203 protein-coding genes and 2 riboswitches (1 of these 205 running past the window's edge) are annotated in these 230,686 nt (G+C 55.5%); of the genes, 90 read left to right on the top strand and 113 right to left on the bottom strand.

The window, feature by feature from the left end:
- Positions 1–1,934, top strand: partial view of a tripartite tricarboxylate transporter permease gene (locus CQ011_RS09095; protein ID WP_105677077.1) — the 3' portion only. It extends 238 nt beyond the left edge of the window; 1,934 of the gene's 2,172 nt are visible here — the last part of the coding sequence; its start codon lies beyond the left edge, outside the window; the stop codon is at positions 1,932–1,934.
- 27 nt (positions 1,935–1,961) lie between these two features.
- Positions 1,962–2,333 (top strand): universal stress protein, encoded by a 372-nt coding sequence (locus CQ011_RS09090; RefSeq protein WP_105677075.1) that lies wholly within the window; start codon positions 1,962–1,964, stop codon positions 2,331–2,333.
- 213 nt (positions 2,334–2,546) lie between these two features.
- On the opposite strand, the gene CQ011_RS09085 is transcribed toward CQ011_RS09090, so the two are convergent.
- The 3 genes from CQ011_RS09085 to CQ011_RS09075 form a co-directional block, all read right to left on the bottom strand.
- Positions 2,547–3,755, bottom strand: a complete 1,209-nt coding sequence (locus CQ011_RS09085) for an acyl-CoA dehydrogenase family protein (protein ID WP_105677073.1) — start codon at positions 3,753–3,755, stop codon at positions 2,547–2,549.
- Between the two features lie 94 nt (positions 3,756–3,849).
- Positions 3,850–5,199: an MFS transporter gene (locus CQ011_RS09080; protein WP_219844198.1), complete on the bottom strand. Its 1,350-nt coding sequence runs from the start codon at positions 5,197–5,199 to the stop codon at positions 3,850–3,852.
- 404 nt (positions 5,200–5,603) lie between these two features.
- Positions 5,604–6,410 carry an oxepin-CoA hydrolase, alternative type gene (locus CQ011_RS09075; protein ID WP_105677064.1) on the bottom strand — a complete coding sequence of 269 codons (807 nt, stop codon included), beginning with the start codon at positions 6,408–6,410 and terminating at the stop codon, positions 5,604–5,606.
- 172 nt (positions 6,411–6,582) lie between these two features.
- On the opposite strand from CQ011_RS09075, the gene CQ011_RS09070 reads away from it, so the two are divergent.
- Genes CQ011_RS09070 through CQ011_RS09060 form a run of 3 tightly spaced genes read left to right on the top strand, consistent with a single transcriptional unit; the run spans position 6,583 to position 8,518 of the window.
- Positions 6,583–7,236: a histidine phosphatase family protein gene (locus tag CQ011_RS09070; RefSeq protein WP_105677621.1), complete on the top strand. Its 654-nt coding sequence runs from the start codon at positions 6,583–6,585 to the stop codon at positions 7,234–7,236.
- 50 nt (positions 7,237–7,286) lie between these two features.
- Positions 7,287–8,045, top strand: a complete 759-nt coding sequence (gene fabG / locus CQ011_RS09065; protein WP_105677059.1) for a 3-oxoacyl-ACP reductase FabG — start codon at positions 7,287–7,289, stop codon at positions 8,043–8,045.
- Complete coding sequence (locus tag CQ011_RS09060) at positions 8,042–8,518, top strand: MaoC family dehydratase (protein WP_105677055.1); 477 nt, start codon at positions 8,042–8,044, stop codon at positions 8,516–8,518. Before fabG ends, CQ011_RS09060 begins: the two co-directional genes overlap by 4 nt.
- A gap of 70 nt (positions 8,519–8,588) precedes the next feature.
- Here the strand turns inward: CQ011_RS09060 and CQ011_RS09055 are convergent, their stop codons facing one another.
- Entirely contained in the window at positions 8,589–11,414 is a 2,826-nt protein-coding gene (locus tag CQ011_RS09055) for a helix-turn-helix transcriptional regulator (RefSeq protein WP_105677051.1), read from the bottom strand.
- Between the two features lie 250 nt (positions 11,415–11,664).
- Here CQ011_RS09055 and CQ011_RS09050 point away from each other — a divergent pair, with 250 nt between their 5' ends.
- Positions 11,665–12,867 carry an acetyl-CoA C-acyltransferase gene (locus CQ011_RS09050; protein ID WP_105677046.1) on the top strand — a complete coding sequence of 401 codons (1,203 nt, stop codon included), beginning with the start codon at positions 11,665–11,667 and terminating at the stop codon, positions 12,865–12,867.
- A gap of 162 nt (positions 12,868–13,029) precedes the next feature.
- On the opposite strand, the gene CQ011_RS09045 is transcribed toward CQ011_RS09050, so the two are convergent.
- The 14 genes from CQ011_RS09045 to CQ011_RS08980 form a co-directional block, all read right to left on the bottom strand.
- Positions 13,030–14,247 (bottom strand): cytochrome P450, encoded by a 1,218-nt coding sequence (locus tag CQ011_RS09045; protein WP_105677042.1) that lies wholly within the window; start codon positions 14,245–14,247, stop codon positions 13,030–13,032.
- 15 nt (positions 14,248–14,262) lie between these two features.
- Positions 14,263–15,279, bottom strand: coding sequence for a PDR/VanB family oxidoreductase (locus CQ011_RS09040; protein ID WP_105677620.1), 1,017 nt, complete (start codon positions 15,277–15,279; stop codon positions 14,263–14,265).
- A gap of 289 nt (positions 15,280–15,568) precedes the next feature.
- Positions 15,569–16,828 carry an acyl-CoA dehydrogenase family protein gene (locus CQ011_RS09035; protein WP_105677040.1) on the bottom strand — a complete coding sequence of 420 codons (1,260 nt, stop codon included), beginning with the start codon at positions 16,826–16,828 and terminating at the stop codon, positions 15,569–15,571.
- Complete coding sequence (locus tag CQ011_RS09030; protein ID WP_105677038.1) at positions 16,828–17,886, bottom strand: phosphotransferase family protein; 1,059 nt, start codon at positions 17,884–17,886, stop codon at positions 16,828–16,830. The genes CQ011_RS09035 and CQ011_RS09030 overlap by 1 nt, the downstream gene beginning before the upstream one ends.
- A gap of 5 nt (positions 17,887–17,891) precedes the next feature.
- Positions 17,892–19,001, bottom strand: coding sequence for an ABC transporter substrate-binding protein (locus tag CQ011_RS09025; protein WP_105677035.1), 1,110 nt, complete (start codon positions 18,999–19,001; stop codon positions 17,892–17,894).
- Between the two features lie 47 nt (positions 19,002–19,048).
- A complete protein-coding gene (locus tag CQ011_RS09020) occupies positions 19,049–20,053 on the bottom strand; it encodes an NADPH:quinone oxidoreductase family protein (RefSeq protein ID WP_219844197.1) in 1,005 nt (334 codons plus the stop codon).
- Between the two features lie 4 nt (positions 20,054–20,057).
- A complete protein-coding gene (locus CQ011_RS09015) occupies positions 20,058–20,279 on the bottom strand; it encodes a biotin/lipoyl-binding carrier protein (RefSeq protein WP_105677033.1) in 222 nt (73 codons plus the stop codon).
- A gap of 2 nt (positions 20,280–20,281) precedes the next feature.
- Positions 20,282–21,676 carry an acetyl-CoA carboxylase biotin carboxylase subunit gene (locus tag CQ011_RS09010; RefSeq protein WP_105677030.1) on the bottom strand — a complete coding sequence of 465 codons (1,395 nt, stop codon included), beginning with the start codon at positions 21,674–21,676 and terminating at the stop codon, positions 20,282–20,284.
- Positions 21,677–21,687: 11 nt separating this feature from the next.
- On the bottom strand, positions 21,688–23,247 hold the full coding sequence (locus tag CQ011_RS09005; protein WP_105677026.1) for an acyl-CoA carboxylase subunit beta: 1,560 nt from the start codon (positions 23,245–23,247) through the stop codon (positions 21,688–21,690).
- A 41-nt stretch (positions 23,248–23,288) separates the two neighbouring features.
- On the bottom strand, positions 23,289–25,472 hold the full coding sequence (locus CQ011_RS09000; protein WP_146112593.1) for an acetate--CoA ligase family protein: 2,184 nt from the start codon (positions 25,470–25,472) through the stop codon (positions 23,289–23,291).
- A gap of 317 nt (positions 25,473–25,789) precedes the next feature.
- Entirely contained in the window at positions 25,790–26,698 is a 909-nt protein-coding gene (locus CQ011_RS08995) for a LysR family transcriptional regulator (protein WP_105677019.1), read from the bottom strand.
- A gap of 89 nt (positions 26,699–26,787) precedes the next feature.
- The gene (locus CQ011_RS08990) at positions 26,788–27,636 is read right to left on the bottom strand and encodes an SDR family NAD(P)-dependent oxidoreductase (protein WP_105677016.1); all 849 of its coding nucleotides are present in this window, start codon (positions 27,634–27,636) and stop codon (positions 26,788–26,790) included.
- Positions 27,637–27,717: 81 nt separating this feature from the next.
- Complete coding sequence (locus CQ011_RS08985) at positions 27,718–28,572, bottom strand: ABC transporter permease (RefSeq protein ID WP_181148055.1); 855 nt, start codon at positions 28,570–28,572, stop codon at positions 27,718–27,720.
- A gap of 37 nt (positions 28,573–28,609) precedes the next feature.
- A complete protein-coding gene (locus CQ011_RS08980; RefSeq protein ID WP_105677008.1) occupies positions 28,610–29,446 on the bottom strand; it encodes an SDR family NAD(P)-dependent oxidoreductase in 837 nt (278 codons plus the stop codon).
- A gap of 355 nt (positions 29,447–29,801) precedes the next feature.
- Between CQ011_RS08980 and CQ011_RS08975 the strand changes: the two genes are divergently transcribed.
- The 5 genes from CQ011_RS08975 to CQ011_RS08955 are packed head-to-tail and all read left to right on the top strand — an operon-like array spanning position 29,802 to position 35,071.
- Positions 29,802–30,698, top strand: a complete 897-nt coding sequence (locus tag CQ011_RS08975) for an ABC transporter ATP-binding protein (protein WP_181148054.1) — start codon at positions 29,802–29,804, stop codon at positions 30,696–30,698.
- On the top strand, positions 30,688–31,503 hold the full coding sequence (locus tag CQ011_RS08970) for an alpha/beta fold hydrolase (RefSeq protein ID WP_181148053.1): 816 nt from the start codon (positions 30,688–30,690) through the stop codon (positions 31,501–31,503). The genes CQ011_RS08975 and CQ011_RS08970 overlap by 11 nt, the downstream gene beginning before the upstream one ends.
- A gap of 46 nt (positions 31,504–31,549) precedes the next feature.
- The gene (locus CQ011_RS08965; RefSeq protein WP_181148052.1) at positions 31,550–33,463 is read left to right on the top strand and encodes a flavin-containing monooxygenase; all 1,914 of its coding nucleotides are present in this window, start codon (positions 31,550–31,552) and stop codon (positions 33,461–33,463) included.
- A 25-nt stretch (positions 33,464–33,488) separates the two neighbouring features.
- Positions 33,489–34,364 (top strand): alpha/beta fold hydrolase, encoded by an 876-nt coding sequence (locus tag CQ011_RS08960; protein WP_105676990.1) that lies wholly within the window; start codon positions 33,489–33,491, stop codon positions 34,362–34,364.
- On the top strand, positions 34,364–35,071 hold the full coding sequence (locus CQ011_RS08955; protein ID WP_105676987.1) for an SDR family NAD(P)-dependent oxidoreductase: 708 nt from the start codon (positions 34,364–34,366) through the stop codon (positions 35,069–35,071). The genes CQ011_RS08960 and CQ011_RS08955 overlap by 1 nt, the downstream gene beginning before the upstream one ends.
- A 511-nt stretch (positions 35,072–35,582) precedes the next feature.
- On the opposite strand, the gene CQ011_RS08950 is transcribed toward CQ011_RS08955, so the two are convergent.
- The 6 genes from CQ011_RS08950 to CQ011_RS08925 form a co-directional block, all read right to left on the bottom strand.
- Positions 35,583–39,959, bottom strand: a complete 4,377-nt coding sequence (locus CQ011_RS08950) for an SdrD B-like domain-containing protein (RefSeq protein ID WP_181148051.1) — start codon at positions 39,957–39,959, stop codon at positions 35,583–35,585.
- A 548-nt stretch (positions 39,960–40,507) separates the two neighbouring features.
- Entirely contained in the window at positions 40,508–42,817 is a 2,310-nt protein-coding gene (locus tag CQ011_RS18035) for a helix-turn-helix domain-containing protein (protein ID WP_105676979.1), read from the bottom strand.
- A gap of 338 nt (positions 42,818–43,155) precedes the next feature.
- The gene (gene allB, locus CQ011_RS08940) at positions 43,156–44,538 is read right to left on the bottom strand and encodes an allantoinase AllB (RefSeq protein ID WP_105676977.1); all 1,383 of its coding nucleotides are present in this window, start codon (positions 44,536–44,538) and stop codon (positions 43,156–43,158) included.
- A gap of 138 nt (positions 44,539–44,676) precedes the next feature.
- On the bottom strand, positions 44,677–46,470 hold the full coding sequence (gene gcl / locus CQ011_RS08935) for a glyoxylate carboligase (protein ID WP_105676975.1): 1,794 nt from the start codon (positions 46,468–46,470) through the stop codon (positions 44,677–44,679).
- A gap of 252 nt (positions 46,471–46,722) precedes the next feature.
- Complete coding sequence (locus CQ011_RS08930; RefSeq protein ID WP_105676973.1) at positions 46,723–47,607, bottom strand: 2-hydroxy-3-oxopropionate reductase; 885 nt, start codon at positions 47,605–47,607, stop codon at positions 46,723–46,725.
- Between the two features lie 52 nt (positions 47,608–47,659).
- Positions 47,660–48,460, bottom strand: coding sequence for a hydroxypyruvate isomerase family protein (locus CQ011_RS08925; protein WP_105677618.1), 801 nt, complete (start codon positions 48,458–48,460; stop codon positions 47,660–47,662).
- Positions 48,461–48,813: 353 nt separating this feature from the next.
- On the opposite strand from CQ011_RS08925, the gene CQ011_RS08920 reads away from it, so the two are divergent.
- From CQ011_RS08920 to CQ011_RS08910, 4 genes are all read left to right on the top strand, one after another.
- Positions 48,814–50,265 (top strand): cation:dicarboxylate symporter family transporter, encoded by a 1,452-nt coding sequence (locus CQ011_RS08920; protein ID WP_105676970.1) that lies wholly within the window; start codon positions 48,814–48,816, stop codon positions 50,263–50,265.
- Between the two features lie 251 nt (positions 50,266–50,516).
- Entirely contained in the window at positions 50,517–50,642 is a 126-nt protein-coding gene (locus CQ011_RS18030; RefSeq protein WP_286161141.1) for a hypothetical protein, read from the top strand.
- 166 nt (positions 50,643–50,808) lie between these two features.
- Positions 50,809–52,338, top strand: a complete 1,530-nt coding sequence (locus CQ011_RS08915) for an NCS1 family nucleobase:cation symporter-1 (RefSeq protein WP_105676967.1) — start codon at positions 50,809–50,811, stop codon at positions 52,336–52,338.
- Positions 52,339–52,353: 15 nt separating this feature from the next.
- A complete protein-coding gene (locus CQ011_RS08910; RefSeq protein ID WP_105676962.1) occupies positions 52,354–53,097 on the top strand; it encodes an aspartate/glutamate racemase family protein in 744 nt (247 codons plus the stop codon).
- A 138-nt stretch (positions 53,098–53,235) separates the two neighbouring features.
- Here CQ011_RS08910 and CQ011_RS08905 read toward each other — a convergent pair whose 3' ends face one another.
- Entirely contained in the window at positions 53,236–53,826 is a 591-nt protein-coding gene (locus CQ011_RS08905; protein WP_105676959.1) for a GNAT family N-acetyltransferase, read from the bottom strand.
- A 328-nt stretch (positions 53,827–54,154) separates the two neighbouring features.
- Here CQ011_RS08905 and CQ011_RS08900 point away from each other — a divergent pair, with 328 nt between their 5' ends.
- The 6 genes from CQ011_RS08900 (at position 54,155) to CQ011_RS08875 (ending at position 59,365) form a co-directional block, all read left to right on the top strand.
- The gene (locus CQ011_RS08900) at positions 54,155–55,138 is read left to right on the top strand and encodes a siderophore ABC transporter substrate-binding protein (protein WP_105676955.1); all 984 of its coding nucleotides are present in this window, start codon (positions 54,155–54,157) and stop codon (positions 55,136–55,138) included.
- 91 nt (positions 55,139–55,229) lie between these two features.
- Positions 55,230–56,210: an ABC transporter permease gene (locus tag CQ011_RS08895; RefSeq protein WP_105676949.1), complete on the top strand. Its 981-nt coding sequence runs from the start codon at positions 55,230–55,232 to the stop codon at positions 56,208–56,210.
- 4 nt (positions 56,211–56,214) lie between these two features.
- The gene (locus CQ011_RS08890; protein WP_105676944.1) at positions 56,215–57,264 is read left to right on the top strand and encodes an iron chelate uptake ABC transporter family permease subunit; all 1,050 of its coding nucleotides are present in this window, start codon (positions 56,215–56,217) and stop codon (positions 57,262–57,264) included.
- Positions 57,261–58,016 carry an iron ABC transporter ATP-binding protein gene (locus CQ011_RS08885; protein WP_105676940.1) on the top strand — a complete coding sequence of 252 codons (756 nt, stop codon included), beginning with the start codon at positions 57,261–57,263 and terminating at the stop codon, positions 58,014–58,016. The genes CQ011_RS08890 and CQ011_RS08885 overlap by 4 nt, the downstream gene beginning before the upstream one ends.
- A 153-nt stretch (positions 58,017–58,169) precedes the next feature.
- The gene (locus tag CQ011_RS08880) at positions 58,170–58,754 is read left to right on the top strand and encodes a helix-turn-helix domain-containing protein (protein WP_105676936.1); all 585 of its coding nucleotides are present in this window, start codon (positions 58,170–58,172) and stop codon (positions 58,752–58,754) included.
- Positions 58,751–59,365: an RES family NAD+ phosphorylase gene (locus CQ011_RS08875; protein ID WP_353616169.1), complete on the top strand. Its 615-nt coding sequence runs from the start codon at positions 58,751–58,753 to the stop codon at positions 59,363–59,365. Before CQ011_RS08880 ends, CQ011_RS08875 begins: the two co-directional genes overlap by 4 nt.
- Before the next feature lie 25 nt (positions 59,366–59,390).
- Here the strand turns inward: CQ011_RS08875 and CQ011_RS08870 are convergent, their stop codons facing one another.
- Positions 59,391–60,599 carry an MFS transporter gene (locus CQ011_RS08870; protein ID WP_105676929.1) on the bottom strand — a complete coding sequence of 403 codons (1,209 nt, stop codon included), beginning with the start codon at positions 60,597–60,599 and terminating at the stop codon, positions 59,391–59,393.
- Positions 60,600–60,788: 189 nt separating this feature from the next.
- On the opposite strand from CQ011_RS08870, the gene CQ011_RS08865 reads away from it, so the two are divergent.
- Genes CQ011_RS08865 through CQ011_RS08845 form a run of 5 tightly spaced genes read left to right on the top strand, consistent with a single transcriptional unit; the run spans position 60,789 to position 66,536 of the window.
- Complete coding sequence (locus tag CQ011_RS08865) at positions 60,789–61,442, top strand: TetR/AcrR family transcriptional regulator (protein WP_105676927.1); 654 nt, start codon at positions 60,789–60,791, stop codon at positions 61,440–61,442.
- A 9-nt stretch (positions 61,443–61,451) separates the two neighbouring features.
- The gene (locus CQ011_RS08860; RefSeq protein ID WP_105676923.1) at positions 61,452–63,062 is read left to right on the top strand and encodes a carboxyl transferase domain-containing protein; all 1,611 of its coding nucleotides are present in this window, start codon (positions 61,452–61,454) and stop codon (positions 63,060–63,062) included.
- Positions 63,063–63,077: 15 nt separating this feature from the next.
- A complete protein-coding gene (locus CQ011_RS08855; RefSeq protein ID WP_105676920.1) occupies positions 63,078–65,138 on the top strand; it encodes an ATP-binding protein in 2,061 nt (686 codons plus the stop codon).
- A complete protein-coding gene (locus tag CQ011_RS08850; protein ID WP_105676917.1) occupies positions 65,135–65,659 on the top strand; it encodes a MaoC family dehydratase in 525 nt (174 codons plus the stop codon). Before CQ011_RS08855 ends, CQ011_RS08850 begins: the two co-directional genes overlap by 4 nt.
- On the top strand, positions 65,652–66,536 hold the full coding sequence (locus CQ011_RS08845; RefSeq protein WP_105676914.1) for an HpcH/HpaI aldolase/citrate lyase family protein: 885 nt from the start codon (positions 65,652–65,654) through the stop codon (positions 66,534–66,536). Before CQ011_RS08850 ends, CQ011_RS08845 begins: the two co-directional genes overlap by 8 nt.
- On the opposite strand, the gene CQ011_RS08840 is transcribed toward CQ011_RS08845, so the two are convergent.
- Positions 66,487–67,677, bottom strand: a complete 1,191-nt coding sequence (locus tag CQ011_RS08840; RefSeq protein WP_146112592.1) for an MFS transporter — start codon at positions 67,675–67,677, stop codon at positions 66,487–66,489. The two genes, CQ011_RS08845 and CQ011_RS08840, sit on opposite strands and share 50 nt — an antisense overlap.
- 245 nt (positions 67,678–67,922) lie before the next feature.
- On the opposite strand from CQ011_RS08840, the gene CQ011_RS08835 reads away from it, so the two are divergent.
- Positions 67,923–69,899, top strand: coding sequence for an ABC1 kinase family protein (locus CQ011_RS08835; RefSeq protein WP_105676906.1), 1,977 nt, complete (start codon positions 67,923–67,925; stop codon positions 69,897–69,899).
- Between the two features lie 93 nt (positions 69,900–69,992).
- Here the strand turns inward: CQ011_RS08835 and CQ011_RS08830 are convergent, their stop codons facing one another.
- The 3 genes from CQ011_RS08830 to CQ011_RS08820 all read right to left on the bottom strand — a co-directional run bounded on the left by CQ011_RS08830 (position 69,993) and on the right by CQ011_RS08820 (position 71,256).
- Positions 69,993–70,409: a DUF6069 family protein gene (locus tag CQ011_RS08830; RefSeq protein WP_105676900.1), complete on the bottom strand. Its 417-nt coding sequence runs from the start codon at positions 70,407–70,409 to the stop codon at positions 69,993–69,995.
- A gap of 137 nt (positions 70,410–70,546) precedes the next feature.
- On the bottom strand, positions 70,547–70,876 hold the full coding sequence (locus CQ011_RS08825; RefSeq protein WP_105676895.1) for a DUF202 domain-containing protein: 330 nt from the start codon (positions 70,874–70,876) through the stop codon (positions 70,547–70,549).
- Positions 70,873–71,256, bottom strand: a complete 384-nt coding sequence (locus CQ011_RS08820; RefSeq protein ID WP_105676890.1) for a YidH family protein — start codon at positions 71,254–71,256, stop codon at positions 70,873–70,875. The genes CQ011_RS08825 and CQ011_RS08820 overlap by 4 nt, the downstream gene beginning before the upstream one ends.
- Before the next feature lie 205 nt (positions 71,257–71,461).
- Here CQ011_RS08820 and CQ011_RS08815 point away from each other — a divergent pair, with 205 nt between their 5' ends.
- Both CQ011_RS08815 and CQ011_RS08810 read left to right on the top strand, forming a co-directional pair.
- Positions 71,462–72,508, top strand: a complete 1,047-nt coding sequence (locus CQ011_RS08815; RefSeq protein ID WP_105676884.1) for an MBL fold metallo-hydrolase — start codon at positions 71,462–71,464, stop codon at positions 72,506–72,508.
- Complete coding sequence (locus CQ011_RS08810) at positions 72,505–73,854, top strand: MFS transporter (RefSeq protein WP_105676880.1); 1,350 nt, start codon at positions 72,505–72,507, stop codon at positions 73,852–73,854. Before CQ011_RS08815 ends, CQ011_RS08810 begins: the two co-directional genes overlap by 4 nt.
- A 47-nt stretch (positions 73,855–73,901) precedes the next feature.
- Here CQ011_RS08810 and CQ011_RS08805 read toward each other — a convergent pair whose 3' ends face one another.
- Complete coding sequence (locus tag CQ011_RS08805) at positions 73,902–74,819, bottom strand: LysR family transcriptional regulator (RefSeq protein WP_105677617.1); 918 nt, start codon at positions 74,817–74,819, stop codon at positions 73,902–73,904.
- Positions 74,820–75,348: 529 nt separating this feature from the next.
- On the opposite strand from CQ011_RS08805, the gene CQ011_RS17670 reads away from it, so the two are divergent.
- On the top strand, positions 75,349–75,819 hold the full coding sequence (locus CQ011_RS17670; RefSeq protein WP_146112591.1) for a hypothetical protein: 471 nt from the start codon (positions 75,349–75,351) through the stop codon (positions 75,817–75,819).
- Positions 75,820–75,964: 145 nt separating this feature from the next.
- Here the strand turns inward: CQ011_RS17670 and CQ011_RS08795 are convergent, their stop codons facing one another.
- From CQ011_RS08795 to CQ011_RS08780, 4 genes are all read right to left on the bottom strand, one after another.
- Complete coding sequence (locus CQ011_RS08795) at positions 75,965–77,197, bottom strand: acyl-CoA dehydrogenase family protein (protein ID WP_105676872.1); 1,233 nt, start codon at positions 77,195–77,197, stop codon at positions 75,965–75,967.
- Between the two features lie 51 nt (positions 77,198–77,248).
- Entirely contained in the window at positions 77,249–78,475 is a 1,227-nt protein-coding gene (locus CQ011_RS08790; protein ID WP_105676868.1) for an acyl-CoA dehydrogenase family protein, read from the bottom strand.
- Between the two features lie 289 nt (positions 78,476–78,764).
- Positions 78,765–80,126 carry a GntP family permease gene (locus CQ011_RS08785; protein ID WP_105676865.1) on the bottom strand — a complete coding sequence of 454 codons (1,362 nt, stop codon included), beginning with the start codon at positions 80,124–80,126 and terminating at the stop codon, positions 78,765–78,767.
- Positions 80,127–80,310: 184 nt separating this feature from the next.
- Positions 80,311–81,372 carry a CdaR family transcriptional regulator gene (locus tag CQ011_RS08780; RefSeq protein WP_105676862.1) on the bottom strand — a complete coding sequence of 354 codons (1,062 nt, stop codon included), beginning with the start codon at positions 81,370–81,372 and terminating at the stop codon, positions 80,311–80,313.
- Between the two features lie 404 nt (positions 81,373–81,776).
- On the opposite strand from CQ011_RS08780, the gene CQ011_RS08775 reads away from it, so the two are divergent.
- From CQ011_RS08775 to CQ011_RS08760, 4 genes are all read left to right on the top strand, one after another.
- Positions 81,777–83,576 (top strand): ABC transporter permease, encoded by a 1,800-nt coding sequence (locus CQ011_RS08775; RefSeq protein ID WP_105676859.1) that lies wholly within the window; start codon positions 81,777–81,779, stop codon positions 83,574–83,576.
- An 11-nt stretch (positions 83,577–83,587) separates the two neighbouring features.
- Positions 83,588–84,733: an ABC transporter ATP-binding protein gene (locus CQ011_RS08770; RefSeq protein WP_105676857.1), complete on the top strand. Its 1,146-nt coding sequence runs from the start codon at positions 83,588–83,590 to the stop codon at positions 84,731–84,733.
- 66 nt (positions 84,734–84,799) lie between these two features.
- On the top strand, positions 84,800–85,927 hold the full coding sequence (locus tag CQ011_RS08765) for an ABC transporter substrate-binding protein (RefSeq protein WP_181148050.1): 1,128 nt from the start codon (positions 84,800–84,802) through the stop codon (positions 85,925–85,927).
- A 96-nt stretch (positions 85,928–86,023) separates the two neighbouring features.
- Positions 86,024–87,046 carry an MBL fold metallo-hydrolase gene (locus CQ011_RS08760; protein WP_105676852.1) on the top strand — a complete coding sequence of 341 codons (1,023 nt, stop codon included), beginning with the start codon at positions 86,024–86,026 and terminating at the stop codon, positions 87,044–87,046.
- Between the two features lie 202 nt (positions 87,047–87,248).
- Here CQ011_RS08760 and CQ011_RS08755 read toward each other — a convergent pair whose 3' ends face one another.
- Positions 87,249–87,551 (bottom strand): helix-turn-helix domain-containing protein, encoded by a 303-nt coding sequence (locus CQ011_RS08755; RefSeq protein WP_105676850.1) that lies wholly within the window; start codon positions 87,549–87,551, stop codon positions 87,249–87,251.
- 64 nt (positions 87,552–87,615) lie between these two features.
- Between CQ011_RS08755 and map the strand changes: the two genes are divergently transcribed.
- Entirely contained in the window at positions 87,616–88,392 is a 777-nt protein-coding gene (map, locus tag CQ011_RS08750) for a type I methionyl aminopeptidase (RefSeq protein ID WP_105676846.1), read from the top strand.
- Between the two features lie 4 nt (positions 88,393–88,396).
- Here the strand turns inward: map and CQ011_RS08745 are convergent, their stop codons facing one another.
- The 4 genes from CQ011_RS08745 to CQ011_RS08730 all read right to left on the bottom strand — a co-directional run bounded on the left by CQ011_RS08745 (position 88,397) and on the right by CQ011_RS08730 (position 93,203).
- Positions 88,397–88,951 (bottom strand): hypothetical protein, encoded by a 555-nt coding sequence (locus CQ011_RS08745; RefSeq protein ID WP_181148049.1) that lies wholly within the window; start codon positions 88,949–88,951, stop codon positions 88,397–88,399.
- 170 nt (positions 88,952–89,121) lie between these two features.
- Positions 89,122–90,270, bottom strand: a complete 1,149-nt coding sequence (locus tag CQ011_RS17785; RefSeq protein WP_181148048.1) for a flavin reductase — start codon at positions 90,268–90,270, stop codon at positions 89,122–89,124.
- Positions 90,267–91,697, bottom strand: coding sequence for an MmgE/PrpD family protein (locus tag CQ011_RS08735; protein WP_105676842.1), 1,431 nt, complete (start codon positions 91,695–91,697; stop codon positions 90,267–90,269). The genes CQ011_RS17785 and CQ011_RS08735 overlap by 4 nt, the downstream gene beginning before the upstream one ends.
- A 9-nt stretch (positions 91,698–91,706) precedes the next feature.
- A complete protein-coding gene (locus tag CQ011_RS08730; RefSeq protein ID WP_105676836.1) occupies positions 91,707–93,203 on the bottom strand; it encodes a 4-hydroxyphenylacetate 3-hydroxylase N-terminal domain-containing protein in 1,497 nt (498 codons plus the stop codon).
- Between the two features lie 258 nt (positions 93,204–93,461).
- Here CQ011_RS08730 and CQ011_RS08725 point away from each other — a divergent pair, with 258 nt between their 5' ends.
- Both CQ011_RS08725 and CQ011_RS08720 read left to right on the top strand, forming a co-directional pair.
- The gene (locus tag CQ011_RS08725) at positions 93,462–94,841 is read left to right on the top strand and encodes an MFS transporter (protein WP_105676831.1); all 1,380 of its coding nucleotides are present in this window, start codon (positions 93,462–93,464) and stop codon (positions 94,839–94,841) included.
- 202 nt (positions 94,842–95,043) lie between these two features.
- A complete protein-coding gene (locus tag CQ011_RS08720) occupies positions 95,044–96,372 on the top strand; it encodes an LLM class flavin-dependent oxidoreductase (RefSeq protein ID WP_105676827.1) in 1,329 nt (442 codons plus the stop codon).
- Here CQ011_RS08720 and CQ011_RS08715 read toward each other — a convergent pair.
- Complete coding sequence (locus CQ011_RS08715) at positions 96,369–97,304, bottom strand: LysR family transcriptional regulator (protein ID WP_105676823.1); 936 nt, start codon at positions 97,302–97,304, stop codon at positions 96,369–96,371. The two genes, CQ011_RS08720 and CQ011_RS08715, sit on opposite strands and share 4 nt — an antisense overlap.
- 97 nt (positions 97,305–97,401) lie before the next feature.
- Between CQ011_RS08715 and CQ011_RS08710 the strand changes: the two genes are divergently transcribed.
- Positions 97,402–98,979: an FAD-binding oxidoreductase gene (locus CQ011_RS08710; protein WP_105676821.1), complete on the top strand. Its 1,578-nt coding sequence runs from the start codon at positions 97,402–97,404 to the stop codon at positions 98,977–98,979.
- Positions 98,980–99,243: 264 nt separating this feature from the next.
- Here the strand turns inward: CQ011_RS08710 and CQ011_RS08705 are convergent, their stop codons facing one another.
- Positions 99,244–99,954 (bottom strand): GntR family transcriptional regulator, encoded by a 711-nt coding sequence (locus tag CQ011_RS08705; protein WP_181148047.1) that lies wholly within the window; start codon positions 99,952–99,954, stop codon positions 99,244–99,246.
- 136 nt (positions 99,955–100,090) lie between these two features.
- Here CQ011_RS08705 and CQ011_RS08700 point away from each other — a divergent pair, with 136 nt between their 5' ends.
- From CQ011_RS08700 to CQ011_RS08675, 6 genes are all read left to right on the top strand, one after another.
- On the top strand, positions 100,091–102,073 hold the full coding sequence (locus tag CQ011_RS08700) for a flavin-containing monooxygenase (RefSeq protein WP_105676816.1): 1,983 nt from the start codon (positions 100,091–100,093) through the stop codon (positions 102,071–102,073).
- 2 nt (positions 102,074–102,075) lie between these two features.
- Complete coding sequence (locus CQ011_RS08695) at positions 102,076–103,449, top strand: carboxylesterase family protein (RefSeq protein ID WP_105676814.1); 1,374 nt, start codon at positions 102,076–102,078, stop codon at positions 103,447–103,449.
- Between the two features lie 268 nt (positions 103,450–103,717).
- Entirely contained in the window at positions 103,718–104,641 is a 924-nt protein-coding gene (locus tag CQ011_RS08690; RefSeq protein ID WP_146112590.1) for a VOC family protein, read from the top strand.
- A gap of 40 nt (positions 104,642–104,681) precedes the next feature.
- Positions 104,682–105,530 (top strand): fumarylacetoacetate hydrolase family protein, encoded by an 849-nt coding sequence (locus CQ011_RS08685; protein ID WP_105676810.1) that lies wholly within the window; start codon positions 104,682–104,684, stop codon positions 105,528–105,530.
- Positions 105,531–105,572: 42 nt separating this feature from the next.
- The gene (locus CQ011_RS08680; RefSeq protein ID WP_181148046.1) at positions 105,573–107,192 is read left to right on the top strand and encodes an FAD-dependent oxidoreductase; all 1,620 of its coding nucleotides are present in this window, start codon (positions 105,573–105,575) and stop codon (positions 107,190–107,192) included.
- Between the two features lie 2 nt (positions 107,193–107,194).
- Positions 107,195–107,872 (top strand): GntR family transcriptional regulator, encoded by a 678-nt coding sequence (locus CQ011_RS08675; RefSeq protein ID WP_105676804.1) that lies wholly within the window; start codon positions 107,195–107,197, stop codon positions 107,870–107,872.
- A 12-nt stretch (positions 107,873–107,884) separates the two neighbouring features.
- Here CQ011_RS08675 and CQ011_RS08670 read toward each other — a convergent pair whose 3' ends face one another.
- Positions 107,885–109,048, bottom strand: a complete 1,164-nt coding sequence (locus CQ011_RS08670; protein ID WP_105676802.1) for a glycerate kinase — start codon at positions 109,046–109,048, stop codon at positions 107,885–107,887.
- Between the two features lie 430 nt (positions 109,049–109,478).
- Here CQ011_RS08670 and CQ011_RS08665 point away from each other — a divergent pair, with 430 nt between their 5' ends.
- A complete protein-coding gene (locus CQ011_RS08665; RefSeq protein WP_105676799.1) occupies positions 109,479–110,927 on the top strand; it encodes an MFS transporter in 1,449 nt (482 codons plus the stop codon).
- Positions 110,928–111,072: 145 nt separating this feature from the next.
- Here CQ011_RS08665 and CQ011_RS08660 read toward each other — a convergent pair whose 3' ends face one another.
- Positions 111,073–111,510 carry a MarR family winged helix-turn-helix transcriptional regulator gene (locus CQ011_RS08660; RefSeq protein ID WP_105676797.1) on the bottom strand — a complete coding sequence of 146 codons (438 nt, stop codon included), beginning with the start codon at positions 111,508–111,510 and terminating at the stop codon, positions 111,073–111,075.
- Between the two features lie 316 nt (positions 111,511–111,826).
- A riboswitch (TPP riboswitch) is annotated at positions 111,827–111,934 on the top strand.
- Here CQ011_RS08660 and thiC point away from each other — a divergent pair.
- Together thiC and CQ011_RS08650 are read left to right on the top strand one after the other, a co-directional pair.
- On the top strand, positions 111,932–113,674 hold the full coding sequence (thiC, locus tag CQ011_RS08655) for a phosphomethylpyrimidine synthase ThiC (protein ID WP_105676795.1): 1,743 nt from the start codon (positions 111,932–111,934) through the stop codon (positions 113,672–113,674). Its footprint overlaps the riboswitch before it by 3 nt.
- A gap of 427 nt (positions 113,675–114,101) precedes the next feature.
- Complete coding sequence (locus CQ011_RS08650) at positions 114,102–115,658, top strand: SulP family inorganic anion transporter (RefSeq protein WP_105676793.1); 1,557 nt, start codon at positions 114,102–114,104, stop codon at positions 115,656–115,658.
- On the opposite strand, the gene CQ011_RS08645 is transcribed toward CQ011_RS08650, so the two are convergent.
- The gene (locus CQ011_RS08645) at positions 115,655–116,677 is read right to left on the bottom strand and encodes a GGDEF domain-containing protein (RefSeq protein WP_181148045.1); all 1,023 of its coding nucleotides are present in this window, start codon (positions 116,675–116,677) and stop codon (positions 115,655–115,657) included. The two genes, CQ011_RS08650 and CQ011_RS08645, sit on opposite strands and share 4 nt — an antisense overlap.
- A gap of 135 nt (positions 116,678–116,812) precedes the next feature.
- Here CQ011_RS08645 and CQ011_RS08640 point away from each other — a divergent pair, with 135 nt between their 5' ends.
- Complete coding sequence (locus CQ011_RS08640; protein WP_181148044.1) at positions 116,813–117,508, top strand: EAL domain-containing protein; 696 nt, start codon at positions 116,813–116,815, stop codon at positions 117,506–117,508.
- On the opposite strand, the gene CQ011_RS08635 is transcribed toward CQ011_RS08640, so the two are convergent.
- Entirely contained in the window at positions 117,470–117,691 is a 222-nt protein-coding gene (locus CQ011_RS08635; protein ID WP_286161139.1) for a hypothetical protein, read from the bottom strand. The two genes, CQ011_RS08640 and CQ011_RS08635, sit on opposite strands and share 39 nt — an antisense overlap.
- Positions 117,691–119,124 (bottom strand): glycosyltransferase family 2 protein, encoded by a 1,434-nt coding sequence (locus tag CQ011_RS08630; RefSeq protein WP_105676782.1) that lies wholly within the window; start codon positions 119,122–119,124, stop codon positions 117,691–117,693. Before CQ011_RS08630 ends, CQ011_RS08635 begins: the two co-directional genes overlap by 1 nt.
- A gap of 341 nt (positions 119,125–119,465) precedes the next feature.
- On the opposite strand from CQ011_RS08630, the gene CQ011_RS08625 reads away from it, so the two are divergent.
- Both CQ011_RS08625 and CQ011_RS08620 read left to right on the top strand, forming a co-directional pair.
- Positions 119,466–120,848 carry an MFS transporter gene (locus CQ011_RS08625; RefSeq protein ID WP_105676778.1) on the top strand — a complete coding sequence of 461 codons (1,383 nt, stop codon included), beginning with the start codon at positions 119,466–119,468 and terminating at the stop codon, positions 120,846–120,848.
- A gap of 23 nt (positions 120,849–120,871) precedes the next feature.
- Complete coding sequence (locus CQ011_RS08620) at positions 120,872–121,294, top strand: DUF1801 domain-containing protein (RefSeq protein ID WP_105676773.1); 423 nt, start codon at positions 120,872–120,874, stop codon at positions 121,292–121,294.
- Between the two features lie 4 nt (positions 121,295–121,298).
- Here CQ011_RS08620 and CQ011_RS08615 read toward each other — a convergent pair whose 3' ends face one another.
- Positions 121,299–122,408 carry a hypothetical protein gene (locus tag CQ011_RS08615; RefSeq protein ID WP_105676769.1) on the bottom strand — a complete coding sequence of 370 codons (1,110 nt, stop codon included), beginning with the start codon at positions 122,406–122,408 and terminating at the stop codon, positions 121,299–121,301.
- A gap of 204 nt (positions 122,409–122,612) precedes the next feature.
- Between CQ011_RS08615 and CQ011_RS08610 the strand changes: the two genes are divergently transcribed.
- Entirely contained in the window at positions 122,613–123,263 is a 651-nt protein-coding gene (locus CQ011_RS08610) for a class I SAM-dependent methyltransferase (protein ID WP_105676764.1), read from the top strand.
- A gap of 117 nt (positions 123,264–123,380) precedes the next feature.
- Here CQ011_RS08610 and CQ011_RS08605 read toward each other — a convergent pair whose 3' ends face one another.
- The 5 genes from CQ011_RS08605 to CQ011_RS08585 are packed head-to-tail and all read right to left on the bottom strand — an operon-like array spanning position 123,381 to position 129,773.
- A complete protein-coding gene (locus CQ011_RS08605; protein WP_105676761.1) occupies positions 123,381–124,865 on the bottom strand; it encodes a rhamnulokinase in 1,485 nt (494 codons plus the stop codon).
- A complete protein-coding gene (locus CQ011_RS08600; RefSeq protein ID WP_105676758.1) occupies positions 124,862–126,898 on the bottom strand; it encodes a bifunctional aldolase/short-chain dehydrogenase in 2,037 nt (678 codons plus the stop codon). Before CQ011_RS08600 ends, CQ011_RS08605 begins: the two co-directional genes overlap by 4 nt.
- A 25-nt stretch (positions 126,899–126,923) precedes the next feature.
- Positions 126,924–128,219 carry an MFS transporter gene (locus tag CQ011_RS08595; protein WP_286161138.1) on the bottom strand — a complete coding sequence of 432 codons (1,296 nt, stop codon included), beginning with the start codon at positions 128,217–128,219 and terminating at the stop codon, positions 126,924–126,926.
- Positions 128,219–129,391, bottom strand: coding sequence for an L-rhamnose isomerase (gene rhaI / locus CQ011_RS08590; RefSeq protein WP_105676753.1), 1,173 nt, complete (start codon positions 129,389–129,391; stop codon positions 128,219–128,221). Before rhaI ends, CQ011_RS08595 begins: the two co-directional genes overlap by 1 nt.
- Positions 129,392–129,437: 46 nt before the next feature.
- Positions 129,438–129,773 carry an L-rhamnose mutarotase gene (locus CQ011_RS08585; RefSeq protein WP_105676748.1) on the bottom strand — a complete coding sequence of 112 codons (336 nt, stop codon included), beginning with the start codon at positions 129,771–129,773 and terminating at the stop codon, positions 129,438–129,440.
- Between the two features lie 242 nt (positions 129,774–130,015).
- Here CQ011_RS08585 and CQ011_RS08580 point away from each other — a divergent pair, with 242 nt between their 5' ends.
- From CQ011_RS08580 to CQ011_RS08570, 3 genes are read left to right on the top strand one after another with little or no spacing between them, the layout of a single operon-like run.
- Complete coding sequence (locus CQ011_RS08580; protein WP_105677614.1) at positions 130,016–131,047, top strand: LacI family DNA-binding transcriptional regulator; 1,032 nt, start codon at positions 130,016–130,018, stop codon at positions 131,045–131,047.
- 50 nt (positions 131,048–131,097) lie between these two features.
- A complete protein-coding gene (locus CQ011_RS08575) occupies positions 131,098–131,577 on the top strand; it encodes a DUF2975 domain-containing protein (RefSeq protein WP_181148043.1) in 480 nt (159 codons plus the stop codon).
- A complete protein-coding gene (locus CQ011_RS08570; protein WP_105676739.1) occupies positions 131,577–131,804 on the top strand; it encodes a helix-turn-helix domain-containing protein in 228 nt (75 codons plus the stop codon). The genes CQ011_RS08575 and CQ011_RS08570 overlap by 1 nt, the downstream gene beginning before the upstream one ends.
- On the opposite strand, the gene CQ011_RS08565 is transcribed toward CQ011_RS08570, so the two are convergent.
- Complete coding sequence (locus CQ011_RS08565; RefSeq protein WP_105676734.1) at positions 131,801–133,486, bottom strand: formate--tetrahydrofolate ligase; 1,686 nt, start codon at positions 133,484–133,486, stop codon at positions 131,801–131,803. The two genes, CQ011_RS08570 and CQ011_RS08565, sit on opposite strands and share 4 nt — an antisense overlap.
- 296 nt (positions 133,487–133,782) lie before the next feature.
- On the opposite strand from CQ011_RS08565, the gene CQ011_RS17780 reads away from it, so the two are divergent.
- Positions 133,783–133,953: a hypothetical protein gene (locus CQ011_RS17780; RefSeq protein WP_181148042.1), complete on the top strand. Its 171-nt coding sequence runs from the start codon at positions 133,783–133,785 to the stop codon at positions 133,951–133,953.
- 93 nt (positions 133,954–134,046) lie between these two features.
- On the opposite strand, the gene CQ011_RS08560 is transcribed toward CQ011_RS17780, so the two are convergent.
- The 3 genes from CQ011_RS08560 to CQ011_RS08550 form a co-directional block, all read right to left on the bottom strand.
- Positions 134,047–135,807, bottom strand: coding sequence for a plasmid pRiA4b ORF-3 family protein (locus tag CQ011_RS08560; protein WP_105676729.1), 1,761 nt, complete (start codon positions 135,805–135,807; stop codon positions 134,047–134,049).
- Between the two features lie 47 nt (positions 135,808–135,854).
- On the bottom strand, positions 135,855–136,133 hold the full coding sequence (locus tag CQ011_RS08555; RefSeq protein ID WP_146112589.1) for a hypothetical protein: 279 nt from the start codon (positions 136,131–136,133) through the stop codon (positions 135,855–135,857).
- Between the two features lie 450 nt (positions 136,134–136,583).
- A complete protein-coding gene (locus tag CQ011_RS08550) occupies positions 136,584–137,153 on the bottom strand; it encodes a plasmid pRiA4b ORF-3 family protein (RefSeq protein ID WP_105676719.1) in 570 nt (189 codons plus the stop codon).
- Positions 137,154–137,308: 155 nt separating this feature from the next.
- Here CQ011_RS08550 and CQ011_RS08545 point away from each other — a divergent pair, with 155 nt between their 5' ends.
- A complete protein-coding gene (locus CQ011_RS08545) occupies positions 137,309–138,007 on the top strand; it encodes a maleylpyruvate isomerase family mycothiol-dependent enzyme (protein ID WP_105676717.1) in 699 nt (232 codons plus the stop codon).
- A 66-nt stretch (positions 138,008–138,073) separates the two neighbouring features.
- On the opposite strand, the gene CQ011_RS08540 is transcribed toward CQ011_RS08545, so the two are convergent.
- From CQ011_RS08540 to CQ011_RS08525, 4 genes are all read right to left on the bottom strand, one after another.
- Positions 138,074–138,907, bottom strand: a complete 834-nt coding sequence (locus CQ011_RS08540) for a bifunctional allantoicase/(S)-ureidoglycine aminohydrolase (protein WP_105676713.1) — start codon at positions 138,905–138,907, stop codon at positions 138,074–138,076.
- Positions 138,908–138,917: 10 nt separating this feature from the next.
- On the bottom strand, positions 138,918–140,171 hold the full coding sequence (locus tag CQ011_RS08535; RefSeq protein ID WP_105676709.1) for a DUF6986 family protein: 1,254 nt from the start codon (positions 140,169–140,171) through the stop codon (positions 138,918–138,920).
- Complete coding sequence (gene aceB, locus CQ011_RS08530; RefSeq protein ID WP_105676705.1) at positions 140,168–141,799, bottom strand: malate synthase A; 1,632 nt, start codon at positions 141,797–141,799, stop codon at positions 140,168–140,170. The genes CQ011_RS08535 and aceB overlap by 4 nt, the downstream gene beginning before the upstream one ends.
- A gap of 64 nt (positions 141,800–141,863) precedes the next feature.
- Positions 141,864–142,049 (bottom strand): hypothetical protein, encoded by a 186-nt coding sequence (locus tag CQ011_RS08525; protein ID WP_105676701.1) that lies wholly within the window; start codon positions 142,047–142,049, stop codon positions 141,864–141,866.
- 211 nt (positions 142,050–142,260) lie between these two features.
- Between CQ011_RS08525 and CQ011_RS08520 the strand changes: the two genes are divergently transcribed.
- Positions 142,261–143,031, top strand: coding sequence for an IclR family transcriptional regulator (locus CQ011_RS08520; RefSeq protein WP_105676698.1), 771 nt, complete (start codon positions 142,261–142,263; stop codon positions 143,029–143,031).
- 170 nt (positions 143,032–143,201) lie between these two features.
- Entirely contained in the window at positions 143,202–144,236 is a 1,035-nt protein-coding gene (locus tag CQ011_RS08515) for an aldo/keto reductase (RefSeq protein WP_105676694.1), read from the top strand.
- A gap of 17 nt (positions 144,237–144,253) precedes the next feature.
- On the opposite strand, the gene CQ011_RS08510 is transcribed toward CQ011_RS08515, so the two are convergent.
- Positions 144,254–144,838, bottom strand: coding sequence for a TetR family transcriptional regulator (locus tag CQ011_RS08510; RefSeq protein WP_105676690.1), 585 nt, complete (start codon positions 144,836–144,838; stop codon positions 144,254–144,256).
- Between the two features lie 230 nt (positions 144,839–145,068).
- Here CQ011_RS08510 and CQ011_RS08505 point away from each other — a divergent pair, with 230 nt between their 5' ends.
- A complete protein-coding gene (locus CQ011_RS08505; RefSeq protein WP_105676687.1) occupies positions 145,069–145,863 on the top strand; it encodes a carbon-nitrogen hydrolase family protein in 795 nt (264 codons plus the stop codon).
- Here CQ011_RS08505 and galE read toward each other — a convergent pair.
- The 12 genes from galE to CQ011_RS08450 form a co-directional block, all read right to left on the bottom strand.
- The gene (gene galE, locus CQ011_RS08500) at positions 145,860–146,837 is read right to left on the bottom strand and encodes a UDP-glucose 4-epimerase GalE (RefSeq protein ID WP_105676685.1); all 978 of its coding nucleotides are present in this window, start codon (positions 146,835–146,837) and stop codon (positions 145,860–145,862) included. The genes CQ011_RS08505 and galE overlap by 4 nt on opposite strands.
- Positions 146,834–148,012 (bottom strand): galactokinase, encoded by a 1,179-nt coding sequence (gene galK, locus CQ011_RS08495; protein ID WP_181148041.1) that lies wholly within the window; start codon positions 148,010–148,012, stop codon positions 146,834–146,836. The genes galE and galK overlap by 4 nt, the downstream gene beginning before the upstream one ends.
- The gene (gene galT, locus CQ011_RS08490) at positions 148,009–149,136 is read right to left on the bottom strand and encodes a galactose-1-phosphate uridylyltransferase (protein WP_105676679.1); all 1,128 of its coding nucleotides are present in this window, start codon (positions 149,134–149,136) and stop codon (positions 148,009–148,011) included. Before galT ends, galK begins: the two co-directional genes overlap by 4 nt.
- Before the next feature lie 55 nt (positions 149,137–149,191).
- The gene (locus CQ011_RS08485; RefSeq protein ID WP_105676675.1) at positions 149,192–150,130 is read right to left on the bottom strand and encodes an aldose 1-epimerase family protein; all 939 of its coding nucleotides are present in this window, start codon (positions 150,128–150,130) and stop codon (positions 149,192–149,194) included.
- Between the two features lie 105 nt (positions 150,131–150,235).
- Positions 150,236–151,417, bottom strand: a complete 1,182-nt coding sequence (gene mmsB / locus CQ011_RS08480) for a multiple monosaccharide ABC transporter permease (RefSeq protein WP_105676670.1) — start codon at positions 151,415–151,417, stop codon at positions 150,236–150,238.
- Complete coding sequence (gene mmsA, locus CQ011_RS08475) at positions 151,414–152,952, bottom strand: multiple monosaccharide ABC transporter ATP-binding protein (protein ID WP_105676666.1); 1,539 nt, start codon at positions 152,950–152,952, stop codon at positions 151,414–151,416. The genes mmsB and mmsA overlap by 4 nt, the downstream gene beginning before the upstream one ends.
- 102 nt (positions 152,953–153,054) lie before the next feature.
- Positions 153,055–154,221, bottom strand: a complete 1,167-nt coding sequence (gene chvE / locus CQ011_RS08470) for a multiple monosaccharide ABC transporter substrate-binding protein (protein WP_105676664.1) — start codon at positions 154,219–154,221, stop codon at positions 153,055–153,057.
- 420 nt (positions 154,222–154,641) lie between these two features.
- On the bottom strand, positions 154,642–155,229 hold the full coding sequence (locus CQ011_RS08465; protein WP_105676659.1) for an Asp23/Gls24 family envelope stress response protein: 588 nt from the start codon (positions 155,227–155,229) through the stop codon (positions 154,642–154,644).
- A 2-nt stretch (positions 155,230–155,231) separates the two neighbouring features.
- Positions 155,232–155,783, bottom strand: coding sequence for a DUF6286 domain-containing protein (locus CQ011_RS08460; RefSeq protein WP_105676656.1), 552 nt, complete (start codon positions 155,781–155,783; stop codon positions 155,232–155,234).
- Positions 155,780–156,160, bottom strand: coding sequence for an Asp23/Gls24 family envelope stress response protein (locus CQ011_RS08455; protein WP_105676654.1), 381 nt, complete (start codon positions 156,158–156,160; stop codon positions 155,780–155,782). Before CQ011_RS08455 ends, CQ011_RS08460 begins: the two co-directional genes overlap by 4 nt.
- The gene (locus tag CQ011_RS17665) at positions 156,157–156,333 is read right to left on the bottom strand and encodes an NAD(P)(+) transhydrogenase (Re/Si-specific) subunit beta (protein WP_146112588.1); all 177 of its coding nucleotides are present in this window, start codon (positions 156,331–156,333) and stop codon (positions 156,157–156,159) included. The genes CQ011_RS08455 and CQ011_RS17665 overlap by 4 nt, the downstream gene beginning before the upstream one ends.
- Positions 156,334–156,369: 36 nt before the next feature.
- On the bottom strand, positions 156,370–156,879 hold the full coding sequence (locus tag CQ011_RS08450) for an Asp23/Gls24 family envelope stress response protein (RefSeq protein ID WP_286161137.1): 510 nt from the start codon (positions 156,877–156,879) through the stop codon (positions 156,370–156,372).
- Positions 156,880–156,991: 112 nt separating this feature from the next.
- On the opposite strand from CQ011_RS08450, the gene CQ011_RS08445 reads away from it, so the two are divergent.
- A complete protein-coding gene (locus CQ011_RS08445) occupies positions 156,992–157,534 on the top strand; it encodes an RNA polymerase sigma factor (RefSeq protein WP_105676651.1) in 543 nt (180 codons plus the stop codon).
- Positions 157,531–158,100 (top strand): hypothetical protein, encoded by a 570-nt coding sequence (locus CQ011_RS08440; protein ID WP_146112587.1) that lies wholly within the window; start codon positions 157,531–157,533, stop codon positions 158,098–158,100. The genes CQ011_RS08445 and CQ011_RS08440 overlap by 4 nt, the downstream gene beginning before the upstream one ends.
- A 142-nt stretch (positions 158,101–158,242) precedes the next feature.
- Here CQ011_RS08440 and araA read toward each other — a convergent pair whose 3' ends face one another.
- The 8 genes from araA to uraD form a co-directional block, all read right to left on the bottom strand.
- Positions 158,243–159,754 (bottom strand): L-arabinose isomerase, encoded by a 1,512-nt coding sequence (gene araA, locus CQ011_RS08435; RefSeq protein ID WP_105676642.1) that lies wholly within the window; start codon positions 159,752–159,754, stop codon positions 158,243–158,245.
- Between the two features lie 42 nt (positions 159,755–159,796).
- Complete coding sequence (locus CQ011_RS08430) at positions 159,797–160,513, bottom strand: L-ribulose-5-phosphate 4-epimerase (protein ID WP_105676641.1); 717 nt, start codon at positions 160,511–160,513, stop codon at positions 159,797–159,799.
- Positions 160,514–160,546: 33 nt separating this feature from the next.
- Positions 160,547–162,160 carry a xylulokinase gene (locus CQ011_RS08425; protein ID WP_286161136.1) on the bottom strand — a complete coding sequence of 538 codons (1,614 nt, stop codon included), beginning with the start codon at positions 162,158–162,160 and terminating at the stop codon, positions 160,547–160,549.
- 172 nt (positions 162,161–162,332) lie between these two features.
- The gene (locus tag CQ011_RS08420) at positions 162,333–163,394 is read right to left on the bottom strand and encodes a LacI family DNA-binding transcriptional regulator (protein ID WP_502692879.1); all 1,062 of its coding nucleotides are present in this window, start codon (positions 163,392–163,394) and stop codon (positions 162,333–162,335) included.
- A gap of 172 nt (positions 163,395–163,566) precedes the next feature.
- Entirely contained in the window at positions 163,567–165,102 is a 1,536-nt protein-coding gene (locus CQ011_RS08415) for a nucleobase:cation symporter-2 family protein (protein ID WP_181148040.1), read from the bottom strand.
- Positions 165,103–165,178: 76 nt separating this feature from the next.
- Positions 165,179–166,102, bottom strand: coding sequence for a factor-independent urate hydroxylase (gene pucL / locus CQ011_RS08410; RefSeq protein WP_105676640.1), 924 nt, complete (start codon positions 166,100–166,102; stop codon positions 165,179–165,181).
- A 4-nt stretch (positions 166,103–166,106) separates the two neighbouring features.
- Positions 166,107–166,463 carry a hydroxyisourate hydrolase gene (uraH, locus tag CQ011_RS08405; RefSeq protein ID WP_105676639.1) on the bottom strand — a complete coding sequence of 119 codons (357 nt, stop codon included), beginning with the start codon at positions 166,461–166,463 and terminating at the stop codon, positions 166,107–166,109.
- Between the two features lie 29 nt (positions 166,464–166,492).
- Positions 166,493–166,987 carry a 2-oxo-4-hydroxy-4-carboxy-5-ureidoimidazoline decarboxylase gene (gene uraD / locus CQ011_RS08400; RefSeq protein WP_105676634.1) on the bottom strand — a complete coding sequence of 165 codons (495 nt, stop codon included), beginning with the start codon at positions 166,985–166,987 and terminating at the stop codon, positions 166,493–166,495.
- 316 nt (positions 166,988–167,303) lie between these two features.
- On the opposite strand from uraD, the gene CQ011_RS08395 reads away from it, so the two are divergent.
- Entirely contained in the window at positions 167,304–167,486 is a 183-nt protein-coding gene (locus tag CQ011_RS08395) for a hypothetical protein (RefSeq protein WP_105676629.1), read from the top strand.
- 84 nt (positions 167,487–167,570) lie between these two features.
- On the opposite strand, the gene CQ011_RS08390 is transcribed toward CQ011_RS08395, so the two are convergent.
- Positions 167,571–168,233: a TetR/AcrR family transcriptional regulator gene (locus CQ011_RS08390; RefSeq protein WP_181148039.1), complete on the bottom strand. Its 663-nt coding sequence runs from the start codon at positions 168,231–168,233 to the stop codon at positions 167,571–167,573.
- Between the two features lie 128 nt (positions 168,234–168,361).
- On the opposite strand from CQ011_RS08390, the gene CQ011_RS08385 reads away from it, so the two are divergent.
- A complete protein-coding gene (locus CQ011_RS08385) occupies positions 168,362–170,608 on the top strand; it encodes an ABC transporter permease (protein ID WP_105676619.1) in 2,247 nt (748 codons plus the stop codon).
- A gap of 81 nt (positions 170,609–170,689) precedes the next feature.
- Here CQ011_RS08385 and CQ011_RS08380 read toward each other — a convergent pair whose 3' ends face one another.
- From CQ011_RS08380 to CQ011_RS08365, 4 genes are read right to left on the bottom strand one after another with little or no spacing between them, the layout of a single operon-like run.
- The gene (locus CQ011_RS08380; protein ID WP_105676616.1) at positions 170,690–171,838 is read right to left on the bottom strand and encodes a Gfo/Idh/MocA family protein; all 1,149 of its coding nucleotides are present in this window, start codon (positions 171,836–171,838) and stop codon (positions 170,690–170,692) included.
- Positions 171,839–171,882: 44 nt separating this feature from the next.
- The gene (locus CQ011_RS08375) at positions 171,883–172,944 is read right to left on the bottom strand and encodes a substrate-binding domain-containing protein (RefSeq protein WP_105676611.1); all 1,062 of its coding nucleotides are present in this window, start codon (positions 172,942–172,944) and stop codon (positions 171,883–171,885) included.
- Positions 172,945–173,001: 57 nt separating this feature from the next.
- Positions 173,002–174,030, bottom strand: coding sequence for an ABC transporter permease (locus tag CQ011_RS08370; RefSeq protein WP_105676607.1), 1,029 nt, complete (start codon positions 174,028–174,030; stop codon positions 173,002–173,004).
- Positions 174,027–175,565, bottom strand: coding sequence for a sugar ABC transporter ATP-binding protein (locus CQ011_RS08365; protein ID WP_286161134.1), 1,539 nt, complete (start codon positions 175,563–175,565; stop codon positions 174,027–174,029). Before CQ011_RS08365 ends, CQ011_RS08370 begins: the two co-directional genes overlap by 4 nt.
- Positions 175,566–175,682: 117 nt before the next feature.
- Between CQ011_RS08365 and CQ011_RS08360 the strand changes: the two genes are divergently transcribed.
- Entirely contained in the window at positions 175,683–176,918 is a 1,236-nt protein-coding gene (locus CQ011_RS08360) for an ROK family transcriptional regulator (RefSeq protein ID WP_502692878.1), read from the top strand.
- Entirely contained in the window at positions 176,915–177,937 is a 1,023-nt protein-coding gene (locus tag CQ011_RS08355; protein WP_181148038.1) for a sugar phosphate isomerase/epimerase family protein, read from the top strand. Before CQ011_RS08360 ends, CQ011_RS08355 begins: the two co-directional genes overlap by 4 nt.
- Before the next feature lie 16 nt (positions 177,938–177,953).
- Here the strand turns inward: CQ011_RS08355 and CQ011_RS08350 are convergent, their stop codons facing one another.
- Positions 177,954–178,955: an AEC family transporter gene (locus CQ011_RS08350; RefSeq protein WP_105676598.1), complete on the bottom strand. Its 1,002-nt coding sequence runs from the start codon at positions 178,953–178,955 to the stop codon at positions 177,954–177,956.
- 168 nt (positions 178,956–179,123) lie between these two features.
- Between CQ011_RS08350 and CQ011_RS08345 the strand changes: the two genes are divergently transcribed.
- Together CQ011_RS08345 and CQ011_RS08340 are read left to right on the top strand one after the other, a co-directional pair.
- Positions 179,124–179,879, top strand: a complete 756-nt coding sequence (locus CQ011_RS08345) for an SDR family oxidoreductase (protein WP_105676595.1) — start codon at positions 179,124–179,126, stop codon at positions 179,877–179,879.
- Positions 179,880–179,956: 77 nt separating this feature from the next.
- Complete coding sequence (locus CQ011_RS08340; protein WP_105676593.1) at positions 179,957–180,373, top strand: nuclear transport factor 2 family protein; 417 nt, start codon at positions 179,957–179,959, stop codon at positions 180,371–180,373.
- On the opposite strand, the gene CQ011_RS08335 is transcribed toward CQ011_RS08340, so the two are convergent.
- From CQ011_RS08335 to CQ011_RS08325, 3 genes are all read right to left on the bottom strand, one after another.
- On the bottom strand, positions 180,353–180,802 hold the full coding sequence (locus tag CQ011_RS08335) for an SRPBCC family protein (RefSeq protein WP_105676590.1): 450 nt from the start codon (positions 180,800–180,802) through the stop codon (positions 180,353–180,355). The genes CQ011_RS08340 and CQ011_RS08335 overlap by 21 nt on opposite strands.
- Before the next feature lie 39 nt (positions 180,803–180,841).
- Positions 180,842–181,099, bottom strand: a complete 258-nt coding sequence (locus tag CQ011_RS08330; RefSeq protein ID WP_105676587.1) for a hypothetical protein — start codon at positions 181,097–181,099, stop codon at positions 180,842–180,844.
- A gap of 92 nt (positions 181,100–181,191) precedes the next feature.
- Positions 181,192–181,653 carry a MarR family winged helix-turn-helix transcriptional regulator gene (locus CQ011_RS08325; RefSeq protein ID WP_105676582.1) on the bottom strand — a complete coding sequence of 154 codons (462 nt, stop codon included), beginning with the start codon at positions 181,651–181,653 and terminating at the stop codon, positions 181,192–181,194.
- Between the two features lie 135 nt (positions 181,654–181,788).
- Here CQ011_RS08325 and CQ011_RS08320 point away from each other — a divergent pair, with 135 nt between their 5' ends.
- From CQ011_RS08320 to CQ011_RS08310, 3 genes are read left to right on the top strand one after another with little or no spacing between them, the layout of a single operon-like run.
- Entirely contained in the window at positions 181,789–182,820 is a 1,032-nt protein-coding gene (locus CQ011_RS08320; protein WP_105676579.1) for a tellurite resistance/C4-dicarboxylate transporter family protein, read from the top strand.
- Positions 182,821–182,829: 9 nt separating this feature from the next.
- Positions 182,830–183,831 (top strand): pirin family protein, encoded by a 1,002-nt coding sequence (locus tag CQ011_RS08315; protein WP_105676574.1) that lies wholly within the window; start codon positions 182,830–182,832, stop codon positions 183,829–183,831.
- 14 nt (positions 183,832–183,845) lie between these two features.
- Positions 183,846–184,178, top strand: coding sequence for a GNAT family N-acetyltransferase (locus tag CQ011_RS08310; RefSeq protein ID WP_105676569.1), 333 nt, complete (start codon positions 183,846–183,848; stop codon positions 184,176–184,178).
- Here CQ011_RS08310 and CQ011_RS08305 read toward each other — a convergent pair.
- The 4 genes from CQ011_RS08305 to CQ011_RS08290 all read right to left on the bottom strand — a co-directional run bounded on the left by CQ011_RS08305 (position 184,175) and on the right by CQ011_RS08290 (position 188,569).
- Positions 184,175–184,363, bottom strand: a complete 189-nt coding sequence (locus CQ011_RS08305) for a helix-hairpin-helix domain-containing protein (RefSeq protein WP_105676565.1) — start codon at positions 184,361–184,363, stop codon at positions 184,175–184,177. The genes CQ011_RS08310 and CQ011_RS08305 overlap by 4 nt on opposite strands.
- Positions 184,364–184,376: 13 nt before the next feature.
- Positions 184,377–185,759, bottom strand: coding sequence for an MFS transporter (locus CQ011_RS08300; protein ID WP_105676561.1), 1,383 nt, complete (start codon positions 185,757–185,759; stop codon positions 184,377–184,379).
- A gap of 304 nt (positions 185,760–186,063) precedes the next feature.
- Complete coding sequence (gene dnaB, locus CQ011_RS08295) at positions 186,064–187,419, bottom strand: replicative DNA helicase (RefSeq protein WP_096255165.1); 1,356 nt, start codon at positions 187,417–187,419, stop codon at positions 186,064–186,066.
- A 649-nt stretch (positions 187,420–188,068) separates the two neighbouring features.
- Positions 188,069–188,569 carry a flavin reductase family protein gene (locus CQ011_RS08290; RefSeq protein ID WP_105676558.1) on the bottom strand — a complete coding sequence of 167 codons (501 nt, stop codon included), beginning with the start codon at positions 188,567–188,569 and terminating at the stop codon, positions 188,069–188,071.
- A gap of 106 nt (positions 188,570–188,675) precedes the next feature.
- Positions 188,676–188,792, bottom strand: a riboswitch (SAM riboswitch).
- A 189-nt stretch (positions 188,793–188,981) separates the two neighbouring features.
- On the opposite strand from CQ011_RS08290, the gene CQ011_RS08285 reads away from it, so the two are divergent.
- The 4 genes from CQ011_RS08285 (at position 188,982) to CQ011_RS08270 (ending at position 193,598) form a co-directional block, all read left to right on the top strand.
- On the top strand, positions 188,982–190,103 hold the full coding sequence (locus CQ011_RS08285) for a PQQ-dependent sugar dehydrogenase (protein WP_105676555.1): 1,122 nt from the start codon (positions 188,982–188,984) through the stop codon (positions 190,101–190,103).
- 139 nt (positions 190,104–190,242) lie between these two features.
- Positions 190,243–191,847, top strand: a complete 1,605-nt coding sequence (locus tag CQ011_RS08280; protein ID WP_105676553.1) for an acyl--CoA ligase family protein — start codon at positions 190,243–190,245, stop codon at positions 191,845–191,847.
- A gap of 89 nt (positions 191,848–191,936) precedes the next feature.
- Positions 191,937–192,515, top strand: a complete 579-nt coding sequence (locus CQ011_RS08275) for a dihydrofolate reductase family protein (protein WP_105676551.1) — start codon at positions 191,937–191,939, stop codon at positions 192,513–192,515.
- 129 nt (positions 192,516–192,644) lie between these two features.
- Positions 192,645–193,598 (top strand): hypothetical protein, encoded by a 954-nt coding sequence (locus tag CQ011_RS08270; protein WP_105676548.1) that lies wholly within the window; start codon positions 192,645–192,647, stop codon positions 193,596–193,598.
- Between the two features lie 68 nt (positions 193,599–193,666).
- Here CQ011_RS08270 and scpC read toward each other — a convergent pair whose 3' ends face one another.
- Both scpC and CQ011_RS17975 read right to left on the bottom strand, forming a co-directional pair.
- Complete coding sequence (scpC, locus tag CQ011_RS08265; RefSeq protein WP_502692877.1) at positions 193,667–195,184, bottom strand: succinyl-CoA:acetate CoA-transferase ScpC; 1,518 nt, start codon at positions 195,182–195,184, stop codon at positions 193,667–193,669.
- A gap of 204 nt (positions 195,185–195,388) precedes the next feature.
- Positions 195,389–195,721: a helix-turn-helix domain-containing protein gene (locus tag CQ011_RS17975; protein ID WP_219844196.1), complete on the bottom strand. Its 333-nt coding sequence runs from the start codon at positions 195,719–195,721 to the stop codon at positions 195,389–195,391.
- Between the two features lie 213 nt (positions 195,722–195,934).
- Between CQ011_RS17975 and CQ011_RS08255 the strand changes: the two genes are divergently transcribed.
- Together CQ011_RS08255 and CQ011_RS08250 are read left to right on the top strand one after the other, a co-directional pair.
- Positions 195,935–196,237 carry a PadR family transcriptional regulator gene (locus tag CQ011_RS08255; protein ID WP_105676545.1) on the top strand — a complete coding sequence of 101 codons (303 nt, stop codon included), beginning with the start codon at positions 195,935–195,937 and terminating at the stop codon, positions 196,235–196,237.
- Positions 196,238–196,246: 9 nt separating this feature from the next.
- A complete protein-coding gene (locus CQ011_RS08250) occupies positions 196,247–196,630 on the top strand; it encodes a hypothetical protein (RefSeq protein ID WP_105676541.1) in 384 nt (127 codons plus the stop codon).
- Between the two features lie 71 nt (positions 196,631–196,701).
- On the opposite strand, the gene rplI is transcribed toward CQ011_RS08250, so the two are convergent.
- The 8 genes from rplI to CQ011_RS08210 form a co-directional block, all read right to left on the bottom strand.
- Positions 196,702–197,160: a 50S ribosomal protein L9 gene (gene rplI / locus CQ011_RS08245; protein WP_096255151.1), complete on the bottom strand. Its 459-nt coding sequence runs from the start codon at positions 197,158–197,160 to the stop codon at positions 196,702–196,704.
- A gap of 17 nt (positions 197,161–197,177) precedes the next feature.
- Entirely contained in the window at positions 197,178–197,417 is a 240-nt protein-coding gene (gene rpsR / locus CQ011_RS08240; RefSeq protein WP_026820365.1) for a 30S ribosomal protein S18, read from the bottom strand.
- Positions 197,418–197,479: 62 nt separating this feature from the next.
- Positions 197,480–198,070, bottom strand: a complete 591-nt coding sequence (locus tag CQ011_RS08235) for a single-stranded DNA-binding protein (RefSeq protein WP_105676539.1) — start codon at positions 198,068–198,070, stop codon at positions 197,480–197,482.
- Positions 198,071–198,124: 54 nt separating this feature from the next.
- The gene (gene rpsF / locus CQ011_RS08230; protein ID WP_105676536.1) at positions 198,125–198,421 is read right to left on the bottom strand and encodes a 30S ribosomal protein S6; all 297 of its coding nucleotides are present in this window, start codon (positions 198,419–198,421) and stop codon (positions 198,125–198,127) included.
- Positions 198,422–198,596: 175 nt separating this feature from the next.
- Positions 198,597–200,687, bottom strand: a complete 2,091-nt coding sequence (locus CQ011_RS08225) for an acyltransferase family protein (RefSeq protein WP_105676533.1) — start codon at positions 200,685–200,687, stop codon at positions 198,597–198,599.
- Positions 200,688–200,807: 120 nt separating this feature from the next.
- Positions 200,808–201,299: a helix-turn-helix domain-containing protein gene (locus CQ011_RS08220; protein ID WP_105676529.1), complete on the bottom strand. Its 492-nt coding sequence runs from the start codon at positions 201,297–201,299 to the stop codon at positions 200,808–200,810.
- Between the two features lie 166 nt (positions 201,300–201,465).
- Complete coding sequence (locus CQ011_RS08215; protein WP_105676520.1) at positions 201,466–202,017, bottom strand: LURP-one-related/scramblase family protein; 552 nt, start codon at positions 202,015–202,017, stop codon at positions 201,466–201,468.
- Between the two features lie 143 nt (positions 202,018–202,160).
- Positions 202,161–203,441: a M18 family aminopeptidase gene (locus CQ011_RS08210; RefSeq protein WP_105676513.1), complete on the bottom strand. Its 1,281-nt coding sequence runs from the start codon at positions 203,439–203,441 to the stop codon at positions 202,161–202,163.
- 214 nt (positions 203,442–203,655) lie between these two features.
- Between CQ011_RS08210 and CQ011_RS08205 the strand changes: the two genes are divergently transcribed.
- Entirely contained in the window at positions 203,656–204,069 is a 414-nt protein-coding gene (locus CQ011_RS08205) for a LapA family protein (protein ID WP_105676510.1), read from the top strand.
- 61 nt (positions 204,070–204,130) lie between these two features.
- Here CQ011_RS08205 and CQ011_RS08200 read toward each other — a convergent pair whose 3' ends face one another.
- From CQ011_RS08200 to CQ011_RS08170, 7 genes are all read right to left on the bottom strand, one after another.
- Positions 204,131–204,832 (bottom strand): response regulator, encoded by a 702-nt coding sequence (locus tag CQ011_RS08200; RefSeq protein ID WP_105676508.1) that lies wholly within the window; start codon positions 204,830–204,832, stop codon positions 204,131–204,133.
- A 3-nt stretch (positions 204,833–204,835) separates the two neighbouring features.
- The gene (locus tag CQ011_RS08195) at positions 204,836–206,125 is read right to left on the bottom strand and encodes a sensor histidine kinase (protein WP_105676505.1); all 1,290 of its coding nucleotides are present in this window, start codon (positions 206,123–206,125) and stop codon (positions 204,836–204,838) included.
- A gap of 35 nt (positions 206,126–206,160) precedes the next feature.
- The gene (locus CQ011_RS08190; protein ID WP_105676502.1) at positions 206,161–206,991 is read right to left on the bottom strand and encodes an ABC transporter; all 831 of its coding nucleotides are present in this window, start codon (positions 206,989–206,991) and stop codon (positions 206,161–206,163) included.
- Entirely contained in the window at positions 206,991–207,923 is a 933-nt protein-coding gene (locus tag CQ011_RS08185) for an ABC transporter ATP-binding protein (RefSeq protein ID WP_105676497.1), read from the bottom strand. The genes CQ011_RS08190 and CQ011_RS08185 overlap by 1 nt, the downstream gene beginning before the upstream one ends.
- Positions 207,924–208,053: 130 nt before the next feature.
- Positions 208,054–209,088, bottom strand: a complete 1,035-nt coding sequence (locus tag CQ011_RS08180; protein WP_105676494.1) for a YdcF family protein — start codon at positions 209,086–209,088, stop codon at positions 208,054–208,056.
- Between the two features lie 17 nt (positions 209,089–209,105).
- On the bottom strand, positions 209,106–210,524 hold the full coding sequence (locus CQ011_RS08175) for a phytoene desaturase family protein (RefSeq protein WP_105676491.1): 1,419 nt from the start codon (positions 210,522–210,524) through the stop codon (positions 209,106–209,108).
- Positions 210,521–211,975, bottom strand: coding sequence for a glycosyltransferase family 87 protein (locus CQ011_RS08170; RefSeq protein WP_105676489.1), 1,455 nt, complete (start codon positions 211,973–211,975; stop codon positions 210,521–210,523). The genes CQ011_RS08175 and CQ011_RS08170 overlap by 4 nt, the downstream gene beginning before the upstream one ends.
- A gap of 104 nt (positions 211,976–212,079) precedes the next feature.
- Between CQ011_RS08170 and CQ011_RS08165 the strand changes: the two genes are divergently transcribed.
- From CQ011_RS08165 to CQ011_RS08130, 8 genes are all read left to right on the top strand, one after another.
- Complete coding sequence (locus CQ011_RS08165; protein WP_105676487.1) at positions 212,080–212,355, top strand: hypothetical protein; 276 nt, start codon at positions 212,080–212,082, stop codon at positions 212,353–212,355.
- Between the two features lie 120 nt (positions 212,356–212,475).
- Positions 212,476–213,648: an acylneuraminate cytidylyltransferase gene (locus CQ011_RS08160; protein WP_105676485.1), complete on the top strand. Its 1,173-nt coding sequence runs from the start codon at positions 212,476–212,478 to the stop codon at positions 213,646–213,648.
- Between the two features lie 32 nt (positions 213,649–213,680).
- Positions 213,681–214,574, top strand: coding sequence for an N-acetylneuraminate synthase family protein (locus CQ011_RS08155; protein ID WP_105676482.1), 894 nt, complete (start codon positions 213,681–213,683; stop codon positions 214,572–214,574).
- Between the two features lie 82 nt (positions 214,575–214,656).
- Positions 214,657–215,643: a glycosyltransferase family 2 protein gene (locus CQ011_RS08150; protein WP_105676478.1), complete on the top strand. Its 987-nt coding sequence runs from the start codon at positions 214,657–214,659 to the stop codon at positions 215,641–215,643.
- The gene (locus tag CQ011_RS08145) at positions 215,640–216,983 is read left to right on the top strand and encodes a polysialyltransferase family glycosyltransferase (RefSeq protein ID WP_105676474.1); all 1,344 of its coding nucleotides are present in this window, start codon (positions 215,640–215,642) and stop codon (positions 216,981–216,983) included. The genes CQ011_RS08150 and CQ011_RS08145 overlap by 4 nt, the downstream gene beginning before the upstream one ends.
- Positions 216,980–218,005 (top strand): hypothetical protein, encoded by a 1,026-nt coding sequence (locus CQ011_RS08140; RefSeq protein WP_105676470.1) that lies wholly within the window; start codon positions 216,980–216,982, stop codon positions 218,003–218,005. Before CQ011_RS08145 ends, CQ011_RS08140 begins: the two co-directional genes overlap by 4 nt.
- Before the next feature lie 8 nt (positions 218,006–218,013).
- Complete coding sequence (locus CQ011_RS08135) at positions 218,014–219,246, top strand: DUF6716 putative glycosyltransferase (RefSeq protein WP_286161133.1); 1,233 nt, start codon at positions 218,014–218,016, stop codon at positions 219,244–219,246.
- Positions 219,247–219,540: 294 nt separating this feature from the next.
- On the top strand, positions 219,541–220,626 hold the full coding sequence (locus tag CQ011_RS08130; protein WP_105676461.1) for an inositol-3-phosphate synthase: 1,086 nt from the start codon (positions 219,541–219,543) through the stop codon (positions 220,624–220,626).
- A gap of 914 nt (positions 220,627–221,540) precedes the next feature.
- Here the strand turns inward: CQ011_RS08130 and CQ011_RS08125 are convergent.
- On the bottom strand, positions 221,541–222,989 hold the full coding sequence (locus CQ011_RS08125) for a CCA tRNA nucleotidyltransferase (protein ID WP_105676457.1): 1,449 nt from the start codon (positions 222,987–222,989) through the stop codon (positions 221,541–221,543).
- A 124-nt stretch (positions 222,990–223,113) separates the two neighbouring features.
- On the opposite strand from CQ011_RS08125, the gene CQ011_RS08120 reads away from it, so the two are divergent.
- The 5 genes from CQ011_RS08120 to trxA all read left to right on the top strand — a co-directional run bounded on the left by CQ011_RS08120 (position 223,114) and on the right by trxA (position 228,519).
- The gene (locus CQ011_RS08120; RefSeq protein WP_105676454.1) at positions 223,114–223,653 is read left to right on the top strand and encodes an NUDIX domain-containing protein; all 540 of its coding nucleotides are present in this window, start codon (positions 223,114–223,116) and stop codon (positions 223,651–223,653) included.
- Entirely contained in the window at positions 223,637–225,394 is a 1,758-nt protein-coding gene (gene murJ / locus CQ011_RS08115) for a murein biosynthesis integral membrane protein MurJ (protein WP_286161132.1), read from the top strand. The genes CQ011_RS08120 and murJ overlap by 17 nt, the downstream gene beginning before the upstream one ends.
- Before the next feature lie 98 nt (positions 225,395–225,492).
- Complete coding sequence (locus CQ011_RS08110; RefSeq protein WP_146112586.1) at positions 225,493–227,100, top strand: flagellar basal body-associated FliL family protein; 1,608 nt, start codon at positions 225,493–225,495, stop codon at positions 227,098–227,100.
- Between the two features lie 100 nt (positions 227,101–227,200).
- A complete protein-coding gene (trxB, locus tag CQ011_RS08105) occupies positions 227,201–228,169 on the top strand; it encodes a thioredoxin-disulfide reductase (RefSeq protein WP_105676446.1) in 969 nt (322 codons plus the stop codon).
- Between the two features lie 26 nt (positions 228,170–228,195).
- Complete coding sequence (gene trxA / locus CQ011_RS08100; protein WP_096255096.1) at positions 228,196–228,519, top strand: thioredoxin; 324 nt, start codon at positions 228,196–228,198, stop codon at positions 228,517–228,519.
- Positions 228,520–230,686 lie beyond the last annotated feature (2,167 nt).

Below are 230,686 nucleotides of genomic sequence, written 5' to 3'. Positions count from 1 at the left end.
TAGGCGCCCCGGGTTCTGCCTCGGCGTCGGTCACCATGCTTGACGGGTATTCCATGGCTAAAAAGGGACAGGCTAAACGGGCCTTGAGCCTGGCTTTCCTCTCCTCTATGGCAGGCGGCGTCATTGGCGCCATCGGCCTGACCCTAGCCATTCCTTTGGCTCGTCCACTGGTCCTGTCGTTCGCCAGCCCAGAGCTATTCATGCTCACCGTGCTCGGTGTGGCCTTGGCAGCGGTTCTCTCCCGAGGAAATGTCATCAAGGGACTGACCGCAGGCGTACTTGGTTTGATGGTCGGCATGATTGGCACCTCACCTACCACCGCCGAAGAACGCTTCACCTTCGGATCACTCTTCTTAGGTGATGGTTTGTCCCTAGTCGCGGTAGCCTTGGGCGTCTTCGGTCTCGCTGAAATCGCTTCTCGTGCAAGCCAGCGCCGCGGCGATAAGACGCAGGTGAAGGTTGACGGCGGATGGGGTGAAGGTATCCGTGAATGGCTCACACACTGGAGCCAGGTACTACGCGGCGGTCTCATTGGTATCTGGGCCGGTATTCTTCCCGGCGTCGGCGCTACCGCAGGCACCTGGTTGGCCTATGGTCAGGCAGTTGCTACCGCCAAAGATAAGACTCAGTTCGGTAAGGGCGACCCTCGCGGAATCGTCGGACCGGAAAGCGCAAATAACTCGGTGGAAGCCGGCGACCTGATCCCTACCTTCCTGTTCGGCATCCCAGGCGGCGTACCTTCAGCAATGCTTCTTGGCATGCTGCTGACCTATGGCATTCAGCCCGGTCCAAGTATTATCAACGAACACCTAGACCTGATGTACTTGATCATCTGGTCCTTCGCGATTGCCTCGGTATTGGGTGCACTGTTCTGCTTCTTGACCGTGCGTCCGCTCTCTTCACTGACCAAGGTTCCCTTCGCCATTTTGGCTGCCGGCTTGGTAGTTGTCATGTTGCTAGGTTCCTTCCAGGACGGTGGCCAGATCGGTGACCTGTGGGTCATGTTGCTCCTCGGTGTTGCAGGCTGGCTGTTGAAGTCCACCGGTTTCCCTCGCGCACCATTCCTCATCGGCTTTGTGCTGGCCATCCCGCTGGAACGCTACTACTTCCTCACCGATAGCCTGTACGAAGGTTTCGAATGGATGCTACGTCCGGGCACCATGGTGTTCATCGCGATTCTTCTCCTTCCAATTCTTTGGAACGTCTTCAAGTGGGTACGTGCTCGCCGTAAGTTGAACGCTGATGATGATCCAAAGTCTGAGAGTGCTCCTGATCCAGAAGCACCACTAAAGAACTCGGTCTGGTCCTTGGTGACCGCCGCCGTGCTACTGGTGATCTTCACCAGCACCCTGGTCATGTCGGCCGGTTACTCCCCTGACGCTCGATTGGTACCGCAACTTGTCGGTTGGATCGGAGTGATCATGGCAGTGGTGTTGATACTGCAGGAGCTGAGCTTACGAAAGATTTCTCTGGCCTCACTGCGCCGAGTCAATGTGAACGCGAGCGCTTACGCGACCGCACCAGGTCAAAGCCTCCAGCTGGCTTCGACGCATGCCACCAGCGGCACCGCGCAAAGCCCTTCCGGGTCAGTGGCTGCCGGCAGCCCAGCTCAGTTGAAGCCGGCTGGTCCGGGTGGAATTCAGTCCGGTGACCTGCCAAAGACCGGTAAGTTTGGTTGGGGCGCAGGTTGGACCCAAGATGCGTCCTTCGCATTCCGTACCTTCGCCTGGATGGCCGGCTTCTTGTTGCTGACCGGACTTATCGGCTACCTGGCAGCGATATCAATCTTCATCCCGGCGTTCTTGTTACTGGTAGCTAGGGCAAAAATTAAGACGACAATCATCTACACCCTTGTCTTCTTTATCCTGATGCTGGCACTGCCATCATTGCTACCTATCGATCTCCCCCAGGGGATCTTGACCTCGTGGTTGTAGTCCACACCATTCGAAAAGGAGAAGCACATGGCCATCTTGGCTTGTTATAGCGACACCGAGTCGGGGCGCGCTGCCATACGCCGCGGATTAGCCGAGGCACATAAGTCACAGGATTCGTTGTTGGTCGCCAATCTTGAAAAAGGACAGGTGACCGAAGATCAGCTAGGTATAGACCTAAACACCTTGATGGATTTCGGTGTGCCAGTTCAGATCTTGCCACCGAACCCGATGGTTCATGACGGCGCCGACTTCGTGCTTCAAGCCGAACAGGAACACGAAGTTTCGATGATCGTCTTAGGGCTACGCAAACGCTCACGAGTGGGAAAACTACTGATGGGAAGCATCGCCCAGCGCATTTTGATCGAGGCTGGCTGTCCGGTGCTGGCAGTCAAAAGCTAACGAACTCGACTGTTGAAGTCCCGCACAATAAAGGAGCTTCGAGAAATGAATTTTCATCTCGCGAAGCTCCTTTATTGTCGCTTACTTTTCGATGCAACTGCGGATTGACGCGCTAAATGGCTCACGCCCAGCGACGAAAATCCAGAATTTGTGTTCTCCCTGCGCGGTTATCGTCACTCTTTCGGACACCGATCGGCGAAGTCTGACTACTGATTATTTGTTGGACTGTTTGCGTGTGAACGCTGAAATTCCGGTAATGTCTCGCCCGACAATAAGCGCCTGCATCGAATCGGTCCCCTCATAGGTAGACACGACTTCCATATCGGTCAGGTGTCTTGCCACATGGTTTTCCAAGAGCAACCCATTACCTGCCATCATGTCGCGGGCCTCGCGGCACATCCGCAGAGCGGTGCGTGAGGTGGTCATTTTAATCATTGAAGCCATCGGAGCGGTTAGTTCGTCGCGCTCCTGCAACTGGGCCATGCGAGTGCACATTAGTTGCATACTCGTTAATTCCGAGAGCATGGTGGAGAGTTTTTCCTGAACCAGCTGATAACTGGCAATTGGCGCCCCAAATTGTTCACGCTGCAGTGCATAACGAGTTGCCATTTCAAAGGCGGCCATGCCGTGACCTACCGCCTCCCACGAAGCGCCGCCGCGGGTCGCTTTTAACACGCGGTTTACACCGGCAAAGGACTCGCAGTGCTCGAGTTGGTTTTCGACAGGTACACGGAGATTCTCAATGAGAATATCGGCTTGCAAGATGGCTCGTTTGGCCATTTTTCCTGCAATAGGTGTGGGGCGGTAACCGTCAGGGTAATGACCGTTTTCTTCTCGTTCGACAATGAATGCCTTGACGTTTCCGTCTGCTTCGTCGCGGGCGTAGAGCACTATTACATCGGCCTCATGCCCGTTGCCGATCCAGCGCTTGTGGCCGTTGAGGACCCAAACATCTCCTTCTCGACGAGCAGAGGTTTCCAGTGAGACCGAATCTGATCCGTGGTTTGGTTCTGTCAGGGCAAATGCACCGGTTTTTTCAAGTCGCGCCATTGCTGGTAGCCACCGTTGGCGCTGTTCCTCATTACCGAGCATATAGATGGAGCCCATGCAGAGGTTTGAATGTACTCCCAAGAAGGTATTGACCGAACCATCAATACGCCCCATTTCACGGGCGACAATTCCCGCAGCGTGACGGGTGAACCCGGGGCAACCATAACCTTGGATGAAGGTGCCAACAATTCCAAGATCACGCAACCCGGGAATGAGCTCATGAGGAAATTCCGCCCGTTCCCAATAATCATTGATGATTGGCTCAATGCGCTGCACCCCGAAGGAACGCACCCGGTCTCTGAGGGCTAGATCGTTATCGCTGAGCTCTGCATCCAGTAAAAGGTAATCCGGGTTGTCAAGAAAATCTGTCATGAGTCGTCTTTCCTGTCGAAAAGTTTTCGCCGACGTTTAGGCACGTCGGCCCGGGGAAATCGCGCAATGCTCTGGAAGCTTTGAGCGTAGGTATTTAGGCGCGTTGTGCCTTTTCTTCCTCATATTTTTGGGTGAGCAACAACAACCGCTCGCGCTCTCTGGCCGGATCGAGCAAAAGCCCACCAGCAACGCCAAAGACGCAGATCAAGATACCGACAACAAAGAAGCCGTTGGCATACCCTTCGGTGGGGGTCGCAGCCAGTTCAACAACGATGCCCAAACCCAAGGGTGCGATCATTCCGGCGACGCTATATAGGGCAATGATGCAGCCAAAAAATGCGGTCCGTTGACGCGCTGGTAAGAAGTCCGAGGCTCCGGCAAAGCCGATAGTGAATGCCACCGAGTTGATAGAGAACGCGGCAACCACCATCGCAAGCTGTAGTGGTCCGGGTGGAAGCTCGGCAAAGAGCATCATGCAAACCCCGGAGAACAACAGGAAGCCTGCGGTCAAAAAGGACCGTGCCACTCGGGACGAATAGCCCTTCTTCAGCAAACGACCAGAGACTATGCCCGCCGAAATGAGGATGACAATTGCCACCGCATAAGGAATCGGGACCAGCAGGCCCACCATTTCGGTGCTGTAGCCAAGCCCCTCGTGGAGGAACGAAGGAAGCCAAGTCACCTTCAGCGAGCTAATCAGGTATCCCGAGAAAGACAACGCTGCCAACCCCCAGAAGCTACGAGACATCAGCAGGCGGCTGAAGGGCACGTTAATGTCGGCATTACTGTCGTAAACGTCCTGCTTGGCGTGTACCCCGCCTTTGGGCTTAAAGAATGGCAGCTTGTCGGCATATGCCATCCAGACAATAAGCCAAAGGACGCTGATGGCCGATAAGAGAATGAATGATGCATGCCAGTCCCAGGTCAAGATGACCCAGGTGAGGGCCGGGGCAGCAAGCAAGGGGCCAACTGATGAACCAGAGTTCACAATGGCACCGGCAAGCGCACGTTTCTCTGGCGGGAATCTTTCATGCAAGATCGACTGAACCAAAGCGTGAGCTGGGCTTTCGAAGAATCCTAGGAGGATGCGACTAGTCAGTAAAACACCGAAGGTGGTCGGTACCGTGACAGGAAGCATGCTCATAATCCACGTGAGCATCAAGATGCCCGCGGCCCAGTTATAGGAGATCCGTTTAAGTACTGCGGTCAGTACCACCGCGCCGACGGCGAAAAGCCAGAAGAATGCGCTGGAGAGCATGCCGTACTGCGCCGCATTCAAATTCATGCTCTCGCGAATCTGTTCGCTGGCGAGCCCCACGGCAGCCTTGTCTGCAAAGTTCATGGTGAAGAAGATCAGAAGCAACACCACCAAACCCCAGTTTTTGCTGTTTTTGGGCGTCTTAACCATCTTCGTGCTACCGGAAAGCATCACAGGTACTGACAAGGGATACACCTCTTCACTGTTCTTGATTCATCGTCGCTTCGTGAGTCGCACGTCTTCTTGAGGGCTCTGACGGTAACGCGAAAAATCAGATCAATACCGTGAATAAATAAGCCAGATCATGTAACGCAGACCACATTAGCAACGAGGGTGCTCGCAATAAATCGCTCAAGGCGACCCAACTGGAGCAAAGAACAAATCGCAAGGTGTGAGCCTTGACACATTAGATCTATTCGATTATACGCTTTTTAGAAACCTTGCGAACCACTCTGTCCACCCGATAATTAGCGGTTATCCAAGGTTAGATCCGTGATTTTTGCAGACTTCACTCCTCCTGCGAGGACCATTTCGTGAGTAGGCCATTCCATTTGGGCGGTTGAAGTACCGATCACGGTGATACCTGAGCTCTAACGACGCAAATCTCTAAATTCGGGCAGGCGACGTTCCATCACCGCGGCGATTCCCTCCGTGGACTCAGTATCAGCCAGACTTGCGACCATCGCTTGGGCCTCCGCTTCCAGCTGCTGTTCAAAACTGTTCGCGCTAGCACTTTGACACAACTCAAGAATCCTCGCGGTTGCTCTGCGGGGACCGTGAGCAAGTTGTTCCCCCAGCGCCACGGCGGCCCGCTGCGCATCTCCTGGTTCGGTAAGTACATTCACCACGCCGAGCTGGTGCAGGCGCTTCGCCTCGATCCGTTGCCCCAGCAAACACATTTCGGTAAACAACTGACGAGGCAGGCACTGGGCGAGGGAAGCCGTCAAGCCACCATCTGGGCTCAAACCCGCCTTGATGTAGGCCGCGCTGAAAAAAGCGGTGTTGCTCGATACCAGCAGATCACCGGCAAGCGCCAAAGACATTCCAGCACCGGCGGCACCACCTTCGACCGCCATGATGACGGGTTTGGGGCAGGTCCTAATTTCGCGAATCAGCTCATGCAACAATTCCAGCCGTGCCCGTCTCACCTTCACGGTGCTCTGGCCTATCAGGTCTAGTTGTTTCAGGTTGCCACCGGAAGAAAAGAACCGGCCCACGCCGGTAAGCACAATTGCACCAACCTTTCTGTTGGCTCCGGCTGCATTGATGCATTTGGTAGCCGCCAGAAAAAACTCTGGCCCCACTGAGTTGCGGGTGGCGGTCGAATTAATACTTAGGACAAGCACTTCGCCTATGATTTCGGTCAGTAACACGTCATGTTCAGCGCGGCGATTCACTCTGGTCTCCTCATCGAGATGGCGGTTTCCTTCGCGAGAAGGAACTGTGCGCACCAATCTATCGGGCGTTCTTCGCGCAGGGTCCACCACAGGCGTAGGGTATTCCCCCTACATCGATTCAAGACCCTGCTAAGGGTACTATTTGGTCAAGTTTGCCGATAGCGTCCTGAATGTGAGCGTCCTATATTTAGTCCGTCACGGACAAGCATCCTTCGGTTCCCTGAACTATGACCTGCTCTCTGAGCGTGGCCACCAGCAATCAAGAGCACTGGGCCATCAGCTTCGTGCGCTAAACATCAGCCCTTCGCGGGTGCTGACCGGGAATATGGTTCGCCAACAGCAGACCATGCAGGAGATTATCGGTAGCGCACAGTGGGATCTGCCGATAACTACCGATACCGGGTGGGACGAATTCAGTGCCGCCAACCTCATCGCGGCATATCCCCAGCAAGATCCGGAAGCTCAAACCGATAGTCGAGCTTTTCAACGAATCCTTGAAAAGGCTTCGGCGCGCTGGGCTTCGGGGAATCACGATGACGACTATGCAGAGACCTTCACGGCTTTTACCTCGCGTGTGCGCACCGCCTTGATCAATGCCCTGACGGGTCTAGGCTCCGGGCAGAGCGCCGTCGTAGTGTCCAGTTCAGGTGCCATCGCTTGGACCGCCGCACAGTTGATTAGTGGCGGCTTTGACCAGTGGCTCGCTTTGAACCGCGTGACGGTAAATTCGGGGGTCAGCAAGATCGTTGCAGGTTCTTCCGGGACCACCTTGGTCAGTTTTAACGATCATGGTCATTTACCGGGCAATTGGGTTACCTACCGCTAAGAATACTTTTACACATTTATCCTGCCTGCGGGCAGACGAAAGGTCTGAACATGACTGAGGTACAACGCACGGCAATCATCACCGGCGCAGGACGCGGCATCGGAGCAGAAGTGGCTCGCCGACTGGCCGCCGATGGGATGAATGTTGCCATCCTTGACCTGGATGAAAAAGGTATCGAAAGCATCACCGCAGAACTGCGCGGCCTCGGGCATAAGGCTTTGGGCATCAAGGCGGATGTGTCTGATGAAAAGGCTGTTAGCGCCGCGGTTGAACAGGTTGCAACGCAGCTGGGTGCACCTACCGTGTTGGTGAACAACGCCGGAATTATCCGCGACAATCTACTCTTCAAGATGCAGGTCAGCGACTGGGATTTGGTCATGAACGTCCATCTGCGTGGTTCCTTCTTAATGTCGCGGGCAACGCAGAAATACATGGTGGAAGCCAAGTGGGGTCGAATCATCAACCTCTCCAGCACTTCGGCCCTAGGAAACCGCGGCCAGGCCAATTACTCGGCAGCCAAGGCTGGCTTACAAGGCTTCACCAAGACCTTGGCATTGGAACTTGGTCCGTTCGGTGTCACCGCCAACGCGATCGCCCCCGGGTTCATCGAAACGGAGATGACGGCGGCGACTGCCGAGCGCATGGGGATGAGCTTTGAGGATTTTACCGCGGCACGCGCCGCAGAGATTCCGGTACGCCGCTCGGGAAAGCCAACAGACATTTCCAACGCCGTCTCATTCTTCGCCAACGATCAGGCGGGTTTCGTCTCCGGTCAGGTGCTCTACGTGGCAGGCGGGCCGAAGGCATGAAAATCTTTGAAAGCATCGACGAGTTTGAACAAGTTGTCGGGCAAGAAATAGGAGTGACCGATTGGCGGACCATCACCCAAGACGATATAAACTCCTTCGCTGAGGTGACCAACGACCATCAATGGATCCACACCGATCCCGAACGGGCAGCATCTGGCCCGTACGGTGCGACTTTAGTGCATGGCTACCTGACGTTGTCCTTGGTCTCGGGGTTCAAATTCGAAACCTACCAGGTCAACGGGGTGGCGATGGGCGTCAATTATGGGTCAAATAAGGTCCGCTATCCCGCACCGGTGCTAGTCGATTCGCGGGTGCGCGGCCGGGTGAAGCTTTTGTCTCTGGAACGTGCCGAGCACTGGGCACAGTCGGTAGTTCAGATCACCGTTGAACAAGAACGAAACGGCGAGATAAAAAAACCAGGCTGTGTGGCCGAGGTTGTTTCACGTCTCTACTACCCCAGCGATAACAAATAATTATCTGCACAATGTGATCTCGTGGCCCGCGGTAAAATTTCCAAGTTCTGGCGGGCCACGAATCCGCTGGCTAGGACATTTGTAGATCGCCACGCTCATAGGCCACGATCAGTTCAACTCGCGACGGGTACCCGCTCTTGCGGTAAAGCTTGGTCAGATAAGCTTCAATGGTTTTATTACTGTAACTGAGCACTTCGGCGAGCTGCTTATTGCTCAATCCCTCGGCCAGCATGGTGATCAGTTGCCGTTCCACCTCGGTCAGCTGCCCACCTTCAACTGACCGATTGCTTGTCCGTGCTAAGAGAACTCCGTTCTCTCGTGCTGCCGCTTCAACGCGTTTAAGCCATAGAGAAGCTTCCATTTTCTTAAACTTTTTCCACGCAGAACTCAGGTTTTCCTGCACCTCGCGTCCGGCCAGAGCCAACGCGAATTGCCCTTGTGCCGCCAGGAATTCATAACCTGAGGCTTCGGCCGTGTCCACGGATAGTTGTGCGGCACCGAGCTCTTGACTGCATAGCGCACTAAACACAGTTGCCACCCCTTGGTCTCGTGGCATTTTGGTGTGCTGAGCATGCGCAGATAATTCTTCGGCTAGCTTGCGTGCTTGGTGCTCCATGGAGCTGGCCAGATAAGCCTCGATGAGACTTGCGCTGGCCATCGTGAAGACTTCATTCCAACCGTGCTCCCGGGCATGGGCTAGCTGTTGTTCTAGCATCGGGATCGCTTGGAGCGTGCGTGCCATGGCCACGTCGAGTCTGGCTCTTGCGCTCTGCCAGAGGGCAAAGTCGCTCGTTCCCACGATTTTAGGTTTAGTGCGCTCCAACGCTTCTTGCGCCCGGGAAAACTCAGCTCTGCCGAGCAGGATCTGAAATTCCACCATCCGCAGACGTGTCAGGTTGCTCCGAAGCCCAGAGAATTCTAGGTGCACAGCTTCCTTGGCAATGGTGTGCATCGCTTGGGTCCATTGTCCTTGCTGAAATAGCGCAAGGCAGCGGGCCAGCCCCGCTTGTCCCCCAATATCTTCGAATCCCGCGAGTAATGAGGATTCTTGGGAAAGCTCCAATAACCGGATGCTGTGGGCGGTGTCCGAGGCTAGCGCGGCGTTATGGGCGGCCGATTCAAACGCGCTAGTTCGGGCTCCACTAGGCAATTCCAGATCATTGTGGCCCAGTTCTTCCAGAGAATTAACTGCTGCTCGAAGCTTGTCGAATGTTCCAATGCTGCATTCTGCCTGTCCCAGATAGGTGTAGGCGATCACTTGGTCCGAGGGTGGACAACTTGCGACTTTCTCCCACGCTTCACTCATCAGAGACCGAGCCTGTTTACACTTACCGAGCCGAGCAAGCATCGCGGCACGCTGCGCCAGATAGGCTGCTGGGTTCAGCACATGCGGCAGCTGCTGGGCCAGTAAATCGTCGGCTTGCTGCAGTTGTCCCATTGAGTTAAAACAATTCACCATGGTCGCTACCGTGCGGTCTAGGCTGCGCCCGGGTTGCAGTATATTTAGCGCCCGTTGCCCGGCGGAGATTGCTTGGGTGGGACGAGATCCCTTCCAGTAAGCAATGGTTTGACGGCTGAGCGCTTCACCGATCTGTTGACTTCCCGTAGGAATGACCGCCAGAGAACGCTCATACCAGCGTGCGGCCGAAAGCGGCGAGGTCCGCAGCACCTGGTCCGCGGTGCGCAAGGCCGTGCTTATCGCCACGGTGTCCCCTCGAGCGGCCCCTTCAACCAAGTGCCTGTCGCGTTCAAGCTGAGTCATGCGCAGCTGAGGGGAACCCATTGAGCAGTGCTGCGCAACGGCGGCGTGGATGGTGCGCCGGCTGGCCGGACCGATACCTTCGTAGAGCAGTTCGCCTATGAGCGGGTGACTAAATTCGTACCATCCACCGGTCGTTTGGATGAGCGCTCCGGTTCCCACCAACGCATCAAAGGAACTGGCCACTCGTTGCGCCGAAAACCCGGTGAGCTGCGCCAATAATGGCAAGTAGTCCAGATCCACTCGGCCACAGACCGCAATATGCCTGGCAACCTCAAATTCGGTATCGGTACTTGAAAACACCCTGCGCAGTAGCGCCTCATGGCGCGAAAACATGGGAGGCGAGTCATCCACGAGGTAGGCCCTAGATTGCTCAATGCGTACCGCTCCGGCACTTTGCAAGGCTCGGAGCGTCTCCTGTACCAGTAATGCGTTACCGCGGGTGCGTTCTGCAAGATACCCGCACAGCCGAGCCTCCGGCTGTGCGCCCAGAATTGTAGCGGCCAAGGTCGCCAGGCTTTCGCCCACCGCAGGGTGAAGTTCAAGCACCGTACCCTCATGTTCGCTGACCAGATGACCTATGGTGGCGTGTAAGTACTGACCTGAAATCCATGGGGCAGTACGTGATGCGAAAACCAACATTAGCTTGCGCCCCACAAGGTGCCGGGCTGCCAGCGTCAGGGCCATCAAACTATCTTCGTCTGAAAGGTGTGCGTCATCAATGACTAACAGCACGGGGGCCGAAAAACTTAAAGCACGCACCAAACGGGTAAAAAGCGTCAGCGGTGGGCTGTGCAATTCCGTAGAAGGTGCACCGATGGTGCCGGTCATGGCCAGCTCATCTAGGGCTGACCGTAGCTGTTCGCTGATCGCCCGAACATCCGCGGGTAATTCTGCGTTTTCAACCGTCGCGGTCACATTGCGCAGGGTTGCATAGGCGAGGTCTCGGTCGTAATCGTGGGCGGCGGTGTACATGGTTCGCCACCCTGCGAGGGCGGCGCGTTTTAGCAATGAGCGCAGTAGCTGCGTTTTACCGATGCCGCCTTCACCGTGGAGGAGAAAAGTTGTTGCCGCTGCGCTACCCACATGATCCATGGCGGCATCGAGGCGTGCCCGTATTTCACCATGAATATCCATGCCAGCAGTCTATCTGCCCACCATGAGCCGCGTGCGGTGCAGGTCACATAGTTGCCTGCCGCAACGCCGAAGTTGTTGCCTCGAGCTGGTAGCGCTCGCAACCCATAGGGCTTTGCGCTCCGAAGTCTAGGAGGAACCCCATAGTCGCGCGATACTCCGCTCTGACAAGCTAATACATAGGGACTCGCAGAGGACTTTAGAGCGAGCAAACACACCAACTTTGATCTTAACCTCAGCCAAAGGAGTCAATATGCGTCAAGCAGCGATCGTTTCGACAGCTCGCACCCCGATAGGTAAGGCTTATCGCGGTGCCTTCAACAACACCTCGGCACAAGAGCTCGCCGGACACGCCATTTCTGCGGCGATTGAGCGGGCCGGCATAGATTCTGCAACGGTAGAAGATGTCATCCTCGGGTGCGCAGTGCAGCAAGGGACTACCGGATCAAATATTGGTCGGCAGGGTGCGTTGCGCGCCGGACTTCCAACCAGCGTGCCGGGGCAAAGCATGGACCGGCAGTGTTCCTCGGGGCTCATGGCCGTGGCCACCGCGGCGAAGCAAATTCTCGTTGATGGCATGCAGGTAGTCGTCGGTGGCGGCGTGGAATCTATCTCACTGGTTCAGAACGAACACCTCAACAACTATCGACGCCAAGATCCGTGGATTGAAGAGCACCGTCCGGGCACCTACCTGCCGATGCTTCGCACCGCAGAACTCGTCTCAGAACGCTATGCGGTCAGCCGTGAACGCCAAGACCAGATGGGGGCCGTTTCTCAGCAGCGTGCGCTCCATGCGCAGGAAAACGGTATCTTCGCCCAAGAAATTGCACCCATCCAGGTCACCACGCTCAAGACCAACAAGGAGACCGGTGAGGTCAGCGAGTTTGAACAACTGCTGAGCCATGATGAGGGAATACGTCCAGGAACAACTCACGAATCATTAGCCGGACTGCGCACGGTGCTAAAACCCGGCGAGTTCACCGCGCATCCCACGGTGACTGCGGGCAACGCCTCGCAGCTATCCGATGGCGCTTCGGCGCAGGTGCTGATGGATAGCGAATATGCATCATCGTTGGGCCTAACCCCGTTGGGGTTCTATAAAGGTATGACGGTGACCGGTTGCGAACCAGAGGAAATGGGTATCGGTCCGGTCACCGCAATCCCTAAACTGCTGCGCCTGCATGGGTTAAGAATTGAAGATATCGGGGTCTGGGAGCTCAACGAGGCTTTTGGTGCGCAGGCGGTTTATTGCCGGGACTTCCTTGGCATAGACCCGGAGAAGATGAATGTTAACGGCGGAGCTATCGCACTGGGTCACCCCTACGGGATGACCGGGTCGCGCGCGTTGGGCAGTGCGCTTTTGGAAGGTCGGCGCCGCGACGAGCAGTTCGTAGTGATTTCCATGTGTGTTGGTGGCGGAATGGGGGCCGCTGGCCTTTTTGAAGTGGCACGCTAGGGTCATCAGCAACAAGTATTAACAAAACCTAAGCCGGTCGGCTCAACCCGTATGGAGATGAGTCGACCGGCTTTGTGGATTGTCAGTTGGTTACCGTCCAGACAGAACTCAAGCGCTCACCGCAGGTTAATCCGTCGGTGAGCGCTTAGGTAGTTATGCTTATTAGCTGAGGGTCAAACGCAGTGGTACCGCACCCCACCCGCGCAAGGCGTTGTTGTGGTTGTATTCGACCTCACCGGACAGCTCAATACGTTCCACGCGTTCTATCAGCTTCTCCAGCAGACAAGCAGCCTGAAGGCGCGCAGCGTGCTGGCCAACGCACTGGTGAATTCCCATGCCAAAGGCCAGATGTCCGGAAGGATCGCGGCTCAGATCGAATTTATCTGGGTTGTCCCAACGACGCGGGTCACGGTTCGCGGCCCCGTAACTGAGCAGCACGCGGGTACCTTCGGGGATCACCTGAGAGCCAATGCGCACGTCTGTTCCAGCCTTTCGGAACAGGTACTGTACCGGGGCAATCCAGCGCAGAGACTCATCAAAGGCAACGCGAGCTAAGCCCGGATTCGCCTTTAGCGCTGCCCACTGGTCTGGGTTAGTTGCTAGGGCATACAGTAGCCCGGTAATGCCGTACACCGTGGTGTCCACTCCCGCACTGAGCAGGGAACGGGTCAACAATGGCGCAAATTCGTGGGTGATATCCCCACGGTCGGCCGCGGCCCAGATATCTGCACCAAACCCCTCGGGCTTCAACGCATCCCGCTGGCATTTATCGTTAGCCCACTGGCCTAGCTCTTCGGCCCTACATTCGCCTTTCTTATACAACTCATTGCGCGGTCCTCCTGCATTAAAAATGTGGTCCGCGTAAGGCACCAAGTTTTCGCGTCCCTCTTCGGAGATGCCCGAGGCGTCGGGGAAGAAGTTCACCGGCATCACCGAGGCAATGTCGCGGTAAGCATCGAGCTCTACTTGACCACCGCTCTGCGCACCATCAAGCAGTGGGGAAATCACTGAGTCCGCACGTTCCAGGCAAGATTCGCGCAGCGCTCGCAGGGCTCGTGAGGAGAGGATCTCTTGAAGCACCTCGCGCGGGGCGTCATGTTCTGGTGGGTCCATCTGCAATAGACCGCGGGCGCGCCACGGTTCGTGCATGCCAACGCCAGACCCGGAGATCATTTCTTGCCAGTTTTCCAGCGTGCTGGATAGTTCTGCAAAGCGTCCAATGGCGTACACCCCGTATTGCGGCAGATAGGCGACCGGTCCGGCATCTCTGAGCCGTTGCTGGAACGGCAACGGATCTTCAAGGTTCTCAAAGGAGAACGGATCCTCCGCAAGCGTTGGAGCACTGGAGTTGTGGGCCGGGCAATTTGCAATCGTCGACATGGTTTTCCCCTTACCTTAAAGATCTAATACGAGACGGTCGGAGACCGCACGCGAAACACAGACAAACATTCGGTCGTTTTTGGCTCGTTCGGCGTCGTTGAGCAACGAGTCACGGTGTTCGGGGGTGCCGCGCAGGACGCTGACCTCGCAGGTTCCGCATACCCCTTCCATACATGAGGCAAGCACCGGAATACCCGCATCCGATAGTGCGGAGAGCACCGTCTCATCGGGTTTCACGGTGACAGTCTTTTGAGACACCTCAAGTTCAAGTTCAAATGGCTCGGTACGTACCGGAGCCTCCAAAGTTGCGGCCACGAAGCGTTCAAACCGCACGGCCCAGTCCGGCCAGTTAGCGGCGGCACCCTTGACCGCGTTGAGCAAAGGTTCAGGTCCGCAACAGTAAACCCGCCCGCCTTGAGGCATGGTTTCTAAGAAGCTCAAGTTCAGGTGGCCCATTTCATCCTGCGGCCAAATAGTGATCTTGTCTCCATAGGCTTCGAGTTCTTTGAGGAATGCCATGGAGTCACGGTTGCGTCCGCCATAGTGCAGATGCCAGTCGATTCCCAACTTTTCCGCGGCCGCAATCATTGTCATAATTGGCGTGATTCCAATGCCACCGGCAATGAACTCGAACCGTTCGGCTTGAGAAAGAAAAAAGTTATTGCGTGGTGTACCGACGGTGACTATGTCCCCTTCGGCGAGCACCTCATGGATATAGCGCGAGCCGCCACGGGAGTTAGGCTCGTTGAGTACTGCCACTTCATAAGCATTGGCATCCCCGCGATCCCCGCACAGTGAATAGTGCCGGGAGAGTGATTCACCCTCAGAAACCGGCAGTACCAGCTCAATATGAGCGCCGGGGCCCCAATCCGGAACGCGCGCTCCGTGTGGCTCTTCAAGGCGCAAACGAACCACGCCCTCGGCGAGCAATTCCTTGCGGGCCACCCGCAGCGACCTAACGCCAGGGCGGCTACTTTTTGGTTGGGCGGCCGCAGATTCATCAATCTGGTTCGAGGCAACATTAGTAGGCATGACTAGAGCTTGCACCTTTTCACTAGCCGTAAGCAACATCACATGACCTATCGTCGCGATAGCTCAAGGTTGCACCCTTAGGCGAACCCGAGTTCGCTGCCCTGCCACGTAACCATTCGACGGGAACCACCTTTCCCAATTCAACGGCTCACTCGGTTATTCCCCGGCTCTTCGGGTGCTTTAGTCTTCGTCTTCCCGGACGTCACACACGCAACAAGGAACAACGCCGGGCATGCGGAAGATCCCCCGCCACACAAGATGACGAGGGATCATTCGCGAAGAAAAAAGCTTAGCCCACCGGCTGCACACTGCGTTGCGCCGAAGCCTCACGACGTGCCCGCTGAGCCTTGAGCTCATTACGTGCCAAGGCGTTCTTATGTACCTCATCGGGGCCGTCAGCAAAACGCAAGGTGCGCACGTAGGCCGCGGATTCGGCAAGGATGAAGTCTTGGGAGAGGCCACCAGCCCCATGGATCTGGATCGCCTTGTCGATGATCCATTCCACGGCTGCCGGTGTGGCAATCTTAATCGCCTGAATTTCAGTGTGGGCACCCTTATTACCTACGGTATCCATCAACCACGCGGTCTTCAGCACCATCAGACGCAACTGTTCAATACGCACGCGGGATTCGGCGATCCAGTCACGGATCACGCCTTGTTCGCTGAGCTGTTTGCCGAAGGCGACCCGTTCATCGGCTCGCGCGCACATCATGTCGATGGCGCGTTCAGCCATGCCGATTGCACGCATGCAGTGGTGGATACGGCCTGGACCCAGACGTGCCTGAGCTATCGCGAAACCTTCGCCCTCGCCGCCGATGAGGTTACCTACCGGCACCCGAACATTCTCAAACAGCACCTCTGCGTGTCCGCCTGAATGATTATCGCTGTAACCCAACACTTCCATAGCACGGACTACCTTCACCCCCGGGGTGTCACGCGGAACCAGAATCTGGCTCTGCTGGCGGTGGCGGTGGGCGCTCGGATCGGTTTTGCCCATGACAATGAACAATTTACAGTTGGGGTTCATCGCACCAGAGATGAACCACTTACGCCCATTGATGACATAGTCATCACCGTCGCGTTCAATTCGTGTTTCCACATTCGTGGCATCCGAGGAAGCCACATCCGGTTCGGTCATCGCGAAGGCCGAACGGATTTCGCCTTCCAACAACGGCTCAAGCCACTGCCTCTTTTGTTCCTCGGTGCCAAACATTGATAGCAGTTCCATATTCCCGGTGTCCGGAGCTGAACAGTTCAACGCCGCTGGTGCCAAGAACTTGCTACGACCGGTAATTTCGGCCAACGGGGCGTACTGCAAGTTAGTAAGTCCGGCCCCCTCGGTACCCGGCAGGAAGAGGTTCCACAAGCCACGGCGTCTGGCCTCGGCCTGTAGCCGCTTCATGGTGGGAGAATCCGTGAAAGCATGGGTGTTTTCCATGCTCGCCAACTCTTCGGCATACCCTAGTTCTGCGGGGTATACGTGAGATTCCATAAAATCGGTGAGCTCTACCATCAGCGCTTCGGTGCGCTCGTCATGTGCGAATTCCATTACTTGTACTCCTTTAGTGATTCAAGCCCAAGCTCTAGGAGCAGTGGAACGGTGTTTCCACTGTCTTCAAATCCTTCGCCTACCATTTGTCCGTTCAGGTGCCGGTAGCGCACCCCTTCGGCGATACCTGCCAGTTTGAAACAGGCCAATCCCAGATGAAAACCAAACTTATCCAGTGAACGGCCACTTTCCCGTTCATAAATGGCCATGATTTCTTCTTCCGAGGGGTATCCGTCCGCCAAGGTGACATCCTTGGTGGCCGGATCGGCGGAATCCCAGGTTGAGATGATCCGTGCCCGGCGCTGGTAGGTCAGCATCAAGGCAAGGTCCAAGAGTGGATCCCCCAAGGTTGCCATCTCCCAGTCGATGACCGCAGCCGGCATATCATCGGCACCCATCAACACGTTGTCTAGGCGGAAATCTCCATGCACAATACCTGTGGCCGATTCGCTAGGAACAAGCTGCACCAATTTGTTGTACAGTTCCTCGGCTCCGGGAAGCTCACGGGTATGGGAAGCATCTAACTGTTTTTTCCACCTGTTGACCTGACGGGAAAGGAAGCCTTCGGGACGACCAAATTTCTCCAGCCCCACGACTGCTGGGTCAACACGGTGCAGTTTTGCTAGCGTGCGAATCAATTCGGTACCAATAGCCGCGGTGCGTTGAGCGCCCAGCGGGCGAATCTCCTCGGCATACCTATATGGCACGCCAGCTACGCGTTCCATAACGTAGAAGTCGGCACCCACCACGTCTTTGTCATTGCAGTAGGCAATCATCTTTGCCACCGGCACATCGGTAGCTTCCAAAGCCGCCGCGATCGTGTATTCGCGCCGCATGTCGTGGGCTGTTGCCATGATTTCGCCCAACGGCGGACGGCGAATAATCCAGTTGTTCACGCCGTCGCTAAGATCATAGGTCAGATTTGAGCGTCCACCCTGGATCAGGGTCGCACGCAGCTGACCCGTCACCAAACCCGGGCGTTCGGCATCCAACCAATGACGCAGTTTGTCCAGATCCAGTCCGGTTGGGGAAAGCGTGCTTGTCGCGTTTTCAACCATCAAACTCACGCCCTCGCAAATTCGGGGACGAGCGTCTCGTAGGTGATCTGCCCCTTCTTGATGCTTCCGAAGCTCTGCGCCACCCCGGCCATCTGCACCACCGTTTCTTTTTTGACCTTAAACATGTCTTGAAGTTTCGGAGCGATGGACTGGGCGTAATGCTCAATATATTCGCGCGCGATTTCCGGGGATGAATCGCCCAAGGCACTCTTATTGAGCAGCGCCGCGGCTTCCTCTGGCTTTTCTAAGATCCAATGATGCGCATCCCACTGACATTCCATCCACTGTTTGACCAGGTCCGGCTTCTGCTGCGCCATCTCTTCACGCACCGCAACCGCCAAGACCGCTTGATCACGCAACTTTGCCGGGACGTTTTGTTCGGCAAAGTCTAGAAGCACCGAGCCTCCTGTTTCCTTGGCAACATAGCGGGTGGAAGTCCACTGCACAGTCACATAAGCGTCCACGCGCTTCTGCTTCAGATTTGGAATGGCATTGGCAGTGGTTCCCACGGCTAGCGCGGTCACATCCGAATACTTCATGCCAGCCAACTCCAACGCCAGTTTCAGCTGCAGGTCGCTACCGGAACCGACACTTGTCACACCGACCTTTTTGCCCTTCAAGGAGGCCATCTTTTCTTCGAAGCTGGCCGACGCAGGCGGAGCTGAGAAACCTTCTCCGGTGACAATCCCATAGGAGGTCTCGGGGGTGCGGAAACCGACGAGTACCGGACGTTTGCCTTCTGAGCTATTTGCGTGCGTTGCCATCAGCAAGCCGGTGTCTGAGGCCAGACCGTCAATGGCTCCGGCAACCAACAGCTGGTAAGACTGCACACCACTTTGTGGAGTCAGATGTTTGGGGACATCTAGTCCATGGTTCGCATAATCCTTATTGGCCAGGTTGGCCGTGTCGATAAAGAATGAGTCACCGGGGAACGCTGCCACACCAAACTTTGTCAGGTCACCTTTTCCAGATCCACCACACGCAGTCAGCAACGACGCCGAGCCAACAGCCGCAGCTCCAAGACCGACAAATTTCAATAACGAGCGCCGAGATACCGCGCCGTTGAGCAGTTGCAGCCCGCCGGCAGCGGACCTTGAGTTTCCTGAGTCAAACATTTCTACTCCTGTGTTGTGATGCGTGCGGTGTAAACGTGCATTGGGTTTTAGACGGACTCCATGACGACGCGGCCAACTGTCTGGCCATCGGCCAGGCGTTGCAACGCGTCCGGGACTCCATCGAGGGTGAAACGCTCGGAAACAAACGGGCTAATTAGTCCGGCATCAGCCAGCTTGGTCAATTCGGCGTGGCATTGATCTACCAGTTCCGGCTTGCGGTCGTTATACAGGCCCCAGTGGATGCCCATAATCGAGTAGTTCTTCACCAATGCATGGTTGAGTTTTGCACTCTGAATCTCACCGCCGGCAAAACCGACCACGATTATTCGTCCTTCAAAGGCAATGCATTTGGTAGAACGCTGGTAGGTATCTCCGCCCACGGGGTCATAAATGACATCCGCTCCACGGCCATCGGTGGCGTCCTTGACCGCTTGCACAAAATCTTCGCTTCGGCGATCGATCACCAGATCGGCACCGAGCTTGCGCGCATATTCGGCTTTGGCCTGGCCACCGACCACGCCAATGACTGTGGCACCGGCGGCCTTACCCAACTGAATAGCTGCCGACCCCACACCACCGGCGGCTGCATGGACCAACAAGGTCTCCCCCGCAGCGATACGTGCCAGTCGGTGCAAGGCGAACCAACCGGTCTGGTAGCCAATGAAGAGACAGGAGGCTTGAGCGTTATCTAATGAGGCAGGAGCCTGATGCACCTTCGACTGGTCCATCAGCGCGTACTGGGCAAATCCCCCGTACGGCAAGGTGGTCAAGCCCAATACTCGATCGCCTACCGCGGCGCGAGTTACCTCTGGCCCGGTAGCCACTACCTCGGCGCAGACCTCTCGCCCCGGGGTAAATGGAAGGTCCGGCTTCACCTGGTAAATGCCACGGCACATGAGTACGTCGGGAAAGTTTGCGGCCGAGGCGAGAACTCGGACCGCTACTTGGCCCACACCGGGTGTGGGCACGTCGATATCACGCAGTTCGAGTACAGACGCTGGTTCGCCCAGCTCGGTGACGGACCAGGCCTTCAGCGTGCTTGGAAGAGTCATGGTTTTACTCCTCCTCGAAGTCGAGTAGCGGTTGCCCACTGGCAACCACATCACCCTCGGCAACGTGAATGCGCCCGACGGTACCGGCGTCTTCTGCCATCACCGGGATCTCCATTTTCATGGCTTCTAGAATCAAGAACACCTGGTCTTCTTCAACCTGGTCTCCCTCTTTAACCAAGATCTTCCAGACGTTTGCTCCCATGTCTGCATTGATTGTCTCTGCCATGATCAGGCGCTCCTTTGTGCGAGTTTTTCGAGTTTTGCTTGGGCTTTGAGACGCTGCTGGATTGTTTCAACCAGCCCGGTATCGTACTGTCCGGCAATAAATTCTTCGGTTTCCAGAATGGATTTTAAGAACGGCTGGTTGGTTACCAATCCTTGGATGGAAAAATCACTCAAGGCTTGTGTGGCACGGGCCAAGGCCTCCTCACGGTTCTCGCCCCACGCACAGGCCTTGGCTACCAAGGAGTCAAAGTGCTGGGTGACTTCGGTGCCTGCCTGGTACCCGGAATCCACACGGATCCCTGGACCTGTTGGTTCGCTCCACCCATCGATGGGGCCGGGACGTGGGAAGAACTTCTTCGGGTCTTCAGCACAGATCCGCAATTCAAATGCATGGCCTTGCTGCTGTGGGTCAAATCCGCTGGTAGTGCTACCCGTTGCGGCGATGCTCAACTGCTGCTCGATCAAATCAACACCGTGGGTCATCTCGGTGATCGGGTGTTCCACCTGAATACGGGTATTCATTTCAAGGAATACAAAGTCACCGCTGACGGTATCGAGCAAAAATTCCACGGTGCCCGCGTTACGGTAGCCCACCGAACCGGCTGCCGCGATCGCTGCCTCGCGCAGCTGTGCACGCACCGCCGGATCCAGGTGCGGTGCCGGCGATTCCTCAACCAACTTTTGGTGCCGACGTTGTGTGGAGCAGTCACGTTCGCCGAAGGCGATGATGGTTCCGTCATCAAGGCCTAGGACCTGGATTTCTACGTGACGGGCCGAAGCAACAAAGCGTTCCACAAAAACGCGATCCGAGCCGAAGCTGCGTCCGGCCATGGATTTTGTATTTTCGAAAGCCACACGCAGTTCCTCCGCCGTGTGCGCCACGGCCATGCCGATACCTCCACCGCCTGCCGAGGCCTTGACCATCACCGGATAACCCACACGTTCGGCTTCGGCCACGGCTTCATCCCCGGTCTCCAGCGCTGCGCCGGCATCCCCGCTGATTGGCACGCCGGCCGCAGCCACCGCACGCCGGGATTCAACCTTGTCGCCCATCACCTCGATGATTTCGGCCGAAGGCCCAACCCAGGTCAGGCCCGCTTGCGCCACGGCCCGGGCGAATCCTGCGTTTTCTGCCAAGAACCCGTACCCCGGGTGTACCGAGGTCGCGCCTGTAGCCTGGGCAATCTTGACGATCTGCGCGCCATCTAGATAAGCCTGCACCGGAATCTCACCGGTCAACTCGACGGCTTCGCTCGCCTCGGCCACGTACGGAAGGGACGCATCAACCTTGTGATATACCGCGATGGTACGCACGCCGAGCTGATTTGCGGTACGAATGATGCGACGGGCAATTTCGCCACGGTTGGCGATCAGCAAACTTTCGGGAAAAGTATTCATGGTTTTTCTCCTTAGAAACTCGTTGGCCAGGTTCGCAGCAGGTGTTCGCCCACACCGTTGCTTCGGGCACGGTAGTGGTCGCTCAGCGCACCGAGGATGTATTCGCGAGTTTCGGCCGGGTCGATAACCTGCTCAAATCCGAAGACCTGGGCTGTGTCATAGGCGGTGGTGCCCTTGTTCATTTCGGCCAGACGCAGTTCGTAAAGTTCCGGGTCGGTTTCCTTGTCAACGCCGTGAACCACCGATACCGCGGAGGTTGGATCCATGAAGCTCACCTCTGAAGACCACCAGCCTGCGGTGGAATCTGCGGTGCCGCCGCCGCCCATATTGATCAGCGCCTGACCGTAGTTTTTGCGCATGGTTACCGCGATTTTGGGAACGGTCACCAATGACAGAGCGTTCATCCAGTTAATGATTTTCCCTGCGACCTTGTTGCGTTCTGCTTCCAAGCCAATGAGGAATCCGGGCTGATCCACCAGGTGAATAATCGGGATGTTGTACGAATCGCACATCACCAAAAAGCTGGTGGCCTTGTCGCAGGCCGCCCCATCTAGGGCGCCGCCTTTAAACATCGGGTTGTTGGCTATGATGCCCACCGATTGGCCGCCAATGCGCGCCAACGCGGTGACCAAGGACTTGCCGTAGCGTGCCTTGATCGGGAACATCGATCCGGTATCAACTACCAACTCGATCACCTTACGCACGTCATAGGTTTTGGTGCGCTCTTCCGGAACGATGCTGCGGATCTCATCGGCACGGTCCCCGGAACCGGTAGGCACCGGTGCCAGCGGTGCGGTTTCGCCATTGTGTGAGGGAAGGTAGGACAGGAAGCGGCGGATCAGTTCAACCGCTTCCTCATCGCTAGAGGCCACCGCATCGGCAAATCCGGTGACTTCCGAATGCATCTTCCAGCCACCGAGTTCTTGCGGATCCACTTGCTGCCCGGTGGCGCGAGCGACCAGGTTGGGGCTAGATACTGCGAGCACCGCACCCTTGCGGAAGACCGCGAAGTCCGAGGCCATGGTGTGCCAAGCGGCCGAACCAAAGCAGTAACCAAAGGCCGCGGAAACCCACGGGCTTTCGCGCTGACGCAGGAAGCGGGTCTTGCCGTTGGCGCTGCCCATTCCGGAGCCACCCATGGCATCTGGCATGCGTACCCCGGTGGACTCGGACAGGTAGATCAACGGTTGACCGGTTTTGACTACCAGTTCCTTGAAGTGGGACATTTTCTTGTTACTTGTCGGCGACGACGAGGAGCCTTTGACGGTGAAGTCATAGGCGATGACACTGGCGCGGCGATTATCGATCTGCCCGCTGCCGGTGATCTTTCCGTCGGCAGGGGTTTTGTCGCGGTCTCCCGGGACCGAGGAGGTGACAAACAATCCTGACTCGCGGAAAGTTCCGGGGTCTAAGAGCAAGGCGATGCGTTCGCGGGCGTTAAGTTCACCCTTGGCCCGTCGGGTTTCGAGCTTCTTACTTCCGCCCATGGCCAGGGCGGCCAGACGACGGTTTTCATGCTCTTGCTCGCGGGTGAGTTTTTCATCCTCGGGCTTGGTTGCTTGCTGTGTCATGTCACTGATCCTTCATTGGTGCTTTGTGGGGCCGAAGGTTTTTATCGGCTTTGTTCGAGTACTGCACGCGCAGCGAGAGCTGCGTCTTCAAAGGTAGGGAATACCGGGATACCGGCGGTGCGGGCACGGTGTGCATAACCTTGGATGAGCTCTTCGGTTTGTGTGCTGCCATCGCTTTTGAGCACTAGCAGCTGGTGGGTTTGTGCGCTGGCTGCGTCACGGGCGGTGGCGATGGAATCAATGATGTTTCCGCTGACGTCCCCATGGGTGGCCCCGAGGTTTCGTTGGATGATTCCCACGTTGAGGTGGGTAATGAGCAGCGACGGGTCGCTACCTGCCAGTACCGCGCCGAGAATGTCCTCGGCGACCTCACCGTTTTTTACCGCCAAGGTTCCCGCTGGAACGTCAATCGGGTTATGAAAACCGTTGCCCGGGGGCAATTCCATGGATTCAAGTTGGGCGATGACCGCTTCGGGTAGTGCCGAAGTGCGCACCCCCTGGCGGTCTAATGCGTCGGCGCCGAGCACCGAAGCACCGCCTCCATTGCCAAATAACACTGCTTCAGACCCGCTGAGCTTAACCGACATATCCAAGGTGGACAGTGCGTGCAACGCGGTGGAGAAATCGGTGAGCGAATCAACCAGTGTGATTCCGGACTGGCGGGCAATAGCCGGCCAGAGTCGGTGGTTGCCTGACAGTGCGCCCGTGTGGCTGGTGGCCGCCCGGGATCCTTCGGCGGTCCGCCCACCGGCCAGCAGCACCACAGGCTTGCGGTGCGTGGCGGCGTTCAGTACCTCCATCACCTCGCGGGCTACCCCAATCGATTCGAGGTACAGGCCAATGACCTGCACCTGATCGTTGTTCAGGTGGGAGGCTACCAACTCGGCTGCATTAACATCCGCGCTATTGCCAATGCTCACCACCGAATGAAAATCGATGCCGCGCATCGCTCCCACCCGCAAAATGTCTACGCTCAGCCCGCCGGATTGGGAGACCACCGCGGTGGGACCGGGGGTGAGCGGTGCCTCGGGAAGAAATGAAAGTCGCCCCGCCGAGGCGTGGGTACCCAAGCAGTTCGGTCCAATAAGCCGAATCCCTGCCTTGCGCACGGTAGCCACCAGCTCGGCTTCTAACTCCTTACCTTCGGGCACTTCGCCAAAACCAGAGGAGATGACCTGGGCGAAACGCACCTTGCCGGCGCCGGCGGCCAAGGCCTGGGCAACTCGTGCCCCAGGCATCGCCACGTAGACATAATCGACTGGTTCGTCCAGGTCGGCGAGCGAAGCAATTGCAGGCAAGCCCTCGATGGTATCTGCTCCGGGATTGACCGGGATGATGGTGCCGGTAAACCCGTTGTCCGTCATATTGCGAATGAAACGGTTTGCCATGTTGGGGCGTTTGCTGCTGGCCCCGACGACGGCGACGCGTCGTGGTGCGAAGAGTGCTGAAAAATCGGTGGCGCCGTCAGTATTCGCCGCTGCGTGCTGCGCCTCATCGGGCTCAACCTCACCCACCACAAATCTGGCATCAACGGCTACCGCACGGGTTTCCGAGACGATCACCGGGTTCAGATCGATCTCGCGCACGTCTGCTGGCAGTGAGGCCAATAAGCCGTTTGGCCCGGCCAGCCGGGAGATGAGTTCAACCAAGGCGTTGATATCTGCCTTGATACCCCCGCGGGCGCCATTGAGGATTTTCATCCCCCGCAACTCGCCAAGCATGTCGTGGATTTGGGTTTCGCTCAAGGGGGCCAGACCAAAGGCTACATCTTCGAAGACTTCAACCATGACGCCACCCAGGCCAACCATCACGCTCCAGCCCAGACCCGGCACGCGAACGGCGCCGACGATAATTTCGTGGCCGGCGGGAATCATTTCCTCAACGAGCAGTCCAACCAGTTCGTGGCCGTGTGCTGCCAGCGACTGGCTCATCTCGGCGCTCACAGCTGCGATTTCGGAACGGGTGACCCCCACACGGACACCACCGGCGTCAGACTTGTGCACCAAGGTGGGGCAGATCGCCTTCACCACCAGCGGTTCGCGCAGATTCTCCGGAACTTGCTGGCCGAGCGAAATTTCTACGCCCTGCGGGGTGTCAATACCGTAAGCGGCGAGCACAGATTTGCCCTCGGCTTCGGTGAACATCGCAGATTCCCGGGTCTTCGCCTGGGCGATGAACTCCTCGACGCTGCGTGCGTTACTCGTCTTTGCTGTTTCGACTGACAACTAACTACCTCACTGGACATTGGAGCTGAGCGCCGATTCGTGCGCTAAGTGTGTTCCAAGTCTCTCTAGGGTTGCCTAGTGTGTGAAGCCAAAATACGCTGGCACGGTGATATGACTGCGCTATCGAACCCCCTATCACCAACGCCATTTCTCACGAAAGGCCTACTCAAACGCTTTCATCTCCGCACCTCAAAAAACGTGAAGGCCGGCGAACAACAGGGCGCAGGGTTCGAAGCATGACAAAAATAGCCCGGCACATGCGCTAAGCGTGTACCGGGCTGTCTGAGGATGTCGACTAAAAACGCACCCAAGGTGAGTTAGAAGGCTGCGGATTTTGCCGTTTCACGTAGCAAACGCAGGAAGGCTTGCACCGCCGAGGAGCGGGATTCATCTTTGCGAACCACCGCCGACAACTTTGCCGAAGCCCAAGGATAAGGCAAGGGGATCAGCGAGATCCCGCCACCGCTTTGCGTGGATTCAAGCAGGGTATTGGCGATCGAGACACCTACGCCCGCACGCGTCATGGCCCGCGTTGCTTCGGCGTTGGGCGTCGTATAAACAATCTTGGCTTCAACACCTTCTAGCAAACGTTCAAAGGCCACGCGGAGAATGCTTGATTCTGCCGGGAAGATTAATGGTTGGCCCTCCAGATCTTGAGGATTAAATTCGTCTTTAAGGGCTAAGGGGTGATCTTCGTGCACCGCAAGCACCAGCCTGCCGGTGAGCAGATCCATGTGATGCAATAGCGCATCTTCTCCTGCGGTGAGCTCGATACCTGGCAGCCGGGTCACTAACCCCACATCAAGATTTCCTGCCAGAACTCCTTGCACCACTAATTTTGAGGGACCCTCATCTACATCAAAACGCACATTAGGAAATTCAGACAACAAACGCTTAACGGTGCGCGGCAAAATGGTTTGGGAACCCGACGGCACCGTACCGAGCCGGACGGTGCCTAACTTCAGCCCGCCGATAGCGCTGGCCTCCTCACGTAACATTCGTTCGGCCAACACGGCGGCTTCCACATGCGGCAGAATCCTTTCGGCCGCATAGGTCGGGCGCACGCCCTTGGCTCCGCGAGTCACCAAGATGACGCCCAGGTCTTCTTCGAGTCGTTGGACCTGATTAGTGATCGTGGGCTGGGATATATCCAACTCTTTGGCCGCCTGGCGGAACGAACCGGTTCGCAACGCTGCTTCCAGATATCGTAATTGTGCAAATCTCAAGAAAGCTTCTCCTCGTTGAGCGCGATCGAAACCGGCCGCCCGCTAACGTTACCGCGATCACATTCATTTAGTTCAATTATCGCGTGACTTCACGAGTAGTCGCCGACTCTAGATGCACCCTCCAATCCGTAAAGCTCGTCCACACCCGAAGGCTCCCGGGTCAGTGCGCCACCCTCAACAGGAAGGGTGCTTCCGGTGATATAACCAGCGGCCGGAGAAAGTAAAAAGACAATAGCAGCGGCAATTTCAAAGGGTTGACCCAGCCGGCCAAGCAATGGCTTGGAGCGCAGGATCTGCTCATCGCTGTCACTGCGCTGTCGAGAGGACATCCGCGGTGAGAGGAAAAGGCCCGGGGCTACCGCGTTTACCCGCACCCCGCGCGGACCATGTTCTTGGGCAAGTTGCTTTACCCAGGCTTCTAACGCCGCCTTGGCCGGCGCGTAGCCCGGTGCCATTCGTCCTCCGCGAGCGGCGATCAGGCTGGAAACGTAGACAATGGCCCCTTGATCAACCATTGGAGCCAGCACGCGTCCGGTGAGAAAGGCATGGCCCAGATTTGTTTTAAAGTCCTGCTCCCACGCCAGCAGCGAATACTCCGACATGTCCTTGTGGTGCATTTGCCCCACCACATCCACAAAACCGTCAAGTTTCCCGAACCGCTCGCCCGCCTGCTTCCCAACGATCTCTACGCCCTGCTCGGTGGTGGCGTCGGCTACCAGATAGGCCATGCCTAATTCTTCGGCGAGCGCGGTCAACGGTTCGTCATTGATGTCAATGCCAAGCACCGAGCCGCCCAGAGCGATGATTGTTCGGGCAACATGTTCGCCCAGTCCGCTGCCGGCACCGACTACAACGTAGTTCTTGCCCTCCAGACTAAATAGTCGGTGATGTTCGATTTCGCGTGCCTGTACTGGTTGCGCCGGATTAGGGATGTTCATTTACTTCCTTAAAGTGTCAATGCCACCGCCCGGAAAGCGCGGGAGCTTGCCGGGCCGTGGGCCATCCGTAGGATTTGGAAACTAACGGCTTCGCTTGGCCACGTTCTTTTCCATCAGTGAGATCGATAGATCCATGAGCATGGACAACAAGCCCATAGCGAGCAGAATCGCAAAAGTCTGATCTACGTGGAAGTTGTTGGTGACCACCACAAGGCGTTGGCCAAGGCCGGTGTAAGAACCGACCATTTCGGAAACCACCGCACCGAGCACCGAATAGACCGCGCCAAGACGTAATCCACCGACAATTGCTGGCAAAGCCGACGGAAATTCAATTTTGAAGAAGCGCTGGCGCGCGCTCATCCCCAACGACGTGGTCAGCTGTTTGATGTCATGATCAATGCCGACCAATGCCCCCAAAGTACTAGTCAACAACACGAAGTACACCACGCTGAAAGCCACCAGTGCCTTGGGCCCAAAACCGAGCCCAAACCACAGAATAAAGATCGGGGCGAGCGCCGGACGTGGAAGGCTGTTGATGAGGGTCAACAGCGGCTGCGCCGCGGTATGCAACACCGGAACGTGGGCAAAGAGCACGCCGGAGAGAATTCCGAGTACCGCACCGGCGATCAGGCCAACGAGCGCTCCAGAGAACGTGGCAAGCACATCAACCCAGAATGTACTGTCCGTAAGCTGGACAATAAACGCGGTAGCAACGTCTAACGGAGTGGAAACCAGGGTTGAATCCATAAGACCCGTCGAGGTGACAACCTGCCAGACAGCGACAAAAATTGCCAGTGCCCCAAGACGTAACCCCCAAACGAGAGCCTTATTCTTCTGCTTTGTCCGGCGCCGTTCGACAAGAATTGAACTGTCTTCATAGGCTGGCGGTTTTTGAATTGTCGCGACCATGCCATTCGATTGCGTATTGGGTTCCATGATGAATCCGTCCCTACCGGTAAATACTACGAGTCGTTTATGCGTTGCTGGCTTGTCGCACGAGCTTGCCATCTAGTGGCGAAGAAGTATGCGGACCGCCGGTCACTTGAAGTACGGTGCCGGTGATGAAACTTGCTGCCTCAGAGGATAGATAAATGCAGGCGTCGGCGACTTCTTCGGGCAGACCTACGCGGCCCAAGGCCAAGAATTCTCCAAACTTCTTCTCCGTGTCCCCCTGGGCAAAACGTGAGGACGGAGTCAAGGTGGCACCGGGCTCAACACAATTCACCCGGATCCCACGCTCCGCCCATTCCCAGGACATGGTTTTGGTCAACGAAGCCAGGGCCGCCTTGGCCGCGGCATAGGCGCCACGCATCGGGTGAGCATAGTTCGCCGAACCCGAACCGACATTGACGATCGTCCCACCGCCCTGGGCTTCGAAGACCGGAAGCACCGCGCACGCCATGTGGAAAGGTCCGTTCAGGTTCGTTCCGATGGTTGCATTCCACGCGTTAGCCGAAAGGTCCTCAAGTCGGCTCGCAAAGTTGCCACCCGCATTGTTGATTAGCACGTCGATACGACCAAAATTCTCCAGCGCCGCCTGCACAATCCGTTGTGCGGTTTCGGGCTCTTTGATGTTTCCGGTGACAATGACGGCCTTACGTCCGGTCGCCTCAATGGCCTCGGCCCGTTCTTGCAGAGACTCGGCTTTTCGCCCGTGGATCACCACGTCGGCGCCGGCCTGAGCGTACTTCAGTGCCAGCGCTCCACCGATGCCACCCGAGGCCCCGGTGACGATGACAACCTGGTCGGTGAAGTCATAAGTGACGGTTCCGGCCTTCTTCTTTGCGGTGGTGGTTGGGGTGTTCGACATTGAATGTCCTCCTAGATGGTGCACGCCGAGAATGGGTAAAACACCCAGTGTCGGAACGGCAGAAAACCTAATACAGTGCTTCTGGAAAAGCTTGCTGTGACTCAGCCCACGTTGCAAGATTCCAGTGCCTATCGTGGCGATAGCCGGGTAGAGGCCCACTTTTCCTTGACCCCGACCCCTTGAGTGGAAGACGATTCATTAACCATAGGGTGACGCACAGCACATCAACTGTTGTGTGGATCTACAGCCTTCCAGCACTCACTAGCACCGGCAACCGGTTCAAATGGTGCGCCGGCCCAGCACCCTTCAGCAGTTTCAGAGGGGTCTTAGCCCAAAATTTTCGATTGGAGCGAACATGCCTAATCCGCCACTCAGCTCGGTGCGCGACAGTGAGCCATCAATGACCAGTTCACCGGCCACACCGACCGAAACTCAGGGAGCCCGAGGCGTCTCGGTACAGTTCCAAGGCGTTAACCACAGCTTCCTGCATGGAGACCGTCCGGTACGCGTACTGAACGATTTTGACCTCGACATTCAACCTTCGGAGTTTGTCAGCCTCGTTGGCCCCTCAGGTTGCGGCAAAACCACCGCACTGGGAATGCTCGGCAACCTGGTCTCGCCACGCGCCGGCCGGGTGCTGATCGATGGTTCCCCGGTCAGTCCGGGCAGCAATGAGGCAGCCTTCCTCTTCGCCCGGGATGCATTGCTTCCGTGGCGTCGGGTGCGTTCAAATGTCGAACTTGGCATGGAAGTACGCGGGGTGCCACCACAGCAACGCCGCGAACGCGCCGAAGAATGGTTGCATAAGGTTCGTCTTCACGAATTCGCCGACTCCGACGTATTACATCTTTCTCAGGGTATGCGTCAGCGCGTGGCCATTGCCCGGACGCTGGTGCAGAATCCCAAGGTACTTTTGATGGATGAGCCCTTCGCCGCCTTGGACGCGCAGACACGCGCCATTCAGCAAGAAGAGTTCACCAAACTTTGGGAGGCCGAACGCCCCACCGTCATCTTCGTGACACACGATCTGGAGGAAGCCATTTTGATGAGTGACCGCGTGGTGCTCATGGCTAGCCGACCTGGCCGTATCGTGGCAGACATGAAGATTGAGCTTGAACGTCCACGCAGCCAAGAAATGCGCAGGGATTCGCCGTTGTTTAAGGAATACTTCCACGAGATGTCCGACCGCCTGCGCGACGAGGTTGAGATGGCCGAACAGCGCCTTCGAGATGAGCGTAAAAATGCCTCATGAGACACTGCAAAAGCTGAGTGGATCCGATGGTTCCACCATCGTGTATCGCCGTTATGGCACCGGCCCGCGCGTGCTTACCGCCCTGCATTCGCTGGCGTTAGACGGCTCCTGGTACGAACCATTAGCCACGGTGCTCGACGCAGATTACAGCATTCTTGCCCCTGATTTTAGGGGTCATGGGCAAAGCACTCAGGGAAGTTCGCCGGTCTCCCTATCCCTGGTAGCCAAGGACATCGCCGCCATGTGGGAGGCCGAAAACGTTGAACACACAGTCGTTATGGGGATCTCCTTAGGCGGCATGGTCGCCCAAGCAGTAACTGGCAGTTTCCCTGAAAAAGTGGATGCCCAAATCTTGATGGCTACCCGCGGCGCCTTCGACGAAACCGCCGCCCAGGGCACCCGAGCGCGCGCAGCCGAAGTACGAGCCCCGCAAGGACTATTTGATGCTCTCGAACCAACCATGCATCGTTGGTTTGGTGACGAATCACAAAACAGCGAATCACCACTGGTACGCAAAGCCCGTGAGCAGTGGCTACAGGCTGGCGGGGACACCATCGCGGACTACTTTGAAGCCATGACGCAGGTCGGCGAGTTCCAACTGCAAAATCCACCACCGACGCTGGTAGTGGCCGGCGATGATGACCGCAGTACCGCCCGTCCGGTCATCGAAGCTCTCGCGGCGCAAATCCCTGGTGCCAAGCTGGTCTTCGCCCACGGTGGGCACCTGGTTGCGTTCGACAACCCCGATGAGGTGGCCAGGGTCATTCGTCCATTCCTCGACCACCTGGACTGCTGGTCACGTTAAACACCAAGATTTTGATCTTTTACCTTCATTGCACTACGGAGACGACATGCACACCACGCTGGAACGACACTACGCGCAGCTACTCGAAGATGACCTGCGCGCTCATCATGACGGGTTCCAATCCCCCGCCCTGATCATGCTCACCGCCCATATCACCGAAGACGCCAGCGTACTTCGTGATGAATGGCGCCCCAGCATCCCCGCGCTTCCGATCAGCGGTCTGAGCCCCGAGGTTGAGGCCGAAGCTGTCAACTACTGCATCGACCGGTTGGCACCCTACCTTGAGGATCAAGCACATTGGGCTGCGAAACCCACCGAGCAAATGCGTCTGGCCATGACCAAATGGCTGCTCAGCGCAGAAAACGACGACGCATATGCGCTTTCTGAGGTTTCTTTTGTCCCTAACGACACGGATCCCCGTCAACCGGGATGGTCGCTAGATCAGCTTCAACCTGACACCAAACTGAACGCCATCGTGATTGGGGCAGGCTTTTCCGGCCTGCTGGCCGGGCTACGTCTCAAACAGGCTGGCGTCCCATTCAAAATCATTGAAAAGAGCCATGATGTAGGAGGCACGTGGTGGGAAAACACCTACCCTGATTGCCGCACCGACGTACGCAGTCACATCTACACCTACTCATTTACCCAGCATGATTGGGAAACCCACTTTGGGCGCCAAGAAAAAATCCATGAGTACCTGCACAAGTTCGCCGCCGACAACGGTCTCCTTGAGCACATGGTCTTCGGCAAGGAAGTCACCGCCACCGTGTGGAATGAGGAAAGCAGCACTTGGATGCTCACCACCCGTCAGTCGGACGGCAGTGAAGAAAATTTTGAGTCAAACATCGTGGTCAGCGCCGTCGGCCAGCTCAACCGCCCCTCCATTCCGAACTTGCCGGGCCTCGATAGCTTCACCGGCCCGGTAGTTCATTCGGCCCGCTGGGACCACGAACTGGATTTCGCCGGCAAAAAGGTTGTGGTCATCGGCACCGGCGCCAGTGCCTTGCAGTTCGCTCCGGCCGTTGCGAAAGTTGCCGAGAAGCTGACCATCTTCCAGCGCAGCGCGCCCTGGCTACGCAAGACCCCGGTGCTACGCCAAAATATTGAGGATCATGAACGCTGGTTACTGCTAAACCTGAACCAGTACCGAGCTTTCTACCGTTACTCACTGTTCCTGCCGCGAGTGGTGGGTAATTTGGCTGCAGCAACCGTGGATCCGGATTACCCGCCCACCGAGTTCGCAGTATCTGCCGCCAATGAGAGATTGCGCGCGGATCTGACCTCTTACTTAGAGGAACAGGCAGGTGATGACGAAGAGCTACGCAAGGCAATTATTCCGAATTATCCGCCGGCCGCCAAGCGCATCATCTGTGACGATGGAACCTGGGTGAAGACCCTCAAACGCGACAACGTTCGGCTGGTCAGCCAGGGTGTGAACCGTGTAGATGAAACCGGCGTATGGCTGGGTGACGAACATATCGACGCGGACATTATTTTGCTAGGCACCGGTTTTAAAGCTTCTGATTTCTTGCTTCCCATGAGCGTCAGCGGAATCGATGGGAAGGACCTGCACGAAACCTGGGGCATTGATGCCAGCGCCTACATGGGCACCTCGCTACCGGGCTACCCGAATTTCTTCTGCATGTACGGACCAAATACCAACACCGTTATCCACGGCAATCTGGTCTTTTTCCTCGAATGCCAAGCCAACTACATCGTTGAGGCCGTAAAAACCCTGGCAGAAACCGGAAAGAAGTCACTGGACCTGAGAAGCGACGTATTCGAGGTCTATGACCAACGTGTAGTCGCCGAAAGCGCCAAGCGCACCTGGGGCTGGTCCAAAACCCATAGCTGGTATATGAACGCCGAGGGCCGCTCCACCATCATGTGGCCGTTGCCAGCCCGTGAATATTACGAGGGTACGCTCACGCTAAACACCGACGAATACGAACTTCGCTAAACCCACAGAATCAAAAATCGCTTCAATGGAGGTTATCTTGCTTACCGAAACCACTGAAATCACCGAGAACCTAGTCCTCGTCTCTGACTTAGAAACCCGCTATTTGTCTGGCGGCCCACAGAATGCTCCGACCGTGGTGTTCATTCATGATGGCGCCTATGGCGGAGCTGCCGATGTGACCTGGGGGAAAATCTTACCTGAAGCCGCAAAGACGTACCGCGTCATCGCCCCAGACCTGCTCGGATATGGCGGAAGCGCCAAATCAATCCGCGCGGATGTCTCCCCATTTGCCTTCCGTATCCGGCACATTTTCTCACTGTTGGATCAGCTGGGCGTCACCGCTCCGGTGCATTTTGTCGGAAACTCATTCGGCGGCTCCATTGGCCTGCGCGCATTGGCCGATGAGAAGTACCGTGACCGTATTGCCTCGGTGAGTACCTTCAACGGAACAGGCGGTCCTTGGAAGGCCCCTGATATGGCCAAACTTGGTGCGTTCGACGGTACCCGCGAGTCTTTAGAGCAGTTGGTGGACCTGCTATGCGACCCGGTCGATGATAAGTCAGCTCATGTGGAGGCCCGTTACAAGTGGGCGATTACTCCGGGGCACTTCATAACCATGCGCGCCCCACATACCCAGCTTCCGGAGGCGCTAAAGGTTGAGCGTCCGGCGGATACCTTTCCGGCGCAGTTGAAGGCGGTGAATACTCCGGCATTGTTGGTCGAGTGTTCCAAGGACACCTTGCTCCAAGAAGGTTGGTCCAAGAATCTAGCTGAGTCGATGGGTAATGCTCGTCGTGAGGTGTTGGACCGAAAGCACTGCCCAAATATCACTCACCCAGAGGAAGCCTGGGATCTCATTGATGATTTTCTGACCTCGGTTATCGAAAGCGGCGCAAACTAATGGCAGAAACTAAAGCACCAGCGCTGATCCTCTCCGGAGGTTCTTCGGGCATCGGGGCGGCACTAGCCGCAGATCTACGGGCCGATTGGGATGTCACCTCGGTGTCCCGTTCACTACCCAAGGATCCACTGGATCAGATCACCTATGTTGCTGGGGACGTGGCCGGTAATGCGCCAGACGTCGTCCGCGAATCGCTCAAGGCCCAGGGGCGCGATAGCGTCCACTCGATTGTGCACTGCGCCGGAATCGGGGTATTCGGTCCATTCATGAATATGCCCAAGGCCGAATGGGAACGAGCCTTGTTGCTTAACCTGCACGGCACGTTGAACTTCATCCAGGGCACTGCGGATCTGGTGGAAGATGGTGGTCGTATTGTGCTGTATTCCTCGGGCACAGTTTTTAAAGCTCCCGCCGGAGCCGCGGCTTATGCCGCGTCAAAGGCAGGAATCATCGGTTTTTCACGGAGCCTGGCCGCCGAGTTGGGGGCACGTAATATCACGGTGAATGTGATCGCCCCCGGTCTGGTCATGACACCACTGGCTACCGATCTTGCCGGTGGCGAAGAAGCGAATATTGCTTCTCGTGCCATCAAACGCGCCTCGATCACCGAAGACTATGTGGGGCCTACCCGCTTCTTCCTCTCCGAAGGTGCAGGTTTTGTGACCGGACAAACCTTGGTGGTAGATGGCGGTTCAATCCGACGCTAGGCCATCAATTTCTACCCATAAACTCTCAGGTCGCTTCGCCGCGGAGAAGCGACCTGAGAGTTTTAACTCGTATTTTGGCCCAAAAGGCGCGAGGCGGGCGAAGTATGAAGTTCAGCCACGGTCAGCGATACCGCGCCGCCGCTAGCCCGCATTCGATATATCTCGGGGAATTCTGGGTTAGTGCACTAGCCACGCTCCCGGGCAATTGCAGACTCAGATTTCAAAAATGGTACTGACGGACCTGTCGATATTCGGCGTGACCCTGATAATCAAAAACTTGCTAGAAATGAGAGTCAACACGAAATGGTTTCCGCTACGCCGAAGCTGAGGTGGGAAGCCAAAATATGATTCTTACGGCGCCGAACATCGAACCGGATGTGCAATACCCAAAAAAACTCTCAACTACTTCCCAACGCATCGTTTACGTGCAAGATTGATCGATTAACCAGGTAGTGCCCGGATCCCCCAAAAGGAAAACCGGGCACTACCTTTTTGTTATCTCAATAGCGGTTTAGCTGTGGCGGCCGCGAGTACGGCGAGCCAAAACTACACCGGCTGCTGCCAAGAGCAGACCAAGACCTAGCAATGACAAGGTCTTGAAACCAGTGTCAGCCAGATTGTCATCATCCTTTGGCTTCTGCGTCTGCTTTGGTTCTTCAGAACCATCCACAGATTCGGAAGCCGAAGGTTGATCAGACTTCTCGGTAGGAGTTGGGTCCTGTGAAGGATCCTCGCTCTTCTCCGGCGACTCGGTTGAATCTTCCGAAGGCGCTTCGGTTGGATCGGTAGGAGTCGATTCACTCGGAGTCGGTTTCGTTGGATCTTCCGAAGGTTCCTCGGTTGGTTCCGTTGGTTCAACAGTCGGCTCAGTTGGCTCAACCGTAGGATCCGTTGGTTCAACAGTCGGCTCAGTTGGCTCAACCGTAGGATCCGTAGGCTCCACAGTCGGCTCAGTCGGCTTAACCGTAGGTTCCGTAGGTTCCGTAGGCTCAACAGTCGGCTCAGTCGGCTTAACTGTAGGTTCCGTTGGCTCAGTTGGCTCAGTTGGCTTAACCGTAGGTTCCGTTGGTTCCACAGTCGGCTCAGTCGGCTCAACCGTAGGATCCGTAGGTTCCACAGTCGGCTCAGTCGGCTCAGTCGGCTCAGTCGGCTCAACCGTAGGATCCGTAGGCTCCACAGTCGGCTCAGTCGGCTCAACCGTAGGATCCGTTGGCTCCACAGTCGGCTCAGTCGGCTCTGGTTCTGGCTTCAGTACAAAACCGAAGTCCAAAGTTGGATCATGATCGCCATCTTCGGTCAGACCCTCCGACTTGGCTTCCCAAGTCGATGAGTCATTCTCGCGGCTATCATCAGTCTCAATCGTTGGCACGTAAGGAGCCAAAGGATCCTTTGATGCTTCTCGATCGATGCTCACCGTGTAGGACTGGCCTTCTTCAAGTACAGGAAGATCCTTGAACTCGTAGAAACCATTCTCATCGGTAGTGGTTGGTTCAACAGGGTTACCGTTGACGTCCACTACAGGCTTGCCATCTGGACCAACAAGAGTCAGAACGACATCCTTGATGCCCTTCTCATCCGCATCCTGCAGACCGTCGTTGTTCTCATCAACCCATACGTAGTCACCTACGGAGACCTTAGGTACTGGCTTCAAAACCACGCCAGCATCCCAGGTTGGGTCGATACCCTCAGTAGCCTTGAATTCCTGATCTCGGTACTCCTTGGTCAACGAAGTGTTTTCGTCATTCAAGGTGAACTTTTCAGTCAGACCGGTAGATGGATCAGCATCTGAATCTACGGAATCATCTTCACCCTTATTCTGGGCAGTGAAATCGTACTTCTCAGCTTGTTCCGGAGTCAGCTCAAATTTGACCTGATACTCACCAGCAGGCAACTCATCAAAGATGTAGCGGCCATTCTCATCGGTAGTCGTCGTGGAAAGTTCCTCACCGTTACCGTCAAGCAGGGTGACCTTTACGCCTTCAAGAACTTCAGTGTCGCCCTGTACGCCATCGTCATTTGCATCAACCCATACGTAGTCACCCACGGCATAGGTCTTTGGAAGTTCGATAACCGGGTCATTGAAGAAAGTGACAGCGTTAGAAGAACCGTTTTCCTCAACGACTGCGACGATTTCTTCTGCGGAAAGTTCGTAGCCTTCCGGCGCCTCGACTTCCTTGATGATGTAGGTGCCGGTCTCCTTGACCTTGACTGCCTTGATGTTTCCTTCGGCGTCGTGGACACGTAGCTGGCCATCGAATACGAAGACATCGTCAACAACAACGTTGTTTTCCTGGTCAAGGACCTGGAATTTAGCGTCGAGGTCGGTGATGATGTTATCCGCGTTCACGGCATCAATCTTGCGAATGCTCAGTGGGTAACCGTCGGTTGGGGTAATCGAAGCATCAACGTTGCCAATCGAGTTAACGATCGATTCATCGCTCGAGAAGTCCGTGATTCGCACGAGAATATTTACATTCGGAGCACCCTTGGATGCATCCAGTACGGTTCCATCCTTCTGATACATAACGACAGAGCCCTGTGGAGCGCTATCACTTGGTGCATCAAAACGAGCCTGAACGTTACCGGATAGATCCTGCACCGAAGCGCTTGGGTTTAGCCCGTCATCTACGTTTGCGTCGGCAACGAAGCCGACAAATTCGATTCCTGACGGAAGATTATCGACAACCGGGATAATCGGCACACCGTTGTATTCGCCGTGAGGCACCAACTTCACGTTGTACACAAACAGGTCTTGGACGAGGTTGCCCTCGGCATCGGTCTCGGCACGCAAGTTATTGGTCCACGCCTGGTTAGGCGTATCTCGGATAGCCTTGCGAACTTCGGCTTCGTCACCATAGGAGGTGGTTTCTGTATAAACTTCGTCCCAGTAGTCTGCCTTACCATCTTCGCCGAACAAGGTTGCCCTGTTGGTGATCTGGAAGGTTTCCTTACCGATCAGTGGTTTGGTAGTCAGTGGCACATTCAGTTCGAACTGCTTGTCAGTTCCGATGTTATTAACAAAATCGATACCAGCAGCGTTGAGCTTGATGACCAGGTTGCTCGAATCGTCCAAGGACACATCGAACATCTCTGGACCCATCTTCTGCCACCAATCATAGGTGCCGGTAAGACCGGCCTTGATAGCATCCAAATCCGAAAGGTTGAACATCGTTGGATCTACATAATCAACAATGTAGCTCTTAGTGAGATCAATCTTTTTGCCAGCACCCACGGTGAACTTGTAGTCCACGGTGACCTCGTCACCGGGTGCGGCCGTGTGATCAGAGGCGGTCGCCTTGTTGAAGTACGATTCGTTTCTGAATCCTTCTTCGTTTTCAACGTCCGCATCAATTTGGTCAGTTAGCGAGTAACCAGTCTCGCTCGCATGGCTCATGGTCGCGCGGTTTGGGACCTTATACCGGGTGATGTTGGGGTTACCGGTGTTAACGGTCTCCAAGCCGGTCACGGAATTAATCTGTGCCTTGAGCTTGACGGCCGTTGCCAAGGTGTTGTCCATGCCTATATTTACATATACGGTCTGGCCATCAATGAAATACTGTCCTACATACTTAGCGTCCTTGAAAGCAGTTGCCTTCTGAGATGCGTTGCCAGTAGTAGGTACCTCGGTGGCCTTAGTAAGGGTCAGCCCCGCAGCAGTGATGAAATCTGCGTCATCGCTCTGCCACGATCCCCACGCTGGCAAGACATCACGAAGGACGACATTGCTGGTCAGGGTCTTCTTCTTGATGCTTCCGTCCCACTCGCGCAGGTCCACATTAAGTGAGTAAACGATATCCTTCGCAGGATTTACATTTCCATCTGCATCGACGTCAACCGCAGGGATAGTATTTCCGAACGACGATGATTTTGAGAACGCTTTGTTCCAGTTCACACCGGCGTTACCGGTGATCTTTGGCCCAGTTACAGTCAACGTCGCATCCCTTTTTTCTTCACCAAAGGTTGCGGTGTTCTTCAGCCCGATGCTGTAGTTTTCTTCTTCTTTACCATTGGCAACATCGTAAGCTTTTTGCAGATCTTCCTGCAGTTTCAGACGATCAGCTTCAGTAGTAACAGCAGCCTGGTAAGTGATCTTCGCCTGCGATGGGCCGGCAAGATCAATGGTGCCTGAGAAACTGTTGCCATCAATGGTTGGTGCGAAATCAGGGCCTGGTACATCGCGCTGAATGTTCATGCCGTTCGCATCCCAGATGGTCTGCGTTACTTTGAAGGAGTCTGCAATGTAATGCAGACCAGCCGGAAGCTGATCAGAGATTTTTAGCCCATTGCGGTCCTCCGCCGAATCGACACCCAAGGTGTAGTTGATCGGCTTATTCAGCACATCCGCTGAAATCTGTACCTTCCCCTGAACGATCTTGACGTAGGAGTTCAGGTTTCCAGCAAGACCCTTGCTGCTGCCATTCGTCACGTTGGCGAACTGGTCACCGTTATTACGGATAATGATGTCGCGGGTAGATTTTTCGCCGTCAACAGACCATGAGATGGTCTCTTGGCTACTGCCCTCTACCTTGTTGACTTTCACCTTGAACGCCAAAACGCCCTGGTTAACATCCGAGGGCCAAGGGTCTTTGAACTTAATTGTCACCTTGTTGGGGTTTGCCGGATCCGGTGTCACGGATTCAACGGCAAGGCTCCCAGCCGGAACAGAATCGAAACTTATTGGTCCGTCGAGTTCCAGAACCACTTCGTTGCCAGCGCCAACTTCGACACCGTACTGAATACGCATATCCAGTACTCGCTCTTCGTTAAGAACTGGCGTTCCACCATAATTTTCGGTGGAGTCTTCGACGGTGACCTGAATACCGTCGACAGCATGAGCAGGTGCAATTGCACCGACCATGAGTGCACCAAATGCAAGTGAAACTGTCACCACAAAAGCCAGAGCAGCTCTAAGAGCTGTTGTGAACTTTGTTAGTGCGTTTAGGTCACTTGCGCGCGCACCCCCAAAAAACCTATTCATTTATACCCCGATGGTATGCCCAGGCACCCCTGCGGTAGTCGCAGCTCCCCGTTTGGTCGAGTCAACCAAGTATCAATGACGCGGATGGAAAGGCACCGGCATTACTTTCTCTCCAAGCCGGAACAATATCAGCCACGAATTTTCGTCAAATCGACAGTTTGCCTACCTTTAAGTGCAGAGACTTACCCGCTAGAACTGGCGCTCTGAGCCGACCAGCACCGGCAATAAACGACAAATAGTTCAGTAATTGCCACTTCAAGGCGCGACATACGGCAAACATGCAGATTTTCTAGATAATATGCTCGATATCAAAGCTGGATTCACTTAACCTAAACGTGACCTCCGCGAATATTTTTGCCCCCCGACACAACGAGTGCCGGCGAATCCTACAATCAGTCGATCTCGCTAATTAACCCGAAACTTAACCCTTTCGGGCTAAAAGTCCACCGGAAATCCGACTACAAACCCCACAGTCGCGCTTGTTCTAGCATCTGTTCCAAATCATTAGACTCAAGCTTTCGATACAGGCTACGCATTTGGGCTTTAACTGTATTTTCTGACCTGAACGTTTCTTCAGCGATTTCACGACGCGACATTCCCGAGCGAAGCTGTGCCAAAATTTCCCGTTCTCTGGGAGTCAATGAAGGACGTCTGTGCGTTGGGGCTCCAGAATCTTCCTTTACATCTTGCAAGATTACCTTCGAAGATTGGTCCAGCTTGATGATCTCTGCGACCTCACCCCAGCCAGGAATAAGCATCAGCATTGATAACTCAGATAAAGATCCAGAGTCATGATGCATGCGTGATATTTGTTCTTGCAGCTTCGAGATTGGAAGGTCGGGATTCTGCGCGATGAGCTTTAAATACGCGCCAAGATTTCCGTGGCTTCGTATCTCTGTCACGGACCTAGGCATTTGCAAGACAGCTAACGCCGAGTCTGGTTGCCCATCTCGCAAATACCTCAGCGCGACCAAAACAGGGTCAACGTTGTTCGGGTCAACTGCAGGAGGAAGGTATGTGCGCTCGAGCATAGAAGCAACATATGCAGCGTCGTCTAATAATTTGCGGCTAAGCGGTGCCTGAGCTGCATTGTGGCGCTGTTGTCTAATTGTTGAGATCAGCCTGCCAGCTGCTTCTGGCAGGCCATCTTGAGTCTTATGCATCGCTAGTAGATATGCATGCACTGCCCAGAATTCGTCAGCGTCTGGCTTCTCTGGGATGTTCCGCAGTTCTTGGCGCGAGGTATCGAGATCAAGTTCGGTCAACGATAGATAACTTCTGGATAGCTCAGCTGCTCTAGCAAGCATCGGACGGCCCCACGTGGTTCTAGCGATGGCTCGATCGTGTCGGATTAAGAATAATTTTGCGGCAGCAAAGTCGCCTTCTAAGACATTGAGCATCGCAATTTTTCCTGCAGAATTAGCTAGCAGGAAGGGATGGTCCAAGGCACTGGCAGCCGCAAAAGACATTTCGAGTGCCTGCCGCGCAGCTACCTGTTCCCCTGCAACTAACAATGTGATGCCGGTTTGGAGCTGCGCCATCGCTACCAAGATTGGATTGGTCTGATCCGAATTGATGGCCAGACGTAGTACGTCGTGCATTCGAATCGCCGCAGCCCCGGCCTCCACATACATTCCACGGCTCCGGAGATACACGACTTCTAGTAGACCGACGGTAAGTGCCCGATTGTTGGGTTTTCGGTAAAGATATGCCGTGTCTTCTCGAAGCTTATGCGCCACTTGATCCGTCGAGTAGTCCGGGGTGAAACCGGGTAACTTCGTTTCGGTACCACCTTCAATAGATGTGATTAGCAAGCGAAACGCAAGCCATGCATAGCTCTTTTGGGACGTGATGAATGGCGGGATTTGTTTCACTAGTCCAGCTAGTTCTGCTGGATTCTCAAGAAACAGCTCAATCCAGTTATCTACGAGTAGCCGAAGTAGCATCACCCATTTTCGATCTCTCGCTAAGGTTTCCGCTGTTTCTCGGATCCCATAGACCTCAATAGAAGCTCTGGTCAGCGCCTTTTCCAGGATTTTCATACGCTCAGGTCCGGATAACGAAACTCGTTCGGTTAGTGCCTGCCGGAACATTTCGGGCATCATCCATGCCTCATCACCATTCGGACAAAGCAGTCCAGCATCGACTAACTGTTTTATCCCGTGAGGGTGCTCCGAAATTTCTCCGAAAAATGCTTCGACGATGTCTTCGTCAAAAATACTCAGGCAAACTGCCTCGGAAAGCTCTCCGTTGGGATCTGTTGTTTTGAGCCACATTGCCAGTCCGCTTCTTACTGCCTGAAGCGCTGGCTGAGTCGCTTCAGCATCCTGAGTGAGCAATTTAGCGGCAGCGAGCCATCCACCACATTGTTCAAAAATCTCGAGACTTCTGTCGAAGGATAATTTTGCGTCGACTGGCACGAGTTCAGCAATTTCGGCCCGGGTAAGTAACAAATCTTGTTGATGAGCGATAAGAATCAAATTGGGCCACGGCATACTCCAGATCAGGTGCGTGGGCTTCAAGATGATTGCGAGATGTAAATCGGGATCGCTATCTAGGCGTTGAACAAGAGAATCGATCTGACTTGCTTCGTTGAAAGCCTTGCGCGTCCAATCGTGCACTTCGCCATGTCGCTTCGCAATCCATGACCGAGCGAACCATCCACGTCCGGTTCCAGCAGCGGCTTTAACAAGTAATAGACGGGACGACGAATCAGCCCATTTGCTAAAACGGGCAAATGCCGGGTGCTGGTTAGGATGGAGTGACAATATGTATTTCTTCTCGGTTTGTTAACGAGGATTGATCATGGCAGCCCTGACTGACCTGATTCCCTGGGCAATTAAATGCTTTTCCCCGCGTTGGTGTGCACCATGCTACCCATTATTCCTTGTTAGCGTTATTCGATCATGGAGCAATCAAGTTCCGATTTCTCCGAGAAGTTCGACAATTCGGCGCCACTTAGCACCTTACGACATGGAAAATTTTCTTTCCATCGTCGACGCCTCACGACAAGAATCGTCAATTTTTAATGTGCGAACGGCTGGTGTGTGAAGCAAGGTTAGAACTTGCTTCACACACCAGCCGTAAAATTTCGACTCTATGCTATTTATGCTTCGTCGCGACGAATCAGCTTCCCGTTGGGATTCTTGAAATCTACGTCTGCGCCGGCAACGAGTGCCGAACGCACTACACCGGCCAAGGTCTTGCCCTGGTATGGGGAGATTGGGTTCTTGTGATGCAGCTTATTTACATCCACTTCGAAGGTTGCTTCCGGAGCAAAGAGCGCAAAGTCTGCATCATTGCCCAGCTTGATAGCACCCTTATTTGCCAACCCGGCGAGCGCCGATGGCTTAGCTGACATCCACTCAATGACCTGCTCCAGTGCGATACCGCGCTTCTTGGCTTCCGTCCAGATCAGCGGTAGACCAAGCTGCAATGAGGCAACGCCACCCCACGCCACTCCGAAGTCACCGTTTTCTACATCTTTGAGGTCAATGGTTGACGGTGAGTGGTCTGAAACGATGCAATCGATGACACCATCTTGCAATCCCTGCCATAGCAGTTCGCGGTTAGAAGACTCGCGGATCGGTGGGCAGCATTTGAAGGCTGTTGCGCCATCGGGGATTTCTTCGGCTAGCAGCGTCAGGTAATGCGGGCAGGTTTCAACGGTGAGTTTCACACCCTCCGCCTTGGCTTCCCTGATCATTTCCAACGCGTCAGAGCTGGACAAGTGTAGGACGTGGGCACGTACTCCGGTCTTCCGTGCGCGTTCGATAACCTGTGCAATGGCGGTATTCTCTGCGTCACGTGGCCGTGAGTCTAGGAAGCCCGAGTACTTGCCGCCGCTGGCTTCAGGAGCATGGTCAATGATGTCTGAATCCTCGGCGTGCACAATCATCAGTGAATCGAAGGACTTGAGCACCTCCATGTCCTCTTCCATCTCGTCAACGTTCAGCGAAGGGAATTCATCAACACCTGAGTGCAGCAAGAAACATTTGAAACCGAAAACCCCGGCCTCGTGCAGGTCTTTCAGGTCTTCTTTGTTGCCCGGAATCGCTCCACCCCAGAAGCCCACGTTAACGTAGGCCTTGGTGCTGGCAGCGTCGCGTTTGATGTTCAGTGCTTCGAGGTTCACCGTCGGCGGGATGGAGTTTAGCGGCATGTCCACGATAGTGGTGACGCCACCGGCGGCAGCTGCCTTGGTGGCCGATTCAAAGCCTTCCCATTCGGTACGCCCTGGCTCGTTGACGTGTACATGGGTGTCGACCAGTCCGGGTAACAGCACCTCGTCTTCACTGACGTCAATGGTTCGTGCACCTTGCAGGTTCTTGCCCAACTCTTCGATGGCGACAATCTTTCCGTCGCGGACACCGATTTCATGGGCTGCAATTCCCGAGGTGGTCAAGATGCGTTCACCGCGAATGACTAGATCAAATTCCAATTCAGTGCTTCCTGTGGTGCCACGTTCAACAGCTTCGTTGATGCTCATGAGTCGTTCCCTACTCGTTACGTTTAAAGCAATAGATAAAAATCAGTACTACACGGTGCGGTTATTTCCATGATCTCCTATCTTGGAAATAACCGCACTCGCTTTTACTGCAGATGCCAATGACAGCGACGACTGAGATTAGGCATTTGCCCTGGCACCAGAAGTCATGGGGACCAACGCGGTAGGCGCATCCCCCACCTCCAATGCAAGATCTTCAAATTCATTGACCGCGTCTAATTGCGCGCCCATGGAAATGTTCGTGACCTTTTCTAGGATCACTTCCACCACGACCGGAACCTGATGTTCATCAGCCAACCGGTTAGCCTCGGCAAAGCCTTCGGCAAGTTTCGCCGGGTCCGTGACGCGTACCGCCTTGCAACCCAGTCCTTCGGCGACCTTCACGTGGTCCACACCGTATCCGTTGGTCTCTGGGGAGTTGATGTTATCGAAGCCCAAGGACACGTGATAATCCATTTCAAAGGGACGTTGGGACTGGCGAATCAAACCGAGGTAGGAGTTGTTGACTACTACGTGCACATAGGGCAGCTTGAACTGCGCGCCGACTGCTAGCTCCTCGATCATGAATTGGAAGTCGTAATCACCCGATAACGCGACCACCTTTTCACCGGGCTTACCACGCACCACACCCAAAGCTGCGGGTCCGGTCCACCCCAGCGGGCCTGCCTGACCGGCGTTGATCCACTTGCGCGGACCGTAAACGTGCAGCATTTGCGCGCCGGCAATCTGGCTGAGCCCAATGGTGGACACATAGGTGGTGTCCTGACCGAAAGCCGCGTTCATTTCTTGGTACACGCGCTGCGGTTTGATGGGGATGTTATCGAAGTTCGTCTTGCGGTGATTTGTCGACTTCCGCGCAGTGCATTCATTTGCCCAGTCTGAATAGTCCGGGATGGTGCCTGCACTCTTGCGCTCGCGGACAATCTCCAAGAGCAGGTCCAGTGCTGCCGACGCATCCGAGGTGATTCCCAAATCCGGGGAGAACACTCGGCCTATCTGAGTTGGTTCGATATCTACGTGGATGAACTTGCGTCCGGCACGGTAAGTATCCAAACCACCGGTATGACGGTTGGCCCAACGGTTACCAATGCCCAGAACAACATCCGAAGCCAAGAAGGTCTCGTTACCGTACTTGGTGTGCGTCTGGATTCCCACCATGCCCGACTGCAACCGGTGGTCATCGGGAATGATGCCCCAACCCATGAGTGTCGGAGAGACCGGAATGTTCAGTTCTTCGGCGAGCGCCACCAGCTTGTCGCTGGCATTCGCGTTGATGACACCGCCGCCTGCAATGATGATGGGACGCTTGCCGCTCAGCAGCAAATCCACGATTTTTTCTGCTTGACCTCGGGTGGCCTGCGGCTTGGTGGGTACCAAAGGCTCATAGGCGTCAATATCAAAATCAATCTCCGCCAGCTGCACGTTAATTGGCAGGTCAATGAGCGCCGGGCCGGGGCGGCCTGAACGCATGATCTGGAATGCCTTGGCAAAAGTACCTGGAACCAGGCCCGGTTCGAGCACCGTGGTGGCGTACTTGGTGACCGGCTTGGCGATAGATTCGATATCCACCGCTTGGAAATCTTCCTTATGCAAAACATTGGTTGGAGCTTGACCGGTGATGCACAGCATCGGGATCGAGTCCGCGATGGCTGCATACAGTCCGGTGATCATGTCGGTGCCAGCCGGACCGGAGGTACCGAGGCACAATCCGATCTTGCCACTGGCCCGCGAGTATCCGTCTGCCGCGTGGCTGGCGCCTTCGACGTGGCGGTGCAGGGTGTGGCGGATTCCGCCATGCTGCCGCATGGCCGAGTAGAGCGGGTTGATTGCTGCGCCGGGCAAGCCGAACGCTTCGGTAGCGTCTTCCTTTTCCAGGATCAGCACGATGGCATCTACTGCGCGCATCATAGGCATTTAAATCACACATCCATATCGATGGTTCGGCCCCGAGCGGAGCGGTATCAGAGAAGAAAATTGAGGTAGACCTGTGGCGGGTCGACAAATTGAATCGTCATCACACACCACCCCGAGCACCGGAAGCCGGACCCGAACTGGAACGAAGGGAACCATCCGAAGCGAAAAATCACCCAAGAATGGAACGGCTACCGAAGGTAGGCGTAGAACCCGCCACAGGAAGTATTGGGGAGCAAAGGGTAAGTAAGGGTATTACTCGCTCTGGCCCGATAGGCGTTGTACGCCGCGGAAGAGTCCGGAGTGGTCTAGCGCTCCGTCGCCACTGGCCACGGTGGAACCAACTAGCTGGGCTACAAGTGCTCCTAGTGGCAGCACCACCCCGGCCTCGCGTGCCGCGGAAGTTACGATGCCCATGTCCTTGTGGTGCAAGGCAAGTCTGAAGCCTGGAGTAAATTCGCGGTCTAGGAGCTTTTGACCCTTTTGGTCGAGAACCTTTGATCCGGCTAGACCTCCGCCAAGCACCTTCAACGCCGAGTCGGTATCTACTCCATAGGCTTCGAGGAAGACTACCGCTTCGCTCAACGCCTGGATATTAGCTGCGACGATGAGCTGGTTGGCCGCCTTAACCGTCTGTCCGGATCCCGAGGGACCTACCAAGACAATGGTTTTTCCCACGGCTTCGAGTACCGGTTGCGCTTCGGCGAAGTCAGCGGGTTCGCCACCGACCATGATGGATAGCGCACCGTCAATCGCACCTTGCTCGCCACCGGATACCGGGGCGTCCAGTGGACGAAGCCCGGCCTCGCGGGCTTGCTTAGCCAGGCTCACTGCGACGTCGGGTCGGATCGAGGAGTTATCAACCCAGATTGCGCCGGATTTGGCGTGTGCGAACAATCCTTCTTCGCCGGTGGTCACCGCTTCGACGTCCGGGGAATCGGGGACCATCGTGATGATGACGTCCGCATCCTTGACGGCCTGCGCAATAGATTCGGCCCCGTGCCCGCCGGCGGCAATAAGCTCCTTAATGGCCTTATCGCTGCGGTTGAATCCGGTGACGTGAAAACCGGCGGTAATCAAGTTCTTTGCCATGGGCAGTCCCATGATTCCCAAGCCAATAAAGGCAACGTTCTGCGACATTTGATACTCCAAAGTTTGTTGGCGGTCCGCGCTCACGGCGCAAAGATATAGGTTAGGAAGCTTCGACTTCTGCGGTGCGCAGCCAGTCGAAGGCTGTCTCGGCACTCTGCTTGTATTCCAAGGCAACGAGACCGGCGTAGCCAAGCTCTTTGGAACGGGCAATCCAATCCAGTAGTGGCAGATCACCGGTTCCCGGTGCGCCGCGCCCTGGTGCATCGGCTATCTGGATATGAGCGAAGTCCTTGGCATGCTTTTCAATCACTGCCGCTACGTCATCACCGTTAACTGCTAGGTGGTAGAAGTCCGCGAGCAGGCCAATATTTTCGCCACCCGACTGCTTGACCTTATGTACCACCGCTAGCGCCTCGTCCGCGGTTTTCAGCGGGTAGGCTTCGGTTCCGGACACCGGTTCAATCAATACGGTTCCGCCAATACTTGCCACCCCCGCGGTGGCGATCAAAAGGTTCTCAATCGCTAGCTCGTCTTGGGCCTGTGCCGACGAATCCTGTTGGCGATTGCCGTAGAGCGCGTTGAAGGATTTGCAACCTGTGGCCTCCCCGATGGCGGTAACAACATCTACGTTGTCGCGGAACTCTGCGCCGCGCCCAACCCACGAGACCAGGCCGCGGTCCCCCGCTGGCATATCGCCGGCGAAGAAGTTTAGTCCGTCTAGCTGCACTCCGGCGTTCTTGATTGAGCGGACGAACTCATCGACCTGCTTGTCCGTTGGCACTGCAACATCAAAAGGCCACCAAAATTCGACGCTGTCGAAGCCGGCCTGTTTGGCGGCGTCGGCACGCTCGTTGATAGCTAGTTCGGTGAGCAGAATCGAGCAGTTCAGAGTGTAAGACACTGGATTTCCCTTCGAAACCTTTTTCAAATATTCCACTTCATGGAATCTTTGTCTTGCTTTATGAAAACTCTAGATCCGAATTTGAGTCACTGTCAACCCCTATTCAAAACACATCAGCCTCAAGTCCCTCTCTCATAATGACCCGCGCTGGAAAAACTCGCGGAGGAGTCCTAGATCGCCGCAATTGGGTTTGTGGTGCTAGAAAAACGCTTAACTTCCGCAATACGAGATAGTTCCTTCTCGCATTGCGAAAAGTAATTTTTTCCTTGCGGAAATGATGTGATCCGCCTTACAGTTGGGGCAGTCATTCGACGTGGCATATACCTCGCGAGAAATTACCCTCTGGAGCAGCCGTGAAAATCTCATCTCCCAATGACTTTGCTAACGCAAAGCCAAAGCCCAAGAAGCGCTTCTACAAGTCTCTGTTCGTGCAACTCGGTGTTGCGGTCGTGGCAGGCGTCCTCATCGGTCATTTCTGGCCAAAGATCGGTTCAGAACTCAGACCACTGGGTGATGGCTTCATCATGCTGATCAAGATGATCATCGCACCACTGATCTTCCTGGTCATCGTCACCGGCATCGCCGCTGTGGGCGATGTAAAAGCCGTGGGTCGAGTCGGCATCAAAGCTTTGCTCTACTTCACCAGCGCAACGCTTTTCGCGCTAGTCTTTGGACTGATCATCGCGAACATCTTCCAGCCCGGCGCAGGATTGAACATCGACCCATCCACGTTGGATGACTCATCACTCAAGGAAAAAACCGGCGAGGCCAAGGGCGCAGCCGACTTCATCCTTGGAATTATTCCAGTCAGCGTCATCGGTGCGTTCGCCGAAAACAATCTGTTGCAGGTGCTGTTCTTCTCGGTCTTCTTTGGTGCAGCCATTGTTGTGGTTGGCAAGGAACGCTGCATGCCGCTAATAGCCGTGTTTGAAAATATCCTCGAGCTGATCTTCAAGATCATGAGCTGGGTAATGAAGGTTGCCCCGCTGGGTGCCTTTGGTGCCATGGGATTCATCATCGGTCAGTACGGCATCGCCACCTTGGGCACCTACGCGAAATTGATCATTGCCTGTTACGTAGCAGCGCTGCTGTTCATCGGAGTTTTGTTCATCATCGCTTGGGCTTTCGCTCGAGTGCCACTGTGGCAGTTCATTCGATATACCCGCGAAGAATTCCTGCTGGCTCTGGGCACGGCATCCACCGAATCAGTGATGCCACGCATCATGACGAAGCTGACCAATGCCGGTTGCTCACGAGCCACCACGGGCCTGGTGGTACCCACCGGTTATTCGTTCAACCTCGATGGCGCGGCAATTTACCTGTCCATCTCGTTGCTCTTCTTAGCTCAGGCTTTCGGGCACGACTTAAGCCTCGGTCAGCAGCTGGCAGCACTGGGCGTCTTACTACTGACATCCAAGGGTATGGCCGGCGTACCCGGCTCCTCGTTCTTGGCCCTGTCAGCCACCGCTGCGGCGCTGGGCATCTTCCCAGTGGCCGGCGTGGCACTATTGCTCGGCGCGGACCGCATAATGGACTCCATGCGCGTGGTAGTGAACCTGCTCGGAAACTGCGTAGCAACCTTTGTCGTGGCCAAGTGGGAAGGCCAGTTTGACCGCGAAGTCATGAAGCGAGCGTTCGCCGGTGAAATCACCAATGAAGACACCGCACGGATGCTGGGCAAGGAAGAAGAGTTTGCAGCTGCCGAGGTTAGCCGCTTGGCCGCCGGCGAAGAGCCATCGCCCAAATTTGGTGGAGGACCAGCAGCGGATTCCATCCCAGAATTCGAGCTTCGCAATCGTAGCTAATTTCCGCTGAGCGGCAACACCGTGGGCCTGGCGCAACTGCGCTAGGCCCACAGTCTCAAGTCATACACCGGTAACGAAAACATGATTTTTTAGGTCTTAGACTGCAAAACGCAAGTCAACTAAGTTTCAACCTATTTCCACACAACGAAATTCAGATTCTCTATTGCGATAGTGTGATGCAGCACATACAGTTGTTGAATCATTGATGTGGCACACATCTCGGAGTGTATTTCTCTAACTCAGGAGCAGCCATGAGCAAACGACTCATTGGGAAGCACGCAGAAAAGCCAGCTTGGCGTCTGCAGCACGAAGCCCAGCCCGTGGTGGGCACGCCAACCGAGTTCTATTTGAACTTCGGCCAGCCTATTTACCCGTAACGCGTCAGCGCCTCCCACCCTGGGACTCGAACGCAGTTACCTTCCAAAGGCAAAAACAGGCACGTTTCATTCATGCGCGCTGTCGATAGCTAATTACTCCACAGTCGGTCCTCGGCCGCCGAAAAAGCCTCGACCTACAGCACGCTCCTAAGAATAGGACACCACCATGGCGCACCAATTACCGGAGGCCACCTCCGCGCCGACGCTCTTCACCCAAACGCATAGTCAAGGAATTGATCCTTCAAACCCGCTTGAACTCAGCGCTTCGCTGTACAACGAAGACCTAGCGCCCACCACACGCAAGGGGCGCACCTGGAATTCCTACAGCATCTTTACTCTCTGGGCCAACGATGTGCACTCGCTGGGCAACTACGCATTCGCCATCGGCCTGTTCGCATTAGGCATGAGCGGATGGCAGATCCTTGCCGCACTAGGCATCGGCGCGATTTTGCTTTTCGCGCTATTGAACCTATCTGGGTTTATGGGCGAGAAAACCGGTGTCCCGTTTCCGGTTATGAGTCGCATCGCCTTTGGTATCAACGGCGCACAGATTCCTGCCTTGCTTCGCGGCGCGGTGGCCATTGCCTGGTTCGGCATTCAAACCTTCCTCGCCTCTCAGGTACTCAGCGTCATGGTCATCGCTTTAGCGCCGGGCGCTGCCAGCCTGCAGCAAACCAGCTTCCTTGGCCTAAACACCCTCGGTTGGATTTGTTTCGTTACCCTGTGGGCCGTTCAATTGGTCATCGTCAGCTACGGCATGGAAATGATTCGCAAGTATGAGGCCTTTGCCGGTCCGGTCATTCTGGTGACGTTCTTGGCACTAGCCATTTGGATGCTTTTTGAATCCGGCTTCAACGTCTCGATGACCACCGGAGATACCCGCTCCGGCCTGGACATGTGGGTGGGTATCTTTGGTGCCGCCGCCCTCTGGGTCTCCATCTATGGAACCTTCGTGTTGAACTTCTGCGATTTTACCCGTGGCGCCTCGTCAAAGAAGGCCATTGTGCGCGGAAACTTCTTCGGCATTCCGTTGAACATGCTGTTCTTCGGGGCGATTGTTGTTGTGTTGACCGGAACCCAGTTCTCCATCAACGGTGCGGTCATCAGCTCGCCGTCGGACGTGGTGGAAGCAATCCCCAATACGCTGCTGCTAGTCCTCGCCTCCGGAGCGTTGCTCGTTCTCACCATTGCGGTGAACTTAATGGCGAACTTCGTTGCTCCGACTTACGCGCTGACTAACCTATTCCCCAAGAAACTAAACTTCCGCACCGCCGCCTTGATTTCTGGCGCTATCGGGTTGGTCATTCTTCCGTGGAATTTGTACAACTCACCGGAAATTATCAACTATTTCCTCGGCGGCCTTGGGGCACTACTTGGCCCACTCTTTGGCATCATCATGGCCGACTATTGGATCGTTCGCCGCGCTCGGATCAACGTGGTTGACCTCTATCGCAGCAATCCCGAAGGCACCTACTACTTCACTCGCGGGGTTAATTACCGCGCGGTCACCGCCCTAGTCATTAGCTCGGTCATCGCATTGCTCTTGGCCTTCGTTCCCGCACTGCACGTGGTGGGACCGTTCGCCTGGTTCTTGGGCTCCGGAGCCGGAGCCGTCGTCTACCTGATTCTGGCTAAGCGTCGCCTGGACCTGGCAGACATTGACGGCGAAGCTATCGCGGTCACCCCGAAGCACTAAGGAGAAGGAATCCAAATGCGCATTCTTGTTGTTAATGTGAATACCACCGCTTCGATGACTCACGCGATCGGCGAATCAGCTCGCAAGGTCGCCTCGCCAGGCACCGAAATAATCGAATTAACCCCCGATTTTGGGGCCGACTCCTGTGAGGGAAACTTCGAAAGCTACCTTGCAGCCATTGCGGTCATGGATAAGGTCCTCAATTATCCCGGCGAATACGACGCGGTGATCCAAGCCGGTTATGGTGAGCACGGCCGCGAGGGCCTCCAAGAACTGCTCGACGTTCCGGTCGTGGATATCACCGAGGCCGCCGCTTCCACCGCACAGTTTCTAGGCCACAAGTATTCGGTGGTGACCACCTTGGACCGCACGGTTCCGCTGATTGAGGACCGCCTGAAGCTTGCCGGGCTAACCGATCGACTCGCCTCGGTGCGTGCCAGTGGGTTGGGAGTCTTGGAACTTGAATCGGATCCCGAGCGTGCCGTCGCCGCAATTGTTGAGCAGTCACGCCAAGCGGTAGAAAACGATAAGGCCGAGGTCATCTGCCTTGGATGCGGAGGTATGGCGGAGCTAGAGGCAAGAGTCAGCGAAGCAACCGGCGTGCCAATTGTGGACGGTGTTCGCGCCGCGGTAACCATTGCCGAGTCGCTGGTACGCATGGAGCTGAGCACTTCCAAGGTGCGCACCTATGCCACCCCGAGACCTAAAAAGATTACCGGCTGGCCGCTGTCCCAGGCCGCGCGCACCGTGCACGCCTGAAACCTCAATGAGGTAAAGATGTAGCCAAACTCAAGGCGAAACCCAGCCTTTTCTCAGAGTGAGCACCTAGAGTCGTAAGTACCTCTTGAAGGTGCGAGTGATGACAAGTTGCCCCTAACGCGATCCGCGTTAGGGGCTTCACTCTTGGATGGGCCATTCATCGGCGAGAACCGCATAGGTCATTCCGTCGAGCCATTGCCCATCGCGGTGCAAACCGCTACGCATCGCATAACTCTCACGCCGCATACCGATGCGTTCCATCAAACGCCACGATGGTTCATTAGCCGCAAAACATTCGGCCACGACCCGGCGCAGGCCTAAGGGTCCAAAGCATAGACCCACTACGGAGCGCACCGCTTCGCTGGCAAAACCTTGACCTCCGTAGTGAGGATCAAAGCTCCAACCTATTTCGGCTTCAACCCCTCGCGCTTCGTCGGCAATTTCAGTTTGTCCCCAGCCATCGTGCACCTTGAGCATCACGGTGCCAATTAGTCGCGACTCCCCATTTGCTTGGTTTAGCTCAACCGCTACGTCGTGGGCATACCGTTTGCCGTGCATAAATTGACCAAGGTACTCCTCGAAGCTCTGCGCACCAGAGGTGATCCACCGCTGCACCTCGGGCAGCTTTCGATATTCCCAGGTTGCCTGTGCGTCATCGGCTTCGAGCCGACGCAAATTCAGTCGCGGGGTGGGTACCGGCCAGCTGACCTTGTCCAGAGAATCGTTCATTGATGCAGTTTATCGCCAAGGCTGGTGGTCCAAAATGTGGTTGAGAGAATTCGTGACCTTAAATGACGCTCGCTGACTAGGCGTCGCCTAGAAGAGCAAAATAATTGGACAACGCTTCAGTTCACTATATAGCCCCTAGAAATAGCTTGCCTCACCTAACTAAGCCCGTAAAAGCGTCGGAGAATCGAGCTTTCCATACCCTTATCCCGCAATAAGTGAACTAGGTAACAACACATTGGCTTATTGGATTTAGGTCAGCTTAGGCTAGGCTAATTACTAGATCATCCACTTGCGCGGCCACCGAGGTCGCTTTTCCACGAAGGACAACATGGCCCCCATGAAACTTCGCGCCGCAGCTCTGCTTGGCGTAGCAGCACTGACCTTGACAGCATGCGGCTCAAACACCGCGGCCCCGGCCGAGTCTGCCCCAGCATCCAGCTCTTCAGTGACGTTCACCGACAATAACGGCGAACACACCATCAACACCCCAGCGAAGTCGGTAGTCGCTACCGACAATCGCACCTTTGAAACTCTGGAAGCCTGGGACATCAAGCTTTCCGCCGGCGCGGTTGCATTGATGCCAGACACCATCAGCTATGCGAAGGATGACAAGGTCGTTGACCTTGGAAGCCACCGCGAGCCGAACCTCGAAGCCATCGTTGAGGTCGCTCCAGACCTAATCATCAACGGTCAGCGCTTCACCCAGCACGCAGATAAGATTTCCAAGCTGGCTCCCGAGGCCACCATCGTGAATCTTGACCCCCGCGAAGGCGAGCCTTTCGACAAAGAGCTCAAGCGCCAGACCACCGTACTGGGAGAAATCTTCGGCAAGCAGGCAGAAGCCAAGGCACTGACCGATGACTTCGACAAGTCGGTTGCACGCGCCAAGGCAGCCTACAACAAAGACGATAAAGTCATGGGCCTAATCACCTCGGGCGGCGAGATTAATTACTCGGCACCAGGCAGCGGACGTAGCGTTGGCCCAGCCTTTGACATCCTGGGTCTGACCCCAGCATTGGTTGTCGAGGACGCCTCCACCGACCACGAGGGTGATGACATCTCCGTGGAAGCTATCGCAGGCTCGAACCCAGACTGGATGCTCGTGCTTGACCGTGACGGCGCAGTCGCAGCAGACGAGTCCGGGTACACCCCAGCCGCAGACCTGCTCAAGAAGTCCGAAGCACTAGCGAATGTCACCGCTTCGAAGGAAGGCAACATTGTAGTCATGCCTGCCGATACCTACACCAACGAAGGTATCCAGACTTACACCGAGTTCTTCAATGACTTTGCAGATGCGCTGGAATCCAAGTAATTCCAACGCTAACTAGCGTCTACGTGGCGCAGCCGATCACCGGCTGCGCCACGTAGTCGTATCCACCACACACCACATATATGGCGGCATCATGACGACTACGACCCCCGCGGTCAAACCCAAAGGCAGGCTCCTAGAGCCCAAGCTCCTGCTTGGAATTCTCGGCGTCCTCGTGCTCTTGGGTTTTTCCCTGTTCACCGGTGTTTATGACATCTTTGGCACCGATGACGGAACAGCGATGTTCGCCATAACTCGCATTCCGCGCACCATCGCGTTAGTCCTGGCCGGGGCTGCGATGGCGATGAGCGGGCTTGTGATGCAGCTACTCACGCAGAACCGCTTCGTGGAACCGACCACCACCGGAACCACCGAGTGGGCCGGCCTGGGCTTGTTGACCGTGCTGATTATCAACCCGGAGGCCACACTGCTAGCGAAAATGACCGTGGCGATTATCTTCGCGTTCATCGGCACCATGGTGTTCTTCCTCTTCTTACAGCGCGTCTCGCTGAAGGCTTCGCTGACCGTGCCGATTGTGGGAATTATGCTTGGCGCCGTGGTGGGTGCCTTCTCTTCCTTTATCGCACTGCAGACCGACATGCTCCAGTCCTTGGGCATCTGGTTTGCCGGTTCCTTCACCTCGGTGATTCGTGGACAGTACGAGGTGTTGTGGATTGTGGCAATCGTGGCCATCGCGATCTTCATCGTGGCGGACCGCTTCACCGTGGCCGGTCTAGGTGAAGAGATCGCCACCAACGTGGGGTTGAACTACCGTCAGGTGATGCTGTTGGGTACCGGCCTGATCGCTATCGCGACCGGCGTGGTCACCGTGGTCATCGGCAACCTGCCGTTCCTCGGACTCATCGTGCCCAACATCGTCTCAATGTTCCGCGGTGATGATCTGCGTAGTAACCTGCCGTGGGTATGCCTGTTGGGCATTGCGATCACCACCGTCTGTGACCTGATTGGCCGAACCATCATCATGCCTTTTGAGGTTCCGGTCTCGTTGATCCTAGGCGTACTTGGCGCGGTAGTCTTCATTACCCTGCTTCTAAGGCAGCGCAAACTTGGCTAATCTCATGACGCCCCCACGCACCACACCTAAGCTTCCCGGGAAGTCGCTGTTTAATCGCGCCTCGGGAGCATTACCCACGAAGAAGACCCGCACCCGCTACTGGGTAGTCTTCTCCATCATGTTGGCCCTCGCGCTCAGCTTCGCCTTTGGGTTGCTGGCCTGGGATAACCCGATGCCGGTTGGCTCGGATGGATTCTGGCTGATCGCCCAGATGCGCGGTAGCAGCATTTTGACCATGGCTATCGTCGCGTTCTGTCAGGCGGTCGCGACGGTGTCTTTCCAGACGGTGACAAATAACCGCATCATCACCCCCTCGATTATGGGCTTCGAATCCCTCTATATCGCGGTACAAACCGCCTCGGTATTCTTCATGGGCGCCGCCGGTGTAGTGGCGTTGCAGGGGATCTGGCAGTTCACCTTGCAGGTAGCCATCATGGTAGTTCTCGCCTGCCTGCTCTATGGCTGGCTATTGTCCGGAAAACTTGGCAATATCCAGATCATGTTGCTTGTTGGCATCATTCTGGGTGCAGGCCTGGGCTCAATATCTACGTTTATGCAGCGCATGCTGAGCCCCAGCGAGTTTGATATTCTCACCGCGAAGCTCTTTGGTTCCATGAACAACGCGGATATGAGCTACATGCCGGTAGCTATCCCATTGATCCTCATTGCCGGGTTCTTCCTGATTTCAAACTCCCGAAAGATGAATATCGTGGCCTTGGGCCGCGATACCACCATGAACCTTGGTATCAATCACCGCACCGAGGTGATGCGCACCTTGTTCTTCGTGTCCATCTTGATGGCAGTATCTACCGCCCTGGTTGGTCCGATGACCTTCCTCGGCTTCCTGGTAGCAACCCTTGCCTACCAGCTGGCAGATACCTACGACCATCGTTTTGTCTTCCCCATCGCGTTCCTCACCGGATTTGTGGTGCTCTCCGGTGCGTACTTCGTCATGAAAAACATCTTCTACGCCCAAGGCGCGGTGAGCATCATCATCGAAGCCGTGGGCGGCATAACCTTCTTGATCTTCATCCTACGAAAGGGCCGGCTGTGATTACCCTCAAAGAAGTACACAAAAAATACAGCTCGGAGGTGACCATTGGGCCGGTCACCCTCGAAATCCCTACCGGCGGTATCACCGCACTGGTGGGCCCCAATGGCGCAGGTAAGTCCACCATGCTCACCATGGTTGGCCGGCTACTAGGAATCGATTCGGGCACCATCGAAGTCGCCGGCTATGACGTCACCTCTACCGCATCGAAGGACCTAGCAAAGATCGTCTCGGTCCTGCGCCAGGAAAACCACTTCGTCACCCGACTCACGGTCCGTCAGCTCGTAGCTTTTGGCCGCTTCCCACATTCCAAGGGACGCCTGACGACGACGGATGAAGAGATCATCTCGCGGTCTATCGACTTCTTGGATCTGGCAGAGCTCGAAGGCCGTTACCTAGACCAGCTTTCCGGCGGTCAGCGTCAGCGCGCATACGTCGCCATGGTCCTAGCCCAGGATACCGAGACGGTACTGCTCGATGAGCCGCTGAACAACCTAGACATGAAGCACTCGGTGCTGATGATGCAGCACCTCAAGCGTGCGGCACAGGAGCTCAACCGGACCATCGTGATCGTATTGCACGATATTAACTTCGCCGGTCACTACTCCGACTACATTTGCGCGATGAAGCACGGCAAAGTAGTTCAATTCGGCACCCCGGAACGGATCATGAACGATGAGATCCTGAGCGAAGTTTTTGAGACCCCAGTGCAAGTCATCGACGGACCCAACGGTCCGCTGGCGGTTTACTACTAAGCGACTCAAGGCAGTTCTATTAGGAAATATAAGGCCTGCCGGTCGCAAGTACGAGTCGCTGCAACCAACGCTCAGCGACGGAAAACAGCAACAAAAATCCCTCATCCCACAGTAAACCACTCGGTGGTAAACTGTGGGAAAGGGGTGATTCTGATGACAACTTCAGCACAGGTCGACGCTCTTTCCAAAGCCGCTGACGAGATTACGCGCGTGCTCAAAGTACCTTTTACTGGCGAAGAACTTATTCAGGCCCTTCGCGAATCAAACAGACCTCAAGGTCTAGTCCAGCTACCCGTTGCACAGCGCAGTATTTGGGAATCCGGGGTTCGCGCTGATGCAGTCGATCCGGCGGCTGCAGCCGCGCACAACTCGATAGCGCGAACACTCTTTGTTTCCTCGAGCTGGGACGCAAAACAAGTTGCTGAATACCTAGGTGTCACCCCTTCAACGGTGCGCCACTACAGCAAGGACCGGAAACTTTTCAGCTTCCTTTACCGTAATCGACTGAAGTTCCCACAGTGGCAGTTCATTGGCGGAGAAGTACTACCCGGTTTAGAAGAAGTCTTACCCACTATTCCTGGAACGACCCATCCCCAAGCTGTCACCGGGTTCTTCACTAGTACCCAACCTGAGCTTGTTATTGACGGCAGGTCGGTAACGCCAATTGCTTGGCTTGCCAGCGGAGAGAACCCCGAAATTGTCGCTATCCAGGCCGCCAGCTTGGGTTCCATCTTGTGAGCATTCTCGCCGGAAACGTGCTTGCTAAAGTTGATCCCCCAGTCCGATACATCCCTGCTGGAACCCGGTTTTGGAGGATCCACGCAACTAGCGGCACCTATCCAATGGCTTGGGATGGGCTGCGCACTTACGGTCCAATGTCGAATGCCCGATGGGACCCTCACCCGGAACCTATATCAGAGCATGCTCCATTGGGGGCCGCCTATCTGGGCTTCGACCTAGTGACCTGTCTTGCGGAGGTTTTCCAAGATGGACGATTTGTCGATGTGGAAAACAATAGACCCTACATCTGCGTCTTTGAGACTAACGCTGAAACCATGCTGTTGGACCTGAGCACAGAATGGCTCGTAAAGATCGGTGGAACCTCCGCGATGGCGCTGGGATCCAAGACAATTACACGGCAGTGGGCACGTGCCTTCCATACACAATGGCCGAATTTGGACGGGATTATCGCCGGCTCAGCAGTGGTTCCTAGCCGCGAAATTGTGAGCATTTGGAACACCAAAATCTTTCCGCCGTCTCCGGTTCTGGCAGAAGCGCTAAATAGTCCAGCCCTATCCAGCGACATCACTGCAATTGCCGCCAGCTTGGGATTCACCACGAACGCGTGAACTGTCGTCCCGAAACCAGGAATGTCTAACGTGAGCTTCTACCGCGCAACACCGGCGAGCACACCAAAACGATCAGTCCGACGAGTGGCACCAACAACAGCCCAGCTCGCAGACCCCAATGTTCGGCGATGAATCCGACCAGCGGAGGGGAAGCTAAAAAGCCCACTCGCATCAACCACGAAACCACGCTCAGTCCAGTTCCAGGCGGTAATCCCGGCAGCCTGTCAGCATGTTCCATCGCCTCCGGAACCAGGGTGGCCACTCCGAATCCAGCGGCAGCAAACCCGAGCAGACTTCCGGGGACCGTGGGGAATGCGAGTGCCAGACCCATGCCAAGCACCACACAAAGCGCACCAATTTGCGCAACGAGTCGCTGACCGAGCCGGTCAACCATTCCATCGCCGAGGATTCGCCCAATAAATTGCGCGCCCACCAGAGAAATGTAACCGAGCGCTGCAAAGGCTGCTGGGGTTCCCAAGGACTCGGCAAGATACAACGTAGCCCATGAGTTTCCAGCATCTTCAACCATCACTCCGGCCGTTGAAATCAGCACGAGAGCGGCCATCACCCAGACGGTATGGTTTCGACGTTTGGCCATGGGCTCAGTCCCACCAATCGGCTCTTGTGTAGCTAGTACCTCTTCGGCTCCTGTTTTTTCTGCCCTATCTGTGAGACAGAACTTCAGTGCAATAAGCGCGACCATAGCGAAGACGAGAAATGATATTCCAAAGTGCACACTCAACGAGATTTTTAACGCCATGGCTCCCGCTGCCATCAACCCGCCAATGACCGCGCCCACCGACCAGAAGGCGTGAAAAGAGTTGAGAATTGAACGTCCGTAACGCCGCTGCACCAAAAGCCCGTGCGAATTCTGCGCCACGTCGGTAATCGCGTCCATGGCCCCACCAAGTAAGAACGCTCCCGCCAGCAGGGCCAAACTCGGTGCATTGCCGGCTCCAAGCAAGGCCAATCCGGTGACCATGGTTCCCATAACTGCTACAAGCGCAGAGCCAAAACGTCGAATGAGTCTGCCTGCGGCTAGCCCGGCAATCAGCGCACCAATGGGCCATGCGGTGACCAAGAAGCCATAGCTGGCCTCCCCCAACGCAAATTCGTTTTTCAGCTCGGGAAGACGTGGCGCCATATTGGCGAAAAGTGCTCCGTTGGTCAGAAAGAGTGCGGCCACCGCCGCGCGTGCTTGGCGATTAGTACGCGAAACCTGTTCAACGCTCAACGAACACCTCAGTTCCGCAGAATTTTTATGGAAAGACTCCTAATTGACTCTCCCGAGGGAGTCTACCGAAGAAATTTCCTAATCTAAGCTCATTCAAGCCGCAGCATTGACACAGCTCACATTTGCGACTGTAATGGAAGTCAATCAATCGATTGATAGGCGCAAGTTTTGAGGAAGTGGCACTGACCGATGGACATTGATCAGGTGCAGCGCGCGGCAGTCGCACGCTTTGCCCAACAAGGCTTCGCAGCCACCGGAATTCGTGAACTTGGAACCGCAGCTGGCATCAATTCGGCGACTCTCTACCACTACGTGGGTAGCAAACACGACCTCTTGGTCCGCATTATCAGCGAGTGCCTCAAAGCCATGATCACCGGCGGACGCGAGGCCTTGAGCACCGCGCAAACGCCGACCAGTCAACTCGCCCAACTCATCGCCTTCCACGTCGCTTTCACCGCGACCAACCCACAGACCGCACGGGTAGCGGAATACGAAATGCGCGCTCTAACGCCGGTGTCCCGCGAAGAAATGCAACAACTACGCGATGAGTATGAAGCACTTTTTACCAAAGTTCTGACCGACGGTGACAAGACCGGCGAATTTAGCACCGCGGATCTCACCATGGCCAGACTCGCGGTCATGGAAATGGGTACCGGCGTAGCCCATTGGTACCGCCCCCACGGCAGGCTTTCGCTGGAGCAAGTGCAACAAAACTTTGTTGCCATGGCCTATAGAATTCTGGCCGTCCGCGAAACTGCCAAACCTTCGAACACCCCGCTGCCGAGCGCACAACAGCTGCCTAGCGAGCCCACCGCGCAGCATGTCACGCAGACCGTCAACTAAGGAGCACCAGTGAAGACCCTGCCCTCACAGCTCGATACTTCCTCGGAAAAGTACCAGCAAAATGCGAAGCAATACGCTGCGCTGACCGAAGTGCTCCACCAGCGGCTAGAGACCGCCGCGCGTGGGGGATCCGAAAAGTCGCGCCAACGCCATCTGGACCGAGGCAAGCTTCTGCCACGCGACCGCGTGAATCAGCTGCTCGATGAGGGTTCCCCTTTCCTAGAAATCGCCCCGCTTGCGGCAGAGGGTATGTATGACGGGGCCAGCCCCGGCGCTGGGGTAATTGCCGGAATTGGCATAGTTCACGGACGCCATGTTCTGGTCATTGCCAATGACGCGACGGTCAAGGGCGGAACCTACTTCCCGATGACGGTCAAGAAGCATTTACGCGCGCAAGAAATTGCACTAGAAAATTCTCTGCCCTGCGTTTACCTCGTCGACTCAGGCGGAGCATTCTTGCCAATGCAGGATGAGGTGTTCCCAGACCGCGACCACTTCGGGCGAATCTTCTTCAACCAAGCGAACCTATCAGCTAAAAAGATCCCTCAGCTCGCCGCGGTCTTGGGCTCTTGCACCGCCGGTGGCGCCTACGTTCCGGCGATGAGCGATGAAACGGTTATCGTTCGCAACCAAGGAACCATCTTCTTAGGCGGTCCACCGCTAGTGAAAGCAGCTATCGGTGAAATCGTCACGGCAGAGGAGCTGGGCGGCGGAGATCTCCACGCCAAAACTTCCGGAGTGGTGGATCATCTGGCAGAAAATGATGAACACGCACTGATGATCATCCGCGACATCATCTCAACCCTCCCTGCTAACCCGACCCCAACTTGGAACATCGCCGAACAAGTTGCTGAGCCGCTCTACTCAGCCGATGAACTTCCCGGCATTGTGCCGGTAGACGTCAACGCGCCCTACGATGTCCGTGAGGTCATCACACGGTTAGTTGACGGTAGTGAATTCCACGAATTCAAGGCGGACTACGGAACTACGTTGGTGACCGGTTTCGCACATATCCATGGGCATCAGGTAGGAATCATCGCCAATAACGGTGTGCTGTTCTCCGAGTCGGCAATGAAGGGCGCGCACTTCATTGAGCTATGCGACCAGCGTGGCATCCCACTACTCTTCTTGCAGAACCTCGCCGGTTTTATGGTGGGCCGTGACTACGAAGCAGATGGCATCGCCAAGCACGGTGCGAAGATGGTCACCGCAGTAGCCACCGCACGCGTCCCGAAGCTCACCGTGGTTATCGGTGGTTCCTTCGGTGCCGGTAACTATTCAATGTGCGGACGCGCTTACAGCCCACGCTTCTTATGGATGTGGCCAGGTGCTCGCATCTCCGTCATGGGTGGCAACCAGGCCTCTTCGGTGCTTTCTACGGTGAAACGCGACGGCATTGAGGCCGCGGGCGGCGACTGGAGCGCTGAGGAAGAGGAATCTTTCAAGGCCCCCATCCGAGAACAATATGAAAATCAAGGAAACCCCTATTACTCCACCGCAAGACTTTGGGACGACGGCGTCATCGACCCAGCCGATACCCGCCGTGTACTAGGACTTGCCCTTGAAGTATGCGCCCGCCAGCCATTACCGGAGACTTCCTTCGGTCTATTCCGGATGTAATGCGAGGAGACACCCATGAACACTAAACTTTTTGACACGGTGCTTGTCGCCAACCGCGGCGAAATCGCCGTGCGCATCATCCATAGTTTACGAACCCAAGGCATCCGCTCGGTCGCCGTGTATTCGGACGCTGATGCCGGGGCACTGCACGTAAGCGAAGCGGATACAGCAGTACGGATTGGACCCGGTCCAGCCAACCAGAGCTACCTGAGCATCGAGGCGATACTCAAGGCATGCAAGGACACCGGAGCCCAAGCAGTTCACCCGGGCTACGGCTTCCTCTCCGAAAACGTGGACTTTGCACGAGCCTTGGAAGATGCCGGGATCAAGTTCATCGGCCCGTCGGTAAAATCGATTAATCTCATGGGCGACAAGATCCGTTCCAAGAACCACGTTGTCGCTCACCAGGTGCCAGTGGTGCCCGGTATTGCCGAACCGGGGCTGAGCGATGAACAGCTGTTGACCGCGGCCGGACAAGTCGGCTATCCGTTGCTCATCAAGCCCTCTGCAGGAGGCGGCGGCAAGGGAATGTTCGCCGTAGAAACAGCAGAGCAGCTTCCCGAAGCCTTGGCTAGTGCTCGGCGTACCGCGCGCAGCGCCTTTGGAGATGACACCCTGTTCTTAGAACGCCTGGTGCGCAACCCACGGCATATTGAGGTGCAGGTTCTAGCCGATCAGTTCGGTCATACCGTGCATCTGGGCGAACGCGAATGCTCCTTGCAACGGCGCCACCAGAAGGTCATCGAGGAAGCCCCCGCACCACTGCTGGAAAACCTTGAATATGGGGCACAAATCCGCGAACGTATCGGAGCTGCCGCGGTCGCCGCGGCCGCCTCGGTAGATTACGTCGGGGCAGGTACCGTTGAGTTCTTGGTCAGTGATGAGAATCCTGACGAATTCTTCTTCATGGAAATGAACACCCGGCTCCAGGTGGAGCACCCGGTTACCGAACAGGTAGTCCGCGTGGATGGTCAGAAGCTAGATCTAGTGGATTGGCAGGTTCGTATCGCTGCCGGCCAACCATTGGACTTCGAACAGCACCAGGTCTCCTTGCAGGGGCATGCAATTGAAGCACGTCTTTATGCCGAAGACCCGTCGGCTGGGTTCCTCCCCTCAATCGGCACGATATTGAAGGCCATCGAGCCGACCGGTGAGCATTTGCGAGTGGACAGCTCACTGCGCGATGGCTTTGAAGTCAGCGCTCATTATGATCCAATGCTGGCCAAAATCATTGCTTGGGGTGAAGACCGCAATGCAGCGCTTGGCCGCTTAGACCGGGCTCTATCGCAAACGGTGGTGTTAGGCGTGCTGACTAACGCAGAATATCTTCGCCTACTCCTGGCGGACGTTGATGTGGCCGCCGGACGTTTAGATACGAATCTTATCGAACGAAAAATGCAGGAGTTCACCTTCCGCACGCCAAGCGCGCGAGAACTCGCATTGGCGGCTCACCTCGAAGGCCAGCGCAGGCCAAAATCCGGTTCCCCGTGGGGCCAAGGTGATGGATGGCGTCTCGGTTCCGGTTTAGCCACGCAACTTCACTTTGAGGTGAACGGTGAGCAGCTACAACTTTCCGTACAACGCACCGCAGATCAAAGCACCATAAATATGTCCGGAGAAGAATATGTTGTGCAATCGTTGGGCGACAACGGACTGTCCATCAATGGTGTAAGAGTCTCTTCCCGCCATGCATTCGCCCCTGACGGCACACTATGGCTCAACGAAGATGGCTGGAGCGGCTCGGTCCGTCGGCTTACTCGTCAGGAAATTCTCGAAGCGAAGTTAGCCACCCTGGCTAAGGAGTCCGGAACTTTCTCACCTCACGTTGAATCCCCCATGCCCGGTACCGTGATCTCGGTTCAGGTCAGCGACGGCGAGCTGGTCAGCGCAGGTCAGTTGCTCCTGAGCATCGAAGCAATGAAGATGGAACATCAGTTGCTTTCGCCAGCCGATGGCACCGTACGCATGACCGGCCTGACCGTAGGAGACCTGGTGAAAGCCAAGCAGGTGGTCGCTACCGTGGAACCAGCAGAGGTTGAACACGAACCAACAATAATTCAGGAGCAGAACGCATGAGTGACCAAGGCCCAGAACTCATTGAACAGCGCGGACTTTATCTGGACGAACTGAAGGTAGATGCCATCTATGTTCATAAGCCCGGACGCACTCTCACTGAAGCAGATAACGTTCAGTTCACCACGATGACCATGAACAATCAGGGACTGCACTTGGATGCGGCTTGGACTGCTACCCAACCATTCGGAAAGCCACTGGTCAATTCCTTACTGACCTTGAGCACCATGATTGGACAGTCCGTACCGCAGCTTACCGAAGGCACCATCATCGGCCAGCTGGGTCTCAATGATGTCAATTTTCCGCACCCAATGTTCCATGGCGATACGCTCTACACGCAAACAGAAATTACACAATTGCGTGAGTCGAAGTCCCGACCTGGACAGGGTATCGTCTCGATGAAACATACCGGACGCAACCAGAATGGAGTGGTCGTGGCTACCGCCACCCGAACCTGCCTCATGTGGAGCAAGGCTGCGCACTTAGCCTCACTGGAACCTACTGAAGGTGGAACTCGTGGCTAATTTCCCCTTCGGCCCTGCGATCCTCTTTTGCCCGGCGGACCGCCCCGAACGCTATGAAAAAGCTGCCGATAGATCCGATGCTGTCATTATCGACTTAGAAGATGCGGTGGCTGCCGAGAACAAGGAAATGGCGCGAACCGCGTTGTTATCCAGCACGTTGGATCCCGAACGCACCATCGTACGAGTCAATCCCGTTGATTCCGAGTTTTTTGTTGCAGATATGGCCGCGTTGCAACAAACAAGGTACCGCACGGTGATGCTCCCTAAATGTGAGTCAGCCGCGGATCCAGCACAGCTTTCCGGTTATCAAGTGCTTGCCCTTTGCGAAACAGCCAAGGGGATCACCAACATTGCCGAGATTGCTGCGGCATCAAACGTCATCGCGCTGATGTGGGGCGCCGAAGATCTGATCGCATCGCTGGGCGGAACCTCTTCGCGCACCTCCGAAGGAAAGTACCGCGAGGTGGCAAGCTTCGCCAGATCCCAGACGCTCTTGCATTCGGTTGCGGCCGGCAAAGCAGCCATCGACTCGGTGTATCTTGACATCCCTGACACCGCAGGGTTATTGGAAGAATCCCGTGACGCGAAAGCCTCAGGTTTTAGCGCCAAGGCCTCAATTCACCCCACTCAAATGCCAGTCATCCGGGAAGCCTTTCTACCTACCGAAAAGGAAATCGAGCGGGCCAAACGGATTCTCGCTGCGGCAGACAAAAACCTTGGTGTTTTCTCATTCGAGGGTCAGATGGTTGACGAGCCATTGCTGCGGCAGGCCCGGGCTACGGTACAAACCTCGGTAGCGGGCAGCCCGGGTGTCTCTACGAAAGCCCTTAGGCAGAATTTTTGCGAGGCATCCGGCCAGCGCGGTACAACCACATGATGAGCAAGAGTGACAAGGCCACGACCACCGCTGAGGTGAGGAATGCTTCCCGCAAAGTCCACAGCGCTGCGATAGTTCCCAAGATCCACGCACCGAGCGCGGTACTGACGTCGAGTGCGAAAAAGTAGGTTGCACTTGCTCTTCCCCGTGCTTCGGGGCGAGCACTGAGCACAGAAATTGAATTCATTGACGGGCTCACCACACCGGTACTGAACCCAAACAAGGCACCTGCCATCAGCAGCAGTGTGAGGCTGTCCGCAAAATAAATGCAGAGCATCGCACCGACGTTCAGTACGACTCCGCCCACTACGATGCCCGTCAGCGAAAGCACCTTGCGCATGGTTCCGATCAGAAGCCTAGACACTGCCAGCATAAGTCCGCTCATCACGAAGAACAGGCCAATATTCTCCATCCCCTGACTCAGGGCATAGGCCGCCAAGAAGGTATTCACGCTGGTCGTCCCAAACATAAAGCACAGCATCACGGTGGCCGGACGCCACGAGTCTTTTTCCACCAAATTTTTCAGGTGAAAACCAGATCGATTCCGGCCAGGAATCGTTGCGGCTTTCGCTCGGCGCCGCGCGTCAATGGCTTTTGCTTCCTTAGCCAAAGCCATGCGCACAAGGAAGTTTAGAACGCAGCAACCCACCGCCACCGCAAAAGCCACCTCATATCCGGCGTGGATTCGTAGCGTTAGCGCTAGCCACGGCGCAAAGATTGTCACCACCGTCTGTTCAAGGCTGAGAATGCCTAGTCCCTCAGCTAGTTTCTTTTCCGGAATGATGTCGGTGGCCAAGGTTGAGACCGCAGTACCGTTCAGACTGAACCCAGCACCTTGCACCGCGCGTAAAGCAAGGAAAAGCCATACCGGCAACGAAAGCAGGTAGAGCCCCGTCGCTGCGGTAAATAGTGCCACACCGAGCAACATAATGACCCAACGGCCCCGTGAGTCGACCAGCCAGCCAGAAATGGGTCTGGTCAGTGCCGCGGTCGCAAAATAGAGGGTGGAGGTCAGCCCAACTTGAACCGGAGAAAGCCCTAGATCGAAAGCATAAAGAGGTACAAGGGTTACCAGCATCATCGTTGCGATGCGCAGGCTTGCGTTGGATAACATCAACGCGAAAAATACCCTTGTGTACAAGTTCCCTCCTTGTTTGCTGCAGTACCCTCAAAAACCCTACCTTGACGACCACTGTTTTGATTTTCGAACTTTCATATATCGGAATGTCTGGTCCGAGTCAGCTAGACGCCCTCTGAGTGCTTGAATATCAAGAAAAATAGACCGCACCCCGGACAGATCCACTGTCACGGCGAACTGACGCTTCTGATCAATTAGAGTTTGGACAAGAAGGGTAGTTAGCAAAGAAGCCTCAGGAGTTAGTCCGCATGGAATTTGCCGAGATTGCAGGTCGGGTATTGCTTGCCTCACTCGTCGCTGTCATTTTTATCGTGGTGCTGGCAATGTTTGTCCGCAGACTACTTGGTGTCACCGTGGGATTAGGTCGAATCATCTTCGCTGGTGTGCTTGGCCTCGGAGCTGAAGTCGCTTTCGAGTCCCGCTTTATCTGGCAAGATCCCAACGCTTCGTGGCAGCTGATTCCGGTCCAAATTGGTATCGTCTTGCTCGTCGCTTCGCTTTTCCTCATGCTTGCTGAATTAGTGATTCCCACCGGAACGATTGTGCGTCCCGATAAATGGGTTACATCAACGAAAAATCGCTTAGCCCGCACCCGACGCTATAGCGAAGTGACTCGAATAGCTTTGTCACATGGGCTCCTTCCCGCACGCCGACCGAACCTGGCAAATACTGCGCAGGCTGCCGTGGAGCGAACCACCGCTGGCCGGTCCTTGCGAATGGCTCTCCAAGAATCTGGGGTGACGTTCGTAAAATTCGGGCAGGTGCTCTCGACCCGGCCAGAGCTATTTCCAGCCGAATACATAGACGAGCTCTCGAAGCTGCAGCATAACGTGGCTCCCGAACCGTGGGAAAACATCCGCGAGGTCATAACCGCAGAGCTAGGGATGGAGCTCGAAGAAGCCTTTGCGCACTTTGATCCAGAGCCTCTGGCTGCCGCGTCAATTGGCCAAGTGCACATCGCACGTCTGCATGGTGGCGAGGTAGTTGCGGTTAAGGTGCAGCGCCCCGGGGTTCAGCCCCTAGTCGAACGTGATTTAGACATCGCGTTACGGATGGCACAGACGCTGGAGCACTCCACCGAGTGGGGCAGGTCTTTGGGCCTTTATAAGGTTGCTGTGGGGTTTGCCCAGTCATTGCGTGACGAGTTGGATTATGAGCTCGAAGCAATGAATATCCAAGCGTTGCGCACCACTTCCCTGCAATACCCGGAGACCGAACGTGTTGGTATTCCAGAGCATTATCCGCGTTTGAGCACCAAAAGGGTTCTGGTCATGGAAATGATTGCAGGACATACGCTCAGCGAACCAGGAACCTTGGAACGCTACTCAGATACCGTACGTAAGGCGCAAGCCAGCGCATTATTCAGGTCTCTCATGCACCAGATCATGGATGATGGGGTATTCCATGCAGACCTACATCCAGGAAATATCGTGCTGCGTCCAGACGGCAGTGCCACGCTTCTAGATTTTGGATCCGTAGGACGCCTTGATGCCGAACTACGCGAACTGATCTCCGAAGTGCTCTTGGCTTTTTATCGCGGTGATTCTCGCGCCATCGCAGATGCCTTACTCAGTATGGTTCCGATCCCAGAAGACTTTGATGAGTTGTCGCTACGACGCGAGTTGAGCCATTTCATGTCTCGACATATGGGTCCTGGCGCCGAACTGAAGGCCGAAGTTTTCACGTTGATGGTCGGCTTATTAGCTAAGCATCGGCTGGCAGTGCCTGCGGAACTCACCTTGGCTTTCCGCGCGGTCGCGGTGCTAGAGGGCACCCTACGTTTGCTGGCTCCCGGCTTCGATTTGCTCACCGAGGCGAAAGAATATGGAGAAACTCGGCTACGTTCGAGTCTGCGCCCCTCATCAATCACCGAGGCGTTGAACAATGAGGTACTCACCTTGCTGCCAATGCTGCGCCGACTGCCACGAAGAATCGATACACTCACCGGAGATTTGGAGTCTGGCCGGCTCAGTATCAATATGCGACTTTTGGCGCATCCGCAGGACCGTAAGTTACTCGTGTCCCTGGTCCACGAAGGGATCCTCACATTCCTTGCCGGAGTGACCGGCATTATGGCCACAATCCTGCTGGTCAACGGTGGCGGCCCGATGGTGACCTCATCTATGAGCTTGTTTCAGCTCTTTGGGTACACCCTGGTGGCGGTGGCCTCGGTATTTATCCTGCGCGTGGTCTTTGATTTATTCCGGAGAAGAAAAGGCGACTAACTCGCAGATCCTCTAAGCATCAGTTAAACGTCTTGGCCGCCAGTTCTGGCGGCCAAGACGTTTAACTAAGACTCTTTCTACAGAGCAATGTGGTTACTTGGTGTGCAGGGCCTTGTTGCCGTAGTGCACGGCAAAGAACCAGCCGGCAGCGGTGATCAAGTGGATGACGCTTAGCGTGATCACTGCGGCAATGTTCCCGGCAACCAAGACGGGGAACACGATCGAAAGAATGGCGATAGCTACACCGATCCACTGTGCCACCTTGCAAATTCCTGGCCTGCCACGGCCAAGGAGGAATACGATGAGTCCGAAGAAAATGATGGGAATCATGGTGAAGGCCAGTACCTGCTGAAAGCCCACGTGTTCGCCGGTGATCTCATCAATCACCATGTCCGCTCCTGCGGAGCTTCCGATGAAAAAGGCAATCACGTTCAGGTATGCGGTGCCTACTGCGGCAATCAAAACCTGGATGAAGTTAAACGGGCTTTTGGGCTGAGAATCTGGATTCATCCGCTAGGAGTCCCCTCGAAATTAGTTGGATTATTTCAACTAAGTCTAAAACTCGAGATTACTCACCGTACCCTCTGCGGCCAGTGAAATCGCTAACACTTTCCGCGAGGCAGAACCTTTAACCGTTAAGACAGTGGTCAGTGTCGACTAAGCACTAAGAACAGCCCACATGCACCCAAAAGAAACAAGGCCAGGGTGGTCATTAGTATCGCCACGATGTCCGCGTTAATACGCTCATTCTTAATTCCTAGCGCCATGCGCCGGTACCGGGCACGTTGCGAGGCAAAGATCCCAAATGCCATGACGCCCGAGACGCTGATCATCAAGATAATCCCGTAGCCATAGTGCGGAAGCCAGCGTAAAAACACGGCACTCACTACAAGAAATGAGACCAGTGTCCGGGTCCAAGCAAACACCGTGCGTTCCGGCTGCAACCCCGGATCGGTGATCGCTATCAGTTCGCTCATGAGATTCGAGAACTAATAATCATCGCCACCGCGGCTAGGGAAGCGACCACTGCACCGAAGCCCAGCAGTGGCACAATCGCCGGAATTGGCAGTGGCTTACCCGTACGCATACTGCGCTCCACACGAACCCAGCGCACCGCGGCTCCGGCGGCAATAAGCATTCCCACACCAATAATGAGAACCGCAAGCCAGGTACGCACCGGCGAGGGAAACGCTTCTGCAGCAAAGGCTTCTAAGGCAGTACCGCCTGCAAGAAATGCCAGTGAGGTCCGAATCCAGGCAAGGAAGGTGCGCTCATTAGCCAGCGTAAATCGTGGGTCTGGCTCCTGTCCCTTAGGCAGGACCCAACGCGATAGTCGGCTTCGCTCGTGCTCTGACATGCCCCTCCTTTGGGTGTGGATTCCGCTCTTAGTACACCATGGGCGCCGCTGATTCTTCGACTTTGCGCAGATTAGCGTCGCTTTGAAGCATACCGCCCTATTCATAAGAAAAACCGAGGTAGTTGGTAGATAAAAACAGTTTTACGAATGTGATGCAGCGCATAACAATAGAGGGAGGTACTAGAACAACGAAAGGTCGCAGACCATGACCTCCACAAATTTGAATCCCCACGTCGTCACGCTCGGCACAGCCGGCGGGCCACGTTGGTGGACCGGAGAGAACGCAGGGAAGCGTGCAGGCATTGCCACGGCAGTGGTAGTCGGCGACAGTGTTTATCTCGTAGATGCCGGGACCGGGGTAGGCAACCAGCTCATGAAGGCAGGGTTCAGTCCAGCCAACCTGCGTGGCATCTTCCTCACCCACCTGCATTCGGATCACACCATTGACCTCGCCTCGCTGGCCATTTTCGGGTTGTTCACCCTGCCAGCCGATAAAGAGCCGATAGTCATCCTTGGCCCCGGCGAGCGCGGCGCTCTTCCGCCGGTCTCACCGCGAGCTACCGTGCCGCCGAAGGCCTTGTACCCACAGAATCCCACGCCCGGCACCGCGTCAATGTTTGATCATCTAATGCAGGCCTACGCCACAGACATTAATGATCGAGTCATTAATGCGTTGCGCCCTTCGCCACTGGATCACTTCAGCGCTCAGGACATTCAGATTCCTGAAAATACCGGTTATCACCCCAACGATAATCCGACCCCTGAGCAGTTCGCCCCCTTTGTCATCTACACCGATGAGCTGGTCACGGTCACTGCGACGCTGGTCAAGCATCCACCGATCGCGCCGGCCTTTGCCTTCCGCTTCGATACTGCCGAAGGCTCCGTCACGATTTCTGGTGATACCTCTCCGTGCCAGAACCTGGTCACGCTCGCCAAGGACACCGATTTGTTACTGCATGAAGCTATCGATTTCGACTGGGTGCAACGTGCTTACGGATCCATTGGTACCTTGGAGGCACAGGCCTCTATGGACCATCACCGGCGTGCACACACCTCCGCCGAACAGGCCATTGATCTCGCCGAGCAAGCTGGGGCACGCACCCTCGCCTTGCACCACCTTGTACCGGGCACAACCCCACTATCGGTATGGCTTGGACATGCGACAAAGTTCTCCGGAAATTATTTGGTTCCCAACGATCTCGACACGATTTCATTCAGTCGGACCTTTAGTGAAATGGCGGCAGCCCGATGAGCAACACCATCAACACCCAGCAAAATGTAGCAGGTGAGGATTTGAAGGTTCCATCCCTGAACTCCCCACAGATGCGTCGCATTCTTGCCTCAAGCTTCATCGGCAGCGCAATCGAGTTCTACGACTTTATCCTCTACGCCACCGCCGCGTCCTTGGTTTTCAACAAGGTGTTCTTCGTCGGGTTGACTCCGCCCGTAGCGCTTTTCGCTTCCTTCGCCACGCTAGCGGTGGGCTACCTCGCTCGCCCACTGGGTGGAATCGTCTTTGGCCACTTCGGCGACAAGATTGGTCGCAAGGGTGTACTGATTACTTCGATGGCAATGATGGGCGGTGCTTCGACCCTGATCGGCTTGCTGCCACCAACCGCTCAAGTGGGCATGATTGCACCCATCGCTCTCATCGCACTGCGCATCATTCAGGGTTTGGCCGTCGGCGGCGAGTGGGGTGGAGCCATGTTGATGGCGTTGGAACACGCACCCAAGGAACGCCGCGGTTTTGCCGCAAGCTTCGCCAATATGGGCGGCCCGGCTGGCGCGGTGTTGGCAACCCTGGCCGTATCGGCTGTCACGCTCATGCCTGACGAGCAGTTCCTCTCCTGGGGTTGGCGCATCCCGTTCCTGATCAGTATTGCGCTGGTTGGTATCGGTCTTATTATTCGTCTCAAGGTCGCCGAATCCCCACTTTTCTTGGCTTTGGAAGACAAGGCAGAAGAGCGCAAGACTCCGTTCATGGAAGTCATCACCAAATATCCACGTTCGGTCATTCGCGGAACGCTAGTTGGTATGAGCTCGTACACCGTTCAGGGACTGATGACCGTCTGGGCTATTTCATATGTAGTCGAAGAAGTGGGCATGGACCGCACCGCGGTACTGAACATCAAAGCAATCGGCGCGGCACTGACCGTAGTAGGCATCTGGTTTGCAGCCCGCTACTCCGACAAGCTGGGACGTCGACCGGTGATGATGGTCGGTATCGCTGCCGGAGCAATTATGGCGCTGCCAATTATGTGGATGTTGCAGATGGGGGAACTATGGCTCTTCGCTATCGCACTGTTCATCGCTAATGGCATTGTTCAAGCCACAATCTTTGGGCCATTTGGTGCCTTTACTGCAGAGCTATTCCCCACCCGTATCCGTTATACCGGTGCATCGCTGGTGTACCAGCTCTCCTCCACCGTGGGTGCCGGATTCACACCGATGATCGTCGCGGGACTGGTACTGCTTGGCGGCGGAACTCTTTGGATCGCAGGCGGGGTATGGGCCGCAACATTTATTGTTGCCGGGCTAGCCATGCGAGGAATCAAGGAAGGTCGCGAGGCAGACCTCGAGGCTGAAGAGATCTCGTAATACGAAGTCGGGAAGTAGAACTCAGGGTTGGTTGGAGCCGTCAGGCGCTAACCAACCCTGTTTTCCTTTTCCGCTCCAATTTCCTCACAGAAATCGAGGAACGCACGCAACCTCAAGCTCGGTCGGGCCGACGCCGTATAGGCGACACAAATATCGCTTTCACCGACCTGCCCTTCAATCTCCAGCGCCGCCAGTGGCAAGCCGTCGTAGCTAAGATTTACCGGAGGGCGTTGCACAAGCACCGTGTAGCCAAGCCCACGCGCCACCAACCCGCGTACCGCTTCAAAGCTCTGCGAGCTCCAACGCACCTTCGGGTCTAGTCCGGACATTCGCAAGTTGACCAGTTGATTGTCACGCACGGTGGGGATGTCCAAGGAGACGAAGTCATCCTCGGCTAATTCCGAGAGACTGACGCTTTTGCGCTGAGCCAACCGGTGATTGCCTCCGACCAGCACGTAGGGACGCCCAGACATCACCCGACGAAACTCAACGTGGGGCACTAAGTGCCGCGTATGAGTCAACACCGCGTCGAGATGCCCTTGAAGCATTCGTTCTTGAAGTTCTGCACCATCACCTTCAACCAAGGTCACCTGCAAATCAGGATTCACGTTGGTAAAACGTTCGCAGATCACCGGAATCCAGAACGCCGCCAAAGAGGAATAGCACCCTATGACCAGCGGTCCGGAAAGTTTTGTTTGGCGCTCAACAATTTGATCCTGCACTTCTTCGGCATGGCGCACTAGTTGTCTGGCGTCGTGGAGAAAATCGGTGCCAACCGCGGTCAAGACCACCCCGCGGGCCCGGCGCCGCACAAGTAGTTGGGATCCAACTACCCGCTCAAGTTCATCCATGGCTTGGGACATCGCTGCCTGCGAAATATGGCTCGCGACAGCCGCTGCAGAGATAGAACCTGTCTCTGCAACAGCGACGAAGTACTGCAGTTGACGCAGGGTGTAGTTGATCACCACCACAGTCTAGCCAGCGTCACGCCGGGGCTCTCAGCAGTGGCGTAACTCATCAGCTTACTTATGTAGCTTCATGAAACTTTTGCTCTCATTTTCAGTTAGTTCCGTCGGCGAGGACTCGACGGAAGATTCTGAGAGCCTCCACTGAGAGCCAGTACCCCCAGATTGCGGTGAGATAAATAAGAGGTAAGTCGAGAGCAGCCAAAGACGAAAATAACGCCACAACATCTGCGAAGTGGCCTTTTCCCCAAGTCACTGCATAATAGTACGAGAGGCGCTTTCCGTCTTTGTAGCTGAAATACTCCGTTTACTGTCAGTATCGGTGAAAACGGTGCAATCACGGTTGCTTCGAATTATGAGGCGGGTCGCAGTGGGCCAGCATGTAAGCAGAAGATGAGTTTGGCCAATAACAACACTGGTCGTTCGGTCTCTAAAGTTCAGAAAACAGCATCTAAAAGTAGTACTACGTGCAATTCCCTGGGCCAACCAGAACGAGCTGGCTACCCGATAACATTTTTCGAGTGTGCGAATGAAATTTACAATACGACTTTCGTTGAAGATCGTTCCCCTGATTGTCCTCGGTGTTCTTACTTCCGGCTGCGCGGCTGGTGGAACATATGAGGATTTTCTAACCTCCGAGGCTACGAGCGGTGAAAATCTCAAGCTACCTCAGGAGCATGCCCCAGTAGAAACATGGGAACACGTTGCGATTCTGTGCCCGTACTCGTCGTCACCTACGAATCTTCCTGCGGCAATGAAGGCCGCAACAGAGCAAATTAACACTGACAGCGACGATAGTCGACAGTGGCTGGTGTTTGGCAAAGGAAATAATGCACAGTCAATCGTTTTGAGTCGCGCAAAGATTGATTTCTGCTCTTCTGAAACAGACAACTCGAACATTCATTTAGCTGATCAGCTGTGGTCTGTTCAGGACGATGAAGGGATCCTATTGTTTTCGCACGCTCCTTCTTCGAATTTTTCATCACCAGATTCTCCGTAATTAGTTAAAATCGGCTGTCAACAAGCTCGCACTCCTCGACAGCCGATCCGATCACGGTGGATCCTGAACTCAAAAATTCTCAACTTTTAAACCCAGAACGCTCCCGATACCTAGTCGGTATCGGGAGCGTTCATGGTTTCTCTGTCTACTTCGAAGCGCCAATAGCCCATACGCGTGGAAGTTCTGTACCGTTGACCGCAAGGTCACCGATCAAGCGAGCCTTGAATACCCAAGGATTGTGATTGCCGGCCGTGCGCGCATTGCGCCAATGGCGATCCAGATTCTTTGAGGTGCTTGTCGCCGAGGCTGCTAGTGCATCAAAGGCATGGGTGATGGCGGTGAGCACCAATGGAGTCAACGCCACCTGGGCTTGGGCCGAGGCTAGTTCGGCGTAGTCATTTGCTGCTTCATCTTCTTCGACCGAAATGAGTCCGGCCTGTAGCTGAAGCGCACTGTCATAGGCACCCTGCAAAGCGTTAGAAACACGTTCTACCGTAGCGGTGGCGGCAAACGCTGCCGCGGACACTTCCCCTATTACCTGCAGGAGTTGTGGATCTTCGCTAGCCACATTTGCTGCCGCATGGCTGAAGGTACGCTTGCGGTTCTTTAGTTCCAAGGCGAACTCACGCTCCGCAGCCTTGGCCGAACCGGCAAGCACAGCAAGCAATACCTGCTGGTAGAAGGCGGTCTGATACTTAAAACGAGTGTCAAAGTCGATCAGATTCTCTTCCTCCACGCTCGCATCGGAAAAAGTTGAGGTTCCGGTGCCGGTGGTGCGCTGACCAAAACCGTCCCAATCCTCAGCCAAAGCGACACCGGGCTGATGCGCATGAACCGCAGCGATCACGCGCTTACCGGTATCGGTGCGTTCGGCATAGGTATCGAGCCAGTCGGCAAAAATGGAACCGGTGGAATAGTATTTGGTGCCATTAATCTTGAAGCCACCGTGGCCATCGGGTGTCACCTTGGTGATGACATCGCCTACCTTGACGGTCCCGATTTCGGTCCATGAATTTCCGACTAACTCGCCGGCAACAAATCGCGCTAACCATTTGTCACGGCCTGGCCCGGGAGGAGAAATGAGTCGGTCTTCCACAAAAGCGAAGTGGGAACGCAGTGCCTGAGCAATATTTGTATCGGCAGCAGCCAAGTCCACAAAAAGTTCAAAAAGTTCGGGCAGCGTAGCTCCCGCTCCCCCATCACTTTCTGCAATGCGCACCGCACCAAAACCTGCGGCCGCAAGTTCAGCGATTTCGGCTCGTGGCAGTTCGCCGGAACGGTCACGTTTCGCCGCCCCAGCTGCGATCTTCTCAAAGATTGGAGTGAAACGTTCGCGTAGTTGCTTCAAACGATTGCGGGTTGCGGTCAGGGTGCTCATAAATTCTCCAAAAAATCTGCTGTGTACTGTGCTTGATCTGCTGGTGTCGGCTTAGGTGTACAGCGAGATTGGCTGTGCTTCACCGTGCAAGAAATACTGACCTACTTCGATCTTCTTGTAATCCACCGGATCATGCAGGGAGTGTGTGCGTACGTTGCGCCAGTACAGATCGAGCCCAACGTCATTACTAGCCGAAGAGGTTCCGGTAACTTCGAAGATTCGGTTCGCCACCTCTACCCCGGTTTCGGTGGAAACGATCTTCGCTTCGGCAATCGCCACTGCTAATTCGGCACGTTCTTCGGCGGTGACCTCTCCAGCCTTGGCTATCAGCAGGTCATAGGAGCGACCGAGCTTTTCAACGAGCGCTGCAACCGCTGCCGTCCGCGCCTTGAGCTCGCCCAAGGTCCGCTGGAAGACCACGTCCCGTGAATAGGTCGGTGCGGAGGAAAGGAACCACGCGTTTTTGCGTCCCAATAAGAGCTGCTTGCCGCGTTCCAACGCGCCTTGAGCAATGCCCAAATAGAAGTTTGCGAAGGCAAGCTGCAATCCAGGAATGAGTAAGGTGGAGACCGGCTCTTCGGTCACTTCACCGAGGATCTCAGTGGCCTCAACTCGCACGTCGCTATAACGTACCGAATTTGAAGCGCTGAGCCGCTGTCCCAAGTAATCCCAGTCATCAACGAGTTCTAATCCTTCGCGGTCGGTAGGCAAGACGAAGGCCAAGACCTTCCCATCGTTTTCGCCTCCCTGAACCAGCGCGTTGACGATAATTACTTCACCCACTCCCGAACCGGTGGAAAAACGCTTGGCACCGTTAAGTCGGTATCCACCGGCGTCAACGGTGAGTAGCAAAGTCGGGTCAACAGGGTTGACCGAATCGCCCCATAACCACCCCTGTGCCACGGTGCGTTCCCACCAAGCACCCTGCTGTTCAGCTGGTGCGTAGAACGCGATGCCGGTCTGGTTGAAGTAGTGATAGGCAAGCAACTGTGCAATCGATCCGTCGGCAGTCGCCAGAATGCGTACCGCTTCGAAGGCGGTCTCAAAGTGTCCCCCTGCGCCGCCAAATTCTGCTGGCACCAACAGGTCAAGCAAACCCGAGGATCGCAAGAGCTGCGCCTCGGCATGTGGCTGCTCGTTTTTACGATCTCGCTCCAAAGCATCTACTGCCAAGCTCTGTGCAACTTCCGTTGCGACCGCACGCCAACGCGTCAGCTCTTCAGGTGTGGCATTGCCGGTAAATGGGGTACGTGCAAGTGCTGCGGTGGCTACTGACATGAGCAAGCTTCCTGTTCTCGGGTGGTTGATGGCTTAGACGCTACTGCGTAATCACCGGCCCGTCAGGTGGCTTAGTCATCTGCTTACACCGACTGTCACCAGACTTCTTATGGCGTCATGTTGCTGGTTGCCCGACCGATTTGAAGTCGAAATTTCGACATGAAACTACTCATATAACTGTTTGTTAACTCCTCTTGGGCCGCATGCTTGACATCAGGAAACCTTCTCGTTTAAAAGCCAAGAGACGAGCACCGGTGAGGTTCTCGTCTCTTGGAAAGTACTGCTGTGCCTAGAGCAGGATCGCCCCAAGAATCCACACAGTGATAAACGCTGCGGTGCCCTGAATAGCGGTAGCAACGCTCAACGTCTTGTATGCGGTGATCACCGGAATACGACTCAACTGCGAGACCACCCAGAAGTAGGAGTCATTCGCATGGGAAACCACCATGGCGCCGGCACCAATGGCAAGCACGGTGAGCACCATGCCCATATCTGAGCTCAAACCCAGTGAGCCCAGCATCGGCGCCACCAGTGCAGAGGTGGTCACCATAGACACGGTTGATGAGCCTTGAGCGGACTTTAGTGCCGCCGCGATAAGGAATGGAACGGCCAAGCCGATGCCTAACCCGCTGAGTGAATCGGAGAGGATCGTGGTCAGCTTCGACGCAGCAAGGACCGCGCCAAAGGACGCACCGGCACCGGTGATCAATAAGATCGGTGCCGCGGTACGAACCGCTTCATGCATTTGCTCGTTGAAGTCCGCGAGTTTCTTGTTACCTCGCAAGAGCAGGCTCGCGGCAAGCAGGCCGAAGATCAACGCGACGACCGGGGTACCGAGGAAGGACAAGGTTTCCAGTGCAGCTCCCTCACCCAAAGGATGAGATGGAAGCTTGGCTACCGAGGCACCGCAGATCAACACCAAAGGCACGATAATTGGCATGAACGCCAACAGTGGAGCTGGCAGTTTGCCATAGCTGGCACGCAGTTCTTCGTAGCTCTTCTCGGTGAGATCCTCGTGGTCTTCGGCGGGCAGCGGCGTCCAGCTTTTCTTGCTAAAACGGCTAGCGTAGAACAGGCCAGCCAGCGCGGAAATTGCTGCCACCGGAAGCCCGACCGCAATGATTAATCCGAGGTTGTCGGCAATACCGATACTTTCTGCGGCTGCTAGTGGACCTGGGGTGGGCGGAACCATGGTGTGCGTTGCGTAAAGCCCGGTCATCAACGCTACCGAGGTAGCCAAGCCCGAAACTCCGGTGCGGAGCGTGATTGCCTTACGCAGTGAGTTCAGTACAACGTACCCGGAATCGCAGAAAACCGGGATGGAGACGATGTAGCCGATGATTGACAGCGTGAGGTTAGGAAAACGGGTTCCTAGCACCTTGATCAACGCGTCAGCCATGGATATCGCCGCACCGGAACGTTCCAGAATGATACCGATCATCGTCCCGAAAAGGATCACTAAACCAATGTTGCCCATGGTGTTGCCGAAGGCCGTGGTAACCGTACTAGCAATCTCAGCGACGGGTATCTGATAGGCGAACGCGGCAAGAATGGCCGCACCAATCAAGGCAAGGAAAGGGCTGACTTTCCAACGGGCGGTGACCAATACAATGCCTGCTACAAGAATCAGTAGAACTAAAAGTTCGTACATGCGGTAAATGGCTCCTTTGCCAATATGCCTACGGTTTGCGCCGAGCGTCCGCGCATGATTTCTACGGCCTGAACACCCTAAGGGGCACAAAAACCAGCACAGGACGACGAACGTCCTAATTAGTGTAGAGCGCGGGGTAAAACTCACCTATAGGCGTGTGACCAGAAGTTTCTTCGGTTTGATCCTAGAGAATGTGCAGCTGCCCCAAAGCGATCGAGGCGTAGAGGGAATGCTGCAAGCGCAAGAATTGTGCCGAGTGCCGGATATCAATTCCGGTCAGTTGCCCCACCCTATCGATGCGCTGGACAAGTGTATTTCGATGGATATGCAGATACTCGGCCGCTTCAATCATGCTATTCGCGGAAGCGATCACCAACAGTGTTCGCGCCTGTTCCGAGTTCACGCTTGTGGCTAGTTCCGCCAAGGTTTCCAGGTTGCGTTCCGGAGTACGTGCGATAGCCACTGCCACTTCCGGACTCCAAATGCGCCGAGATTCTCGACGAGGCAGTAATTGTGGACTCCGGCTTAGTACGCGCAACACTTCGGCTTCGTTGAGAAGCTGACTTACCTTCGCACTTTTCGCTGATTCCAGGTATTTATCACCCTGCGCGATATGTGTTTCATCGATGGTCGCCTGGCTAGTACGCAGTCGCCAGTATCCCCCGGAGAGGTAGATCCAGGAGGTGCGCTGTCCTTCGACGGCTTGCTGCTGGCTTAAATCCAGACGCGGTTCCTGCGGAATCCACAGTTCTAAGATCCAGGGGGCTCGTAAACCATGGGCGGCCAAGCGTCTGTCGATAAGATCAGCGTCGGAGCTGCCTGCGAATAGCGCAGAAATGAGGTCACGAGCTTCGGTTTCACGCCGGTTACTTCGCCCATGCTCGCGCTCTTGCGCAAAGAGTAATTGCACCGTCAAGGCAATTAAGTTTGCCAGTGGCCGTACTTCACGGGGTGCACCGGTAACGCCGACCACTCCACACAACTGTTCGTTGAGCATCAAAGGCGCATTTACTCCGGGCTGCGTTCCAGCAGCAGCGTCTGTCTGTTCAATGTCGACGATCCGGTTGCTTCGAATCGCTTCGAGGCTTCCCGCATGGTGCGAGCCGACCCGGGATTGGTCGCTGGAGGCAATGATGGTGCCATGTGAATTCATGATGTTCACATGTCGATTGATGGTTGGGGCAATAGTATCGACGACTTTTTGCGCTAAATCTCCGCTTAGCCTGATCGGTTCTTGCTCTTCCATAGATTCATCGTAGCTGGCGGGATGCACTCTCTGAGAGACAGCACGATTTGTCCACGGCGAATTGCTTAGACGTGCCCTGGTTTAGGCGCTGGGTACTTCCATCACTGCTGAGCCAATGAGCTTGCGCCAGATCTATTCGTACGTTCGCCAACCGAGGTTTTCCCCAGAAAAGCGTCTCCGCCCAAGAAGACCAACTCGGTCTTTATGTAGACACACATCACACTTCAGGCTAAAATCCCCCGATTTTCAGGCGAAATTCTAACAAAATATGTTTTTAAGAGAAGAATGCATTAAATACTTGACAGTGCATTGGATCACAAGCAATATGTGTATATGTTCTCGGTCAGGTAACGACTCGCATCGCAATAACCTGCTTGCCCGAACTAACAACTCGAGGAGTAATAGTGAATCGCATCAGGTCTACAGGAACGCTTCTAGCGCTTTTCCTGCTATTCATCTGCGCATTTTTCGGATACCCACTTGCAATGCTGGTCTATGGCGCATTCCGAAGTGGGCAGCCCGGAACTGATGGGGAATTCGGAGTCGCTGGATTTGTCGATTCATACGGTGATCCTGCGACATGGGAGACTCTCTGGGCATCGGTCTTATTTGCTGTCGGGGTACAGACCATCGGTATTATCGGTGGTTTTATCTTTGCGTGGATCTCAATGCGCACGCGGACGCCTGGAGGTAGATCGATTACTCCAATCATGATCACGATCTTTGCGATTCCAACTTTGTTCTTCGCCATCAGCTGGGGGATGATGACTTCACCTTCAGGACTACTAACAAACATCTTTGGTGTGGGGCCAGACGGTTCTCCTCGACTAAATGCCTACTCTTGGTTTGGCCTGATTGTCGTGAGCGGGCTGAAAAGCATATCGGTCATGTATCTATTGCTTATGGGACCGGTGCGAGCATTGAACCGGTCGCTGGAGGAGGCTGCTCGGCTCTCGGGAGCAAATAATATTCGGTTATTCTCGGATATCAACATCCCCATCCTTTTGCCTACCCTTTCAGGCTTGGCAATCCTCGGATTTGTTAATTCCTTAGGCCAGCTAGATGTCGCTCTCATCCTGGGTGTTCCTGCCGCAATTTACGTCTTCCCAACCCAGATTTACGATTTCTTGGCTACTACACCTATTCGCTACGATTCGGCGAGCGCGCTAGCCCTGCTTTTGATCGTGATTATTTACGTCCTGGTAGCTATCCGCTCAAAGGCCATCGGTAACCGTAATTTCATTACAGTTACTGGCAAGGCATACCGTATCGAGAAGGAAGAAATTGGTGGATGGAAGTGGGTCGGACTATCGCTGTTCGTGGCCTATGTTGCCATCGCTCTAGTACTTCCTTTGGTGCAGCTGATCATTGGTTCCTTCCAGCCGGTGCTGGGAGTGACTGGCTTTACATTCAAGCATTACGCCGGGCTTTTTGATTCAACAAAGGTCATTCGTGCCCTCGAAAATACACTTTTCATGGGCATCGTGGGCGGCTTCGTCGCCACCGTACTCGCAGTCTTGATCAGCTACGTCGCTCTACGCAGTAAGAGCCGCTGGGCTCAGGTGCCTGAGTTGATTGTCTGGGCCGTAGTGGCGGTCCCTGGCATTGTTCTAGCTCTCGCAATTACATGGGCATACCTTAGTGTTCCTGGCCTTCAAAAGCTTTATGGATCCGTCTGGATCGTGCTGATTGCACTCGTCATTGTGGTGACACCCATTGCCCAACGAGCGACCTCGGGACCGGTAGGACAACTCGGGGTGGAGCTTGAGGAGTCGGCAAGAATTTCTGGTGCCTCTGCTCCTAAGATGTTGCTAACTATCGTGGTTCCGCTAATTGGACCAACATTCTTGGCATCCTGGTTCATCACCGGAGTCATGGCTGCCGGCAGCCTGGATATCCCTATTCTCCTATCCAGCGCCAAGACCGAGACAGTCTCACTGCTGGTCTATAACTACTACACACAGTTGGGCAATGGGTCAGCAGCAGCTGCCCTGTTGCTATTGCTCCTTGCACTGTTGGCAGCAGGCGGTGCACTGCTGATGGGTGTGGGTGCACTCCTTAAACGGATAAACGCACGCCGCATGATTTCCCGTGGCCACCTTGTTGATGACGCGGATCCTACCAACACGTTTGACCGTAATGAGTCAGATTTCGATGACGATCCAACTAGCAAATTACGCGTGACGACCGCGGCTTCTAACTGATAGGAAAACCCATGGCACATGTCAGCATCGAGTCTTTGCAAAAGAAGTACTCACCCAAAACTCCTCCTGCAGTCCAATCCCTCGATTTGGAAATTGAAGAAGGGGAGTTCCTAACACTCTTAGGCCCCTCAGGCTGCGGAAAAACCACAACTCTAAGATGTGTCGCAGGACTGGAGCGGCCAACCGGTGGTCAGGTGTCAATTGGCGGAAAAGTTGTCGATAATCCTGCGCAGCGTGTCCATGTGGCTCCTGATAAGCGGGATATTGGAATGGTTTTCCAAAGCTACGCTCTGTGGCCTCATATGTCCGTCGCCTCCAATGTCGGTTACCCATTACGGATGCGCAAAGTAAGCGTAAACGAGCGCGCTCGTCGAGTCCGCGAAGTCTTAGAAATGGTTGGCTTGTCCGAGTACGCAAGCCGGATGGCTACCGACTTATCCGGCGGACAACAGCAGCGCGTGGCCTTGGCTCGCGCACTGGTTGCCACTCCACAACTGTTGCTCTTCGACGAGCCACTCTCAAATCTGGATGCGCGGCTTCGCCAGGATATGCGTTCAGAACTTCGTGACATGCATAAGCGCGTGGGAACCACGTCTATCTACGTAACCCACGATCAGGAAGAAGCCGTTTCGCTCTCAACCCGCATCGTGCTGCTCAACAAAGGCGAGATTGAGCAAGTGGGCAGCCCAAGAGAGATTTATTGGCATCCAGTCTCACATTTCGTAGCCGATTTCGTTGGCTACGACAATTTCCTCAGTGCCACTGTGGTGTCCACAGACCGGCAATCCGTCAAGGTTCTTCTCGATGGCACAGAGGTACGTTTGAGCACTTCAGCCCGTACCGATGTACGCGAGGGCCAAAAAGTGGATATTGCCGTACGTTCATCGTCGGTGATTCTTGGACCACCAGCCAGAGAGAAGCCTAATCGTTTTGACGGTTTGATCACCGACATCATGTATCTTGGCGACGATTTCATCTATGAACTGCAGCTAGGCCCACACCAGGTCACGGTGTCCATCCGTACTGCTGAAGTAGCCAATTTGTGGCCACTAGGGTCTCCGCAAGTAGGTGACACCGTCACTGCAGCGATCGCACCAGAATCGTTAGCATGTCTACCCTCGCCCGCAATGGACGCCCCCGCGCTTCTCCGCGTCTAACCCGCACGTTCACACTCGACCAACCATTTAACACACCCGCAGAAAATCACGATGAAAGGCACCAACATGGGGATCACATCTAGCAAGAGAAAAATTGCTACGGCGCTTGGGCTAGCTGCGGCATTGTTGCTGACCGGTTGCGGCAGTGACAGCACCGTTGCAGAAGGTTTAGGAGAGCGCGAGGGAGTTGATACCACCGCGGCCTTGGGCGGCGCCGATGCTCAAGCTAAATTCGAAGAGCAGTATGCAGCTGCTCTTGAAGCTGGGCAAGATTCGCTCAACATCTACACGCCTTTGACGGCTACTTGGCCGGCAGTCTTCGAAGCCTTCGGTGAACGATTCCCTGGGATTTCCGTGGAGCCACTCCAGATTGTCGGTGCAGAACTAGACACCAAGGTTTCTCAGGAGCAGTCTTCCGGCCAGCGGATAGCAGATCTAGTCATGACCGGTGATGTGGGCGCAGTGTCGCTAGCTGACCGTGGATACTTCTCGGAGTACCATCCGTTCAACGCTGACTCGGTTACCGACGACCCACAGTTTTCGCTTAAAGAAGGAACACTCACGACGGTCTCAGCTTCACCACGTGGTTTGATCTACGACACTCGACAAGATCTTGGCAAGACCCCGAAAAGCTGGGATGACCTCTTGGATCCGGCATTCAAGGGAAAGATCACCATGACTGATCCAGCCACCGATGGTGGTGGAATGCAGTGGGCTGATCTGGTGCTCAATGACGATAAGTTGGGCGATGGATATCTAAAGAAGCTCGCAGCTCAAGAACCTATCATTTCCTCCACGACCGCTGAGTGCCACAACGCTGTGGTGCAAGGACGCGCGTATGTTTGCTTGATGGGCGCCATGGGCAACTATCTGACACTTACCAATGACGGAGCACCTGTTGAAATCTCCTACCCAATCGAGGGTGGCAACTGGGCTACATACTGGTTTGCAGGTGTCATCAAAGATGCAGAAAACGCCAAGGCAGCGGAACTTTTTGTAACTTGGCTCAACTCGCCAGAAGCTAACTCAGTCAAGGCTAAATCCGGACATGCCCCTGTGGCCAACGCAGAAGGCACTGAGATGGCATTCGAAAATCCCGCGGATGTGCCATTACTACCCCGCCCAGATCTTGTAGACGTAACCAACCGTCAGGCAAAGGGTCAGGAAGTCACCCGAAGTATTTTTAGTCGCTAAGCGCAGAAGCAGTGGTGGGTGTCGTTAAAACGATACCCACCACTGCTTTTTGGATGACCGTATGTTGAAGAGAGAAGTCGAATTTTGAATACTGGAATGAAGGTTTTCACTTTAGGAACAGCGGGAGGACCGCTGCTACGCGCAGATCCAGGCAATGCTCACCGTCGTGGTATTGCCACTGCAGTAGTCATCAAGGATCGAACCTACCTGATTGACTGCGGTCATGGCGTTGGCTTAGGACTTGCCGAAGCCGGCCTGAGCCCTCGGTCATTAACGGCAATACTTATTACTCATCAACACTCAGATCACGTAATTGATCTAAATTCGATTATGGTTCTTGGCGGATTGGCGTTCCGCGGAATGCCCGATGCTAGAGTCCCGGTTATTGGCCCGGGAAACCGTGTAGAACTTCCCTTAGTTCAAGGAGAAGGCGCGGAGCCTGCTGTAATTTTCCCTCAAAGCCCCACCCCTGGCACCAGTGAGATGGTTAATCTACTGCTTCGAGCACATGCAACAGATTTGAATGACCGCCGTCGAGACTCTGGAGCTTCGGATATTTCACAGATCTTTTCTGGCGTTGATATTTCCATTCCGAAAGAAACGGAATTTCACCCGAATACACAGAACCATCCTGAGATGGTGCCTTTTGAAGTCTATTCGGATGATCTAGTCAGGGTCACCGCTACGTTAGTCCAACACCGCCCGATAGCTCCAGCTTTCGCCTACCGCATTGATTCCGATTATGGATCCGTAGTTATTTCCGGTGATACCGCGCCCAGCGAAAATTTGGTTAGGCTTGCGGCTGGCTGCGATCTTCTACTCCACGAGGCGATCGACCTTGAAGCTGTAGCTCGGAGTTACCCAGATGCGAGTCCTACGGAATTAGAAGCCAGCATGGGCCATCACCGGCGCGCGCACACCACAGCCGAAGATGCAGGACTCATGGCGCGACAAGCTGGCGCGCAAAATTTGGCGCTACACCATTTGGTGCCTGCTGGTTCGCCCCCTGAAGTTTGGCAGCAAGCAAAAAATAAATTTCAAGGTCCCTTACACATACCCAAAGATGGCGATTGGTTCAGCATTGCTGACGGTACCGTGACGCATTACGAACGTAAATAATTAGTGACTCGCCGTTGCCGCCAGAACCAGCGCTAATGAAGCACATTCTGATCCAAAAAGTCATGTGGTCTTCAAAACTTGTGGATTTAGATCTCTAATACCTTGGCTTCCACATTCGATACCGCGAACAGTGAGGTCCCTTGTGACCGTTGCTTGCCACTGTGCAGGAAACCGGGGCGATAGCCCGCAGCGTGATCCGCTTCTAGCTAGCTAGACGTTCCTGCGCAGGCTCCCTGCGACGTTCAGCTTTGAGACCGTCAGTATCGACAGTCAACGTCATCCAAAGCTCGTCCAGGGAGATGTTCAGGACGCCGGCGATAGTCGCAATGGTGGCGAACGCCGGAGTGGCAATTCGTCCGGATTCGATTTTGCGTAGCGTCTCCGGAGAGATTCCCGCGTCAAAGGCTACGTCAACCATGGTGCGTTCGGCACGCGCAGTTCGCAGCAGGGCACCGAGTCGTTCGCCGCGCTGGAGCTCCACGAGAGTAAGGGGTAATCTGACCATAAAACCAATTATAGTACCGGTATAGTATGAACGGTATTATTATAGGTTTATCGAAGGGTTGCTCATGATTGAAATTCTCAATTCCAAAGACGCCGAACGCGCCCAGGTTACCGGCGCACTGGTGGGAAAGATTCTGCAGACGCTACGCGAGCGTGCAACGGTAGGCACCAATTTGCTGGAAATTGATGCCTGGGCCAAGGAAATGATCCTCGGCGCCGGTGCGGTCTCCTGCTACGTGGATTACGCGCCTTCCTTTGGACGTGGCCCATTTGGCCATTACATCTGCACGGCTGTCAACGACGCTGTATTGCACGGATTGCCTCACGATTACGCGCTAGCCGACGGAGACCTACTAACCCTTGACCTAGCGATTACCAAGGACGGGATCTCCGCAGACGCCGCGATCAGCTTTGTCGTCGGAACGTCCAAGGATGCAGAAAATGAAAAGCTGATCGATGCCACCAAACGCGCTCTAGCCGCCGGGATCGAAGCAGCTAAGCCTGGAAATAAAATTGGCGATATTTCCTACGCCATCGGCGCAGTCTTACGCGATGCAGGCTACCCCATTAATACCGAATTTGGTGGACATGGCATCGGTTCCACCATGCATCAAGACCCGCACATCTCCAACACCGGACGCCCAAACCGTGGCTACAAGTTAGTTCCCGGACTGATGCTTGCCTTAGAACCATGGGTGATGACCGATACCGCGAAGCTCGTCACGGATCCAGATGGCTGGACTTTGCGCAGCGCTACGGGATGCCGCACCGCGCATACCGAACACACCGTCTTGATCACCGAAGGTGATGCCCAAATCATGACGCTTCCGCCGGTCGACTAGGAATTTACTGGCTTTCCTTCTTCGCGGTTTCGGCCCGCTCGGCAACGATCGCGTTCGCAACACTGGAGTTATCCGGTGCAAAGGCGTACAGCTTGCCGGCGTCCTGGTGTACCCACCAACGCCCACACAGCGTGGTGGTGCGCTGCTCAGCGTCCTGCGGCCACCAGTCTGCTTCGAGGGTGCGGAAGGTGACAAAATTATCCGCGGCCAGTTTCTTGGTGCGCGGGTCTGCGGCATACCCCTTCTGCAATTCTTTATCGCTAGGCACTCCCACCAGTTTGAGTGGTTTGCAGCTTTCAGCAGATAATTCTCCCGCGTAATCCATGGTGAAGATACGTTCGTCGCCGGTACTGCGCTGTTCCAACTTCACGTCCGTACCGCCGGCGGGAACCCATTTCGGAAGTAGACCGGAGGCCACACCTTCTTCAGAGGTTTTTGCGCTCTTGGACGCCGACTGCTCATATTTGTCTTGCGCTAAATCGGCAACGTTGCAACCGGACAGTAGTAACGCGCTTGGAATCATCACGGCGAGCATTGAAAGGTACTTTTTCTTCATCATGACTCTAAATTTAGTCAGCAATCTTTCAATTGGCTTCAGCTCAGAGGGCGAACTCTGCGCACGCTAAGTACACCCATAGGATGAGTGTCCACCGCTACCAACAGCTCAGGCCGACCAGCTTCCCCACTTGTTGAGAAAACTGATCGGCCTGAGTTGGCTTAAGCTAGGTCTTAGACCTGACCTCCGTGACGCGAGACCACCTCACGCGCTAGCGACTTGCCAAACTTGGTGTGTTCGGCCAGTGCAGCTAGCGCAGCTGCCACGTCCCGAGCGGCTAGTGCTTCGGTCAGCTTGACCACATAATTGTGATCCAGCTGGCGAGACCACTCTTCACCGGTGAACGCCTGGCGCCACACGGTGCCGATACCCAAACGGCGGTACGAGTCGATCAGCTGCGAAGATCCTGCAACTCCGACCAACGCATCATGGTAAGCAACATTGAGCGCGAGGAAAGCGTCGAGGTCTGCGGCCGAATCCTGGCGCAGGGTACCTAGTTTCTCGGTAATCTCACGCAGTTGTGCGACGGTCTCATCGGTGAGCTTGGAAAGGTGCACCGCGATCACCCCAGATTCAATAGTTGCCCGTGAATCGTAGGCGGAATCGGTGAGTTCTGCGGTAATAGGCTTGGGCTGGTACTTTCCACCCTCGGTACGGAAGACCAGGTGCTCGCTTTCCAACTTCACCAAGGCAATGGCGACATGGTCTACGTCCGTACGGGAGGCGGCAGCAATTGCATCAAGGTCCAGGTCTTCACCTAGTGGGCTGGTGCGCAGCAGTACCCAGGTGCGGGTTGCCTGGTAGGCGGCAAGTTCCTTAGTCGGTTCCAGTCGCCCCATAGTTCCACGGTAGTAGGCCAGTGGTTCGCGGTCGTGCGCCTCGGACTGGGTCACCAAACCGAGGAACACGGTGTGAGTTCCACCGGTAGGAGTTTCGGCGACCTTGCATACGATGGTGGCCAGCGCACCATCGATCAGCGGCACTCCTTCTGGGGATAAGGTGTGCGCAACGGTGGCAAACTTATCTTCACCTTTACGTCCAAAGTGGAAGGCCAGCGCACCCTGATCTTCGGCAAGGATATTGATCCCGAAGACGCCGGCTTCCACCACGCGGTCGTGAGTGCTGCTAGAGCGGTTCAGGCAGGCAAGCATCATCGGCGGATCCATGGACAGCGACGAAACGGCAGATGCCGTGGTGCCATAGAGCTGTCCGTCAACCGCCGTGGTGATCACGGTGACGCCGGAGGCAAAATGTCCCACGACGTTGCGGAAGATGTTCTGGTCTACGGGCTGTACGTTCTCAATTTTTGCTGCGGTATTCATGAGTACTGCTCCTGAGGAATCAAGGTGAAATTTTTGCTGGGATCGAGAGTTTCAAAAAGTTTTTCGAGGTTTGTTGCCGCCCCAAGATTTTTTATCTGTTCACGTAACGCATCACTGCGTTCAATAAGTTGCGGCGTGCCGAACGCAAGATTTTGCTCGAACTTTTCATCTATTGCTTCTTCGGTCAGCGCGGTGCGCAAGATGTTGCCATCTGGATGCTCTACTCGCACATGCTTGATACTTCCGTCTTTCAAACGCGCGGTGACTTCGGCCGTCAAGCGCTGGTTGTTTGGAAGCGTGCCAGCTAGCTCGATGCGCCCTAGCAGGTTAGTCAGCCGCGGATCAGCTAACGCCTTAGCTGTTAGATGTTCGGGGCGTACCGTGCCGTGCAACAAGGCCACCGCGGCGGTGAGGTGGATGGAGAACAACGCGGCCGTGGTTCGGGTTTCCCCTTCTTTGAACCGGGCTCCGACAAATCCGTTGAGGGTTCGTTCGGTAACATGCACGCTCAGACATTCAACGTCCTCGGCCTGCACCGAATGCTGGGTGACCAGTTCGGCGCAGGCCTGCAATGAAGGCTGAGCCGCGCGGCATGAAGCAAATGGTTTGATGGTGCAGTCCCCGTGGAAACTATCGCCTAAACCCTGAAGCGCGAGCAGCGGATCAGGATCCGTGGTGAATACCTCGAAATATCCATGCTTCCCGGTCAACGGATCTTGTGGACCACGCATTCCGGCGCCAGCGAGCTGAGCTGCGTTGATTCCTGCCCTGGCGGCGAAGGCCATGGGGAGCTTAAAACTATTTTCTCCGTCAAAGATCGCCGCCACGGTTCCGGCCGCCTGGTTCACCGCGATGCCTACCGCGTGACGGGTAGTCTCGTGGTCCAACCCCAGCAATCGCGAAGCAATCAGGCTTGCACCGATTACATTTACCGTTCCGGTGTTATCTTGGCCCGAATACACGTCGAAGCCACCAGCCACCGCGAGGCGTGCGGTGAGGTCATCGCCTACGGCGAGCGCCGTGATGACCTCGGCACCGCTCGCACCGGTGGACTGCCCTAAAGCCAGAGCCACCGGGACCGTGGTACCTGAAATATGCGCCGCGACGGTTTTACCGCCCGGCCCCTCGGCCTCGACCGGCTCATAGTCAAAGGAGCGGATCAGCGCCGCATTGAGGAAGGCCGCCGAGGATGCCGGGAGCCGTTGCTCGGTTCCAAGCACCTGCGCTTGGGTACCTTCTCCCCAGGTGGCGACTACCTTGCGGAGCTTTGCCGCGCCGTCGGCTTGTTGTCCGGCCAATCCTGCGCCGACACTGTCGAGCAGACGTTGGGACACTCGTTGCACGGTCTGCGTGGGCAGGTCCGTAAATTGAGTTTCCAACGCATGCTCAATTAGCGTGTCGAGCAGGTCCGGCGTCCGGGTTTGCATGTCAACTCCTTAGGCGCGCGCTGCGGCGGCGTCGAGGTCGAGACTGTCATCGGTTACTGCGGTGGGAAAGATGCCAGCTTCGGCAAACATTGCCTCATAGGCTCCGGTTTCACCCTTCATCTGAGCCTTTTTGTGGTCCAGTGCGCGGGCACGTCCAATGGAACCTAAGTAGAAGCGCTCGTAGAGTTCGTTGCGGCTACCCAATGCGGAGCCGGCGAAGTCCCATGCGGTGCGGAAGATCTTTGCGCGCTCCTCCGGCAGGATGCCGTTGGCACCTGGCAGGTACTTCTTCAGTAGCGGGCCAAGACGAGCTTCTTCGAAGGCTGCGGCGGTTGGTGTTGCCAGCAGGTTGTGCGAGCCCATGGACTTGATGATGTCGTTGACCCGAGCCATCCACAAAGGCATCATGGTGCGCAGGCTGGAGATGTCATCGTGGCAGAAGAACGCTCCGCCTCCCCACTCGGAGGCATTAACCTCAGCGGAGTGGATTACCGCACGGGCGATACGCAGGTAGGAGTAAATTTCGCCGAGCATCGACGCGGTTTCCGGCTTGGTATCTGTGGCAGTTACCTTGGCCATCTGCACGCAGAGGTCATAGGCGAATTCGAGCTTGACCGAGGCGCGAATAGCGGTCTGCTGCTGGGTGTTGCCAGTGGCGGTTCCGGCGTTCAGAGAGTTGTAGACATCGAGCTGTCCATCAATGAACACGCGGTCCCAAGGGATGAGCACATCATCAAAGATGATCACCGCATCCTGCTCATCAAAACGCGAGGAGAATGGCTTGTCCACGATTGGCTGGTCCACACCGTAGTGATCACGGCAGACCGAGACGACGCCCTTGGTAGCCACCGGGATCGCGAAGGATAGCGCGTATTCCTCGTAGCCCTTCTGGATGGGCACCGCTGGGTAGACGTAGAGTTCGTCGGCAATCGGGCCAAGCGTCGCGAGCATCTTGGCACCGCGGACGATTAGACCTTCGTCGGTGCGCTCAACAACGCGCAGGGTCAACTCTTCGTTAATTCCTTGGAGTTCACCAACTGACTTATCGATGGCCGCGTGAACGATGGTGTGCGTCAAGGCCAGGTCCTGCTCTTGCACTAGACGCCAGTAGTTCTGCAGACGCTCGTAGTAAACAGGGTCACCGGACTTGGCGAAGATATCCGGGCGGGAGGCATGGCCGGCAAGCACTACATTGACGTAGTCCGGGGTACGGCCAAGCATGCCGTTGGAGTAGCGGGCCAGGCGATCAAATGCGCGGTGGCGGCGTGCAATGTCTTCCGCGTTGTGTGGACGCAGGAGCGAGACGTTGTGCTCTTCGCCGGTTTCGGCATCCTGCATGAGGCAGTCAGCTGCGTACTTGTGCTGGTAGTCAAAGTAAGCAGCCATACCGTTGATCGACCCTTGGAACGCTGGGTGCTCGGTGATGTCGATCTGTTCGTTACCTAGCCAAACTTCACGGGAATCCTTCAGACCTGCCCGGTACTGCTCACCAGTGCGTGCACTCATGTGATTACTCCTAACGGATCGCCCCTCAAGCGGGACTCAAAATATATTCTGTGCCTAAGTTTATATAAAGAGTGTGACGCAAATCAATCCCTTGATCAAACTTTTCGCAAAAAACACTCAAAACCCGCGGTATTTCACCAATATGAGATTCTCAGAAAAAATATTCTTTGACACACAATCGGTAAAAACTGGACAAGACTGCGTGATGTGCGCCATTATGGGCTGAGTCACAAACCCCCATTAGGAAGGAGTTCAACCGTGCCTGCACCACGAGCGAACACCGGATCCGAAAATTCTCCAGTAGCCTCCAAAAATGATTCCCTTAATACAAAGGACCTGCGCCGAATCCTCGGCTCCAGCTTCTTAGGCAGCGTCATTGAGTACTACGACTTCATCCTCTATGCCACCGCCGCTTCGATTATTTTTGACAAGGTCTTCTTCGGGAACCTCACCCCCGGTCTAGCGCTATTCGCTTCCTTTGGAACACTCGCGGTGGGCTACGTCGCCCGGCCGCTGGGCGGAATCATCTTCGGTCACTTCGGTGATCGCGTGGGCCGCAAGAAGATGTTGGTGCTGTCCATGATGATGATGGGTTTTGCCACCATCGCTATCGGCCTGTTGCCAACCACTGCTAGCATCGGTGTCGCTGCTCCGATCATCTTGGTCCTACTGCGCGTAGTTCAAGGCATCTCGGTAGGCGGCGAATGGGGCGGCGCAACACTTATGGCTCTGGAGCATGCGCCTGCAAATAAGCGTGGCTTCGCGGCATCCTTCGCCAACGCTGGCGCGCCAGCCGGTGGCCTACTAGCAACCTTCCTCATTTCATTTGTATCCTTCAGTACCGGGGACAACTTCCTCACCTGGGGTTGGCGCATTCCGTTTCTCTTCTCAGCGGTTCTCATCGTCATCGGAATGGTGATTCGACTCAAAGTCGCAGAGTCCCCGGTCTTCCAGCAGATGGATGCCAAGGCGGCCTCAGCACAAAAGGAACGCAAGACCCCGATTTCGCTGGTGCTCAAGCACCACTCCAAAACCGTGGTTATTACCTTGGTCGCCTCACTTGGCTTTTACACCTGCCAGGGGATCCTGACCTCATGGGGCGTCTCCCAAGCTGTGGGCCTAGGAGTCGATCGATCCTTCGTTTTGAACTCCAAGGGTTACGCCGCGATCATCACGATTGTGGTCTGCCTACTAGCCGCAAAGCTTTCTGACCGTTACGGTCGCAAAACAATCCTCACCGTCGGCGCGGTAGCCGGCATCGTCTGGGCTTTCCCCGCCATCGCCTTGATGAGCAATGGAACCGGATGGGGCTTCATGGTCGCGGTACTGGTTGGCAATGGAGTGATTCAGGGAATTCTCGCCGGGCCAATTGGCGCCTACATCTCCGAGCTTTTCCCAGCCGACGTCCGGTACACCGGCGCTTCGCTGGCTTACCAGAGTTCTTCAACCCTCGGTGCGGGCTTCACTCCAATGATTGCCACCGCACTGGCGATGACCTTCGGCGTCATGTCGGTCGGCGTCTTCTGGGTCGCCATTCTTGTCATTGGATTTATCGCGATTCGTATGAGCCCCGAGGGTGCAGCCTTGGAGCACAAGCAGTCGAAACTCACCACGAACAAAAACAGCATCAACGCCTGACAACACAGGCACTAACGGTTTGCCGCGGCGCCTTGTGGTCCGCGGCAAACTTTTAGAACCAATCATCAATTTTATTGATGGTATACAGCTAAAACTTCTCTATTTACGACTTATCATTCGCTTGGCACGATAGAAGCAAGTGCCCTGGGTTACATCCGCGAAATTCGCATCACGGATTCCCATTTGGAAAGGAACAGCCACAATGACTCCCAAAAATCCGAAGCACATGGTGCTCACCACCTTCATGCTTCCCGCTGGTTACCACAAAGATTCTTGGCGCATGGACGGTTCTCGTTCCGATGAACTGGCCAACCTCGAGTTCGTCTATGACCTCACCAAGATGGCCGAGGACGCCAAGCTTGACGCGATCTTCTTCGGCGATATCGTGCACGCTAACACCGTGATGCGCGGCGACATTAAGATGAACGGCTTCTATGAGCCAATGACGGTGCTCTCCGCACTGGCTGCACGTACCAAGAACATCGGCCTGATCGGTACCGTCTCCACCTCATTCTCCGAGCCATACAACGTTGCCCGACAGATGGCAGGCCTAGACCACATGTCTGGCGGACGCGCCGGCTGGAACATCGTGACCAGCTCCGATGGCTTCCAGAACTACGGCATCAAAACCGCTCCAGATCCAGCAACCCGTTACCGCCGCGCTACCGAGTTTGTCGACGTAGTCCAGCAGCTTTGGGATTCTTGGGAAGATGACGCAGTCATCAATGACAAGCAGTCCGGCTGGTACGTGGACACAGAGAAGATCCACCCGATCAATCACTCGGGCGAGTTCTTCCAGGTTCAAGGGCCCATCAATATGCCACGCAGCCCGCAGGGCCGTCCGGTTCTAGTACAGGCCGGCTCTTCCGGTCCGGGTATGGAACTTGGCTCTTCGGTGGCCGACGGTATCTACACCGCACAGCCGCTGAAGGAACCTTCGGTTGAGTTCTACGCCAAGTTCAAGGCCATGGCAGCGGCTAAGGGCCGTAACCCACAAGACATCAAGGTCATTCCAGGCATCCTCCCGATCCTCGGTGACACGCAGGCAGAGGCCGATGAGCTAGCCGAGCACTTGGCCAACCACCTGCATTTGGACAATGGTCGTGTGCAGGTAGGCGCGGATCTGAAGATGGATCTGTCCGAGCTGGACTTCAATGACAAGATCCCGGCTTCCTGGTTCTCCGATGATCCGGCACTGGGTTCCCGTTACCAGATCTATCGCCGCAAGTCGGTAGATCAGGGCATGACCCTGCGCGAACTCATCGTAGATCTTGCCCGCTCCACCGGACACCAGTGGATGGCCGGAACCGCAAGCACCGTGGCAGACCGGATGATCGATTGGTTCGATTCCAAGGCGTGCGACGGCTTTAACCTCAACGCTCCGTTCAACCCGGGCGGCTTCAAGCTCATCTGCGACAAGCTAGTTCCAGAACTCCAAGAACGCGGTTACTTCCGCACCGAGTACGAGGGCACCACCTTGCGTGACAACTTCGGGCTTTCCCGCCCGGCCTCGATTCGCGAACGCGTCTAGTTCCCGGCGGCCTGGTCAAAGAGTTCGGCGGCCACTTCCACCCATGCTTGGGCGCGGGAGTTCAGCCGAGAACTGCGTGGCCAGGCCACCGAAACTGGTACCGCCGCGGTTTGGTTATCGGGCAAGGTCAATGGTTTGAGCACCACCTGAAGTTCGCCATAAGGCGCTTCGAGAGCAGGCTGCTGAAATAGCACCGCTACCCCCCGACCGGTGCCGACCAACGAACGCACTGTCGCATAGGACCGCGAGCGATGCCGGATCTGTGGCGATATCCCGGACCCTTGATACAGGCCAAGGATTCGCTGGGTAATTGGATCAGATTCGTAAAGCACTAGCGGATCGGTGGCAATTTGCTCTAGGGAAACTGACGCTTCGGCGGCCAACGCATGATCGGCTGGAAGCAGTACATAAGCCGGGGCCATCGCCACGGTGGCTGAACGTAGGGCTGGGGAAATATCTGCACCGTAGAGGAAGGCGACATCGATGGAACCATCAAGTAAGGCTGCTTGCATGTCTTGGTGGAATCCTTCCATGAAGTCCACCTCTACCTTGGGACATTGCAAGGCGAAGGCATTGAGCATCGGCGGAATGATGGTTGGACCTAAGGGCATAAAACAACCCACCGTCAGTGGTCCGGTCAGGCTGGCGCGGGTTCCATGGCCCATCGTTTCGATTTCATGGGCTAGTTCCAACATTTCCCTGGCCTGGCGCAACACGGTGCGACCGGTAGCCGTGAGCGTCAGCCCTTTGGCTCGGCGCTTGATCGCCAGCTCTGCTCCGACAATGCGTTCAAGTTCGGCAATTGACATGGAGATTGCCGAAGGCGCTAGGTGCAGGCGACGTGCGGCTTCGGCCATGGTCCCCGCCTCGGCGGCGACGACAAAGTGCCAGAGCTGACGCAAGGTCAGTTGTGGGTGCGTGGCAAGACTCATGTCATCAATCCTATTGATGACATCAAAGATATAAAGCAATATTTTCGATTAAGAAGATCGGGCCACCTTTAATATGGCGGCCAGAAAAGGGTGAATCATGGATCGTCGTGAAGACTTCCTGCGCGAAGCCACCGCCATCGTAGGCGAAGAAAATGTCGTACCGCTCGGAGACTCCGAAGGATACCTTGACCCCTACCCACTTAATCCGGGCCGCACCCCCTGGCCAGGTGTACGCCCAGCAAATACCGAAGAAGTTCAGGCAATCGTCGCGCTAGCTACCAAACACGAAGTCCCGCTGTGGACCTTCTCCTGTGGCAAAAATCTGGGCTATGGCGGACCTGAACCACGAGATGGCGGCATGGTTGCTTTAGACCTGAGCCGAATGAATCGGATCATCAAGGTAGATGATCGGTTGTGCTACGCCGTGGTGGAACCCGGCGTGACCTTCTTTGATCTTTTCGAATACATCAAGGAGCACAAACTCAACGTTTGGATGTCCGTTCCGGCCCTCGGCTGGGGTTCGGTACTAGGAAATATGTTGGACCGTGGTTATGGCATGACCCCGTACGGTGACCATGTGAAGTCACTTTGTGGCATGGAAGTGGTCCTGCCGGACGGTGACCTTGTGCGTACCGGTATGGGCGCCATGGACGGCACCGAGCTTGGACCAATCTTCCAAGGAGGATTCGGCCCCACCCTGGACGGTTTATTCACTCAATCGAATCTTGGCGTGGTCACCCAAGTTGGCCTGTGGTTACAGCCAGCTCCAAACACGTACGTCAACGGCGACATTGCGGTGGAGAACGAAGAAGATCTGCCACTGCTAATAGACATCCTCACCACCTTGCGTCGCGAAGAGATCATTCAGAATAATGCGTTGTGCGGCAACGTGGTCCGTGCGGCCACGATGCGCGGAAATCGGGCTCAATTCTGGGATGGCGAAGGTTCCATTCCAGACTGGCGTTTGGAAGAGATGCGCCAAGAGTTCGGCATTGGCCAGTGGAATGGAAAGTTTGCATTCTACGGCGACCGCGCGTTGTGCGAACGACGTCTAGAAATCGTTGAAGAGCGGATCTCGCAGATTCCTGGCGCCACGGTGAAGGCACGCTTCTACTCGGGAGCCGAAGGCCTTGCCCTGCAACATGATGACATTGCCCCCTTGGATAAAACTCAAATGGCCGGAGTGCCAACCCTAAAGCCACTGTCCACCGTCGGATGGGCTGCCGAAAACGGTGGTCACATCGATGCGGCACCAATCATTCCGGCCCGCGGCGAAGCCGTTTATGAGTTCTATCAAGAAGCCAAGAAACTCTACACAAAATATGGGTTTGATCTGTACATCGGTTACCACCTGTATCCCCGGCACATGGTTCACGTGACGATGATTTTCTTTGAACGTGGCAATGACGAGATGCTTACCCGTGCTCGCGCACTTTATACGGAACTACTGGATTTTGCGCGAGAACGTGGTTACGCCCCATACCGCAGCCATGTGGATTATATGGACCGCATCTCTGACGGTTTTGACTTCAATGATCACGCAGCACGTCGCCTGCAAGAGAAGATCAAGGATGCGCTAGATCCTGCCGGCATTCTCGCCCCCGGCAAGCAAGGCATCTGGCCTGAGCGATTCCGTGAGCAGCGCTCGAGTGCACCACAGGAACAGCTGCGCTAGCACTTGGGAGTCCAGCAGGGGCGACATATTCGCTTCCCCTGCTGGACTCCTATTTAAGCTGGCGAGCCGGTCAGTTCAGCAGCGGGCCATTCGGTCCATGACGACCGAGACGCTGAGCCTCGCCTCAAAAGGGTGCGCCTTTTAACCCACTGCTCTTTCGATACGCCAACATTTATTTACGAGCCTTGTGCCAGTAGTTTGATGCCGTAAAACGCCAAGGGCGTGACGTGCCATTGGCACGTCACGCCCTTGGCGTACTTCGCTTTAGCTAGCTAAAACCGCATGGTCTACACAGGCCAATCCAGCCTCGCCACCATTACGCACAGCATTTAAGGTAATTTCGTAGTGCTTTCGCAACAGCGCGCCGGTCAGTCGCGCGTCACGGTCCAGCGCAGCGGCCAAGATATCCGCGTGTTCCTGCTCAATATCGCGCTTGACGTCTCGCGTTGCCGGCCCTGCCCAGCGCCCGTAGAGCTGAATTAGGTCCGAGAGCGTCTGGGTCAATTCCGACAGCATAGGCACACCACAGGCCTCAACTAATTTGTTGTGGAATTCCTGGTGAGCATGATTCCACGCAGGGGTGTGGTTATCCGGATCTGCTGCGGAACGACGAGGCGTGCGGTTCAGGGTATGGTGCGCAGCAATTAGCTCGCTCTCCCATTCCAGGGGCGCGCGTTCAAAACCTAGCGTCACCGCGAGCTGCTCATTGGCACAACGCATTTCAACGATGTCACCTAATTCGGCAAGGGAAAGCTCTGGGACGAAGAAGCCACGATTGGGGCGCAACGTCACGAGCCTGTCGCCGACCAATCGAGTCAACGCCTCACGAATCACGGTACTTGAGGTGTCGTAATGTTCAGACAGTTGCGTCAGTTGCAGTCGTGCGCCAGGTTCCCAGCGCCCGTCCAAAATATCGGTGCGCAAGGTGTCTCTAATGTGCTTTGACATCGTTTCCGAGTCGGTCCGCTTAGCCATGACACAAATCATACCAAACGACTCACAGAATACATTTTTAGTTGACTTATGCATAACTAAGGAGTGACACTGGTTACAAAGAGAGTTTGTGGGAATCTGAAAAATTCCCACAAAACCGATGACTCCAGGAGTGAAAATGAGTGAATCGTTGATCGAAACCCGCGCCGCAGACAAACTTGATGACCTATATGCCCGCGATAGCTACACCGCGATTACCGATGATGACGCGAAGTTGCGTCAGGTTGTAGATTCCACGGATCTCCCGCCATTGATGATCGCTTTGGCTGCAGCTACCGGTGACTATTCGATGCTGCGAGATGAGCTACGTCCACCGCAGCCTCCCGTTGATACTGTCGGTCAGCCACACGGCGGAATGGATGAGGCACAGCGTACTGCCGCACGCGACCTAGCCTTTGACGCGTTACGGCGCGTTCGGGACGAAAAGATCACCAGCGCAAAGACGCTCTCCGATGAGCAGGCCACGCAGATTCTGGATTGGCTCACTAACGGAGCTACCCGTGAGTACCACCCGATGCTCATGCACGATATGTCTCTCGTTCCACAGCACAGCGGCGCACCCGGCTTTACCAAGGACGAAGTAGACGCGCAGCGTAACTTCACAGTTGCAGTGATCGGCTCAGGAGTGGCAGGAATGGCCGCCGCTTACCGCCTCAAGCAGGCCGGTTTGGATTACACGGTCTTCGAAAAGGGCAATGAGGTTGGCGGTACCTGGTGGAAAAACACCTACCCCGGCGTACGTCTTGATACTCCTAACTACGCATACTCCTTCTCCTTTGCACAGCGTGATGACTGGCCACAACAGTTCTCTGAAGGTGCAGAAATCCACAAGTACACCCGCGATGTTGCCCAGCGCGGCGGGATCACCGAAAACATTCAGATGGGCACCGAAGTCCTCTCCGCCGAATGGGATGAAGCTACCGGCGAGTGGGTTTTGTCGATGATCGTAGACGGCGGCCAGGTTGAAGAACGCCGCTTTAATGCAATTCTTTCGGCCGTCGGCCAGCTCGATCGCCCCAAGTTCCCGGAGACTCCCGGCCGTGAGAAGTTCGCCGGCGTCCAGGTGCACTCGGCCGAATGGGATCCAGCTATCGACCTAACCGGCAAAAAGGTCGCGGTCATCGGTTCCGGTGCGAGCGCCTACCAAATCGTTCCAGCCATTGTGGATCAGGTGTCCGAGCTGAAAGTATTCCAGCGTTCCTCGCCATGGATGCTACCAACCCCGTTCTACTACGAGGACATGCCTGAGTCCGTCACCTACCTCGTGGAACATCTTCCACAATTTGGTCAGTGGCTTCGTCTCTGGCAGCACTGGCTCGGCGTCGAGGGTCGCCAGCACTCTACCGCCGCAGACCCAAACTGGACCAAAGAAGGTTCCGTTTCAGAAATCAACGAACGAGTTCGTCAAGAACTAACCGAGATGCTCAAGGTGCAGTACGCAGACCGTCCGGACTTGCTACCAAAAGTCACCCCCGACTACATTGTTGGCGGAAAGCGCATGCTGCGCGACAACGGCGTCTGGTCTGCAAGCCTGAAGAAGCCTCAGACTACGCTGGTTACCGAAGGCATGGTCGAGATGACCGAAGCCGGCATCATTGATGGCGACGGAACGTTGCACGAGCTCGACGTCATCATTTACGCCACCGGCTTCCAAGCTTCCGAATTCCTAGAACCACTGCGCGTCACCGGCACTAACGGTGTTGACCTGCACGAATATTGGGCGGGCAACGCTACCGCTTATGCCGGTGTTACCGTTCCAGGCTTCCCCAACCTATTTATTGTTTCCGGACCAAATACCGGCCATGTAGTCAACGGTTCATTGTTCTCCATGATTGAGTACGGCTTGACCTACATTTTGGATGCCATCCACATCCTCTTGGAAAAGGATCTGAAGGCCTTGGATCTGAAGCAAGAGGTGTTGGACAAGTTCGTCACCGATTTAGATGCGGCTAACCGGCTTAAAGCTTGGGGCCACCCAGATGTTAAAACCTGGTACAAGAACAAGTTTGGCCGCGTCTCCCAGATCTGGCCGTACCCAATCGTTGAATACTGGAACGTCACCCGGTCGGTGGATACTTCCCAGTACAACGAGGTTCACTAAACATGGCCATCTATTCCTATGCCACCGCCACTGGTGCGCGCTTTGCGCCACTGCAGGCGGTGGAGGGCTTAGTTCAATCCAGTCCAGCGGTGTTCCCGCAGAGCCCCGGCTCCTTGGATTGGTTGCTCGGCCCTGCTTTGCAGGAACTTGAACAGTCCGAGGATGCATTCCAGCTGGCGGTATTCGCACCAGCCGATGCTCGCGACCTTCCGGTGATGGTTTTCCTTCCCGGTGGGGGCTTTATCTCTGGCGCCGGTACCGTACGTTGGTATGACGCGCAGAACTTCGCCGAGGCCCAACGGGCTGTGGTGGTTGTGGTGAATTACCGAGTCGGACTGCTCGCCCACCGAGGCAGTGTTGGCGGGGGAAATACCGTACCCGAGGAGCTGCTTTTGGCTCTTCACTGGGTACAACGCAACATTGGCGCGCTAGGCGGAAACCCTGAGAACGTCACGCTTGCGGGTCAGTCTGCCGGCGCGTTCTGGGCATTTGCCCTGGCCCAGCTCGACGAAGCTCGTGGCCTCTTCCAGCGCGTTTACCTCGGCTCACTATCCTTCCAGCCGCCAATGTCAGAACAGGAAGCAGCGCAGCGTCAGGAACTCGTTACCGAGCATCTAGGTGAACGAGGCTTGGAAACCGCCACGACGGCTCAACTACTGTCTACTGCCAGCGTCATCGGCAAGCACTGGGCGGGGCGCGGACTTGGGCTCTACCCGAGCGCCGATCAAGCAGTTCCTGCCGACTTGTTCGACGTTGCAGCCGCGGCTTCGCGTTTGCACGTAGATCAGGTGTTCTTGAGTCATACCGCCGATGAAGCCACCGCATTTATCGGCCAGGCCCCGGATCAAGCGTTCCCGGAACCAGCCGTGCAAGGGTTCATTGGTGCGCATTTCGCCGATCCGGATATCGTCACGGAGGTCTTCGCCGAAGATCAGTCGCTGGTGACCGCGAAAGACCGGATGATTCGCGCGATGACCTTACACCAGATCGAGTTGTACGCGACCGAATTGGCCGATGCACTGGTAGCAGCAGGCAAACAGAGTCATGTGGTTCGATTCTCAGTAGGTTCCGAGTTGCCCAAGGCACGCTCCGCACACTGCTTTGAGCTTCCCTTTGTTTTTGCTAATGCACAGCGGTGGGCAGATGCACCGATGCTGCAGGGGCTGGATCCCGAGACCTATAACGTGGCCTCAACACAGTTCAGTTCGCTACTTGGTTCATTCTTGACGGATGGCATACCTACCGACGCGCAAGGCAACGCATTGCCAGCGCATCAGGTTGGTACCGTCGAGGCTCGCCAGATTACCGGCTCCGGGGTTCAAGATCATCGACTCGAACGCCGCCTGACCACTAAGCGTTTGGTGCCTATAGCGTGAAGTTCACAATCGATGCACAGCAGTAACGCCTCATTGCGTTGCTACTGTGCATCGATTGCAAGACCTCATCAAATATTTTGATCTGGGCTAATAGCTGGACGTTCTAGCCCCGATGGTTAAAGTAGCCGATGGTCAGCGCAACATAACTTCGCGTATGTGCGCGTTGATTTTGATGCCCGTTCCGGACTTGATCGGGACGGGCATCAACTCATTTAAGAAACTTTCCAACATCTCTAGATAATCTGCTTAAACACGGATAATCTAATTATTGAGACAGATTGCATTCGCGCTAACCGAGAGGATCACCATGGCTTGGGGACTAATTAGGGAAATGGGCCACGTGTCCATCCAAACCAACGACATCGAAGGCTCAATCTTCGATGCCACCGAGCTCTTGGGCTTGCGCGTCACTGAACGCACCGACAATGAGGTCTACCTGGCGGCAAACTCTGTGCACCACGAACTGACCTACGTGCAGTCCGAGGTCAACGGCATCCACTCGCTGGGCCTGATCGCGCAGAACGGCGACGCACTGCGTGAAATTCGCCGCCGTGTTGCCAATGAAAACTTCAAGATCGTTTCCGAGACCCCGGTCTCCGCCGGCGTGCAGGATGGCTTTTCCTTCATCGGCCCCGAAGGCTGGGTTTTTGAGATCTACACCGGCATGCAGCATAACGACCGCGGCCTGCTCTCCTTCGGCCCGGACCGCTACGGCCACATCAACTTCCACCCGCGCGATGTGCGCGGCATGATGGAATTTTTGCGTCGCATCTTCGACTTCCGCCTCTCCGATGTCATCGGCGATGACTACGCCTACTTCATGCGCTGCAACCCGGATCACCACGGCATCGCGCTGATCAAGGGCCAGGGCACCTTCCACCACCACGCCTGGCAGGTCCAGTCCATTGGCGATCTGGCCAAGCTCGGCGACCGACTGGGAGCTGCCGGACGCGAACTGATCTGGGGTCCGGTCCGCCACGGCGCGGGACACAATATCGCCGCGTACTACGTAGAAACTTCAGGCGCAGTCGTCGAGTTGTACACCGACCTTGAGCAGATCTATGACGATGAACGCGACCCGATCATCTGGGGCGAGGACGAAAACTGGTGGAATATGTGGTCCAACCGGCGCACCGAGGACTTCCGCACCTTCGGCATCCCCACGGTCACCGAACTTAAAACCTTCATCTAACAACTGAGCAATTCTCAAACTTTCGAAAGGCAACAATCACATGAAGTACGTATCTTTCCTCGCAGCTAACGGCACCGAGACCTGGGGCGTTGCCATCGACGGCACCGTGCATGACCTAGGACCAACCGGCAAAAACCTCGCAGCCAACGTACGCGAACTCATTGAAAAAGGCGCCTTCGGCACCGAACTAGATCTGTCCGGTGCGCCAACTATCGACGAAGCTGAAATCACCCACCTGCCGTCACTGACCAACCCCGGCAAGATCATCTGCATCGGCGTGAACTACCTAGCTCACCAGGAAGAGTCCGGAAAGACCGGACAGACCGCACCAACGGTCTTCACCCGTTTCGCCGATACTCAGATGGGCCACCTGGCTCCTGCAGTGAAGCCAGCTTCCACCACCAAGTTTGATTACGAAGGCGAGATGGCCTTAGTCATTGGCAAGGAAGCATGGCGCGTCTCCGAGGAAGATTCCTGGGACCACATCGCCGGCTACGCCTGCTACAACGACTTCTCTGTCCGCGACTGGCAGAAAGCTGCCAGCCAGTGGATCCCCGGCAAGAACTTCCCTGCCACCGGCGGTTTCGGCCCCTACCTGGTCCCGTCCAAGGATCTTGGTGACGTTAACAAGCTGACCCTGGAAACCCGCGTGAACGGTGAGGTCCGCCAGAACGCTCCGGTCTCCAACCTCGTCTTCAACATCCCACAGCTAATCAACTATGTCACCGGCTTCACCAAGCTGAACCCGGGCGACGTAGTTGTCACCGGAACGCCAGGCGGCGTAGGCCTGTTCTGGGGCGAAGGTGGACTGCTCAACGACGGCGATGTTGTTGAAGTGGAGATCACCGGACTGGGCGTGCTGCGTAATACCGTCAAGGACGAAGTCTAAATATCCACGCAGTACCATTCAAAGCAAAGTAAGGAGCGGGCTGTGGCCGAACGTGCAGAGGTCGATGTACTGATTATTGGGGCAGGCCCTACGGGGCTAACCACCGCCAACCTGTTGGCGGATGCCGGCTTGTCGGTAGCCCTGATCGAGGCCAACCCGGGCAGCGGTGACGAGCCGCGCGCCATTAGCGCCACCGACGAGACCCTGCGCGTGATGCAGCATCTAGGCATCATGGATCGGCTCGCTCCCGAAATGCTGATGGATACCGGGGCACGCTACTTTGGCCTTGGCGGCAAGGTAATTGCCGACGTCCGCCCCGGAAACCCGCGTCTTGGTCAACCCGGAAAATCGCAGTTTGATCAGCCGGTCCTCGAAGGGCTGCTTTACGAGGCAGCGACTCAGCGCGAGCAGATCAGCCTGCATTTCAACACCTCCGCCACCTCGATTACCCAGGACGAACACGGGGTTCGAGTCGCGGCCACCCGCCTCGGCGAGCGCAGCCTGGGCTACAACGGTGCCTTGGCTGGAGATTCTGGTTTACAAAGCGCACCGCCGGAAAACTCGCCGGTCACCGAGCTGGAATTTAACGCCAGCTGGGTTATTGCCTGCGACGGGGGCCGTTCCTTCACCAGGCGTGAACTAGGCATCGGTTTGCAAGGATCCACACAGGTCGAACGCTGGATCGTGGTGGACTTGCTCGACGTTCCGGGAAACCCGGAACCTTTTGCCTCCTTCCATTGCAATGGAACCCGACCGGCAGTAGTTGTGCCCGGAGTTAATGGTCGGCGCCGCTACGAATTCATGCTTTTTGACCATGAAGATGGTCAAGCGATGATCAGCACCGAATCGATCACCAAACTAGTCACCCCCTACCAAGATATTTCCACCGTCACGGTACGCCGAGCCACGGTTTATACCGCCCATCAGCGTATTGCCGACAGCTACCGCAGTGGACGTGTGCTCCTTGCCGGTGATGCCGCGCATCTCATGCCACCGTTTGCTGGGCAGGGTTTGAACGCCGGAATCCGTGACGCCGTTGGCGCCTCATGGCGTGTAGCTGCCGTGGTGAAGGGCGAAGCCAACGAGTCAATCATTGACGATTACGCTACCGAACGCCGGCCTCATGCGGCCGACATGGTTAAACTTTCCAAACGCATCGGTTGGGTCGTGATGAACACTAATCCTGTGGTGACCCGCATTCGCGATGCGGTAGTCACCGGAACCCGGGTGCTTCCAGCACTGAACCGCTGGCTGACGCAGATGCGCTTCCTCAAACAGCCGCATTACACCACTGGCACCGTCACCTCAGCCCTACCCGGAGTTCCACACTTGGCCGCCGAGTTCATTGGGCGCAGCCTGCCACAACCAGACATCAGCGTGGACGGTGAAAAAACCAAGTTAGATGAGCTGTTAGGCGCCGGATGGAATTTGATGGAAGTCTCGGCGGGGCACCGCCTGGTCTTCACCGACCAGCTCGGAAACACGCGCACGGCGCTAGATACCGGGCGAGTTTTCGACACAGCTACCGGAACGGTGCTGTTGATCCGCCCAGACTTCTATGTAGCAGGCATTGCACCAGCGCGCGAGCGCCAGGCACTACTGCAATCCTTAATCTCCAAGGTTCCTGCCCTTAGAGACTTCGATACTGCCCTGCGACACTAATCATGGCTAAGGCATCGACGCACTCTGTAGCTGGTATTCGCAACGCAATTTTGGAAGGTCGCTGGTCCCCAGGTGACCGGCTTCAGCCTTCGGCTATTGCCCTGCACTTCGAGACCAGCACCACCGTAATTCGCGAGTCGCTGACGAAGCTCGCCGGCGAAGGCTTAGTGACGAGCAAGCCCAATCGAGGATTTTTCGTACCTGAACTCAATCTTCGAGAATTAGCGGACATTACCGAGCTGCGCTGCGTCACGGAAGAACTCGCCGCCAAGCTAGCGGTAGCTCGCGGTGATCTTGGCTGGGAATCAACACTCATCGCGGCTCATCACAAGTTAGCTCGAATCCCAAGACATCTCAGCCAGTCACCGGTAGTAATAAACCCCGAGTGGGGTTCGGCCCACCGCGACTTCCATCGCGCGCTGCTCTCCCCGTGTGATTGCGCACCGATGTTGGCACTGTCAGCTAACTTAGCTAATTCAACTCTGTTGTACCGGCGCTGGGCTGCGACTTCTGACGCAGCTAGTGCCCGCAACGTGGAGCACGAACATGAGCAACTGCTTGAAGCCGCTCTGAGCCATGACGCCTCCAAGCTCGCCCGCTTACTCCGTGAACATTACGAAGGTTCGGTTCAGGTCATCTTAGAAGCGGGGCTTCTCGGCACCGCGTCGCTGAGCGTCTAATCAATCGCCATCTCAGCGCAGGTAGGTACGTGCCACGTTATATGCGGTCTGCCGAATAAGCTGCAACGCGTTCGCGGAGAGCTCTGCTAGATCAGCTGGGCCTTGGGCAATCGAATAGGCGGCGAGGATTCCAGAGTCGGCGAGCGCCGCTTCGTCTAAGGCAACCGAACCGGCAATGACAATGACGTCTGCTTGCGGATTGGCCGCTTGCAATACCCCGCTCACTACCTTGCCCTGTAAGGATTGAGAGTCTAGGCGTCCTTCGCCGGTGAAGACGAGTTGGGCGGCGGAAAGTATCTCATGCGCGTTGATTGCCTGAGCCACCAGCTCCCATCCGGGCACTAGTTCAACCTCGCAATAGGATCCAATGCAAAGAGCCAGGCCTCCGGCAGCTCCCATTCCTGCACGGTCACGCATTTCTCGCCCGCTCGCAGCTTCTAGAACATCTGCCAATTTCTGAAGACCCGCATCCAGCTTCGCGACGTCCTGTGATGAGGCGCCTTTCTGTGGACCGAATACCGCGGCGGCACCGTTAGCACCCAGTAGTGGGTTGGTCACATCACAGGCAATCTGCCAGGTGACCTGTTGTGCCCGCGGATCCAAAGTGGAAACGTCAACGCTAGCCAACTCATTGAGCGGGCCACCGCCTGGAGCAAGTTCTTGTTCCTGCACGTCAAGTAGCTTCGCTCCGAGGGCGGATAACAGCCCCGCTCCCCCGTCGGTAGTTGCTGAACCGCCCAAACAAAGAATGATTTTTTGGACACCAAGGTCTAAGACCTGTGTGACAAGCGCGCCGAGCCCAAAGGTTGTCGCATTCAAGGGCTGACGGAGCACGTCACTGACTTGAGGCAATCCGGCGGCTTCAGCAGCTTCGATTACGGCCGTTGTCCCATCCGTAGATAAACCAAAACGGGAACTCACGGCTCGGCCCAGCGCGTCGGTAGTTTGCACACTTTGCGGCTCGGTCCCCCATGCGTCGGTCAGTGCGTCAAGGGTTCCCTCACCACCGTCGGCAAAAGGGACCGCCGTAATTGCCACTTCTCGGCTAGCCGAGTTTGCAGCCGCCTGCACACCGTCGGCAATCGCGGCAGCTACCTCGCTAGCTCGGGCGCTGCCCTTGAACGAGTCTGGAACTATCGCCACATTCAGCGGGTGGGCCGCGTTGCTCTGTGTCATGAAATCAACCTTAGATTCAGATGGAGCTTTGAACCATAGTCATTAACACATAATTCACTCATGTTCTCGCCCGAACCCTGTGCATCGGACACTGCGACTGAGTAGAAGTGGCCTCAGTACCCCTACGGCCTCTTATCGCGCAACAACAGACACATGATCAAAGATTCGCCCGAGAGATCTCTCACGAGCGGCAGGAGCGAACCTTCATTATTTGTCAGAGAAGTTCTCGGCCGACTTCATCAGATCCAGCATCCGATGCCGGATATTTGGCGCACCTCCGGCAAATCCGGGAGAAGCAGAGCCGATGAGTCCCCCTTAGTTATTAGTGCCAGGACATAACGAACCTGCACCACTACACCGCTTTAGTCACCGAATGAATGTGTAAGATGAATACAGTATGTATCTTACACATTCTCTCTGAAAGGTCCTCGTGTCCAGACCAACCTCGGCCGGAATTCCCGGCTCAGGGCTTGCCGTAGGCGTTCTCGCCTCGGCAGGCATCGCTTCATCGCTCACCCAAACCATGGTGACCCCACTGATCCCCCAGCTCCCAAGTATCTTTAATACTTCGGCGGACAATGCCGCTTGGATCATTACCGCGACCCTCCTGGCGGCCGCCGTAGCGGTACCCATCTCCGGGCGACTCGGCGACCTTTTTGGCAAGCAGAAAATGATCCTTATTTTGGCGATCCCACTGTTTGTCGGCGGCATCCTTTGTGCGCTCGCACCAAATGTTGAACTGATGATTGCCGGACGTGCGCTGCAAGGCTTCGGTTCGGGAATGGTACCGCTAGGCATCGCAATGTTGCGCGACCTGGTACCAAAAGAGCGCCTCTCCGCGGCCATTGCCACGGTCAGTGCCACGTTAGGCGTCGGCGGAGCGGTCGGCATGCCTCTTTCCGCGGCAGTGATCGAATTCGCCGACTGGCGCGCAGTATTTTATGGAAGCGCCGTGCTCACCCTGCTGGTGGCATTGGCCATCTGGAAGCTGATCCCCGCGCTGCCCGCAGGAGCTGCCGGACAGAAATTTGATTGGCTTGGCGCTATTGGTCTGACTATTGGCTTGGTGTCCTTGATTCTCGCGGTTTCCAAGGGCTCCGCGTGGGGTTGGGCTTCTGCGATGACCCTGGGGCTACTGGCCGTTGCCGCCATTTCGCTGACCCTGTGGGGAATTTGGGAAACCCGAACCAAGGATCCACTGGTAGACCTACGCACCGCGGTCATTCCACGGGTTCTACTGACAAATATCGCGTCGATCTTCGTGGGCTTTGGCATGTACGCGAGCATGTTGGTCATGCCGCAGATCCTTCAGCTGCCCACACAAACCGGCTACGGCTTGGGACAGTCGATCCTTGCAGCTGGCCTCTGGATGGCTCCGGCAGGTCTGATGATGCTTGTACTCTCTCCCGTCGGCGGAAAGCTCACCGATGCGCGCGGACCGAAGTTCACTCTTACCCTCGGGGTCTCGATTCTCGCAATTGGCTATGGCGTGGGATTGCTAGGCATGGGTAGCACCTGGGGTCTACTGGCCACCAGCCTTGTCGTCAACAGTGGTGTCGCGCTTGCCTACGGCGCCATGCCGGCAATCATTATGGGCGCTGTTCCACGTAGCGAGACCGCTGCGGCCAACGGATTCAACACCCTGATGCGTTCGCTCGGCACCACCACCGGTGCGGCAGTTGTTGGCCTCGTTCTGGCCCAGATGACCACCGACTTCAGCGGTGTTATGGTCCCTTCGGAGACCGGCTTCCGCGTGGCACTGATTTTGGGCGCTGGCATCTCGGTTATCGCGGCAGTTCTTGCTGCACTGATTCCTTCGGCGCGGGAGAAGCCCGTCTTGGAACCAGTAGACAATCATCAAGAGGTTCCAGCTAGCTAACCGCTTGCGGTTAAGTCTGCGCTATTACGAAGCTTGCGCTCAGCACTGGCATAGGAAGTATCGATAATGTAGTAACTACCTCCTTGAAGGTGCGAGTGATGATCGTAAGAACTCCCGTTGGATATTGCCCAACGGGAGTTCTTCTTTAAGCTCGTTTTGATTCGCTATATTCTTCGATCGACAGATTAAAGCGGTGCAGAAGATTCGCGAACGAATCGATATCCGACGCAGACCAATCTTCCATGATGTGTTCCAGCGCGTCCGTGGAGACTTTTCGGGCTTCGTTCATTCGCTGCTCGCCGTCAGAGGTCAACGTGATCTTCCGAGCCAGGTGTCCCTCCGGGTCAACAATCCGCTCTAGATAACCATCCTTAATTGCGCTGGTCACTTGGCGTTGCAGGGTGGAGGCATCTAAGCGTAATGCGTGGCTAAGCTCCGCGATGCTCATCGGGCCTTGTCCGTCGATACGGCTCATCAACAGATAGACGCTTCGATCCAGTCCGCCAGCCTGCCGTTGGTTGGCAATGGTGTAGCGACTGAGCATCAGCTGCTCATATTCGATATCGGCAATACGGCGCTTCATTTCTCCCCTTAGACTGCTGACGCTCCATCCATCCTACCCTCAGCATGCATGATACATATTCGCTATATATAGCCCAGCCTGCAGGCCACTTTGCCAAGCCCCTAATGTATTGTTTCGCTAGTTTTCTGAGGCGCTATTGACGGGAAACCAAGCTCAGGCATAGCTTCGAACTTTAGTGTATTAAGTACCTCTTGAAGGTGCGAGTGATGATCTAAAAGGTGGTGCCGTCCTATGACGGCACCACCTTTTTCCTTCCACCAAGAACGACTTTCATTTTCCGAGTTGCTTCCTCAACGTGTCTGACGTGGTACGTTATTTCTGACCACACGGGTGCCCCGGCAGGGGCTGAGACCGGACTATTGCCGTCCGCGACCGTTGAACCTGTCCGGGTAATGCCGGCGAAGGAAGTGAGTTTCCCACAGTGGAACAATTTGAACAGCACCCTGCCCACACCCTTGCCTACCGCGAGTCCGCCGGAATCTCGGTCCCCGTCACGCAGATCAAGTTGGCAGATTCTCCTAATGGCCAACCAAACGAACCGCTGACGGTGTATCGCACCAGCGGCCCAGGAAGTGAAGCTAACTTAGGGCTTAAACCATTCCGAGAATCGTGGATTCTGGCGCGCGGGGATGTCGAAGATTATGCGGGACGTGAGCGCAATCTGCACGATGATGGAAAGTCTGCGGTCCGACGCGGCACGGCGAGCTCCGAGTGGGCCGGCAGATCCGCGCCACCTCTGCGTTCGCACCCCGGTTCCAGGGTCACCCAAATGCATTACGCGCGCCGGGGGCTTATCACCGACGAGATGCGCTACGTAGCTTTGCGCGAGGACTGCGATGTCGAATTAGTGCGCAGCGAGCTAGCCGCTGGCCGCGCCATCATTCCCTCAAATATCAACCACCCAGAATCCGAACCGATGATCATCGGCAAGGCGTTTTTGGTCAAAATCAACGCGAACATTGGCAACTCGGCGGTCACCAGTTCAATTTCCGAGGAAGTCTCTAAACTCCAGTGGGCCACCAAGTGGGGTGCTGACACGGTGATGGATCTTTCCACTGGGGATGACATTCACACCACCCGCGAATGGATCATCCGCAATTCCCCGGTGCCCATCGGCACCGTGCCAATCTACCAAGCATTAGAAAAGGTCAACGGCGAAGCCAACGAACTAACCTGGGAGATCTTCCGAGACACCGTCATTGAGCAATGTGAGCAGGGCGTGGACTATATGACCATTCATGCCGGGGTCTTACTGCGCTATATCCCGCTGACCGCCAACCGTGTCACCGGAATGGTTTCGCGCGGTGGGTCAATTATGGCCGGCTGGTGTCTGGCACACCATCAAGAGAATTTCCTTTACACCAACTTTGATGAGCTGTGTGAGATCTTTGCTCGTTACGATGTGGCCTTCTCCCTAGGTGATGGGCTGCGCCCGGGATCTATCGCGGACGCCAATGATGCGGCGCAATTTGCCGAGTTAGACACCTTAGCCGAGCTGACCAAGCGGGCTTGGAAATACGATGTTCAGGTCATGGTTGAGGGGCCCGGGCATATCCCCTTTCATTTGGTGCGCGAAAATGTGGAACGCCAACAGGAGCTGTGTGACGGTGCACCGTTTTATACGCTGGGTCCTCTGGTCACGGATATTGCACCGGGTTACGACCACATCACCAGCGCCATCGGCGCCACCGAAATCGCTCGTTACGGCACGGCAATGCTCTGCTATGTGACTCCCAAGGAGCACCTGGGGCTACCCAACCGCGATGATGTGAAGACCGGAGTAATTACCTACAAGATCGCTGCTCATGCAGCGGATCTAGCCAAGGGTCACCCCGGCGCAATCGACAGAGACAACGCCCTGAGCAAAGCACGCTTCGAGTTCCGTTGGAATGATCAGTTTGCGCTGTCCCTAGATCCGGTCACCGCGCAGGAGTTCCACGACGAAACGTTGCCCGCAGAACCGGCAAAGACCGCTCACTTCTGTTCGATGTGTGGCCCGAAATTCTGTTCTATGCGGATCTCCCAAGACATCCGTGATGAGTACGGGTCGGCCGAGGCTCAAGCTGCCTTGGCCGGAATGGCGCAGAAGAGCAAGCAGTTCCTCGAAAGTGGTGGCAAGGTTTACGTCGGGGACAAGATCCCCGTCGGGCCCGACTCAAACTAGCACCGGCGAACGCGAAGCCGAACCAAAGTTCCTGCACAGCAAGCACGCTTAGAGTAGTAATTACCTCATTGAAGGTGCGAGTGATGATCGTGAAACTCCCCGCCGGTTTACCGGCGGGGAGTTTTCGTTAAACCAAAGACTCCCAGGCAGTTTCATAAGGCCAGCGAAAAACCGTAACCCTCATCAAATGCCGGGTTCACCCAAAGTTACTGCACAGCATTCACGCTTAGAGTAGTAATTACCTCATTGAAGGTGCGAGTGATGATCGTGAAATTCCCCGTCGGTTTACCGACGGGGAATTTTCGTTAACGGCACACGGGCTCCAGTTGAACTTTCGCGCCGAGATATCCAGCACCGTACTTAGCTTCCGGGCACCGGGTGCGATATTTTTAGATAGTCCCCGCACGCAGTTTTCTGGGGTCCTCAAATGAATGGAGCACCCGTGTCTACCGCGGTTAACAAACTGACGCCTCTAGAACGACAGTCCGTCTGGCGTACTTTGAAATCGCCACGGTTGCTTAAAACCGAGCTACTGGCCGGTCTGGTAGTTTCGCTGGCGTTGATCCCCGAGGTCATTGCCTTCTCGATTATTGCCGGAGTTGATCCACGGATCGGGATCTTTGCTTCATTCACCATGTCGATAGTGATCGCATTTTCCGGTGGCCGCCCAGCAATGATCTCCGCCGCTGCCGGCGCGGTCGCGTTGGTTGTTGCTCCGCTGGTACGTAGCCACGGGGTGGATTACCTTTTTGCTGCGGTAATTTTGGCCGGTATTTTCCAGGTGATCTTGGCGCTACTCGGTGTTGCGAAACTGATGCGCTTCATCCCCCGGCAAGTGATGATCGGGTTCGTCAACGCACTCGCGATCCTGATTTTCCTCTCACAAATGCCTGAGCTTGGGGACGTGCCGTGGGCCGTCTACCCACTGGTTCTTTTGGGTCTAGCTATCGTCTACTTCTTCCCTAAAATCACCAAGGCGGTCCCTGCTCCACTGATCGCAATCGTCGTACTGACGCTGATCACCGTGTTTGCCAAGGTCACCGTTCCTACCGTGGGCGACAAGGGAGAACTGCCTGAATCGCTACCCTTCTTCCTGATCCCCAACGTTCCTTTCACCTTCGAAACGTTGCAGGTCATCGCACCTTACGCATTAGCTGTCGCATTTGTGGGCCTGCTGGAGTCCCTGTTGACTGCCAAGCTCGTTGACGACATCACTGATACTCCCTCGAATAAGACCCGGGAATCTTGGGGACAGGGCACCGCGAATATTGTGACGGGTTTCTTTGGTGGAATCTGTGGTTGCGCGATGATCGGCCAGACCATGATCGGGGTGAAAGCCTCCGGTGGCCGAACCCGCATCTCCACCATGTTCGCCGGCGTATTCATGTTGCTTTTAGCTGTCGTGCTTGGTGACATCGTGGCGCAAATCCCGATGGCGGCACTCGTCGCAATCATGATCTTCGTGTCGATGACGACTTTCAACTGGCACAGTATCCGGCCGAGCACGTTGAAGATGATGCCTAAGAGCGAGACCGCGGTGATGGTGGTGACCGTTGTGTTCACCGTTGCCACCAACAACCTGGCCATCGGTGTTGGGCTGGGAGTACTGACCGCAATGGTCCTCTTCGCCAACCGGGTAGCGCATTTTGTGACCGTGAAGCGCGATCAGTCGACGGAAGCCCTGACCGAAACCGACGCCGACACCGACACCGACACCGACACCGACACCGCGGTTTACCACGTAAACGGCGAACTGTTCTTCGCCTCATCAAACGACCTCTACACCCAGTTCGATTACGCAGGCGATCCGGAAAAAATCATCATCGACATGTCAGCTTCCCACCTGTGGGATGCCTCAACGGTGGCAGCTTTGGACTCAGTGAAGACCAAGTACACAAACTACGGGAAAACGGTAGAGATTCGCGGACTCAACGAGGCCAGCCAGAAAATGCAGGACCGCATGGGCGGAAAACTGGAGGGCTAAATACGTTCTGAGCGCCGCCGTTTGTTTTCAAACATTGCTCGGTCGGCACGCAGAATCATGGTACTCAGGTTGTCTCCGTCGATAGCTTGAGCCAACCCGTAAGACCACAAATACTCACTGGAGTCTTGGGTCCTGCACATCAGTTTTTGTGCATCATCCAACCCGGTATTAGGAAAGAGTAGAACGAACTCGTCTCCGCCCAGTCGGCACACCAAATCCGATTTCCTTGTGGCCTGCTTCCAATTCGCCACGAGGTTCACTAACACTTGATCACCGGCTTCATGTCCCTGCGAATCGTTGATCTTCTTAAACCCATCGAGGTCAATCAGGGCAACGGTAATGGGAAGAGATGAGCGAAGTGCGCGGGCAAGAGCCGGCTCGCCTCGTAGAGATAAACCATTGCGGTTTAGCGCTCCGGTAAGCGCATCCACTTCGGTGCCTTGTTCAAACCTTCTGCGGACAAAGGTTCCAACGGTGATACTCAGGAACGTAAAAAATGTCAGTCCGGCAATGTTGAGCAGGGTCTGACTGTGTTCGGTACCAACCGCTGGACCAAAGAATACCGCGTAGATCGTTGTAAAGATCATCGTGGGGTAAACCGATAGTCGTGTGAGCCAGACGGGGAACAACCATGACAGATACAAGGCAATGAGGGGGAACTCCTGCAGCCGCAATACCACTTGTTCATGGTTCGTAGTGAAGGCAACGTTATAGACAAACGAGACAAGTTCAGTTAGCACTCCGACATAGGCCACCCAGAGCGGAAATTTATCACCTTTAAGGAGAACTAAAATGAGGACAGTCAGCGCACCAAGAAAGTGACCCACCGACGCCCACAGATAGATGCCAGATCCCCCTGGTTGCACAATATTGATGAGGTACAGAATCATCAGGAACAGCGCCACCAGCCCGGTGATGCTCACACCGATATCCGTGATCCCACCCATGCGTTGCGCGATACCCGCCGGGTCCCACCAGTGTTTATCCGTTGATCTTCTTTGATCCGTACCTAGATCCACAAGATGCCCCCATGCTGTGTGTTTCATCCGCGCGTAGCTTTAGCTCATTGCGCACTGTAATGTTTACATCCGGTTTCCCTTACCGGATGCTTTCACTCGTCTAGTCTAAATATCCCTCTGCTAGGGAGCTATACCGTGCATTTTGTTTTCCAACCTCTTATTGATGTCGCTCAGTGGACAGTCTTTGGATTTGAGGCACTGACCCGGTTCGATGATGAAGTTTCTCCTGATGTGCACTTCCGTAACGCTCACGCGGAGAATCGACTGACCGAATTAGAACTACAAGTTATCGACGGGATAATTCAGGCTAGCGTGCACCTTCCCTCGGACGTACTCCTCACGCTTAACGCGTCAGGTCCAACCATCGAAGCGCTGGGATCTACGCCCGTAGAAATGAACGCACGGCTGAGCTGGGGTTTAGAACTAAACGAACTCAGCGAACCTTGTCAGTGCAACCACGCCAGGAATATCGCGACCAGCCTCGGATGTTTGCTGCTAATCGATGACGCAGGAGTCGGATATGCAAACCGCTCCCGAATCTTGCAGCTAACACCAGATGTGGTCAAGCTAGACCGCAGCATGATCAGCTCCTATGCTGACTCAGCCGAAGTCCGCGCATTAGTTGACTCGCTACTCTCAGCTGCCAAGGAGACCGGAGCCAAGACCCTCGCCGAAGGCTTAGAGACCGCCGAAGACCTCGAACTAATCCGGCGCCTAGCCATCGATTACGCCCAAGGTTTCTACTTTGCAGCTGGGCACCGAACCGATCAGCTTCCGATGATCTTGGATGACTTACACCGACGCCTCGGGATCAATGTTCCGAGTTTCTGAACGTCGATCGCGGCCTTGCCCGGTGGAAATCCGAATGACGGGGATAATCTTGATAATTCCCAGAACCAAATAAATCACCGTATTAATGGCTACAAATGAAGCCAACACGCTAAACCATGAGCTCGCCAATACGCTCTCCGGTAGCAGTATGCCGCGTGGCACCATCAGACCGGAAAACATCATCACTTAGCCCCTTCTTCAATTGGTTCGTTATGTTCCACGTGTTTCCACGAGGCGCTGCGCCCAAAGGCAATATCTCCGACACCTTTGAGGAACGCTAGATTCAGGAAAACGTCGTAGATCAGTTCGGGGATGACAAGCACCGCCAAGATCCGGGCCTTCCAACCTCCATGCCATGCGGTGACCACGCGTTCAATCGCAAAAATTAATCCCAGTAGCATCCAGAACGGGAACCAGACCCAGGTATCCATAGATACCAACATCAAGACCATCAGCAAGAAATAGCTGAATAGTGCAATCACCCCATAGCCGATTCCGATCTGCTGAGCCCAATACCGCATCGTCTGAGGAGTGACCCCGTAGGCTCCTAGATTCTCCAAGGCGCCACGCTGCCAACGTAGACGTTGGGCCCACAGCATCTTCCACGATGGCATCAGCTCGGTGATTACCGTGCATTTTTCCGGCGAAGTTGTCAGGCCACCAAGTGTCTTGATGGCAATGGTCAGCTCGTTGTCCTCGGTAAGTGCTGCGGTGTCGTAAACATCTCCGGGCTTACCAGGCAGCGTGTGCCCACGCGATGCGGCCACTTCGCGCAGTGCTGCGGAGCGAAAAACGGATGCGGTGCCGGTGAGGACAAAGACTCGGCCATCACGGCGGGAAATTTCGCGCTGGTAACGGGTGTATTCGTTGCGCTGGAACTGGCCGATTAGCCCATGTCCTTGTTCACCATGGAATAGTCCGCCCACGGACATCAACGCGCGATCCGCAGTAAAGCGGTCCTTTGCGGTACTCAGATAATCGTTTCCAATCTGACTATCTGCATCCATGACCATAACGCAGTCGTTGTCTCCCAACTGCGGCAGAAGGTTTTCCAACGCCTGGTTCAAGGCGCCACCTTTTTTGTGGACATTGTCTACGGATTCGAACACCTCGACTCCGTGCTCTAGGGCAACAGCAACCGTGTTGTCGGTGCAGTTATCGGCTACCACTACTACCCGGTGAGGCTTAAAAGTCTGTTCTTGCAACGCCTGCAGGGTATATGGAAGAGAAGCTTGCTCGTTGTGCGCTGGAATTAATACCGTGACTGTCACCGGTCCGGCATAGATCCCGCGGGTTCGGGCCATCACAGTTCGCGGGGCTAGCGGGCGCGAAGTCTTTTCGACCGGTGTCCGGCGGAAGCGACGAGTGACCAACCTTTCGCCTAGCACCACGAAGGCGACCATGAAGATGGCAATAGCCACGGCAAAATATAGGATCTTAGTATTTGGAAGTTCGGCGCTGTAGAACGTAGACCAGATCCCTGCCAGTCGGACCTCCACCGGTTTCCAAAGGACCGGTGTTTCTGTTGCGCTCAAAGCCCACCACATAAGTAGCGCTGCAATACTGACAATGGCAATGACAGCAAGACCCACGAGTCTTTGGAAGTATTTGGGCATGGTTCCTCTCCGGAGCTTTATTGAGAGAAATTCTTATTTTCAATAATAAGAATCTCAAACAATGACATTAACTACAGCTACGAATCGACAACTTGACTAACATCCTGGGAGACGAAGTCTGCTGGATAAACGCGTAAACATTCAACAGTCTAAGCGCTTAACTCCTCCGGCTTACTCGTATTCTTCAAATAGTGATGTAACCGTAACTTCCCATAGTCCACTCGCAGATTTGCACTTGTTTTGGCCCACAACTTTCGCGAAAATCTATCGCGGTAGTCTCACGGGTCGTATCATGTCCTTTATGCCGTAGCATGTCCCGCCCACTCATTGTGAATCGCAAAATGTCAGAGCACCTGCAAGGAAACGAAGGCCCGGGCCCGTCCAACCCTGTGCCTAAAAGTGGGCAGTGCTCATTCATGCATATTCTGGTCAATACGGCGCTAGCCAATCTCACGACGAGTTATCTATGGTTCGCATTAACCTTCTGGGTGTACCTAGAGACCGAGAACGTGATGGCCACCGGCATTATCGGCGGCTCGTTCATGCTACTCATCGCCGCGTTCTCGATGCTCTTCGGCACTCTCGTAGACAATCACAAAAAGAAGTCGATTTTTCTCTTTTCAGCGATATTCACCGCGGCTCTTTTCTCACTCGCCGGACTGATTTACCTCTGGTTGCCCACCGAAGCCATACTTGATATCGGGGGCTGGCAGTTCTGGCTCTTCTGCTTGGTGATCCTCCTTGGCGCCATTGTGGAACAGATGCGTGGGATCGCGCTGTCGACCACGGTGACACTGCTGATTCCGCCAGAACGACATGCAAACGCCAACGGTCTAGTCGGCACCGTGCAAGGTATCGCATTCATTGCCACCAGCGTATTCAGCGGTTTATCCATCGGGTTATTAGGGATGGGGTGGACACTATTGCTGGCCATCTTGTTGGTCCTTATCTCGCTGATCCACCTGTTAACTATCTCCCTGCCAGAAGAAGCGCCGGAAACCGAACCAGACCATTCACGGACCGCGGACTTGAAGATGGGTTTCACTACCGTGCTTGCGATCCCGGGTCTATTCGCACTAATCATCTTTTCGATGTTTAACAACTTCATCGGTGGCGTTTACATGGCACTAATGGATCCCTACGGCCTGACCATCATGTCCGTGGAGGTTTGGGGTATTGTCTTCGGTCTAGCCTCAACCGGTTTTGTCATCGGCGGTCTGCTAATTGCCAAATTTGGATTGGGGAAAAATCCGATCCGCACCCTGCTTTTGGCAGTAGTGGCCATGGGGATATTGGGCGCGATTTTCACCATCCGCGAGTGGGCTTGGCTCTACGTGGTGGGGATCTGGCTTTATATGGTGCTAATCCCCGCCGTCGAGGCCTCGGAACAGACGGTCATCCAGAAAGTAGTACCTTTTAGAAGGCAAGGACGCGTCTTTGGTTTTGCCCAGATGTTAGAGGCCGCGGCCGCACCTCTCACCGCGTTCCTCATCGCTCCACTGGCCCAATACCTGATCATCCCGTTTATGAAGACTAAAGACGGCGATAAGAGCTTCGGCTGGCTAGTCGGCCAGGGCGAGGCTCGCGGGATCGCCTTGATCTTCTTGGTGGCAGGACTGATCATGGTGCTAGCGGCACTGCTAGCCATGACCAGCAAACAGTACCGCAGGCTTTCAGAAATATTCAGTGATCCAAAAACCGCACCCAACATTAGGCCTGCTTAGGCCACTTGGAGAAAGAGCGTAAATTGAGCACCGCAAAAACGCAGCCCACCGACGCCAATGTCGCAGATTTCATCAACTCAGCCACTCCACTCAAACGCCGCGAAGACGCGCAGGTCTTGGCGCAAATCTTCGCCCAGGTTACCGGCGAGCAGCCAGTGTTGTGGGGACCATCAATCATAGGTTACGGGCAATACATCTTTGTTTCCCCGTCGAATCCCAAGCACACCGGAATCTGGCCCAAGACCGGTTTTTCCCCTCGAAAGGCCCAACAGTCCATTTATGGGCTCAAGGATCTACCCGAAGGTGCACAGCTGCTCCCCCAGCTAGGTAAATACACCGAGGGAGCAGGTTGCGTTTATGTGAAAAAGCTTGAGGACATCGACCTGGCGGTCTTGCGACAACTTATCGCCATCGCTTACGCACGGGAAGATGAAACCAGTAAGTAGGTGCTTATTCGGTTTCTTCGATCAGGCTTTCGGCTTCGCTGACACCGGCAGAGATCACCGGAAGCAGTCGCTCGTCCACTTCGTATTCTTCGCCCTTGGCTTTAAGCAGTCCGAAGCCTTCCAAGGAGACCAGTGCCTGCCGAGCTTCTGGAAGGACCGCGTCGAAGTTCTTCGGTCCGCAGTTACGGCGAAGCGCCTCTAGATCTGCTGGGCGGCCGGTGACCGCGGTGACCAACAGGTTACGGAGCACCAAGAAGTAGGCCTCGTCGCGCTCGGTGAAGGCTTGGTTTGGTACCAGATGGCTCTGCACGCACCCAACACCCATCTCAAAGAGCAACTGTGCGCTCTCGGATTCTTCGCCTTCAATCAGGTGAGCGAAGGCCTGGTCATCACGCACGATCCGTCCTTCGGATGGGTCAACCACCGAGAGAATCGCGGCGTTCCAGACATGGGCGAAAACGTCTGGGGCCGGCGCATCCACCGGAACGGTAGCGGCATCTACGCCTACCGATGCCATGACTCGTACCCGGTCTTCGTTGGCCGCTTCGCTAAACGCGGTGATGTCCACGCCGTCACCCAATGCCTCGGAGAAGGCCTTGACCTTGGTGTAAAGATCGGTGCTTCGAAGCAACTCGCACAGTTGTGCGTCGTCTTCGGCGAAACCCTTCAGTGCGTCGTCTAGTAGTTCGCGCAGCTCGGTAAGATTTTCCTCGCCACCTTCCCAGATGCCACGTTCGTGCTGGTAAGCGAAGAATTCAAGCCACGCGCTGAAGATCGGCTCGGCTTCCAAACCTTCGGGCAAATTGACCAAAAACTCAGCGAACACTTCGCCGAAGAGCTCTGGCTCAATGTGGTGCAGGTTTGAACTGCGCGCGTGCTCGGCATATTCGGCACCGATGGAGCGTACAACACCTAGCTGAATTTCGGCGACCTGAGCAGCTTCTTCGGGAGCAAAAGCTGGCACCGTCTCGGTAACCCACTTTGCGTAGTCTTCACGCAACGAGTCGATGAGAATTTCGGCCTGGATCCGAAATACACTGCGACCGCGCTGTGCTGCCTTGGCAGGGTTACCTGCACCAGAATTCTTCTTGCCCTGCTTCTTCTTGCTAGCCATGAAATGTCCTCGAGATCTGTGCGGAATTGCTTACCTCAAGCCTACGGTGCACCAGCAATGCACGTCTGCTTCGGAGGGCAAGGAATCATGTGATTTGCTCGACCACTGGCAATGTTTGCGTAAGAAGCAAAGTGAGGTGAACATGTGGCGATTGCGTCCTAGAGTTGAAGAAAACAGGTTGTTGAAATTTAGAGCGGGGAACCCATGCATTCACATCACCACCAGACCGAGACCGATCACGTAGCCTTCTGGGAAAACCACTACGGTCAGTCCGAGCGAGTCTGGTCTGGAAACGTTAATAAGGTACTGGCCGACACCGTCGCAGATCTTCGCGTTGGCAGGAGCCTAGACTTCGGTTGCGGCGAAGGGGCCGATGTATTGTGGCTCGCCAGCAAGGGCTGGAAAGCCAGTGGCGTGGACATTTCCGCCACCGCGGTCAAACGCGCTCAGGCAGATGCAGCCAAGCATGACTTGACTGAGCAGCAGGCCCGCTTCATCACCGCAGACCTCACCACCTGGACTACCGATGAACAATTTGACCTGGTGACCTTGAGCTTCTTCCAGGCCCCCTTCGAATTTCCGCGCGCCGAGACGATGCAGAGCGCCGCATCCTTAGTAGCTCCCGGTGGACACCTACTGGCGGTATCGCACGCGGCCGCCCCATCATGGGCCACTAATGAGCAGATGGCGCAGCATTCCTTCCCAAGCCCGGAATCCGAGCTAGCTGCACTGGACTTGGATCCAGAGCAGTGGAATATCCTTCGGGCAGAAATCGCAGAACGCCCCGTCACCGACCCGGAGGGTAACCCGGCGACGCTACAGGACACCGTGGTGTTCGTGCAGCGACGCGGCTAAAATTTCCGAGCAGTTAAAAGTACAAGACCTAGCGAACATATGATTGATCATTGTTCGCTAGGTCTTGAAGCTACCCACCTAGTGTGTAGCTGCTGGTGTGCGATTCCCACACGGATCTCACACCAATTCTCTTACGTTTTGCGGTTCATACTGTGTCCACAGAACAGAATTTCTGACCACCTCGCGACTTTCGGCCAAAGTCCATTGCGTGAACTCCGCTGCTCTAAGCTGCACGAGAACATTGCCTAGCGCCGTGCATTCAACCGGCCCGGCAATGACCGGAACACCAGCCTGATCGGCAGTTCGTTGGCACAACAGGCGTCCCTGCGAACCACCACCGACCATATGAATGACGTCAAGTTCAAACCCTGCAAGTTCCGCTGCTGCCATGGCCCGCCGCGCGAAGCTGGCGGCGAGAGACTCGATCACTATACGAATCAGCTCTGCCCGTGACTGCGGGCGGTGCCCGCCAGCCTCGTGGACCGCGTCGCTTATCCGTTCTGGCATATTTCCCGGAGACAAGAATTTTACGGACTGAGGATCAATCAGAACCTTCGGCAACTCCAACTGCTCGGATTCAGCTAAAAGATCAGCCAGGTTTGCTTCGTTCTCTTCAATGTCTTGGGTCTGTTCGTTCCAATGTCGAATCGACTCACTGAGCAAGAACGTTCCAGTGATGTTTTTGAGGAACCTCACCGTTCCGTCGACACCCAGCTCGTTTGTAAAACCAGCTTTTTGCGCACGAGATTCAAGGACCGGCGCCTGAAGTTCCACACCCACTAATCCCCATGTTCCGCAGGAAACATAGGCGGAAGTGGAACTCGACAAGGGAGTCGCTGCAACAGCACTTGCCGTGTCATGCGAGGCCACTGCTAAAACTTTGACCTCGGCATCCGCGCCCAGCTCTTCGCGCAGCGACTGACGGAGGCTGCCAACGACTTCCCCCGGTTGGATTATCGGTGCGAGGATCTCATTGACTTGCAAATGGGCAGTGAGCTCTGGATTCCATAACCCGTCGTTGAGGTCCAACAATCCAGTGGTGGATACGTTGGTCCACTCGCTTCGCGCGACGCCAGTGAGTAACCAGTTGAAGTAATCAGGAACCAGCAAGAGCATGTCAGCATCGGAAAGACGCTCCTCGGCAAGCTCTGCCTGCAGCTGGTAGATCGTATTGAACGGAAGAAACTGCAAACCGTTACGGCTATAAAGTTCTTCTCGGCCGAAGATCGCTTCCAGCGCAGGCACTGCTACTTCATTGCGTGGGTCGCGATAATGCCGGACCTCTCCGAGTCGCTTGCCCTCCCGAAGCAGCGCATAGTCCACAGCCCACGAATCCACACCGATGGAGGAAATATCTGGTCGTTGTTTAAAAGCAAGTTTTAAACCATAGAGGATTTCTTTCCACAGTCGCTCTATATCCCACGCTAGTGCTTCCTGCTTCGCTCCACTCTCCAGAGCGGAGAGCGGCACCGCACCGTTGCTAAACCGGTGTACCGGACTGATCTCTATTTTGCCTTCGACCAGTTCGCCGAGCATGACTCGACCGCTGGTCGCGCCAAGATCAACGGCAACGACTGGCGCGTTACTGGTTATCTTGTTCATCGCAAGAATGCCGCTGCCACACCCGAATCGACAGGAATATGCAGACCGGTGGTACGCGTCAGTTCAGGACCGGTGAGGACATAAACAGCGTCGGCCACGTTTTCTGGCACGACTTCACGCTTGAGAATGGTTCGGTTCGCGTAGAACTGGCCAAGATCTTCTTCATCCACTCCGTAGGTGGCGGCACGGTTGGCACCCCAACCCGAAGCGAAGATGCCCGAGCCACGCACTACTCCGTCTGGGTTGATACCGTTCACCCGTATTCCATACTCTCCCAGTTCAACGGCGAGCAGGCGCACCTGATGTGCTTGATCCGCTTTAGTAGCCGAATACGCAATATTATTCGGGCCCGCGAAGACAGAGTTCTTGGAGGAAATATAGATTATATCTCCGCCCATCTGCTGATCGATCAGAGCCTTTGCCGCTGCCTTTGAAACTAAGAAAGACCCCTTGGCCATGACATCATGCTGCAGATCCCAGTCCGCTTCACTGGTGTCCAAGAGCTTTTTAGACAGCGACAACCCAGCGTTATTCACCACCAGATCGATACCGCCAAAAGCGAGTACCGCGGCGTCCATGGCAGCCTGGACCGCTTGCGCATCTGCCACGTTTGCCGCCACACCGATTGCCACATCGGTGTTTCCCAGTTCGGCCGCCGCGGCCTGCGCCTTGGCTAGGTCAAGATCTGCAACCACCACACAAGCTCCCTCGGCCGCCAAACGGGTAGCGATCGCCTTTCCGATGCCCGATGCAGCACCGGTGACCAGAGCAATCCGCCCCGCGTGACTCTTTGGCTTTGGCATGCGCTGCAGCTTCGCTTCTTCCAAAGCCCAGTATTCAATGCGGAATTTCTCTGCATCGCTAATTGGGGTGTAGGCGGACACAGCTTCCGCCCCACGCATCACGTTGATAGCGTTGAGGTAGAACTCGCCAGCGACCCGGGCGGTCTGCTTATTGGCGCCAAAGGAAAACATACCGACACCTGGCACCAAGACGATCAGTGGATCGGCTCCGCGCATTGCAGGGCTCTGCTGGTCAGCATGCGACTCGTAGTAGGACTGGTAATCGGCACGATATTTACCGTGCAATTCACGCAGGCGCTCTTGTTGCTCTTCCAATAATGCGTTCGCAGGCAAGTCCAGCACCATTGGTTTGACCTTGGTGCGCAGGAAGTGGTCAGGACAACTGGTGCCAAGGGCTGCAAGTTTAGTCAGTTTTTCCCGTGACAAGAAGTCCAAGACCCGCTGATCATCGCTGAAGTGACCGACCATTGGATTGTCCTGTGAAGCCAAACCTCGGATGGTAGGGGCAAGCGCAGCAGCTCGCGCACGGCGGTCAGCTTCAGGAAGAGCTTTAAATCCGGCAACTGTTGCTCCGAAAGGTTCAGCTACACCATGCTCTGAAATGTAACTAGCTGCAGTTTCGATAATCCACAGAGAGTTGGCTTCGCACTCCTCTGAAGTTTCGCCCCACGCAGTGATGCCATGTCCGCCTAGGATGCATCCAATCGATTGAGGGTTTGCTTCCTTAAGCTTGGAGATATCAAGACCGAGCTGGAACCCCGGACGGCGCCAAGGAACCCAAAGCACCTTTTCGCCGAAGATTTTTCTGGTCAGCTCTTCGCCATCCTTCGAGGTGGCAATAGCGATTCCGGAATCAGGGTGCAGATGGTCAACGTGCGCTGCGTCGACAAGACCATGCATTGCCGTATCAATTGATGGCGTGGCACCACCCTTGCCGTGCAGGCAGTAGTCGAATGCCGCCACCATTTCGTCTTCTCGCTCCAGACCCGGGTAAACGTTGGCCAACGCTCGCATGCGATCCATGCGTAGGGTCGAGAGCCCTTTTTCGGTGAGTGTACCGAGGTCGCCGCCTGAGCCTTTGACCCAGAGAAGTTCGAGCGCTTCGCCAGTCACCGGATCGGTTTCCAGTCCCTTCGCGGAGGTATTTCCTCCGGCAAAATTGGTGTTCTTCTTGTCCGCACCGAGTCGGTTCGAACGTTCAATGAGCTGCTGGGCAGTACTTTGAGTCATGATCTCTCTCGAATTTTTGAAATGTTTAGGCGTTGATTTTGGTGCCGTAGCGCTGAGCTTCGATTTCTTCCAAGCTCTTGCCACGGGTTTCCGGCGCCCAGATGGTACCGATCAGCAGCGCAGCAACTAGCAACCCGATGATCAGCATTCCGAGCTTTTCCAATCCGATGCTGGAGAGCAGTACCGGGAAAGCCAGGGACAGCAGGCCAACGAGTACGCGGGCGAGCATGAACAACACTCCTTGAGCGCTGGCACGGTATTTGGTTGCGAATAGTTCGGCAGTCCACAGACCGTAGAAGGCCTGTGCGCCCAAACCAGCGGAGATACCCCACGCACAAGCGAAGAACAGTAGGGAGAAAGTACCCGGAGGGGCGAAGATCAGCACAACCCACGCGACAACACCCAACGCGGCACCCGCGAAGTAAAGCCAGCGGCGTGAGACCCGGTCCGCGTATCGCATGAACCCGAAATACGTTGCTACCGCGGTAAGCGTCCACACCAGTACCTGTAAGAGATTTTGCTGGGTTGCGGATTCTAGTCCGGCCGCTTCATAAACGCGTGGCTGGAAGATGCCTGCCTGACCGGCGACCGTATTCCATAGACCGTAGACGCCAAGTAGGAAGAATAATGCTCCCCAGTTCTTACGTTCGGTAATGAGGCCCTTCATTCCGGCGAAGAAGGTCGGCTTCACTCCGTCTGCGATATCTTGTGCGCGCTGTTCCTTCCAGCGTGTGGACTCCGGCAATCCGCGTCGTACCCACCAGGTAATCGCGGCGATGACGAACAGATGCAAGAAGATCAGCCGTGAACCATTCACGCCCAAAGGTGCTACGAGGATTGCCAGCGCGAATCCAACGGCGGGGCCAATGGACCATGCCAGTTGCGCGGTACCAACGTGAGCCGCTCGGTGCTCCTGAGGTGCTTCTTCGGCAATGTAAGTCCACGAAGCTGGAACTCCGGCGCCGACTGCGATGCCCATCAAGACCACCCCAACTATCAGCAAGGTGGTATTCGCGGTGAAGGTAATTAGCAACGCACCGACCATGAACACCATAAGGTCATAGGTATATATGAATTTGCGGCCTAAACGGTCGCATAGCGGGCCACCGATAGCCGCGCCCAGTGCGGCACCAAAGGCGTTAGCCGACACCGCAGCAATGACACCAACCAGAGCGTCATCAAATCCAAAGGCACCTTGCCACAGTGACAGACTGGTAGCCAGTGCGATAATTGCACCGGCCTCAATGTAGTTGGACATGGCAACCGCAATGGTGGCCTTCCATGCGCTCATCGGGCGTTTTTTCAAAGTTGCAGTAGTCATCAGGCGCCCCAACCGGCCTGCACGCCGCCGGCGCGTTCAGTCTCAATGCGGTTCTGATAATCAGACTTCCGGAAAGCTTCCATTGGATCTGCTGGCAGGCCGCGCGATTCGCGCCAGCTAGCAAGTTCACTGCGGATATCCGTGTAGAAAGCGTTCATGAAGATCTCGTTCGCTGCCAGTACGTCGCCTGATATCTGAACGGTACGAAGCGAATCACGATCAATGAGCAGCGCACGAGCTGTCATTTCCTGCACATTGAGCACACTGCGGATCTGTCCGAGGATCTTGTTTTCCACATTGTGACACTGGTCGAGCATGAAGGTGATGGGAGTATCTGCCTCAAGACCACCGCCACGGGCCACCTCGGCCATAATGCGGAACAGCTGGTAAGGATCGGCAGAGCCCACAATCAGGTCATCGTCTGCGTAGAAGCGGGAGTTAAAATCGAAGGACCCAAGCTTACCCAGACGCAGCAACTGCATCACGATAAATTCAATGTTTGTCCCTGGAGCATGGTGCCCGGTATCGAGGCAGACCATGGCGCGGTCGCCCAAGGCAGCTACCTGGGCATAGGAGGTTCCCCAGTCTGGAACATCGGTGTGATAGAAGGAAGGCTCGAAGAATTTGTATTCCAAGACCAATCGCTGCTTGCCGGACAGTTGGTCGTAGATTTCTTGTAATGATTCAGAAAGACGATCCTGACGTCCACGCATGTCAGCCTGGCCAGGGTAGTTGGACCCTTCCGCCAGCCAGATTTTGAGGTCTTGCGAACCCGTAGCGTCCATCACGTCGATGCACTCTAAGTGATGATCGATAGCCTTACGCCGTACGCTGGAATCCTCGTGAGTTAACGCGCCGAACTTGTATTCATCATCTTGGAAGGTGTTCGAGTTGATAGTGCCCAGTTCTACGCCGAGGTCGTTGGCGTGAGTGCGCAGTTTTGCGTAGTCATCAACTTTGTCCCACGGAATGTGCAACGCTACCGCAGGAGCTAGGCCGGTTAGGCGATTCACCACCGCTGCGTCTGCGATCTTTTCGAAAGGATCACGCGGGGTGCCGGGGGTTCCGAATACCTTGAACCGTGTGCCCGAATTTCCATAGGCCCATGAGGGCACTTCGATGGCTAGACGTTCAAGCGTTGTGAGGATCTCGGGGCTCAGCATTGCGCCCATGGAATTCTCCATTCTTAGGTGGTGGGTAAATTCTGCTCTGCTCGGGTTAGAGCGCAGCTAATTGCTCTTCGAGGTTGAACACTTCGGCGAGGCGAGCGGCATTTTGATCTGGACGGCCCTCTAAAGAAACGAAGAATTCGGACATTTGAGCTTCCCAAGCCGCGGTCCGCGGATCCGCGTCCAATGATGCTTGTGAACCTTCGTCATCGTCGCTTTCGTAGTAACCGATCAGCAGCCCGTCTTCACGAAGAAAAAGCGAATAATTGCGCCGTCCGGCATCCTCGATTGCTTGCAGCATCTCTGGCCAGACGGCAGCATGGCGTTGCGTGTACTCGGCGAGCCGGTCAGGCTTCACCTGCAGTTGGAAACATACCCTGCTCATGCTTAATCCTTCTTCGTTGAACGGACACAGACCCCTGCGACAGGCCTGTTTGAAACATTTATGAATCGTTTCAATTCGAGAACTTCCACGACTGTAGACCAGATCACACCTAAAGATCAAGCAATATTGTAAAAATTAATAAATATAATTGAAACCATTCAATTTTGAGTCACGGCAGCGCCCCCTTCACGCGAAGCGATATACTCAAGCTAGGGTAATGTGGCGCAGAGATGGGAAAATACGTGTCAGTTAGCGTGAAGGAAGTCGCTCGCGAAGCGGGCGTATCGGTGGGCACCGTTTCCAACGTCCTGAACCGCCCACAGGTCGTTTCCCCGACAACAGTCGCGCGCGTGACCGATGCGATCGACAAGCTGGGTTTCGTTCGCAACGATGCCGCCCGCCAACTTCGTGCAGGCCACAGCCGCAGCTTCGGGCTAGTAATCCTCGACGCTCGCAACCCATTTTTCATGGACATCACACAAAGCGCCCAGCACCGCGCTCTGAGCAATGGCTATACAATCCTCACGGGCACCAGCGACGGCTCGGAGAGTACCGAGCAGAAGCTACTTGACCTCTTTGACGAACAGCGTGTGGCCGGAGTTCTCATTTCCCCATTGCACGCGGACCTCTCGCGGCTGTGGCGCATTCGAGAAGCCGGAACACCCGTGGTGCTTGTCGACCGAGGTAGCGGGGACCGTTCGTTCTCCTCTGTCTCCGTCGATGACGTCGAAGGTGGACGAATTGCCGCGCGGCATTTGGTTGACTTGGGTCGAAAAAGAATCGCGTTTGTTGGCGGCCCGGAGACTATAGAACAAGTTCGACATCGCCTCGAAGGCGCTCGTTCGATAGTGTCGGCAACAGCCGAAGTGTCCCTGGAGCACGTCACCACAACATCACTTTCCGTACTTGAAGGGCGTCGCGTCGGGGAGCTGATACTGTCCCGCCGTCAAGAAGACCGCCCTGATGCAATATTCGCCGCAAATGACCTTCTCGCGCTAGGCGTACTTCAGGCCTTGGTCATGTCTGGCAACGTGCAAGTCCCCGAGGACCTGGCACTCGTGGGATATGACAACATCGATTTCGCCGAATCAGCGGTGGTCCCGATTACCACTATCAGCCAACCGGCCGCGGAGATTGGCCGAACCGCGGTTGATGTCTTGCTGCGTGAAGCGCAGGCCGGCGAAAATGCAGTGCGTGAGCAGTTCGTCTTCGCGCCAAAACTTGTAGTGCGAGCTTCCACTGTCGGTAACGCTAGCACCCCGAAGAGATCTTGAGACAAAACTCGCCTATTGATTTTCGATAGATAATGATCGATGATCAACTTATGACTACAGCGCTAACAACCCTTCTCCGGGCCTTCCTCGTCCTGATATTCCTGGGTTGCTTACTTTGGCAAATATGGGTGATGCCAACGTTGGCTCAAGAAAATGCAGTTCAGTTCCCTGAAGTCGCCTTCCTCGCCATTCCTTATGCCGCGGTGGTGATCCTGGGAATCGCGTGCATGCAGGTGGCACTGGTGGCCATTTGGAAACTACTGTCTTTGGTAGAGCGTCACACCATCTTTAATCAACGCGCCTTCGTTTGGGTCAACACCATCATTGGAGCAATCGCGCTTGCCACCGTTTTAGTGCTGGGGCTAGGCATTCATTTGCTGGGCATTATTCGCGTCGGAGGCCCAGGCATCGTTTTAGCCGTTATGGCTGTCACCACCTGCGGAATCGCATTTCTCTTGCTAATGCTCGTCATGAAAGGCTTACTGCGCGGAGCGACTAGCCTCGAAGATGAATTAGCAGAGGTGGTTTGATGCCCATCATTATCGATATCGATGTGCAACTAGCGAAACAGAAAATGTCGGTGGGAGAATTCTCCCGGACCGTCGGAATCTCGGCAGCAAATATAGCCGTGTTGAAGAACGGCCGCGCCAAAGCGGTTCGTTTCACCACCCTAGATTCCATTTGCCGGGCACTTGGCTGCCAACCCGGAGATATCTTGCGTTGGGTGCCAGAAGAATCTGAGCCAAACCCCTCCTAGGACAACCCCACCGCGTTCCCGTTGTCATCAACGTCCATGTGCATCGCAGCGGGCACCTTGGGAAGACCTGGCATGGTTGTCAGCGTCCCGGTAATGGCCACGATAAAGCCAGCACCAGTCTTCGGAATCAACTCACGCACCTGCAGCGTAAAGCCTCCGGGGTCGCCTAGCAGAGTTGGGTCATCGGAGAAGGAATACTGGGTTTTAGCTATGCATACCGGTAGCTGGTCCCATCCGTTGGCGTGGATCTGTTCAAGTACTCGCTTAGATTTGGCCGAGTATTCCACCCCGGCGGCTCCATACATCTCGCGCACCACGGTAGAGATCTTCTCCTCGACGGGCAGCTGTAACTCATATAGTTCGGCGAAATTGCTTGGCTGCTCGATGGTGCGCAAGACCGCGGAGGCCAAATCGCCGGCACCTTGACCGCCTTGACCCCACACGTCTGCAACAGCGCATTCAACCCCCTGAGCCTGCGCCCACTGGGTAACCACCGCCAGTTCGGCCTCGGTATCTAAGGTGAACCGGTTGATGCCAATCACCGGCTGGACGCCGAACTTCTTGATATTCGAGACGTGCCGCGCGAGATTCGGCAGTCCATCACGGACCGCCTCAACGTTTTCCGTGCCCAGCTCATCCTTGGTCACGCCGCCGTGCATTTTCAGCGCACGGATTGTCGCGACGATTACCACCGTGTCGGGTGCGCATCCGGCATAGCGGGCTTTAATGTCCATGAATTTCTCGGCACCCAGGTCGGTACCGAACCCGGCCTCGGTCACCACCACATCGGCGAGCGCCCGGGCGGTATTGGTGGCGATGGCCGAGTTACAACCGTGGGCGATGTTAGCGAAAGGTCCGCCGTGGATGAACGCTGGTGTGCCACCGATGGTCTGCACCAGATTGGGCTTGATGGCATCCTTGAGCAGCAACGCCATGGCACCGGCGGCACCCAAATCATCGACGGTGACCGGAGCCTTGGCATAGTTGTAACCAATAGTCATCTGGCCCAAGCGGGCGCGCAGATCCGCAAGCCCGGTGGCCAGGCAGAAGACCGCCATCACCTCGGAAGCCGCGGTGATCTCAAATCCGGTTTCCCTTGGGACTCCGTCGGTCACCGAGCCAAGCCCAATCACCACATGGCGCAACGCGCGGTCGTTCATATCCATCACCCGTTTGAAGGTGATCCGCTGCGGATCAATGCCCAGCGTGTTTCCCTGCTGCAGGTGGTTGTCCACCAGTGCCATCAGCAGATTGTTGGCACTGGTGATGGCATGGAAATCCCCGGTGAAATGCAGATTGATCTCATCCATGGGCAGCACCTGTGAGTAGCCACCGCCGGTGGCCCCGCCCTTCATCCCGAAGCTTGGGCCCACAGAAGGTTCGCGCAAGGCGATCATAGTTTTACTGCCGGAGGCTGTTAAAGCATCGCCTAAGCCCACCACCATGGTTGATTTACCTTCACCTGCGGGCGTTGGGGACATGCCGCTGACCAAGATCACCTTTCCGGGACGGTCCCCGCGAGCGGTCAAAAGTGACGGGTCGACTTTGGCTTTGTACCTGCCATAGGACTCAACGGCGATATCCGGGATTCCCGCACGCTGTGCAATCTCGGATATTGGCCTGAGTACCGCCCGAGAAGCGATTCCAAGATCGCTCATGTCGGTTTCTGGCGTCGCTTCCATCGTGTGTCCCCTTTGCCTAGCTTTCCGCATTTCGGCCAATGAGGAAGTCCAAGGTTTATGGTTTTCCTCGATTCATCTACAAGCTACCACTGTGCCGCTGACCGGGGCCGAACCTCGCGGGTACTTCGGCAATATCAAAACGTTGCTGATCAGTTAGCTGAGAGCTTTCTTAGAACGCTCGCAAACCTCTCAGTGCAGTGCTAGATTGGCCGGGTAAGGATCGCTCGACCCCTTAGTCCTTGGTCATTATTGGCAGGCAAGAGGTTGGCGGCGGAAGTTCGAGCATAGGGAGATGTATGAAAGAAAGCGTCCCAACGAATTCCACCGATACTTCGGATCAGACGCTGGAGGATCATATTTCGGATCCCGCGCTTTCCGATGAAGCGGGACATGACTGGACCGATGAAGGTGGGGCAACCCCCGCTGGTCCTGCAACAGATGTCAGTCCCGAAGAATCCCAGCGATAACCGACCCATAAGCGCATTCGTTCCCCATTGGGGGCATCAGAATTTGATGTCACCAATGGGGAACTTTATTTTGGTCCTGCTGTTTTTTAGAAGTTAGAACTCGAGTTCCAGGGCCTCGTTGATCTCTTCGATGCTAAAGGCCGCAGGATCAATCTCGTCCACGCCCATCTCTTCAAACCATTCCGAGACTTCGCCATGTTCTTCATGAGCTGGGTCCTTCATAGCCTTGAGCATTTCTGCCCAACCCCAGGGTCCACCGCTATCTTCAAGGGGCGCCATGCGGCGTCCTCCGGTACAACGTGGAAGCTGGCCTTCGGCAGAGTCGAGGACCTTTTCTACATCAATGCGCACTTCCCAGCCGTCACCAAAGTCGTAGGCGTAATCTAGGCGGTCTTTCTCTGCCTTGAGAAGCTCGGACACAAGGAAGCCATCCTCGACTTCGTCGTATTCCATGTCCTCAATTTCGGGCCCATAGCTGGTGCCTTTATATCCGCCGGAGCGGAACTCGTGCAGATGTCCGTCGTACCAGTCGAAACTTGCCTGAATAATATCGTGCAGGTCGCCTAAGTGCAGATCCATCGGCACTAGAACTCTGCGCCAGATCGGTGGCTTGGTTGCCTGTAATCCAAGCTTGAGCTGTAGCACTTTGCCGGTATATGGCTCTTCGCGCTTCACGCGTTGCGGTTCGTCCGGGAGCATTGCCAAAAGCTCTTCCCACTTCGAGTCCAGGTTCTGTTCAGTCAAGTTTTCGTCCTCTGTCTCTTCATCAATGTCGGTCAAGAATGCTGCGACGAAGCCGGGAAGTGAATAATATTCTCCCTCCTCGACGAGCCCCAGTGTGCGCAATACTGCCATGCGTTGATGGGCGGCGTCCCACACGGTGGCGGAAAATTGTTCGTCGCGAGGTTCTGCGACTTCATGCCCTCCAGCTTCGATACCTTCAAGTATCCACAGGTTGGCCAGACCCCACGTCTCGACCACCACCGGATCGGTGTCTTCAGGCATTTCAAGGTAGGCGTCGAGGAAACTCTGCAGGAACATGTACATCGTCGCAAAGGCCAGCTCACCAGCTGATTTTTGGAACTCAGAGAACCTGGCGCCGGCAGATAACTGATTTGGTGCTTCGAGCGCAACTACTTCGGCTCTCAACAACCCCATGAAGGTGAAGGTCAGGACCTGCTCAGCCTGCTCGGTGTTCAGTGTCTTGAGCACCCCGTCATTGAGCGCTTTCGGTGCATGGGGGATGAAATCTTCGTCAAGAATTCTTCCTTGAACGGATCCTGTTGCATTGGCGCACCACTGTGCGAAGCTTCGGGCCAAATCCACCAGTGCAGGCTTCGTCATGTCGGTCAGCAGAAGATCTTCAAGCTCACCCTTTGCTACAGATACTTCGAGGTCTTCTGTCGCAAAAAGATTAGACACCTCAAGTTTGCTCCGCAACCACTGCAAATCTTGGGTGCTCTTTTCCCAGAGACCCATCTCTTCGAGGTAATCAAGATAGTCCGCCCAAGCCATGTGGATCAATCCACGCATCTGATCGGCTTGCTCGGCTGGTTCAAAGCCAGATTGGAACTCGATTAATTCCTCGATGGCGGCGAAGAGCGGACGCACGTCGAATGCGGTCACCGAATCCAACGGGGCGTTATCGGCATACCCATACAAAGTCTCCCGAACCGCGGCCAGCACCACTAATGAGGTCTCCGTGTCCACATCAAATTGGCTATACCAGCGCACGAACTCAGGCGTCATCGCATCAATTCCACGATCAATCTTGACCTGCCCCACCGAGACGATGGCCTGTTGGCTACGACCCGGGTGCCCCTGCTTTGGTTGCTTCTTTTTGTTCTTGGCCACAACGATTCCTTCATACACCGACAGCTTTGTTTCAAGGCTAATGGTTCTTAGCGGCGTTTACTGTCGCTGTCGTTCTGGAACCTAAGAAGTTTCTTGGCCCATTTCTCCATGAAGCCACCTTCACCGTTTTCGGTCAGCTGCTCCTGCATGGTGTACATGGTGAACAAATCGTAGCTTTCGGTCAGTGCCTGATCTGCCTGATAATGAGTGACGATTGCGACGACTCCGAGTTCTGCCAGTTTTTCCAATTGACGACAAACGTTATGCTCGGTCCACCGATGTAATGGTTTTAGGTCGGCAAACACTTCTGGGTGGCTCTCATGCAATGCGGCACCTCGCGCGAGCATCCGACGGCGATCTGGCTGGATTCATCCGTTCACTTTCGGAGTTAGAACGCGAAGCCGCCCAAGAGGCTTGCGCCGACTTCATTTCTTTTACGACGCTGAGCACCCGCCAACCAAATCCGATCAACATGATCGTCACCCAGCTGACCCGTGATGGAAAAATTACGACCGTAGGCCCCTATGACCCACGGTGTACGGATATAGCCCCCATGGTCCTGGAGCGTTGTTCCCCGAAGAAAGTGTGGTTCGTATCTTCAAGATCATGAACCAGTCTGATCGGGCTGCCGCAAGTGAGTCTGATGGACAGAGCGAGAGCGCGTAAAGGGCACTAGAAAAACATGTAAAGGTTTTTTACATGTCAGATAAACGTGTAAAAAATACGCTCGATTTTTTACACGTTTATCCACAGGCTCACTGCATATAGGTCGGTACCTAGCGTGCGTAGTCGAACATTTCGTTGATTTGTTGCTTATCAAAAAGTGCGGCATCAAACTGCTCACCTTCACGGAGCAATAGCCACTCGCGGTACTCCGCAAGGTCAGGATGGTTTGGATCTTTTAGCGCTTCGATAACCATGGCCCAGCCCAGCGGGCCGCCGGAATCTTCTCGCGGGGCCATACGGCGCCCGCCGATGCAGCGTGGCAGATCATCGCTGTCATCAAAGAGCACCTGTTCTAGCTCAATGCGCACTTCCCAGTAATCGCCGAAGTCATACACGTAATCGAGGATGCCTCGTCGAGACCAGGGAAGATCTCCAAGGAACACGGTGGATTCATCAACGTCCGAGATAATCTCAGAATCCGGGGCGCCGTAGCTAACACCATGAACACCATCAAGTTCAAACTGGTGCGGGTGCGCGTCGTACCAACCGAAGCTGTATTGGATCACTTGGTGCAGCTGGTCTAGTCGCATCGATGACGGAACCAACACCCTGCGCCAGATAGGCGGGCTGGTGTCCCTTATTTTTAGTTTCAACTGTATTACCGAAGGTTTTGAGCTCATCAGCTCTTACTCCTGAACATTAGATAGCTAATCTTCAATACTGGATTGTTGCGCGCCGCGCACCGAATAGAACTTCCCAAGTTCGCGGCGATACTCCTTTGATATAGAACGACTTTCCCGTGCTATTTCAAACCCCACGTTGGTAGGGTGACACCATGATCAACACCGCTCGATTGCACTCAGACCTGTCCCGCCTGAACCGTGAAACCTCAATGATGATGGCCACGATTGACACGTTATCTGCAGAAGAACTTGCAGCCGACTCCCTCTGCGAGGGTTGGAGCCGCGCCCACGTCATCGCCCACCTGGCCTCCAATGGTCGCACCCTGGTCAAGCTCATCGATTGGGCGATCAGTGGCGAACCACAGCAGCTTTACGCGTCCACCGAGGCACGCAACGCGGAGATTGCCGAACTTGCCGCGTTACCTGGCGAAGAACTACTTACCCGCTTCCGCGACGCAGCCACCTACTTCGCCGAACAGTCCGAACGTCTCACCGGCGAATTAGCCGTTGACGAGGTTGATCTGCACGGCAAGATCATCCCTGCAACATCCATCGTGGCACTGCGCATCGCGGAGGTAGTCATCCACCACCATGACCTTCAAACCGCATGGACTATCGAAGAAGCCGATCCTGATTCACAGGAGAACGCCGTCGAGGCAGCAGTGCGCACCATGCGCGTGAAGAACGCCCCGGGCATGACGCTACTAAGCGAAGAAGGTGACGAGTGGGTTATCGGCGACGGTTCGCTGCAAGTTCGTTCAGACCGTGAAGGTTTCATCGAGTGGCTGGCCCGCGGCCAGGCCCGGCACATTGAAGCCGATGGCCCAATCCCGGTTCTGCCTGCCTGGTAGCACCAGCACAGACCTACTGGAGGCTGTGGAACTCATCGAGTTCCACAGCCTCCATTTTTTAGTGGCCTACAAAGCCACCTGACGGTTCTGATCCTTGTACAACAGGTAGCGGAAGTTACTCGGTCCCCCGGCGTAACAAGCCTGTGGGCAGAAGGCGCGCAGTGACATGTAGTCCCCGGCCTCCACCTCCACCCAGTCACCGTTCAACCGGTAAACGCCCTTACCTTCAAGCACATACAGGCCATGTTCCATCACGTGAGTTTCCGCGAAGGGAATCGAGGCTCCCGGCTCAAAGGTCACGATATTCACGCCAAAGTCGAAGGCGATATCGTTCGGATCCAGCATCCTGGTGGTCCGCCATTTACCCTCGGTGCCAGGCATTTGCCCTGGTTCCACGTCGCGTTCGTTGCCCACTACCGGACCCGGGGCGGCAATACCTGCCACCGGTTCATAACGTTTGCGGATCCAGTGGAAACTTGCCACTTCGGCGCCGTCGTTGCGGGCTGACCAGGTAGCTCCGGCAGGCAGATAGGCGTAACCTCCATCAACCAACACATGCTCTTGTCCCTCGATTACCAAGGTCAGTTCCCCGCCGAGAACAAAGATAAATCCCGAAACTTCGGCCTGTGGTTCCGGCTTGGCAGCGGCTCCGCCGGGAGAAACTTCAAGGATTGACTGGGAGAAAGTAGTCGCGCCTCCGGCTATCGGACGGTTGAGCACCCAGGCACGGGTGTTGCTCCATTCGGGGAACACACTGGTGACGATGTCACGCAAAACGCCCTTGGGAATGACGGTGTAGGCCTCGGTCACGATGGCGCGATCGGTCAAGAGTTCGGTTTGTGGCGGGTGGCCACCGAAGTTCGTGTAATACGGTGCTTTGTGTGTGGCTGCTGCAGTCATGATTTTCCTCCTAGGCATGTGTTCGGTTTAAGGCGATGGCTTCAAGCTCGGCGGCCGAGATCTGGGCAAGTTCTTGGACTTCCTCCACGCTCACCGCGCCGCAGCTGAGTCCGCGGTGGATATAACGGGCCAAGGCCCTGGCGGTGGCAGGTTCGTCCATGATCGTCGAGTCGATCTGGTGTACGTAGTTGCGCAGCCGTGTGGCCGCGGCAGTCAACCCTTCGCGGAAGAACGCGAAGGTCGCGAGGTAACGGGTAGGCAGGTGGTTGGCGTGCATATCCCAGCCCTGATAAATTCCTCGTTCCAGGTGGCGGCGCACCAAGCGAGCGTGCAAGGCCCAAGCGGCGGCAACATTCTCCGGGTCGCCTGCAGGGATGATATTGGTGGACCCATCTGAGAGTTCTACCCCGGTGCCGGCCACAGCAACCTGCATGACATCCTTGGCGAAGTCCGCGACCGGATGTTCCATGGACTGGTAGGCGGCAGCTACCGACAGCGACGCCGAGTAATCATAAGTTCCGTAGTGCAGTGAGGAGACTCTGCCCCTACCTGCATGGATCAATTGGGCTACCGGGTGGGTTCCATCCGCGGCAATAATTGCCTGCGGGGTTTCCACCTGCACCTCAAAGCGGATCCGTCCGGCATCCAACCCGTGGTTTGCTTCAAGCTTTTCTGCGAGGAATACCATCGCCTGGACTTGCGCGACCGTACTGACCTTGGGCAGGGTCAAGCGTAATCCTGCAGGTAACTCACCGTTGGCCACGAGCCGAGATATAAATAAGTCAAGGGTGCGGATGCCACGGGCCCGGGTGGGGGCTTCGAAGCATTTAAAGCGAATACCGATGCAGGCAGGTGCTTGCCCGGCGGCCACGGCGGCGGATACCGAGTCGGCGGCGGCAAGTGCATGCGCGTCCTCCTCGGCATCCGGCCTATTGCCGTAACCATCCTCAAAGTCGAGGCGTAAATCTTCGATGGGTTCACCCTCAAGCTTGGCCGCCACCAGGGCACCGAGCTTCTCTGGTTGCGCATAACCTAACCGGGTGGCTAGTTCACGCAACCCCGCAGCTCCCCCGGCGGCCGTGAGCGCGTTAGCTCCCCACTGCGCGGCAAGTTCGCCGGTGAAACGGTCCCCGGGCACATACACGGTGTGCACCGGCTGACGTGCCCCACTATCGCCTGGATAGTTCTCACGCAAGAGCTTGTCGGTGTCGGCCAGCTGCGCTTCTACGGCAGCGAGGGTTGACTCATCGAAGAGATTACTCATGGTTTGGTCACGAATTCCTTATCCAATAGTTCGTAGGCTGGAGTGGTCAAGAAGTCGGCAAAGTCCTCGTCCTTACCGCTGGTCAGGCGTGCGATCAGCTCAGCTGCCGGCTGGTAGTAGGCGGTGAACTGTTCCTCGTTATTTACTTCCGAACGCAGGCGTTCAACTTCTTCCGCCAAGATGCCGGAGACCAACTGCCCGGTGATGGTGTTACCGGTATCAGCGGCAACAACCTTGTTGCGGATCTGCTGCCAGATCTGTGAGCGAGAAATTTCTGCGGTGGCGGCGTCTTCCATCAGGTTGTGGATGGCGACCGCACCATTACCCGAAAGCCACACGGCCACATAGTTCACCGCGACGTAGAGGTTAGCGCGCACGCCTGCCTCGGTGACATCTCCGGGTGCACTAGCGATGTCTAGAAGCTGAGCGGCAGTGACCTCAACTTCTGGGCGTTGACGATCGATCTGGTTTGGCTTGTCCTCGAGCACCGAATCGAAGATTTCCTTGCAGATGTCCACCAGATCCGGGTGGGCCACCCAAGAACCATCAAATCCGTCGTTGGCCTCGCGGGTTTTATCCTCACGGACCTTCGCAAAGGCTGCGGCGGTGACTTCTGGTTCACGGCGGTTCGGGATGAAGGCTGCCATGCCACCCATGGCGAAGGCACCACGCTTGTGGCAGGTCTTCACCAACAGTTCGGTGTAGGCGCGCATCATTGGCGCGGTCATCGAGACCGCGGAGCGGTCAGGCATGATGAACGCTTCGCCGGCTTCACGGAAGGTCTTGATAATCGAGAAGAGGTAGTCCCAGCGTCCGGCGTTCAGTCCCGAAACGTGGTCGCGTAGTTCGTAGAGGAATTCTTCCATCTGGAATGCTGCCGGGATGGTTTCAATGAGCATCGTGGCACGCACGGTGCCGTAATCAATGCCGAGCTGTTCCTGAGCGAAGGTGAAGACCTCATTCCACAGGCGTACCTCCAGGTAGTGCTCCATCTTTGGCAGGTAGTAGAACGGGCCTTGGCCGGACTCGGCGAGCACCTTAGCGTTGTGGAAGAAGTGCAGACCGAAGTCCACCAGCGCGCCAATGGCAGGTTTGCCATTGATCAGCACGTTATTTTCTGGCAGGTGCCATCCACGTGGGCGCACTACTACGACAGCGCGTGGGGCGTCGGTGCGCAGTGCGTAGGACTTGCCGCTCTTCTCATCGGTGAAGGCTAAGGTGCCACGGGCGGCGGCTGACAGGTTAGCGATCGCATCGATGACATTTGACCAGTTAGGGGTGGAAGCATCTTCTAAGTCCGCCAACCAGACCTTCGCGCCCGAGTTCAGTGCGTTGATGGCCATTTTGGCCGGGGAGGCCGGACCGGTGATTTCCACACGGCGGTCGCGCAACTCTTCCGGCGCTTCGGCGACCTTCCAGTCTCCGGTGCGCACGTGCTCGGTTTCCGGATCAAAGTTGATGGCGCGAGCGTCTGAGAATTCTTGGCGACGTACGTTACGTGCGTTCAACAGGTCATTGCGGGTGTCCGCGAACTTTTCATGCAGCTTCTCGATGAAGGCTAGTGCCTCGATGCTGAGAATTTCTTCCGCTCCGTCTACCTCTGGGATGCGTGAGATTGAGATGGTCATGGTGCTCCTTAACCTGTTGGTGTCGTGTTCCGGCGACATTTTCTACTGGTGGACTCTTTCGCCTCTAGAGACGGCTGAACCCGAAATTTTGCTCTTGCGGTGCAACCCGCGGGGTAATGAGTACGGAGTTGAGTTTGGCGTGTTCTGCGACGACCGTCTGGATGACGGTAGTCAATAGCTTCGTTGCCAAATTCGAGGCTGAAATTTGCACTCGAATCATCGATGACTGCTCTACGTTGAAGACTGCCATTCCGCCCCTCCTCCAAAAGTTTCCGTATAGTGGATACTATTATCTATAAAATGAAATTGCAAGAGCTTTTTGCCTGTCACTTCACATAAATCTGCCTAGTTTTTTCGGATCGTGGAATATTTTGCGGTTTTAGCGGTAATCTAAAGGGAAAGATTTCGCATTGCAGAAGTTCGCGGATCTCAACGGTGCCTCAAGTTACTAGGAGCAAGACATGACACAGACCCCAACAAAGACAACCAGTGGAGTCCAGTCGGTCGAACGCGCCTTTGAACTACTAGAGGTCATTGCCCGCGCCGGAGGAGAAGCAGCATTGAGCGAGCTAGCGCTCGAGTCTCCATTGCCGCTACCCACGATTCACCGTTTATTGCGGACTCTCGTTGGCGTCGGCTACGTTCGTCAGCTTCCTAACCGCCGCTATTCACTAGGCCCACGCTTAATCCGTCTGGGCGAGGTCGCTAATCGGCAGCTCGGCGCACTAGCTTCGCCAGTTTTGAAGGAACTTGTCGGGAAACTGGGCGAATCAGCAAATATTGCAGTACTCGATGGCGACATGGTCACCTATATTGCCCAAGCACAGTCCCCTCACTCGATGCGCATGATCACCGAAGTTGGCCGCCGCGCGATGTTGCACAACTCGGGTGTCGGCAAGGCGGTACTCTCCGTACTTGATGACGAACGCGTACAGCGCCTGGTCTCGCAGTCGGGAATGCCAGCAAAAACCCCGAAGACCATCACCACGCTCGGCAAGCTGTTCACCGATGTGGAGGCCACCCGCGAACGCGGTTACGCAATGGATGATGAAGAACAAGAATTAGGTGTTCGCTGCATTTCTGTTCCGGTCCCCGGAGCGCCAACACCGATGGCGATCTCTGTCTCCGGGCCCGTAACCCGTGTCAATCAGGAATTTATCGAACAAGCAGTTCCCGAATTACACCAGGCCGCTGCGGAGCTCGGACGTCAGCTCATCGCTGTCTCTGATTAGTAGATCTCGACTGATCAGAGAACCTCGTAAATGCTGGGTTCCGTTGTCCTCCTTTGTAGGGCGCTCGTTCAGCCTTCACCTGTCGACATATTGCGCATTACTTCTTGCCGGACACTACCCCTTGGCCGGTAGTCTCGGCACAGGGAACTGACGGCAACCAGAGGAACACCATGGCGCAGGATCAACGAACGCTTTCCAGCATCAATCTCGGTCAAGGGCTGCAGGTATCCGAACAAGGACTCGGGTGCATGTCGGTCAGCGGCGTCTACGGTTCAGCCGATGACGTCGAGTCTCTGCGCATGATCAATCATGCATTGGATATCGGCGTCACCTTCCTGGACACCGCAAATATCTACGGTGCGGGGCATAGCGAAACACTGCTTTCTCAGGTGCTCAAAACACGCCGAGACGAGGTCACACTCGCAACCAAGGCAGGTATCGTTCGGCCCAAGAACCCCGGAGACCCACGCGCAAATGGCGATCCTGCATTTATCAAAAAATGCTTGGACGAGAGCTTACAACGCCTGGGCGTCGACGAAGTTGATCTGTACTACTACCACCGGGTGGACAGCCGCGTTCCTATCGAGGAAACCGTCGGCGCCTACGCCGAGCTAGTACAGGCAGGCAAGATCAAACACATTGGCCTGTCCGAGGTCACGACCCACGAACTACAGCGTGCCCATCAGGTTCACCCAATCACCGCAATACAAATGGAATACTCGCTATTTAGTCGCGATATTGAAAAGTGGTTACTGCCCGCTGCAAGCGAACTAGGGGTCGGGGTAGTTCCCTACGCCTCTCTCGGACGCGGATTCTTTAACGGTGCCGCTGAATCATTGGATCAGCTACCAGAAGACGATATTCGACATAACTTCCCGCGCTTTGCAGCTCAAAACATCGGTTCTAACCTCACGCTTCGCGACGAAATCTTCTCCATTGCACGCGATGAAAAGATCACCCCCGGGCAACTATCACTGGCCTGGGTCTATGAGCAGGGCCGTAAGTTTAATGTTGCCATGGCACCAATTCCGGGCACACGCTACACCTCGCACCTGGACGAGAATGTCTCTGCGATTTCTCTGAAACTCAGCGCGCAAGCTCTAACGGATTTGGACGCACTAGCAAACCGAGTTGCCGGCGAACGCCAGAAAGACATTTTCTCGGTGTCTAAAGGGCGCGAAGAACAACAGATGAGCACACGCTAGATTCCGTTCAAACTCAACTAACGCGGAGTATCAAGCATGGCCGCATAGTCGAAAGCCTCATCAAGGGCATCTCTAAAGGAGACCTCTTCGCTTTCTAGCCAACGCATCAAAGCATGCTCATGCAGTGTCAGTGCGATCACCGTGGCGGTTTGGGCTAACCGTAGATTTCCACAGTGTTCATTCAGCGCCTGGGCCAGAGACTTTACCGTCTCGCTGCGCTGCATTGACCATGCCGCGCGCAAGGCAGGTGAAGAAAGCACCAGTTGCGTGCGGCCACGAACCGTCGCCGCATCTGCCTCGACGGCGATGACGGAAGCTTCAAAACAACGCCGAAGCATTTCGAGAATGCTTTCTCCACTGCGCGGTTCTAGCTGTTCCATCACGGACGTTAAATCGGTGTCTACAGCATGCACGGCAGTGACGACTGCTTCTTCTTTGGATGAGAAATACCTGAAGAACGTTGCCCGTGAAATACCGGCTTCTTTAGCTGCTTGTTCTGCGGTGACAGTCTCAACTCCCTGTTCTACAAACAGGGGATACATCTGCAGCGCGAGCTCGGAGCGCATTTTGGCTCGGACCCTGGTACGCATGCTTACGCTCATGACAATAACTCTACTCTGAGATGATCAACCAACAATGAGACTGCGTCTCACACTTTTTGTGTCGTTTTGTCCCGAAATCTAGGGATTCGTGGGTTTAAGAGCTCCCCTCAGCAGAAAATTCAGGGGTGACGTGGTGGAGCCGGGATTGCCAGTGCTCAAGATCCTTACGTAGAGTCAGAAGCAGCAGGTATGCATTGCCAGAACACCTCAGGGAAGGGACACTGCCTAAGATGAAAATCGCCATGGCACAGGTGCTTAGCTCCGCCAATCCGATGCACAATCTCGCCATCATCCGCGACTACGCCAAGCAGGCAGCCGCCCAAGACGCGAAATTGGTGCTCTTCCCCGAGGCCATGCAGATCTGTTTCGGCCATTCCCTGACAGGCATCGCCGAACCGCTAGGTGGCCCCTGGGCCACCCTCGTAAAACAGCTCGCCCGAGATATCGGAATCAACATTGTCGTAGGAATGTTCACCCCAGGCACCGCAGGGCACGTACGCAATACGCTCTTGGTTACCGGACCCGATGTCGACACCCACTACGACAAGATTCATCTCTACGACGCCTTCGGTTTCTCCGAATCGGACACGGTGACCCCCGGCGAGCGCCCGGTGCAGTTTGTTATCGATGAGGTCGCCTTCGGCTTGGCGACCTGTTACGACATCCGCTTCCCGCAGCTTTTCACTCACCATGCCAGACAAGGAGCGCTGGTCAACCTCGTCTCAGCTTCCTGGGGCGCCGGAGCACGCAAAGTCGAGCAATGGACCGCATTGGCCCAAGCACGCGCCTTGGACTCGACCACCTTTGTGCTCGCGGTGGATCAAGCAGACCCATTGAGTATCGGACACGAGCCAAAGGGCAGCGCTCCGCTGGGGGTCGGCCACTCCATCGCGGTAGGACCGCTGGGCGAGGTACTCGCCCAGGCCGGCGCGGCCCCAGAACTCCTAGTAGTGGAGCTGGATATGAACGAAGTGGTGACCGCCCGCGAGCAGCTACCGGTATTGAAAAACGCCGTAGATCTTTAGACTTCCTTGGCGGGAGTTAACGCGTGTGAGGCCCGGTACGCGCTATCCACCATCTGGTCCAAGCTATGGCGCATGGCCCAACCTAAATCGCGGGCAGCTAACTGGCCGTCGGCAACAATTCGGGCAGGGTCTCCGGGGCGTCGCGGTTCAAGCAACGGCTGGAACTGGTTCCCGGTCACCCGCGCTACGGCGTCCATGATTTCTCGTACGGACAATCCATCACCCGAGCCGAGGTTGTACACCGGCTCCAAGTCTTGGCCTGCTTCGAGCTTTTTAGCGGCTTCCACATGGGCTAGCGCTAGGTCTGCCACGTGCACGTAGTCGCGCACGCAGGTTCCGTCGGTGGTGTCGTAGTCGGTACCGAAGATTTTTGGTGTGGCACCGGAGTTGAGCGCGGCGAATACCAGTGGGAACAGGTTGTGCGGGCTCGCGTCATAGAGCTCTTCGGAGCCAGAACCCACCACATTAAAGTAGCGCAGACTGGTGTGCTTCAGTCCGGTGGCAATCCCCTGGTCACGAATCAGCCATTCTCCGATGAGTTTGCTTTGTCCGTAAGGTGACTCCGGTTCGGTGGCGGTCTGCTCGGTAACCAGTGCAACGCTTGGTGTTCCATAGACTGCCGCGGAGGAGGAGAAGACCATGTTCTTCACTCCCGCCTCTTGCATTGCTTCGAGGAGGCGGGCGGTTCCGGTGACGTTCTGTTCAAAGGTGAGCAACGGGAATTTCACTGATTCTCCCGCGTACTTGTAACCAGCCAAGTGGATAACCCCAGTAATTGAATGCGCCTCCATAATGCGCACCAGTTCCGCGCGGTCCAGCACGCTCGCCTCGTAAAACGGCACATGCGCAGGCGCAAAGGAGCGGATTCCACTGCTCATGGAATCTACGATGACCGGTGCAAGCCCTGCCTCATCGAGGCAACGCACCACATGGGATCCGATATATCCGGCACCGCCGGTGACTAACCAACTCATAGACTTCCTGCACCTTCATCTGCAATGACCGTGAATATGGAGGGGCTACGGTATCCGGCCCCAGCAAAAGCCTTAGTGATCGATTCGCTCACCAAGTCGATCTTATCTTCGGAAATCAGCGCGATGGCGCTGCCACCGAACCCGCCACCGGTCATTCGCGCACCTAGCGCTCCGGCGCCCTGCGCAACACTGACTGCAAGGTCCAGTTCGGGGCAGGAAATTTCATAATCATCACGCATCGAAATGTGGGAGGCGTTAAGCAATTGACCAACGGCGTTCATATCTGCGGCACGTAGTGCTTTAACAGCTTGCAGTACCCGCTGATTCTCGGTAACGATGTGTGTGGCTCGACGCCGCACCAATGGTTCAAGATTTTCTAGTTGTCCAACATCTTGGATATCTCGCAGGGATTCAACTCCAAGCTCGCTGGCTGCTTGTTCGCAGCTGGCCCGGCGCGCACCGTAACCACCGTCAGAATTTGAGTGTTCCACCCGGGTATCGATCACTAGTACCACTAACTGATGTTCGTCCAGCGGCAACGGAACGAGTTGTGAATCAAGGGTTCGGCAATCTAAGAACAGCGCATGTTCCGCCCCGGACATCAGTGACGCACTTTGATCCATAATGCCCGTAGGTGCACCCACAAATTCGTTCTCCGCACGTTGGGTCAACCGTGCCATTTGTTTCTGATTAAGTCCCAAATCAAAGAGGTCATTGAGCGCCACAATGGTTCCGACCTCCAAGGCGTGCGAGGAGGAGAGGCCCGAACCTACCGGAACATTGGAATCAACCAACAGTTCAAATCCGCCCAGCTGAACCTGTGGCAACTGATCTAGAACATAGGCAACCGCAGCCGGGTAGGCAGCCCAGCCGGGCACCGCGCCTGGTACAAGATTTTGGTGGAGAATCTCGGTGATTTCCACGGTACTTTGGGCACCGTAAGTGGAAGCGAATTGGTAGCTTTGAGTATCGTCGGCAGCTTTGCGTCGCACGGCCACCAGTGCGTTCTTGTCAATGGCAAAGGGCAGCACAAAACCAAGGTTGTAATCGGTGTGTTCACCGATGAGATTCACGCGTCCCGGCGCACGCCAGATTCCGTCAGGGGCTTGCCCAAAGGTGTCCACAAATTTTTGCTGCAACGCTTGGGCGCGCTGCGCGGTAAAGGCGGTGTTCACAGTTTCACCTCGCGCAGGCGTGCCGCGGTCTGCTCGGCGGGCACGTCATTGATGAAGGCACCCATGGCTGCTTCGGAACCGGCAAGGAACTTGAGTTTATCTGCCGCCCGGCGCGGACTGGTCAGCTGTAGATGCAGTCGCGAAGCCGCCCGGTCCTCAGCGTTGAGCGGCGCCTGATGCCAGGCAGCAATATAAGGAGTAGGGGTGTCATAAAGCGCGTCAAAACGGCGCATTAAATCGCGATACATGATGGCCAGCTCGGCTTTTTCTGCCTCATTCAAGGCAGCTAGGTCAGGTACCTGACGGTGCGGGACCAGATGCGCTTCTAACGGCCAGCGCGACGCGTAGGGGACGAATACCGTGAAGTGTTCGCCTTGACTCACGATTCGCGAACCATCGGCAAGTTCATCTTCCAGGATTTGGCCCATCAGGTTTTTACCGGTGGAAGCCAAGTGTTTGCGTGCTTGCTCGGCCATCTTCTGCGCGGTCGGTGTGACATAGGGGTAGGCGTAGATCTGTCCGTGCGGGTGATGCAAGGTCACCCCGATATCCTGTCCCCGATTTTCAAAAACAAAAACCTGTTTGATTCCGGTTTTCGCCGAGAGATCCTCGGTGCGTTGCACCCAGGCGTCGATGACCGTACGGGCCCGGTCGTCATCCAAGGAGGCGAAGGATCCGGCATGGTCGGAGGTGAAGACCACTACCTCACAGCGACCTACCGCAGCGACGGAGCCGGCCGGAAGTTTGACCGCCTCGGCGGGTGCCGGGATTTCTCCAAGGGCCGGGCCCAGGGAGGGGAAACGATTTTCGAAGACGACCACATCAAATTCGCTGGCCGGAATTTCACTGTGCCGAGTTTCGGTACTTGGGCACAGTGGGCAGTCTTCCTTGGGTGGAAGGTAGGTGCGGGCCTGACGGTGTGCGGCCACCGCCACCCAGTCCCCCGTCAACCGGTCAAAACGTAATTCGCCAGGCTCCCCGCGAGGATCTAGCGCACGCTGGTCGCTGACCTGCTCGGGAACGGTATGCCCGTGGTCGGCGAAGAAGATCGCTTCGCGACCGTCGGCCAGGTGGTGGGTACGGTGTGCGGTCTGTGACCGAGGGTGCTGTGTGCCCTGTGGCATGTGCTGCTCCAGTAGTGGATGGGTCCAGGCGGTAAAAAGACTGCCGGTGCGGGCTCTAGATTGGTTGAATGGCGCCGATAACCCACGCGGCATGATGGCTAGCTCCGGGAGCCAAACTAATGACGTCGATGCCATCGTTAAACGCTGCTGGTGGACAGCTCATGGGTTCTACGGCTAAGCCGGTACGGTTTAATGCCAGGTCTTGCTGATCTGCGGTATGCACCTGAACCCATGGGCAGCTTTCATCAAAGCTGATGTAACTACCCACACCGTGCTGATCGCTGAGCTCAACGCGGTAGTCCCCTCCGCCGGCGCTCTGCAAGTCGGTAAACGCGTGGTCGATAAAGGTGTCCCCAATGATTCGCGGGGACCTAAAATCAAGGTCCGTTTCGGCCACCGCCACTACCTCTTCCGGTAACAGTCTCTCGCCACTGACCTGCTGAACTTGTTGCGCCGGGACATGCAGTGTCCAGTCATCGGCGCGTTCACCGGGAGCCACCAAATAGCAGTGGGAGCCAAAACCATAGGGAGCCTGAAGATCTCCTAGGTTTGTGGCGTTGATGGTAGTGCGTAGCCCGGAGGGCTCAAGCTGATAATTCACGCGCAGCAGCAAGGCGAAGGGATAGCCTTCCTGCTTTGGGATCAATACTTCTAATTCAACCCGTTCGGCACTTTGGCTAAGAATCGAGAAATCGGAGAGGTACACCAACCCGTGCAGTGCGTGTCCGCGAGTCACCTCGGTCAGAGGTAGTTGATACTCGGTGCCCTGCCAGCTGTACCGGCCGTCGATAACGCGGTTTGGCCATGGGGCAAGTGTTGCGCCGGAGTACACCGGACGTTGTGACTGCGGGTCAAAACTGCGCACCAACGGACGCTGGCGATATTCCAGGCTCACCACGGTGGCTCCGATGGTGGCGATCTGCGCACTGTAGCCATGGGCTGCAAGGTTGATCAGCTGCCCATTTGCGGTGAGGTCCTTCAATTCCGTCTGCATGTCTCTTCTTTCCTAGTTTTTGCCGTGTCCGGGACATAGCTGAACCCTCCCACAGGTCCTTTTCAGGCGTGAGCCAAGGTGAACCGGAGGGAGGGTTCGAAGCGTTTAGCTGGCTTCGCCTGCGCGGCGCTTGTTGTAGATATCAAAGGCAACGGCGAGCAAGAGCACGAGGCCCTTGACGATTTGCTGTGCCGAAGCACCGACACCCATCAGCTGCATGCCGTTGGACAGTACCGCCATCACCAAGCCACCAACGATTGCGCCGGTTACTCGGCCCACACCGCCGGTTGTCGAGGCGCCACCGATGAAACAGGCAGCGATGGCGTCTAGCTCAAACATGTTACCTGCACCGGGCTGGGCACCATTGGAGCGTGAGGAGAAGACCGCTCCGGCCACACCGGCAAGCATGCCCATGTTGATGAAGATCCAGAAGTTGACCTTCTTGACGTTGACACCCGAAAGTTTAGCGGCCGAGAGGTTGCCACCAATGGCGTAAATGTGGCGACCGAACACGGTCCGTGTGGTCAACACGTGGTAGGCGATAACCAGTACGCCCAGAATGATCAGCACGATTGGCATACCGCGGCTGATGGCGATCTGCCAGAAGAACCAGAGAATCACGATCGCCGACAGGGCGTTCTTCGCGATGAACATGGCCATCGACTCAACATCCTGACCAAACTTCACCCGTCCACGACGTGTGCTGTACTGCGACCACACCAGACCTGCCACGGCTACTACGCCGATTAGCACGGTAAACATGTCAAAGCCGTAACCGCCGAGCAGACCGTTTAGGAAGCCGCCGGCCACCTGCTGGTATTCACCAGGGAATGGGGACAGTGAGACGTTGTTGAGCACTTCGTAGGTCAAACCACGGAACAGCAGCATGCCGGCCAAGGTGACGATGAACGCCGGGATGCCCACATAGGCCACCCAGAATCCCTGCCACACACCACACAAAGCACCCACGGCTACCGCCGCGAGAATACCAACCCACCAGGGGGCCCCGGTTTTGATGACCAGTACCGCGGAGACCGCACCGGTTAAGGCGACCAAGGAACCTACCGACAGGTCAATATGTCCGGCGACAATGACCATGATCATGCCCAGCGCCAAGATCAGCACATACGAGTACTGCAAAATAATGTTTGTCAGGTTGATCGGGCTGAGCAGCAGCCCGTCGGTCATGATGGTAAAGAGCACCACGATGAGCACGAAGGCAATATAGATGCCACTGGTGCGCAAGTTCTTGGTGAAAATGTCTTTCAGCTCGGTTTTCAGTGTCATCGGACGTTTTCCTTCTCGATGGTCATAAGCTCCATGAGGCGTTCCTGGGTGGCTTCGCTTTTCGGGAGTTGGCCGGTCATTCGGCCATAAGCAAGGGTGTAGATACGGTCGCAGATACCCAGCAGTTCGGGCAGTTCCGAGGAGATCACCAGCACCGCCTTACCGGAGGCAGCAAGCTCATTGATGATCGTGTAGATCTCATACTTTGCGCCGACGTCGATACCGCGGGTTGGTTCATCCAAGATCAACAGTTCAGGGGCGGTATGCAACCACTTGCCCAGTACTACCTTCTGCTGGTTACCGCCGGAGAGGTTGCCGGTTTTAGCCAGCACGCTCGGCGCCTTAATGCGCATAGATTTGCGGTAGTGCTCGGCAATCTGGATTTCCTTGTTGCCATTAACAAACCCGCGCGAAGAGATCTTTCCGAGCCCGGCGGCGGTGGTGTTGACGCGAATATCTTCGAGTAAGTTCAGCCCGAATTTTTTGCGGTCCTCAGAAACATAGGCAATACCGGCCTTGATGGCCTTGCCTACGGTGGAGGTATCTACCGGGCGTCCGTCCATCAGCACGGTACCGGAAATGCCGCGTCCGTAGCTGTGTCCAAAGATGCTCATTGCCAGTTCGGTGCGTCCTGCGCCCATGAGCCCGGCAATGCCAACAATTTCTCCGGCACGTACGTCGAGTGAGGCTTTATTGACCACCACACGCTCATGCTGCGTGGGATGGTGCACCGACCAGTCGCGTACCTCGAAGACTACTTGGCCAATATTCGGTTCCCGGTCTGGGTAACGCGCCGAGAGGGAGCGTCCCACCATGCCCTGGATGATCCGGTTCTGCGTCGATCCGGGGTCCGCCATGTCTAGGGACTCCACGGTCTGACCGTCACGGATAATGGTGGTGTTATTGGCGATATCTTCAATTTCGCCCAACTTATGCGAAATGATGATGCAGGTAATTCCCTGCTCACGCAGCTCGCGCAGCAAGTTAAGCAAATGTTCGGAATCGTCATCGTTCAAGGCGGCAGTTGGCTCGTCAAGGATCAGTAGCTTCACGTCCTTGTTCAGCGCCTTGGCGATTTCCACCAGCTGCTGCTTGCCAACGCCGAGCTGTCCCACCGGAGTGACCGGAGACTCTGCCAGACCCACGCGGGCCAGCAACTTGGCGGCACGCTGGTTTGCTTCTTGCCAGTCGATCAGTCCGCGGCGCTTGGTCTCGTTGCCAAGGAAGAGGTTCTCGGCCACCGACAGGTAGGGCACCAGAGCCAATTCTTGGTGAATGATCACGATGCCTTTGGCTTCGGAATCCTTGATGCTCGAAGCCTTGAGCTCTTGACCGTTGAACAGGATTTTTCCGTCGTAGCTACCGTGTGGATAGACGCCGGAGAGCACCTTCATAAGGGTTGATTTGCCGGCCCCGTTTTCGCCGCAGATGGCGTGGATTTCACCTTGCCTGACGGAAAGGTTTACTCCGTCTAAGGCTTTGACCCCGGGGAATGTCTTGGTGATGTCCTGCATCTGCAGGATGGTGCTGTCCATACTGGCGCCGTCCTTGTTGTGATCTGGGTACTGCATGCTGCGTGGTGGCTGCGTTGGCGGGTACTAAGTTTCAGCACCCGCCAACGCGTCGTACACCGAGTACTACTTGGTCTGGCCTGCCTTGACCTCAGCGGCGGTGTAGTAACCGGAGTCAACCAGCAACGAGCTGATGTTATCGGCGGTCACGATGTCCGAATCAAGCAGGAAGGAAGGAACAACCTTCTTGCCGTTGTCGTAGGATTCGGTGTCGTTAGCTTCCGGCTCGGTACCCTCTGCGTAGGACTTCACAGCGGTGACTGCCTGGGATGCCAGCTTGCGGGTGTCCTTGAAGATGGTCGCGTACTGGACGCCATCCTGAATCAGCTTCACCGAAGCGATTTCGGCGTCCTGACCGGTGATGATTGGCAGACCGTCCTTGATGGACTTGCCGTAGCCAGCGTTGGTCAGTGCGGTCTGGATGCCGCGGGAGATCCCGTCGAATGGTGAGAGCACACCGTCAATCTTGGTCTTGCCACCGGCGTAGTGCGCGGTGATCAAGTCCTCCATGCGGCTCTGGGCTTCTTCCTGGCTCCAGCGCAGGGTTGCTGCCTGTTCAATCTTGGTCTGCTTGGACTTGACTACCAAGGTGCCGTCATCCATAAATGGCTTCAGGGTATCCATGGCACCCTTCCAGAAGAAGTGCGCGTTATTGTCATCGATGGAGCCGGCGAAGAGCTCGATATTCAGCGGGCCCTTCTTACCGGTCTTCTCGCCCTTATCATCAACAAGGCCGAGGCCGGTCAACAGCGAGGTAGCCTGCTGCACGCCAACCTTGTAGTTGTCGAAGGTGACGTAGAAGTCAACGTTTTCGGTGCCGTTGATCAGACGGTCATAGGAAATGATCGGAATGTCTTGGTCAGCTGCAGCCTGCAACTGGCTGGACAGTGCGGTGCCATCGATGGAGGCGACCACAAGGATGTCTGCACCCTTGGTGATCATCTGGTCGATCTGCTGCTGCTGAGTCGGGATGTCATCGTTGGCGAACTGCATGAAGACTTCGTAGCCGGCTTCTTCAAGCTGGGACTTCACGGCTTCGCCGTCGGCAATCCAACGCTCGGAGGTTTCGGTTGGCATGGCGACACCGACCTGAATATCTTCAGGTGCCTTGCTGTCGCCACCGGCTGCGTCGCCACTTCCTGCTCCGCCACCGCCACATGCGGCCAATGAGCCGACCAGTGCTAGGGATCCGAACGTGACTACCGCTCGGCGAGCCCAGTTATTCCGTGCCATCTTTTCCTCCTGCGTGTTCCGATTCGCACCGGCGGTGCGACCGGGCTCACACTATGTTAGCGCTAACAACGTGCTTTGAGCCACTTTTTTGGAGAAGAATTTTTATTTCTCAAATCTAGAACACCAGCTACCGCGCAACTGGCCAGGAAATTTAGCCGTTGGCAGGGAAAATTTCGCCTACTCAAGAGTAACAAGCGCCACGGACGACAACCTCTGCCCATCGTTCCCACTGACTATATGTCAGCAGCTAACAAGCTAGATAACTTCGATACTCAAACGACAGTGACCATCCCCGGATAAACTCCGGTGACGGTCACTGAATATAATTATTTCTTCGCAGCGAGCACCAACCCACTGCGCTCCTGAGCACTGATCGCGAAGCTAGCTCAACTACCTCGTCGATATCGACGTACTACCCGTCTAATTAAGCGTTACCTTGGAATCTGATTCAGACTTATTGAACCCAAAATCCACTTTGACGTGCTTCTGCGCAAAACCTCGACCCAGCGCGGTTTCCATGTCCGGGATTAGCCGGGAGCGGACCAAATTCATACTTTCGATCGGCGAAGCGTCAACACGCAAGGTGAACCACGCGTAGAGCACCGGGCTTTCGGTACTGCCACCGATGCGGATAGAAGCATCAAGGAGTTCCGGATGAACCTTCGCGGCATCCTGCGCTGCACGTGAAATAACACCGGTGTCGATTCGACTGATCCCCGATTGCTCTTTGGACCGATAGGTGAACTTCTGATTTGACGGTTTACGGGGGAACGTCGACAAAATGACAATCAAAGATGCCACTGAAAGCAATGCGAGGAACAGCGACGCATAAATGACTATCGACGGCATTGCATCCGACCAGGCCCCGCGCTCCAGACCGTCCAGGACCGGCTGATCAGCATTAGGCGCGTTCCACCTGCCCCAACCCAGAGCCCCGCCAGCGGCCACGAGGAATAGCCCTACTACTGCAAGAATTACGCGCTGACGCGCACCGTTAGTCTTCCACACGGTTACCGCTCCCCTTTCGTCAGGACTCTGGCGCTGACCTTGACCCCACGAGACAAAGGAATCGCTGCCAGGGCGGCTTTCACATGCTCCTGAACCGAATTTTTAACCTCGGCAACCTCATGAACCGGCGTTGAAACGTGAATTTTCAGTTCTTGTGCCCGGAAGGACACTGACGCTTTGTGAACGCCATCGGTCCGTTCGGCTTCATACCGCGCAAGGTTGGACAGTCCACGCGGATCCATCGTCCACTCTTCGCTAAGCTCCTGCGAGTCCCAGTCCAGCAACGCTGTCTTGCGCTTTCCTGGGATCACCGCCGCACCAAGAAGCAAAAGACCGATGATGACCAATCCAATGGCAGTACCAAGCAACCCCGCATCTAACCACGTCATTTCCTTCGCTGCGCCCAGGAGCCCGCTGATCCACTCGGGCCAGGCGCCACTGTTCAGTCGGATCTGACAAAGTATCAGTGCAGCAATGCTCACCGAGAGCACGAGCAGTGCGATGAGTAGCAATGCCACCGTACGAGCGCTGCGAACATACCAAAACCTACTCACAATAGGAGCCTCTCCTTCGCTGAAGTTCCCGACGCATGTAGCCATGAAATATCGATGTCAACCTGCACAGATGAGACCCCCAAGTACTTCCTAAGCTCATCTGTCACTCGGCGCCTCACGGCGTCACAGGTTTGCTCGATGTTCATCGGGTATCGCAAGCCAGCCTTAATGGATACCGCTACAGTTCCACCCAAAACCTCCGCATCAACTTGCGGACGTCCGGTGATTGCTGTGGGCTTACCCAAGCTCAGCAGGCCACCGCTGCTGGAGCCCACACCAGCGATATCAGAGGCTGCCTTAGCAGCGATCTTCGCGTATATTTGCGTGGCAATGGTGGTGGTTCCACGGGAATTGATCTCACTTACCAAGCCACTCACCGCCGACGATTAATAAACACGCGCTCCCAGTCGACGCGAGACTGCAGGAACCAGCCAACCGCTCCACCGATGAGAACAAAAAACGCTACGACAATAAATTGGGTGAAAGAGCCGAAGGCAATCAGCAATCCCGCGACTAGCCCCACGGCTAGTCCCCACCTAATTTGATTCATGGTTGTTCCCTTCGCTGCTCATCGATGGTTTCGTGATTACTTCAGGTCTTCGCGTGGTTCATTGTCATCTTCATCGTCTTCTGGCAGGTGAACATCGGTAACATCGATATTCACCTCAATGACCTCCAGGCCGGTGGCGCGCTCGACCTGCGAAATGATGTTTGAACGAATGTCACTGGAGACGTCGACGATTGAGAAGCCGTAGGAAATTACAATCGACACATCGATAGCCGTCTGCTGCTCGCCCTTTTCTACGCTGACGCCGCCCGCGGTGTTGGCCGAAGCTCCTGGGATGCGATCTGCCAAAGAATTAAAAGTGCGGCGTGCTGCGTTACCCATGGCATAGACCCCTGGGACTTCGCGAGCGGCAATACTTGCGATTTTCTGGACAACGCGGTCCTCGATGGTCGTCTTGCCAAGCTCGGTATGCAGCGGACCTACAAGCTGTTCTTCCGGTTCCGCTTGCGCTTGCTGACGCTTCGACTGACGCTCAATCTCTTCTCCGGTGGGCTTGATGATCTTGTCGTTCATCTGTGGCTGCGTCATGTTCTCACTCCTACTTTCGCGACGAAATTTTCGCCTACACTCATACAGACGAGGTGCATAACAATATCCTCACACATAATATGAGTGATCTAAGTCACATATGAGGTGATGCATGGAAGCACTCGAGTTACTTGCCTTAGTGGGCCGCTCGCGTGAAGGGGATCAACAAGCATTTGCTGCGCTGGTAGTCGAGCTGAGCCCTGGCTTACGCAGATATTGTCGCTCTTTTTTCAACAATTGGCAGGATGTGGACGACGCGCTTCAGGACACCTGGGTTAAGGCTTGGAAAAGCCTTCCAACGCTAAATCAGAATGGGGCATTTAAAACATGGCTCTACCGGGTGGCACGCAATATCTGTTTAGATCGCGTACGTTCCCCGAAAAACCAAGTCCCCTCGATTGACAATGAAGAACTAGCGTTGGTGGCGGCTCCCGAATATCTTTCTCCGGAAAATGTTGCCGTGCAACGAAGCGAAACGGAACGAGCCTGGAGTATTTTAGCCACCCTCCCCTCCGCTTTGCGCCAGGCCTTCGTGCTTGTTTGTCTCGAAGAACTCAGCTACCAGGAAGCTGCCCGCATCACTAACACGTCCGAATCGACCATCCGCGGCCGGATTGCCCGGGCACGAAAACTAATCACTGAGGCGGTGTCATGAAAAATCTTCCCTGCGGACGCACGACGGATGACATACTTCAAAAACTTGACGAGGCGCCAAGCCTGCACGAGCTGGAATGCAGATGGTGCCATCAGGAGCGACGCCGGCTCAAAGATCAAGACGCCAAGATGTTGTCGCAATTGCGGGCTAGTTCGAGTGCGGACAACACTCCAGAATTCATGCGCAATGTTTTAGATAAAATCTCAAACTTGCGTCCTTTGCAACGCAGCTGGGATGCGGCAACTCCCGAAACGAGAAAACCAGTACGCGTGTCTTCCACCGAGATCATTACTCGCATACGAGCCGAGTTCTCCGAATCTCGAAAGACCCAATTGAACTACACGGAAGTCAGAGCCACCGATACCTCGATCCCACATACTATGTGGTTGATCAGATGCACGGTAAGTATGCTCACCAAGTCCACCGTGCACGAAATTGAGCAAGAAATCCTTACTCACGTAAATGCTGGACTCAATTCAATGGTGGCGAGCGACCACCTCACCGTAGAAATTACCGTCGAAGACGTTCACGGTGAAGTGTTAGTGCGCTCAGAAATTCAGGCCTGATCCGTGGCCAAGGATTCTCGCTGCATTCTGCGTGACTTGTGCATCTTCGACGTGGTTCGGCATGTCTGACTAAGTTGAGATCGTGCACATCAAGAGCAAGGGCCGGCAAATTTTGTTGCCGGCCCTAGCTCTTCTTTTTTTCTTACAGACCCTGAGCCAGACGGTAGTACGCCTGGTTCAGTCGCACCTGTTCGGCGAACCCGCGACGCGTCGTGTTCTCGTCAATGACCAACAATTCGGTGCCAGTGATTTCAGCAAAGACCTCAAAGGCCTCAATACCGGCGGCCGTAGACATCACCGTGTGGTGCGCTCCACCGGCGGTCAACCAGGATTCGGCCGAGGTGGAGAAGTCTGGTCGTGGCTGCCAAACGGCGCGTGCCACCGGCAAGTTTGGCAGGTCCTGTGGCGGCGTAACCACGTCCACTACGTTGGCGGTCAAACGGAAACGCTCACGCATATCGGCCATGGAAACAACTACGGCCCCGGTGGTCGCGTCCGCGTTAAAGACCATGCGCACCGGATCTTCACGGCCACCAATGCCCAGCGGGTGAATTTCGATTCGTGGCTTGGTAGTGGTCAGTGACGGGCACACCTCAAGCATGTGCGCACCGAGGATCAGTTCCTTGCCCGGGGTCAGGTCATAGGTGTAATCCTCCATCAGCGAGGCGCCACCGGGGAGCCCTGCGCCCATCACCTTGGCCGCACGCACCAGCACCGCAGTCTTCCAGTCACCTTCGGCACCGAAGCCGTAGCCCTTGCCCATGAGACGCTGTACCGCCAGGCCCGGTAGCTGCTTGAGCCCCCCAAGATCTTCAAAGTTCGTGGTGAACGCCCATGCACCTAGCTCGCGTAGGAAGGACTCGATGGCCAATTCCTGTCGCGCGGCATAGCGCAGCGATTCATGACGCTCGGCGCCGGCACACAACTCGGCGGAGACGTCGTATTCACGCTCGTAATCTGCAACGAGTTCATCCACGGCAGACTCGGAAACTGCTTCCACGGCTTCCACCAGGTCGTTCACGGCCCAAGTGTTCACTGAGACGCCGAAGCGTAGTTCTGCTTCGGTCTTATCCCCTTCGGTTACCGCAACGTTGCGCATATTGTCGCCGAATCGAACCAATTTCATCGTCTGGGTGGCGTTCCAGCCTGCGGCACCTCGCACCCAATTGCCGATACGCCCGGCTACCGCCGGGTTGGAAACGTGACCAACCACCGTGGTACGGGTGGCACCGATACGGGTTGCGAGGTACGCGTATTCACGGTCACCGTGTGCGGCCTGGTTCAGGTTCATGAAATCGAAGTCAATGCTGTCCCAAGGAAGTTCAACATTGGCCTGAGTATGCAGGTGCAATAGTGGCTTAGTCAGTGCTTTCAGACCCGAGATCCACATTTTGGCTGGGCTGAAGGTGTGCATCCAGGTAATCACGCCGAGCACATTGTCATCCGAATTTGCGTCCAGCATGGCCCGACGAATCGAATCCGAATCCTTAAGTACCGGCTTCCAGATCACCTTGGCGGGCACCTGGTCGGAATCACCCAGTGCCTGGGCAACCTCGCGCGACTGCTCGGCGACCTGACACAGGGTTTCTTCCCCGTAGAGGTCTTGGCTTCCGGTGAAGAACCAGATTTCCTTGGATTCATATGCTTTGCTCATGATGTCCTTTCGGATTGAAGTAGGTGGGCGCGAAAGAAGCGCTTATTGTCCGTAAACGTTTTGGTAGCGTGCGTAGAGTGCGTCGATATCTTCGCTGCGCATCGGCACCGGGTCACCTAATTGGCGGGAGATGTGAACTGTGCGGGCCACCTCTTCACACATCACCGCCGCCTTGACGGCGGAGCGTGCGTCCTTGCCAATGGTGAAAGGACCATGGTTTTGCATGAGTACCGCCGGGCTACGCGACTCGCGTAGCGTCTGGACGATGCCGCGGCCGATGGAGTCATCACCAATGATGGCGAAGGGGCCCACCGGAATAGGTCCGCCAAATTCATCTGCCATCATGGTCAGCACACAAGGAATTTCTTCCCCACGGGCAGCCCACGCGGTCGCGTAGGTCGAGTGGGTATGCACCACGCCGCCAACATGCGCCAGATGTTGGTAGGTGTAGGCGTGCGCGGCTGTATCCGAGGACGGAGCGCGGGTTCCGTCGATGAGCTGCCCATCCAGCGTGCAGACCACCATGGAATCAGCAGTCAATTCCTCATAGGCAACGCCGGAGGGTTTAATGACGAACACGTCTGCGCTGCCATCGGGGACCTCTGGGTTTCGAACGCGCTGCGAGACGTTTCCGGCGGTCCACACCACCAGCTCATAACGCGGTAGTTCAGCGTGCAGTTGCGCGACGAGTTCGCGTGTTTGCGCAATTTCTTGGCGCATTGCTGCTGAGTATTTGGCTAATCCTTGAGCATCGCTCATCTGAGAACTCCTTGGTGCCGAGGTGGAAATGTTTTAGATTGCTTTGATCGCGGCGCGTTCAATGTCCAGCCCTGCCCGGTAACTGAGCAGGTAGTCTGCGTAACCGGCTACATCCTGTGGCAGAGGTGTTACCTCGTCTAGCTGCGCGTTCGCGAAAACCTGCAAATTCAGATATTCGGCGAGGCTCACCGTTGGGTGCGTGCCGGAATAGTGGCGATATGCGGCCAGCACGGCAATCCCCCAGGGTCCACCGTGTTGTGCCGTACTTCCTACGGAAACCGGCACATTAAGTGCCGCGGCGAGGAGCCGTTGGGCGGCTTGTGCGGTGCGGAAAATGCCGCCGTGGGCAAACATTTTCTGAATTTTGACACCCTCTGAGCCAAGGATCTCCATCCCCACGCTCAAGGTCGCAAACATCGAATACACCTGAGTTCGCATGAAGTTTGCAAGATTTAGCGTTGAGTCGGGGGTACGCACTACCAGCGGTCGGCCCTCCGCTAACCCGGTGACCGGTTCTCCGGAAAGGTAGTTGTAGGCAACGAGTCCTCCCCCGTCCGCGGCACCGTCTAGTGCCGAGGTCAAAAGCGCCTGGTACACCTCATCCGCAGAGACCTTCTGGCCCAGCGCGGAGGCGAATTGCCCGAAGACCGAAGCCCAACTGGCCAGCTCGCTGGCGCCGTTATTGCAGTGCACCATGGCTACCGGATCCCCGGTGGGGGTGGTCACGATGTCAATTTCGGGGTGAACTTCGCGCAGCGCGGCATCTAGGACCACCATTGAGAAGATTGAGGTTCCGACCGACACATTTGCGGTGCGTGGGGCCACCGAGTTGGTTGCCACCATCCCGGTTCCGGCGTCCCCTTCGGGTGGGCAGCATTGCGCTCCAGGCTGCAACTGGCCGGTAGGGTCAAGCAGCAGTGCACCCTGCGCGGTGAGGCTTCCAGCATCGGCACCGGCAGGCAACACCTCAGGTAGCAGCTCGGCCAGTGTGCCAGTGGCACCTAGTCGCTGGGCTAGCGAGTCAAAGGTTGCTAAGAATTTGGTGTCATAGCCAAGAACGGAACTATCCAGCGGGAACATACCCGAGGCGTCTCCGGCACCTAGTACTCGGCGCCCGGTGAGCTGCTGATGAACAAAACCAGCCAAGGTATTGAGGCTAGCTACCTGGGCAACATGTTGCTCGTTATCCAATAGTGCCTGGTAGTAGTGGGCTACTGACCAGCGCTGAGGGATGTTGAACTCAAAAGCATTGCTTAGTTCTTCGGCGGCCCGTCCGGTGGAGGTATTGCGCCAGGTCCGGAATGGGACAAGCAACTGATCGGCACCATCAAAGGCTAGATAGCCGTGCATCATGGCCGAAATACCAATGGCTGCAAAGTTGCTGGGGCGCACCGAATATTGTTGTTCGCACTCCCGCACCAGATCGGCGAAGCACTCTTGCAAACCGGTCATGATAGCTTCACGTGAATAGGTCCAGCGGCGGTCCACAAACTGGTTTTCCCACGCATGTTGGCCACTGGCCAGCTGTTCGTGATTGGGCCCGATGAGGCTCGCCTTGATATTTGTCGAGCCGAACTCGATGCCGAGCACCGCACGTCCCGAACCGATCAGCTCGGGCGCGGACATACCTACGTGGTGATCAGTCATGACTTCTCCGTCCTGCACCCTTGGTGCGGGTGACATTCTTTGCGTTCGCGTTCCGCTGCGCCTGAGAGCACTAGGCCCTACGGCAAGGCGGAACGCTCACATAATGTTAGCGCTAACAAAATGCGATGCGCAACACATGGAGAAGTTTAAGTCACCCACCATGGGGCAGAAATCAGCTCCGCGCGGGTGGCGCAGTGCTTGCTCGAACAATCATCGTTGGAGCGATCATTCGCGGACCAGACAACCCCGGCTCATCGTTGAGCAACTCGGCGAGCGCGGCTCTCCCCACGTCGGCAAAGGGCTGACGCACCGTGGTCAGTTTTGGGATGTAAAATTCCGCAATCTGCAAATCATCAAAGCCCACCACCGACACGTCTTCGGGAACCGATACCCCAGCTTCCCAAAAGGCGCGCAATAGCCCGATGGCCAGATAATCATTGGATGCAAAAACCGCGGTAATCTCTCCGGCTTTTACCCGCGGCGCAAGACTAACCCCCGCGACGTAACCACTTGGAGCCAGCCAGGACTCGGCGGGAAATTCCACCGCGTCATAACCCGCGGCCGCCATGGACTCAGCCCATCCAATTTTGCGTTCGGTCGCGTCAAACCATCCGGTGGGTCCCGAAACGTGCACTATTTTCTGGTGTCCTAGCGAAATTAAATGCTCGGTGGCCTGCCGTGCCCCATCGCGTTGATCAACATATACGTAGTGCACCGGATCATTCTCCGGAACGTTCGTGCGGGCGGCCACCACGACCACCGGCACCTTCAGCTTTAGTTCATCGATGGCCTCGGTGACCTGATCGTGCGGGGCCACTACCACCACACCGTCCACACCCTGGTCGGTGAGATGGTTCAGTGCGGTGACCGCGCCGCCGAGGTCATAACTGTCCATTGAGGTCACCGTGACAAAATAGCCCTGGGCTCGAGCCGCCGCTTCCACCGCAAGCACGGTGGACTGCGGCCCAAAAAACTCACTACCAATGGTCAAGATACCGATGGTGCGAGTTTGCGCCGTCGCCAAGGCACGGGCGGCGAGGTTCCGTCGATATCCAAGTTCTTTAATCGCCTCCAAGACCCGCACTCGGGTACCTTCGCGCACGTTCGGATGATCGTTTAAAACCCGGGACACAGTTTGGTGGGAGACCCCGGCGACTGCTGCCACGTCCGCCATCGATGGCGGCCGGCTGGAAGAGCTCTCGGCGTCAGTCTGGAAAGTATTCACATTCGTCATTATCGCAAACCCCACGAGCCCCTCCGACAATAAATTCCCATATTGCTCACATATTGGGGTTTTCTCGGTTTGAGAACATGGCAAAGTGCCCGCAGATATCCATCTGCGGGCACTTTGCCAAAATTGGTACTTTCATTCTTGTTCATCTAGCTTGTCGATAGGATTTTCGCCGTCAGTGCTCCGATGTTTTGGCAACTCTGGGTACAGGCATCTCAATGGCTCCAGTCTGAATCTGTTCAAATTCTTCGGGGGTCACCACGGGAATTTCATAGCCTTCCTTATCGATGAGCATGCCACCTTCAAAGTGGTCACCCTCGATCAGTCCGCAGATCTCTTCGCGCTTCACCAGACGTGGCGGGGCGGCGGAGAAGACCGATGAGTTCTTGGTATTTCCGAACTTGAATTCGTTGAACAGCAAGTTCAGCAACACTGCCATGATGGCCGCCGAGGAGATCCCCGAGTGGAAGATCGTTTCAAACCAGCTTGGGAAGTTTGCATAGAAGTCAGGCTTCACGATGGGGATACAGCCAAAGGAGATGGACGCGGCCACAATCACCAGGTTCATTCCGTCATATTTGATCTTCGACAGCGTGCGAATTCCCGAGGCAGCCACGGTTCCGAACAAGACGATTCCAGCACCACCAAGAACTGGCGTGGGGATTGCCGCGACTACTCGTCCCAGGATTGGAAGCAGTCCAAGAACCACCAGGATTCCGCCACCGGCAGCCACAACAAAGCGACTGGTGATCCCGGTAATTGCTACCAGACCAACATTCTGCGCGAAGGCAGACTGGGTGAAGGTATTAAAGATTGGGGCTACCGCCGAAGATGCCATATCTGCGCGTAGTCCGTCGGCGATCCGTTTGGAATCCACGCGGGAACCAGCGATTTCACCGACCGCAAGAATATCGGCGGTTGTCTCCGTCAAGATGACCAAAACAACGATAGTCATCGAGATGATTCCACCGAGTTCAAAGACCGGCATGCCGAAGGCCAGCGGCTGTGGGAAGGCGAAGATCGCGCCGGTGCCCACTTGGGAGAAGTCGGCCATGCCAAGCAAGGCGGCGCCGACGGTGCCTAAAACGATTGCGATCAAGATAGACATTCTCGAGATGGCTGCGTTGCCGACCTTGGACAGCAGCAAGACAAGTAGCAAGGTACCGGCTGCTAAACCAATATTTGCCAGTGATCCGTAGTCATCTGCTTTAGCGTCTCCACCCATGGCCCAGTTTGCGGCTACCGGGGTCAATGAAATGCCGATCATGGTGATCACCACGCCGGTGACTACCGGCGGGAAATATCTAATGACTCGGGCGAAGAATGGGGCTATGAGGAAGCCAATGAGCGCCGCGACCAGCACCGCACCGAAGACTGCAGGAAGCCCTCCACCACCATTGACGATGGCGGCCATGGTTGCCACGGAGGCGAACGAGGTGCCCTGAACCAGCGGCAGTTGGGCACCGAAGAAAGGAATACCGATGGTCTGCAGGATGGTTGCAAGCCCACCAATGAATAGGCAGCTGGCGACCAGGAGCCCTACTTCTTCACTGCTGAGACCGGCCGCTCCACCGATGATGAGAGGTGGGGCGATAATGCCGCCATACATCGTCAATACATGCTGAAGCCCGTAGGCCAACGACTTCCCAAAAGGTAATTTAGCGTCTTCCGGGCGTGCTGTTTTGATAGGTTCATTGTGTGTAGCGCTCAAGGCTGACCTCCTACGTCAGTCGCTGCCAAAAGGGTGTACCGGTGTACCAGCACTGGCACACCCTTTTCACGTCGAGTTAGATAAATGCAGGGATATTAGCCCAGACCGGATGGTTAGCCTCGGTGCCCTCACGGGTGACAGTTGCTTCGATCAGTCCGTATGGACGGTCAGCAGCAAAGAACACTTCATTCGGGTTGTCTTGACCAAAAGCATCAAGATCCACCAGGAAGTGGTGCTTGTTTGGCAAGGACATCTTGATTTCAGCGATTTCTGGATGTGCCTCCAATACCGCTTGGCCCATGTTGTACATGCTCTGCTGCAAGGCATAGGAGTGCGTGAGTGCAAACTGGGTCAGCAGCAAGGATCGCACCGACGCATACACTGCATCAAAGTCGATGCCGGCTGCGACACCTTCCGGGGTGTAGCGCCAACGGGCGGTGACATCGGTGGCGAGAATTCGTTCGGTGGTGCCCTTGAGAGTGGTGTATTTATCCACTGGGAACCCATGGAATTCGCTGCCGGTGGACTTCAAAACCGTCAGGTCTTCAAGTCCTGCAACAATACTTTTCTCACCGTTCTCGGCAATTTCCAAGACCGCGGTGCGCACCTCTGACTTGTTCTGCGAGAACGCGTGATCATGGTCGTTGATGCGGTCCCAGAAGAATTGCTGTGCGGCCCAGCGTCCTCCGCTAACCCAAGCGAATTCGCTGGTGAAGTGTTCGCCGAGTCGCACCAGGAACTCCTCTGGTGAAGCCACTCCGTCACGGGCCAAACCGTATACGGTGTTCTTCTGGGTGTCGGTGGCGACCACATGGGCGTTGTCCCCATCGGTGTGGGCGGCGGCAAAGTCTCCGTGAAGTTGGCTGGTGACGTTTAGATCTTGGATCTGATGACGGTCGGTGTCTCGGGTGATCTTCACCAGGCGGACTTCCGCTTTACCGTACTGGTTGCTTCCTAGGACGATTTTGGTTCCGGCTGGGGCGTTAATTTGTGCGGTCATGACTCTAACTTCCTCGGTACGTGGAATATGCAAACGGGCTGATAAGAAGGGGTACGTGGTAATGCTCGGCAACGTCAGAGACGTAAAAGTCGATGCTTACCGCGGGGAAGAAAGTTTCCGTTCCCTGCTTCCCGAAATAGTCACCGGTTTCAAAGGAAATCCGGTAGCGGCCTATTTCAACCTGAGTCGGTCCAAGATTCTTAATGCGTCCGTCCGCATCGGTGATCTGGGATCCGATTTCTTGCCAGCCGGATGCCAAATTGGCTTCCAGCGTGGCCTTAACACCAGAGGCAGGCCTCCCGGTCCCGGTGTCGAGAATATGGGTGGTGATGTGACTGCGTTGCGCGGTCTGTTCATCCATGGAGTACTCCTTAGTTCAAAGGGGTGGCTTTAGTTGCTGACGACTTGTTCTAGCCGTAGCAGCGCAATGGCGCTCAGTTGCTCGGCGACTTCGCGCGCTTCAATGTCATCGTCATTGCCTAAACGGCGTTCGCATTCGCTCAGGATTTCGGCGCTACTTCGACCGGCGGCACGGATAAGGAATACCCGGTTAAATCGGTCTTCGTAGGCACGGTTAGCCGTGGAAAGCTGAGCGGTAATGTCCTCGTTCAGTTGCAGGGCCGCCTGTTCACCGCGTGAAAGGGTGGCTTCGGCCGAGTTACCATCGGCTCGTTCACCAATTCTTGGATGGTGCGCCAACGCGGCGGCGGTCTCTGCTTCGCTCAGGGATTCGGCACTTCGAGAACCTGCTGCAAGTAATTCATCGTTACTTGCGTAGGGACGAGATGCGACGATGTCGTTGATCCAACGCTCCACATCGAGGCATGGGCGCAGAATAGCTGCGGCCTGCCTCTGGGGGAGATTGTTAAATTCTTCGAGGTTCATTGGGTGATCAGCTCTTTTCCTACACCACAATCCGGCGGCTGAACACCCTTACCACCGATGGTTTATCGGCTTCGACTCGATGTTTTTGGATCGTGGAATCTTCGTTCCACTACTGTAAGCCAACTCACACCACTTCCGTCAAGGGGTTTGCCAAGGCTATTTTTTGAAGTGTGATTTATTGTCCGGGATTTCGGTCGAAAGAAGTTTTTAGGCGTAAACCCTTGCCAAGACTCTAGCTACCCAGAGATACTGGTTCCGTAGAACAAAATTTAACTTCCATATTGTGGAATGAAAAGAATCAAGAAGGAGGGTCGCCATGACCGCCAACCAGCCGGCCAGCATCAACTACTCACCCAAGGAAGCGCGAGTCCTCAGCGCGACCGCAGCACTCCAAACGGGAATGTTCCAGCCAATAGAAAATCTGGATCCAGATATGTCCCCACGTGCACGTATCAACCCTTCCGCGCCAACCTTTTTTGATCGTTTACTGCGCAGGTAAACACCCGCCCACCCCGTGGGCCACGAACAGCGTAAAGACCATGCTCCGGAGGCGCCGAGCATGGTCTTTACGTGCTTAAAAGGACTAAATAAACGTGGGACTCAACGGTGTCACCATAAAATCGGCGCGCTGCGTACTAGGAGCAGAAATCATGCCTACACAGGTATCGAGCAAGAAGTAGCCAACCGCCAACCAGTCAGGCTGCTCAACACCCTCGTGGATGCGCTGCTCATATTGACTGCTGATCCCGAGCACCAGATGCCCCATAATTCCGGACCGGGCGCGCAGAACTACCGCAGGAATCCCCTCCAACTGTTCACCGGTACGCAGATTGAGCCGCTCAATATCTTCGACATGCAAGAGCGAATCGGTTAGCAGCTCACCCACCGAGGGAACCGTACGAACTTGAAATAGAAACCTGGCTCGCCAACTAGGCGCCGGTAGCTGACCCAGATGCTCAAGCCATGGCAGGATACGGCAAGCGAGGACCTCGCGAAGCCCCGCATCTTCCCCCAGCTCTGCCACCAACTGTTTGCGTCGCGCATCAACCGGGAGGACCGAGCGTTCGATCAGCGCACGCAACAGACCATCGCGGTTCCCGAAATGATAGGCAATCGCCGAGTGGTTAGCGGTACCAGCATGCTCGGTAATCCGCCTGCTGGATACCGCGTCAATGCCATGGCAGGCATAAAGCTCTTCGGCAGCGTCAAGCAGGACTTCGCGCGCTCGTTCACCTTGTCGACTCACAACAATCCCCGACCTTTCCTGGCGCCACCAACGTGCAACAGCTCAATAGTGATTCTCACCTCGTTCATTATACAATTTACGCCATGTGGCGTAAATTAGTTGAACGATAACAACTAATAATCTGATTCATGCAGGAGCACGAACGTTTGAGCAATCCCCCAGAAGTCACTGATCCTCCGGTCGAGAGCAGAAAGTCCAAACGCAAACAGACGCCGGAGCTGGATCCCGTCGCCGCTGCAGCGAAACGTTCCAAGATCGAAAAAATCGCCCGTACCGTGATGGTCTTCCTAATGCCACTGATGATCGTAGGCATGATGATCCTTGGCTACATGGGGGCTATGCACCATCAATCGGCCAAGGATATGCCGGTGGTCGTAGCCGGCTCCAACTTAACCAAGGTCGCGGATCTCGCTCAAGAACTAGGTGATGCTGACCCGGGGGCCTTGGAGATTACCCGGCTCGATTCCGCCCTTGAAGCCCGCGAAATGGTGTATGACCGTAAGGCCTCGGCCGCCGTCGTATTGGACGGAAAAACCGCCACGCTCTACAGCGCCTCGGGTGCCGGCGCCTCGGCGACCAGCACGGCGAGCGCCGCCATCACGCCGGTGCTGCTCGAAGCAGACCTGAAGGTGTTCTCCGAAGATCTCGCGCCACTGCCCGAAAATGACATGTCGGGCCTCGGCGCAATGTTCCTCGCCACCGCCATGATCACCGCCGGCTATATGCCGTGGTCCATGGTGCTCTCCAATTCACCAGAGCTACTGCGCTTCCGCCGTTCGGTTCCACTCCTTGCCGGCTGGTCCATCATCATTTCCGCCCTGGGCGCGCTGATCACCGGCCCTATTCTTGGCGTGTTGCAAGGTTCCGACGTGGTTCCCGTCATGGGAACGTTGGCCCTAGGCGTGTTTGCCGTCGGCTCGATCCATCTGCTCTTTACTCGGCTCTTCGGAGCCATGGCAGTGATCCCGGGGATGCTGGTCCTGATGGTGTTGGGTCAACCAGCCTCGAATATGGGTATGTCGGTCTACTCTTTGCCTTCGATCTTTCCATTCCTACACTCTTTCCTGCCGATGCCCGCACTGGGCGAAGCGTTGCGTTCAATCATGTACTTTGACGGTGACGGCGCAACCAAACACCTATTGATGCTTGCACTGGGCGCAGTTGTGGGTCTGGTACTGACCGTGCTGTGGGATGCTCGAAAACATGCGCGAGGCAAAAGCGCGATCCCCACCAGCATCAATATTGCGTCCTTGCACGGTGGCCCACGTCCACAAAGGAAATTCTGGCGATACCTCTCACTGGTGGCATTCCCCCTAGGCATGATCGCCATGATGTTGACCTTCATGCTCGGCGCCATGCACGAGCCGACCCCGCGTGATATGCCCGTGGCCGTAGTGGGATCCACTATGAAACAGGCGCAACAGAGCGTGGATGGGCTCAACGAGAACCTCTCTGGCATGTTCGATCTGACCGCCCTGGACTCGGCAGAGGACGCGGTCACCCTGATGGGCAAGCAGGACTTCGTCGCGACCTTCGTACTACCGGATGCAACACACGCCGAAGCCACCTTGTACACCGCGCAGGCAAGCGGCAACGCTGCGAAGCAGGTGGTGAGCCGAGTATTTGAGCAGATTGCCGACGCACAGGGCATGGAATTGACCCAAGAGGAACTCGCTCCGCTGCCGAATAGCGATAATTCGGGCACCGTCGTGATGTACCTTGCCATGGGTTGGATCATGGCAGGCTTCATGGTCATAGTGGTCGCCGGCACCGCCGCCCCACACCTGCTGCCATTGAAGAAGCTTCTTCCCTTGCTGATGGGCTACGCGGCCTTTATGTCACTGGTGTTGTGGTTGATTGCTGGGCCCATCACCGGTGCGGTGGATGGACACTTCTGGCAGCTGTTTGGTCTTGGCATCTTGACGATTTTTGCTTTGTCGATGTTCACCACGATCTTCAACCGGCTCATTGGAATGTTCGCAATCCTTCCCACCTTGGCCGTGGCAATGTTCTTGGGCGTTCCTGCCTCGAACGCTGCACTGTCTATCTACATGGAACCGCATATTTTCACCGTGTTGCATCAGATTCTGCCCATGCCGGCGGCGGTCGAGTCGGCCCGTTCGATCCTGTACTTCGACGGTGCTAACCTCGGCTCGCACCTCATGGTGCTCGGACTCTGGGCGCTGGTTTCCTTCGCGGTGGTGGTCATCATTGATTGCCTCAAACCGGTGAAAACCACTGCCCACCCGATTCCAGAAGCGGAGATTGCGGCACTGCAAGTGGCTCCAAAGCAGGCTTCCCTCCCTCCGGTGGAGGACGAAGAACTCTTCATCGAATCCGATGAAGACCGGGACAAGGAACTGGTCAGCGTCTAACTATTCCTTGCTTCCACCCCGTACTGCAGGCCAGCGATCATCCGATGAAGAATCATTTGATCGCTGGGCTGCTGTACTTTTTTATTTCCCAACGGCCAGCTGCACCCTCGCACCACTTTGGACCGCACTATCTTCGATTCCTGCCAGTACCCGCTGCACCGCAAGTCCATCAGCGAACGATGGGCTTGCCGGGATGCCACTGCCGATAGCCGCTAAGAAATCCCGGATTTCATGGGTAAAGCTTTCCGCCCAACCAAGTACGTGACCGGTCGGCCACCAGCCTTCTAAGTACGGGTGCTCTGGTTCGGTGACCATAATCGATTTGAAACCATGCTCCCCGGTATCACCCGAAGCCTCGTACAACTTCAAAAAATTCATGGACTCCAAATCGAATTCTAAAGATCCCTGGGATCCGTAAACCTCGATACGCAGGGAATTCTTCTTGCCTGTTGCCATCCGGCTGGCTTCCACCGTGGCGATCGCGCCATTATCCAGTTCCAAGGTCGCCCAGATCGCATCGTCGACACTGACCTGTTCTGTCCCCGAGTCTCCAGTCCGTTCGGTGACAAAGGTGCGGCTGGTCGCCGAAACCGAGCTAATCTGTGCCCCGATGAGAAACCTGAGCTGGTCCACCGCGTGAGAACCCAAATCTCCCAGCGCCCCGGACCCTGCTTCATCCTTGCGCAACCGCCACGTCATAGGAGCGGCATCATCGACTAGCCAGTCCTGATAGTAGCGAATGTTCAGTTGTCGCAATTGGCCCAGTCGTCCTTCGGCTATCAATCGCTGAGCCATTGCTAGGGCAGGAATTCTCCGGTAGTTGAACCCCACCATGCTGATAACTCCACGCTCGGCCGCTGCCAGCGCGGCCGCATTCATCTCCTCGGCCTCGGCCAGCGTGTTAGCCAGTGGCTTTTCAACCACCACGTGTTTGCCATGCGCTAGAGCAAAGAGTGCTATCTCAGCATGCAGGGCGCCTGGGGTGCAGATATCGACAATGTCGATATCCTCACGGAGGATTGTCGCGCGCCAGTCGGTGCTAGATTCTTCCCACCCAAATTTGGCAGCCGATTCTGCGGTGCTGGTGGGGTTAGAGCCCACCAGCACCCGCATGCTCACCAGGGTCGAATCGTAGGTGGCGTTAACGTTTCGCCACGCTTGGGAATGGGCTTTGCCCATGAACGAATGGCCAATCACCGCAACCCCGAGGGCCGATCCTGTTCTGAGCATTTGCTTCTCCTTCTAATGGGACTAATTTCGCTACGCTCTGCGGTCTAGGACTCAAAGGCTGTAGGCAAATATTTCTCCACGTTGTCCTTGGTCACCACGGCGGCGTACAGCACAACTTTGCGCGGAATTTCAATGTCCAACAGGTCTTCCAACGAACGTTCCTGCGCAACGAGTCGCGCCATCCTCACTCCATCAGCAGCCTGATATGCCGGGTACACGGTGGTCGCCTTGACCACCGAATCTCCGGACTGAATCTCACGCATCATATTTGCCGAACCACCGTTACCTACCATGAAGAATTCGCTACGGTCTGCGGCTTTAATGGCTGCCAGCACCCCGACGCCCTGATCATCATCGTGGTTCCAGATCGCATCCAGATGAGGTGCAGCTTGCAACAGGTTTGAGGCGGCACGCTCACCGGATTCTACGGTGAACTCTGCTGGAACTCGGTTTGAAACTTCAAGACCACATTTGGCCAGCGAATCTTTGAAACCTTCACTACGCTCCTGGGTGAGTGGCAAGGAATCAATTCCAGGAATTTCACCGATTTTGGCGTCTTTTTTGTCACCCAGTTCGGCGCAGATGAAGTCGCCAGCGGAGACTCCCACACCATAGTTATCGCCGAGCACCGTGACTCGAGACGATTGCGCGGTACTGAACTCACGGTCAACGTTGATCACCGGGATGCCTGCATCCATGGCTTTTTGCGCCACCTTGGTCAACGCCGCCCCGTCGAAAGGCAAGAGCACAATCGCATCGACCTTGTCGTTGATCATCGTCTCGACCTGGCTGATCTGTACGCTGACGTCGTTGGTGCCTTCGGATACCTTCAGCTCTACGTCTGGGTAATCCTTCGCGGTTTCCACCGCGAGGTCAGTCATGGCAGCCATGAATCCGTGGTCCGCGGCGGGCACCGACAAACCAATGGTGACCTTCTTGCCTTCTTCGGCGTTGGCGCCGGCGGCTGCCGGGGCATTCTGGGCGTCGGAAGTTTCATTGCTGGGTGCTGGTGAGTTTGAGACGCATGAGGTGAGCATAAAAGCCGAGGTTGCGAGCAATGCGGCCGCACCCAACATCTTGCGTGGACCCTTATTCGAGGCAAACATTTCTTCTCCTTTGAATCATTGTTACTGCGAGTGGTGCACGGAAAGTCTTGAGATAAATCAGGTTCTCGACTGCCTAATCGCCAGCTGCCGCTGGATCAGCACTGCGATCACGATAATGGCGCCCTTGGCTACCAGTTGCACCGACAGCGAGAGGTTGTTCAGCGCGAAAATGTTAGTCAGTGTGGAAAAAATCAGCACACCAAGCACCGTTCCAAAAATTGAGCCGCGGCCACCGGTGAGCAAAGTTCCGCCAATGACCACCGCGGCGATGACATCCAGTTCCAAGCCAGTACCGTGCGTGGCACTGCCGGTGGTAGTACGCGCCATGAGCATAAAAGCACCGATTCCAGCGCATAGACCGGCGAGCGCATAGACGATCATGGTGTGACGTTCGACCTTGATCCCGGCGAGCCTTGCGGCTTCTGCGTTTCCTCCAATGGCGAAGGTTCTGCGTCCGAAAGTCGTGCGGTTAAGTAAGACCCAACCGCCTATCGCTACGAGGACAAAGATCAACACGATAGTGGGAATTCCGAATAGGTCTCCACCGATTGCTTGAAGGAATCCGTCCACCGAAATCAGTTGTGTTTTCTTATCTGAAATGATCTCCGCCAAACCACGTGCGGCGGCCATCATAGCCAAGGTTGTAATGAACGAAACAACCTTGCCATAAGCGATCAAAATACCGTTGACCAGTCCGGCCGCGGCGCCGATGGCCATCGCGGTGATGGGTAAAAAGATCCAGGAGGTACTCTCTGCGAACATCTGCCCGGACAAGGTAGTCGCCCAGACTGCTGCGAGAGCTAGGATCGCACCCACGGACAGATCGATGCCGGCGATGGTGATCACGAAGGTTGCCCCGATACTGACCACACCGGTGACCGCAGCCAGACGCAGAATGGTCATCATGTTGTTGACATCAGCGAACCGTTCTCCGGCGGTAAGGCCGCCCACTACGCACAACAAGATCAGCGCAAAAATCAGGCCCATATTTCTGCGCAGCCCGGCATCAAGTAGCCATTTCAGGACGCTGCGTCGCGGCCGGTTATGCACCGTTGATCGCGCGTGGCTCGAAGTTGCGGAGCTCATAGGGTGGTCCCTTCCATCACAAGGTCAAGAATTTGATGTTCACTCAGTTCTGCTGCCGCGCCCCGGTGCACGATGCGGTTCTCGGAAACCACCAGAACTTGATGGCCTAATCCGAGTACTTCTTCTAGTTCACTGGATACCACGATGATCGCGATTCCTGCCCGGGAAAGTTCGGAGATCAGTTGATAGATCTCGCTTCGCGCACCGACATCTACGCCTCGCGTTGGTTCATCAAGCAAGAGCACCTTGCACCCGTGGGAAAGCCAGCGGCCCAAGACGATCTTTTGTTGGTTTCCACCAGAGAGCGTGCGGGCCTCGCGGGTGGGATCTGCGGGCCGCAATTCGAGCTTGTCGATCTGCTCCATGCTGACTTGGTACTCGTTTTTACCGCTGGTAAACCCCGCGGTACCGTAGCGCCCGATACTCGCGAGCGTGAAGTTCGAGATGAGAGTGTCGTCGAGTAGCAGAGCCTGGCTTTTGCGTTCTTCCGGGCAAAGACCCATACCTGCTTTGACGGCGGCTACCGCAGAACCAGGCCTCAGTTGTTTGCCTTCGACGCGCACCACTCCGGAGACCGGTTTAGTACTGCCGTATATGGCTGCCAAGATCTCCGAACGGCCGGAACCAACGAGCCCCGCCAACCCAAGCACCTCACCCGCACGCACGTTAAAGGAGAGCGGTTCCTGTCCGGGAGCGATGACCAGCTCTTGGACCTGCAAAATGTTTGGTGCGTCGTCCGAAAGGCTGACCACCGGCGGGAAGACATTGCTGATGGTCCGGCCCGTCATATGCGTGATCAGTTCACCATTGGAAGTCTGGGCGACCTCTAGGTTTGAGGCGACGGCACGGCCGTCTTTCAAGACCGTGATGCGATCGCCAATGACCCGGATTTCTTCAAGGCGATGCGAAATGTAAATGACCGCAACCCCACTGGCGGTTAGTGCCTTGACGGTGTCAAAAAGGTTGCGGACTTCTTCGGAATCGAGGACCGCAGAGGGTTCATCCATAATAATTAGGCGCACCTCACGAGACAGTGCGCGGGCCATTGAGACGATTTGTTGGCCGGCCGCCGAAAGCTCGCCGACTTCCATACTTGGTGATATTTCCTGGTGGCCTAGCCTGGCAAGAAGCTTTGCTGCCTCGACTTGTTCAGCTTTATGGGAGCTGAATCCCCCTCGGGATTTTTCGTGTCCTAGGAAGATATTTTGTGCAACTGTCAGTGACTCGACTAAGTCGAGTTCCTGGTACATCGTTCCAATGCCAGCTTTGATCGCATCATCGGGAGAGGAAAAGCGGACCTGTTGGCCATCAAACAGGATTTCTCCGTCGTTAGGTTGGTGTACCCCTGCGAGAACTTTGATCAATGTCGACTTTCCCGCGCCATTTTGACCCAGCAGGCAGTGGACCTCTCCGGCTTGGACGCCGAAACTAACCTGTTGCAAGGCAATGATGCCTGGAAATCGCTTTTCGATCCCCCGCATTTCGAGCAAATTAACTTGCTCACCCGTCCCACCGTTGACTTCATCGTGGCTCATAGTGATGGACGTTACACTGACTTTTGATAACTGTCGAGCAAAAGTCGACAATCTATTGTCATTAGTTGTGATCTGGACAACATCTTTTGCTGAATGTGTTTCACTAGAGTCATGTCCATGACGATCACTGCCCCCAAGTCACCTACCGCTGCACCAGGTGCAGGTGAACTGTTTCAGTTCCTGCGTGATGGCAAACCACGCACCCGCTCGGAGCTCGCCCAGATCACCGGGTTATCGCGATCCACCATCGCAGCACGCGTAGAAGCACTGCTTGACCTCGAATTAATCGGCACCGTCGGGGCCAGTGCGTCTTCCGGTGGCAGACCACCGTCAAACTTTGCTTTCGCACCGACATCGCGCACAGTGCTCGCCGCCGATTTAGGAGCCGCGCACGCCATTTTGGCGCTGACCGATTTAGCCGGGAACATCATTGACCACTTACGCGCAGATGTCGACATCGCAGCCGGCCCCATTGCTACCTTGACGTGGGTCGTGGAGAGCTTCACGGAACTGCTTCAACGTAATGCACGCGGCGTAGACACACTTTCTGGCATCGCCATTGGCGTTCCTGGCCCGGTCGAACATTCAACGGGGCGCCCCACCAAACCTCCCATCATGCCCGGGTGGAACGACTTCGATATTCCCGGGACCATTCAAGAGCACTTTAATGTCCCGGTCCTGGTCGACAACGACGTGAACATCATGGCGCTGGGCGAGAAAACGCTGTCTTGGCCCACTACCGAAAACCTTATTTTTGTGAAAGTCGCGACCGGGGTCGGCGTGGGCATCATTAGCGGTGGCCAGCTGCAACGTGGTGCCCAAGGCTCAGCTGGGGACCTAGGCCATGTGCAGGTTCCCGGTGGAGAAGCTAAACCGTGTAGCTGCGGAAACACCGGTTGCTTAGAGGCTCTTGCGGGCGGGGCAGCGGTAGCTAAAAACCTGGCGGCCCTAGGTTATCCAGTACAGACCGCGTCTGACGTCGGAAAGCTTGCCGAGGAAAATAACACCGCGGCGATTCAAGTGCTCCGCCAAGCCGGACGCGATATCGGGGCAGTGCTTGCCATGTGCGTGAATCTTCTCAATCCCTCGGTGATCGTTCTGGGTGGACGCCTGGCCCGCGCCGGCGAGCACGTCATCGCCGGCGTACGTGAAGTCGTTTATTACCGATCCACGCCCTTGGCCACCCAACATCTAGTCATCGGCGGCTCAACGGCGAAAGACATGGCCGGTGTTCGCGGTGCAAGCATGCTGGTCATCTCGCACATACTTTCTGCCGAGGCTGTCGACGAACTAGCAAACTCCCGAGCCGCCACACGATCCTCACACGAAACCACCAAGGAGAGCCTGCGATGACCACCGAACACGCAACCCACCCGGTGACACTCTTTACCGGGCAATGGGCAGATCTTCCCTTCGAACACGTAGCAAAGTTGGCCGCGGACTGGGGTTATGACGGGTTGGAGATCGCGGCCTCCGGAGATCATCTAGACCTCAAACGTGCCGACGAAGATCCAAATTATCTGAAATCTCGTCTGGAGATCTTGGATCGGTATGGGTTGCAGGTTCATGCAATCTCCAACCACCTCACCGGTCAGGCAGTCTGTGATGATCCCATTGATTTTCGCCACCAGGCTATGGTGCGCGGATACACCTGGGCAGATGGAGATGCTGAAGGGGTACGCCAGCGTGCCGCGGAAGATATGAAACGCGCGGCCAGGGTGGCCCGCAAGCTCGATGTTAACGTGGTAGTGGGATTTACCGGCTCAAAAATTTGGCCCTATGTCGCCCAATTTCCACCGGTGCCCGCCTCGGTTATCGATGCAGGTTATGAGGATTTCGCCACCCGCTGGAATCCAATTCTAGATGTTTTCGATGACCAAGGAGTGCGCTTCGCACACGAGGTTCATCCTTCGGAAATTGCGTATGACTACTGGTCTTCGGTGCGTAGCCTCGAAGCAATCGAATACCGCTCGGCATTCGGTTTTAATTGGGACCCGTCACATATGATGTGGCAGAACATTGATCCAGTGGGATTTATCTGGGACTTCAAAGACCGGATTTACCACGTGGACTGCAAGGACACCAGGATGCGCACCCCTAACGGCAGGGCCGGTGTTCTCGGTTCACACCTACCATGGGGTGATCCTCGCCGAGGTTGGGATTTCGTCTCTACCGGCCACGGGGACGTACCGTGGGAGGACGCGTTCCGGGCACTGAAATCTATTGGCTACACCGGCCCCATCTCGGTTGAATGGGAAGACGCCGGAATGGATCGTCTACATGGCGCCAAACAGGCGCTAAGTTACGTCCGTTCGCTGCTGTGGAAACTGCCCGAAGCAGGGTTTGATGCGGCATTTAGTAACCAAGAATAACCCCGGGCGCAGCAACCTACTTGAGCACCAGCTGCGCGAGCACCGGGAGGATAACTACCGACAAGGCACAGGTGATCACGATGGCTAGTGCGGTCGGCTCGCCATCACCGGTGTCGTTTTGCGCCATGATGTACGCAGTAGCCGAGGTTGGCATAGCTGCCATCAGCACCGCCGTGTTGAACCACATCGCATCAAGTTCTGGAGCAAAAAGCCAGAGCAATGAAACCGTGAGCATTGGCAGGGCTAGCATTTTGCCCACCACCATGATGCCCATGGTGCGTTTTGCCGCTCGCACCGGAACGGCAGTTGCCGAGGCACGCCGCTTTAATGTTCGTTGAACCGTACGTCGCAGGGACAACCCGATCACGAACAACGCTCCGGGCGCCGCTGCGGCAGCGATTAGATCTACTGTGTCATCTATTGGCTGCGGTACCGGGATCCCCCACATGACTACCGCCCCGCCAATAACCATCGCCCACGTCACGGGGCTGTAAATCAGCGCATTTCTGACAGTCAACGCGATACGACGGCCGCTTGGTTTGTGCCCGTTTCCCGGGCCGGTTGGCATCATTAGTTGCGCGAGAATCGGGAAACCGACCATGAAAATGACGTTGTGGATCAACTGCCCCATCCCGGCGGCAAGTCCGGCTTGGCTACCGAGCACTCCGAGTATTACTGGAATCCCTAGGTAGGAGACGTTACCGAAACTGGTACTGAGCATCCCCGCCAGGGAACGGCCACGATCCACGCGCAAAAGATAACGAAAAAGTACCCAACAGATGAGCGCAAAGAGCAACGTAGCTAGAACCGTGATCCAGAGAAAATCCAACGGAACGCCGCGACTTATATCGGAGCGGGCAACCACCTTATATAAAAGTGCCGGCAGCGCTACATAAAAAACGAAGACGTTCAGTGCTGGTTCCACGCTGGGCGGGAACTTCGGTGAATAGCTAACCGCATACCCAATGAGCATCACGAAAAAGAGCGGCAAAACACCGAACAGTACGTCGAGGAACACACGAATCCTTCACAGGTCTTTTTGAGTCTTTCTAAGCCTAGTAGTTATCGTGCCGGCGCTACGCATCGGCGTAATATCCGTGGACCGACTTCAGTCATTGGCAGACTAGTTCATAAGCTCGGTAATCAGGCACCACTGTGCTGAACTTTGGTGCTCTAAGGAGAGAAAATGGCTACTGCAAATACGTCTCGTCCCACCATCTTGATAACCGGTGCCGGATCCGGGATTGGAAAAGCGACCGCCCAAACGCTGCTCAGCCAAGGCTGGAATGTGGTGCTGGCAGGGCGCACCGAGGACACACTTCGCCAGGCAGCCCAAGATCACGAGCATGCGCTAGTGCTTACCGCCGATGTAACCTGCGCCGCTCAAGTCCGTGAGTTATTCGCCAAGGCCACCACTCACTTTGGCAGACTCGACACCCTGTTTAACAATGCTGGTACTTTTGGCCCTGCGGTATCAATCGATGAATTGCACGAGGACGATTGGGACAAGGTCTGTCGGGTCAACCTCACCGGTGCGATAAATTGCGCCCGCGAGGCCTTTATCTACATGAAAGCTCACGGCGGTGGCCGGGTCATCAACAATGGCTCTATCTCTGCGCAGGTTCCTAGGCCGCGGTCGGTGGCTTATGCGGTCACCAAACACGCGATTACAGGGCTCACAAAATCCATCGAGCTAGATGGCCGACCATTTAATATTTGTGCGTCCCAAATTGATATAGGCAATACCGCAAGCGACCTCATGAATGAGCTGGGCACCGCTCAGGGTGCATTGCAGGCCGATGGCTCGCTCAAGGTCGAACCAACTTTTGCTTTGCAACAGGCGGCGGATGCGGTGGCTTTCCTCGCCAATAGTCCACTGACCGTATCGGTCAATCAATTAACCATCACCGCTGCCGGCATGCCATTTATCGGTCGCGGGTAAGGCTCTGCCTATTCGACTCAAAAGTGGTGACTATAGTGGGACAAACCATTTAAGTCCGAAGCCAGGCGAGTGAAAACATGTCAGCCGAACGTTCAAACTTACAGATCAGTTATCCGCAGAATTGCGGTAACGCCCCGCGGCATCAAATCATTCAAGAAGTGATTGTGGCCTTGCACAGCAAGGACGTCGACCATCTGAAACGGTGGGTGAGCGACGATATTGAATGGGAAATCGTGGGCTTTGGGACGTTGCACGGAATCGATGCCTTATGCCAATGGGTGAGTACTTCCAGAGAAACGAAGTCTTTAGAATTCAAAAGCGTACTAACTCACGGACGCGAGGGCAGCACCGATGGAAACGTCACCAACGATCAAGATATCTCCGCCGCCTTTAGCCATGTACTGCGCTTTACCGGGGCAACCAAAACAGCGCGTATTGCCTCCGTGCGCAGTTACCTAGTCTCCAGACCCCACTTAGAAGTATTCGGACAATAACGATTCAAGTTTCGCGAAGGCCGAGTTCCACGCCTTGGTGCTGGTGTCGATGACCTCGTATGGCAGTGGCGTCTGAGTGAGAGTCACAAAGGTCTGTCCTGCGAATTCTTTGAAGTCCACCTTGGTGTGGATCACCAGATCCAAGGTCATCTCATGCGGGCCGTCGGCACTGGCCAGACAAATATGTTCGTCAAAGACGGTGACTACCGCCTTGAGAGGCACCTGCGCTTCGGGGTTATCCCCCTGCTCCAAGGTCAGTTCGTGACGTCCGCCGACTTTTGGTTCCAGGATGACCGAGCCATCTTGCACGTTCCACCCTTGCGGGCCCCACCATTGGGCGATAATTTCTGGCTCAACAAAAGCCGCCCACACCGCGCTACGCGGTGCGGTGAATTGCCGGGACACTACAAGTTCAGTCATTTCCTGCATAGTCAGATTTTACCGTGGTCCTTCTAAAGAATCGACTGCCTACTGTTTGGGGCGACGTGATTCCATGCGGTTAGTGGTGTAAATGGTCTGTTCATCAGGCTGTGTTCCGGCGGCCTGATGTGCGCGCAACACCATCATGGCCCGATCCCACTTGATACGTTCGCGCGGACTGGTGGCTACCGAGCGCTCAGCCGGGCCGAAAATGCTCAGGCCTAGAAACTTTAGGCGCCAAAGGGCGCGGTACCAAAGGCTTAGTCCGGTGGTATCTCTGATGATGGGTAGTGGTGACTCGTCCATGGTGTAAACCTCATGCTTGTCGGTGCGCCTGGGCGGGCTACGTCAGTACTTCAAGTCTACGCTATTAGTTGGTGCACCAACTATATTTTAGATCACTCTCTCGGCGCAGAAATTCCCGCGTTCACGACCGAGCCAAGAATCTCACACAGCTCAACAACCTTTTCTTCGCTGAGGTTTAGTCGCTGCATCATCTCGCTAGGAACATCCAGTGCGTGTTCACGCAATGCGCTGCCCTGCGCCGTAATTTCAATCAAAATTGCGCGTTCATCCCGAGGATTCTTGCGACGTTCAAGCAAACCGGCTTTCTCAAGCCGTTTCACCAACGGAGTGAGGGTTCCCGGATCCAAATGCAGCTTCTCGCTGAGTTCACGAGCGCCCATCGGGCCGTGCTCCCATAAAGCCAGCATGACTAGGTACTGCGGGTGGGTCAGACCCATCGGGTCAAGCACGGGCTTATAGGCTGAAATCACCGCGCGTGAGGCGACCGCTAACCCGAAACATAATTGTCGTTCAAGCTTAAGCAGATCATCACGACGAAGATTGGTAGTGTCCACGATGTTTAGTTCTCCTTGAGCTCATCCCGGTACCTTCCTTAAGATCGTACGCCAGCAACCTGAGACGCGGCTTGGATAGCAAGCCCCGCTCGCGCTACCCTCAAATTTGAGACCGACGAATACGAGGAACAACAGGTGAACCAAAAACTCGATGGCATACGCCCGCGCTTCGCACATTGGGTTACCGCTCTTGCCCCCTCGGTTTTTTCTAGCGTCATGGCCACCGGCATCATTGGCTTGGGCTTGGTTCTGTCTGGGTTTATCGCCTTGGGACAAGTATTTTCTCTGCTCGCCTTCGTTATGTTCCTTGGATTGCTGGGCGTACTGACGCTACGCGCGGTTCGGCACCCAGCCGCGATGCTGTTAGATATCTTGAACCCTGCGGTTGGTTTTGGATTCTTCACCGTCGTCGCGGCAGCCAACGTCCTCGCCTTAGGTTTGGCAGTTTTGAATATGCCAGGCGCCGCACTAACAGCCATGATTTTTGGTGCGCTCCTCTGGGTTGCGGGCACCTATGCCATTCCTGCCGGATTGGTATTGCATGAGCGTCCCGAGCCTGCGCTGACACTTGCCAATGGCTCCTGGTTCCTCTGGGTTGTTGCGACTCAGTCGGTGGCAGGCGGTCTAGCGCACCACACCTACCTCGGATCCTGGACACCGATGCTGTCCTTAGGTATCTGGTTGCTGGGATGTGCGCTTTACCTGCTGACCGCAACACTGGTGACGGTGCGGATGATTCGCTACCCAAATCGTGCCGAAACACTCTCCCCCACCTATTGGATCTTCATGGGTGCCACGGCGATCAGCGTACTAACTGGTTCGCAACTTCTAGGCTTAGCAAATAGTGGTGAAATTCCGCAATGGCTACAGGCAAACATCGCTTTCACCACGTTGGCGTTGTTGTCTATCGGACTGTGGTTCATCCCGCTGCTGGTAATTTTTGGGATCTGGCGACATGTGATGCATCGACATCCGGTCAGCTACGAGACCGGCTTATGGGCCATTGTGTTCCCGTTGGGCATGCTGTCGACAGCTTGCCTTTCATTGGGGTCCATTCCGGACTTCACCGCCCTCTTTGCCTTAGGACAAATACTTATTTGGGTTGCGGTCGCGGCTTGGGCGGGAACCATCGCGTTATGGGTGGCACGAATGAAACAACCTGCCTAGTCTTAGCTTATGAGCAACCTCGAACCGGTCCCTGCGGAAATTGATTGCAGTAATCTTGACGCGCATCTTGAGGTACAGACCCTCGAACCTCGCCCAGTTCCCTTGGGTGGTCCACGAGCTATGACCGTATTCCGTACGCTTCCCCAGCGTCAGCGGAGCTTGATTGGCGCTTGGTGTTTCCTTGATCATTACGGTCCGGATGACGTTTCGCTCACCGGTGGCATGAGCGTTCCGCGCCACCCACACACCGGATTGCAGACAGTTTCGTGGTTATTCACCGGAGAAATTGAGCACATCGATTCTGCCGGGAATCAGGCGATAGTACGTCCCGGTGAAGTGAACTTGATGACCGCCGGTTATGGCATCACGCATTCGGAGTTCTTGTGCGAAGACGCCACCGTTTTGCACGGAGCACAGCTGTGGACTGCGCTGCCGGATCGGGTACGCAATATGGAACCGACCTTTGAGAACTTCCGTCCAGAGCCAATGAACGGCGCTGGCTGGATGCTCAACGTATTCTTAGGATCCCTCGCCATCGGTGATCAAATTTCTTCCTCACCGGTGAAAACACATACCGAACTCAGTGGCGCGGAACTGCATCTAGAAGCTGGAGTGGAAGTCGAGATCGTTGTGCCGGCCCATCACGAACACGGGTTGCTCATCGACCAGGGCCAAGCCACGCTTAATGGGAATCAGTTGGAACACCGTGAACTCGGATTTGTCCGAGCCGGCTGCACTATTCTGCGAGTTAAGGCAGGCGACGAGCCATTGCGCGCACTGCTCATTGGTGGGGAGCCACTAGGCGAAGACATCCTGATGTGGTGGAACTTTGTGGGCCGCACGCATGAAGAGGTCCTTGCTTTCCGTGCGCAATATCAGGCTGAAATTGGTGCCGAACCGGGAGATGCCTCAGAAGATCGGTTTGGACCTTTCCCTGCGAATACTCCGGCGGCATTACCTGCCCCGGCCTTACCCACCGTCCGCCTACGTCCCCGCGTGAACCCCTCGTAGAAAGTTGAATCACCATGAGTGAGATTACCCCGGCATATCTTCCGGATCGCAATCGTTATGCCTTGGACGACAACGGAAAGTTGATTGGAGCCGCACACTACCGTGATTTTCAGGGCGCGGAAGGTGTCGAGCGGATCTTCTTCCACACGGTAGTAGATGAGGAATATGGCGGCCAAGGGCTAGCCAGCGTGATGGTGAAATTCGCGTTGGACAACACGATCTCCGGCGGGGCACAAATCGTCGCGGTCTGCCCTTATGTCAAGGCCTACATTGCTAAACATCCTGAATTCCAAGAGCATCTAGCCGCCACCACGGACGAGCATTTAAAGGCCCTGCCAAGCGCTTAGCCCTTCATGGTCAGTCCGCGCTCGGCGAGCGCTTCACTAAGAATCTTCAGGGCTTTCGGCCCCACCCCGTGAAGTGCTGCCATTGCTTTAAAGCCGGTATCCCCTGCCTGTTCCAGGCTGGTGATGCCGGCTTTTTCCAATGCCCGGGTTGCAGGTGCCCCGATCACCGGTAATTTGGTAGCCATTTGACCAGCATAACTAAACACTTACTACGGCACTGGCTTTGGTACGCGGGGCGATGATCAGCAGTACAAGGATCAAGACCAGCGAGAACGCGAAGACTGCGACAAAGCCAAATCCGATAGCGGCCATGGCGAAGATGACACCACCCAGCGCGGTCACCGATGCGTTGCCTAGCGAGTCTGCCAAAGTCATAGCCGAGGAGTTAAAGCCTTGTTCTGCCTTAGACGACAGGGCAAACATGTTCACGGTTTGTCGCGGGAAGATCATCCCCATGCCAAACCCGCCAACCGCCCATCCGGCGACAAGTACCACCACGGGCGGATGGAACAATGCCGCGCACAACGCAGTGGATATTGCGATTACACCGGCTACGCCACCAATCGAAATGCAGGCAGCGTTGCTGAGCCGATCTCCGACTCTGCCTTGCAACCAGGATCCTAAAGACCACATCAATGCGGACGCCGTAAGGACTAGCCCGGCGCGGTCTGGCGCCAAGAAGTAGTCTTCGCGGAGCATATAGGGAAGGTAAATCTCCGCCCCGAAAAATGCGCCAGCTACCAGCGTGCGGGTCATTATTGTGGCCGGCAGTCCGCGTCGTACGGTAAAAGTTCCACGCGGAAGCAAGGGTTTGATGGCTACCAGCGCGAGTAACAATGCAGCCAGCAAAGCGGCTAAAGACCACCCGGTCCCGGCGTTGCCAAGTAGGTTCATCACGATGACCAGCGCACCGGTGAGCGCCGCTAATAGTAGGCGTTTGGTTGATACCGGGCCCAAGCTGGGATCACGTTCTGCGGACATTCGGTGCAAGGTGGGGACGATAGCGATAAAGGCCAGCGCAATAAATACTAGAACCCCAAGGAATACCGCGCGCCAGTGGATATAGGTGGCAATGAGCCCTGCTATCCACGGGCCAATCAAAGCCGGGATCACCCAGGCGGTGGCGAAGAGTGCAAAAATTTTTGTATGGAGAATTGCTGGGTAAGCTCTGGCGATCAACACATAGATGGCCACGGTAATAGCGCCCCCACCAATGCCCTGCAAGATCCTTCCAAGAATCAACACCTGCATGGTGTTCGCCGTCCCGCAGATCAGGAGGCCAATAACAAAGACACCCACTGAGGCATAGAGCGGGATTTTTGGACCGCGCCGATCCGATATTTCACCTGCGGCAACCATACCGAGCATGGCACTAGCCATGGGAGCGGCAAAGGCCAGCGCAAAGTAGCGTTGCCCGTCTAATAATTCGCTGACCAGCGGCATTACGGTGGTCACAGCCATCGATTCAAAGGCCACCAGGAACACTAAAACAAACATTCCCACGGTAGTGGCTAAATATTTGGCGTCGTAGATCGACTCGGTACCCGAAGTTTTTGCGGGTGGGGTGGGTGACGAAGGCATACGGTCATTCTTTCATCGAATGTCACGCCCGCTGATTCGGCCCCCTTGGTTAGTGTTTATTCAGCTTTGCTTTGTAAGCTGAAGGCATGCTTAAAGAAGATACACGTCGCCGCATGGTCAAAATCACCGCGGTTTCTCTAGCCGTCATGGTTGGTGCCACGGGAATTCTTTCCAGCGGGGTGCTCAGCCTTTTCTAGCCTGCCCAAATTTTGCGAGAGCTAGCTACTAACTTAAAAATGTTGGGCTCAAGGAATCTCCATGATTTCTTGAGCCCAACATTTTTGTTTTGGTCTAAGGCAAACTCTTAGCCGTCGTTTTGCATGTTGCTGAAGCGCGAGTAGTGACCCTGGAAGGCCACGGTGATGGTCTTGGTGGGACCGGCACGGTGCTTAGCGATGATCACGTCGGCTTCACCCGGACGATTTTCCTTGTCATACACGTCATCACGGTGCAGCAAGATGACCATATCGGCGTCCTGCTCGATCGAACCCGATTCACGAAGGTCCGAAATCATTGGCTTCTTGTCGGTACGTTGCTCGGAACCACGGTTCAGCTGCGACAGGGCAACTAGCGGAACGTCTAGCTCCTTGGCCAGCAGCTTGAGGTTACGGGAGAACTCAGAGACTTCCTGCTGACGCGATTCCACACGCTTACCGGAGCTCATCAGCTGCAGGTAGTCGAGGATGATCATGCGCAACTCATTGCGCTGCTTGAGCCGTCGGCACTTCGCTCGAATTTCCATCATGGACATATTCGGAGAATCGTCGATGAATAGTGGCGCTTCGTTCAGCCGTCCCATGGTGGTGGCAATCTTGGTCCACTGCGCGTCCTCTACCGAGCCCTTACGCAGGTCCTGGAGCTGAATGGATGCTTCGGCTGAAAGCAGTCGCATCGCAATTTCATTGCGGCCCATTTCTAGGGAGAAGAAGACGGTGGCCATATTGTTCTTAATGGCCGCCGAACGGGCGAAGTCCAACGCAAAGGTTGATTTACCCACGGCCGGACGGGCCGCGATGATAATCATCTGTCCGCCCTTCAAACCCTGGGTCAGCTCGTCAAACTCGTAGAATCCGGTAGGCACACCGGTAATCCCGTCGCCGGCATTCGCTGCGTTCTCGATTTCATCAACGGTTCCTTCGATGATGTCCGAGAGGCGTACATAGTCTTCACTATTTCGATTTTCGGCAACCTTATAGACCTCGGCCTGGGCTTCGTTCACGATGGCGTCAACTTCACCATCGGGCGAGTAACCCATCTGCACGATGCGTGTTCCGGCATCCACCAGACGGCGGAGCACCGCACGCTCACGGACAATCTCAGCGTAGTAGCCGGCGTTTGCTGCCGTTGGTACCTGTTGGATGAGATTATGAAGGTAGGCAGCTCCACCAACACGGGCGATTTCGCTGCGCTTGGTGAGCAGATCCGAGACGGTCACCGCATCGGCAGGCTCACCACGGCCGTAGAGGTCGATAATTGCATCGAAGATTGACTCGTGGGCTGGACGATAAAAATCTGTTCCACGCAACACCTCAACCACGTCGGCGATGGCATCTTTAGACAGCATCATGCCGCCGAGAACCGACATTTCGGCAGGAATATCCTGCGGCGGGGTACGACCCGCCTCAGAACCCTGACTCTCGTAGACCGGTTCCGCACTCATAACAGACACTTCCATCCCCTATTGAACCTCTGGGAAATACCCTTGTGCCCCGATGGCAACGCTCAAGCATGTCACTGCCGACCGACGCTATAGCGTCAGCGGTACCTGTGGATATATCAGTCCCAAAGCCAACAGTAGGTCTCTTATCCATAGCCGTAAACTCGGTTATCCACAAGATCTGTGGATAAACAGGCTCTCGCTGTGGATGAACCTGTGCGTGACTTGGGGAGAAGCTTGTGGATTACCACACTTAAACTCATCAAAATATGCCCTGACTTGCATTAACATATTTCCATGCCTGTGGACAGAAAGTTTATTTCTTTGTAGAGACAACCTTCTCAAATTACGTTGTCCACAGGATAAAGTCCGGAATTGCGGTGTTTTTCGACGCATAATCAAACTTATCAACGCACCATCCACAGAGGTGTGGATAGTTTTGTGGATAATCAACGGTCTTAGAAATCGGTAGTCACAGGGACTATAAGCTACTGAGCCGTAACTTTGGGCGAAGTAATCCACAATTAAACCCAAAGGGGCCCGCGTCGACATGTGACGCACCAAGTCGCCGGAATCAATTCGAGACCCACTGCTTAAACAGCATCGCGCCGCCAACCCCTTGATCAAGAGGTTGGCGGCGCGAAAAAGCTATTTAGACGAATTCCGGGACCGGTAATGCGTGAAATCGTGAATCATGGAAAATCGATGGAAGATGCTCAGCAACCTTATGGCCATGAACTTCAAGCAGCACCACCCAGTGATCCCCCGCTTCAACCTCACTGTAAATTGAGGTGTCGAGCCATAGCGTGGAGTCCTCAATGAACAATGAACCATCAGCGCTACCGTGTGTATCAATACCGTGGAACCGATCGCCCTTCTTAGATGCGATCTGCCCACAGACTCCTTCATTACGTTCGCTGAGCACCGAGACACCGATACGGTTAGCACCGCGCAACTTTGGCCAGGTATTTGAGGTCTTCTGCACCGCAAACATCACTAGCGCGGGTTCCAATGAGACGCCGACGGTGAACGAGGAGGCAACAATTCCCGTTTTCTCGCCGTTGATATCGGCGCATAGCGCGGCAACTCCGGATGGGTGCTGGGCGAAAACTTTGCGTAACGTCAGCGCGTCAAGCTCTTGATTCAAAGACATGCTTTGCTTCCTTCACTTCATACACACCGGTACGGCGACGGTCGGCGACAGGACAAAAGCATCTACTGCTTGCTTTGGCCCGCCGTCGAAGGTTTTACGCCTCGATGTGCGGTACTTGTATCGTGCGGTGTTGCACGACACCGAATCCTCACCTGGAGCACCCCGCTACCGTATAGAGGGTTGCCGGCCAGCTAGCCAGGGCTTTTTACTGACGCTCATGATTCTGATTAAACGATATTGGGCAACGTGCGTAACCGTCAAACAAATTGCTTCGCAAATCGAAATATTCGACCTGAAATTCGATGAGCACTCAATTTTTGTTGACAAATCAGAAAATTATTCATTTTCGACGTTGCTCAAGCTTGTCCCAAATCTCCCTTGCGCATTGACCCAATGTTGCTAGCCTGATCCCATGCGTCCCGGACCAGTTGCCATCGGTAATACCAGTGCTTGCCTCGCAATTGCTCTGGCCTGCGCTGTTTCCATAACGGCTTGCACTGCGCAGCCAGCAACAACACCAGACGCCCTCTCCAGCAGTGCTACTGCACCACAAGCAGCTGAACCTCGTGTCGTTGCTGACGAACTAAACGCTCCGTGGTCGATGGTTTTCGCGGAAACTACGCTCTTGGTTTCGGAACGTGATTCTGGACGAATTTTGGAAATAGATATGGAAGGAAACCAGTGGGAGGTTAACAAACTCGACGACGTAGTTCACGGCGGTGAGGGTGGATTGCTCGGTCTGGCTTATCAACGGCCGTTTCTGTTCGCTTATTCGACCGCCGCCGAAGGGAACCGAATCCAACGCTTCGAGGTCACCGGTGAGGCTGGAAATCTGAGCCTCACAAATCCACAAACTCTTATTTCAGGGCTACCTTCGGCCACAATTCACAATGGCGGACGATTGGCCATCGGGCCAGATTTGATGCTCTACGCAACCGTTGGTGATGCGGGAGATGAATCTTCGGCTCAAGATTTAGACAGCCTCGGTGGAAAGATTCTGCGGCTAACCACCGACGGTGAAGTTCCGGAAGATAACCCTTTTCCCGATTCACCGGTATTTAGTTTCGGTCATCGTAATCCGCAGGGACTCGCCTGGGCGAGTGATGGAACCATGTATGCCAGCGAGTTCGGGCAAAACCGCTGGGACGAGCTGAACCTGATCAGGGCGGGGGCCAACTACGGTTGGCCGGTTACCGAAGGGATCGCCAATAATGCTAACTACGTGGATCCCCTCCAACAATGGAGCACTGAGTCCGCGAGTCCTAGTGGCATGAGCATTCACCAAGACGTACTTTATCTGGCTAACTTACGGGGTGAAAGGTTGCGAATTATCGATTTGAGCTCACCGAGTGATTCCACCGAAACCTTCACCGGCCGCTACGGAAGGTTTCGAGATGTGGCGGTCAATGCTGCCGGCGAACTTTGGGTATTGACCAATAACACCGACGGTCGTGGCACCGCGCAGGAATCTGATGACAGGATTCTCGGTATTTTCCCGCAAAGTTTAGTCAGTGACTCAGTCACTGACCGCTGAATTTCACCCACTCGACGCAATGAGACTGCGTTTCTTTGTTTGACCCTGAGGTTCATGCCACGATATTAGATGGAAGTGCTTCAGCTCACATGGGCATATTGAAGTAAGCCACACCGATGAATCGAAGGATGTCGCGCACATGGTCATGACTCAGGCAAACCATTCGGAACTCACCCCTCTGCGCTTCTTACAGCGCTCGGCCGAGGTTTATCCAACCAAGACCGCGATCGTTCACGGCTCGCGAAATTACAGCTACGCAGAATTTGCGTCCCGCGTGCAACGCTTTGCGCACGTCATCAAGGCGCGCATCAACCCAGGTGACCGAGTAGCCGTATTGGCCCCCAATACTCCAGAAATGCTGATGGCGCACTACGCGGTACCACTGGCAGGAGGCGTGCTGATCGCTTTAAACACGCGACTCACCGCCCACGAACTGCGCTACATTATGGATCATTCCGAGGCGAAACTACTTTTTGCCGACACTGAGCTGTTGACTAATACTTCGACCTTGCGGGCCGAGATTTTGAGCCTCGAAGCGCTGATCGAGATCACCGATGACCAGTACACCGGGCAACGCCCCGAGGTTGCTGTGGACGGGACACTAGAGGAACTGCTTGACACCGCCTCGACCGCGGAACCACTGGCCTATGAGGTGGCAGATGAGCGCGCACCCATCGCCTTGAATTACACCTCGGGCACCACTGGGAAGCCCAAAGGAGTGCTCTACTCGCACCGTGGCAGCTACCTCAACTCGCTCTCCGAGGCGCACCATCAGGGTTTCACTACCAAAACCCGCTACCTCTGGACACTACCAATGTTCCACTGCAACGGGTGGTGCACACCGTGGGCAGTCACCGCAGCCGGTGGCACCCACCTTTGCCTGCGCGGCGTCCGCGAAGATGCAGTCTGGGATGGCATTGAAGAACTGGGTGCAACGCACCTCTGCGGAGCTCCCACGGTCTGCTCAATCATTGCCGATGCACCGCGCGCTCACCAGCTCCAAGAACCACTGCGCATCACCACCGCTGGCGCACCACCTTCGCCAGCGATTATCGCCAAGCTTCAAAAATTGGGTATTGAGGTAGTCCACGTTTACGGCCTGACAGAGGTCTATGGTCCCTACACGATCTGCGAATATCAAGACGAGTGGGATCAGCTGGGCGAAGATGAGCGTGCATCCCTGCTCTCACGCCAGGGCGTGGGCATGCTGACCGCAGAAAGTGCTCGGATAGTTGACGAGAATATGGTGGACGTCCCCGCCGATGGACAGACCATGGGTGAGATTGTTTTGCGCGGAAACAACGTCATGATTGGGTACTATCGTGACGACGCGGCCACCGAGCAGGCATTTGCCGGCGGCTGGTTCCACACCGGAGATCTTGGGGTCATGCATCCCGACGGCTACATCCAGGTGCGTGACCGGGCGAAGGACATCATCATTTCTGGTGGCGAGAATATCTCCACCATTGAGGTGGAACAGGCGTTGGCTTCCCACCCGGAAGTGTTGGACTTGGCGGTCGTGGGAGTGCCTGATGAGAAGTGGGGAGAGCGTCCGGTCGCCTATGTCATCCGAGCCAGCGGGTCCACCCTAGATGAGGAGACCTTGATCGGTTTTGCGCGCGAAAAACTCGCCGGATATAAGGTCCCCCGAACCATCGTCTTCCCACAGGATCTGCCACGTACCTCCACCGGCAAAGTACAAAAGAATGTCCTGCGTGCTCAAGAGTTGAGCGAAACTAATTAATTGCGCACCCGGCATTAACTTCAGGGTTCCGCGCTCCTCCGATCAGGCGTAAGGTGAGTTGCACTTGGCGCATTACCCCGGGAGTCATCATGCCTGCTACATATACCTTTGACGTGTTTTCAAGTCTCGACGGATTTGGTGGTGCCTCGGGAAATTGGGGTGGCTATTGGGGTAAACAAGGCCCCGAACTTCTAGCTCGTCGGTTAGAGCACTATGCCTCCCCCTGTCATATGGTTTTCGGCGCCAACACCTTCAACCTGTTCGCACAGTTTTGGGCGCAGGCCGATGAAAATTCGGATGTTGATGACCCGTGGGGCGAGGCGATGCATAAACAGCCCGCCACCGTTATTTCCAATACGCTGACCGGAGTTTTGGACTGGCCTGATGCCACGCTAGAGCGTGGTGACGCACTAGCGGTGGTGCCACGGTTAAAAGCTGAATCCACGGTTCCATTGCGTTCACACGGATCTTTGTCCATGAATAGGGCACTTATGGCAGCAGGGCTGGTTGATTTTGTTCAGCTAACCATCTTCCCTGCACTGACCGGACTCACAGGTCAGGATCCAATCTTCGCCGGCGTTGAGGACTTCGACCTTGAACTGGTGGACTCAAGGCTGCTTGATGGGCGTACCCAAGAATTAATTTATCGTCCTAGCCTGCATCATTAAGAACGTCAGGCAACTGCTCAGAAATCTCAAAATTGGCGTCATGCTCAAAATGATGGCTCCCACAAGTATTAATTCACTATAAGCTCGGAGATAAACACCAGTTATTCACTTCTTGCTTAGGAAATTACCGTGCCACAGCGAAAAATACTTCCGGCTGTTCTTGGCGTCATCGCTGCCTTGGCAATGGTCTCGTGCACCACACCTCCAACGACCACGGAAACATCTAGTCCCTCAGCGCACGAGTCGAAACTTGCCCCCTCGTCTCCCGCTCCCCTTGCAGATCTCACTGCGCAAATGCTCAAATCCGCAAAGATTCCCTCGATGTGTGGTTTCCCAGCTGGAAAACTCGTTGACGGAGCGCTGCCTGCAAAACATCCGGAATACCCCAACGCGAGCGCTCCAGCCCTTGCAGACTCGAAGCTCACCGTCGCCACTGACCTCACCGGCGACGGGGTGAAAGAATTGGCCACAGCGTTCTACTGCGACAAGGGCGGCGTAGCGTGGCCCGCACACATCCAGCTTTTTGAGAGCACCGCGAAGGGCATCGCCCCACTGGGTAAGCCGTTCTTGATGGGTGACGTCAATGGCGGGGCACGCGGGGTTCCCAGCTCCTTGAAGGTCAAAGGTAAGAAGTTGATCATTACTGACCGGGAGCTTTTGACCACCGAACCGGCCGCAGCGCCTAGCGGACAGATCAAGGCGACCTTGGCATGGAACGGTAAGCAGTTAGTCGCCGAGTCTATAGAAGATCTGGCTGCGACAGACCGAGGAATCTTGGATCTCTCACTGGTCAATGGAACGTGGTGTCCAGGTGACGATGTCACCGCGAAACAAGCTCCTGGCTGCTTAGAAATTAAATACCCTCAGGCCACCCATCCAGATGGTGATGTTTCAATTCTCAACTTCTGGGTCAACAACGGTTTTGCGGCGTTGAACTACTCCGGTGCACCGTTGGCCACGTTCTATGCGCCAGGAACCAAAATTACAGATCCTGCGAACCCGAAGCTGCCGACCGGCCACTTGAACGAAGTACGTATGTACAACAACCAGACTCAGGGATTCTATCTTCGCGAATCTAAATAAAAGATAGACAAAGCGAAGGCTGGACCTTGATTCAAAAGAGTCAGGGTCCAGCCTTGAGTGTTCTCTAGCTACTTAGCCAAGCGCATATCGCCGGTCTCGAAGTAGCGCTGATGCATGGCAAGCGCCTCACCCAATAGGTGTGGGGTGTGCTTGCCGTAGCTATCCTTGCGTGCGCGGTCGAAGTAGTCCTGCAACATTGGACGGTATTCGGGGTGCGCGCACTTGTCGATGATCAGCTGGGCGCGCTGCTTAGGTGAAAGTCCACGCAGATCGGCTAGACCCTGCTCGGTAATCAGGATCATCGTGTCATGTTCGGTGTGGTCCACGTGGCTGGCCATCGGCACGATACCGGAGATCTTGCCGCCCTTAGCCACCGATGGGGACATGAACACCGACAGGTAGCCGTTACGGGCAAAGTCGCCCGAGCCACCAATACCGTTCATCACATGGGATCCGAGCACGTTAGTGGAGTTGACGTTGCCGTAGATGTCGGCCTCGATCATGCCGTTGAGCGCAATGCAGCCCAACCGGCGAATGATTTCCGGGTGATTGGAAATCTCCTGAGCACGAAGCAAGATCCGCTCACGGTAGTGATCCACGTGCTTGTTGAACTCGTCGATACCATCGGCAGACAACGAGAAGCTGGTGGCGGAGGCAAACTCGATGGTGCCGTCCTTGATCAGCTCCAACATTCCGTCTTGGATGACCTCGGTGTAGGCGGTGAGGCCCTTGTATCCGCCACGAGCCAGTCCGGCTAGTACAGCGTTGGCAATATTGCCCACGCCGGACTGCAATGGCAGTAGTTTCTCGGTCAGTCGTCCCTGACGGATCTCATAGTCCAAGAAATCCAGTAGGTGATCTGCAATCTGGGTGCTGGTCTCGTCTACCGGAGCGAAGGGGCTCAAACGGTCTGGTGCATCGGTTTCAACAACCGCAACCACCTTGGTGACGTCAATATCCATGTACTTCTGGCCGATGCGGTCACGCACCGTGGACAGGTTAATGGGTTTGCGGTGCGGAGGCAGCGCGGTGCCGTAGTAGATGTCATGCATGCCATCCATTGCGGCCGACTGCTGGGTGTTGACCTCGATGATGATCTGGTCTGCCATTTCCAGCCAGGTCTTATTGTTGCCCACCGAGCTGGAAGGGATCAGATCACCCTCTGCGGTCACGCCGACTACCTCGACGATAGCTACGTCGATCTTGCCATAGAAGCCGAACCAGGCGTGCTGAGCGACGTGGGACAGGTGAATGTCCATGTACTCCATGTTGCCGTCGTTGATTCGGCGGCGTAGCTCGGGGTCAGACATATAAGGCAGGCGCAGGTTCATGCCCTCGGCCTTAGCGAGCACGCCATCGAGCTCTGGTGCAGTCGAGGCGCCGGTCAGCACGTTGATCTTGAAGTCTTGACCCTGAGCGTGCTGACTTTCCATCTGCGCGGCCAAGGCGCCAGGAACCGCTTTCGGGTATCCCGCACCGGTGAAACCACTCATGGCCACCGTCATTCCGGGTTTGATAAAAGTTGCTGCCTGTTCGGCACTCATCAAACGATCGATAAAGGCCCGGTGGTGAATACGCTCGTGCAAAATAACCCCTTCTAAACTTCCTTGTGATGCAGATTAGTAACCCGCATCTCACCGGAACACTTTAGCCGGTATTCGCCGTTGATTTCACCGCGGCTAGGGCTTTTGCACGAGAGTTCAGAGTTTTAGCGATGAGCTGTCTTCAATTTGCGCTGACCGGTCTGGCCTTGACACCTTATATGCAGTAATTTGACCCGCCTTGTTTACTTATCCAAGGTCCACGTGAATTGCTTCACCGACAGCCTTCACTTTGAGCTGTCCACCCAGCGCTTCAACATATCGCCGCAGCGTTGCCACCTGCACGCGGTCCAAATCTCCGGCTTCCATACGTGCAACCCGGTCTACGCTGAGCTTCAGGGCTGTTGCAAGCTCCACCTGGCTCAGCTGTGCGTCTTCGCGCATTTCGCGCAGCGAAAGCTTGCGAGACTCAATTTTCACCGAACGTCGATGTTCGGCAACAGCCTCACGCTGGGCATCAGTTAATACATCCGGATCCGCAAAAGCAAAGCCCACGTGTTCCACCGTTCTCTCGTTGTTCAAAGCTAGTTACTCTCACCTCTGAGATTAGGTGTGATCGGGGTCTTTCCCAATGATTGTGACGGTCTTGGTGGGGGTCATTTGGATGAACAATGACCCAATGCCCAGTTACGTCTCTCGGCAGAACTCCGCGAAGCAACGGTGACTTGAGCAAAGCCTCAAATGTCATCCGAAAGTACTATTGGAACCCGAATATGTATGAATCATACTTAAGGCATGAACGCGAATAAGACAGTTCATCAGGTAAAGCGCTCAACACTACCGGTGATCATCTTGAATCAGCTAATGAATGAGCCAGCACACGGCTATTCATTGCTATCCAAACTTGAAGAACACGGTCTGACAGGGATCAAAAGCGGCACCCTCTACCCATTGTTGCGAGTGATGGAAGAGTCCGGAGATATCGTCTCGGAGTGGGAAATCACCGACCGTGGTCCAGCACGCAAGACCTTCAGGATCACCAGCCAAGGCCAAGCAACTCTGCAAGAAGTTCGAACCTGGCTACGCCAGATAACCTAGGAGAAAACGATGAAAAGCACTACAGACTATCTCTCCGAGCTTCGCTTCAATCTCTCTCAACGGAATCTGGACGTCGCCACCATTCGTGACATTGTGCGCGAAGTTGAAGCAGAGAGCAGCAACTACGACGAAGCTACAGTTAGCTTCGGAAGCCCCGACGAATATGCGGATTCCTTTCCCAAAAAAGCTACCCCCAAGGGCCACCAAACATTCGTGATCATCGGCGTGGTCTTGGGATTCTTGTGGCCAGTACTGCAGATTATCCTTCGCGACCCAACGGCCGGGAGCATGAGTAATTGGGCAGTCACGTGGCCACCTGCACTCGGATTCGTAGCGCTGGGGATCATCATTGATTTCTCACGTGCTATCGCGCGGTCTCGCAAGAGCCGTTAAACGTCAAAGGGTGATGCACTCCCCTTGCGGAGAATGCATCACCCTTTGAACAGAAATGAGTCTAAAAAGACTTACTTCTTGGCTGCAGCAACAACCTGAAGCTTCAGGTTTGCAACAACGTCCTCGTGTACGCGAACGGTTGCGGTGTAGTTGCCAGTCGACTTGATGTGGTCGTTGACCTCAACGTTGCGCTTGTCGATCTTACCTAGGCCAGCAGCTTCAACCGCAGCAGCAATGTCTGCGGTCTTCACGGTGCCGAACAGGCGGCCGTTGGTGCCAGCCTTCATGGTGATTTTCACCGGCTGGGACTTCAGCTTCGAAGCAAGTGCCTGAGCATCCTCAAGGTTTGCTACGGCGCGAGCAGCGCGAGCAGCCTTGATGGACTCAACCTGCTTCTCGCCACCCTTGGTCCAAACGAGTGCAAACCCGCGTGGAAGGAGGTAGTTACGGGCGTAGCCGTTCTTTACCTCAACAATGTCGCCTGCAGCACCCAGACCGGATACTTCGTGAGTCAGAATGATCTTTGCCATTTTATATCCCCTCTTCCTTAGCCGCGGCCAGCGCCGGAGTAAGGCAGCAGGGCTACTTCACGTGCGTTCTTGATAGCCTGTGCGATCTTGCGCTGTTCCTGAACCGATACGCCGGTCACGCGACGAGCGCGAATCTTTCCGCGATCAGAAATGAACTTGCGCAGCAACGCTACGTCCTTGTAGTCGATGACAGTGATGTCAGCGGCCTTCAAGGGATTGGACTTTGGTTTGGGCTTACGGATTTCAGCCTTAGCCATCGTGGAGCTCCTTAGGTTTGGAGCCCGCAGAGAGATCTGCGGGATGGTGAATAAATAGTTTTTTAGAAAGGTGGTTCGTCGCTGCCTGGGTTACCCCAGCCACCGCCGCCACCGCCGCCGTTGTTACCGCCGGTGCTCCACGGGTCGTTGGATGGAGCATTCCATCCGCCGCCCTGCTGTGGCTGCTGCTGTTGCTGCGGCTGAGCTTGTGGGGCATTTTGCTGCGGAGCGTTGGAGAATCCTCCACCGCCACCGTTGTTGCCAAAGCCTCCCTGGCCACCGCCGGAGCGCTGGGTGCGGGTTACCTTGGCGGACGCAAAGCGGAGCGACGGGCCGATTTCATCGACCTCGAGCTCCATGACGGTACGACGTTCGCCTTCCTTGGTGTCATACGAACGTGAGCGCAGACGACCCTGGGCGATGACTCGCATGCCCTTGGTGAAAGTCTCCGCAACGTTCTCTGCAGCCTCACGCCATACCGATGCGCGCAAGAACAGGGCTTCCCCGTCCTTCCACTCATTGGACTGGCGATCAAAGGTGCGAGGAGTCGAAGCGATCGTGAAGTTCGCTACGGCTGAACCGGACGGCGTGAAACGCAGCTCCGGATCGGCGGTCAGGTTTCCGATAACGGTAATAACAGTCTCGCCTGCCATTGACTCTCCTTAGTCAGAATGAACGTTTGTCGTACAACGAAAGTGCAAGCGTAATTAAACGCGAGCCTCTTCCGGACGGGTGACCTTGTGACGCAGGATCAGCTCGTTGATCTTGAGCAGACGCTCAAGCTCGGACGAAGTAGCTGGATCCGCGGTGTAGTTCACCACGATGTAGGTGGCTTCCGCCTTCTTCTGGATCTCGTAAGACATCTTGCGACGTCCCCAGATATCGACCTTGTCGATCGTTCCACCGTTTGAGCGAACAACTTCGAGGTACTTCTCGAGAGTTGGCTCTACGGTGCGGTCATCGACCTCTGGATCGATGAGGACCATAAGTTCATAAGCACGCATGTGAACCCACCTCCTTTGGGCTAAACGGTCGCGGCATTTCCGCAACAGGAGGTTCTTGCGTTATCCATGCACCGCGGCACCCAAGTTTCGGGCGTGCAGTAGCACAGACCTTCCAATCCTACCTGAGATAGGTGCAATGACAGAACCCTAGGTGTCCTAGATCATGCACCGAATTTCATTGACCATTCATTGCCGATTCGAGACGTTCCCCAAACACTGTGGCCAGAGTACGCATGTAGGTATCGGAAATGTGGTGCTTGTCCCGGTAGACCAGCACATTGCCGATCACCGACGGGCATCGCCCGTCGATACAAAATTGATCACTGAAGTCCAAGACCTTCACCCGCGGCTCGAGTTTGGCCGCCTGCTTGGTGACGTCCCCCGATTCGAATGCTGCCGATTTATCGAAGCTGCAGGCCTCGGGGTCCGCGGAATGCTCTTCCACGCAATCACGGGCATATTCATCTTTGGGTGGCCGCGGGGTATCAACCACCGCATACACCGGCAAACCGGCATCTTCTAGCTTGCTCCACTGCTGCGCATAACCCTGTGCAGCATCATCCACAAAGCTGGCTCCAGCCCAGTTCGCAGCAACCACTGCATTAATATCGCCCCTGCTTTTCAGCTTCTCCAGAGTCTGCTTGTTGGCTTCGGAGCAGTTGATGCCCCCATCGCGTTCCGCGGTGCGTTCCGTAGCGCTAAACGGGCAAGAGTTCTTCAAATATGTGACAACCTTCCAGCCTCGCTCTTTGGCATGTTCGGATAGTGCTTCGAACCAGTGCGCTGCATGGGAATCCCCAACAAGAGCCACGGTGAAGGTTGCGTTTTTACTCCCGAATTCGCATTCTTTGATCTGCGTCGATTGGGGATCTTGGACACACGCTCCCAAATCTGGTTGATCATCCTCGGCTGTGGCAGGCACCGGGATGATCTGTGTGGTCTCCGGGAGGTATGCCGGAGCTCCGGAGCCCACCGAGGCGGCACCTAAACCCGCCGGTGGATCTTGGATCAGCTGGGCGACTGCTTGCTGATCCTTTTCAATGCTTTCTCGTTGCGCGATACCAGGTATGAGTGCCGTTCCTGCCACGACTGCCACCGCCGCTGCACCGGCAACCAGCGAAAGCTTTGCCGAGCCGGCTAACGGCGTAAATCGCCGTGCCGGCGACTCAACAAACTTCAAGCTCGCCCAGGCGAAGACCAACGACCCAGCTAGCAGGACGAGCGATTGAATCGGATTTGGATCATGACCTAGAAGATGGGTAACGAAGACGATCAGTGGCCAATGCCAGAGATAGAGCGAGTAGGAAGCTAAGCCGACCCATTGCACCGGCTTCCACTGAACCAGGAGGTGCAGAGAACCAAGCCCCCGAGTATCTCCCGCGACAATAATTGCCGCACAGCTAAGCACCGGTAGGGCTGCGGCGATTCCGGGGAACACGGTCTGCGCATCGTAAGTCAGCGCAGCACCCAGAATCGAGAGCAAGGAGATGAGCACTAGCCCATTTCGCACTGCCCAGGACTCGGTCCACCGAGGAAGGGTGAAGGATCCGTTTGCGTGCGCATCCATCAATACAGCGAGCAGTCCGCCAACGGCTAACTCCCAGATGCGGGTGGTGGTGATGAAATATCCGGCAGCATCACCGGAGTATCCGGTGAAGATCGAGTAGCCCAAAGAGATCAGTGCGATAAGCATAAAGCTGAGAAATATGACTCGCCGTCGGGATGCAAACCGGTCAGTTCGTGGGCCCGGAAGGTTTTGCTTAACCAGCAGGCAGACGGCGAGTACTACCAATGGCCAGAAAAGATAAAACTGTTCTTCGACTCCGAGAGACCAGAAATGTTGCAGTGGCCCGGCGGCTTCTTCGGCGGCCAAGTAATCAACCGAATCTGCTGCGAGCACCCAGTTCTGCACTGAAAAGGTGGAGGCGAGCGCCTGAATCCCCAAAGTTCCCCACAGCGTCTTAGGGAGAATCAGTAGCCCCGCAACAACCACCACAACAATGACCAGCATGGCGGCGGGCAAGATTCTGCGTGCTCGGCCGGCGAAGAACGAGGCAAAATTCACCGTTCCGGTGCGTTGTGCTTCGCGGAGTAAATGTGAGGTGATCAGAAAACCGGAAATGACGAAGAAGATATCCACGCCGATATACCCACCAGGGAGCACACCTGGCTCTAAATGGTAAGCAACCACCAACAGGACCGCTAAGGCGCGTAGCGCCTGAATTTCAGGCCTGAAACTTTTGATTTTTACCGGTGCTGAACTCATATTCTTTGATCAGACCAGTTCCTGGTGAACAGCAGGTAAGCACCGGGCATCCGCAAGCAAAACTACAAGTGGGAAAGTCGTGGGCATCTGACATGCGACACGAGGAATACCTAAATAGAACTATCCCAAAAGTTTTCTATTTGCCGAGGAGAGCGGATATTTGGCATCAAATTTGGGATCTATACGTAGTCGGAAGACCGCTTCGAGCAGTAACCTGCCCACTCCCCAATAGGCAGGTATGAGTAACCAGATGTACCACCCGAATTGTCCAACCGTGGCGAGAATCAAGGTTGCGAAAGTGACGAGTATTCCCAACCCTCGAAAAATGAGGACTATTCCCTTGGTGGCAGAATCTCGACGCTCTTGGTCAACTCGCGTACGGGTCTCTAATCCGTCAACGGCTTCTGAGAAGTGTGGGGTCTGCACGCTGATAAATAGTTCACCAACCTGCACGTCCAACGCCTTGGCAATCAGCGAGATCGTTTCCAGGCTGGCATCGCTGCCGGCTTCGAGCCGCTGAACAGTTCTAACAGTGATGCCGCTTTCCGTAGCCAAACGTTCTTGCGTCCAACCTTTAGCGCGGCGAAGTTCTGCAATCCGTGATTCATTCATGCAAGTGACACTACTGGCGGTAGGCACGTAAGCACCACGACATGACCCCGACACTCACCCGACAACAAGCCGACACCGTTGAATTTACGGGGCTTTCCAGTCTATTTACCGGACAAGAGAAACACATGCCTAAGAAAGCATGTTTCTTGATTTTCCGAGAGTGACTCTACGAGCTACGGTTTTGTTTCTCTCGGATTAGATCCAAAGCAAGTACCGATCCGATGACCGCCTGACGTTGCCCAATATTTAAATGGGAAGCGAGCCGCACCGCGTAGGTGGACTTACCTAATAACGCATTGCCCATCCCCGACCACTCACGGGTAACGCTGGCCATCTCCCCCGTGGAACCGGTGATCTGAAAATTAAAGTCCCAGATACTACCGAGCAAATCCAATTCTTCACCCTGCATGGAAACGGTAACTCGTGTCTTGAAAAAAGTAACGCGCTTGACCAGACTCGCCAATGGAACGCTCTGCCCGTCTAGAATTTCAAAACGGTCGCGACCCATAGTCATGGCGTCCTTGACCTGAATCACCGGATTATCCGGTCCGTCAAATACCGTCAGTTGCCGCGCGCCAGCAAACATACGTCCGAGCGCACTTCCTCCGGTTTCAACATGGGCAACCTGCCCGCCGGAACCATCTAAGATGGCAAAATCGTTTTTCGAAATATTCTTAGTCTGCTGAAAGACGAGAACGTCCTGATTGAAGATCGACATGCAAGCGATTATGCCATCTAGAGCGCCGCCAGGCCGAGTAACTCTCTCGTAGCCGTAGTCCCGCTAGCGCCGTCTTAAACTCCGAAAATCAAGGAGCCCAGACTCACAGTACGACGCTGGGCTCCTTGCGCTTTTCGTGACGCTTATTCTCCGAAGAATTCGCGGGATACCTTGGCGAGGTACCAAGGATCATCCACGCCACACATCTCGCGAGCCGAGTGCATCGATAACAACGCGACGCCCACATCCAAGGTACGAATACCCAAACGCGTAGCGGTCAGCGGGCCGATGGTTGAACCACAAGGAACCTGGTTGTTCGATACAAACTCTTGGTAAGGAACTCCGGCGTTCTGGCACCAATTCGCAAACGAGGCCGCACCGACTGCATCGGTTGCGTATCGTTGGTTCGCATTGATCTTCAGCAGTGGTCCACCGTTGAGCTGTGGGCGGTTAGCTGGATCATGACGTTCCGGGTAATTCGGGTGTACCGCGTGTCCAGCATCGGCCGAGAGGCATACGGAAGCGGCCATCGCGCGGGCGTTGTCTTCCGTACCAGCACCGAAGGATGCCTGGATGCGACCTAGAATCTCTTCCAAGAATGGTCCACTAGCGCCAGAGCGTGAAGCCGAACCGATTTCTTCATGGTCAAAGGCCGCGAGCATCGCGATGCGCTGACCCGTCGGGGTACGCGAATGATTGATCAAGGCAATCAGCCCTGCGTGCACGCTGGTGAGGTTATCCAGTCGCGAGCTGGCAAAGAAGTCCTTGCCATGGCCGAAGACCTCACCACGTTGGGCCGGGGCAGTCAGCACGTCGTAGCCCGCAACCTGCGCCGGATCAACACCAGCGGAGGCCGCCAGAATGCCCAAAATGTCGGCATCAGCCAGATCACCGGCTCCGAAGATTGGATTGGTGTGAGCCTGCTTGTCTAAGGTCAGGCCGTCGTTAACCTGACGATCAAGGTGAATGGCCAGTTGTGGAATGCGCAGCAGCGGTTCGGTCTGAGCCAGGTGAACCGATCCGTCACGCAAGACCAGACGGCCTGCGAGCACTAGTTCTCGGTCTAACCAGGAGTTGAGTAGCGGGCCGCCGTATACCTCGACGCCTGCCTGCCACCAACCGTTAGATCCGGTCGTCGGTTTTGGCTTTAGTTTGAAGCCAGGTGAGTCGGTATGGGCTCCAAGAATGTGAAACCCACTGATCGCTGTCGCGGCTTCGGGCTGCACCCACGCGATGATCGCACCATCTCGCACAACATAGTAAGAGCCTGAGCTCAAATTCCATGCTGCGCTCTCATCCAAGGCGGTGAACCCCTCGCCGTCCAAGCGTTTGGCGGCGCTAGCCACCGCGTGGAAGCTGGAAGGGGAGGTCGCTACGTACTCGGCCAGGTCTGCAATGTGTGCCATTGCTGCGGCTTGTGCCATAACTGGGTGCTCACTTCTTTCATCAGGTTGCTGTGTCGGCCTGAACTGCCGAGCTTTTCCCAGCTTAGTATTTTTCAGCCTTTAAGGGGCGAAATCGTCTGTGCTTTGAACTTAAAATGTCTCATCAACGAAGCTTCTGAGTGTCGAGCTTGACGTAGTAGGACATTTACAAGCATGCTGACAGAAAGTAGCCAACTAGGAAACGAGTGAAATCATGACATCGACTCCTCACACACCAGACGAACTCCCGGTTGGACACGAAGCAACGTCAGATCCAGACGGTGTTGCCAGCGTCAAGCCAGTGACCGCACCGCTTGAGAAGCCAACTAAGTCCCAGACCCCACCGCCGGAACCCGAATCGAAGTTACCTGCGACCAAACTAGGTCGGATCTGGACCGCGTCCGTTCTGGGTCTTATCGTTCTGGTGCTGCTCATCATCTTTATTGCTCAAAATCAGGACCAGGTGACGCTGCGCTACTTCACCTATGAAGGTCAGGTAAATCTTGGTCTGGCCCTGTTTATCGCAGCGGTTGCCGGCGGCCTGTTGATCGCCGCAGTAGGTGCCGCCCGCGTGATTCAGTTACGCGCCACAGCACGAAAAGACCGCAAGGCACAGAAGCGTCGTTAAAGCATGAACGCTGCTGACCGGACCCATTGAGGGTCGGTCAGCAGCGTTTGTAGTTTAAAGTCTAGAAGTCCAGGCCCTGCGATGGGATGACCAGACCAGTTTCATAGGCATAAACCACTGCCTGCACTCGGTCACGTAAATGCAGCTTTGTCAGGATCCGGCGAACATGTGTTTTAACAGTCGCCTCGGAGAGGAAAAATCGGTGCGCAATTTCTGCGTTTGAAAGCCCCTCGGATAATGCCCGTAAGACTTCCTGTTCACGCGGAGTCAGGTCATCAAGCAGTGGATCACGTTCCGGTGGTTCGGCAGTCTTCGCGGGATGTCCCTTAGCACCGTGACGCACATAGGTTTCTAGCAGTCGGGCTGTCACCCGAGGCGCTACCACCGCGTCACCCGAGGCTACGAGACGCACCGCAGAGACAAGCTCTTCGGGTGCAACGTCTTTGAGTAAGAACGCGCTGGCACCTGCCTGCAAACCAGAAAAGGCGTACTCATCTAGGTCAAAGGTGGTCAGGATGATGATCTTTGTATCTGGGTACTGTTTAGCGATCCTCTCGGTCGCCTCCAGCCCATCCATTTTCGGCATGCGAACATCCATCAACACCACATCTGGAACTAAGGCCGCGGTCTGCGTGAGTGCTTCTAATCCATCAGCGGCCTCACCCACGATATGCATATCGTTTTCGCCCTCAAGAATCAGCCGGAAGCCCATACGGAGTAGTGGCTGGTCATCAACCAGCAACACCTTGATAATTTCTTCCATGAGCTACTCCTTGGTGGCTAAATGTTCGTTGGAATGTTCTGGCATTTGCAGGGTTGCTTTCACAATCCAGCCTCCTTGGGCCACGGGGCCAGCGTTCACCGTTCCACCAAAGAGGGCAACCCGTTCACGCATGCCACGTAATCCTTGGCCGGTGCCCACGCTCGGTACCCGAGTAGCGTCACCGTCATCGATAATTTCTATTCGCACCTGGCTGGAACAACGTTCCATACGAACCTGCACATCGCTGACGTTGTGAGCGTAGCGCAATGAATTAGTCAAAGATTCTTGGATGATGCGAAAGACCGTCAACTGAAAAGTTGTATCTTCTGGAAGAGGCTCACCGGTATACGTATAGGTCAGCGGCAAACCGGCCACCCGGAATCCCTCGAGCATCTGATCCAAGCTACCGCCGGTAGGTTTCAATTCAAGTTCTTCGGTTTCACTTTGCCGCAGTACTCCGAGCATACGTCGCATATCAGACAGGGCCGCACGCCCGGTGCCAGATAGCTCCTTGAGCACCTGTTCGGAACGTTCTTGGTCGCGTCGTCCCACCACCCGGGCACCCTCGGACAGGGCGATCATCACCGACAGTGAGTGAGCCACCACGTCATGCATTTCGCGGGCAATACGGTTTCGTTCTTGGACCTGGGCCAAGCGTGAAACTTGGGAGGCCCAGTGGTTTAATTCGGCCTCATGGATGCGAGCGTTTCGGATATTTGTACCGATGGCCGCAGCAGCAGCATAAATACCGATCAGGAATCCACCGGTAATACCGATGAGGATCCCGGAGGCCGCCGCGTCATCAATATTGTCTGCGTCCGATTCCACCGTCAGATCTGTCAGGTCCGGATAGCCCATCAGCACCATCATCAGCAGTTGGAAACAGCCTGCAAGCAAGGCGATGGGAACCGCGCGGCGTCCAGAGTAACTGGTGCCCACCGAATACAACGCGATGGCCATTCCTACGCCACCTATCCCGCCGCTTTGGCCCGCAAGCAAAATGCCAACAAACTCCAGGACGAAGATGACGCATAACACCGTCAGTGGAGCCTTGCGCCGCCACAACAATGCCAGACCAATGCTTACGGTCAATAACAAATACAAGGCCGGTGGCACATTGGGCAGGTAGGCCATCATGACGGTGTTTGGCAACGCCAGGAAAAAGTAAATGACTACGGTTCCCACGACGACCACCCGCGGATGGGTACGCAAGTACCTACGTACCCGCCCCATCCGCTTGGCCGCCAGCTCGTCGAAGGAGACTACCGGCTCCTGCAGCGATGTTTGGCTCATATCATCCAGTCTAGTTTGCTCCGGTGCTTCAATTTTTAGATGTCTCGGGCCTTAAGCAACCAGGCACCTAAGATCAACGGGATCAGCGTCCAACCGGCTACACCTACTAGCTGTTGCCACAGTTCAAGATCGCTTGGAGAGGACAGTGGCAAGGCGAGTGACATGCCCAGCTGGTTCGGGAGGAACTGGACTACATTCTGGACCCAATCTGCCAGCATAGTCAGCAGGCCGGTGACGAGTGGAAGTACGAAGAACAAGGCCACCAAAGAGGTGATGCCGCCTGCGGAGTTACGCAGGATTGCTCCGAGGGCCAAACCGATCAGGGCGGCCATGACTACCGCAAGCGCACCGTACCAGAGCACGTTTTGGAAGTGACTTCCGAAGAAATCCAACTTCATGTTGTAGTTCTTCGCCAGCGGCAAGCAGACCAAATAGGTCAGAACACTACTAATCAGCTGGGCGAGCGCACTGAGGATGGTGATTAGTACTGCTTTAGCACCCAGCACACGTAGGCGTTGCGGGCTTGCCAAGAAGGTACTGACAGCGGAGCCGGTGGTGAATTCGCCGCTCATTAGCAGCACACCGAGAACACCGAGGATTAGCTGCGAGAAGGCCAGGCCTGAGCCCAACAGTTCCGCGGTAAATTCGGGGCTCGTCATATCCGGCACCCCGGGCATCGGAGGGGCTTCGCTGGCCAAAGAACCGACGCCCCAGACACCGAGTACGGCAATACCCATATTAAGTACCACCGCCACCAAGATCAGGACGCGGGTGGAATTCAGCGAGAAGAATCGGATCGATTCCGAACGAAGCACGCCGCCAAAGGTGACCTTGCCAGTGGTTGGGGTTGCGAGGTGAGTACTCATTAGTGGGTGCCTCCGGCAACTGCGTCGTGCTGAACTTGGGACTTGTATTCGACCTCGTCGCGGGTCAATTCCATATAGGCGTCTTCGAGCGTACGCTGCAGTGGTCGCAGCTCACTGAGCACGATTCCGCTTTCCAAAGCCCGGCGTCCAATCGATTCCGAGTCCGGACCAGCCACACGCAAGGTGGTGGAATCCAGTCGGGTTAGTTGCACACCCTCGGCGGCAAGAACCGTCATCAACGGATCCAGGTTTGAGGAGCGCACAATGGTTTGACGCAATCCATCATCAATAAATTCACTGATCGGCGCATCGGCAAGGATCCGCCCACGGCCAATAACAATCAGGTGATCGGCGGTCTGCGCCATCTCGCTCATCAGGTGTGAGGAGATGAACACCGTCTTCCCCTCGGCCGCCTGCTGGCGAGCTAGGTTACGCACCCAGGCGACACCCTCGGGATCCAGTCCGTTGACCGGTTCATCAAGGATTAACACCTGTGGGTCCCCGAGCAACGCCGAGGCAATGCCCAGACGTTGGCCCATACCCAGTGAGAAGCCGCCGACCTTCTTGCGGTTCAACTGACTCAAACCAGTCAGTTCCAAGGCTTCGTCCACACGAGACCGCGAGATACCTCCGGTGGCTGCCATAGCCCGCAGGTGGGTGCGGGCGGTAAGCGACTTATGCACCGATTTCGCCTCAAGTAAGGCCCCCACCTCGGTCAGTGGATGCTTTGATGAGCGAAAATTATTGCCGTTGACTGCGACCTGTCCCGCGGTTGGCTTGGCCAATCCAACGATCATGCGCATGGTGGTCGATTTGCCGGCGCCGTTAGGGCCGAGGAATCCGGTTACCATTCCGGGCTGGACCGTGAACGACACGTTGTCGACTACGGTTTTTGCACCGTATCTCTTGGTTAGCTGCTGTGCCTGAATCATATGTCCAGCATAAAAAACTTGGTCAGCAAAAACACCGACCCCAGTGCTGATCTTGACCCTCACTCCAAAGGTGGAGCCAGCCCTGCCGACGCGCCAACAAGTCCACCTATAGGCGCACAAGTCGTGGACTTTAGACCCACAGCGCAGTGTTGGTCAGAACCATTAAACCCGCGGCGATCACGGCAGCAAAAGGCAAGGCAAGCAACACAACCAGTCGTCGATGGTCACGCATGATGGCAACAAATTCACGCAAAAAAGCGCTGGGTCGGTAGTACGCGGCGGTTTTGCCGCCGAATGCTCGCGCATCCAACCCCAGGCTGCGTGCTGCTAGACCTGCACGTAGCGCATGGTAATCGCTGGTCACCACCCATAATTGTCCGTCCGGACGGTGGGTTCGCACCAGCATGTCAGAGAACTTCAAGTTCTCTATGGTGTCTTTAGCCCGGTCTTCAATCAACAGCTGATCTTCGGCTATCCCCTGTTCGCTCAGGTAGCGACCCATGCTGACACCTTCGGGCTCCAACTCGTCGGCGCCCTGCCCACCGGTGGGGACCAGCAGCGGTTTCGGTTCTGTCGCCGCGCGGTATAACTGCAGGCCACGATCGAGTCGACCGCGCAATAGTGGAGTGACTTTGCCATTAATGGTGCGTGCACCGAGCACCACCACCGCGGCAGGTTGACCCATCGAAGGAAACTTTCCGTGCACCCAGGCGTAGAGCAACAACATCGCAAAAAGGCTAGCGGTAAAGGCGGAGGACATGAACAACACAAAGGCTAAGGTGTAGGACCACCAGGTGTTCAGTGCCACCAGCAGTATAGCTATCACCGGCAGTACAAGAACCGCGACCCCGGATGCGAAGAAAAGTAGGTTGGAGATGCGGGAGCCTTCCCGGCGCCACATCACCACCCCGTTATAGATCAGCGCACCGGCAAAGATCAGGTAAATCAGTGGGGCCAGGGCGAAGACCAACACAAATACCAGTCCAAGACCTGGCACTAGGTCGGTCACTAGGTCAGCTAGGAAGGCGATGCTCAGCAACACCAAAGGGAAAAGTAGCACCGCATTGCCTAAACGACGTGGATCCTTGCGGTAAGAATGCACGAAGAACAACCAGAAACCCACAAGTACTAGGCCAGGAAGCCAACCGGAGTAAAGAGAATTCATCTGCCAGTCCTTAAAGCCTAGGGAGAAATCGAATATTCGCGTTGCAGCATCGCCTTGGCGCCAAGATATCCAGCCATTCCATGCACCGACGGTCCCGGAGGGGTCGCCGAGGAAACTAGATACAGGCCCTTGGATTGCAAATACCAAGGCTCCGCAGACAGTCTCGGACGCATCACGCTTCCGATCAGGTCCATAGTTCCTCCCGAAAGATCTCCCCCGACCAGTGCAGCATTTTGCTGTTCTAGTCCGCTGGCAGGAACCACGTGCCTTTCTTTAATAATGTCGCTGAAACCTGGAGCCGCGGCTTCGATTTGGGCGGTGATCTGCCGGCTCATGTCTGCTGTTGATCCCAGCGGCACGTGACAGTAGGCCCAAATGACTTGCTCGCCAGAAGGTGCGCGCGAATCATCAAAAAGGGAAGGTTGGGCAATAATCAGATATGGATGCTCGCTGGTCCGGCGGTTCGCTGCGCGTTCGGCCCGGCCCACTTGTGCTGCGGTACCGCCCAAATGCACGGTGCTTGTCTGGCTCAACACCGGATCTTTCCAAGGAATCGGTTCGCTGAGCACAAAATGTACCAAACAGCTGCCCGGCGAGCGCCGAGTTCTTGCCAACTTTTTGGCCAGTTTGTCAGGAATTTTTCCGCTAGTTAGTTTAGCGGCATCCTCGGCGGAGGTATCAAGCAGGATAGTTTTTGCCTGGAGTTCGGCAACATGCGACACCTTATGTCCAGTATGAATGATGCCCCCGTGGCTGATCACCTCGGCGGCAAGTGCATCGGCAATAGCCTGTGATCCGCCACGCGGTACGGCCCATCCTTGCCCGTGCGCTGCTGCTGCAAGAAAGAGTCCAGCCCCGGCGTTGGCCGGGCCACGCGCTCCGCCGGCCACATGGGCGGCACATCCCGCGTAAAGCGCTGCGGCACGCGGGTACCTGGCTGAAAATATGTCTTTTAACGCCATTCCACCCAGCGTGGAGGCGCTAAAGAGTCCCAAGGTCAGTGGGTGGGCGGGCACCTTGAGCAACGGGTTAAGCAACGTATCGCCCAGCTGTTCGATACGTTGCACCAGGGGCCTGAGCAGCCGGGTGTAAGCCTGCCCGTCGCCTGCACCAAGTTCGGCTCCGGTGCGTGCTAAGTCGCGCCATGCGTAGGCGGTCCGTTCGTCTAAAACATGAGCAAAGGACAGTTCCGGGATAATAAAGTCGACCCGTTGGTGCACGTTGAGCTCGTGCATCGCGGTGGAAAGCATCGCCATCGGGTGCACGGCGCTGCCTAGATCAAACTTTGCGCTCGAGCCGTCTAAGGGTTGAGTGCGGGCGGCGCCGCCGATAGTTTCGTTGGTTTCGTAGACATCGACACTGAGCCCGGCTCGAGCGGCTACGGCAGCCGCCGCGAGTCCATTAGGTCCAGCCCCTACTACCGCTACCGCGGTCATACTTTTTGTTCCTTTGATTTTTCTTCGCCCTTACCAAGACCACGCAGGGTGAATACGTCTTTGGCTCCAGCGAGGGGGCCCGCCAGTGGATCTTCTTGTCCTACGGCACGAATCGGGTCACGCCGCGGATCCAGAATCGAACGGACTACCTGGAACATCACGTAGGCCAGCATCACCATATGCGCGAGCACTAAGAGAACATAGCCGATTTCCGGGAATACCTTATGTGGATCTTTATCTGCGGAGAAGGAGTCAAGATAGTTCCAAAGTCCGTAGAAGTGTGCCACCTCGACCATCATCCAGACCACAAATAGTCGCCAGCGCGGCAGCGCCAACGCGAACAAGGGGATCAGCCAAACAATGAATTGTGGGGAGTAAACCTTATTGACCATGACAAAGGAGGCAATGATCAAAAACGCCAGCGACCCCAGACGTGGGGTTCGTTTAGCCATCAGGCCTAGAACCGCAACGCCAATGCAGCATAAGAAGAAGAGGATCAGCCCGTAACGCGAGATTTGCTCGGCTTCGAAGGTGCCCATGGAGTCGGTCTTAGCTGCGACGGCGTTCCATGCGTGCCAGAAACTTGAGAGCCCCGCACCGCGTTCGGAGGAGAAGGTGAAGAAGTGTTTAAAGGAGTCCGGATAAGCCAGCGCGTAAGGCAGATTGACCAGCACCCACGTTCCGGCGGCGACTCCAGCGGTTGTCCAAAAAACTTTGAACTTTCCGGTTCGGATGGCAATGACCAAGATCGCCCCAAGCACAAAGAATGGGTAAATCTTCATCGCCGCACCCAACCCGATGAGCACACCGGCGAGCACCGTATGTCCGCGTGCGAAGGACAGCATGCCCATAGCAAGTAGGGCCACCGCCCACATATCCCAGTTGATGCTGGCAGTAAGGATGATGCCCGGCGCGATGGCCACGATGGCCGCATCCCAGGGACGACGTCCGCCCATGCGCAACGTACACACCACGGTGATGACCCAGAGGATCGCCACAATGGCCAGGTTCATATCGAAGTAAAGCAGTGAACGGTTCTCAAGGCCCTGTGGAACTAGTGCGGCCACCGCCGAGGCCACGGCGCTCATCAGCACCGGGTATTCAAATTCTGCCCCGCTACTAAAAGGTACCCACGGGTTGTCTGCAAAACCGCGCGCCCCGAATAACGGCACCCAGTCGGAGTAGCAGGCATAAATATAGGGGTTTGAACCGCCCCAGCCGTTGACGCGGCAGGGGTTCTTCGCCAAGAGCATGAGTAGCGCCCCGAGAGTGGTCAGCAAGATCATCACGCGTTCTACGGTGAAGAATCCCGGACTGACTCGTCCCGGATCACTGTGACGGCCCAAGGGACCGCCGATCATCGCGGTGAATTGACGCAAGAATCCATCCGCCCTCGAGGGGACGGTAATTCGCAACGGACCGCGTTGGCTCGGTTTCTTCGGGGCACTCATGACCTCCAGCCTAGTTTGCTCGGGCACCGCACTGCATCATTTAGTCCGCTAGTTCGGTTATTCTCCCCCTATCCCCGCCGGGCGCTAGATGGCAGGATGCAACTATGCATCACCAACGCCGAGAAAATTTGGAAGTAAGCGCCGAGATACTTCGGGCTCTCCTGCTCGGAATCGACCATCGTGAAGAAGTCTTCTCCTGCATTAAAGATGCCCCTTCCACCGATGCGGCGGCCATGGCAGTGCACAAGCTCCTAGGCGTCAGCGAAGATAGCGCTCGAGCCATCCTCGATATGCAGGTGCGCCGTTTCAGCGATGCCGAACGCGAAAGAGTGACAGCGAACTTGAGACTGATCTATGCCGAACTGGACTCGCTACGGTAAACAAACCGCTAGAAAAATACGATGACATGGGCATTCAGGGTTCTCCCAGCAAGCTAAATCTCCTCTTCACCCTGCGTTAACCTGCTGTAGGGCGATTGGCTAACTCGGCTTCCTAAGCTCATGAATGTGAGTAAAACCGACAAGCCCAGCGTCCTAGCGATCATCCCAGCACGGGGTGGTTCCAAAGGCGTCAAGCTCAAGAATCTACGCACCATCGGGGGCATCTCCTTGGTGGGCAGGGCCATCCTTGCGGCGCGTTCTGCGACGACAGTCAGCGAAGTCGTGGTCAGCACCGATCATGAACAGATCAAGGCCGAGGCCCTCGCCTACGGAGCCACCGTGATCAGCCGCCCGGCAGATATCGCCGGGGATACGGCTAGCAGCGAAGCGGTGCTTCTCGATGTTTTGTCCAAGGTCTCCGACACTCCGGATATCACCTTGTTCATACAGTGCACCAGCCCGCTGATCGATCCGGCAGATCTGGATGCTGCCGTGGCCTCGGTGCGCGACGGCGAAGCCGAAGTCAGCTTCGCCGCAGTAGCCGACCACGGTTTCCACTGGACCGCAGACTCCAAAGGATTAGCGGTCTCCAGCGGACATGACGCGGCGAACCGGCCGCGCCGCCAAGATCGCGAGGCCCGCTGGTTAGAGACCGGCGCGTTCTACGCGATGGATACCGAAGGTTTTCGGGCCGCAGAACATCGCTTCTTCGGCCGAGTGCGGATCTGTGAAGTCGCCGCAGAACACGGGATGGACATCGACACCGAAGCAGATCTGGCGTTGGCGCAACTACGCGTGCCACGCCAAGTCGAGCCCATCCTGGTTGACGCGGTTGTGACCGACTTCGACGGGGTACACACCCCGGATACCGCCTACGTAGACGAACACGGGACAGAAACCGTGCGAGTCTCACGCTCCGATGGCATGGGCGTAGCCCGGCTACGAGCGGCCGGGGTGAAGTTCCTCATTCTCTCCAAGGAACGTAACCCGGTAGTTGCCGCCCGCGCGGCAAAACTGAACGTCGAGGTCGCCCACGGCATCGACAACAAGGCCGAATATTTGGCCCGCTGGTTAGCCGACGAAGAAATCAATCCGGCCCGTGTGGCCTATGTCGGCAATGACATCAATGATCTGGCACCGATGGCGCTGGTGGGCTGGCCGATTACGGTCGCCGACGCCAGCGACGAGGTACACCGAGCCGCACGCCATCGCCTCAGTCGCCCCGGCGGCAACGGCGCGGTCCGTGAGCTCGCGGAGCTGGTCCTCACGGCCCGCTGCGCACCCCAAGTTTGAAAATCAAAGTTTTCCCAATGAAAGGCAAGTCAATGACCTCCGTGAACACCGAAATCAAGCCAGTAGCTATCGGCGATTCCCTGCTCGGCACCGGCCAGCAGGTCTACGTCATCGGCGAGATCGGCATCAACCACAATGGCGACATGGAAATCGCCAAGCAGCTGATCGATGTCTCGGCCGAGGCCGGCGCCAACGCCGTGAAGTTCCAGAAGCGCACCCCAGACATTTCCACCCCGATGGATATGCGTGACAAGATCCGCTCCACCCCATGGGGCGACATGACCTACCTGGACTACCGCTACCGCGTCGAATTTGATCAGGCACAGTACAAGGAGCTCATCTCCTACGCCGCTTCCAAGGGTCTGCACGCTTTCGCTTCGCCATGGGACATCCCATCGGTGCACTTCATGGAGGAACAGGGCGCGGTCACCCACAAGGTTGCTTCCGCATCGGTCACCGACATTGAGCTGCTCAAGGCCCTGGCTGAGACCGGCAAGCCAATCATCTTGTCCACCGGCATGTCCACCATCGAGCAGATCGACAAGGCAGTGGAGACCCTGGGTACCTCCAACCTGGTCATGATGCACGCAACCTCGACCTACCCACTGCCTCCAGAAGAGGCAAACCTGCGCATGGTCGAGACCCTGCGCGAGCGTTACCAGGTTCCAGTGGGCTACTCGGGCCACGAGCGCGGCTTGCAGATCTCACTGGCAGCCGTTGCCCTAGGCGCGGTCACCGTAGAGCGTCACATCACCTTGGACCGCACCATGTGGGGTTCGGATCAGGCTTCCTCGCTGGAGCCAAAGGGCTTCGCCTCGCTGATCCGCGATATTCGCATCCTCGAGCAGGCCATGGGCGACGGCGTCAAGAAGGTCTTCCCAGGCGAGCTGGCACCACTAAGCCGCCTGCGCCGCGTCGACGCCTAGTCACGGAGCACATCCGGCGGTTGGACTCGCCATTGGGTCCAACCGCCGTTTATTTTTTGTCTCCCCTAGCCCAGAAGGAACCATGAGTTTGATCCCCGGTCGTATATCAGTGGTGATTCCCGCCTATAACCAGGAGGAATACATCTGTGATGCCCTTACCTCACTGACCAGACAAAAGCTGGGCAAATGGGAATTAGAGGTATTGGTGGTAGACGATGCTTCCACCGATCAGACCGCGAATCTGGTGCTCGGCTACCAGCACAAGCTCGAGCGCCTCGAACTTGTCAGCCTGCCGACAAACTCTGGGGTCTCCGCGGCCCGTAACGCCGGGCTTGAGGCGGTCACCGGCGAATTTTTCACCTTCCTTGACCCAGATGATTGGTATGCGCCGGAACATCTAGCCACTCTGGCCTCCGCCTTGGAAGAGCTACACGTGGACTTTGTGCGCACCGACCATGTGCGCGTGACAGGGACCAACCGGGTGCTACACCGCGCCCCGCAGGCAGTGCGTGGACTACCACTAAATCCGGCAGACGATATCGAACCCATCGATTCCCCGTCAATGGTGGACTACGCCTTCGTCTGGGCCGGCATGTACCGCACCGATTTGATGCGCTCCGTGGACGCCTACTTCTTTGATGCAGATTTATACAGTGCCGAGGACCGTCTCTGGCTGTGGAAATTGCACCTACGCACGAGCCGCTATGCGGTAGTTTCCTACCCCGGAGTGTTCTACCGCCGTGGCCTACCCGGCTCGCTCACCCAGGTATTTGACGAACGCCAACTAGGTTTCATTCCTGCCTACGCGCGAATTTTGGACGAAGTGCGTGCCCATCGAGACGCGGAACGCCACCTTCCCAAGGCGATGCGTCAGTTCTTCGCGATCGTCTGCCATCACGAAAAACGCGCCAAGAACTATCCGCCTGAGGTACGGCTGGAAATGAAACAGCAGCTACGAAAGATCTTCACCACCATCGACGTTCATATTGCCCAACAGGTCGCACTTGAAATGGATATTGCGCGCCGCCGCCATATCCTCTCCTTCCTTCAGGTCGGGGTCGCTAAATGATCGCTTTAGTCGAGGCCAGCAGCTATTTTCAAATAGCTTCCCTGGCCGCCATGGCCGATGCTGGACTACTGCCGCAGGCAGATGAATATGTGCTGGTACTCGCCAATGGCTCACAGCTACCCGAACTGACTACACCGTTAGACGAAGCTCCCGGCTTTGCCGAGCTCGCCGCAAGATTTGACCGAGTTGTTGACTTAGCGGCGTTGGTGTCCCCGCGCCGCCCAGCGCAGTTCAACCCGCGCGAAGATGAATTGTTGATCTTTGAGCGCTTGCTCCGCAAGACTTGGGGCTTAGGCGATGAACGAGTCACCCTGGTGGTTGAATCTATTCAGGTCAACCCGGCCCGTGCGCTAGCGCGCATCTTCTTTGACGCCACACTATGGGTGCACTCCGATGGTCTGATGTCTTACGGTCCCACCCGTAACAAGCTTCAGGTCCCGCTCGCCCAGCGCCTAGCCGGAACCATCCACGTGGATCTGGTCCCGGGGCTCGAGCCACAATTACTCGCCGAACAGCAACCCCCGCGTCAGGTCTTGCCGGGCACCGCACTGAAGGCGGTCTTCGCACAGCTTGCCGAGAGCTCCGAGTTGCGCCTTCCCCAAGGGGCAGCGTTGATTCTTGGGCAGTACTTAGGCTCGCTGGGCCTGGTCGATGCTCAAGAAGAACTAGATCTACACGAACAGATGCTCGTGGCCGCCAAAGATCGTGGCTTGAACACTATTTTGTTCAAGGCACACCCGTCGGCCAGTGCTACCTCGGCGGCACGGTTGCGGGCGCGGGCGTTGGACCTGCAGCTGGACTTTCATCTCTTAGATACCGATCATTTAGCAGAAACTGTCATCCTGGCCGCGCAACCGCAGCTGGTGATCTCTTGCTTCTCTACCGCGCTAGTGACCGCAAGGTACGTGCTCGACACTCAGGTGCATGCGGTGGGGACCGCCAAAATGCTGCAGTTACTGGCCCCGTATGAGAATTCGAACCGAATCCCGCTGTCGATCATCCACGGTCTCTTTGTGCAGGATCTTCCGGTGCCTGCTCGAGCCGGAAATATCGATATGCTCAGCAATCTGCTCGCTGCGGTCTCCTACTGCATGCAGTCAAAGCAGCTTCCACAGTTGCGCGAGAGTGCCGAACAGTTTCTCTCCGAACACTATGGTGTGTATTCAGCGCACTTCAAACGTCGGCGCATCACCAAACTTGAACTTCCACCGTCTTGGGCTCACCTACCGGTGCGCCGGTCAGTACCTGCAAAGGTCCGTGGGGCTAGCCGCCACGTATTGCGTCGCGGTTCGCGGGGCTTGGACAGAATGTCCAAGGTCCTGAGTCGACTGGCAAAATGAACGATACGATGATGAAAATTTCCCAGCCCGAAACTCAAGAGGTGCCACGGCCACGCTTTGGCGCGGCCCATGTATGGGTTGAGTCTCCCCTGCAATTGCTGTCCGCCGTGGAAACACATGCAGCAGGGTTGCTTGGCGACGAGGTCTACGTCATTCCGAGACGAGGTATGCCCTTAGAAGCAACTACCGGGGCACTGCTAAAGAATTCACCAGCCGGATTGCATTTCATGCCCGCAGCCAAACGTCCGCCACAACCGAACTCTTCGCGTGAGCGTTATGTAACTGGCGATGCCTATTCGGGCCGGATCCAGCGCACCCTGCTTACCGGGGTTAAAGCCAAGGAAGTAGTCATCATCGATGATGGGCTCGCTACCCTGGCGCTAATTCGTCAGTTGGTGAGCGAAGAGCCGACGCCTTTGGTGCGCGCGCGAGCCAAGAATACTCCCGCACGCCACGCACTGGGATTAGCTATGTGGCACCGGCTTCGTGGTTTGGCCAGAGAAGGGCGACTACTGATCGTCTCTGCTTTGCAGGTGGACGTGCGGCTTAAAAAACGTATGGAAGAGTTGGGAATCAAGTTTGCCCAGCATCGCTTTGAATGGTTGGCCACCCAGCCTGTCGCCGAACGCTTCACCGAACCGACGCTATTGATCGGTTCGGCCATGGCCGCCGACTCAATTATTCATCCCGAACCCTATCTCCAGTGGATTCGCTCCATTGCCGCAGAGGGTCCCGTCGCTTATTTTCCACATCGCCGCGAAACTGAACAGATACTCGCCGAACTTCGCCAAATACCCAATGTCATCCTGAAGCAACACACCATTCCCATCGAGATGCGTTTACGGGATTTACGCCCAGGACAAGAGATCAGAGCCCTGCCTTCGACAGTTATACCTTCCCTACGTTTATTGCTCGGTAATGAAGCTCGTAGCCTCTACGCGCAGCCGGTCCCAGATCACTGGTGGACATCTAATACCTCGCAAGATCTCCGTGATCACCTGTCCAGTTCCTTGAAGGTGTGATCAGAGCCGTGAAACCAGCAGTTTTAGCCGTTGCGGATTCAGATTCTTATCTGAAGCTCGCCACCACCTTCCTGCACCGTCTTGGTCCAGGTTGGGATCGTCGTGTTGTTTTGGCCCGCACCCCGGTAATGCCTACCGACGAACAGATCCTGGCTGCCTTTGAAGGTACCGATCTAGACCCTGCAGATCTAGAAGTGTTGGCGTTAAACCAGTTCAACTCGCAAACCATTGGCGAAGATCTAGTCTTCGCCGCCGCCACGGGTCCGGTTGTTGCGGAGCTATACGCTCGAATCCTGCGAACGGAGCCGGTAAATAATCGACGTACCGCGCTTATTTCTGCGCTTCCAGGAGTTGCATTCCCCGCGACACGCAAGGGTTGGAACTACCGTCGTCCCGGCGACGGATTTATCTGCCATTCACATGCAGAGGCTCGTGACTTTTCCTTTATGAATCTTGATGATGATGGACATCAGCCCACCATCATGGTCAGCAAGCTTCCCTTTCTTCGTTCCACGGGCTTCCCGACTCAAATTTCCGTACCCATCAAACGCCTTGTCTTCGCACCACAGGCAAAGGTTCCTTATGGCAAAGAAGAACGAGAACAGATTCTCATCTCGCTCGAGCGCGCAGCCAGACTTAACCCCGGGTTAGAGGTACTGGTCAAACTTCGCGCCCGAGCAGGAGAACCACAGACACACCTCGAGGCATACCCCTACGATTTACTCTTTGAGCAACTTGTACGCGCGGGCACGCTAGGTAAAGTCACACATCTACAATTTGTTACCGGCAGTATGGCCGAAGCTCTGAGCAAAGAAAGCGCCCTGGTGACGGTCTCTTCGACGGCCGCTCTTGAGTCCCTTGATCGCGGCTTACCGACCATGGTTCTCTCGGACTTTGGGGTAAACGCCGAAATGATCAATGTTGTTTTTGAGAGTTCTGGGATACTTGGAAGTTTGGATGATCTCGAAACTTTGAACTTTTCTCCAGCCAATAAACCATGGCTACGCGAAAATTACTTTCACCGCGTGGACAACACTTTTAATGAGTCGTTGATAATCCTTGCGCAACGAGCGCGAGACGGTCAGCTAAAAACAGATCCCGAAATACTGGCGTTTATTAAGCATCAGCCACTGCGTCAGAGGGTACGTACGGCGCTTCCGACACCCTTGCTGAAGGTTCTATTAAAAATTCGCAGACAACTGCGGTTATCCCACCAGTCGAGCACTAGATCATCGTCATGAGTCAGGATGCTGACAGTACTTACTAAAGATTTGTAGCCAAGATACAATCCCTGTAATGTGCTACGAATAGGTTACAGCTGTACAAATTTACGTCTCAGCGTGAGACCACCGTCTAGTACTGCGCCCCTTGGAGAACAGATATCCTCTCGTGCTCTGCGACTTCTCCGGTGATTACTAGCACTTTGGGAATGTTTCTTGACCAAAAGGTCTTAAGATCATTAAGGGCCCATTAATAGACTGTGCTTTCGCGCGGCCATTTTGCCCACAGCTTTGTATATTTCTTTAGGAGTTCATGTGTCGGCGAACCCGATTCGCGTTGCCATTGTTGGCGTAGGCAACTGCGCTACATCCCTTATCCAAGGTGTCGAGTACTACCGAAGTGCCGACGAAAATGCCTCCATCCCGGGTCTGATGCACGTCCGATTCGGCGAATACCACGTAGGTGACGTGGAGTTCGTAACGGCATTCGATGTTGACGATAAGAAGGTCGGCCTCGACCTATCTGAAGCAATCCTCGCCAGCGAGAACAACACCATCAAAATCGCAGACGTGCCAAACACCGGTGTGACCGTACTACGTGGTCACACCCTAGATGGTCTGGGCAAGTACTACCGCGAGACCATTGAAGAGTCCACCGCCGAGCCTGTCGACGTCGTCCAGACGTTGAAGGACAACAAGGTAGACGTCATGGTTTGCTACCTGCCAGTGGGTTCCGAAGCTGCCGCGAAATTCTACGCACAGTGCGCCATCGACGCGGGCGTTGGTTTTGTTAACGCCTTGCCTGTCTTCATTGCCGGTACCCCAGAGTGGGCTCAGAAATTCACCGATGCAGGCGTGCCTATTATTGGTGACGACATCAAATCGCAGATTGGCGCCACCATCACGCACCGCGTGATGGCCAAGCTTTTCGAGGACCGCGGCGTAGTACTTGACCGCACCTACCAGCTAAACGTCGGTGGCAACATGGACTTCAAGAACATGCTCGAGCGCGAGCGCCTTGAATCCAAGAAGATCTCCAAGACTCAGGCCGTCACCTCGAACACCTCTGCCAAGCTCACCGCGGACGATGTTCACATTGGCCCAAGTGACTACGTAGCCTGGCTAGATGACCGCAAGTGGGCGTTCGTTCGCCTCGAGGGCCGTAACTTCGGCGACGCTCCAGTGAACTTGGAATACAAGTTGGAAGTATGGGACTCACCAAACTCCGCTGGCGTCATCATTGATGCTGTCCGCGCAGCCAAGATCGCGCTTGACCGCGGTATCGGTGGACCGATCCTCTCGGCGTCGAGCTACTTCATGAAGTCGCCACCAGAGCAGTACGACGACGAAACTGCCCGCCAGAAGGTTGAAGCCTTCATCCGCGGGGACGTCGAGCGCTAAATTTTATGAGTTAGTTTTGCACTAAACGAAGCAGGGTTCGGAAATTTTAGATTTCCGAACCCTGCTTTTTGTTTCTGTCCCAAGACGCGGAGAAGCCCGCCGGCTAAAAGGCCGGCGGGCCTCTGTGCAATTACTTGCGAATTCATTTTCTACCTCTTTTCCAGTGATTCCAATCAACGGTAATGGCGTCGTTTGGAACTACCGGATACGGAAGTACATTTCTGGTGGCACATGGTTAACCAATTCCCGTTGTCGCAGAAGACGGTTGAACTCAGTGTTGTCCAATGGTTTCGGGTTTTTGCCTAAACGCTTTCTCATTATTTTTCCCTCCCTTCCAAATGAATCGAAGGGCTAGGAAGGTCTTGGCGCGTTGTTGAAACTGCGCGAGCCTTGAGGCTTTCAGGACCAGCGAAGATGAGTTCCGAGGTCCGAACAGCCCGTTGGGTGGTGCTGTCAAAAAGTGGAGCAGACATGAAAAAGTTCCTAAGGGAGAATGTCGATTACTGACTGACTGCCTCAGGAACTTTTGATTGAATTCGTAGAAGTTCTAGGAATCCATTATTCCGGAGGCAGAGGAAACGCCATGGCGTGCGGCATAGCCGAACCAGCGATGCGTAAAGGTCATATTGCCTGATCGCTTACCGCCATCGTTCCAAATAATTGAATTCGTAATCACGTTTCCCACCTCCTAAATATCTGTCCGAATCGATCATGCAAAAGCACGAGATTCTCTGTGTATTGTCTTTTTGATCCGCAAATCTCATTGAGACTTCCCAATCACAATATTTAGCTTACATGGTGAATGCCGTGAGTGCCAGCGAAAAACAAAAATTCTTAAATAAGTTTCATTAAATGCGTTGGGGTCGCTTCGAGCGATGCTCAAAACGACCCCAACACCAAAGTGGGTGAACTACTTAACCTTGTTCTCCTGCTTGAGCTTCAGGTTGCTCAGCCCACCAAGCTTGCAGGCGCTGCCCAGCTATTTCTTCGCCCAACGGTCCATCATCTAAACGCAAGTTCAACATGAAGTTGTAAGCCCGGCCCACCATTGGCCCGGCCTTGATCCCTAGTATGGACATGATCTGTTCCCCGTTGAGGTCTGGCCGAATAGCATTCAGCTCTTCCTGCTCCGTGATTTCTGCGATACGCGTCTCTAGATCGTCATATGCGAAACCCAGGCGTTCTGCCTTGCGACGGTTTCTAGTCGTGACGTCTGAGCGGGTCAACCGATGCAAACGCTCAAGTAAGTCGCCAGCATCTGTCACATAGCGGCGTACCGCCGAGTCGGTCCAGCCGGCTTCACCATAACCATAAAAGCGCATATGCAACTCAACTAGACGCGCTACTGCCTTTGTCGTGTCCTTGTCGAAGCGAAGAGCGCGCATACGCTGCTTCACCAGCTTGGAGCCGACCATGTCATGGTGACGGAAAGACACCGCCCCATTGGGCTCAAATTTTCGCGTTGCAGGCTTGCCGACATCATGCATCAGAGCCGCAAAGCGCAAGATGAAATCTGGTCCGGGGACCGCACCATCATCCTCTGTTTCATGCCCGATTGCTTGTTCGAGCACCGTCAATGAATGCTGATAGACATCTTTGTGTCGATGATGTTCATCGATTTCTAAACGCAAGGCCGATACCTCTGGCAGGACTTTGTCGGCCAGACCAGAGTCGACCAATAAATCTATGCCAGCTCGAGGGTCCGCGCCATTGATCAACTTGATCAATTCATCGCGGACGCGTTCGGCGGAAATAATATCGATACGTTCGGTCATCTCGGCCATCGCCTGGCGTACCTCTGGCGAAACTTCAATGCGAAGTTGAGATGCAAAGCGAGCGGCGCGCATCATTCTTAACGGATCATCAGAAAACGAGATATCCGGAGATCCTGGAGTGCGGATGAGTCCAACACGTAGTGAATCAACCCCGTCAAAGGGATCCACCAATTCCAAATCGGGCAGTCGTAAGGCCATTGCATTCATAGTGAAGTCCCGGCGGAAGAGATCGTCACGGAGATTGTCACCAAAAGCGACAATAGGCTTACGCGAATCCTTGTCATAGGCATCTGCGCGATAGGTCGTGACCTCTAGCGTGAACCCGTCTTTTTTGAAGGCGATGGTTCCAAACTCGCGACCCACATCCCAGATATTGTCGGCCCAGCCAGAGATCACTTTGACCGTCTGCTCAGGTGTAGCGCTCGTGGTGAAATCTAGGTCGGGTGAGACACGTCCAAGAAACAGATCGCGTACCGGACCACCCACCAAAGAGATCTCAAATCCGGCGCGAACAAAACGGTCGGCTAGGTCGAAAATGACCGAAGGTAGGATCTGGCGCAGGGCGTCATGAGATGGAAGTGCGTGCATAGTTCCTTAAGCGTGCCAGATTTCTGGTGATCTCGCTTGAAAAATCACCGAAGTTCCTTGCGAGATAGCTCTCTTGTCCAAGTCGCTAAGGTATAGATCACCAAAAACTCGATAGAGTGGTTGCATGAACCGTCCGATCCCGTCTGCCCCAAAGCGCACCCCATTGACTGCGTCAATGGCTTCTGCTCAGGCACCCGGCGGTCCTCAGGCGCTTCCTACGGTCGAAGAAGTCTCCTCCGGTGGCATAGTTATCGACTTTGATAGCCCCGATTTTCCGGTTGCAATCATCGCCCGATACAACCGTGGTGGGCGCTTGGAATGGTGCCTACCTAAGGGGCATCCTGAGGGCGAAGAAACGAACGAAGAAGCGGCTATCCGGGAGATCGAAGAAGAAACCGGAATTGCCGGTCGTATTCTTGCTCCGCTCGGCTCCGTCGATTATTGGTTCACCGTAACTAACTACCGGGTACATAAAACCGTGCACCATTTCCTCTTGGAAGCCACCGGCGGCCACCTCACGATCGAGAATGATCCCGATCATGAAGCAGTTGATGTTGCATGGATTCCGTTAAACTCACTCGGTAAACGCCTTTCCTTCCCAAATGAACGCCGGATCGCAGACCTGGCACGCGAGGTCCTAACGAAGTATGTCTCAGGTTCCTAAGTCACAACCAGGCTCCGATCAGCCACACACTGGAGCCCTTGAACAGGTAACGGAACCAGCTGATCCCCCGGTGCCGGTCTCCGGCGGGCGATCAGCGACCTACGCTCTCATGGCTTCAGGCACGTTGGTGTCCCGAATTCTTGGCTTTGTACGTACCGCAATGCTTGCCATGGCTATCGGCTCGGTCACCTCGGTGGCCGATATTTTCGAGAAGGCGAATGTCATTCCGACGATCATCTTCATGTTGTTAGCCGGCGGTATTTTCAACGTTGTACTCATCCCACAGCTCATCAAGGCTTCCAAGGCCAAAGATCGTGGTGCTGCTTATACCTCGAAGCTGGTCACCCTCACGGTAGTCGTAATGGGCGCGCTGACCCTGGTACTCACCCTCTGCGCACGCCCAATTATTGTCGCGTTAACCAATAACTGGACCGAACCGATGATTGCCCTAGGCACCGCGTTCGCATATTGGTCCTTGCCCCAAGTATTTTTCTACGGACTGTATGCGGTACTTGGCCAGGTGCTCAACGCGCACGGAAAGTTCGCCGCGTTCATGTGGGCACCAGCGGTAAACAACCTCATCCAACTGTTAGTCATTGGCTCGTTCATCATCGTGTTCGGCGCCTATTCCACAGGTAATCCAATGGACACCTGGAGCACCGGAAAAACAGTCTGGCTTGCCGGCGGCGCAACTCTTGGCATTTTGATGCAATCGCTGGTGTTGTTATGGCCCCTGAAAAAGATCAACCTCAAGCTTCAATTCGATTTTTCATGGCGCGGTATGGGCTTACGCCACGTCGGCCGTTTGGCCGTTTGGACGCTCGCTGCAATGGTCATCGGCAATATCTCGTCGTTACTTTATTCAAAAATTGTCTCTGGAGCGACAGCCGCCCGTACCGAGCTCAGCGCTGAGCAAGCAGCCTCCGTAGCCGGCGAATACGCACTGAATACCTCACAGCTGATCACGGTGCTCCCCCACTCGCTTTTTGCCTTGACGGTCGCCACGGTGTTGTTCAATGACTTCACGCGTGCCTTCGCCGACAAACGGCGCAAAGATATCGGTCCGCTACTGAACCAGGGCATGCGCTCCACCGCGATCCCGATAATTTTCTGCACCTTGGTTTTCATCGTTTTGGCTGGCCCTTTGGGCCGACTCTTCGCGGGTAATTCGGAACATTCAATTGCAGCGGCGGCGGCGATCGGTCAACTACTGGTGCTGACCGCGCTGGGGCTTCCCTTCAAATCCCTGCAATTCTTTATGCTGCGCGTATTTTTTGCCGACGAAGACACCCGGACTCCAATGCTCATCCAAAGCAGCATTGCCCTCATTGGGTTGACCGGAGCGGTGTTGGCGTATTTCTTGATCGATCCAGTTCATATTGCGGCGGCCATTGCCTTTATTTACGGAATCACTAACGTCATTTCCGCATTGATCACGCACTATCTGATCAAACGCCGATATGGTGACTACGGCGTTGGCACCGTCATCGATACCTACATTCGTATCGGCTGGATGGCCACGCTAGCAGCCATCATCGGCTGTGTACCGTTAGCCCTTTTGGGTGGTTTCAACTTCGGATTTGCCTACGATTCACTATTGAGTGCAGTCATCACCATCTGTATCGTGGGGCTTGTTATGGCAGTCGCCTTCGTGTTCCTATTGCACCGCACTAAAGTCCCTGAGCTCGCCGGGTTCCTCGGACCACTGGTGCGCAGAATTCCGGGTCTCACTAAGCGGTGATTCTGCTCAAATGACCAACGAATGACGTCTTTGGGCAGGTAACATGAAAGATGGTAGGTCAGCCTGCCGTTCGAAGCAATCAAACCTTGGAGATGCACGTGTCGCAGCCCATCGATGTCGGTTCCGTCCTTAGCGGTCGTTACCAGGTCACCGAATCCGTTTTGACCACCGCCGAGGGAGATCTGGTGCTGGGTGGCATCGATCAGGTGCTCAACCGATCGGTCAGCATCGTGGTCGCATCAGCGACTAACTCCTCCCAGCTGGCTACCAGTGCGCGAGAAATCGCCATGGGTGAGCGCCAGGCAAACGTCCAGGTTCTGGATCTGGGAATTACCGAAACGAATCAAAGCTATTTGGTAGCGAATGTCGCACGTTCGGCGGACCTCCTAGATTTGGTTCTTGAAGCCCAGGACGCACCGTACGTAGAACCGTTTTTCACCGACACTCTGGGAACCGAAATCTTCGGTGAATCCCGTCAGTCGGTCCCTGAAACTTATGCGGACGACGCTGAGTACTACGATCAGTTGCGTTACGAAGATGCGCCCGAAGAACAGGGCAAGGTTGGAAACGCACTGAGCAGTGGGTTTGCCGGACTAAAGAACCGCTTCAGTCGCAAAAACACTGCCCCCGCGGAATCCTTCGATGACGAAGATTCGTACGTTGAGGAAAATACCGGCGACCAGACAGCACCTAATACTCAGGTCGCTACCCCAACTGTTGCTACCCCAGTCACTCCACCGAGCAAGAACACCGAGGCTCCAAAGCCTAAGGTGACACGTCTGGATGACGACAAGGAACCAAACGTAACCGCTACCGCGGCCCTCGCAGCAGCTGCTCAGTCCAAGGGCGATACGCCGCAAAAGGCAGAGCCAAAGAAGGAAGAACCTAAGAAGCCCGCCCAGAAGAAGGCTGCCGCCGCTGGTGTCGGTGTTGCTGCTGGCGCTGCTGCGGTTGCCTCGGCACCAAAGGCTTCGACTTTCCCTGCGGCAGCCAAGGGTGTCCCGGCACAAGATATTGCAGAGCCAGTAGAAGACGAAGAAGACGAGGGCACCTCAAAGGGTGTACGTCTGCTCGTCGGGGCAGTACTAGTTGCAGTATTGATTATCGGTATCGTCTTCGCCTTCAACTTCCTCGGTGGAGCTGGCAAGGATAATACGGCTGATGCCCCCGCAACACCTACCGAGTCGGCAGCAGAACCTTCCAAGGAAACCTCAGAGACTCCTTCGGAGCCTTCATTGCCTGCTCCTAAGGTTGATGGTGTTTCCCGCTTGGTGCCAGGTAATCAGCAGCTCAACGCCGAAACTGATAACACCTTGAACGATATGACCGACGGTAATCCGTCAAGCACCTACAAGACTTACTCGTACACCACGAGCAATTTCGGTGGCTTCGCTTCAAATATGGTCTTCATCTTGGATCTCGAAGAGGAATCAGCGATCAAGGAAATCAACCTCGAGGGCCTAAATGCCACCGGTGGAGATTACGAAGTCCTTGTTGGCAAGTCTGATGATCTTGGCGATGCTAAGTCGGTTGCGAAGGGTTCGTTCTCCGGTCCTTCGATCTCCATTCCGGTCAAGGGCGATGAAACCGACTACCTTTCCGGTTCCCATGTGTTCCTCAACGTCACCGATCTTCCGCGCCGTGCTTCGGGTGCCAATGCATCCCGTCCATGGGGTCTACAGATTGGCGAGTTCTCCGCGAAGTAACAGACGCGGAATTTTTTACCATAGCAATGCGTTGAGGTGGATAGTGAGGTTAGACCTTACTATCCACCTCGCATTATTAGAACGAAAGGGTTCTATCCCCGTGACTTCAGCACAGAACGACGAAATCCGCGACGTAATCATCGTCGGTTCCGGCCCGTCTGGTTATACCGCAGCGATTTACACCGCGCGTGCGAATCTGAATCCATTGGTTATCGCCGGATCGGTCACTGCCGGTGGCGAACTAATGAACACCACGGACGTTGAAAACTTCCCGGGCTTCCCTGAAGGAATCATGGGCCCGGACTTGATGGACAACATGCAGAAGCAGGCCGAGCGTTTCGGCGCCGAGGTACTCTTCGATGACGTTACCGAGATGCAGCTCGACGGCGAGATCAAGACCCTGTCACTGGCCGATGGTACTGTCTACCGCGCCCACGCTGTGATCGTTTCTACTGGCTCTGCCTACCGCGAATTGGGGCTCCCCGATGAGAAGCGTCTCTCGGGCCACGGCGTCTCATGGTGTGCAACCTGCGACGGTTTCTTCTTCCGCGACCAGACCATTGCAGTCATTGGCGGTGGCGACTCCGCCATGGAAGAAGCTTTGTTCCTGACCAAGTTCGCCGCAAAGGTGATCGTAGTTCACCGTCGCAGCGAACTGCGCGCCTCGAAGATCATGGCTGATCGAGCACTCGCTCACGAAAAAATCGAGTTTGTGTGGGACTCCGAGGTCATCGGCATCAACGGTGAAGACAAGGTCAGTGGCCTAGTAGTCAAGAACCGTAACTCCGGAGAAGAGTCCACACTGGATGTCACCGGTATCTTCGTTGCTATCGGTAACGATCCACGCGTGGACCTCGTCAAGGATCAGCTAGAGCTGACTTCCGAAGGAACCATTGCCGTTGACGGACGCTCTTCCCGCACCTCATTACCTGGCGTCTATGCCGCCGGCGATGTCATCGATTCGACCTACCGTCAGGCGATCACCGCTGCGGCTTCCGGCTGCGCTGCGGCTCAGGATGTCGAACACTACTTGGCAAACATCAAAACTCCGGCCAAGGCCAGTAACTAATATTTCTCAGAAAGGGGTTCACTCACATGAGTAACGCTAAGGCAGTAACTGAAGCAACCTTCCAGGCAGAAGTTCTGGATGCCGAAAAACCAGTCATCGTCGACTTCTGGGCAGAGTGGTGCGGTCCTTGCCGCCAGCTTGGTCCGATCCTGGATCAGATTGCTGAAGAGCATGCCGCAAAGGTTGATGTCGTAAAGATCAACGTTGACGAGAACCAGAGCATTGCTGCTAAGTACGGAATCACCAGTATTCCTGCTGTATACGTTTTCAAGGGTGGCGAGCACGTAGCTACCTCAATCGGTGCCAAGCCAAAGGCTGTCATCGAGAAGGATTTTGCTGAATACCTGTAAATCCTCAGCTGTTCCAAAATAGGCGTTGAACTTTCGAGTTCAACGCCTATTTTCATCCCTACACATGGTCACGGTGATGGTCATGACCTCAGGGAATCAATATTTGTTACTTTTGAGAAGGTAACAAAGTATTTTGATTTCATTACTCTTATATTCTCTCATTTCGAGAGTCATCCCCTGCCCCCATCAAAAAATCGCCAAATCTGAGTAGTCCAAGTCATCCCCCTAGAATCACATCCCCACAACAGCATGCCAAAGGTACCCAACAGGTTACTCCCCTCCGTCGAACTCAAAGATGGCGGCAGCTAGATGCAATTTTTAGACTCCCGAATCTCACGCAATCTCATCGGTCTGCTCCCCCGCTGGAATCGCCAGAATTTATTGTCCGCTCAATAAGGCACCCGGCGGTCCACAGTTCTGAATACCTCACTACCCTTTCGACAGATAGCTGCGAACGAAACCAAATCTGTCAGATATAGACGGTCCTAAAAATCCGCAATCTGGTGTCGCTGTTTCACGCTGACACTGGACATTGTGAAGCCATGAAGAATAGTCCTCGCCTACTCTGGTCGCAGCGCTCTTGTCTCCCACCGGTGCGTTTCAGCTGTAGTTTAATCGGTCAGGCTCGGCTCGTAACCATCCGCTATTGATCGGCATTGGAACGGTAGTTCCCGTCCAGAGTTGTCTTTAACGCATTACTTGATGGACGCGACTCTTATGCAGAAGTGATGGCTTCCCCAAAGTTCGGCTCTAAGGAATAGAAGCCGACAGTTCTCTTTGGCAAAGCCTCAACTTCTAAACAGGCCTGGAGTCTTGGGTCCACAAGGGTAACTTCGATCCATTGTCAGAACACGGTTTATGGATTTGAAGTAGCCACTACAATCGGCTCACAGGATGATTTAAGCGCGTCGGAGCTTAGCCTCTCTACTAGTTGCGTACCCACCGAAAATGAACGCCTGTTGGTGAAACTATCGCGATTAGCGGACCCAACGAGCTGGTGATGGCTAACCACCCGAATACGGTTCCACATCTTGGTCCCGGAATCGGCCCCTGCTGTGGCGAACCCATCTGGACGATCCAAATATCTCAGGGGGCGGAGCTGTCTGCAGCGAGGTTATCAGTTCTAACTCGGACATAATTTACTCCTCGAAACGGACTCTGTGGACAATATGAAAGTCCACGTGTCCGCGATTGTCCTGCCGCAGATTGGACGTCAGAATATTCGGACCATCGCTGAATCGAATTGCATGGATGTCGGTAGTGAATGAATAACAGGGCAGCGCCATTGCTCGGAAATACTGGATGATTCTCTAGCTCCAGATACTCACCCAGGATAATTTTTCGTCGATCAGATACGCACAGAATGTTTCACGTGAAACTTGGGAAGAGATAGCCGCACCGAATTTGCACTAAAGCTTCGTCTCGCTCCAACGGGCCGATGTTTGTTTCACGTGAAACAGTCCCCCGAAGTGCCACCGGTATCAAGAGTAAGAAGTGGGCAACAAAAAATCGGCTACAGCATCTTTAAACAATTACGCTTTCCTAGTATCGTCGCAGAACCGAAATACCTTCGCATTCATGGGAGCGACTAGCAGCCAATAACGACCAATCAATATTGGCCTTCAGGTTTCAGGCTTCAGGCTTCAGGCTTCAGGCTTCAGGCTATCGGCGTACCACCATCTAGCAGTCCATAACAACGCTCCGGGTATATGGGCGGACATAGGCTCGGAGGTTTCAACATTCTCTCGCTGGCGGTCAAGACTCCTCTGTTGGCTTTCGGTAAACCACACGTGCGATCAAGCGGAATTAGGTGAATGAAAGTGTGCACCTTTTTGCCTGCACAGGACTCAGTGGACTTTTGGGAAGACTATATCTTGCAGGTTCCATAGTCCCATTTTCCTTAATCAGCGATCCTTTGGCCCTAAATCGACGCTGGACTCAGGCTTTTCAGTGACCGTCCACTGCCTTCGGATACGAACTCAAGACCAACTTAACTAGTTCGTAGTCGGACATAGCGAGCAGATCTTTACGGTGACTCTCCTGGTTATAGACATCCAGTTGTGCCTACGCGACCAACGAGCATCTTCCTCAAGCTTCACCCCAATATTACCCACGCTGTATTCACTGACGGACTAGATTAGAAAAAACCGCGAAATCAGTTTCGACC

The sequence above is a fragment of the Arthrobacter sp. MYb213 genome, assembly GCF_002979915.1.
Taxonomy (GTDB): Bacteria; Actinomycetota; Actinomycetes; order Actinomycetales; family Micrococcaceae; genus Glutamicibacter.
The sequence above is the reverse complement of the archived record's forward strand: the minus strand, read 5'-3'. Positions and strand labels throughout refer to the sequence as shown.

Excerpts from the sequence above, each read along its gene's own strand:
- CQ011_RS08170 (WP_105676489.1), bottom strand. The coding sequence starts at position 211,975 with ATGAGTGCCCCGAAGAAACCGAGCCAACGCGGTCCGTTGCGAATTACC.
- CQ011_RS08685 (WP_105676810.1), top strand. The coding sequence starts at position 104,682 with ATGAAGTACGTATCTTTCCTCGCAGCTAACGGCACCGAGACCTGGGGC.
- CQ011_RS09090 (WP_105677075.1), top strand. The coding sequence starts at position 1,962 with ATGGCCATCTTGGCTTGTTATAGCGACACCGAGTCGGGGCGCGCTGCC.
- CQ011_RS08535 (WP_105676709.1), bottom strand. The coding sequence starts at position 140,171 with ATGAGTAATCTCTTCGATGAGTCAACCCTCGCTGCCGTAGAAGCGCAG.
- CQ011_RS08380 (WP_105676616.1), bottom strand. The coding sequence starts at position 171,838 with ATGCTCAGAACAGGATCGGCCCTCGGGGTTGCGGTGATTGGCCATTCG.
- CQ011_RS09010 (WP_105677030.1), bottom strand. The coding sequence starts at position 21,676 with ATGAATACTTTTCCCGAAAGTTTGCTGATCGCCAACCGTGGCGAAATT.
- CQ011_RS08760 (WP_105676852.1), top strand. The coding sequence starts at position 86,024 with ATGAAGGTTTTCACTTTAGGAACAGCGGGAGGACCGCTGCTACGCGCA.
- trxA (WP_096255096.1), top strand. The coding sequence starts at position 228,196 with ATGAGTAACGCTAAGGCAGTAACTGAAGCAACCTTCCAGGCAGAAGTT.
- CQ011_RS08445 (WP_105676651.1), top strand. The coding sequence starts at position 156,992 with ATGGAAGCACTCGAGTTACTTGCCTTAGTGGGCCGCTCGCGTGAAGGG.
- CQ011_RS08780 (WP_105676862.1), bottom strand. The coding sequence starts at position 81,372 with ATGGAAGAGCAAGAACCGATCAGGCTAAGCGGAGATTTAGCGCAAAAA.
- allB (WP_105676977.1), bottom strand. The coding sequence starts at position 44,538 with ATGAGCATCAACGAAGCTGTTGAACGTGGCACCACAGGAAGCACTGAA.
- mmsA (WP_105676666.1), bottom strand. The coding sequence starts at position 152,952 with ATGGACAGCACCATCCTGCAGATGCAGGACATCACCAAGACATTCCCC.
- CQ011_RS08165 (WP_105676487.1), top strand. The coding sequence starts at position 212,080 with ATGCATCACCAACGCCGAGAAAATTTGGAAGTAAGCGCCGAGATACTT.
- CQ011_RS08190 (WP_105676502.1), bottom strand. The coding sequence starts at position 206,991 with ATGAGTACTCACCTCGCAACCCCAACCACTGGCAAGGTCACCTTTGGC.
- CQ011_RS08830 (WP_105676900.1), bottom strand. The coding sequence starts at position 70,409 with ATGAATCCAGATTCTCAGCCCAAAAGCCCGTTTAACTTCATCCAGGTT.
- CQ011_RS08155 (WP_105676482.1), top strand. The coding sequence starts at position 213,681 with ATGACCTCCGTGAACACCGAAATCAAGCCAGTAGCTATCGGCGATTCC.
- CQ011_RS08255 (WP_105676545.1), top strand. The coding sequence starts at position 195,935 with ATGAACGCGAATAAGACAGTTCATCAGGTAAAGCGCTCAACACTACCG.
- CQ011_RS08565 (WP_105676734.1), bottom strand. The coding sequence starts at position 133,486 with ATGGAAGCGACGCCAGAAACCGACATGAGCGATCTTGGAATCGCTTCT.
- CQ011_RS09005 (WP_105677026.1), bottom strand. The coding sequence starts at position 23,247 with ATGACACAGCAAGCAACCAAGCCCGAGGATGAAAAACTCACCCGCGAG.
- CQ011_RS17670 (WP_146112591.1), top strand. The coding sequence starts at position 75,349 with ATGAAATTTACAATACGACTTTCGTTGAAGATCGTTCCCCTGATTGTC.
- CQ011_RS09050 (WP_105677046.1), top strand. The coding sequence starts at position 11,665 with ATGCGTCAAGCAGCGATCGTTTCGACAGCTCGCACCCCGATAGGTAAG.
- CQ011_RS08670 (WP_105676802.1), bottom strand. The coding sequence starts at position 109,048 with ATGACACAGAGCAACGCGGCCCACCCGCTGAATGTGGCGATAGTTCCA.
- CQ011_RS08890 (WP_105676944.1), top strand. The coding sequence starts at position 56,215 with ATGACGCCCCCACGCACCACACCTAAGCTTCCCGGGAAGTCGCTGTTT.
- CQ011_RS08125 (WP_105676457.1), bottom strand. The coding sequence starts at position 222,989 with ATGCACGCACTTCCATCTCATGACGCCCTGCGCCAGATCCTACCTTCG.
- CQ011_RS08120 (WP_105676454.1), top strand. The coding sequence starts at position 223,114 with ATGAACCGTCCGATCCCGTCTGCCCCAAAGCGCACCCCATTGACTGCG.
- rhaI (WP_105676753.1), bottom strand. The coding sequence starts at position 129,391 with ATGGGCGCAATGCTGAGCCCCGAGATCCTCACAACGCTTGAACGTCTA.
- CQ011_RS08505 (WP_105676687.1), top strand. The coding sequence starts at position 145,069 with ATGAAAATCGCCATGGCACAGGTGCTTAGCTCCGCCAATCCGATGCAC.
- rplI (WP_096255151.1), bottom strand. The coding sequence starts at position 197,160 with ATGGCAAAGATCATTCTGACTCACGAAGTATCCGGTCTGGGTGCTGCA.
- CQ011_RS08145 (WP_105676474.1), top strand. The coding sequence starts at position 215,640 with ATGATCGCTTTAGTCGAGGCCAGCAGCTATTTTCAAATAGCTTCCCTG.
- CQ011_RS08425 (WP_286161136.1), bottom strand. The coding sequence starts at position 162,160 with ATGACTGATCACCACGTAGGTATGTCCGCGCCCGAGCTGATCGGTTCG.
- CQ011_RS09015 (WP_105677033.1), bottom strand. The coding sequence starts at position 20,279 with ATGGCAGAGACAATCAATGCAGACATGGGAGCAAACGTCTGGAAGATC.
- CQ011_RS09035 (WP_105677040.1), bottom strand. The coding sequence starts at position 16,828 with ATGGAATTCGCACATGACGAGCGCACCGAAGCGCTGATGGTAGAGCTC.
- CQ011_RS08330 (WP_105676587.1), bottom strand. The coding sequence starts at position 181,099 with ATGGACGAGTCACCACTACCCATCATCAGAGATACCACCGGACTAAGC.
- CQ011_RS08895 (WP_105676949.1), top strand. The coding sequence starts at position 55,230 with ATGACGACTACGACCCCCGCGGTCAAACCCAAAGGCAGGCTCCTAGAG.
- CQ011_RS08280 (WP_105676553.1), top strand. The coding sequence starts at position 190,243 with ATGGTCATGACTCAGGCAAACCATTCGGAACTCACCCCTCTGCGCTTC.
- CQ011_RS08855 (WP_105676920.1), top strand. The coding sequence starts at position 63,078 with ATGAACACTAAACTTTTTGACACGGTGCTTGTCGCCAACCGCGGCGAA.
- CQ011_RS08795 (WP_105676872.1), bottom strand. The coding sequence starts at position 77,197 with ATGAGCACCCTGACCGCAACCCGCAATCGTTTGAAGCAACTACGCGAA.
- CQ011_RS08635 (WP_286161139.1), bottom strand. The coding sequence starts at position 117,691 with ATGATGTTTTCCGGTCTGATGGTGCCACGCGGCATACTGCTACCGGAG.
- CQ011_RS08285 (WP_105676555.1), top strand. The coding sequence starts at position 188,982 with ATGCGTCCCGGACCAGTTGCCATCGGTAATACCAGTGCTTGCCTCGCA.
- CQ011_RS08140 (WP_105676470.1), top strand. The coding sequence starts at position 216,980 with ATGAACGATACGATGATGAAAATTTCCCAGCCCGAAACTCAAGAGGTG.
- CQ011_RS08820 (WP_105676890.1), bottom strand. The coding sequence starts at position 71,256 with ATGTCAGAGCACGAGCGAAGCCGACTATCGCGTTGGGTCCTGCCTAAG.
- CQ011_RS08865 (WP_105676927.1), top strand. The coding sequence starts at position 60,789 with ATGGACATTGATCAGGTGCAGCGCGCGGCAGTCGCACGCTTTGCCCAA.
- CQ011_RS08225 (WP_105676533.1), bottom strand. The coding sequence starts at position 200,687 with ATGAGTTCAGCACCGGTAAAAATCAAAAGTTTCAGGCCTGAAATTCAG.
- CQ011_RS08960 (WP_105676990.1), top strand. The coding sequence starts at position 33,489 with ATGGAGGTTATCTTGCTTACCGAAACCACTGAAATCACCGAGAACCTA.
- CQ011_RS08540 (WP_105676713.1), bottom strand. The coding sequence starts at position 138,907 with ATGACTGCAGCAGCCACACACAAAGCACCGTATTACACGAACTTCGGT.
- CQ011_RS08290 (WP_105676558.1), bottom strand. The coding sequence starts at position 188,569 with ATGTCTTTGAATCAAGAGCTTGACGCGCTGACGTTACGCAAAGTTTTC.
- CQ011_RS17785 (WP_181148048.1), bottom strand. The coding sequence starts at position 90,270 with ATGAATACCGCAGCAAAAATTGAGAACGTACAGCCCGTAGACCAGAAC.
- pucL (WP_105676640.1), bottom strand. The coding sequence starts at position 166,102 with ATGACCGCACAAATTAACGCCCCAGCCGGAACCAAAATCGTCCTAGGA.
- CQ011_RS08485 (WP_105676675.1), bottom strand. The coding sequence starts at position 150,130 with ATGCAGACGGAATTGAAGGACCTCACCGCAAATGGGCAGCTGATCAAC.
- CQ011_RS08650 (WP_105676793.1), top strand. The coding sequence starts at position 114,102 with ATGAATGGAGCACCCGTGTCTACCGCGGTTAACAAACTGACGCCTCTA.
- CQ011_RS08365 (WP_286161134.1), bottom strand. The coding sequence starts at position 175,565 with ATGAGCCACGATGAAGTCAACGGTGGGACGGGTGAGCAAGTTAATTTG.
- aceB (WP_105676705.1), bottom strand. The coding sequence starts at position 141,799 with ATGACCATCTCAATCTCACGCATCCCAGAGGTAGACGGAGCGGAAGAA.
- mmsB (WP_105676670.1), bottom strand. The coding sequence starts at position 151,417 with ATGACACTGAAAACCGAGCTGAAAGACATTTTCACCAAGAACTTGCGC.
- galE (WP_105676685.1), bottom strand. The coding sequence starts at position 146,837 with ATGAGTTGGTTAGTCACCGGCGGTGCCGGATATATCGGATCCCATGTG.
- CQ011_RS08700 (WP_105676816.1), top strand. The coding sequence starts at position 100,091 with ATGAGTGAATCGTTGATCGAAACCCGCGCCGCAGACAAACTTGATGAC.
- CQ011_RS17780 (WP_181148042.1), top strand. The coding sequence starts at position 133,783 with ATGAAAGAAAGCGTCCCAACGAATTCCACCGATACTTCGGATCAGACG.
- CQ011_RS08305 (WP_105676565.1), bottom strand. The coding sequence starts at position 184,363 with ATGGCTACCAAATTACCGGTGATCGGGGCACCTGCAACCCGGGCATTG.
- CQ011_RS09045 (WP_105677042.1), bottom strand. The coding sequence starts at position 14,247 with ATGTCGACGATTGCAAATTGCCCGGCCCACAACTCCAGTGCTCCAACG.
- CQ011_RS08615 (WP_105676769.1), bottom strand. The coding sequence starts at position 122,408 with ATGGCTAGCAAGAAGAAGCAGGGCAAGAAGAATTCTGGTGCAGGTAAC.
- CQ011_RS09085 (WP_105677073.1), bottom strand. The coding sequence starts at position 3,755 with ATGACAGATTTTCTTGACAACCCGGATTACCTTTTACTGGATGCAGAG.
- CQ011_RS08675 (WP_105676804.1), top strand. The coding sequence starts at position 107,195 with ATGGCTAAGGCATCGACGCACTCTGTAGCTGGTATTCGCAACGCAATT.
- CQ011_RS08850 (WP_105676917.1), top strand. The coding sequence starts at position 65,135 with ATGAGTGACCAAGGCCCAGAACTCATTGAACAGCGCGGACTTTATCTG.
- murJ (WP_286161132.1), top strand. The coding sequence starts at position 223,637 with ATGTCTCAGGTTCCTAAGTCACAACCAGGCTCCGATCAGCCACACACT.
- CQ011_RS08550 (WP_105676719.1), bottom strand. The coding sequence starts at position 137,153 with ATGAGCTCAAAACCTTCGGTAATACAGTTGAAACTAAAAATAAGGGAC.
- CQ011_RS08605 (WP_105676761.1), bottom strand. The coding sequence starts at position 124,865 with ATGAACAAGATAACCAGTAACGCGCCAGTCGTTGCCGTTGATCTTGGC.
- CQ011_RS08440 (WP_146112587.1), top strand. The coding sequence starts at position 157,531 with ATGAAAAATCTTCCCTGCGGACGCACGACGGATGACATACTTCAAAAA.
- CQ011_RS08980 (WP_105677008.1), bottom strand. The coding sequence starts at position 29,446 with ATGTCGAACACCCCAACCACCACCGCAAAGAAGAAGGCCGGAACCGTC.
- rpsR (WP_026820365.1), bottom strand. The coding sequence starts at position 197,417 with ATGGCTAAGGCTGAAATCCGTAAGCCCAAACCAAAGTCCAATCCCTTG.
- CQ011_RS08220 (WP_105676529.1), bottom strand. The coding sequence starts at position 201,299 with ATGAATGAATCACGGATTGCAGAACTTCGCCGCGCTAAAGGTTGGACG.
- CQ011_RS08930 (WP_105676973.1), bottom strand. The coding sequence starts at position 47,607 with ATGTCGCAGAACGTTGCCTTTATTGGCTTGGGAATCATGGGACTGCCC.
- CQ011_RS08160 (WP_105676485.1), top strand. The coding sequence starts at position 212,476 with ATGAATGTGAGTAAAACCGACAAGCCCAGCGTCCTAGCGATCATCCCA.
- CQ011_RS08275 (WP_105676551.1), top strand. The coding sequence starts at position 191,937 with ATGCCTGCTACATATACCTTTGACGTGTTTTCAAGTCTCGACGGATTT.
- CQ011_RS08790 (WP_105676868.1), bottom strand. The coding sequence starts at position 78,475 with ATGTCAGTAGCCACCGCAGCACTTGCACGTACCCCATTTACCGGCAAT.
- CQ011_RS08310 (WP_105676569.1), top strand. The coding sequence starts at position 183,846 with ATGAGTGAGATTACCCCGGCATATCTTCCGGATCGCAATCGTTATGCC.
- CQ011_RS08810 (WP_105676880.1), top strand. The coding sequence starts at position 72,505 with ATGAGCAACACCATCAACACCCAGCAAAATGTAGCAGGTGAGGATTTG.
- CQ011_RS08600 (WP_105676758.1), bottom strand. The coding sequence starts at position 126,898 with ATGACTCAAAGTACTGCCCAGCAGCTCATTGAACGTTCGAACCGACTC.
- CQ011_RS08395 (WP_105676629.1), top strand. The coding sequence starts at position 167,304 with ATGACCGCCAACCAGCCGGCCAGCATCAACTACTCACCCAAGGAAGCG.
- CQ011_RS08525 (WP_105676701.1), bottom strand. The coding sequence starts at position 142,049 with ATGGCAGTCTTCAACGTAGAGCAGTCATCGATGATTCGAGTGCAAATT.
- CQ011_RS08630 (WP_105676782.1), bottom strand. The coding sequence starts at position 119,124 with ATGCCCAAATACTTCCAAAGACTCGTGGGTCTTGCTGTCATTGCCATT.
- CQ011_RS08315 (WP_105676574.1), top strand. The coding sequence starts at position 182,830 with ATGAGCAACCTCGAACCGGTCCCTGCGGAAATTGATTGCAGTAATCTT.
- CQ011_RS08385 (WP_105676619.1), top strand. The coding sequence starts at position 168,362 with ATGCAGGAGCACGAACGTTTGAGCAATCCCCCAGAAGTCACTGATCCT.
- CQ011_RS08745 (WP_181148049.1), bottom strand. The coding sequence starts at position 88,951 with ATGATGAAGAAAAAGTACCTTTCAATGCTCGCCGTGATGATTCCAAGC.
- CQ011_RS08985 (WP_181148055.1), bottom strand. The coding sequence starts at position 28,572 with ATGGAACCCAATACGCAATCGAATGGCATGGTCGCGACAATTCAAAAA.
- CQ011_RS08900 (WP_105676955.1), top strand. The coding sequence starts at position 54,155 with ATGGCCCCCATGAAACTTCGCGCCGCAGCTCTGCTTGGCGTAGCAGCA.
- CQ011_RS08975 (WP_181148054.1), top strand. The coding sequence starts at position 29,802 with ATGCCTAATCCGCCACTCAGCTCGGTGCGCGACAGTGAGCCATCAATG.
- CQ011_RS08990 (WP_105677016.1), bottom strand. The coding sequence starts at position 27,636 with ATGAACATCCCTAATCCGGCGCAACCAGTACAGGCACGCGAAATCGAA.
- CQ011_RS08705 (WP_181148047.1), bottom strand. The coding sequence starts at position 99,954 with ATGGCTAAGCGGACCGACTCGGAAACGATGTCAAAGCACATTAGAGAC.
- CQ011_RS08880 (WP_105676936.1), top strand. The coding sequence starts at position 58,170 with ATGACAACTTCAGCACAGGTCGACGCTCTTTCCAAAGCCGCTGACGAG.
- CQ011_RS08250 (WP_105676541.1), top strand. The coding sequence starts at position 196,247 with ATGAAAAGCACTACAGACTATCTCTCCGAGCTTCGCTTCAATCTCTCT.
- CQ011_RS08355 (WP_181148038.1), top strand. The coding sequence starts at position 176,915 with ATGACCACCGAACACGCAACCCACCCGGTGACACTCTTTACCGGGCAA.
- CQ011_RS08340 (WP_105676593.1), top strand. The coding sequence starts at position 179,957 with ATGTCAGCCGAACGTTCAAACTTACAGATCAGTTATCCGCAGAATTGC.
- CQ011_RS08150 (WP_105676478.1), top strand. The coding sequence starts at position 214,657 with ATGAGTTTGATCCCCGGTCGTATATCAGTGGTGATTCCCGCCTATAAC.
- CQ011_RS08185 (WP_105676497.1), bottom strand. The coding sequence starts at position 207,923 with ATGATTCAGGCACAGCAGCTAACCAAGAGATACGGTGCAAAAACCGTA.
- CQ011_RS08520 (WP_105676698.1), top strand. The coding sequence starts at position 142,261 with ATGACACAGACCCCAACAAAGACAACCAGTGGAGTCCAGTCGGTCGAA.
- CQ011_RS08770 (WP_105676857.1), top strand. The coding sequence starts at position 83,588 with ATGGCACATGTCAGCATCGAGTCTTTGCAAAAGAAGTACTCACCCAAA.
- CQ011_RS08420 (WP_502692879.1), bottom strand. The coding sequence starts at position 163,394 with ATGACGAATGTGAATACTTTCCAGACTGACGCCGAGAGCTCTTCCAGC.
- CQ011_RS08345 (WP_105676595.1), top strand. The coding sequence starts at position 179,124 with ATGGCTACTGCAAATACGTCTCGTCCCACCATCTTGATAACCGGTGCC.
- CQ011_RS08545 (WP_105676717.1), top strand. The coding sequence starts at position 137,309 with ATGATCAACACCGCTCGATTGCACTCAGACCTGTCCCGCCTGAACCGT.
- rpsF (WP_105676536.1), bottom strand. The coding sequence starts at position 198,421 with ATGCGTGCTTATGAACTTATGGTCCTCATCGATCCAGAGGTCGATGAC.
- uraD (WP_105676634.1), bottom strand. The coding sequence starts at position 166,987 with ATGAACCTCGAAGAATTTAACAATCTCCCCCAGAGGCAGGCCGCAGCT.
- CQ011_RS08175 (WP_105676491.1), bottom strand. The coding sequence starts at position 210,524 with ATGACCGCGGTAGCGGTAGTAGGGGCTGGACCTAATGGACTCGCGGCG.
- CQ011_RS08300 (WP_105676561.1), bottom strand. The coding sequence starts at position 185,759 with ATGCCTTCGTCACCCACCCCACCCGCAAAAACTTCGGGTACCGAGTCG.
- CQ011_RS08735 (WP_105676842.1), bottom strand. The coding sequence starts at position 91,697 with ATGCAAACCCGGACGCCGGACCTGCTCGACACGCTAATTGAGCATGCG.
- CQ011_RS08510 (WP_105676690.1), bottom strand. The coding sequence starts at position 144,838 with ATGAGCGTAAGCATGCGTACCAGGGTCCGAGCCAAAATGCGCTCCGAG.
- uraH (WP_105676639.1), bottom strand. The coding sequence starts at position 166,463 with ATGGATGAACAGACCGCGCAACGCAGTCACATCACCACCCATATTCTC.
- CQ011_RS08450 (WP_286161137.1), bottom strand. The coding sequence starts at position 156,879 with ATGACGCAGCCACAGATGAACGACAAGATCATCAAGCCCACCGGAGAA.
- CQ011_RS09025 (WP_105677035.1), bottom strand. The coding sequence starts at position 19,001 with ATGTTTGACTCAGGAAACTCAAGGTCCGCTGCCGGCGGGCTGCAACTG.
- CQ011_RS08755 (WP_105676850.1), bottom strand. The coding sequence starts at position 87,551 with ATGGTCAGATTACCCCTTACTCTCGTGGAGCTCCAGCGCGGCGAACGA.
- CQ011_RS08180 (WP_105676494.1), bottom strand. The coding sequence starts at position 209,088 with ATGAATTCTCTTTACTCCGGTTGGCTTCCTGGCCTAGTACTTGTGGGT.
- CQ011_RS08710 (WP_105676821.1), top strand. The coding sequence starts at position 97,402 with ATGGATCGTCGTGAAGACTTCCTGCGCGAAGCCACCGCCATCGTAGGC.
- CQ011_RS08785 (WP_105676865.1), bottom strand. The coding sequence starts at position 80,126 with ATGTACGAACTTTTAGTTCTACTGATTCTTGTAGCAGGCATTGTATTG.
- CQ011_RS08720 (WP_105676827.1), top strand. The coding sequence starts at position 95,044 with ATGACTCCCAAAAATCCGAAGCACATGGTGCTCACCACCTTCATGCTT.
- CQ011_RS08610 (WP_105676764.1), top strand. The coding sequence starts at position 122,613 with ATGCATTCACATCACCACCAGACCGAGACCGATCACGTAGCCTTCTGG.
- CQ011_RS08695 (WP_105676814.1), top strand. The coding sequence starts at position 102,076 with ATGGCCATCTATTCCTATGCCACCGCCACTGGTGCGCGCTTTGCGCCA.
- gcl (WP_105676975.1), bottom strand. The coding sequence starts at position 46,470 with ATGCCTATGATGCGCGCAGTAGATGCCATCGTGCTGATCCTGGAAAAG.
- araA (WP_105676642.1), bottom strand. The coding sequence starts at position 159,754 with ATGAGCAAAGCATATGAATCCAAGGAAATCTGGTTCTTCACCGGAAGC.
- CQ011_RS09020 (WP_219844197.1), bottom strand. The coding sequence starts at position 20,053 with ATGACTCTTCCAAGCACGCTGAAGGCCTGGTCCGTCACCGAGCTGGGC.
- CQ011_RS08215 (WP_105676520.1), bottom strand. The coding sequence starts at position 202,017 with ATGTCGATCTTCAATCAGGACGTTCTCGTCTTTCAGCAGACTAAGAAT.
- CQ011_RS08200 (WP_105676508.1), bottom strand. The coding sequence starts at position 204,832 with ATGGAAGAAATTATCAAGGTGTTGCTGGTTGATGACCAGCCACTACTC.
- CQ011_RS08570 (WP_105676739.1), top strand. The coding sequence starts at position 131,577 with ATGCCCATCATTATCGATATCGATGTGCAACTAGCGAAACAGAAAATG.
- CQ011_RS08575 (WP_181148043.1), top strand. The coding sequence starts at position 131,098 with ATGACTACAGCGCTAACAACCCTTCTCCGGGCCTTCCTCGTCCTGATA.
- CQ011_RS08585 (WP_105676748.1), bottom strand. The coding sequence starts at position 129,773 with ATGAGCAGGGTATGTTTCCAACTGCAGGTGAAGCCTGACCGGCTCGCC.
- CQ011_RS18030 (WP_286161141.1), top strand. The coding sequence starts at position 50,517 with ATGAGCAAACGACTCATTGGGAAGCACGCAGAAAAGCCAGCTTGGCGT.
- CQ011_RS08625 (WP_105676778.1), top strand. The coding sequence starts at position 119,466 with ATGTCAGAGCACCTGCAAGGAAACGAAGGCCCGGGCCCGTCCAACCCT.
- CQ011_RS09060 (WP_105677055.1), top strand. The coding sequence starts at position 8,042 with ATGAAAATCTTTGAAAGCATCGACGAGTTTGAACAAGTTGTCGGGCAA.
- CQ011_RS09030 (WP_105677038.1), bottom strand. The coding sequence starts at position 17,886 with ATGGTTGAAAACGCGACAAGCACGCTTTCCCCAACCGGACTGGATCTG.
- CQ011_RS08715 (WP_105676823.1), bottom strand. The coding sequence starts at position 97,304 with ATGAGTCTTGCCACGCACCCACAACTGACCTTGCGTCAGCTCTGGCAC.
- CQ011_RS08765 (WP_181148050.1), top strand. The coding sequence starts at position 84,800 with ATGGGGATCACATCTAGCAAGAGAAAAATTGCTACGGCGCTTGGGCTA.
- CQ011_RS08910 (WP_105676962.1), top strand. The coding sequence starts at position 52,354 with ATGCGCATTCTTGTTGTTAATGTGAATACCACCGCTTCGATGACTCAC.
- map (WP_105676846.1), top strand. The coding sequence starts at position 87,616 with ATGATTGAAATTCTCAATTCCAAAGACGCCGAACGCGCCCAGGTTACC.
- CQ011_RS08660 (WP_105676797.1), bottom strand. The coding sequence starts at position 111,510 with ATGAAGCGCCGTATTGCCGATATCGAATATGAGCAGCTGATGCTCAGT.
- CQ011_RS08825 (WP_105676895.1), bottom strand. The coding sequence starts at position 70,876 with ATGAGCGAACTGATAGCGATCACCGATCCGGGGTTGCAGCCGGAACGC.
- CQ011_RS08370 (WP_105676607.1), bottom strand. The coding sequence starts at position 174,030 with ATGAGCTCCGCAACTTCGAGCCACGCGCGATCAACGGTGCATAACCGG.
- CQ011_RS08905 (WP_105676959.1), bottom strand. The coding sequence starts at position 53,826 with ATGAACGATTCTCTGGACAAGGTCAGCTGGCCGGTACCCACCCCGCGA.
- chvE (WP_105676664.1), bottom strand. The coding sequence starts at position 154,221 with ATGGCACGGAATAACTGGGCTCGCCGAGCGGTAGTCACGTTCGGATCC.
- CQ011_RS08205 (WP_105676510.1), top strand. The coding sequence starts at position 203,656 with ATGACATCGACTCCTCACACACCAGACGAACTCCCGGTTGGACACGAA.
- CQ011_RS08730 (WP_105676836.1), bottom strand. The coding sequence starts at position 93,203 with ATGAGTGCACGCACTGGTGAGCAGTACCGGGCAGGTCTGAAGGATTCC.
- CQ011_RS09040 (WP_105677620.1), bottom strand. The coding sequence starts at position 15,279 with ATGCCTACTAATGTTGCCTCGAACCAGATTGATGAATCTGCGGCCGCC.
- CQ011_RS08595 (WP_286161138.1), bottom strand. The coding sequence starts at position 128,219 with ATGACTACTGCAACTTTGAAAAAACGCCCGATGAGCGCATGGAAGGCC.
- dnaB (WP_096255165.1), bottom strand. The coding sequence starts at position 187,419 with ATGAGTGCGGAACCGGTCTACGAGAGTCAGGGTTCTGAGGCGGGTCGT.
- galT (WP_105676679.1), bottom strand. The coding sequence starts at position 149,136 with ATGCCACAGGGCACACAGCACCCTCGGTCACAGACCGCACACCGTACC.
- CQ011_RS08235 (WP_105676539.1), bottom strand. The coding sequence starts at position 198,070 with ATGGCAGGCGAGACTGTTATTACCGTTATCGGAAACCTGACCGCCGAT.
- CQ011_RS08210 (WP_105676513.1), bottom strand. The coding sequence starts at position 203,441 with ATGGCACAAGCCGCAGCAATGGCACACATTGCAGACCTGGCCGAGTAC.
- CQ011_RS17665 (WP_146112588.1), bottom strand. The coding sequence starts at position 156,333 with ATGAATCAAATTAGGTGGGGACTAGCCGTGGGGCTAGTCGCGGGATTG.
- CQ011_RS08955 (WP_105676987.1), top strand. The coding sequence starts at position 34,364 with ATGGCAGAAACTAAAGCACCAGCGCTGATCCTCTCCGGAGGTTCTTCG.
- CQ011_RS09055 (WP_105677051.1), bottom strand. The coding sequence starts at position 11,414 with ATGGATATTCATGGTGAAATACGGGCACGCCTCGATGCCGCCATGGAT.
- CQ011_RS08375 (WP_105676611.1), bottom strand. The coding sequence starts at position 172,944 with ATGTTTGCCTCGAATAAGGGTCCACGCAAGATGTTGGGTGCGGCCGCA.
- CQ011_RS08970 (WP_181148053.1), top strand. The coding sequence starts at position 30,688 with ATGCCTCATGAGACACTGCAAAAGCTGAGTGGATCCGATGGTTCCACC.
- CQ011_RS08815 (WP_105676884.1), top strand. The coding sequence starts at position 71,462 with ATGACCTCCACAAATTTGAATCCCCACGTCGTCACGCTCGGCACAGCC.
- CQ011_RS08915 (WP_105676967.1), top strand. The coding sequence starts at position 50,809 with ATGGCGCACCAATTACCGGAGGCCACCTCCGCGCCGACGCTCTTCACC.
- CQ011_RS08335 (WP_105676590.1), bottom strand. The coding sequence starts at position 180,802 with ATGCAGGAAATGACTGAACTTGTAGTGTCCCGGCAATTCACCGCACCG.
- CQ011_RS08515 (WP_105676694.1), top strand. The coding sequence starts at position 143,202 with ATGGCGCAGGATCAACGAACGCTTTCCAGCATCAATCTCGGTCAAGGG.
- CQ011_RS08965 (WP_181148052.1), top strand. The coding sequence starts at position 31,550 with ATGCACACCACGCTGGAACGACACTACGCGCAGCTACTCGAAGATGAC.
- CQ011_RS08835 (WP_105676906.1), top strand. The coding sequence starts at position 67,923 with ATGGAATTTGCCGAGATTGCAGGTCGGGTATTGCTTGCCTCACTCGTC.
- CQ011_RS08195 (WP_105676505.1), bottom strand. The coding sequence starts at position 206,125 with ATGAGCCAAACATCGCTGCAGGAGCCGGTAGTCTCCTTCGACGAGCTG.
- CQ011_RS08430 (WP_105676641.1), bottom strand. The coding sequence starts at position 160,513 with ATGAGCGATGCTCAAGGATTAGCCAAATACTCAGCAGCAATGCGCCAA.
- fabG (WP_105677059.1), top strand. The coding sequence starts at position 7,287 with ATGACTGAGGTACAACGCACGGCAATCATCACCGGCGCAGGACGCGGC.
- CQ011_RS08360 (WP_502692878.1), top strand. The coding sequence starts at position 175,683 with ATGACGATCACTGCCCCCAAGTCACCTACCGCTGCACCAGGTGCAGGT.